This is a genomic window from Streptomyces sp. NPDC002032 (genome assembly GCF_042890765.1).
GTDB lineage: Bacteria > Actinomycetota > Actinomycetes > Streptomycetales > Streptomycetaceae > Streptomyces.
This window is the reverse complement of record NZ_JBIASM010000005.1, coordinates 114,339-343,835: the sequence shown is the minus strand read 5'-3', so window position 1 is coordinate 343,835 and position 229,497 is coordinate 114,339. Positions and strand designations below refer to the sequence as shown.

185 protein-coding genes, 2 pseudogenes and 1 riboswitch (2 of these 188 running past the window's edge) are annotated in these 229,497 nt (G+C 73.2%); of the genes and pseudogenes, 125 read left to right on the top strand and 62 right to left on the bottom strand.

Features of this window, described 5'->3' with window-relative positions; all coding sequences use genetic code 11:
* Positions 1 to 1,472, bottom strand: the 5' portion of a protein-coding gene (locus ACFYYT_RS15505; protein ID WP_351815388.1) for an ATP-binding protein. Its footprint begins 145 nt before the window's first position; the window shows 1,472 of its 1,617 coding nt (coding positions 1-1,472); its start codon is at positions 1,470 to 1,472; its stop codon lies off the left edge, out of view.
* Positions 1,473 to 1,686: 214 nt separating this feature from the next.
* Here ACFYYT_RS15505 and ACFYYT_RS15500 point away from each other — a divergent pair, with 214 nt between their 5' ends.
* The 6 genes from ACFYYT_RS15500 (at position 1,687) to ACFYYT_RS15475 (ending at position 12,321) form a co-directional block, all read left to right on the top strand.
* Positions 1,687 to 5,973, top strand: a complete 4,287-nt coding sequence (locus ACFYYT_RS15500) for a discoidin domain-containing protein (protein WP_351815385.1) — start codon at positions 1,687 to 1,689, stop codon at positions 5,971 to 5,973.
* Positions 5,974 to 6,075: 102 nt separating this feature from the next.
* Positions 6,076 to 7,089: a LacI family DNA-binding transcriptional regulator gene (locus ACFYYT_RS15495; RefSeq protein WP_351815382.1), complete on the top strand. Its 1,014-nt coding sequence runs from the start codon at positions 6,076 to 6,078 to the stop codon at positions 7,087 to 7,089.
* Positions 7,090 to 7,295: 206 nt separating this feature from the next.
* A complete protein-coding gene (locus tag ACFYYT_RS15490; RefSeq protein WP_351815379.1) occupies positions 7,296 to 8,699 on the top strand; it encodes an extracellular solute-binding protein in 1,404 nt (467 codons plus the stop codon).
* Positions 8,700 to 8,851: 152 nt separating this feature from the next.
* Entirely contained in the window at positions 8,852 to 9,814 is a 963-nt protein-coding gene (locus ACFYYT_RS15485) for a sugar ABC transporter permease (protein ID WP_351815376.1), read from the top strand.
* A 16-nt stretch (positions 9,815 to 9,830) separates the two neighbouring features.
* Positions 9,831 to 10,706 (top strand): carbohydrate ABC transporter permease, encoded by an 876-nt coding sequence (locus ACFYYT_RS15480; RefSeq protein ID WP_351815373.1) that lies wholly within the window; start codon positions 9,831 to 9,833, stop codon positions 10,704 to 10,706.
* Between the two features lie 10 nt (positions 10,707 to 10,716).
* Complete coding sequence (locus tag ACFYYT_RS15475; RefSeq protein WP_351815370.1) at positions 10,717 to 12,321, top strand: alpha-amylase family glycosyl hydrolase; 1,605 nt, start codon at positions 10,717 to 10,719, stop codon at positions 12,319 to 12,321.
* Positions 12,322 to 12,463: 142 nt separating this feature from the next.
* Here the strand turns inward: ACFYYT_RS15475 and ACFYYT_RS15470 are convergent, their stop codons facing one another.
* Positions 12,464 to 13,705: a citrate synthase gene (locus ACFYYT_RS15470; RefSeq protein WP_351815367.1), complete on the bottom strand. Its 1,242-nt coding sequence runs from the start codon at positions 13,703 to 13,705 to the stop codon at positions 12,464 to 12,466.
* A 55-nt stretch (positions 13,706 to 13,760) separates the two neighbouring features.
* Here ACFYYT_RS15470 and ACFYYT_RS15465 point away from each other — a divergent pair, with 55 nt between their 5' ends.
* Together ACFYYT_RS15465 and ACFYYT_RS15460 are read left to right on the top strand one after the other, a co-directional pair.
* Positions 13,761 to 14,927, top strand: a complete 1,167-nt coding sequence (locus ACFYYT_RS15465; RefSeq protein ID WP_351815365.1) for a citrate synthase — start codon at positions 13,761 to 13,763, stop codon at positions 14,925 to 14,927.
* A gap of 14 nt (positions 14,928 to 14,941) precedes the next feature.
* Positions 14,942 to 16,057 (top strand): CobW family GTP-binding protein, encoded by a 1,116-nt coding sequence (locus ACFYYT_RS15460; RefSeq protein WP_351815362.1) that lies wholly within the window; start codon positions 14,942 to 14,944, stop codon positions 16,055 to 16,057.
* A 61-nt stretch (positions 16,058 to 16,118) separates the two neighbouring features.
* Here ACFYYT_RS15460 and ACFYYT_RS15455 read toward each other — a convergent pair whose 3' ends face one another.
* Positions 16,119 to 18,257: a restriction endonuclease gene (locus ACFYYT_RS15455; protein WP_351815359.1), complete on the bottom strand. Its 2,139-nt coding sequence runs from the start codon at positions 18,255 to 18,257 to the stop codon at positions 16,119 to 16,121.
* 120 nt (positions 18,258 to 18,377) lie between these two features.
* A complete protein-coding gene (locus ACFYYT_RS15450) occupies positions 18,378 to 20,834 on the bottom strand; it encodes a DNA topoisomerase IV subunit A (RefSeq protein WP_351815356.1) in 2,457 nt (818 codons plus the stop codon).
* A 241-nt stretch (positions 20,835 to 21,075) separates the two neighbouring features.
* On the opposite strand from ACFYYT_RS15450, the gene ACFYYT_RS15445 reads away from it, so the two are divergent.
* The 4 genes from ACFYYT_RS15445 to ACFYYT_RS15430 all read left to right on the top strand — a co-directional run bounded on the left by ACFYYT_RS15445 (position 21,076) and on the right by ACFYYT_RS15430 (position 25,848).
* Positions 21,076 to 22,437 (top strand): pitrilysin family protein, encoded by a 1,362-nt coding sequence (locus ACFYYT_RS15445; RefSeq protein ID WP_351815353.1) that lies wholly within the window; start codon positions 21,076 to 21,078, stop codon positions 22,435 to 22,437.
* 20 nt (positions 22,438 to 22,457) lie between these two features.
* Entirely contained in the window at positions 22,458 to 23,825 is a 1,368-nt protein-coding gene (locus ACFYYT_RS15440; protein WP_385322298.1) for a M16 family metallopeptidase, read from the top strand.
* Positions 23,826 to 24,011: 186 nt separating this feature from the next.
* Positions 24,012 to 24,171, top strand: a riboswitch (cyclic di-AMP (ydaO/yuaA leader).
* A 12-nt stretch (positions 24,172 to 24,183) separates the two neighbouring features.
* Entirely contained in the window at positions 24,184 to 24,978 is a 795-nt protein-coding gene (locus tag ACFYYT_RS15435) for a M23 family metallopeptidase (protein WP_351815347.1), read from the top strand.
* Between the two features lie 204 nt (positions 24,979 to 25,182).
* Positions 25,183 to 25,848, top strand: a complete 666-nt coding sequence (locus ACFYYT_RS15430) for a GntR family transcriptional regulator (RefSeq protein ID WP_351815344.1) — start codon at positions 25,183 to 25,185, stop codon at positions 25,846 to 25,848.
* A gap of 225 nt (positions 25,849 to 26,073) precedes the next feature.
* On the opposite strand, the gene ACFYYT_RS15425 is transcribed toward ACFYYT_RS15430, so the two are convergent.
* Positions 26,074 to 26,355 carry an HPr family phosphocarrier protein gene (locus ACFYYT_RS15425; protein ID WP_351815341.1) on the bottom strand — a complete coding sequence of 94 codons (282 nt, stop codon included), beginning with the start codon at positions 26,353 to 26,355 and terminating at the stop codon, positions 26,074 to 26,076.
* Positions 26,356 to 26,564: 209 nt separating this feature from the next.
* Here ACFYYT_RS15425 and ACFYYT_RS15420 point away from each other — a divergent pair, with 209 nt between their 5' ends.
* From ACFYYT_RS15420 to ACFYYT_RS15405, 4 genes are all read left to right on the top strand, one after another.
* Positions 26,565 to 29,381 carry a GNAT family N-acetyltransferase gene (locus ACFYYT_RS15420; RefSeq protein ID WP_351815339.1) on the top strand — a complete coding sequence of 939 codons (2,817 nt, stop codon included), beginning with the start codon at positions 26,565 to 26,567 and terminating at the stop codon, positions 29,379 to 29,381.
* A gap of 47 nt (positions 29,382 to 29,428) precedes the next feature.
* Positions 29,429 to 30,025, top strand: coding sequence for a DUF5998 family protein (locus tag ACFYYT_RS15415; protein ID WP_351815336.1), 597 nt, complete (start codon positions 29,429 to 29,431; stop codon positions 30,023 to 30,025).
* Positions 30,025 to 31,230 carry a nucleotide pyrophosphatase/phosphodiesterase family protein gene (locus ACFYYT_RS15410; protein WP_351815333.1) on the top strand — a complete coding sequence of 402 codons (1,206 nt, stop codon included), beginning with the start codon at positions 30,025 to 30,027 and terminating at the stop codon, positions 31,228 to 31,230. The genes ACFYYT_RS15415 and ACFYYT_RS15410 overlap by 1 nt, the downstream gene beginning before the upstream one ends.
* Positions 31,231 to 31,434: 204 nt before the next feature.
* Complete coding sequence (locus tag ACFYYT_RS15405) at positions 31,435 to 32,085, top strand: thymidine kinase (protein ID WP_351815331.1); 651 nt, start codon at positions 31,435 to 31,437, stop codon at positions 32,083 to 32,085.
* A 272-nt stretch (positions 32,086 to 32,357) separates the two neighbouring features.
* Here ACFYYT_RS15405 and ACFYYT_RS15400 read toward each other — a convergent pair whose 3' ends face one another.
* The gene (locus ACFYYT_RS15400; RefSeq protein ID WP_351815328.1) at positions 32,358 to 32,645 is read right to left on the bottom strand and encodes a hypothetical protein; all 288 of its coding nucleotides are present in this window, start codon (positions 32,643 to 32,645) and stop codon (positions 32,358 to 32,360) included.
* A gap of 674 nt (positions 32,646 to 33,319) precedes the next feature.
* Between ACFYYT_RS15400 and ACFYYT_RS15395 the strand changes: the two genes are divergently transcribed.
* Entirely contained in the window at positions 33,320 to 33,724 is a 405-nt protein-coding gene (locus ACFYYT_RS15395; RefSeq protein WP_351815325.1) for a hypothetical protein, read from the top strand.
* 6 nt (positions 33,725 to 33,730) lie between these two features.
* Positions 33,731 to 36,292: an Hsp70 family protein gene (locus ACFYYT_RS15390; RefSeq protein ID WP_351815322.1), complete on the top strand. Its 2,562-nt coding sequence runs from the start codon at positions 33,731 to 33,733 to the stop codon at positions 36,290 to 36,292.
* Positions 36,293 to 36,443: 151 nt separating this feature from the next.
* On the opposite strand, the gene ACFYYT_RS15385 is transcribed toward ACFYYT_RS15390, so the two are convergent.
* Entirely contained in the window at positions 36,444 to 37,079 is a 636-nt protein-coding gene (locus tag ACFYYT_RS15385; protein WP_351815319.1) for a hypothetical protein, read from the bottom strand.
* 359 nt (positions 37,080 to 37,438) lie between these two features.
* Here ACFYYT_RS15385 and ACFYYT_RS15380 point away from each other — a divergent pair.
* Positions 37,439 to 38,229, top strand: a protein-coding gene (locus tag ACFYYT_RS15380; RefSeq protein WP_388608165.1) for an IS5 family transposase whose coding sequence is annotated in 2 segments (ribosomal slippage) — positions 37,439 to 37,754 and positions 37,754 to 38,229 — 792 coding nt in all. Because the reading frame shifts where the segments join, the coding sequence is not laid out codon by codon here.
* Positions 38,230 to 39,101: 872 nt separating this feature from the next.
* Positions 39,102 to 39,269, top strand: a complete 168-nt coding sequence (locus tag ACFYYT_RS15375; RefSeq protein WP_351815313.1) for a hypothetical protein — start codon at positions 39,102 to 39,104, stop codon at positions 39,267 to 39,269.
* Positions 39,270 to 40,108: 839 nt separating this feature from the next.
* Here the strand turns inward: ACFYYT_RS15375 and ACFYYT_RS15370 are convergent.
* On the bottom strand, positions 40,109 to 41,791 hold the full coding sequence (locus tag ACFYYT_RS15370) for a recombinase family protein (RefSeq protein ID WP_351815310.1): 1,683 nt from the start codon (positions 41,789 to 41,791) through the stop codon (positions 40,109 to 40,111).
* Between the two features lie 36 nt (positions 41,792 to 41,827).
* Here ACFYYT_RS15370 and ACFYYT_RS15365 point away from each other — a divergent pair.
* Positions 41,828 to 42,436 (top strand): annotated as a pseudogene (locus ACFYYT_RS15365) (thymidine kinase); the annotation flags it as partial.
* A 71-nt stretch (positions 42,437 to 42,507) separates the two neighbouring features.
* On the opposite strand, the gene ACFYYT_RS15360 reads toward ACFYYT_RS15365, so the two are convergent.
* From ACFYYT_RS15360 to ACFYYT_RS15350, 3 genes are all read right to left on the bottom strand, one after another.
* Complete coding sequence (locus tag ACFYYT_RS15360) at positions 42,508 to 44,601, bottom strand: DUF11 domain-containing protein (RefSeq protein ID WP_351815307.1); 2,094 nt, start codon at positions 44,599 to 44,601, stop codon at positions 42,508 to 42,510.
* An 85-nt stretch (positions 44,602 to 44,686) separates the two neighbouring features.
* On the bottom strand, positions 44,687 to 46,831 hold the full coding sequence (locus tag ACFYYT_RS15355) for a hypothetical protein (RefSeq protein WP_351815304.1): 2,145 nt from the start codon (positions 46,829 to 46,831) through the stop codon (positions 44,687 to 44,689).
* 107 nt (positions 46,832 to 46,938) lie between these two features.
* Complete coding sequence (locus tag ACFYYT_RS15350) at positions 46,939 to 48,405, bottom strand: DUF11 domain-containing protein (protein WP_351815301.1); 1,467 nt, start codon at positions 48,403 to 48,405, stop codon at positions 46,939 to 46,941.
* A gap of 199 nt (positions 48,406 to 48,604) precedes the next feature.
* On the opposite strand from ACFYYT_RS15350, the gene ACFYYT_RS15345 reads away from it, so the two are divergent.
* Positions 48,605 to 49,393 (top strand): hypothetical protein, encoded by a 789-nt coding sequence (locus ACFYYT_RS15345; RefSeq protein ID WP_351815298.1) that lies wholly within the window; start codon positions 48,605 to 48,607, stop codon positions 49,391 to 49,393.
* 4 nt (positions 49,394 to 49,397) lie between these two features.
* Here the strand turns inward: ACFYYT_RS15345 and ACFYYT_RS15340 are convergent, their stop codons facing one another.
* Positions 49,398 to 49,862 carry a nuclear transport factor 2 family protein gene (locus tag ACFYYT_RS15340; protein ID WP_351815296.1) on the bottom strand — a complete coding sequence of 155 codons (465 nt, stop codon included), beginning with the start codon at positions 49,860 to 49,862 and terminating at the stop codon, positions 49,398 to 49,400.
* A 95-nt stretch (positions 49,863 to 49,957) separates the two neighbouring features.
* On the opposite strand from ACFYYT_RS15340, the gene ACFYYT_RS15335 reads away from it, so the two are divergent.
* Positions 49,958 to 50,527: a PadR family transcriptional regulator gene (locus ACFYYT_RS15335; protein WP_351815293.1), complete on the top strand. Its 570-nt coding sequence runs from the start codon at positions 49,958 to 49,960 to the stop codon at positions 50,525 to 50,527.
* Positions 50,514 to 51,305 carry an SGNH/GDSL hydrolase family protein gene (locus ACFYYT_RS15330; RefSeq protein WP_351815413.1) on the top strand — a complete coding sequence of 264 codons (792 nt, stop codon included), beginning with the start codon at positions 50,514 to 50,516 and terminating at the stop codon, positions 51,303 to 51,305. The genes ACFYYT_RS15335 and ACFYYT_RS15330 overlap by 14 nt, the downstream gene beginning before the upstream one ends.
* 34 nt (positions 51,306 to 51,339) lie before the next feature.
* Here the strand turns inward: ACFYYT_RS15330 and ACFYYT_RS15325 are convergent, their stop codons facing one another.
* On the bottom strand, positions 51,340 to 52,131 hold the full coding sequence (locus ACFYYT_RS15325; RefSeq protein WP_351815290.1) for a VOC family protein: 792 nt from the start codon (positions 52,129 to 52,131) through the stop codon (positions 51,340 to 51,342).
* A 178-nt stretch (positions 52,132 to 52,309) separates the two neighbouring features.
* Here ACFYYT_RS15325 and ACFYYT_RS15320 point away from each other — a divergent pair, with 178 nt between their 5' ends.
* Entirely contained in the window at positions 52,310 to 53,143 is an 834-nt protein-coding gene (locus ACFYYT_RS15320) for a sulfurtransferase (RefSeq protein WP_351815288.1), read from the top strand.
* 103 nt (positions 53,144 to 53,246) lie between these two features.
* Here the strand turns inward: ACFYYT_RS15320 and sepH are convergent, their stop codons facing one another.
* Entirely contained in the window at positions 53,247 to 54,293 is a 1,047-nt protein-coding gene (gene sepH / locus ACFYYT_RS15315; RefSeq protein WP_351815285.1) for a septation protein SepH, read from the bottom strand.
* A 505-nt stretch (positions 54,294 to 54,798) separates the two neighbouring features.
* On the opposite strand from sepH, the gene ACFYYT_RS15310 reads away from it, so the two are divergent.
* Positions 54,799 to 55,695 carry a hypothetical protein gene (locus ACFYYT_RS15310; protein WP_351815282.1) on the top strand — a complete coding sequence of 299 codons (897 nt, stop codon included), beginning with the start codon at positions 54,799 to 54,801 and terminating at the stop codon, positions 55,693 to 55,695.
* Positions 55,696 to 55,717: 22 nt separating this feature from the next.
* Here ACFYYT_RS15310 and ACFYYT_RS15305 read toward each other — a convergent pair whose 3' ends face one another.
* Together ACFYYT_RS15305 and ACFYYT_RS15300 are read right to left on the bottom strand one after the other, a co-directional pair.
* On the bottom strand, positions 55,718 to 57,046 hold the full coding sequence (locus tag ACFYYT_RS15305) for a D-arabinono-1,4-lactone oxidase (RefSeq protein ID WP_351815279.1): 1,329 nt from the start codon (positions 57,044 to 57,046) through the stop codon (positions 55,718 to 55,720).
* Positions 56,997 to 58,253: an MFS transporter gene (locus tag ACFYYT_RS15300; RefSeq protein ID WP_351815276.1), complete on the bottom strand. Its 1,257-nt coding sequence runs from the start codon at positions 58,251 to 58,253 to the stop codon at positions 56,997 to 56,999. The genes ACFYYT_RS15305 and ACFYYT_RS15300 overlap by 50 nt, the downstream gene beginning before the upstream one ends.
* Positions 58,254 to 58,441: 188 nt before the next feature.
* On the opposite strand from ACFYYT_RS15300, the gene ACFYYT_RS15295 reads away from it, so the two are divergent.
* Both ACFYYT_RS15295 and ACFYYT_RS15290 read left to right on the top strand, forming a co-directional pair.
* Positions 58,442 to 59,602 (top strand): ferrochelatase, encoded by a 1,161-nt coding sequence (locus tag ACFYYT_RS15295; RefSeq protein WP_351815274.1) that lies wholly within the window; start codon positions 58,442 to 58,444, stop codon positions 59,600 to 59,602.
* 11 nt (positions 59,603 to 59,613) lie between these two features.
* On the top strand, positions 59,614 to 60,417 hold the full coding sequence (locus ACFYYT_RS15290; RefSeq protein WP_351815272.1) for an inositol monophosphatase family protein: 804 nt from the start codon (positions 59,614 to 59,616) through the stop codon (positions 60,415 to 60,417).
* A gap of 146 nt (positions 60,418 to 60,563) precedes the next feature.
* Here ACFYYT_RS15290 and ACFYYT_RS15285 read toward each other — a convergent pair whose 3' ends face one another.
* Positions 60,564 to 60,749 carry a hypothetical protein gene (locus tag ACFYYT_RS15285; RefSeq protein ID WP_351815270.1) on the bottom strand — a complete coding sequence of 62 codons (186 nt, stop codon included), beginning with the start codon at positions 60,747 to 60,749 and terminating at the stop codon, positions 60,564 to 60,566.
* A 306-nt stretch (positions 60,750 to 61,055) separates the two neighbouring features.
* Between ACFYYT_RS15285 and ACFYYT_RS15280 the strand changes: the two genes are divergently transcribed.
* The 4 genes from ACFYYT_RS15280 (at position 61,056) to ACFYYT_RS15265 (ending at position 64,575) form a co-directional block, all read left to right on the top strand.
* The gene (locus ACFYYT_RS15280) at positions 61,056 to 61,709 is read left to right on the top strand and encodes a response regulator transcription factor (RefSeq protein WP_030235203.1); all 654 of its coding nucleotides are present in this window, start codon (positions 61,056 to 61,058) and stop codon (positions 61,707 to 61,709) included.
* A gap of 4 nt (positions 61,710 to 61,713) precedes the next feature.
* On the top strand, positions 61,714 to 62,958 hold the full coding sequence (locus ACFYYT_RS15275) for a HAMP domain-containing sensor histidine kinase (protein WP_351815267.1): 1,245 nt from the start codon (positions 61,714 to 61,716) through the stop codon (positions 62,956 to 62,958).
* Between the two features lie 383 nt (positions 62,959 to 63,341).
* Positions 63,342 to 63,638, top strand: a complete 297-nt coding sequence (locus tag ACFYYT_RS15270) for a DUF4193 domain-containing protein (RefSeq protein WP_030235196.1) — start codon at positions 63,342 to 63,344, stop codon at positions 63,636 to 63,638.
* Positions 63,639 to 63,648: 10 nt separating this feature from the next.
* Positions 63,649 to 64,575, top strand: a complete 927-nt coding sequence (locus ACFYYT_RS15265; protein ID WP_351815265.1) for a hypothetical protein — start codon at positions 63,649 to 63,651, stop codon at positions 64,573 to 64,575.
* Positions 64,576 to 64,609: 34 nt separating this feature from the next.
* On the opposite strand, the gene ACFYYT_RS15260 is transcribed toward ACFYYT_RS15265, so the two are convergent.
* A complete protein-coding gene (locus ACFYYT_RS15260) occupies positions 64,610 to 65,080 on the bottom strand; it encodes a DUF3093 domain-containing protein (protein ID WP_351815263.1) in 471 nt (156 codons plus the stop codon).
* Positions 65,081 to 65,138: 58 nt separating this feature from the next.
* On the opposite strand from ACFYYT_RS15260, the gene ACFYYT_RS15255 reads away from it, so the two are divergent.
* The 7 genes from ACFYYT_RS15255 to ACFYYT_RS15225 all read left to right on the top strand — a co-directional run bounded on the left by ACFYYT_RS15255 (position 65,139) and on the right by ACFYYT_RS15225 (position 71,743).
* The gene (locus tag ACFYYT_RS15255) at positions 65,139 to 65,723 is read left to right on the top strand and encodes a PaaI family thioesterase (RefSeq protein WP_351815261.1); all 585 of its coding nucleotides are present in this window, start codon (positions 65,139 to 65,141) and stop codon (positions 65,721 to 65,723) included.
* Positions 65,723 to 66,268 carry a dUTP diphosphatase gene (gene dut / locus ACFYYT_RS15250; protein WP_351815259.1) on the top strand — a complete coding sequence of 182 codons (546 nt, stop codon included), beginning with the start codon at positions 65,723 to 65,725 and terminating at the stop codon, positions 66,266 to 66,268. The genes ACFYYT_RS15255 and dut overlap by 1 nt, the downstream gene beginning before the upstream one ends.
* Before the next feature lies 1 nt (position 66,269).
* The gene (locus tag ACFYYT_RS15245) at positions 66,270 to 67,052 is read left to right on the top strand and encodes a DUF3710 domain-containing protein (RefSeq protein ID WP_351815257.1); all 783 of its coding nucleotides are present in this window, start codon (positions 66,270 to 66,272) and stop codon (positions 67,050 to 67,052) included.
* A 177-nt stretch (positions 67,053 to 67,229) separates the two neighbouring features.
* Complete coding sequence (locus ACFYYT_RS15240; RefSeq protein WP_351815254.1) at positions 67,230 to 69,875, top strand: sensor histidine kinase KdpD; 2,646 nt, start codon at positions 67,230 to 67,232, stop codon at positions 69,873 to 69,875.
* The gene (locus tag ACFYYT_RS15235) at positions 69,872 to 70,558 is read left to right on the top strand and encodes a response regulator (RefSeq protein ID WP_351815251.1); all 687 of its coding nucleotides are present in this window, start codon (positions 69,872 to 69,874) and stop codon (positions 70,556 to 70,558) included. Before ACFYYT_RS15240 ends, ACFYYT_RS15235 begins: the two co-directional genes overlap by 4 nt.
* A gap of 24 nt (positions 70,559 to 70,582) precedes the next feature.
* Entirely contained in the window at positions 70,583 to 71,002 is a 420-nt protein-coding gene (locus tag ACFYYT_RS15230; RefSeq protein WP_351815248.1) for an OB-fold nucleic acid binding domain-containing protein, read from the top strand.
* 3 nt (positions 71,003 to 71,005) lie between these two features.
* Complete coding sequence (locus ACFYYT_RS15225; RefSeq protein ID WP_351815245.1) at positions 71,006 to 71,743, top strand: DUF3159 domain-containing protein; 738 nt, start codon at positions 71,006 to 71,008, stop codon at positions 71,741 to 71,743.
* Between the two features lie 125 nt (positions 71,744 to 71,868).
* Here the strand turns inward: ACFYYT_RS15225 and ACFYYT_RS15220 are convergent, their stop codons facing one another.
* The gene (locus tag ACFYYT_RS15220; protein ID WP_266573493.1) at positions 71,869 to 72,531 is read right to left on the bottom strand and encodes a TrkA family potassium uptake protein; all 663 of its coding nucleotides are present in this window, start codon (positions 72,529 to 72,531) and stop codon (positions 71,869 to 71,871) included.
* Positions 72,528 to 73,196, bottom strand: a complete 669-nt coding sequence (locus ACFYYT_RS15215) for a TrkA family potassium uptake protein (protein WP_351815242.1) — start codon at positions 73,194 to 73,196, stop codon at positions 72,528 to 72,530. The genes ACFYYT_RS15220 and ACFYYT_RS15215 overlap by 4 nt, the downstream gene beginning before the upstream one ends.
* A 210-nt stretch (positions 73,197 to 73,406) precedes the next feature.
* Here ACFYYT_RS15215 and ACFYYT_RS15210 point away from each other — a divergent pair, with 210 nt between their 5' ends.
* The 6 genes from ACFYYT_RS15210 to ACFYYT_RS15185 all read left to right on the top strand — a co-directional run bounded on the left by ACFYYT_RS15210 (position 73,407) and on the right by ACFYYT_RS15185 (position 82,657).
* Complete coding sequence (locus ACFYYT_RS15210) at positions 73,407 to 75,461, top strand: APC family permease (protein WP_351815239.1); 2,055 nt, start codon at positions 73,407 to 73,409, stop codon at positions 75,459 to 75,461.
* 96 nt (positions 75,462 to 75,557) lie between these two features.
* Positions 75,558 to 76,889: a class I SAM-dependent RNA methyltransferase gene (locus ACFYYT_RS15205; protein ID WP_351815237.1), complete on the top strand. Its 1,332-nt coding sequence runs from the start codon at positions 75,558 to 75,560 to the stop codon at positions 76,887 to 76,889.
* A gap of 507 nt (positions 76,890 to 77,396) precedes the next feature.
* Complete coding sequence (locus ACFYYT_RS15200) at positions 77,397 to 78,515, top strand: polyprenyl synthetase family protein (protein WP_351815234.1); 1,119 nt, start codon at positions 77,397 to 77,399, stop codon at positions 78,513 to 78,515.
* A 126-nt stretch (positions 78,516 to 78,641) separates the two neighbouring features.
* Positions 78,642 to 79,619, top strand: coding sequence for a hypothetical protein (locus ACFYYT_RS15195; RefSeq protein WP_351815231.1), 978 nt, complete (start codon positions 78,642 to 78,644; stop codon positions 79,617 to 79,619).
* 92 nt (positions 79,620 to 79,711) lie between these two features.
* Positions 79,712 to 81,106 carry a hypothetical protein gene (locus tag ACFYYT_RS15190; protein WP_351815228.1) on the top strand — a complete coding sequence of 465 codons (1,395 nt, stop codon included), beginning with the start codon at positions 79,712 to 79,714 and terminating at the stop codon, positions 81,104 to 81,106.
* Positions 81,107 to 81,244: 138 nt separating this feature from the next.
* Positions 81,245 to 82,657: a cytochrome P450 gene (locus ACFYYT_RS15185; RefSeq protein ID WP_351815226.1), complete on the top strand. Its 1,413-nt coding sequence runs from the start codon at positions 81,245 to 81,247 to the stop codon at positions 82,655 to 82,657.
* 196 nt (positions 82,658 to 82,853) lie between these two features.
* On the opposite strand, the gene cutA (ACFYYT_RS15180) is transcribed toward ACFYYT_RS15185, so the two are convergent.
* The 3 genes from cutA (ACFYYT_RS15180) to ACFYYT_RS15170 all read right to left on the bottom strand — a co-directional run bounded on the left by cutA (ACFYYT_RS15180) (position 82,854) and on the right by ACFYYT_RS15170 (position 83,855).
* On the bottom strand, positions 82,854 to 83,003 hold the full coding sequence (gene cutA, locus ACFYYT_RS15180) for a divalent cation tolerance protein CutA (protein ID WP_351815223.1): 150 nt from the start codon (positions 83,001 to 83,003) through the stop codon (positions 82,854 to 82,856).
* The gene (cutA, locus tag ACFYYT_RS15175) at positions 83,000 to 83,170 is read right to left on the bottom strand and encodes a divalent cation tolerance protein CutA (RefSeq protein WP_351815220.1); all 171 of its coding nucleotides are present in this window, start codon (positions 83,168 to 83,170) and stop codon (positions 83,000 to 83,002) included. The genes cutA (ACFYYT_RS15180) and cutA (ACFYYT_RS15175) overlap by 4 nt, the downstream gene beginning before the upstream one ends.
* 214 nt (positions 83,171 to 83,384) lie before the next feature.
* Positions 83,385 to 83,855, bottom strand: a complete 471-nt coding sequence (locus ACFYYT_RS15170; RefSeq protein ID WP_351815217.1) for an Lrp/AsnC family transcriptional regulator — start codon at positions 83,853 to 83,855, stop codon at positions 83,385 to 83,387.
* Positions 83,856 to 83,949: 94 nt separating this feature from the next.
* Between ACFYYT_RS15170 and ACFYYT_RS15165 the strand changes: the two genes are divergently transcribed.
* The 3 genes and pseudogenes from ACFYYT_RS15165 to ACFYYT_RS15155 all read left to right on the top strand — a co-directional run.
* Positions 83,950 to 84,813 carry an LLM class flavin-dependent oxidoreductase gene (locus tag ACFYYT_RS15165; protein WP_351815214.1) on the top strand — a complete coding sequence of 288 codons (864 nt, stop codon included), beginning with the start codon at positions 83,950 to 83,952 and terminating at the stop codon, positions 84,811 to 84,813.
* Entirely contained in the window at positions 84,810 to 85,238 is a 429-nt protein-coding gene (locus ACFYYT_RS15160; protein ID WP_351815211.1) for a nucleoside deaminase, read from the top strand. The genes ACFYYT_RS15165 and ACFYYT_RS15160 overlap by 4 nt, the downstream gene beginning before the upstream one ends.
* 208 nt (positions 85,239 to 85,446) lie before the next feature.
* Positions 85,447 to 85,703: pseudogene (locus ACFYYT_RS15155) on the top strand (helix-turn-helix domain-containing protein); the annotation flags it as partial.
* 164 nt (positions 85,704 to 85,867) lie between these two features.
* Here ACFYYT_RS15155 and ACFYYT_RS15150 read toward each other — a convergent pair.
* Positions 85,868 to 86,986, bottom strand: coding sequence for an acyl-CoA desaturase (locus ACFYYT_RS15150; protein WP_351815208.1), 1,119 nt, complete (start codon positions 86,984 to 86,986; stop codon positions 85,868 to 85,870).
* A 7-nt stretch (positions 86,987 to 86,993) separates the two neighbouring features.
* A complete protein-coding gene (locus tag ACFYYT_RS15145) occupies positions 86,994 to 88,049 on the bottom strand; it encodes a ferredoxin reductase (RefSeq protein ID WP_351815205.1) in 1,056 nt (351 codons plus the stop codon).
* A gap of 86 nt (positions 88,050 to 88,135) precedes the next feature.
* Between ACFYYT_RS15145 and ACFYYT_RS15140 the strand changes: the two genes are divergently transcribed.
* The 5 genes from ACFYYT_RS15140 (at position 88,136) to ACFYYT_RS15120 (ending at position 93,858) form a co-directional block, all read left to right on the top strand.
* The gene (locus ACFYYT_RS15140; RefSeq protein WP_351815202.1) at positions 88,136 to 89,275 is read left to right on the top strand and encodes a helix-turn-helix domain-containing protein; all 1,140 of its coding nucleotides are present in this window, start codon (positions 88,136 to 88,138) and stop codon (positions 89,273 to 89,275) included.
* A gap of 511 nt (positions 89,276 to 89,786) precedes the next feature.
* Positions 89,787 to 91,052 (top strand): PP2C family protein-serine/threonine phosphatase, encoded by a 1,266-nt coding sequence (locus ACFYYT_RS15135; protein WP_351815199.1) that lies wholly within the window; start codon positions 89,787 to 89,789, stop codon positions 91,050 to 91,052.
* A gap of 295 nt (positions 91,053 to 91,347) precedes the next feature.
* Entirely contained in the window at positions 91,348 to 91,551 is a 204-nt protein-coding gene (locus tag ACFYYT_RS15130; RefSeq protein ID WP_064071132.1) for a cold-shock protein, read from the top strand.
* Between the two features lie 365 nt (positions 91,552 to 91,916).
* On the top strand, positions 91,917 to 93,407 hold the full coding sequence (locus ACFYYT_RS15125) for a DEAD/DEAH box helicase (RefSeq protein ID WP_351815196.1): 1,491 nt from the start codon (positions 91,917 to 91,919) through the stop codon (positions 93,405 to 93,407).
* A gap of 46 nt (positions 93,408 to 93,453) precedes the next feature.
* Positions 93,454 to 93,858: a CBS domain-containing protein gene (locus ACFYYT_RS15120; RefSeq protein ID WP_351815193.1), complete on the top strand. Its 405-nt coding sequence runs from the start codon at positions 93,454 to 93,456 to the stop codon at positions 93,856 to 93,858.
* A 47-nt stretch (positions 93,859 to 93,905) separates the two neighbouring features.
* Here ACFYYT_RS15120 and ACFYYT_RS15115 read toward each other — a convergent pair whose 3' ends face one another.
* Positions 93,906 to 95,111, bottom strand: a complete 1,206-nt coding sequence (locus ACFYYT_RS15115; RefSeq protein ID WP_351815190.1) for a cytochrome P450 — start codon at positions 95,109 to 95,111, stop codon at positions 93,906 to 93,908.
* Positions 95,112 to 95,521: 410 nt separating this feature from the next.
* Here ACFYYT_RS15115 and ACFYYT_RS15110 point away from each other — a divergent pair, with 410 nt between their 5' ends.
* The 8 genes from ACFYYT_RS15110 (at position 95,522) to trpD (ending at position 105,814) form a co-directional block, all read left to right on the top strand.
* Positions 95,522 to 96,313 (top strand): neocarzinostatin apoprotein domain-containing protein, encoded by a 792-nt coding sequence (locus ACFYYT_RS15110; RefSeq protein WP_351815187.1) that lies wholly within the window; start codon positions 95,522 to 95,524, stop codon positions 96,311 to 96,313.
* 337 nt (positions 96,314 to 96,650) lie between these two features.
* Positions 96,651 to 99,629: a BTAD domain-containing putative transcriptional regulator gene (locus ACFYYT_RS15105; RefSeq protein WP_351815184.1), complete on the top strand. Its 2,979-nt coding sequence runs from the start codon at positions 96,651 to 96,653 to the stop codon at positions 99,627 to 99,629.
* Positions 99,630 to 99,706: 77 nt separating this feature from the next.
* Entirely contained in the window at positions 99,707 to 100,741 is a 1,035-nt protein-coding gene (gene sbnB / locus ACFYYT_RS15100) for a 2,3-diaminopropionate biosynthesis protein SbnB (protein ID WP_351815182.1), read from the top strand.
* Between the two features lie 68 nt (positions 100,742 to 100,809).
* The gene (locus tag ACFYYT_RS15095) at positions 100,810 to 102,348 is read left to right on the top strand and encodes an anthranilate synthase component I family protein (protein ID WP_351815179.1); all 1,539 of its coding nucleotides are present in this window, start codon (positions 100,810 to 100,812) and stop codon (positions 102,346 to 102,348) included.
* Positions 102,345 to 102,944, top strand: coding sequence for an aminodeoxychorismate/anthranilate synthase component II (locus ACFYYT_RS15090; RefSeq protein ID WP_351815176.1), 600 nt, complete (start codon positions 102,345 to 102,347; stop codon positions 102,942 to 102,944). The genes ACFYYT_RS15095 and ACFYYT_RS15090 overlap by 4 nt, the downstream gene beginning before the upstream one ends.
* Complete coding sequence (locus ACFYYT_RS15085; protein WP_351815173.1) at positions 102,941 to 104,287, top strand: class II 3-deoxy-7-phosphoheptulonate synthase; 1,347 nt, start codon at positions 102,941 to 102,943, stop codon at positions 104,285 to 104,287. The genes ACFYYT_RS15090 and ACFYYT_RS15085 overlap by 4 nt, the downstream gene beginning before the upstream one ends.
* Positions 104,288 to 104,552: 265 nt before the next feature.
* The gene (locus tag ACFYYT_RS15080) at positions 104,553 to 104,747 is read left to right on the top strand and encodes a hypothetical protein (RefSeq protein WP_351815170.1); all 195 of its coding nucleotides are present in this window, start codon (positions 104,553 to 104,555) and stop codon (positions 104,745 to 104,747) included.
* Positions 104,747 to 105,814 carry an anthranilate phosphoribosyltransferase gene (gene trpD / locus ACFYYT_RS15075; RefSeq protein WP_351815168.1) on the top strand — a complete coding sequence of 356 codons (1,068 nt, stop codon included), beginning with the start codon at positions 104,747 to 104,749 and terminating at the stop codon, positions 105,812 to 105,814. Before ACFYYT_RS15080 ends, trpD begins: the two co-directional genes overlap by 1 nt.
* 155 nt (positions 105,815 to 105,969) lie before the next feature.
* Here trpD and ACFYYT_RS15070 read toward each other — a convergent pair whose 3' ends face one another.
* From ACFYYT_RS15070 to ACFYYT_RS15060, 3 genes are all read right to left on the bottom strand, one after another.
* Positions 105,970 to 107,277 carry a cation:proton antiporter gene (locus ACFYYT_RS15070; RefSeq protein WP_351815165.1) on the bottom strand — a complete coding sequence of 436 codons (1,308 nt, stop codon included), beginning with the start codon at positions 107,275 to 107,277 and terminating at the stop codon, positions 105,970 to 105,972.
* On the bottom strand, positions 107,264 to 107,911 hold the full coding sequence (locus ACFYYT_RS15065) for a flavin reductase family protein (RefSeq protein ID WP_351815162.1): 648 nt from the start codon (positions 107,909 to 107,911) through the stop codon (positions 107,264 to 107,266). The genes ACFYYT_RS15070 and ACFYYT_RS15065 overlap by 14 nt, the downstream gene beginning before the upstream one ends.
* 101 nt (positions 107,912 to 108,012) lie before the next feature.
* Positions 108,013 to 109,614, bottom strand: coding sequence for a tryptophan halogenase family protein (locus ACFYYT_RS15060; RefSeq protein ID WP_351815159.1), 1,602 nt, complete (start codon positions 109,612 to 109,614; stop codon positions 108,013 to 108,015).
* A gap of 179 nt (positions 109,615 to 109,793) precedes the next feature.
* Here ACFYYT_RS15060 and sbnA point away from each other — a divergent pair, with 179 nt between their 5' ends.
* From sbnA to ACFYYT_RS14935, 25 genes are all read left to right on the top strand, one after another.
* On the top strand, positions 109,794 to 110,828 hold the full coding sequence (gene sbnA, locus ACFYYT_RS15055) for a 2,3-diaminopropionate biosynthesis protein SbnA (protein WP_351815157.1): 1,035 nt from the start codon (positions 109,794 to 109,796) through the stop codon (positions 110,826 to 110,828).
* 132 nt (positions 110,829 to 110,960) lie between these two features.
* Positions 110,961 to 111,224 carry an acyl carrier protein gene (locus ACFYYT_RS15050; protein WP_266843109.1) on the top strand — a complete coding sequence of 88 codons (264 nt, stop codon included), beginning with the start codon at positions 110,961 to 110,963 and terminating at the stop codon, positions 111,222 to 111,224.
* A complete protein-coding gene (locus tag ACFYYT_RS15045; RefSeq protein WP_351815154.1) occupies positions 111,221 to 112,486 on the top strand; it encodes a beta-ketoacyl-[acyl-carrier-protein] synthase family protein in 1,266 nt (421 codons plus the stop codon). Before ACFYYT_RS15050 ends, ACFYYT_RS15045 begins: the two co-directional genes overlap by 4 nt.
* The gene (locus ACFYYT_RS15040) at positions 112,483 to 113,583 is read left to right on the top strand and encodes a beta-ketoacyl synthase N-terminal-like domain-containing protein (protein ID WP_351815151.1); all 1,101 of its coding nucleotides are present in this window, start codon (positions 112,483 to 112,485) and stop codon (positions 113,581 to 113,583) included. Before ACFYYT_RS15045 ends, ACFYYT_RS15040 begins: the two co-directional genes overlap by 4 nt.
* Before the next feature lie 123 nt (positions 113,584 to 113,706).
* A complete protein-coding gene (gene fabG / locus ACFYYT_RS15035) occupies positions 113,707 to 114,450 on the top strand; it encodes a 3-oxoacyl-[acyl-carrier-protein] reductase (RefSeq protein WP_351815148.1) in 744 nt (247 codons plus the stop codon).
* Between the two features lie 45 nt (positions 114,451 to 114,495).
* Positions 114,496 to 115,212, top strand: a complete 717-nt coding sequence (locus tag ACFYYT_RS15030; RefSeq protein ID WP_351815145.1) for a DsbA family protein — start codon at positions 114,496 to 114,498, stop codon at positions 115,210 to 115,212.
* Positions 115,209 to 116,717, top strand: coding sequence for a condensation domain-containing protein (locus tag ACFYYT_RS15025; RefSeq protein ID WP_351815142.1), 1,509 nt, complete (start codon positions 115,209 to 115,211; stop codon positions 116,715 to 116,717). Before ACFYYT_RS15030 ends, ACFYYT_RS15025 begins: the two co-directional genes overlap by 4 nt.
* Positions 116,714 to 117,889, top strand: a complete 1,176-nt coding sequence (locus ACFYYT_RS15020) for an FAD-dependent monooxygenase (RefSeq protein ID WP_351815139.1) — start codon at positions 116,714 to 116,716, stop codon at positions 117,887 to 117,889. The genes ACFYYT_RS15025 and ACFYYT_RS15020 overlap by 4 nt, the downstream gene beginning before the upstream one ends.
* 180 nt (positions 117,890 to 118,069) lie before the next feature.
* Entirely contained in the window at positions 118,070 to 118,300 is a 231-nt protein-coding gene (locus ACFYYT_RS15015; RefSeq protein WP_351815136.1) for an MbtH family NRPS accessory protein, read from the top strand.
* A gap of 81 nt (positions 118,301 to 118,381) precedes the next feature.
* On the top strand, positions 118,382 to 123,592 hold the full coding sequence (locus ACFYYT_RS15010) for an amino acid adenylation domain-containing protein (RefSeq protein WP_351815133.1): 5,211 nt from the start codon (positions 118,382 to 118,384) through the stop codon (positions 123,590 to 123,592).
* Positions 123,589 to 130,113, top strand: coding sequence for an amino acid adenylation domain-containing protein (locus ACFYYT_RS15005; RefSeq protein WP_351815130.1), 6,525 nt, complete (start codon positions 123,589 to 123,591; stop codon positions 130,111 to 130,113). The genes ACFYYT_RS15010 and ACFYYT_RS15005 overlap by 4 nt, the downstream gene beginning before the upstream one ends.
* A 4-nt stretch (positions 130,114 to 130,117) precedes the next feature.
* Entirely contained in the window at positions 130,118 to 131,161 is a 1,044-nt protein-coding gene (locus tag ACFYYT_RS15000) for an ornithine carbamoyltransferase (protein WP_351815128.1), read from the top strand.
* Between the two features lie 17 nt (positions 131,162 to 131,178).
* Positions 131,179 to 132,585, top strand: coding sequence for an MFS transporter (locus ACFYYT_RS14995; RefSeq protein ID WP_351815125.1), 1,407 nt, complete (start codon positions 131,179 to 131,181; stop codon positions 132,583 to 132,585).
* A 132-nt stretch (positions 132,586 to 132,717) separates the two neighbouring features.
* Positions 132,718 to 133,506, top strand: a complete 789-nt coding sequence (locus ACFYYT_RS14990) for a Tat pathway signal sequence domain protein (protein WP_351815123.1) — start codon at positions 132,718 to 132,720, stop codon at positions 133,504 to 133,506.
* A 47-nt stretch (positions 133,507 to 133,553) separates the two neighbouring features.
* Entirely contained in the window at positions 133,554 to 134,756 is a 1,203-nt protein-coding gene (locus ACFYYT_RS14985; protein ID WP_351815120.1) for an inositol-3-phosphate synthase, read from the top strand.
* A complete protein-coding gene (locus ACFYYT_RS14980) occupies positions 134,753 to 135,745 on the top strand; it encodes an SCO3242 family prenyltransferase (protein WP_351815117.1) in 993 nt (330 codons plus the stop codon). The genes ACFYYT_RS14985 and ACFYYT_RS14980 overlap by 4 nt, the downstream gene beginning before the upstream one ends.
* The gene (locus tag ACFYYT_RS14975) at positions 135,742 to 136,653 is read left to right on the top strand and encodes a sugar phosphate isomerase/epimerase family protein (RefSeq protein WP_351815114.1); all 912 of its coding nucleotides are present in this window, start codon (positions 135,742 to 135,744) and stop codon (positions 136,651 to 136,653) included. The genes ACFYYT_RS14980 and ACFYYT_RS14975 overlap by 4 nt, the downstream gene beginning before the upstream one ends.
* On the top strand, positions 136,650 to 137,354 hold the full coding sequence (locus ACFYYT_RS14970; RefSeq protein WP_351815112.1) for an EboA domain-containing protein: 705 nt from the start codon (positions 136,650 to 136,652) through the stop codon (positions 137,352 to 137,354). Before ACFYYT_RS14975 ends, ACFYYT_RS14970 begins: the two co-directional genes overlap by 4 nt.
* Before the next feature lie 31 nt (positions 137,355 to 137,385).
* The gene (locus ACFYYT_RS14965) at positions 137,386 to 138,243 is read left to right on the top strand and encodes a TatD family hydrolase (protein WP_351815109.1); all 858 of its coding nucleotides are present in this window, start codon (positions 137,386 to 137,388) and stop codon (positions 138,241 to 138,243) included.
* A 21-nt stretch (positions 138,244 to 138,264) separates the two neighbouring features.
* The gene (gene eboE, locus ACFYYT_RS14960) at positions 138,265 to 139,554 is read left to right on the top strand and encodes a metabolite traffic protein EboE (RefSeq protein WP_351815106.1); all 1,290 of its coding nucleotides are present in this window, start codon (positions 138,265 to 138,267) and stop codon (positions 139,552 to 139,554) included.
* Positions 139,551 to 140,942 (top strand): nucleotide pyrophosphatase/phosphodiesterase family protein, encoded by a 1,392-nt coding sequence (locus ACFYYT_RS14955; RefSeq protein ID WP_351815103.1) that lies wholly within the window; start codon positions 139,551 to 139,553, stop codon positions 140,940 to 140,942. Before eboE ends, ACFYYT_RS14955 begins: the two co-directional genes overlap by 4 nt.
* Before the next feature lie 30 nt (positions 140,943 to 140,972).
* On the top strand, positions 140,973 to 141,797 hold the full coding sequence (locus tag ACFYYT_RS14950; RefSeq protein ID WP_351815100.1) for a 4'-phosphopantetheinyl transferase superfamily protein: 825 nt from the start codon (positions 140,973 to 140,975) through the stop codon (positions 141,795 to 141,797).
* Positions 141,798 to 141,916: 119 nt separating this feature from the next.
* Positions 141,917 to 142,696, top strand: a complete 780-nt coding sequence (locus ACFYYT_RS14945) for a hypothetical protein (protein WP_351815098.1) — start codon at positions 141,917 to 141,919, stop codon at positions 142,694 to 142,696.
* Between the two features lie 192 nt (positions 142,697 to 142,888).
* Positions 142,889 to 143,668 carry an ABC transporter ATP-binding protein gene (locus ACFYYT_RS14940; protein ID WP_351815095.1) on the top strand — a complete coding sequence of 260 codons (780 nt, stop codon included), beginning with the start codon at positions 142,889 to 142,891 and terminating at the stop codon, positions 143,666 to 143,668.
* Positions 143,668 to 146,229: an FtsX-like permease family protein gene (locus tag ACFYYT_RS14935; RefSeq protein WP_351815092.1), complete on the top strand. Its 2,562-nt coding sequence runs from the start codon at positions 143,668 to 143,670 to the stop codon at positions 146,227 to 146,229. Before ACFYYT_RS14940 ends, ACFYYT_RS14935 begins: the two co-directional genes overlap by 1 nt.
* A gap of 88 nt (positions 146,230 to 146,317) precedes the next feature.
* On the opposite strand, the gene ACFYYT_RS14930 is transcribed toward ACFYYT_RS14935, so the two are convergent.
* Positions 146,318 to 147,325, bottom strand: a complete 1,008-nt coding sequence (locus ACFYYT_RS14930) for a TauD/TfdA family dioxygenase (RefSeq protein ID WP_351815089.1) — start codon at positions 147,323 to 147,325, stop codon at positions 146,318 to 146,320.
* A gap of 238 nt (positions 147,326 to 147,563) precedes the next feature.
* Between ACFYYT_RS14930 and ACFYYT_RS14925 the strand changes: the two genes are divergently transcribed.
* Together ACFYYT_RS14925 and ACFYYT_RS14920 are read left to right on the top strand one after the other, a co-directional pair.
* Complete coding sequence (locus tag ACFYYT_RS14925; RefSeq protein ID WP_351815086.1) at positions 147,564 to 148,340, top strand: 4'-phosphopantetheinyl transferase superfamily protein; 777 nt, start codon at positions 147,564 to 147,566, stop codon at positions 148,338 to 148,340.
* Between the two features lie 138 nt (positions 148,341 to 148,478).
* Complete coding sequence (locus ACFYYT_RS14920; RefSeq protein WP_351815083.1) at positions 148,479 to 149,060, top strand: hypothetical protein; 582 nt, start codon at positions 148,479 to 148,481, stop codon at positions 149,058 to 149,060.
* A 15-nt stretch (positions 149,061 to 149,075) separates the two neighbouring features.
* On the opposite strand, the gene ACFYYT_RS14915 is transcribed toward ACFYYT_RS14920, so the two are convergent.
* Together ACFYYT_RS14915 and ACFYYT_RS14910 are read right to left on the bottom strand one after the other, a co-directional pair.
* Complete coding sequence (locus tag ACFYYT_RS14915) at positions 149,076 to 150,929, bottom strand: BTAD domain-containing putative transcriptional regulator (RefSeq protein ID WP_351815080.1); 1,854 nt, start codon at positions 150,927 to 150,929, stop codon at positions 149,076 to 149,078.
* 123 nt (positions 150,930 to 151,052) lie between these two features.
* Positions 151,053 to 151,502, bottom strand: a complete 450-nt coding sequence (locus ACFYYT_RS14910) for an Lrp/AsnC family transcriptional regulator (protein WP_351815078.1) — start codon at positions 151,500 to 151,502, stop codon at positions 151,053 to 151,055.
* Between the two features lie 137 nt (positions 151,503 to 151,639).
* Between ACFYYT_RS14910 and ACFYYT_RS14905 the strand changes: the two genes are divergently transcribed.
* The gene (locus ACFYYT_RS14905; RefSeq protein WP_351815075.1) at positions 151,640 to 152,641 is read left to right on the top strand and encodes an asparaginase; all 1,002 of its coding nucleotides are present in this window, start codon (positions 151,640 to 151,642) and stop codon (positions 152,639 to 152,641) included.
* 98 nt (positions 152,642 to 152,739) lie between these two features.
* Here ACFYYT_RS14905 and meaB read toward each other — a convergent pair whose 3' ends face one another.
* Genes meaB through ACFYYT_RS14885 form a run of 4 tightly spaced genes read right to left on the bottom strand, consistent with a single transcriptional unit; the run spans position 152,740 to position 159,028 of the window.
* Positions 152,740 to 153,726, bottom strand: a complete 987-nt coding sequence (meaB, locus tag ACFYYT_RS14900; RefSeq protein WP_351815072.1) for a methylmalonyl Co-A mutase-associated GTPase MeaB — start codon at positions 153,724 to 153,726, stop codon at positions 152,740 to 152,742.
* A gap of 11 nt (positions 153,727 to 153,737) precedes the next feature.
* A complete protein-coding gene (gene scpA, locus ACFYYT_RS14895) occupies positions 153,738 to 155,921 on the bottom strand; it encodes a methylmalonyl-CoA mutase (protein ID WP_351815069.1) in 2,184 nt (727 codons plus the stop codon).
* Positions 155,918 to 157,783 (bottom strand): methylmalonyl-CoA mutase family protein, encoded by a 1,866-nt coding sequence (locus ACFYYT_RS14890; protein WP_351815066.1) that lies wholly within the window; start codon positions 157,781 to 157,783, stop codon positions 155,918 to 155,920. The genes scpA and ACFYYT_RS14890 overlap by 4 nt, the downstream gene beginning before the upstream one ends.
* A gap of 24 nt (positions 157,784 to 157,807) precedes the next feature.
* A complete protein-coding gene (locus ACFYYT_RS14885; RefSeq protein ID WP_351815064.1) occupies positions 157,808 to 159,028 on the bottom strand; it encodes an ROK family protein in 1,221 nt (406 codons plus the stop codon).
* 462 nt (positions 159,029 to 159,490) lie between these two features.
* Here ACFYYT_RS14885 and ACFYYT_RS14880 point away from each other — a divergent pair, with 462 nt between their 5' ends.
* The 7 genes from ACFYYT_RS14880 (at position 159,491) to ACFYYT_RS14850 (ending at position 166,776) form a co-directional block, all read left to right on the top strand.
* The gene (locus tag ACFYYT_RS14880; RefSeq protein ID WP_351815062.1) at positions 159,491 to 160,144 is read left to right on the top strand and encodes a methyltransferase domain-containing protein; all 654 of its coding nucleotides are present in this window, start codon (positions 159,491 to 159,493) and stop codon (positions 160,142 to 160,144) included.
* A 715-nt stretch (positions 160,145 to 160,859) separates the two neighbouring features.
* The gene (locus ACFYYT_RS14875) at positions 160,860 to 161,852 is read left to right on the top strand and encodes a TauD/TfdA family dioxygenase (protein ID WP_351815059.1); all 993 of its coding nucleotides are present in this window, start codon (positions 160,860 to 160,862) and stop codon (positions 161,850 to 161,852) included.
* Between the two features lie 32 nt (positions 161,853 to 161,884).
* Positions 161,885 to 162,442, top strand: coding sequence for an NADPH-dependent FMN reductase (ssuE, locus tag ACFYYT_RS14870; RefSeq protein ID WP_351815057.1), 558 nt, complete (start codon positions 161,885 to 161,887; stop codon positions 162,440 to 162,442).
* Between the two features lie 36 nt (positions 162,443 to 162,478).
* Positions 162,479 to 163,540 carry an ABC transporter substrate-binding protein gene (locus ACFYYT_RS14865; protein ID WP_351815054.1) on the top strand — a complete coding sequence of 354 codons (1,062 nt, stop codon included), beginning with the start codon at positions 162,479 to 162,481 and terminating at the stop codon, positions 163,538 to 163,540.
* Positions 163,541 to 163,546: 6 nt separating this feature from the next.
* Positions 163,547 to 164,368, top strand: a complete 822-nt coding sequence (locus ACFYYT_RS14860; RefSeq protein WP_351815051.1) for an ABC transporter ATP-binding protein — start codon at positions 163,547 to 163,549, stop codon at positions 164,366 to 164,368.
* Positions 164,365 to 165,333: an ABC transporter permease gene (locus ACFYYT_RS14855; protein WP_388608038.1), complete on the top strand. Its 969-nt coding sequence runs from the start codon at positions 164,365 to 164,367 to the stop codon at positions 165,331 to 165,333. The genes ACFYYT_RS14860 and ACFYYT_RS14855 overlap by 4 nt, the downstream gene beginning before the upstream one ends.
* Before the next feature lie 105 nt (positions 165,334 to 165,438).
* Positions 165,439 to 166,776, top strand: a complete 1,338-nt coding sequence (locus ACFYYT_RS14850; protein ID WP_351817613.1) for an LLM class flavin-dependent oxidoreductase — start codon at positions 165,439 to 165,441, stop codon at positions 166,774 to 166,776.
* 96 nt (positions 166,777 to 166,872) lie between these two features.
* Here the strand turns inward: ACFYYT_RS14850 and ACFYYT_RS14845 are convergent, their stop codons facing one another.
* The 3 genes from ACFYYT_RS14845 to ACFYYT_RS14835 all read right to left on the bottom strand — a co-directional run bounded on the left by ACFYYT_RS14845 (position 166,873) and on the right by ACFYYT_RS14835 (position 169,344).
* Positions 166,873 to 167,793, bottom strand: coding sequence for an NADP-dependent oxidoreductase (locus ACFYYT_RS14845; protein ID WP_351817616.1), 921 nt, complete (start codon positions 167,791 to 167,793; stop codon positions 166,873 to 166,875).
* Positions 167,794 to 167,877: 84 nt separating this feature from the next.
* The gene (locus ACFYYT_RS14840; protein WP_351817619.1) at positions 167,878 to 168,630 is read right to left on the bottom strand and encodes a DUF2470 domain-containing protein; all 753 of its coding nucleotides are present in this window, start codon (positions 168,628 to 168,630) and stop codon (positions 167,878 to 167,880) included.
* 42 nt (positions 168,631 to 168,672) lie between these two features.
* Positions 168,673 to 169,344, bottom strand: coding sequence for a helix-turn-helix domain-containing protein (locus tag ACFYYT_RS14835; protein ID WP_351817622.1), 672 nt, complete (start codon positions 169,342 to 169,344; stop codon positions 168,673 to 168,675).
* A gap of 98 nt (positions 169,345 to 169,442) precedes the next feature.
* Here ACFYYT_RS14835 and ACFYYT_RS14830 point away from each other — a divergent pair, with 98 nt between their 5' ends.
* From ACFYYT_RS14830 to ACFYYT_RS14815, 4 genes are all read left to right on the top strand, one after another.
* Positions 169,443 to 169,838 carry a cell division protein SepF gene (locus ACFYYT_RS14830; protein WP_266662736.1) on the top strand — a complete coding sequence of 132 codons (396 nt, stop codon included), beginning with the start codon at positions 169,443 to 169,445 and terminating at the stop codon, positions 169,836 to 169,838.
* Positions 169,839 to 169,903: 65 nt separating this feature from the next.
* Complete coding sequence (locus ACFYYT_RS14825; RefSeq protein ID WP_351817625.1) at positions 169,904 to 171,229, top strand: ATP-binding protein; 1,326 nt, start codon at positions 169,904 to 169,906, stop codon at positions 171,227 to 171,229.
* Positions 171,226 to 171,621 carry a nucleotide pyrophosphohydrolase gene (locus tag ACFYYT_RS14820; protein WP_351817628.1) on the top strand — a complete coding sequence of 132 codons (396 nt, stop codon included), beginning with the start codon at positions 171,226 to 171,228 and terminating at the stop codon, positions 171,619 to 171,621. Before ACFYYT_RS14825 ends, ACFYYT_RS14820 begins: the two co-directional genes overlap by 4 nt.
* A gap of 122 nt (positions 171,622 to 171,743) precedes the next feature.
* Positions 171,744 to 172,229, top strand: coding sequence for a DUF6099 family protein (locus ACFYYT_RS14815; protein ID WP_351817631.1), 486 nt, complete (start codon positions 171,744 to 171,746; stop codon positions 172,227 to 172,229).
* A gap of 138 nt (positions 172,230 to 172,367) precedes the next feature.
* On the opposite strand, the gene ACFYYT_RS14810 is transcribed toward ACFYYT_RS14815, so the two are convergent.
* A complete protein-coding gene (locus ACFYYT_RS14810; protein ID WP_351817885.1) occupies positions 172,368 to 172,631 on the bottom strand; it encodes a hypothetical protein in 264 nt (87 codons plus the stop codon).
* A 202-nt stretch (positions 172,632 to 172,833) separates the two neighbouring features.
* Here ACFYYT_RS14810 and ACFYYT_RS14805 point away from each other — a divergent pair, with 202 nt between their 5' ends.
* From ACFYYT_RS14805 to argF, 5 genes are all read left to right on the top strand, one after another.
* Positions 172,834 to 173,757 (top strand): LLM class F420-dependent oxidoreductase, encoded by a 924-nt coding sequence (locus tag ACFYYT_RS14805; RefSeq protein ID WP_351817634.1) that lies wholly within the window; start codon positions 172,834 to 172,836, stop codon positions 173,755 to 173,757.
* 8 nt (positions 173,758 to 173,765) lie between these two features.
* Positions 173,766 to 174,626 carry a homocysteine S-methyltransferase gene (gene mmuM / locus ACFYYT_RS14800; RefSeq protein WP_351817637.1) on the top strand — a complete coding sequence of 287 codons (861 nt, stop codon included), beginning with the start codon at positions 173,766 to 173,768 and terminating at the stop codon, positions 174,624 to 174,626.
* 174 nt (positions 174,627 to 174,800) lie between these two features.
* Complete coding sequence (locus tag ACFYYT_RS14795) at positions 174,801 to 175,298, top strand: hypothetical protein (RefSeq protein ID WP_351817640.1); 498 nt, start codon at positions 174,801 to 174,803, stop codon at positions 175,296 to 175,298.
* A 55-nt stretch (positions 175,299 to 175,353) separates the two neighbouring features.
* Complete coding sequence (locus ACFYYT_RS14790) at positions 175,354 to 176,580, top strand: arginine deiminase (protein ID WP_351817643.1); 1,227 nt, start codon at positions 175,354 to 175,356, stop codon at positions 176,578 to 176,580.
* A 121-nt stretch (positions 176,581 to 176,701) separates the two neighbouring features.
* Positions 176,702 to 177,712 (top strand): ornithine carbamoyltransferase, encoded by a 1,011-nt coding sequence (argF, locus tag ACFYYT_RS14785; RefSeq protein ID WP_351817646.1) that lies wholly within the window; start codon positions 176,702 to 176,704, stop codon positions 177,710 to 177,712.
* A 14-nt stretch (positions 177,713 to 177,726) separates the two neighbouring features.
* Here the strand turns inward: argF and ACFYYT_RS14780 are convergent, their stop codons facing one another.
* Positions 177,727 to 178,179: an ATP-binding protein gene (locus ACFYYT_RS14780; RefSeq protein WP_351817649.1), complete on the bottom strand. Its 453-nt coding sequence runs from the start codon at positions 178,177 to 178,179 to the stop codon at positions 177,727 to 177,729.
* Positions 178,180 to 178,374: 195 nt separating this feature from the next.
* On the opposite strand from ACFYYT_RS14780, the gene ACFYYT_RS14775 reads away from it, so the two are divergent.
* Both ACFYYT_RS14775 and ACFYYT_RS14770 read left to right on the top strand, forming a co-directional pair.
* Positions 178,375 to 179,202: an enoyl-CoA hydratase family protein gene (locus ACFYYT_RS14775; protein ID WP_351817652.1), complete on the top strand. Its 828-nt coding sequence runs from the start codon at positions 178,375 to 178,377 to the stop codon at positions 179,200 to 179,202.
* A 4-nt stretch (positions 179,203 to 179,206) separates the two neighbouring features.
* Complete coding sequence (locus tag ACFYYT_RS14770; protein WP_351817655.1) at positions 179,207 to 181,492, top strand: bifunctional salicylyl-CoA 5-hydroxylase/oxidoreductase; 2,286 nt, start codon at positions 179,207 to 179,209, stop codon at positions 181,490 to 181,492.
* Positions 181,493 to 181,517: 25 nt separating this feature from the next.
* On the opposite strand, the gene ACFYYT_RS14765 is transcribed toward ACFYYT_RS14770, so the two are convergent.
* Genes ACFYYT_RS14765 through ACFYYT_RS14755 form a run of 3 tightly spaced genes read right to left on the bottom strand, consistent with a single transcriptional unit; the run spans position 181,518 to position 184,832 of the window.
* Entirely contained in the window at positions 181,518 to 182,357 is an 840-nt protein-coding gene (locus ACFYYT_RS14765) for a GNAT family N-acetyltransferase (protein WP_351817658.1), read from the bottom strand.
* 50 nt (positions 182,358 to 182,407) lie between these two features.
* Positions 182,408 to 183,208, bottom strand: a complete 801-nt coding sequence (locus ACFYYT_RS14760; RefSeq protein ID WP_351817661.1) for a PaaX family transcriptional regulator C-terminal domain-containing protein — start codon at positions 183,206 to 183,208, stop codon at positions 182,408 to 182,410.
* Between the two features lie 4 nt (positions 183,209 to 183,212).
* On the bottom strand, positions 183,213 to 184,832 hold the full coding sequence (locus ACFYYT_RS14755; protein ID WP_351817664.1) for an AMP-binding protein: 1,620 nt from the start codon (positions 184,830 to 184,832) through the stop codon (positions 183,213 to 183,215).
* Positions 184,833 to 184,975: 143 nt separating this feature from the next.
* On the opposite strand from ACFYYT_RS14755, the gene ACFYYT_RS14750 reads away from it, so the two are divergent.
* Both ACFYYT_RS14750 and ACFYYT_RS14745 read left to right on the top strand, forming a co-directional pair.
* Complete coding sequence (locus ACFYYT_RS14750) at positions 184,976 to 186,100, top strand: acyl-CoA dehydrogenase (protein WP_351817667.1); 1,125 nt, start codon at positions 184,976 to 184,978, stop codon at positions 186,098 to 186,100.
* A complete protein-coding gene (locus ACFYYT_RS14745; RefSeq protein ID WP_351817670.1) occupies positions 186,097 to 186,495 on the top strand; it encodes a RidA family protein in 399 nt (132 codons plus the stop codon). The genes ACFYYT_RS14750 and ACFYYT_RS14745 overlap by 4 nt, the downstream gene beginning before the upstream one ends.
* A 93-nt stretch (positions 186,496 to 186,588) precedes the next feature.
* Here ACFYYT_RS14745 and ACFYYT_RS14740 read toward each other — a convergent pair whose 3' ends face one another.
* The gene (locus ACFYYT_RS14740; RefSeq protein WP_351817673.1) at positions 186,589 to 187,968 is read right to left on the bottom strand and encodes an aminopeptidase P family protein; all 1,380 of its coding nucleotides are present in this window, start codon (positions 187,966 to 187,968) and stop codon (positions 186,589 to 186,591) included.
* Between the two features lie 171 nt (positions 187,969 to 188,139).
* Here ACFYYT_RS14740 and ACFYYT_RS14735 point away from each other — a divergent pair, with 171 nt between their 5' ends.
* From ACFYYT_RS14735 to ACFYYT_RS14670, 14 genes are all read left to right on the top strand, one after another.
* Entirely contained in the window at positions 188,140 to 190,566 is a 2,427-nt protein-coding gene (locus tag ACFYYT_RS14735) for a collagenase (protein WP_351817676.1), read from the top strand.
* 82 nt (positions 190,567 to 190,648) lie between these two features.
* A complete protein-coding gene (locus ACFYYT_RS14730) occupies positions 190,649 to 191,845 on the top strand; it encodes an FAD-binding oxidoreductase (RefSeq protein ID WP_351817679.1) in 1,197 nt (398 codons plus the stop codon).
* A complete protein-coding gene (locus ACFYYT_RS14725; protein ID WP_351817682.1) occupies positions 191,845 to 192,159 on the top strand; it encodes a (2Fe-2S)-binding protein in 315 nt (104 codons plus the stop codon). The genes ACFYYT_RS14730 and ACFYYT_RS14725 overlap by 1 nt, the downstream gene beginning before the upstream one ends.
* Positions 192,140 to 193,660: an NAD(P)/FAD-dependent oxidoreductase gene (locus tag ACFYYT_RS14720; RefSeq protein WP_351817685.1), complete on the top strand. Its 1,521-nt coding sequence runs from the start codon at positions 192,140 to 192,142 to the stop codon at positions 193,658 to 193,660. The genes ACFYYT_RS14725 and ACFYYT_RS14720 overlap by 20 nt, the downstream gene beginning before the upstream one ends.
* A gap of 76 nt (positions 193,661 to 193,736) precedes the next feature.
* On the top strand, positions 193,737 to 194,663 hold the full coding sequence (locus tag ACFYYT_RS14715) for a dihydrodipicolinate synthase family protein (RefSeq protein WP_351817688.1): 927 nt from the start codon (positions 193,737 to 193,739) through the stop codon (positions 194,661 to 194,663).
* 20 nt (positions 194,664 to 194,683) lie between these two features.
* Entirely contained in the window at positions 194,684 to 195,688 is a 1,005-nt protein-coding gene (locus ACFYYT_RS14710) for a proline racemase family protein (RefSeq protein ID WP_351817691.1), read from the top strand.
* Positions 195,685 to 196,713, top strand: a complete 1,029-nt coding sequence (locus ACFYYT_RS14705) for a proline racemase family protein (protein ID WP_351817694.1) — start codon at positions 195,685 to 195,687, stop codon at positions 196,711 to 196,713. The genes ACFYYT_RS14710 and ACFYYT_RS14705 overlap by 4 nt, the downstream gene beginning before the upstream one ends.
* A gap of 74 nt (positions 196,714 to 196,787) precedes the next feature.
* Complete coding sequence (locus tag ACFYYT_RS14700; protein WP_388608162.1) at positions 196,788 to 197,729, top strand: ornithine cyclodeaminase family protein; 942 nt, start codon at positions 196,788 to 196,790, stop codon at positions 197,727 to 197,729.
* A 56-nt stretch (positions 197,730 to 197,785) separates the two neighbouring features.
* Entirely contained in the window at positions 197,786 to 198,496 is a 711-nt protein-coding gene (locus ACFYYT_RS14695; protein ID WP_351817700.1) for a GntR family transcriptional regulator, read from the top strand.
* A 192-nt stretch (positions 198,497 to 198,688) separates the two neighbouring features.
* Complete coding sequence (locus ACFYYT_RS14690) at positions 198,689 to 200,434, top strand: ABC transporter substrate-binding protein (protein ID WP_351817703.1); 1,746 nt, start codon at positions 198,689 to 198,691, stop codon at positions 200,432 to 200,434.
* A 23-nt stretch (positions 200,435 to 200,457) separates the two neighbouring features.
* Positions 200,458 to 201,438 carry an ABC transporter permease gene (locus ACFYYT_RS14685; protein WP_351817706.1) on the top strand — a complete coding sequence of 327 codons (981 nt, stop codon included), beginning with the start codon at positions 200,458 to 200,460 and terminating at the stop codon, positions 201,436 to 201,438.
* Positions 201,435 to 202,421: an ABC transporter permease gene (locus ACFYYT_RS14680; RefSeq protein ID WP_351817709.1), complete on the top strand. Its 987-nt coding sequence runs from the start codon at positions 201,435 to 201,437 to the stop codon at positions 202,419 to 202,421. The genes ACFYYT_RS14685 and ACFYYT_RS14680 overlap by 4 nt, the downstream gene beginning before the upstream one ends.
* Positions 202,421 to 203,425 carry an ABC transporter ATP-binding protein gene (locus tag ACFYYT_RS14675; RefSeq protein ID WP_351817712.1) on the top strand — a complete coding sequence of 335 codons (1,005 nt, stop codon included), beginning with the start codon at positions 202,421 to 202,423 and terminating at the stop codon, positions 203,423 to 203,425. Before ACFYYT_RS14680 ends, ACFYYT_RS14675 begins: the two co-directional genes overlap by 1 nt.
* A complete protein-coding gene (locus ACFYYT_RS14670; RefSeq protein WP_351817715.1) occupies positions 203,422 to 204,408 on the top strand; it encodes an oligopeptide/dipeptide ABC transporter ATP-binding protein in 987 nt (328 codons plus the stop codon). Before ACFYYT_RS14675 ends, ACFYYT_RS14670 begins: the two co-directional genes overlap by 4 nt.
* 77 nt (positions 204,409 to 204,485) lie before the next feature.
* Here the strand turns inward: ACFYYT_RS14670 and ACFYYT_RS14665 are convergent, their stop codons facing one another.
* Entirely contained in the window at positions 204,486 to 206,540 is a 2,055-nt protein-coding gene (locus tag ACFYYT_RS14665) for a prolyl oligopeptidase family serine peptidase (protein WP_351817718.1), read from the bottom strand.
* Positions 206,541 to 206,649: 109 nt separating this feature from the next.
* Here ACFYYT_RS14665 and ACFYYT_RS14660 point away from each other — a divergent pair, with 109 nt between their 5' ends.
* Positions 206,650 to 208,215 carry an MFS transporter gene (locus tag ACFYYT_RS14660; protein WP_351817721.1) on the top strand — a complete coding sequence of 522 codons (1,566 nt, stop codon included), beginning with the start codon at positions 206,650 to 206,652 and terminating at the stop codon, positions 208,213 to 208,215.
* 33 nt (positions 208,216 to 208,248) lie between these two features.
* A complete protein-coding gene (locus tag ACFYYT_RS14655; protein WP_351817724.1) occupies positions 208,249 to 208,815 on the top strand; it encodes a hypothetical protein in 567 nt (188 codons plus the stop codon).
* 7 nt (positions 208,816 to 208,822) lie between these two features.
* Here the strand turns inward: ACFYYT_RS14655 and ACFYYT_RS14650 are convergent, their stop codons facing one another.
* The 16 genes from ACFYYT_RS14650 to ACFYYT_RS14575 form a co-directional block, all read right to left on the bottom strand.
* Positions 208,823 to 210,244, bottom strand: a complete 1,422-nt coding sequence (locus tag ACFYYT_RS14650; protein ID WP_351817727.1) for a cytochrome P450 — start codon at positions 210,242 to 210,244, stop codon at positions 208,823 to 208,825.
* A 120-nt stretch (positions 210,245 to 210,364) separates the two neighbouring features.
* Entirely contained in the window at positions 210,365 to 211,306 is a 942-nt protein-coding gene (locus tag ACFYYT_RS14645) for a JmjC domain-containing protein (RefSeq protein WP_351817730.1), read from the bottom strand.
* Between the two features lie 38 nt (positions 211,307 to 211,344).
* The gene (locus ACFYYT_RS14640) at positions 211,345 to 213,039 is read right to left on the bottom strand and encodes an AMP-binding protein (protein WP_351817733.1); all 1,695 of its coding nucleotides are present in this window, start codon (positions 213,037 to 213,039) and stop codon (positions 211,345 to 211,347) included.
* Positions 213,036 to 214,463, bottom strand: coding sequence for a fatty acid--CoA ligase family protein (locus ACFYYT_RS14635; protein WP_351817736.1), 1,428 nt, complete (start codon positions 214,461 to 214,463; stop codon positions 213,036 to 213,038). Before ACFYYT_RS14635 ends, ACFYYT_RS14640 begins: the two co-directional genes overlap by 4 nt.
* Positions 214,464 to 214,469: 6 nt before the next feature.
* Complete coding sequence (locus ACFYYT_RS14630; protein ID WP_351817739.1) at positions 214,470 to 214,733, bottom strand: acyl carrier protein; 264 nt, start codon at positions 214,731 to 214,733, stop codon at positions 214,470 to 214,472.
* On the bottom strand, positions 214,711 to 216,132 hold the full coding sequence (locus ACFYYT_RS14625; protein ID WP_351817742.1) for a condensation domain-containing protein: 1,422 nt from the start codon (positions 216,130 to 216,132) through the stop codon (positions 214,711 to 214,713). The genes ACFYYT_RS14630 and ACFYYT_RS14625 overlap by 23 nt, the downstream gene beginning before the upstream one ends.
* On the bottom strand, positions 216,120 to 218,402 hold the full coding sequence (locus tag ACFYYT_RS14620) for a peptidase domain-containing ABC transporter (RefSeq protein ID WP_351817745.1): 2,283 nt from the start codon (positions 218,400 to 218,402) through the stop codon (positions 216,120 to 216,122). The genes ACFYYT_RS14625 and ACFYYT_RS14620 overlap by 13 nt, the downstream gene beginning before the upstream one ends.
* A 481-nt stretch (positions 218,403 to 218,883) precedes the next feature.
* Positions 218,884 to 219,783: a methyltransferase domain-containing protein gene (locus ACFYYT_RS14615; protein WP_351817748.1), complete on the bottom strand. Its 900-nt coding sequence runs from the start codon at positions 219,781 to 219,783 to the stop codon at positions 218,884 to 218,886.
* Between the two features lie 72 nt (positions 219,784 to 219,855).
* Positions 219,856 to 221,082: a cytochrome P450 gene (locus ACFYYT_RS14610; RefSeq protein WP_351817750.1), complete on the bottom strand. Its 1,227-nt coding sequence runs from the start codon at positions 221,080 to 221,082 to the stop codon at positions 219,856 to 219,858.
* Between the two features lie 11 nt (positions 221,083 to 221,093).
* Complete coding sequence (locus ACFYYT_RS14605) at positions 221,094 to 222,167, bottom strand: Gfo/Idh/MocA family oxidoreductase (RefSeq protein ID WP_351817753.1); 1,074 nt, start codon at positions 222,165 to 222,167, stop codon at positions 221,094 to 221,096.
* An 85-nt stretch (positions 222,168 to 222,252) separates the two neighbouring features.
* Entirely contained in the window at positions 222,253 to 223,134 is an 882-nt protein-coding gene (locus ACFYYT_RS14600) for a phosphotransferase (RefSeq protein ID WP_351817756.1), read from the bottom strand.
* Positions 223,135 to 223,213: 79 nt separating this feature from the next.
* Positions 223,214 to 224,821 carry a radical SAM protein gene (locus ACFYYT_RS14595; RefSeq protein ID WP_351817759.1) on the bottom strand — a complete coding sequence of 536 codons (1,608 nt, stop codon included), beginning with the start codon at positions 224,819 to 224,821 and terminating at the stop codon, positions 223,214 to 223,216.
* Positions 224,822 to 224,867: 46 nt separating this feature from the next.
* Entirely contained in the window at positions 224,868 to 226,133 is a 1,266-nt protein-coding gene (locus ACFYYT_RS14590) for a radical SAM protein (RefSeq protein WP_351817762.1), read from the bottom strand.
* Complete coding sequence (locus ACFYYT_RS14585) at positions 226,130 to 227,308, bottom strand: Gfo/Idh/MocA family oxidoreductase (RefSeq protein ID WP_351817765.1); 1,179 nt, start codon at positions 227,306 to 227,308, stop codon at positions 226,130 to 226,132. Before ACFYYT_RS14585 ends, ACFYYT_RS14590 begins: the two co-directional genes overlap by 4 nt.
* Complete coding sequence (locus ACFYYT_RS14580; RefSeq protein WP_351817768.1) at positions 227,305 to 228,987, bottom strand: NAD(P)-dependent oxidoreductase; 1,683 nt, start codon at positions 228,985 to 228,987, stop codon at positions 227,305 to 227,307. Before ACFYYT_RS14580 ends, ACFYYT_RS14585 begins: the two co-directional genes overlap by 4 nt.
* Before the next feature lie 419 nt (positions 228,988 to 229,406).
* Positions 229,407 to 229,497 carry the final stretch of a hypothetical protein gene (locus tag ACFYYT_RS14575; protein ID WP_351817771.1) on the bottom strand. 113 nt of this gene lie beyond the right edge of the window, so 91 of the gene's 204 nt are visible here — the last part of the coding sequence; the start codon falls outside the window, past its right edge; its stop codon occupies positions 229,407 to 229,409.

The following is a 229,497-nucleotide window of genomic DNA, read 5'->3' as shown; positions in this document are numbered from 1 at the left end:
TTGGTCGACCAGCCCTCGGTGAAGACGTCCTCGCGCCGGGCGGTGGGGATGCCCGGGCCGCTGTCGCGCACCCGCAGGACGGCGGAGCGGCCCTCGGCGCGGAGGTCGACCTCCACCCGGGGCGCGGCCGAGCCGGCCGCCGCGTCCAGGGCGTTGTCGACCAGGTTGCCGAGGATCGTGACCAGGCCGCCCGGGTCGACCAGGCGGTCGGGGAGGAAGGCGGCCGGAGCCAGTCGCAGCGCGATGCCGCGCTCTGCGGCGACGGTGGTCTTGCCCACCAGCAGGGCGGCGAGCAGGGGGTCCTGGACCTTCTCGGTGACCTGCTCGGCGGTGGTGCGGTGCACTCCCACGACCTCGTTCACGAACTCGACGGCCTCCTCGTGCAGTTCGAGTTCGAGCAGGCCGAGGAGGGTGTGCAGGCGGTTGGCGTGCTCGTGATCCTGCGCGCGCAGGGCGTCGATCAGGCCCTTGGTGGAGTCCAGCTCGCGGCTCAGGTGTTCCACTTCGGTGCGGTCGCGCAGGGTGGCGACGGCTCCGCCGTCCGCGGTGGGCATCCGGTTGGCGACCAGGACGCGGGGGCCCTGGACGGTGAGCAGGTCGCTGCCGGTGACGCGGCCCGCCAGGACGTCGCTGGTGCGGCCGGGGCCGAGGACCTCGTCCAGGGGCCGGCCGGCGAGGGTGTGGGCGGCGTCGGGGGTCAGGCCGAGGAGGCGGGCCGCCTCGTCGTTGACGAGCCGGACGTGGTCGTCCGCGTCCAGGGCGATCACCCCCTCGCGGATGGAGTGCAGCATCGCCTCCCGTTCGGCGAGGAGTCCGGCGATGTCGGAGAAGGCCAGGTCCCGGGTCTGCCGCTGGATCCGGCGCGACAGCAGATAGGCGGCGAGCGCGCCCGCCGCGAGGGCGCCGCCCGCGTAGGCGAGCAGTCCGGGGATGGCGCCGAGCAGCCGTTCGTGGACGCTGTCGTAGGCGATCCCGACCGATACGGCGCCGACGATCTCCCCGTCGGCGGCGAGCAGGGGGACCTTTCCGCGGGCGGAGCGGCCCAGTGTGCCTTCGTCGATCTCCATGACGTCGCGGCCGGCCAGGGCGTCGGCGGGGTCGGTGGAGACCGGCCGGCCGATCAGGGCGGGGCTGGGGTGGGAGCGGCGGATGCCGTGCAGGTCGATGACGACCACGTACTCGGCGCCGGTCGCGCTGCGGATCCGCTCGGCGGCGGCCTGGACGGGGGTGTCCGCCGTCGGGCCCGACCGCAGGAGGTCGGCGGCCAGGGACGGATCCGCCGCCGTGCTCTGGGCGATGGCCAGGGCGCGCCGCATGGCCTGGTCGTCCAGCTGTGCGCCGAGGGGTGCCAGGAAGAGTCCGGTGGCCAGCACGAGGACCCCGGCGGCGATGGCCAGCTGGGTGAGCAGGATCTGCGAGACGGCCCGTCGGGGCAGCCCGAGGCGCCGAGCGCGCGTGGGGAGGAACCGCATGACTAGCACCGTAGGTCGGCGGCGGCCTAAGCGGAATCGTTCCTGCCTGTGCAAACCGCTTGCGTGATTTGCGTCCAGCTTGCGCAAGTGATGAGGGTCGATTGATGCGGTCGGAAGTGTGGACGACTGAGCAGGGCTCTGCAATTCTCGCACCGCACCACGCAAATTCCTGTCTCATCTGGTTCGGAAAACTCATGTCGAGGGACGAGGACATATGAGAAGGCACACCTGGAGGTGGCGGACCCTGGCCGCCGTCGTCAGTACGGCCCTGCTCCTGATGGGCTGGCCGGCCCTGACCGCCGCGGCCGCGGGCGGACCGAGCGCCGCCGCGGGCCGGCCCGCGGCGGCCAGCAGCAGCAACGGCGCCTACACCGCCGCCAACGCCACCGACGGCGATCCGTCCACGTACTGGGAGAGCGCGGGCAGCGCCTTCCCCCAGTGGGTGCAGACCGATCTCGGCGCCGCCACCCGCGTCGACCAGGTGGTGCTGAAACTCCCCGCCGCCTGGGAGAGCCGGACCCAGACCCTGTCCGTCCAGGGCAGCGCCGACGGAACCGGTTTCAGCACCCTGGTCGGCTCCGCCGCACGGACCTTCGCGCAGGGCGCCGCCAACACGGTGACCCTCACCTTCCCGGCCACCCTGACCCGGTACGTCCGGATCGAGATCACCGCCAACACCGGCTGGCCGGCGGCCCAGCTCTCCGAGCTGGAGGTCCGCGCGGCCGGGGACTCCTCCATCAACCTGGCCCTCGGCAAGACCCTGACCGCGAGCAGCCAGACGCAGGTCTACGCCCCGGCCAACGCCAACGACGGCAACACCGCCAGCTACTGGGAGAGCGCGGGCGGCGCCCTGCCCCAGTGGCTCCGGGCCGATCTCGGCGCCGCCGTCCGCGTCGACCGCGTCGTGCTGCGGCTGCCCGACGGCTGGGGTCCGCGCACCCAGACCCTGAAGATCCAGGGCAGCGCCAACGGCACCGACTTCACCGACCTCACCGCCGCCAAGGGCTACGAGTTCAACGCCGCGGGCGCCAACGCCGTGACGATCGCCTTCGACGCGGCCACGACCCGCTACGTCCGCGTCCTGATCTCCGCCAACACCGTGCAGGGCGCCGGCCAGCTCTCCGAGCTGGAGATCTACGGGCCGCGGAGCGGCGACACCCAGCCCCCCACCGCCCCGACCGGCCTCGCCTACACCGAGCCCGCCACCGGAAAGATCGCGCTCAGCTGGCGGGCCGCCACCGACGACACGGCCGTCACCGGCTACGACGTGTACGCCAACGACGTGCTGCGCACCAGCGTCGCCGCCGACGCCACGACCTACACCGACACCCAGCCCGCCGACGCGACCGTGACCTACTACGTACGGGCCAAGGACGCGGCCGGCAACCAGTCGCCGAACAGCAACTCCGTCACCCGCACCGGTGCCACCGGCGACACCCAGGCCCCGACCGCCCCCGGCTCCCTCTCCCTCACCGAACCGGCGGCCGGGCAGATCCGACTGGCCTGGCAGGCCTCCACCGACAACGTGGGGGTCACCGGCTACGAGGTCTACGCGAACAACGTGCTGCGCACGACGGTCGGGGGCGGCGCCACCACGTACACCGACGCCCAGCCCGCCGACGCGACCGTGACCTACGTCGTACGGGCCAGAGACGCGGCGGGCAACCGCTCGGGCGACAGCAACCCCGTGACCCGCAACGGCAGCGGCGGGAACGGCTCCAACCTGGCCGTCGGCAAGCCCGTGACGGGCAGCTCGGTGATCCACACCTTCGTCGCGGAGAACGCCACCGACAACGACACCGCCACCTACTGGGAGGGCGCGGCCGGGGCCTACCCGAGCACGCTGACCGTCAGGCTCGGGGCCAACGCCGACATCAGCCGCCTCGTCCTCAAGCTGAACCCGGACAGCAGCTGGGGCCGGCGCACCCAGACCATCGAGGTCCTCGGCCGGGAGCAGGGCGCCCAGGGCGTCACCAGCCTGGCCGCCGCCCGCGACTACGTCTTCGACCCGGCGTCCGGCAACTCCGTCACCGTCCCGCTGACGGCGCGCGTCGCGGACGTCCAGCTCCGCTTCACCGCCAACAGCGGCTCCTCCAACGGGCAGATCGCCGAGTTCCAGGTCATCGGAGTCCCCGCGCCCAACCCGGACCTGGTGGTCACCGCTCTGGGCGCGGCCCCGTCGGCCCCGGTCGAGTCGGATCCCGTCACCCTGTCGGCGACCGTCAAGAACAGCGGCACCGCCGCGGCCGGGGCCTGCGCGCTCACCTTCCAGCTGGGCGGAACGAAGGCGGGCACCGCCGCCGTGCCGGCGCTCGCGCCGGGCGCCAGCGCCACCGTCACCGCCGCGATAGGCGCGCGGGACGCCGGAACGTATCCGCTCGCCGCCGTCGTCGACGAGGCGAACGCGGTCATCGAGCAGAACGACAGCAACAACACCCTCACCGCCGCCCCCCTGGTCGTCCGGCCCGTCGACAGCTCCGACCTGGTGGCCTCGGCGGTGAGCTGGTCACCGAGCGCTCCGGCGGCGGGCCAGGCCGTGAACTTCACCGTCACCGTTCAGAACAAGGGCACGGTGGCCGCCGCCTCCGGTCCGCACGCGGTCACCCTCACCCTCCAGGACGCGGGCGGCGCCAACGTCCGTACGCTGACCGGCTCCTTCACCGGGGCCCTGGCGGCCGGAGCCTCCACCGCCCCGGTTTCGCTGGGCAGCTGGCCCGCGGCCAACGGCCGGTACACCGTCAAGGTGGTGCTGGCGGACGACGCCAACGAGCTGCCCGTCAAGCGGGCCAACAACAGCTCCACCCGGCCCTTCTTCGTGGGCCGGGGGGCGAACATGCCCTTCGACATGTACGAGGCGGAGGACGCGTCGGTCGGCGGCGGAGCGCAGGTGGCCGGCCCCAACCGCACCATCGGTGACATCGCGGGCGAGGCCTCCGGCCGCAAGGCCGTCAACCTCGACGCGACGGGCGAGTACGTGGAGTTCACCACCAGGGCCGCCACGAACACCCTGGTCACCCGCTTCTCCATCCCGGACGCCCCGGGCGGCGGGGGCATCGACGCGACCCTCGACGTCTACGTCAACGGCACCCTGAAGAAGGCCCTGCCGCTGACCTCCAAGTACGCCTGGCTGTACGGCGCGGAGGCCTCGCCGGGCAACGCGCCGAGCGCGGGAGCACCCCGGCACATCTACGACGAGGCGAACCTGCTGCTCGGCGAGACCGTCCCGGCGGGCAGCAGGATCCGGCTGCAGAAGGACACCGCCAACACCAGCACCTACGCGATCGACTTCGTGAGCCTGGAGCTGGCCACCGAGATCCCCAACCCCGACCCGGCGGCCTACGCCGTGCCCGCCGGTTTCACCCACCAGGACGTGCAGAACGCCCTGGACAAGGTCCGCATGGACACCACCGGCAAGCTCGTCGGCGTGTACCTGCCGACCGGCTCCTACGAGACCGCGAGCAAATTCCAGGTCTACGGGAAGGCCGTGCAGGTGGTCGGCGCCGGACCGTGGTTCACCCGCTTCCACGCGCCCGCCTCCCAGGACAACACCGACATCGGCTGGCGTGCCGAGGGCACCGCGAAGGGCTCCTCCTTCTCCGGGTTCTCCTACTTCGGCAACTACACCTCGCGGATCGACGGCCCCGGCAAGGTCTTCGACTTCGCCAACGTCACCGACATCACCATCGACAACGTCTGGAACGAGCACATGGTCTGCCTCTACTGGGGCGCCAACACGGACCGGATCACCATCAAGAACTCCCGCATCCGCGACCTGTTCGCCGACGGCATCAACATGACCAACGGCAGCACCGACAACCTCGTGACCAACAACGAGGCGCGGGCCACGGGTGACGACAGCTTCGCGCTGTTCTCCGCGATCGACGCGGGCGGCGCGGACATGAAGAACAACGTCTACGAGAACCTCACCACGATCCTGACCTGGCGCGCGGCCGGTGTGGCCGTCTACGGCGGCTACAACAACACCTTCCGCAACATCCACATCGCCGACACCCTCGTCTACTCGGGCATCACCGTCAGCTCGCTGGACTTCGGGTACCCGATGAACGGCTTCGGGACGGATCCGACCACCTTCGAGAACATCTCCGTCGTGCGTTCGGGCGGCCATTTCTGGGGCGCGCAGACCTTCCCGGGGATCTGGCTCTTCTCCGCCTCGAAGGTGTTCCAGGGCATCCGGATCAACAACGTCGACATCGTCGATCCGACGTACAGCGGGATCATGTTCCAGACGCAGTACGTCGGCGGTCAGCCGGTCAATCCCATCAAGGACACGGTCCTCAAGGACATCACCATCACCGGGGCGAAGAAGAGCGGTGACGCCTTCGACGCCAAGTCCGGCTTCGGCCTGTGGGCGAACGAGATGCCCGAGGCGGGGCAGGGACCGGCGGTCGGGGAGGTGACGATCCAAAACCTCAGGATGTCCGACAACGCCGTGGACGTACGCAACACGACGTCCACCTTCAGGATCAACCAGCAGCCCTGACGGCCCGGGGCGCCCCGGGACCACCACCGGTCCCGGGGCGCCCCTGTGCCCGCCTCCGACGGGCCGCAAGCGACTTGCATGGCTTGCGCTAGTCTTGCGCGCATGACGCGACGACTTGCTCAAGTGGCCAAGAAGGTGGGAGTCAGCGAGGCGACGGTCAGCCGGGTGCTCAACGGCAAGCCGGGCGTCTCGGAGGCGACCCGGCAGTCCGTGCTCACCGCGCTCGACGTCCTCGGGTACGAGCGCCCCACCCAGCTGCGCGGGGAACGGGCCCGGCTGGTCGGCCTGGTCCTGCCCGAGCTGCAGAACCCCATCTTCCCCGCCTTCGCCGAGGTCATCGGCGGGGCGCTGGCCCAGCAGGGGCTGACGCCGGTGCTGTGCACGCAGACCACCGGCGGGGTCTCCGAGGCCGACTACGTCGAACTCCTCCTCCAGCAGCAGGTCTCCGGGGTGGTCTTCGCCGGAGGGCTCTTCGCGCAGGCCGACGCACCGCACGAGCACTACCGGCTGCTTTCGGAGCGCAAGGTCCCGGTGGTGCTCATCAACGCCTCCATCGAGGACCTCGGCTTCCCCTGTGTGGCCTGCGACGACGCCGTCGCCGTCGAACAGGCCTGGCGCCACCTGGTCTCACTGGGGCACGAACGGATCGGCCTCGTGCTCGGCCCCGCCGACCACATCCCCTCGCTGCGCAAGCTGGTGGCCGCCCAGTCGGTCGCCGCCGCGGCCGGGGCCGAACTGCCCGCCGCGCACGTGGAACGGACCCTGTTCTCCCTGGAGGGCGGCCACGCCGCCGCCTCCCGGCTGCTGGACCGCGGAGTCACCGGCATCATCTGCGCGAGCGACCCGCTGGCGCTGGGGGCCGTGCGCGCGGCACGCCGGCGCGGGCTCGACGTACCCGCGGAGGTCTCCGTGGTCGGCTACGACGACTCGGCGTTCATGAACTGCACCGAGCCCCCGCTGACCACCGTGCGCCAGCCCATCGAGGCCATGGGGCGGGCCGCCGTCGAGCTGCTCACGGCGCAGATCCAGGGCGCCGCCGTGCAGCCGGGCGAGCTCCTCTTCGAGCCGGAGCTGGTGGTGCGCGGCTCCACCGCGCAGGCGCCGCGCGCCTCCTAGCCCGGTCCCCTCCGGCACCTGTCGGACCGAGGCCCCGGATGCCCCAGGCATCCGGGGCCTTTTTGCGTCCCACGTCCGCCGGAGTCGGCGGTTGTTGTCGATGGCTTGCAAAGTCTGCGCGAGATATTGCGTTCATCTGTCGGTGGTGGTTGAGTGTGCCGCGCTCGCCCCCACGCCTCCTGCCCGAAGCTCGAAGGGGACCACCGATGAGAACCAACGTCCGCCGCAACGTCGCGGCCGCCCTCGTCTCCGCGCTCGCCGTCACCGCCCTCGCGGCGTGCGGGACCAGCAGCAGCGGCGGCGACCCGAAGGCGCAGCAGACGGGCGGCGGTGGCGCCGACGCCTCCGCGCCGCTCGACCCGAAGACCAAGGTCACCCTCTCCATCGACTGCATGCCGCCCGCGGCCAAGGCGGCGGAGCTCAAGGAGTGGAAGGAGGACGTGGCGGAGTTCAACAAGACCTACCCCAACATCACCATCGAGGGCCGCTCCACCCCCGGCCAGTGCCTGGAGCCGCCGCGGTTCACCGCGATGCTCAAGGCCAAGTCCCAGCCGGACGTCTTCTACGCCTACTTCACCGATCTCAAGCAGGTGCTGGACAACGCCGGTGCCGAGGAAATCTCGGCGTACGTCACGCCCCGCTCGGTCCCCGCGCTCGCCGACATCGACCGGGGCGTCCTCGGCGTCCTCAAGCAGGACGGCAAGCTCTACGGCCTCCCCACCAGCAACTACACGATGGGTCTGCTGGTCAACCGGAAGCTCTTCAAGGACGCCGGCCTCGACCCCGACGCCCCGCCGCGCAGCTGGGAGGAGGTCCGGGCCGCCGCGAAGAAGATCGCCGCACTGGGCAACGGCACCGCCGGCTTCGGTGAGTACAGCGTGGAGAACACCGGCGGCTGGCACTACACCGCCACCCTGTACGGCCTCGGCGGGGACGTCGTGGGCGCCGACGGCAAGGCCGCCTTCAACAACGCCACCGGCCGCAAGATCGTCGACAACCTCCACGCCATGCGCTGGGAGGACGACAGCATGGGCAAGACCCAGCTGCTCAAGTGGGGCGACCTGCAGAAGCAGATGGCCTCGGACAAGCTCGGCATGTTCCTCGCCGCGCCCGACGACATCACGTACATGGTCCAGCAACTGGGCGCGAAGTACGAGAACTTCGGCATGGGGCCGATTCCCGGCGGCGCCTCCACCCTGGCCGGCGGCAACGGCTACCTGATCAAGAAGGGCAGCTCGCCGGACAAGATCAAGGCGGCCGTGGCCTGGCTGAACTTCAAGACCCTGGCCGTCGGCAAGGGACAGTTCCAGTACGACCGCAGCAAGGCGGACGGGCTGCCGGTCGGCCTTCCGCAGCCGGCCTTCTTCACGGGGGCGAGCAAGGCCGAGGACGACCGGCTGAAGGCCGCGAGCGCCACCATGCCGGTCGCCAACTTCAAGCCCTTCCTGGACAACCCGGTGCCCGGCAAGGCCGAGCCGCCGAAGGCCCAGGAGGTCTACAAGGTGCTCGACAAGGTGATGTCGGGGGTCCTCACCAACAAGGACGCCGACGCCGGGCAACTGCTCGCCGAGGCGGAGAAGGCGGTCAACCAGGTGCTGGCCGACCGCTAGGCCTGCCCCCGCGCGAGCCGGCCGTACGGAGTGACGGCGCCGGCGGGGGCCCGGCGGGCGCCTCCGCCGGTGCCCGGCCCGCCACCGACGTCCGCCACCGCTGTCCGCCACCGACGTCCGCCACCGAAGAACCCCGTGAGGAGAGAGCGGCGATGCCGGCCACCACCCCCCTGCGCCCGACCCCCCTTCCCGCCGGCCCCCCGGCGGCCCCGCGCCCCGCCCCCGGGCCCGCCCGCCGCGCGGCGTTCGCGCGGGCGCTGAAGCGGAACCTCACCGCCCACGGCTTCCTCATCGGCGCCGTGCTCTGCTTCTGCTTCTTCTCCTGGTACCCGATGGTCCGGGAGTTCCTGCTGGCCTTCCAGAAGACCGAGGGCGGCAGCACCCGCTGGGCCGGCTGGGACAACTTCGTCTACGTCTTCAACGACCCGGGCTTCTGGCAGGCCTGGCGCAACACCCTGCTCTTCACCGGCCTCGCGCTGGTCCTCGGCTTCGCGGTGCCGTTCGTGCTGGCCCTCGTCCTCGGCGAACTGCGCCACGCCCGCGGCTACCTGCGGCTGCTGGTCTACCTGCCGGTGATGATGCCGCCGGTGGCGTCGGTCCTGCTGTTCAAGTACCTGTACGACCCCGGGTACGGCCTGTTCAACCGGATCCTGGAGTTCCTGCACCTGCCCGCCCAGGACTGGCTGCAGTCCACGGACACCGCCATGCTGTCGGTCGTCCTCGCCTCGACCTGGATGAACATGGGCGGCGCCACCCTGATCTACCTGGCCGCGCTGCAGGGCATCCCCGGCGAACTGTACGAGGCCGCCGAGCTGGACGGCGCCGGACTGCTGCGCAAGATCTGGCACGTCACCATCCCGCAGACCCGGCTGATCCTCTCGCTGATGCTGCTGATGCAGGTGATCGCGACGATGCAGGTGTTCGCCGAACCGTTCCTGCTGACCGGCGGCGCCGGTCCCGAAGGCGCCACCACCACCGTGGTCGTCCTCATCTACCAGTACGCCTTCAGCTTCAACCAGTACGGCGCCGCCGCGGCCCTCGGCCTGTGCCTGCTCGTCCTCCTCGGCGGGTTCTCCGCCGTGTACGTCCGCCTCAGCCGCGACGACCAGAGCTGACAAGGAGTCCCCACGCATGGCCGAGCGCACCCTGATCTCCCCGGTCCGGTGGAGCCGCCCCCGGGGCCGGATCCTCTACTGGAGCATCCTCGCCCTGGTCGTCGCCGGGTTCACCCTCGTCTTCCTCGGCCCGCTCTACTGGATGGCCGCGGGCGGCCTCAAGAGCACCGAGGAGTTCGCGCGGGTCCCGCCCACCCTGGTGCCGCACTCCGTGCACACCGCCAACTACTCCGCGGCCTGGCAGGTCATGGACCTCGCCCGGCTCCTGGCGAACACCCTCTACTACGCCCTGGGCGCCCTCGTCTTCCAGCTCGTCCTCGACGTCGCCGCCGCCTACTCGCTGTCGAAGCTGCGGCCCGTCTTCGGCAAGGCCGTCCTCGGGATGATGCTGGCGACCCTGATGGTCCCGGCCGCCGTGCTCGTCGTACCGCAGTACCTGACCGTCCTGGACGTCCCGCTCTTCCAGCGCAACCTCCTGAACTCGCCCTGGGTGATCTGGCTGCCGTCCGTCACCAACGCGTTCAGCATCTTCCTGCTGAAGCGGTTCTTCGACTCCATCCCGCGCGAGGTCCTCGACGCCGCCGCCATCGACGGGGCGAGCGCCCTGCGCACCCTGCGCTCGGTGGTCCTGCCGATGTCCCGGCCCGTCCTCGGCGTCGTGTCGATCTTCGCGGTCGTCGGCGTCTGGAAGGACTTCCTCTGGCCGATGCTGACCCTCCCGGACCCGGCCTTGCAGACCCTCAACGTCGGCATCTACTCGCTGTCGCGGGGCGTCCCGGAGAACCACCTCACCGCCGCCCTCGTGATCGCCTCCGCACCCACGCTCATCCTCTTCCTGATCTTCCAGCGCAACATCATGGGCGGCCTGACGGCCGGTTCCCTCAAGGGCTGAAAGGATCGACGTGCCGGCTTCCGACTGGTGGCGCTCGGCCGCCATCTACCAGGTGTACGTACGCAGCTTCGCCGACGGGGACGGGGACGGCACCGGTGACCTCGCGGGCGTCCGGGCCCGTCTGCCGTACCTCGCCGCGCTCGGCGTGGACGCCCTGTGGTTCACCCCCTGGTACCTCTCCCCGCTCGCCGACGGCGGCTACGACGTCGCCGACTACCGCACCATCGACCCCGCCTTCGGGACCCTCGCCGAGGCGGAGAAGGTCATCGCCGAAGCCCGTGACCTGGGCATGCGCACCATCGTCGACATCGTCCCGAACCACGTGTCCGACCGGCACCCCTGGTTCCGGGCCGCCCTCGCCGCCGGCCCCGGCAGCCCTGAGCGGCAGCTCTTCCACTTCCGTCCCGGCCGGGGCGAGCACGGCGAACTGCCCCCGGGGGACTGGCCCTCGCAGTTCAACGGCGCCGACACCTGGACACGGACCCCGGACGGCGAGTGGTACCTGCACCTCTTCACCGCGCAGCAGCCCGACCTGAACTGGGACCACCCCGAGGTCCGCCGGGAGCACGAGGAGGTCCTGCGCTTCTGGTTCGAGCGGGGTGTCGCGGGCGTACGGATCGACTCGGCCGCGCTGCTCGTGAAGGACCCGGCCCTGCCCGACCTGGCAGGCCGGCCGCCCGGGCCGTGGCCGGGCGCGGGCTCGGGCTCGGGCGCTGCGCATCCGTACATCGACCGGGACGAGCTCCACTCCATCTACCGCTCCTGGCGGGCCGTCGCCGACGAGTACGGCGCCGTCTTCGTCGGCGAGGTCTGGCTGCCGGACTCCGAGCGCTTCGCCCGCTACCTGCGCCCCGACGAGCTGCACACCGCCTTCAACTTCGGCTTCCTCAGCTGCCCCTGGGACGCGGAGCGGCTGCGCGCCTCCATCGAGGAGACCCTCGCCGAACACGCGCCGGTCGGGGCCCCCGCCACCTGGGTGCTGTGCAACCACGACGTGACCCGGACCGTGACCCGCTACGGGCGCGCCGAGACCGGCTTCGACTTCGCCGCCAAGGCCTTCGGCATCCCGACCGACCTGGCGCTCGGCACCCGGCGGGCGCGCGCCGCCGCGCTGCTGACGCTCGCCCTGCCCGGCTCCGTGTACGTCTACCAGGGGGAGGAACTGGGGCTGCCGGAAGCCGAGATACCGCTCGGCCGCATCCAGGACCCGATGCACTTCCGCTCCGGTGGCACCGACCCGGGGCGCGACGGCTGCCGGGTGCCGCTGCCGTGGACCGCCGAGCCCTGGAACGACCCCTGGCTGCCCCAGCCCGCGGACTGGGCCACGTACGCGGCAGACCGGCAGGAGGGCCGGCCGGACTCCATGCTGACCCTCTACCGGAACGCCCTGCGGCTGCGCCGCGCGGCGGGCGGGTTCGGGGGAGGTTCGCTGGAGTGGCTGCACGCGCCGCCCGGGGTGCTGGCCTTCACCCGGCCGGACGGGCTGCTGTGCGTGGTCAACCTCTCCGGGACGCCGGTCCCGCTGCCCCGGCACACGCACGTCCTGCTCAGCAGCGCCCCGGAGGAGGGCGCCGGGCTGCTCGGGCCGGACACGGCGGTCTGGCTGCGGACCTGACACCGCCGCCGGACCGCCCGCCGCCGGACTGCCCCCCGCCGGACCGCCCGCCGCCGGACTGCCCCCCGCCGGACCGCCCGCCGCCGGACCGCCCCCCGCCGGCAGCCCCCCCGCCGGACCGCGCGCGGGCGGCTCCCGGCCGTTACGGCACCGGCCGGGGCGGGCGGGGGCCCTCGTAGTGGCCGCTCGGCCTCATGCGCAAGGGCCGTTCGCGGTACTCCTCCAGCGCGTGCGCGATCCACCCGGCCGTCCGGGCCACCGCGAACACCGTCTCCCCGGCCTCCGCCGGCATCCCGCAGGACACCGTCAGCACCGCCAGGGCCAGGTCCACGTTCGCGTGCAGGCCCGGCTGCCGGCTCGCCGTCGTGGCCACCACCTCGCGGGCCGCCGCCAGCGCGGGCGCCGCGTGGGGCATGGCCTCCAGCCGGGCGAACAGGGCCGTGGCCCGGGGGTCCTCGCCCCGGTAGAGCCGGTGCCCGAGCCCCGGGACGCGGCGTCCCGCCCGCAAGTGGTCGGCGACCACCGGGGCCGCCCCGCCCCGCTCCAGGGCCTCGGTGAGCATCCGGTGCGCGAGCCGCCCCGCGACCCCGTGCAGGGGCCCTTCGAGCGCGCCGAGCCCGGCGGAGACGGCCGCGTACGGATGGGCGCGCGCGGAGGCCGCCACGCGCACGGCCAGCGTCGAGGCGGCCAGGTCGTGGTCCACGAGCAGGGCGAGCGCCAGGTCGAGGGTGTCCAGGGAGACCTCGTCGGGCTCCCGCACGGTCAGGCGGCGCCACAGCCGCCAGGCGACCGGGCCGCTCCCGCGGTGGCCGGTCCCGACGGTCGGCAGCGCGCCGACCAGGGTCGGGATCAGGCAGCGCGCGGAGCCCAGGACGGCCTCCGGGGCCAGGTCGAAGCGCAGCGGGTCGGCGACGGCCGCGGCGGCGGTGGCCACCCGCAGCATGTCGATGGGCCCGCCGTGCTCCGGCAGCGCCGCGACCACCCGGCGGGCGGCGGCCAGCGGCTCGGACGGCGCCGTGAACCGGGCCCCGGGCACCAGCGTGCCCGTCCAGAGGAACTCGGCGACCTCCTCGTAGCGGTGCCGGGAGGCCAGTTCGACGGCGTCCACGCCCCGGAAGTAGTACCGGTCCGGTTCGATGAGGGTGAGCGAGGTCCGCACCGACAGCTCCCCGGCGGGGGAGCGTCCGGCCGCCTCGCGCCGGCTGCGGCGGGCCAGTTCCTCGACCTCCCGCGCGTCGAAGGTGCTGCCGCGCCCGACCGCGTCGCGCCGGCTCGCGAGCTGGCCGCGGCTGACGTACGCGTACACGGTGGCCGGCTTCACCCCGAGCAGCTCGGCGGCCTCCCGGGTGCCGATCCGCCGTTCTCCGTCCGCCTCGTCGTTCATGACGCACACCCTACATATATTGATTCAATCAACGTTGACAAGGATTCAATCCATCATGGATGGTCAATGCATGAACGCAACCGTCGATGTACCCCGCGGTCTCGCGGGAGTCGTGGTCACCGAGACCGCTCTCGGTGACGTCCGTGGCCGCGAGGGCTTCTACCACTACCGCCAGTACTCGGCCGTCGACCTCGCCACGAGCCGCACCTTCGAGGACGTCTGGCACCTGATGTTCCGCGGCGCTCTGCCCGCCGGCCGGGTCGAACGCGACGCCTTCACCGCCGAGACCGCCCCGCTGCGCCACCTGCCCGCCCCGGTTCGCGACGCCCTGCCCGGCCTCGCCCGCGCCGGCGCCGCCGGCGGACCGCTCGCCGGGCTGCGCACCGCCCTCTCGCTGCTCGGCGCCACCGCCGGCTTCCGTCCCGTCTACGACCTCGACCCCGCCCGCCGGGCCGCCGACGCGCTCGCCGCCTGCGCCGCCGTACCGACGCTGCTCACCGCCCTGTACCGGCTGGGGCGGGGGCTGGAGCCGGTGGAGCCGCGCGACGACCTCCCGTACGCCGCCAACTACCTGTACATGCTGACCGGGCGCGAGCCGGACCCGGTCCGGGCCCGCGCCGTCGAGCGATACCTCATCTCCACCGTCGACCACGGCTTCAACGCCTCCACCTTCACCGCCCGCGTGATCGCCTCCACCGGCGCCGACGTCGCCGCCTGCCTGACCGGGGCGGTGGGGGCGCTCTCCGGACCGCTGCACGGCGGCGCGCCCAGCCGGGCCCTGGACACCCTCGACGCGATCGGCACCGCGGACCGGATCGGGCCGTGGATCCGGGAACGGGTCCTCGCCGGCGACCGGATCATGGGCTTCGGGCACCCCGTCTACCGCACCGAGGACCCGCGGTCGCGGATGCTGAGGGAGATCGCCCTCGGCTTCGGCGGGCCGCTGGTGGACCTCGCCGTGGAGGTCGAACGGCAGGTGGAGGAGATCCTCGCCGAGCTGAAGCCGGGGCGCGAGCTGCACACCAACGTGGAGTTCTACGCGGGCGTGGTCATGGAGCTGTGCGGGCTGCCGCGCGAGATGTTCACCCCCACGTTCTGCGCGGCGCGGGTGGTGGGCTGGAGCGCGAACGTCCTGGAACAGGCCGCCGACTCGAAGATCATCCGGCCGGCCGCCCGCTACGCCGGACCCACCCCGCCCGAGCCGGTACCCGCCGCGGGCTGACTACGATCGGCCGGGTGAACAGCAGGCAGCCCGCTCCGTCCGCCCGTACCGTCCCGGTCGTCGTCCTCTCCGGATTCCTCGGCTCCGGGAAGACCACCGTCCTCAACCACCTGCTCGCGCACCGGGCGGGGACCCGGATCGGGGTCGTCGTCAACGACTTCGGCTCGATCGAGATCGACGCGATGTCGGTGGCGGGGCAGGTCGGCGACTCGATGGTCTCCCTCGGCGGGGGCTGCCTGTGCTGCGCCGTCGACGGCAGCGAGCTGGACGCGTACCTGGAGAAGCTGGCCGCGCCCGCCCACCGCATCGACGTGATCGTCATCGAGGCCAGCGGGCTCGCCGAGCCGCAGGAGATGGTCCGGATGCTCGTGGCCAACGAGAACCCGGCCGTCCGGTACGGCGGTCTGGTGCAGGTCGTCGACGCGGCGGAGTTCGACGCGACCCGGGCCGCGCATCCGGAGACGGACCGGCACCTGGCCGTGGCCGACCTGGTGGTGCTCAACAAGACCGACCGGGTGGACGCCGCCGAACGGGCCCGGATCGAGGGGGTGCTCGCCGGGCTCTGCGCTCCGGGCATTCCGGTCATCGCCACCGACCACGGGCGGATCGACCCGGAGCTGCTCTTCGACCGCCGCCCCTGGGAGCGGACCCGGGGGCAGCTCTCCTTCGAGGACCTGCTCGCGGAGGAGCGGGAGCACGGGCGGGAGCACGAGCGCGGGCACGGGGACGGGCACGACGGCGATCACTCCGGGCACCTGCACGCGGCCTACGAGAGCGTCGCGTTCACCTCCGACGCGCCGCTCTCCCCGCGCCGCCTCATCGCCTTCCTGGACCGCCGCCCGGCCGGCCTCTACCGGATCAAGGGCTTCGTCTGGTTCGGCGTGCCCGGCCATCAGGAGCGCTACGAGGTCCAGTCGGTCGGCCGCTTCCTGAGGTTCGCCCCAGGTCCCTGGGGGCGGGGCGAACCGCGCCGGACGCAGCTCGTCCTGATCGGCTCCGCCTTCGACGGGCCGGGCCTGCTGCGCGAACTGGAAGCCTGCCGGGAGGAGGCGCCGCAGGACGCGCCGCCGGAGAGCATGTGGGGAGTCCTGCGGTACGTGGACCGGGCCGAGCGCGGTCCCGAGGAGTGAGTCCCGTCAACGCCCCCGCGCGCGGCGGGTCCGGGCCCGGGGGCGTTCCACGCCGGGAGGCCTACGCCACCTCGACGCCGTACTCGCGGAGCAGGGCCTCCAGACCGCCGCGGTAGCCCTTGCCGCCGATCACGAACTTCCAGTCGCCGTTCGGGCGGCGCCGGAAGGAGCCGAGGACCAGGGCCGTTTCGCCCGCCCGGCCATCGGACACCTCCAGCCGGTCGATCTCCGCCCCCGCCGCGTCCAGCAGCCGGATCCGGGCGTCGGTGAAGCCCGCCAGGTCCGCGTCCGGATTGACCTCCGGGTCGATCGCGGCGACCAGCACCAGCCGGTCGGCGCGCTGCGGCAGGTCGTCGAAGCCGACCTCGACGGCCGCCTTGTCGGGAGCGGTGTGCGGGCGGGAGCACACCGAACCGTCCGGGGTCCGCGGGTTGTTGAAGAAGACGAAGTGGTCCTCGCTCAGCACCCGGCCGCCCTCGCAGACCAGCGCGCACACGTCGAGCGAGACCCGACCCGACCAGGACATGCCCAGCACGTTGCGGTCGGCCGCCGGAGGCTGCGCAGCCGCCGGCTGTGTCACCGGCTGCGCCGCCGCCCGCTGCGCCGGTACCGCCGGGGTCCGCGCGCCGCCGCCGAGCCGTCCGCGCAGCCCGTACCGGTGCAGCAGCTCCACCAGGTCCGCCCCGGGAACCAACTCCAGCGGCTTGCCGTTGGCAAAGGTGTACGACCCGGGCCCGAAGGACGCGGTGGTGACGAGCACCCCCTTGTTCGCCCCCTTGTCCTGGACCGTGCCGTACAGGTCCCGCACCGCCGTCGGCGGGACGGTGTTGCGGTAGCGCTTGACCTGCACCACGATCCGTCCGCCCCGGATCGGCGCCGGGTCCAGCGCCTCCACGTCCACGCCGCCGTCTCCCGACCGCTGCGTGGTCACCGCCTCCATGCCCATCGCCCGGAAGAGCTCGGCGACCAGGTTCTCGAAGGCGATCGGATCCATCACGAACAGGTCCGGCTCGTCCTCGTCGCCGTTCCCGTCCGCGCCCGGGCGGCCGCCGTGGCTGACGACACCGCCGCTCCCGCCGACCTCGTCCGGCCTGCGGCCCGGCCGTACGGCCGTCAGCTGGTCCGGCCGCGCCGACAACTGGCCGCGCAGCCCGTCGGCCAGGCAGTCCACCGCGCTCACCTGCTCCAGCCGCAGCCCGGAGAAGGCCGCCCGCGCCGCCTGCACCGTGGCCAGTACGATCTGCGCCTCCCGGCCCGTCACCGGATCGTGGTCGTCCACGAACCCGTTGACGACCACCGAGTCCAGCGCCCCGAACTCGTCCGCCGCGTACACCTCGCGCAGCACCAGCAGCACGCACTGGGCCAGCAGGTCCCGGTACAGCGCCCGGCGCTGCGTGGCCGGCCGGGCCGTCTCCTTGTCCTGGTCCGTACCGGCCACGTACCGCACGGACTTCGTCTCCGGCACGGCCTCGTAGCGGGGCAGCTCCCAGTCCAGCACCAGCTGCCGCGCCGCCGGGTCGTAGGCCGCGGACACCTGGCGGGGCAGTTCCTCGGGCCACGCCGTCGAGGCGTACAGGGCCGCCGAGAAGTACTCCACGGCCGCCTCGGGGTCCCCCGCGCGCAGGGCGCCGGCCAGGTCGGTGAGGCCGCTGTTGTGGTGGCGGATCCCGGCGAGCTGGCCGGCCGCCCAGCGGTCGTACTGCTGCCGGTACGCCGCCAGTTGCCGCAGCCGCTCCTGCTCCGCGGCGTGCGCGGCCTGCCAGGCGTGCGTGTACCGGTCGTGGGCCTCGCGTTCGGCCTGGGCGCGGCGGCCCGAGCCCAGGGTCCAGCCGCTGCTCTGCTGCTGGAACTGGTGCAGCTGCGGCATGGGCACCGGGTGGGCCAGGGTGCCGGGGTCGAAGGGCGCGAGCCGCTCGTCGCGCACCAGGGCGGACATCCGGAACGCCGGCGCCCGGCAGCCCGCCGCCAGCAGCCCCTGGAGGGCGGCCACCTCGGCCTCGATCCGCTCGGTGCGACGGCGCGCCTCCGCCTCGCGGTGCTGCCTGTACGCGGCCTGCTGCTCCCGCCGGTCCCGGGCCGCGTCCCGCTCGTAGGCCCGCTGCCGGCGCTCGGCCTCGCGCTGCTGGATCACTTGCGTCCGCTGCTGCTGGCGCTGGGCCTCGGCCCAGACCCCGATCAAACCGCTCGGCCGACGACTCATCAGTGCTGTTCTCCCCCCGCCCGCGTGTACCGGGAAAACAGTAGTCGGGACCGGGGGCGGGCGGCCCGGCAACCGCCCGGACCGCCCGCCACCACCTCCCGGGCACCCGGGAACGGGTGCCTAGAGCACGCCTCCCGCCAGGGCCTCGACCGGGGCCGGCAGTGCGCCGCCCGAGCCGTCACGGCGCGGGTCCGGGGCCGGCAGTGCGGCCGGGGTGCCGTTCGCCGAGGCCGCGCGGACCGGGGCGTTCCCGGCCCAGGCCAGCACCAGCAGGTCCTCGCCCTTCAGGAACCGCTGGCAGCGCACGCCGCCCGTGGCGCGCCCCTTGCGCGGGTACTGGTCGAAGGGGGTCAGCTTGCAGGAGCGCACCGAGTCGTCCAGCGTGCCGTGCGAGCCGGCCACGCTGAAGACCACGGCGTCCCGCGACGGGTCCACGGCCGAGAAGTGGATCACCTTGGCGTTCTCGGCGAGCTTGATGCCCGCCATGCCGCCCGCCGGGCGGCCCTGGGGCCGCACCTGGGCCGCCGGGTAGCGCAGCAGCTGGGCGTCGTCGGTGATGAAGACCAGGTCCTCCTCACCCGTGCGCAGCTCGACCGCGCCGACGACGCGGTCACCCTCCTTGAGGGTGATGACCTCCAGCTCGTCCTTGTTCGCCGGGTAGTCCGGCACGACCCGCTTGACCACGCCCTGCTCGGTGCCCAGGGCCAGGCCCTGCGAGGACTCGTCGAGGGTGGTCAGGCAGACCACCGTCTCGTCGGCCTCCAGGCCGGAGAGGAACTCCGCGACCGGGGCCCCGCCCGCCAGGTTCGGCGCGGCGTGGGTGTCCGGGAGCTGCGGCAGGTCGATGACCGGCAGCCGCAGCAGCCGCCCGTAGGAGGTCACCACGCCCACGTCGGCCCGGGCGGTGGCGGCCACCTGCGAGACGATCAGGTCGTGCTTCGCACGGCCGCCGCCCTCCTCCTGCGAGAGCGCACCGCCGTTGGCCGTACGGGCCAGCAGGCCGGTGGAGGACAGCAGGACCCGGCACGGGTCGTCGGCGACCTCCAGCGGGACCGCGGCGACCGCCGTGCCCGCCGACTCCAGCAGCACCGTCCGGCGCTCGGTGCCGAACTTCTTCGCGACCGCGGCCAGTTCGGAGGAGACCAGCTTGCGCAGCTCGCCGTCCGAGTCGAGGATCCCGGTCAGCTCGTCGATCTCCCCGGTCAGCCGGTCGCGCTCGGACTCCAGCTCGATCCGGTCGAAGCGGGTGAGGCGGCGCAGCGGGGTGTCCAGGATGTACTGCGTCTGGATCTCGCTCAGCGAGAAGCGCTCCATCAGGCGCTCCTTGGCCTGCGCGGAGTTGTCGCTGTCCCGGATGATCCGGATGACCTCGTCGATGTCGACCAGGGCCACCAGCAGGCCCTCGACCAGGTGCAGCCGGTCTCGCCGCTTGGTGCGGCGGAACTCGCTGCGGCGCCGGACGACCTCGAAGCGGTGGTCGAGGTAGACCTCCAGCAGTTCCTTCAGGCCCAGCGTCAGCGGCTGCCCGTCGACCAGCGCGACGTTGTTGATGCCGAAGGACTCCTCCATCGGCGTCAGCTTGTACAGCTGCTCCAGCACGGCCTCGGGGTGGAAGCCGTTCTTGATCTCGATGACCAGGCGCAGGCCGTGCGAGCGGTCGGTGAGGTCCTTGACGTCGGCGATGCCCTGGAGCTTCTTCGAGCCGACCAGGTCCTTGATCTTGGCGATGACCTTCTCGGGGCCGACCGTGAAGGGCAGTTCGGTGACGACCAGGCCCTTGCGGCGCGGGGTCACGTCCTCCACGGCCACGGTGGCCCGGATCTTGAAGGTGCCCCGGCCGTTCTCGTAGGCGTCCTTGATCCCGGACAGGCCGACGATCCGGCCGCCGGTGGGCAGGTCCGGGCCCGGCACGAAGCGCATCAGCGCTTCGAGGTCGGCCTCCGGGTAGCGGATCAGGTGGCGGGCGGCCGCGATGACCTCGCCGAGGTTGTGCGGGGCCATGTTGGTGGCCATGCCGACGGCGATTCCGGAGGCGCCGTTGACCAGGAGGTTCGGGTACGCCGCCGGGAGGGCGACGGGCTCGCGCTCCTGGCCGTCGTAGTTGGCGGTGAAGTCGACGGTGTCCTCGTCGATCGACTCCGTCATCAGTGACGTGGCGTCGGCCATCCGGCACTCGGTGTAACGCATCGCGGCCGGCGGGTCGTCGTTGCCGAGCGAACCGAAGTTGCCGTGGCCGTCGACCAGCGGCAGCCGCATCGAGAAGGGCTGCGCCATGCGCACGAGGGCGTCGTAGATCGACGCGTCACCGTGCGGGTGCAGCTTGCCCATGACCTCGCCGACGACGCGGGCGCACTTCACGTAACCGCGGTCGGGGCGCAGGCCCATCTCGTTCATCTGGTAGACGATGCGCCGGTGCACCGGCTTCATGCCGTCCCTGGCGTCGGGCAGGGCACGGGAGTAGATCACCGAGTACGCGTACTCGAGGAAGGAGCCCTGCATTTCGTCGACGACGTCGATGTCGAGGATCTTCTCCTCGAAATCCTCCGGCGGCGGGGTCTTCGTGCTGCGGCGGGCCATCGCTGCGCGGCTCCTTAACCAAGAATCGGGGGGTACGGGGTGCCGGACGAGGGCCGTCCGGCCGGTGTCGACGCGGACCATTGTGGCCCGGCGCACCGACAACGCCGACTCCGACCCCGGGCGACCCCCCGGACGGAGTCCAAGGGGCGGACCCGGGAACTTCTCCGGTGGCCGACGCGCTTGCATACAGTGGCAGGTCTGACAGAAATCTCTGCATCGCGATCGAAGGGACCACATGCCCATGGGTCACACGGCCACAGCTCAGGCCGGCTCCGGCGGCCTGACAGCGACCGAGCACCGGCTGGCCAACGGCCTGCGCGTGGTGCTGTCCGAGGACCACCTCACTCCGGTCGCCGCCGTCTGCCTCTGGTACGACGTCGGCTCGCGCCACGAAGTCAAGGGGCGGACCGGTCTGGCTCACCTCTTCGAGCACCTGATGTTCCAGGGTTCGGCGAGCGTACCGGGCAACGGGCACTTCGAGCTGGTCCAGGGCGCCGGCGGCTCCCTGAACGGCACCACCAGCTTCGAGCGCACCAACTACTTCGAGACGATGCCGGCCCACCAGCTGGAGCTCGCCCTGTGGCTGGAGGCGGACCGCATGGGCTCGCTGCTGGCGGCCCTGGACGAGGAGTCCATGGAGAACCAGCGCGACGTCGTGAAGAACGAACGCCGCCAGCGCTACGACAACGTGCCCTACGGCACCGCGTTCGAGAAGCTGACCGCCCTCGCCTACCCCGAGGGCCACCCGTACCACCACACCCCGATCGGCTCCATGGCCGACCTGGACGCCGCGTCCCTGGAGGACGCGCGCAACTTCTTCCGTACGTACTACGCGCCCAACAACGCCGTCCTGTCGGTCGTGGGTGACATCGACCCCGCGCAGACGCTCGCCTGGGTCGAGAAGTACTTCGGCACCATCCCCTCGCACGACGGCAAGCAGCCCCCGCGCGACGGCTCGCTCCCCGAGATCATGGGCGGCCAGCTCCGCGAGGAGATCGTCGAAGAGGTACCGGCCCGCGCGCTGATGGCCGCCTACCGGCTGCCGCACGACGGCACCCGCGAGTGCGACGCGGCCGACGTGGCGCTGACCGTGCTGGGCGGCGGCGAGTCCTCCCGCCTGCACAACCGCCTGGTGCGGCGCGACCAGAGCGCCGTCGCGGCCGGCTTCGGCCTGCTGCGCCTGGCCGGCGCGCCCTCGCTGGGCTGGCTGGACGTCAAGACCTCCAGCGGCGTCGAGGTGCCCGCCATCGAGGCGGCCGTCGACGAGGAACTCGCGCGGTTCGCCGCCGAGGGCCCCACGGCCGAGGAGATGGAGCGCGCCCAGGCGCAGCTGGAGCGGGAGTGGCTGGACCGGCTGAGCACCGTCGCCGGCCGCGCCGACGAACTGTGCCGCTACGCCGTGCTGTTCGGCGACCCGCAGCTGGCGCTGAGCGCGGTGGGGCGCGTCCTGGACGTCACCGCCGAAGAGGTGCAGGCCGTGGCCGCGGCCCGGCTGCGCCCCGACAACCGTGCGGTGCTCGTCTACGAGCCGCTGCCCGGCTCGGACGAATCCGACGAGTCCGACGAGTCCGACGAGAACGAGAACGAAGGGGCGGAGCAGTGAGCGACGCCGTAGCCGTCACGATGGCCTTCCACCCGCGCCCCGAGGCCGGCGAGGCCAAGCCCTGGGCCTTCCCGGCCCCCGAGCGCGGCGCCCTCGCCAACGGCCTGACCCTGCTGCGCTGCCACCGCCCCGGCCAGCAGGTCGTCGCGGTCGAGGTCAACCTCGCGGCCCCGCTGGACGCCGAGCCCGAGGGCCTCGACGGGGTGGCCACCATCATGGCCCGTGCCCTGTCGGAGGGCACCGACAAGCACTCCGCCGAGGAGTTCGCCGCCGAGCTGGAACGCTGCGGAGCCACCCTCGACGCGCACGCGGACCACCCCGGACTGCGGGTCTCCCTGGAGGTCCCGGCCTCCCGCCTGCACAAGGCCCTCGGCCTGCTCGCCGAGGCGCTGCGCGCGCCGGCCTTCGCCGACAGCGAGGTCGACCGCCTGGTGCGCAACCGGCTCGACGAGATCCCGCACGAGCTGGCCAACCCGCAGCGCCGCGCCGCCAAGGAGCTCTCCAAGGAGCTGTTCCCGGCGGACCTGCGCATGTCCCGCCCGCGCCAGGGCACCGAGGAGACGGTCGCCCGGATCGACTCCGCGGCCGTCCGCGCCTTCTACGAGGCCCACGTGCGCCCCGCCACCGCCACCGCGGTGGTCGTCGGCGACCTGACCGGCATCGACCTGGACGCCGTGCTGGCCGACACCCTCGGCGCCTGGACCGGCAACACCGCCGAGCCGCGCCCGGTGCCGCCGGTGACGGCGGACGACACCGGCCGGGTCGTCATCGTGGACCGGCCCGGCGCGGTCCAGACGCAGCTGCTGATCGGCCGCATCGGGCCCGACCGGCACGACATCGTCTGGGCGCCGCAGGTGCTCGGCACGTACTGCCTCGGCGGCACCCTCACCTCGCGCCTGGACAAGGTGCTGCGCGAGGAGAAGGGCTACACCTACGGGGTGCGGGCGTTCGGCCAGGTGCTGCGCTCGACCGCCGACGGCAAGGGCGCCTCGATGCTCGCCATCAGCGGTTCGGTGGACACCCCCAACACCGGTCCCGCGCTGGAGGACCTCTGGAAGGTGCTGCGCACGCTCGCCGCGGAGGGTCTGACCGACGCCGAACGCGACGTGGCCGTGCAGAACCTGGTGGGCGTCGCCCCGCTGAAGTTCGAGACGGCCGCGGCCGTCGCGGGCACCCTCGCGGACCAGGTGGAGCAGGAGCTCCCCGACGACTACCAGGCGCAGTTGTACGCACGGCTGGCCGAAACCGGTACGGCGGAGGCCACTTCGGCGGTCGTGCGGGCCTTCCCGGTGGACCGGCTGGTGACGATCCTGGTGGGCGACGCGGCCCAGATCGAGGAGCCCGTACGGGCCCTCGGCATCGGAGCGGTCACCGTCGTCACGAACTGACGGTGCGTTTGGGAGGGGCTTCGGCGGATCATCCGCCGGAGCCCCTTTTGTCTGTTTCGTCGTGTGGTTGCGCGTATGGGGTGTGGCGTACGCAACAAAAGGGCTCGTGTGTTTGGCGATTGACTGATGATCCGCCTAGCGTCGGACGTGCTGTCCGTCACTTGTGACCGCCGCACCGGCGGCACCGGACAGCGATCGCCGAGTCCCCGTCAGGCGCGAGCCTGGGGAGCCGGGGACCCACATCAGTCCCTGGGGTGAATCGGACCGCCTCGTCAGAGGAGGCCCGTAGGAGACCTTCCTGCTCCGAACCCGTCAGCTAACCCGGTAGGCGAGAGGGAAGGAAAGGATCAACCCCTTCATGGCCTCTGGCAGTCGTGTCGCCGGTAAGCACCGTGGTTCCAGCCGTCTGAGCCGCAAGACCGCCGGCTATGCCGGTGTAGCCGCCCTCGCCACCACGGGTGTGGTCGCCGCCGTCGCCGCCCCGGCGTTCGCCGCGGACCACAGCGCCCCCTCGGTCGAGGAGACCGGCCAGACCGCGATCGTCGTCGCCGACGGCCTCCAGGACGACCTCGAGGTGCAGGCCGCGTCGCAGCAGGTCGCCGCCGAGGCCGTCGCCGCCCAGGCGCAGGCCGAGGCCGAGGCCAAGCAGCGGGCCGCGGAGGCCAAGCGGGCCGCCGAGGCCAAGGCGAAGACCGAGCGCGAGGCCGCCGAGCGCGCCGCCCGCGACGAGGAGCGCAAGCGCCTCAACACCTTCGTCGCCCCCATCGAGGGCTCGTACGTCAGCACCCAGTACGGCGCCGGCGGCGGCATGTGGTCCTCCGGCAGCCACACGGGCATCGACTTCCACGCCGACGAGGGCACCTCGGTCCACGCGGTCGGCGCGGGCGTCATCGTCGAAGCCGGCTGGGGCGGCGCGTACGGCAACAACGTCGTCATCAAGCACAACGACGGCACCTACACCCAGTACGGCCACATGGTCTCGCTGAACGTCTCGGTCGGCGAGAAGGTCACCGCGGGCCAGCAGATCGGCCTGTCGGGCTCCACGGGCAACTCCAGCGGCCCGCACCTGCACTTCGAGGCCCGCACCGGCCCCCAGTACGGCTCGGACATCAACCCGCTCGCCTACCTGCGCAGCCACGGCGTCGGCGTCTGACCCGCACCGCACCACCCGCACCACCCCGCACTTCGGAAGAAGGCCCCGGCTCCCAGAGCCGGGGCCTTCTTCGTCCTGCCCGCCGCGGCGAAATGTTTCGGATATCCGGCCGTCATCGGAAATTATCGTGAGCTGCAATAGAGTCGCAGCACGGTCCCGAATCCGGCGAAGGTGCCGGGCGGATAATCCAGCGGAGGTCCGGCCTTGCGTATTCCGGCGCACGCGGTGTGCACAGCGATCCGCGACGACATCGTCTCCGGCTTCTTCGGTCCGGGCGGCCGGCTGACCGAGGAGGTGCTCGCCCGGCGCTACGGGGTCTCGCGCGTCCCCGTGCGCGAGGCGCTGCGCACTCTGGAGTCCGAGGGCTTCGTCACCACGCGGCGGCACGCCGGCGCCTGCGTGGCGGAGCCGACCGAGCAGGAGGCCGCCGATCTGCTGGAGCTGCGCGCGCTGCTCGAACCGCTGGCCGCCTCCCGGGCCGCCCGGCGGCGTACCGAGGCCCACCTCAAGGTGCTGCGCGGATTGGTCAGGCTGGGCCAGGAACGGGCCCGCAAGGGGCAGGGGGAGGATCTACGGGCCCTGGGGGGCTGGTTCCACGAGACGCTCGCCCAGGCGTCCGGGAGTCCCGGGCTGACCGCCCTGCTGATCCAGACCCGGCGCAAGATCGCCTGGATGTACGTGGTGGGGGCGCCGGCGCGGCCGGCGGACTCCTGGGCGGAGCACGGCGCGATCGTGGACGCGGTGGCGCGCGGGGACGCGGAACGGGCTGCGGCGCTGACCGCCTTGCACGCGCAGCGGGCCGCCGTCGTGCACCGGCCGCGGGTGAGGACTTCGCAACCTGCCGTCAACACGGCGAGCGGTCGTTATTAACAAGGGTGCCGTATACAGAGGGGTGAGCGGATCCGATATCTCGACGGCCGCCGTATTCTTTGGTGGCCGGAATTCTCGGAAATGCCTTCCATTCCGTAAGCCGGAACCGGAGCCGGAGCGGTAAGCCGTAATCCCGAGCCCGAGCCCGAGCGGAGCCGGAAAACGCGGAAGCCGCCGTCCCCGGGGTGGGGGGACAGCGGCTTCCGCGTTACCGGACCCGAAGGGTCAGACGGTCTCCGGGAGCTCCTCGAGGCCCTCGGCGACCAGCTTCGCGAGGCGGTCCAGCGCGGCGTCCGCACCCTCGGCCTCGGAAGCGAGAACGATCTCCTCGCCGCCCTGGGCGCCCAGGCCCAGGACCGCCAGCATGGAAGCGGCGTTGACGGGGTCGCCGCCCGCCTTCGCGATGGTCACCGGGACGCCGGAAGCGGTCGTCGCCCGGACGAAGATCGAGGCGGGACGAGCGTGCAGGCCCTCGGCCCAGCCGACGTTGACGCGGCGCTCTGCCATGGTGATGCCCTTCAGGTTCTTACGGTTGTCTAGACCAGTCTCTCACGACGCCCGGACTGCTCGGACCGACCTTCGGCCCCTTTCCACCGCCGTTCGGCCCTCCCCAGCTTGCACTGCTTTGCCCCGGCCCGCCGCATCCGCCGCGCGCGCCGCGTCCGGCCCGTACGTCACCCCCGCCACGGGGCCGCGCCGCCCCTTAAGGTGGCCCCATGACCACCGAGTCGGACCCCTCGTACCCGGCCCACTGGGAAGCGGACGTCGTGCTGCGCGACGGCGGCACGGCCCGGATCCGCCCCATCACGACCGAGGACGCGGGCCGCCTGGTCAGCTTCTACGAACAGGTCTCGGACGAGTCGAAGTACTACCGGTTCTTCGCCCCCTACCCCCGGCTCTCCGACCGCGACGTGCGCCGCTTCACCCACCACGACTACGTCGACCGGGTCGGCCTCGCCGCGACCATCGGCGGCGAGTTCATCGGCACCGTCCGCTTCGACCGCATCGGCCCCGACGGCCGCCCGGCCCCGGTCCCCGCCGACGAGGCCGAGGTGGCCTTCCTCGTCCAGGACGCCCACCAGGGACGCGGGGTCGCCTCCGCCCTCCTCGAACACATCGGCGCGGTCGCCCGGGAACGCGGCATCCGCCGGTTCGCCGCGGAGGTGCTGCCCGCCAACACCAAGATGATCAAGGTGTTCACGGACGTCGGCTACCAGCAGAAGCGCAGCTTCGAGGAGGGCTCCGTCCACCTCACCCTCGACCTCGAACCCACCGCCGAGTCCCTCGCCGTCCAGCGCGCCCGCGAACAGCGCGCCGAGGCCCGCTCCGTCCAGCGGCTGCTCGCCCCCGGCTCCGTCGCGGTGATCGGCGTCAGCCGCTCCGGCTCCGGCGTCGGCTCCGCCGCGCTGCGCAACCTGCGCGACGGCGGCTTCCACGGCCACCTCTACGCCGTCAACGCGGCCCGCGCCCCCGGCATCGGCGGGGACCTGCTCGACGGGGTGCGGGCCTACCGCACCGTCGCCGACATCGGCGCCCCCGTCGACCTCGCCGTCATCGCCGTCCCCGCCGACCGGGTCCCCGACGCGGTCGCCGCCTGCGGGGAGCACGGCGTCCAGGGGCTGGTGGTGCTGTCGGCCGGATACGGCGAGAGCGGCCCGGCCGGACTGGCCCGCCAGCGCGAACTGGTGCGCCAGGTCCGCTCCTACGGGATGCGGCTCATCGGCCCGAACGCCTTCGGGGTGATCAACACCGCGCCGGACGTGGAACTCAACGCCTCGCTCGCGCCCGCCCCCGCCCGGGGGCGGATCGGCCTGTTCACCCAGTCCGGCGCGATCGGGATCGCCCTGCTGTCCGGGCTGCTGCGGCGCGGCGAGGGCCTCTCGTCCTTCGTGTCCGCCGGGAACCGGGCCGACGTCTCCGGGAACGACATCCTCCAGTACTGGTACGACGACGAGGCCACCGATGTGGCCCTGCTCTACCTGGAGACCCTCGGCAACCCGCGCAAGTTCACCCGGCTCGCCCGCCGCACCGCCGCCGTCAAGCCGGTCGTCGTCGCCCGCGGCGGCCGGCACACCCCCGCCGGACACGTGGTCCCCGGGACCCGGCTGCCCGACGCCACCGTCTCCGAGCTGCTGCGCCAGGCCGGAGTCATCCGCGTCGACACCATCACCCAGCTGGTCGACGTCGGCCTGCTGCTGGCCGGGCAGCCGGTCCCGGCCGGACCGCGGGTGGCCATCCTCGGCAACTCCGAATCCCTCGGCGTGCTCACGTACGACGCCTGCCTCGGCGAGGGCCTGCGCCCCCGGCCCCCGCTCGACCTGACCACGGCCGCGACCCCGGCGGACTTCCGGGCCGCCCTGTCCGCGGCCCTCGCCTCCGAGGACTGCGACGCCGTCGTCGTCACCGCCATCCCCTGGGTGAGCGAGCACGCGCTGGCCGACGACCTCGCGGAGGCCCTGCGGGAGGCGGCCGCCGAGGTCCCCGGCAAGCCCGTCGCGGTGGTCCACGTGGAGCTTGGCGCGCTGGTCGAGGCGCTGTCCGCCGTACGGGCCGCCCCACCGGCCCCGCCCACACCACCCGCCCCGCCCGCCCCCGCCGAGCCGGGCCTGCGGACCGCGCCCGCCCCCGCGCCGGCCGCCCCCCGGGCCGACCCGCGCCCCGGCCGGCGGATCCCCGCCTACCCCGCCGCCGAGCGCGCCGTGAAGGCCCTCGCCGAAGCCGTCCGCTACGGCCAGTGGCGCCGCGCCAACGCCGAGGCCGGCCAGGTCCCCGAGTACGAGGACATCGACGAGACCGGCGCCGCCGCCCAGCTCGCCACCCTGCTGGCCGCGGTCCCCGAGGGCACCGCCCTGACCCTCGACGAGGCCGACGCCCGCGAGCTGCTCGCCCGCTACGGGATCCCGGTCCGGGCCGTCCTGCCCGCCCCCGGCCCCGACGCCGCCGTCCGCGCGGCCCGGATCCTCGGGTTCCCGGTCGCCCTCAAGACCACCGCCCCCCACCTGCGCCACCGCGCCGACCTGGGCGGCGTACGCCTCGACCTGACCACCGAGGCCGAGCTGCGGCGCTCGTACGAGGAGCTCACTGACACCCTCGGCAAACCCGCCGAGCTGCTCCCGGTGGTCCAGGCGATGGCACCGCGCGGGGTGGACACCGTCGTGCGGGCCGTCGTCGACCCGGCCGCCGGCACCGTCCTGTCCTTCGGACTCGCCGGAGTCGCCTCGGAGCTGCTCGGCGACACCGCGCACGGCCTGGTTCCCGCCACCGACCGGGACGCGGCCGCGCTGATCCGCTCCATCCGCGCCGCACCCCTCCTCTTCGGCTGGCGCGGCAGCGACCCCGTGGACACCCGGGCCCTGGAGGAACTGCTGCTCAGGCTGTCCCGGCTCGTCGACGACCACCCCGAGGTGGCGGGCGTCAGCCTGGAGCCGGTCGTCGTCGCCACGGACGGCCTCTCCGTGCTCAGCGCCACCGTCCGCGTGGGCCATCCGCCCGCCCGCACCGACCTCGGCCCGCGCACCCTTCCCAGCTACTGACCGCCGGGCAGGTAGGGGGACCCCGTACGGGCCTTAGGATGGACCTCATGGCGAAATCCGGTACGACGACCCAGGGGCTGCGCGCGGCGATCGAGCGCAGCGGCTACTACCCGGCCCTCGTGGCCGAGGCGGTTGAGGCCGCCGTGGGCGGCGAGCCGATCTCGTCGTACCTGGTCCACCAGGAGACCACCTTCGACTCCAACGAGGTGCGCCGGCACGTCACCGTCCTGGTGCTGACCGGCAACCGCTTCATCGTCAGCCACACCGACGAGCAGGCCGCCGACGCCGGGTCCCCCTCCCCGTACGCGACCACCTCCACCGAGTCGGTCAAGCTCGCCAGCATCTCCTCGGTGGTGCTGAGCCGCGTCGTGGCCAATCCGGAGTCGTACACGCCCGGCCAGCTGCCCCGCGAGGTCGTCCTGACCATCGGCTGGGGCGCGGTCTCGCGCATCGACCTGGAGCCCGCCGCCTGTGGCGACGCGAACTGCGACGCCGACCACGGCTACACCGGCAACTCCACCGCCGACGACCTGAGCCTGCGCGTCAGCGAGGCGGGCGACGGACCGGAGACGGTCCGCCAGACCCTGGTCTTCGCCCAGGCGCTCTCGGAAGCCACGGCGGCGACCGCCACCTCCGCCCGCTGATGTCGTACTCCGCGCCGCCGAACTGGCAGGACGAACCGGAACTGCTCGACCTCGCCGGCGCCCCGGTCCCGCACTACGGGACCGGTTCTCTCGCCGACCTGCTGCCGACCCTGGCCGCCGGACAGGGCGTGCCCGGTCTCACCGCCGGGATCGCCGAGCTCACCCCGGCCGACCGGAACTGCGTGTTCCTGGTCGACGGCATGGGCTGGGAGCAGATCAAGGCCCACCCCGCCGAGGCCCCGTACCTCACCTCCCTCCTCGCGGGCTCGCGCGGCGGCACCGGCCGGCCGATCACCGCCGGCTTCCCGGCGACCACCGCCACCTCGCTGGCCTCCGTCGGCACCGGCCTGCCCCCCGCCCGGCACGGCCTGCCCGGCTACGCCGTGCGCAATCCGGCCTCCGGCGAGCTGATGAACCAGCTCCGCTGGCAGCCGTGGACCCCGCCGAAGCCCTGGCAGCCGTACCCGACCGTGTTCCAGCTCGCCGACGCGGCCGGGGTGCACACCGCCCAGGTGTCCGCGCCCGCCTTCCAGAGCACCCCGCTCACGAAGATCGCCCTCAGCGGCGGCACCTTCCACGGGCGGATGACCGGCGAGGAACGGATGGACCTCGCGGCGATCCAGCTCGCCGCCGGTGAGCGCTCGCTCGTCTACACGTACTACAGCGAGCTCGACGGGGCCGGACACCGGCACGGCGTGGACTCCGACGCCTGGCGCGGCCAGCTCATGTACGTGGACCGCCTGGTCCAGCGCCTCGTCGAGCAACTCCCGCCGCGCACCGCGCTGTACGTGACCGCGGACCACGGCATGGTGGACGTCCCCTTCGACGAGGAGGCGCGCATCGACTTCGACGACGACTGGGAGCTGGGCGCGGGCGTGGCCCTGCTCGGCGGTGAGGGCCGGGCCCGGCACGTGTACGCGGTACCGGGCGCCGAGGCCGACGTCCTGACCGTGTGGCGCGAGGTGCTCGGCGACCGCTTCTGGGTCGCCGGCCGCGAAGAGGCCCTGGAACTGGGCTGGTTCGGGGCCCCGGGGGAGTGCGACGAGCGGGTCTTCGGCCGGATCGGCGACGTGATCGCCGCCGCCCAGGCCGACGTGGCGATCACCGCGTCGCGCAACGAGCCCAACGAATCGGCGCTCGTCGGCATGCACGGCTCCATGACGGCGGCCGAACAACTGGTGCCGCTCCTCGAAGTCCGCACCTGACCACCCCCGCCCCATCCCGCCCCACCCCCCCTGCCGCCCCGACCTGAAAGGTCCCGTACTTCCCATGCCCGAGCTGGTGTTCTTCTCCGGAACGATGGACTGCGGAAAGAGCACCAACTCGCTGGGGAATCCGCCATCTCACGCAGGGGTCGCCGGTCACCGCTGCCCCACGGTCTGCCCGCCCCGAAAGGTCACCCTCCTCTGATGTCCGAATTGGTATTTTTCTCCGGCACCATGGATTGCGGGAAGAGTACTTTGGCGCTCCAGATCGGACACAACCGGTCGGCCCGCGGGCTCCAGGGCGTGATCTTCACGCGCGACGACCGTGCGGGCGAGGGCAAGCTCTCCTCGCGCCTGGGCCTGGTCACGGAGGCGGTCGAGGCCACCGAGGGCATGGACCTGTACGCGTACCTTGTGAACCAGCTCTCACAGGGCGGCAAGGCGGACTACGTAATCGTGGACGAGGCCCAGTTCCTCGCGCCCGAGCAGATCGACCAGCTGGCACGCATCGTGGACGACCTCGACATGGACGTCTTCGCCTTCGGCATCACCACGGACTTCCGCACGAAGCTCTTCCCGGGTTCCCAGCGTCTGATCGAGCTGGCGGACCGTGTCGAGCAGCTCCAGGTGGAGGCCCTGTGCTGGTGTGGAGCCCGCGCCACCCACAACGCCCGCACCGTCGCCGGGGAGATGGTGGTCGAGGGCGCCCAGGTCGTGGTCGGTGACGTGAACCGCCCGGCCGGGGAGATCGGCTACGAGGTCCTCTGCCGCCGGCACCACCGCCGCCGCATGACCAGCGGTTCGGCCCAGGCCGGAGCCCTCTCCCCGGACGTCCTCCCCGTCAATCACACCTGATAGACCGCCACATGAGCGTTCCTGGTCGGGTGCGCGACGCCGGGAACGGCTGAGTCTGCCGGCCAAGTGCTTAGAAGGCACCTGGCGTGTACTGGGACGATGCACCCCTGACCTGCACGAATGGCTGAGGCCCACGACTGGTCGCCCATGGCTTCCGCCGTTCTCGGGAAACGGTATGGCCCTGCTACCCCACAGGCGTGGCCAGAGGCTGCGACTAACCCCTGTCCCCAGGGAGCCGAGGGCGAGGGCGTGAAGCCGGGCGATGCGGAGAGCTAGGGACAGGCTTCCTCGGTCTTGGCGGCGGTGAAGGCCAAGGGCTGGCCGGTGAGCGCTGCACCGGACTTCGGGTCCTGGGTGCAGACCTTCCAGTTCGACTCCTGGAGGACCATGCGGCTCTGCACCGCGTCCTTCACGGTGATGCTCGCGTTGGCCGGGAGCGCGGAGCGGACGGCCTTCATACCCTGGCCGACGAAGTTCGGCATGACGTCGCCGGCCGGCTTCGGGGCGGGCGCGTCTGTGGCGGGGCAGGTTTCTTCCAGCTTGACCGCGCCGAAGTCCACGGCGGTCTTGGTGTCGAGGCCCGCGCCCGCTCCGGGGGTCTGGCTGCAGACCTCCAGTTCCGGTCGAGTGCCTGGAACCGCTCACGCCCCAGGCGTCGTGTGACGTGAGGACGAAGAACCCTGCCCGCTGCGCTTCGTCCTGGGCCGTCTGGAGGCCCTTGCCCACGAGGTTGGGCAGAGCAGCCGTCTTGGCGGAGGGAGCAGAACTGGACGTCGTAGGGGTGGCTGCTGGAGTGACCGGCGTTGAGGGCTTTCCGCTGTCGGCGACCTGAGGATTGCACGCGGTGAGAGCGAAGGCGCTCGCGGCAGCCAGGAAGGTGATGGTGCGGTGTGTGCGCATCGCGCCATGTTGGCGGGGTTCGGGTGGCTGTGTGGGCGCTGTGACCGGTCTGTGACGCTGGAAGGCCTGTACGGAGGCGGTCCTTCCTCCGTACGGGGACCGGCTCCGGGGTGGTCGGCCAGCCGTCGGGCGGCGGTCATCGCCTCCCAAGATCTTCCAAGTGAGGTGGCGCGACTGACGGCCCGAACGCTGCCGCTGGTTGTGTTCTACTCGCGGGCCCTCAGCGCGGGCTCGTGCAGGAAGGTGACACGCTTCTCGGGCGCAAGGTTCGGCGACTGAGTCCGCGCGTTCTCCCGCGCCAACTTCGGCTTGAACGTATAAAGTTGGCCTCTGCATGCACGAACGGGGAGGCGTTGTGGCAGCAGGGGGAATTCTCGTCGGGCTGATTCTCGACACTGGGCAGGACGATGGGGACTACATCGAGGAGGAGCTCCAGTACCTGCTGGCCGAACTGAGCCACCTGGACCTGGTAAGCATCGACCGTGTCCCTGCTTCTCTCCAAGTGCCGCCCGGCGCCCGCAGCTCTGGCACCGTGGAGCTGGGTACCCTCCTGGTTGGCCTGGGCGGCAGTGGCGCGTTGCTCCCAGTGCTTGTTGGGCTGGCGCAGGATTGGCTGAACCGTCGCCGGTCCGGCACGATTCGTATCCAGATCGGTGGCGACGAGATCGAGCTCTCCACGTCCTCTGACGAGATGCGGCGGCACGCCTTGGAGGAGTTCCTTCGACGCCACCAGGGGTGAACAATCGTGGCGAAGCGTGCCCTGATCATCGCGAACAGTCACTACGAAGATGACCATTTCGCCACGCTCCCGGCAGCCATCGCCGATGCGGAGGCGCTCACCAAAGTCCTCGGCGATCCGCAGATCGGCGGATTCGACGTCGACGTGCTCGTTGACGTCCAGCAGCGCACCGCGATGCGCGCCTTGGAGTCCTTCTTCGCCGGGGCAAAGCCCGACGACCTCCTTCTCGTCCACCTGTCGCTGCATGGCTGGAAGGACTTGCGTAACCGGCTGTACTTCGTCATGGGTGATACCGAGCGCGACTATCCCGGGGCCACAGCCGTCTCCGCAGATGTGGTCGGCAACTGGATGAGTGAGAGCCGTTGCCGGAGTATCGTCGTCTTCCTCGACTGCTGCTACAGCGGAGCCTTCGCCCTGAACGGGCGACGCCGCGACAGTGGTGTGCCCACCATTGATGTTGCGGAGCCCTTCGCGGGCAATGGCCGCGTCGTACTCACGGCCTCCACGGCCCTGCAGTATGCGCATGAGGGTGATTGGGACGTCCGCTACAGCCGCCGCACGCCCGCCGAGCCCTCTGTCTTCACTTCGGCCGTGGTGAATGGGTTGCGTGACGGGTCCGCGGATCTGGACGGCGACGGGCTCGTGTCCGTCGATGAGCTCTACACCTACGTCCACGAGCAGGTCCGCCACCGAATCGCTGGCCAGACACCGACGCTTAGCGTCGATAGCGCGCAAGGCACGATCTACGTGGCTCGCAGCCCCCGCCGCAGAGATATTGACCGGCTGGCCGAGATGCGGTCAGCCATGCGCGAGGCCGAGGCATGGAAGCGCGTAGGCTCCTTGCATCTGGTCGAACGGTTGCTCGGCAGCGTGCATGGGCCGACCAGGGACGCGGCGCGAGCTGGGCTTCTCGGGCTTGTCGCTGATAGGGACCGCGACGTCGCTAGGCGCGCACTGAAGCTGTGGCATGGCCGCGGGCTTGGCGAGATCCCCGTACAACAGGGCCCGGCCGGCCCGGGGCGGTCTCGGTCGGAGGCCCCCGCTCGCCCGTTCGTAGGCATCGACTTCGGTACGACGAACTCGGCGATCGGTGTTTTCGAGGGTGAAGACGTCCGCTTGATCCCCAACGCGGAGGGAGCGTTCACCACGCCTAGCCTCGTGGCCGTCACTTCCGAAGGGACGATTCTGGTGGGCGCGGCCGCGAAGCGGCAGGCCATCACCAACCCTGATTTCACTGTCCGGTCCGTGAAGCTGAAGCTGGGCACTGACTGGAGTCTCACACGCCGCGGGGTGCGGCTGACGGCAGAGGATGCCGCGCGGCTGGTCCTCACCCGTCTACGGGAGGATGCCGAGGCCTACCTCGGAGGGCCGCTCGGTGCGGCGGTGCTGACGGTTCCTGCGAACTTCGGGCTGGACCAGCGGGCGGCATTGGTCAGGGCTGGCAAAGAGGCGGGACTCGATGTCATCCGGATGGTCAACGAACCCACGGCTGCGGCAATGACATACGGCCTGAACCGGGACGAGAGCACTGTACTGATCTTCGATCTCGGCGGGGGCACACTCGACGTCTCGCTCATAGAGGTCTCCGACAACGTCGTGGATGTGAAGGCGACCGCAGGCGACAACCACCTCGGCGGCGACGACTGGGACCTGCGGATCGTCAACCACATCGCGAGCCGTATGCGGGAGCGGTACGGAGTCGACATATCTGCAGACGCCTCGGCAATGCAACGATTGCAGGAAGCAGCGGAGACGGCGAAGACCGAACTATCCGTGACACGCACTGCGTCCCTCCGACTGCCCTACCTTGCTGCTGGTCCCCAGGGACCGCTGCACCTTGATGAACAGCTGACCCGTGAGGAGTTCGAGGCATTCACCCAGGATCTACTGGAGCGCTGTCGGCGACCTGTCGATCAGGCCGTCAGAGACGCCGGGATCACGCTCTCCGACATCGACCGGGTCATCCTGACGGGCGGTGCCACTCGGATGCCGGCGGTGGGGGAACTGGTCCGCCGACTTGCGGGTAACCGGGAACCCTACCGTGGCTTGATCCCGGAGGGGGTTGTCACCGGAGCCGCGCTCCAGGCCGGCGTGCTGTCCGGAGCTCAGAAAGACGTGTTCCTCCTGGACGCCTGTTCCTCATCGATCGGAGTCGAGGTTCAGGGGGAGGTCGTGGTGAGGCTGATCGAGCGGAACACCACGCTGCCGGTGAAACGTAGCGAATTCCTCTCGACGTACGTTGACAATCAGTCGACAGCCATCCTCCACTTCGTCGAAGGAGAGGAGGACGATCCGGCGCGGAACAGGACTCTGGCGGTTCTCACCTTGCCACTCGGGCTCAGCCCTGGCGGTATCCCTCGGATTGAGGTTCGTGCTGATCTGGATACCAATGGTCTGCTGCACGTTACCGCTATGGACCGAGGCACTGGCGAGATGACCACGGATGTGGCCAGCCACGCGACCATGAAGAGGGCCGCCGATCTCGTCAGGTCGCCGCGCTGGAGCGACTTGCGCCGACTCGCTCCTTCGCTGCCTGAGCACTACTCGCGTCCGTCCGACAGAGGCTGAGGACACGGTGGTCGCCTGTGTGTCAACGCTCCCTGTCTTCAAGAACCCGCGACACCCGTGGACAGTCGGCCGCCGGTCAAGGGGCGGGGGCTTCTCTTTTCAACACTTTGATCGGTGTGTTGCGGATACTGCGGAGCCGTGGCGGCCCTCATCAAGGGGCAAGCTGTTCCAGTTCCCGCGCGAGTAGAAGGCAGCTCTCGACGAAGTCACGCGCCGCCGCGGGGCCGACGTCAGCCGCGAGTTTGCCATGTACAGCTTGGTTGCGCAGTTCGCGGAGACGTCGGTACAGGCTGAGTCCTTCGGGGGAGACTCCCAGCGCCTGGAACATGTTCCTCCAGTCGAGCACCCGTGGAGCCATCCCTCGGTGAACGGGCTCGGGCATAAGTTCCGGATGCTGGTTGATCAGCGCCCAAGCCACACGCTCCAGTTCGTTCCAGGCAGACACGATGGCGCCGACTGGCGACGCGTCCGCCATGTGCCGAGCTTCCCTGAAGCGCCTGGGGTTCACGATGGTGCCAGATGTGCCCTCAGGGCTGTGGCCTGCGGGAGCTCCGTCCTCTGGCTGGACGCCCTCTGGCTGAGTAGTAGCCGCTGTCAGCTCCTCCGCCTCGTCCAGGGCATGACGCGCGGCGGCGGCGAACTCGATCGAGCCCGCTGGCGTTTCGACGCGGCTCATGCGCTTGAGCGCCTCGGCTATCTGATGCCGAAGTACCCACACACAGCCGACGGTGACGCTCGGCCACACCAGGGCCTGTACGTACTTCAAGACGAGTTCGGCGATCTCCATCAAGCCATGATCCAGCACTGATGTCGGATGGGCGCTGCAAGGCGGACATTTGTAACAGAGGCGAGATCGGGCATTCGATCTTGCCGCTCTCCCACGCTCGGCTGGTAGATCGGGCCCTCGGACGTTGTTGTTGATCGCCACCTGGTCTCGGATGCTGGTAAACCCAGGCACGACGAGTGGGCTGATGGGTGATCACGAGGCCGTGCCGCTGACCACGGTCATGGAGCGGCTGGATGTCGCCCAGAGCACCGCCAGCGAGATCCGTAGAGCTCGTAACAGGATCTTGATGAGATGCCCTGGTCAGCCGTGACCGGTGTGACGATTCGGCCGTTCGAGATGTTGTGAGCACTCGGCCGTGGATCGTGGACGACGACTTGTGGGCACTGATCGAGCCGCTGCTGCCGCCCTGGCCGACGAGGTCGCCAGGGCCGCGGCCGGTGGCAGACCGATTGTGTCTGCAGGGCATCCTGTACGTGCTCTGCAATGACATCGCCTGGCAACTCCTGCCGCCTGAGCTGGGGTTCGGCTCGGGACAGACCTGCTGGCGGCGCCTGGAACGGTGGCAGCAGGCCGGGGTCTTCGACCAGCTGCACCGGATCCTGCTCGCCGAGCTGAACGCGGCCGGCCGGCTCGACTGGTCGAGGGCGTGCGTGGACGGCTCTCACATCCGTGCGAAAAAGGGGGCTCCGACACCGGTCCGTCGCCGGTCGACCGGCGGAAGACGGGCAGCAAACACCACCTGATCTGCGACGGACGAGGCACCCCGCTCCGGGTCATCACGACGGGGGCGAACGTCAACGACGTCACCCAGACCCTCGCCCTGGTCGACGGAATCCCACCGGTGGCAGGTCGCCCCGGCCGTCCCCGCCGGAGGCCCGAGGCCCTGCTCGGAGACAAGGGCTACGACTCCAACCCCAACCGCGATGAGCTGCGCAAACGCCGGATCCTGCCGGTCATCTCCCGCAAGGGGTCACCGAACATCAAGGGCATGGGCAAGCTCCGCTACGTCGTCGAGCAGACCTTCGCGCTGCTCCACCAGTTCAAACGACTCGCCGTCCGATGGGAACGCCGCACCGAACTCCACGACGCCTTCGTCTCCCTTGCCTGCAGTCTCATCTGCTGGCGACGCCTCAACAAGCCCGACTCATGATCGTGTTACGAGATCTAAGGGGTGTGGTGGATGGCCATACCCGTAAGGCCAGAACCTTGGTTGCCAAATAGTCCGGCGTTGACCAAGGGGCGGGCAGATTGCTGACTCAGGGGCGATGTGCGACGTCGGCGCCTCGCGCCCCGTAAGGAATGATCCAGGATCCTAGATCCTAGATCCAGACGCGTATTCCTCGCGAGCCCTCGACGAGGGCTCGTCGAATGCCCCTGACCTGCATTTTCTCTGCAGGCGGCTGGAGTGGACTGCCTCCTGGGTTGAATTGTGCGAGCGCTACCGCGCTTCATTGGGCAGTGGATCTGAGAATGCCAAAATGCGGGTCAATTCGGACGATCGAGCCCTCGATGCATCCTCGCGAGCCCTCGTCGAGGAACTCGCCCATGGAGTCCGTGGGGCCTGCGCTGGGTCTTATAGCAGACGATCCCCGGTCAGCCAAACCGGGAATTCTCCGGATGGTTGTGGGAGTACTCGGCGACTGCCTCCGGTCGAGCGGTCGCGTCTTCTCTCCCCGCATGCGCGTCCTCATGTGCCATGCCGAAAGGATTCCCACCGTTGCGACTTCCCTCGATACCGCCTGCCCTGACGCACCCGGCCGAGGCCGGTACCCGCAGGGCTCCCGCCGTCCGCCGCCCCGGAGACGAGCTGACCGTCGACGAGCTCTCCTCCGAGCTGCCTATCGCGCGGTCGACGTTCTACGACTGGCGCCATGAGGGTCGCGAACCCCAGGGGAGAGTCGCTGCGCGGCGGCCGGCGACGGCGGATTCGGCTCTTCCGGGTGGGATCCAGGCCAGCCACCCGCGGCAAGGGAGACTGTGAATCCCACCGGCGGATCGGCGTGGCGGCCGTGCGGGTTCGACGTGATCGAGACGACCGATTGCCGCCGCAACATCATAGTGAAGTACGTCGCTTCGAATGGCCAAGGTGCTGGGAATGCCGTCGGTGACTTGAGCAGGGCCCGCCGACACCTCAGCCGCGAGATCAAGCGCCTGCAGAAGGAACAGGAGCGCGGCGGCAAGCAGGGGTGACCTGGATATGGTTTGTCGCCGTCTGTCGGCGTTGACGTGTGCCGGCGCTGTCGCCGATCTTGTGATGCTGGCACGTTTGCTTGGATACCGCACCGCCCTGGCATCGGAGCGGTCCGTCGGGCGGGGGCCGTCGTGCACGCGACTGCGGCAAAGTGCTGACTCGCCGACGACTCTGCCCCAGGACTCACGCGCAGTTGGGGCAGTCCGTGACGTGGGTGGCGTGCAGGGATTTGATCAAGGTGAAGTCGGCCTCGACTGCAGCATGGGAGTACGAGGCGAGCGCCCCGAGCCCCACCCTCTCACCGTCCCTGAGGACCAGTCCTGGGGCCTCCGTCGGGGCCAGGCCGGAACCATCACCGGGGGGGCACCGCGCCGACCGTACACCAGGGAACGACGTTTGAGCGCCTCAGGCCACGCTCGGTCAGACCCATAGAGTCGATCTGCACTCCCATGACACTACTGCGGAAGGCAGTCCACACGCCGCCCGCCGCAATCACGGCGAAGAGCACCGCACTGGCGGGATCTGCGGGGTCCCCGCTGATCAGCATCCCAGCACCCATCAGCGCAAACAGACTCCCCACCACGAGCAGGACTATGCGCTGCCCCGGCCTGTGGAGAGTCCGGGTGGGTATCTGGCGCAGGGAAGGGGGCTCCATGCCCGCGCCCCTAAGCCGTAGCCACAATCCGCGCACGGGTTTCAACCGTCATAAGGTCGGTGCCAGAGCCTGATTGTTCGTACCTGCCTGGGCGCCTCGATGCGTACGTCGACACCATCCCTCGAAGGCAAGCCGTAGCCCCGCATTCGCGAGGGCTACGGCTTCTGTATGTGTCACGGCTGTCTACGTCGCCGACTCCTCGGCAAGTCGAAGCGATGCCTCAATGGCGTCAATGACATCCAGCCCGATCTGGAGCCGCCGCTCGTCCAGTTGCTGACTCGCTACGTGCTGCTGCGTCGGCAGATTGTGCGTGACGACCCCGTGGGCGACATCGTCGGTCAACTCGACATGTACTGCCTGGGCCATCCGCCGGACGTCGCCCAGCTGCACCATGAACCCGAACGCCTTGCCCGGGATCGGATCGCGATAGACCTTGACGCCCACCTGGTGTTCTCGGAGGAAGAGCTGCTTGCCCTCGTCGTCCCGCGAGTTCCAGATGTCCGCGAAGGTGCGGCCGGTCAGAGCGAAATTTCCGCGCTGCTCCTCATACTCCGCGAGCTGGGCGCGAAGCCGTGACAGCTTCGCGGACTGCGAGTTGAGCAGCGACCAGTAGACCTCTTCCTTCTCCGGGGCGTCGTATTTTCCCGCTCCGAAGTCGGCCTTCAGCCGGTCGAGGCGCGCCTGCGTGGCCGTGATGTCGCTGGACGGGTCGTACAGGTCGGCTGCCACCTCTCGTGCCTCGGGGAGATGACCCATGTGCTCCAGGAACACCTTGGTGAGTTCGCCTTCGAGCTCCGCCGAGTCCACGGCCGCGGCGCTCTCGCATGTGCCCTGAACCTTGTGCCGGCTGCACTTGTACCGGGAGTAGTGCCACTCCTTTGCCGGGCGGTCCCCCTTGGCGGGCTTGCGGTTGGTGAAAACGGCCTTCGTCAGCGGACCGCCACAGGAGCCGCACGTGGCCACTCCGACCAGCATGGCCTGGCTCTTGGTGACCTTGGGTCCGAAGGCGCGGTTGTCCGCCAGTTTCAGGACCACCTTGTTCCAGGTGGCGAGGTCAAGAAGGGGAGTGTCCGTGATCATGCGCGGATTGCCGGCGTCGTCCTCGACGATCTCACCCTTGTAGGTGTAGAGCCCGGCGATCTTGGGGTTGAGCATCATGCCCCGGATGGAGGAGTTCGACCACTGGCTCTCCTGCGCCCGCTTGCTGTTGGGCTGGATCTGCGAGAGCCACGTGGGCTCGCCCCTGGTGGCGAGTTCCTTTGAGATGGAGCGCAGGCTCTCGCCGTCCAGGATCTTCTTCGCGATCTCCTGGGCGAGCTCCATGTAGTGGGGGAGTGCTTCGAGTCGCTTCCCCTTGCCTACCTGGACGATCTCGTAGCCGAAGGGCGGGAGGCCGGCCACCCACATGCCGGAGGCGAGGCGGGTCTGTACGGCGTCGAGTGCCCGGGATCGGATCGTGTCCAACTCTCCCTCGGCGAAGACGGCGAGGATCTGGGCGAACATCTTGCCCATGGGGGTGGACATGTCGATCCCCTCCTGGGTCGACACGATGATCTTGCCGTTCTCCTGGCACCACTGGACGATCTCGCTGAAGTGGGCGACCCGGCGACTCAGCCGGTCGATCTTCATGACGCAGAGCGCGTCCCAGAGGCCCTTGTGCTCATCGTCGAACCACTTGCCGAGGTCGGGGCGCTTGAAGGGGTGGAGTCCGCCGGACACGTCGGTGTCCGTAGCCCAGGCGACGATTCGAGCGTCCCGTCCCGGCGCCTCCACCCAGTGCTGTACGTGCTCCTTCTGGCGGGGTATCGCCGTGGAATCGTCGGTGTCGACGGAGAGCCGCAAGGAACCCAGGACGCGCAGTGTCATGGGATGACCCTAGCGTGAGTTGGTGGATGGCCAAGAAAGAAGACCCTCGCTCTCCAGATCGGACACAACCGCTCGGCCCGCGGTCTGGAGGGCGTGATCTTCACCCGTGACGACCGTGCGGGCGAGGGCAAGCTGTCCTCCCGCCTGGGGCTGGTGACGGAGGCGGTCGAGGCCGGCGAGGGCATGGACCTGTACGCCTACCTCGTCGCCCACCTCTCCAAGGGCGCGAAGGCGGACTACGTGATCGTGGACGAGGCCCAGTTCCTCGCCCCGGAGCAGATCGACCAGCTCGCGCGCATCGTGGACGACCTCGGCATGGACGTCTTCGCCTTCGGCATCACGACGGACTTCCGCACGAAGCTGTTCCCCGGCTCCCAGCGCCTGATCGAGCTGGCGGACCGGATCGAGCAGCTCCAGGTGGAGGCCCTGTGCTGGTGCGGGGCTCGCGCCACCCACAACGCCCGGACGATAGACGGCGAGATGGTGGTCGAGGGCGCCCAGGTCGTGGTCGGCGACGTCAACCGCCCGGCGGGGGAGATCGGCTACGAGGTCCTCTGCCGCCGCCACCACCGCAAGCGCATGACGAGCGCCGCCGCCCGGGCCGGCACCCTCTCCCCGGACGTCCTCCCGGTCAACCACACCTGACGCGGGTCCCCGGGCAGGGAAAGGCCGGCGGAGGCTGGGGCTCCGCCGGCCGGCGTCAGGGGGTCATGGGGTCAGGGGGTCGTCTTGCCCACCTCCAGGTCGGCCGTCGGGGACTTGACCGTGCCGCCGGGCGGGCCGGCCGGGGCGCTCGTGTTGTTCTCCGGCCTGGGGTCGTGGGTCAGGGCGTCGACGGTGGCCGTGTTGCGGATGTCGGAGCCGTTGCCGGTGTACTCGGGATCCAGCTTCACCTTGATCACCCAGGTGACCGAGGCCCCCGGGGCGAGGCGCGGCAGCGGGCCGCAGGTGACGGTCCGGCCGGAGGCGCACGCGGCGTCGCCCGAGACGAAGCTCAGCGCGGTGGGCAGGGTGTCCGTCACGGTGACCTGTTCGGCCTGCGAGGGGCCGTTGTTGGTGACCGTCAGGGCGTAGTCGAAGGTCTCGCCCGGGGCCACGGGGGTGGTCTGGACGGCCTTCTTGGTGAGGGCGAGGTCCGCCGCCGGGTCCGTGACGTGGCCGCCGGGGACGGTCGCCGTGCTCTGGTCGTTCTCGCTCGCCGGGTCGATGTTGTCGGCCGTCACCTGCGCGGTGTTGCGCAGGTCGCTGCCGTCGCCGCCGTAGGCGGGGTCCACCTTGACGGTGAGCAGGTACTCGACGCTCTCGCCAACCCTGAGCGGGGTCGTCCGCTTGCACGACACCAGGTGGCCGGCGACGGTGCAGCCCGCGGGCGAGGAGGCCACGTACGAGAGGCCCTCGGGGAGGTTGTCGGTGAGCTTGACGTTGAACGCGTCCGCGGACGGGCCGTGGTTGGTGACCCGGATGCGGTAGTCGAAGCTCTCGCCCGGCACCGGCGGCCGGGTGCCGACGGCCTCCTTGGTCACCGACAGGTCCGCGGTCGGCTTGTTGACGGTGCTGCCGGGCAGGCCCGCCGGGCTGCTCGTGTTGTTCTCCGGCCGGGGGTCCTTGGTCGTCGCGGTGGCGGTGGCCGTGTTGCGGATGTCGGAGCCGTTGCCGGTGTAGCCGCTGTCGAGGCGGACGGTGAACCGCCAGGTGCGGGACGCCCCGGGCTCCAGTACGCCGACCGGGCCGCAGTGGACCGTACCGTCGGTCGCGGTGCACCTGTCGGGGGAGCCGACGAAGGAGAGCTGCGCGGGCAGCCGGTCGGCGACGGCGGTGTCGACCGCCCGCGAGGGGCCGTCGTTGTGCGCGGTGACCACGTACTCGAAGGTCTGCCCGGGGGCGATCGGGGTGTCGTTGGCCGGCCGCTTCGTCGTCCACACGTCGGCCTGCGGGGCGGTGACCCCGCCCGGCGGCAGCACGGCGTGCGAGGTGTTGTCGGCGGGCACCGGGTCCTTGGACGCGGAGGCCGAGGTCGCGGTGTTGCGCAGGTCGCTGCCGTCACCGGAGTAGGCGGCGTCCAGCTTCACCTTGAACGTCCACACCACCTCGGCGCCCGGCACGAGCCGCGCCAGCGGACCGCAGGTGACGGTCCGCCCGGACACCGAGCACGGATCGGCGGAGGACACGAAGGTCAGCCCGTCCGGCAGGGTGTCGTTGACCACGACGTTGCGCGCGTCGGAGGGGCCCTTGTTGGACGTGCGGAGCTCGTACTCGTACTCCTGGCCGGGCACCGTCGGCCCCGCGCCCAGCGGGGTCTTGACGGTGGCCAGGTCGGAGACCGGATCGAACGGCCCCGGGGGCAGCACCGGATCGGGCTTGTTGTTGGCGGGGTCGGGATCGGTGGCGTCCGAGGTGCCGTTCGCGCTGTTGCCGAGGTCGGAACCGTCGCCCTGGTAGGAGGGGCTCAGCCGGGCCTGGAAGCTCCAGCTCCGGCTCTGCCCGGCCGCCAGCTGGGGCTCGGGCCCGCAGGTGACGGTCTGGCCGACGGCCGTGCAGCTGTCCGAGGAGCCCACGAAGGAGATCCCGTCGGGGAGCCTGTCCGTCGCGGTGACGTTCCGGGCCACCGAAGGACCCTTGTTCTTCGCGGTGAGGGTGTACGTGATCAGGTCACCGGGGGCCTTGGCGTGCCGCGCCGTCACCTCGACCGCGTGTCCCCGTTCCGGCGGGGCGGCGGCGGCCGCCGGGACCGGCCCGGCCCACAGAGCCGCGGCGCAGAGCAGCGGGGCCAGGGCCCGCACCGCCGGCCGCCGGCGTGGTGTCGTCGTCATCGCGCATCGTTTCCGTTTCGTGCGTGCGAGGACCGTACAGAGCGCTGTACGGGAGTCGGGGGGAAGGGGTGCGGGAGCGTCCGGGTCAGCCCGCGGCGGCGCGCTTGGCGAGCTCGATGTCGGCGCTCGGCGGCCGGGTCCGGCCCCCCGGCACTCCGGCGGAGCCGCTGTTGTCGAGCGGGTTCGGGTCGGCGGTGACCGCGCGGGCGGTCGCGGTGTTCCGCAGCGCCGTGCCGTCGCCGGTGTACGCCGGGTCGAGGCGGACGGTGAAGGTCCACGAGCGGCTGGCGCCCGGGTCCATGGCGGCTTCGGTCCCGCAGGTCACGTCCCGGCCGGTGGCGGTGCAGCCGTCGGCGGAGGAGACGAAGGCCAGCGACGGCGGCAGCGGGTCCCCGACGGAGACCTTCCGGGCCACGGACGGGCCCGCGTTGCGCACGGTCACCGTGTAGGTGAAGGTCTCGCCCGGCGCGACCGGCGTACGGTTCTGGGCGGTCTTGGTGAGCGCGAGGTCGGCCTGCGCGGCGGCCACTCCGCTCGGGGGCGCCACGGCCGCACTGGTGTTGTTCGCGGGCTGCGGGTCGGGGACGGGGTGCCGGACGGACGCGACGTTGCCCAGGTCCGAACCGTCGCCCTCGTAGGCCGGGTCGAGCCGGACGCGCACCGTCCAGGCTCCGGTGGCCCCGGGCGTCAGCGGGCCCCGCACCGGGCACGACAGCCGTTGCCCGTCGGCGGTGCAGCCGGAGGAGGAGGACACGAACCGCAGCGGGGCGGGCAGGGTGTCGGAGACCAGCACCGTGGGGGTGCTGGAGGGGCCGAGGTTGCGGGCGGTGATGCGGTACTCGAACTCCTGGCCCGGGACGACCGGGCCGGACCCCAGCGCCTCCTTCTCGGCGGCCACGTCGGCGCGGGCCGTCACCACGATGTCGGGGGCGGTGGCGGTGTTGTCGGCGGGGTTGGTGTCGGTGCGGTCTGCGGGGGCGGTCACGGTGGCGGTGTTGCTCAGCGCGGTGGGCTGGGCGGGGGCCGTGCCGGTGAGGGTGTAGGTGACGCTCCCGCCGCGTTTGAAGTCGGCGGTGGTGTCGAGGGTGTTGCCGCTGCCCGAGGCCTTGCCGCAGGTGCCGCCGGTCCCGGCCCGGCAGGTCCAGGTGACGTCGGTCAGCCCGGGCACGCTGTCGCGCACGGCGGCTCCGGTCACCTCGTTGGCCTGGCTGTTGGTGACGGTGACCGTGTAGGTGACCGGTCCGCCGCCCGCCGGAACCGGCGTGGGGGAACCGGACTTGGTGATGCCGAGATCGGCGGGCACGTTGATCTGGAGGTCGTCGATCTCGTGGTTGTTCGTCGCGCCGCCGGTGCCCGCGGAGAAGCCGACCTTGAGGGTGGCGGGCAGGGCAGGCTGGTTGGCGATGGCGGTGACGTCGTAATCGGTGACGAGCAGGTTCATCGCCGTGCCCGGTCCGCTGTCCGACCAGACCGACAGCAGCATCTTGGTACCGCTGGGCAGCAGGGAGATCCGGACCTTGCGCTCCTTGGCGCGGCTGCCGGTCTCCACGGTGGAGCCCGGGCCGTCCGCGGCCGTGGCGTAGCGGTAGCCCGAGGTGCCGTTCCCGCCGCCGCGCACCACGATCTTGTTGGACTGGGCTCCCGGACCGCCGTTGCCGACCGTGCCGGAGGAGAAGTTGCCGAACTCGTCCAGGCCGACGCCGAGGTAGGCGCCGGGGACGCCCGAGCTCGTGCAGCGGTTCACCAGGCCCGAGCAGGCGTAGCCGAGGCTGCCGCCGGAGGGGCCGGTGCCGTCGGCCGCCGATCCGTCGGTGAGGTAGAAGGACAGGCCGTCACCACGCTTGCCCTCGAAGGCGGTGCCTCCGTAGGTGGCGTAGCTGAACTCGGCGACGATGCCGAGGCTGGAGGGGAAGGAGTCCTTCATCTTCCAGGTCCCGGCCTGGGAGGAGCTCGTCGAGGTCAGCCTGAGCCAGCCGCCGCCGGGGTACGTCGCGTTGCCGCTGGTGGTGCCCAGGTTGGTGGAGCTGTCGAAGGTCTCGTTGACGGGGAAGGCCAGCGCCCGCGTTCCCGGTCCCGTTGCCGTTGCCGTTGCCCTTGCCGTTCCAGGGCCGTCGGCCCGGACCTCCGCGCGGCCGGTCGTCGCGGCGGCCGGTGACGGCAGGAGCAGTGCGGCCGCGCACAGCAAGGGGGTGGCGGCCCTGCGCCACCGGGCACTCCAGGGCATGGTCATACCGGAACGTTCCTCGTCTTTCCGCTGTGCGACGGCCGATGGCCGATGCCGATGCCGATGCCCCCCCCGGTGGGCGGGCCGCCACGGGAGCCGTGGCGGCCCGCCGCTCAGGACCGCGCGCGGAAGGCCGTCCGCAGGACCGCTCCGCCGGCGACGAGGGAGGCCGAGAGCCACAGCAGCCATTGCGGCACCCGGGCGCCGGAGTCGGCCAGGTCGCCGCGGCCGCCGTGGTGGTCCTTGCCGTGGTGGTCGTCGCGCCCGTGGTCGTCCCGCCCGTGGTCCTCGCGTCCGTGGTCGTCGCGTCCGTGGTCCTCGCCGTGGTCCCCACGCCCGTGGTCGTCGCCGTGGTGGCCGTCGTCGTGGTCGTCGCCGTGGCCGTGGTCCCCGCCGTGGTGGTGGTCCTCGTCCCGGTCGGACACCAGGCACAGCCGGCCCCCGCCCGGACCCGTCGTCCCCGGCGGGTTGGCGTTGTCCGAGGGGTCGGGGTCGACGCTCGCCGAGGTGACCCGGGCGACGTTCTCCACGGGGACGCAGCCGCCCCCCGGCGGATGGGCCCGGCCGCCCCCGGCCACCACGCGCACGGTGATCCGGAACTCCGCCGTCTCCCCGGCCGCCAGCCGCTCGCGCGGCGGACACACCACCAGCCGGTCCTCGCCCCGGGGCAGCGTGCAGTCGTCGGGGGAGGAGAGCAGGACCAGCGAGGCCAGCAGCCGGTCGGTGACCGCGACCTGCCGCGCCGTCCCGGGACCCTGGTTGCGCACCGAGATCAGGTACGTGAACTTCTCGCCCGGCCGGACGTCCCTGCGTCCCGGGGCCAGCTGCGCGGTCTTGCGCAGCGACAGGTCCGCGACCCGCCGGCCGGGCGGGATCTCCAGACCCGTCATCGAAGCCGTGTTGTTGTGCGCGTCGGGGTCCGAGGTCTCGGCGCCGACGACCGCCTCGTTGACGATGTCCGTACCGTCGCCCCGGTAGCCGGCCGACAGCCGGACGGTGATCACCCACTTGTGGGACGCGCCCACCGCGAGGGCGTCCAGGGGCCCGCACACCACGGTCCGGCCGTTCGCGGTGCAGCCGTCGCGGGAGCCGACGAACTCCAGCGAGGCGGGCAGCCGGTCGGTGACGCGGACCTGCCGGGCGGTGGAGGGTCCCCGGTTGGTCACCGTCAGGAGGTAGTCGAAGGTGTCGGACGCGGCGGCCGCCGCCCCGCCGCCCTCGCGCTGTTCCCGGCTCGCGGGGGCGCCCGCCCACAGCGCGCCGGCCACCACGAGGTCGGCACCCCCGGGAGCCGGCGCGTCGCCGGCCCCCTCCTCGGCGGAGGCGGAGGCGGAGGCAGCGGTGGAAGCGGAGGCGGCCGCCGAGGGAACCGCCGGAACCGCCGGAACCGCCGGTCCCGCCGGAACCGAAGGGGCGGCCTCGGCGGACGTACGGGGTCCGGGCGCGACGGCCCCCGCGTCCCCCAGCGCGGCCGCGGCCGAAGGGGCCAGGGGCAGGAGCCCGTACGCCGCCACCACACCGGCCGTGCCCAGGGCGCGCCGACGGACGCCACCGGGGCGTTTCCTCGCAGTACGTGGCATCGGTTGCCCTTCGGTGAAGCCGACTCGCCAGGGGGCGCTACGAAGTCATCTCTTCACACAAGCGCGGGCGCCGATGCGCTCCGGTTGATCACCGCTGGACCAATGGGTGATCAGGTTCAGCCTCTCGGCCGCACGCCCCCGGGCCGCCGCCCGCGCCCTAGGATGCGGTGATCATGATCATGACGACGGGGGAGAGGGAATGAGTACGTACACGCGGGGGACCGCACCCGGGCCGCGGGACCGGCGGCGCAGCGGCTGCGCCGGGTTCCTGCTGCTGCCCTTCACGCTCGCGGGCCGGGTCTACCGCCCCACACGGGCCGGCCGGTCCGTGGATCCGCAGATCGAGCGGGCCCAGGTCGCCCGGACCGCCATCGGCTTCGTGGCCACCGCCTGGCTGCTCTACGCCTACCCGCTGCGCGAGTCGGCCGGCTCCGTCGTACAGGACAAGCTGCTGGACATGCTGATCAGCGCCGGTCTGCTGATGGTCCTCGTGTCGATCGCACTGGCCGCCTTCGTGTGGGGCGCCCGGCCGCCGGGTCCGGCCTTCTACCGGGCCCGGCTGCGCGGCCCGCTCGCCGCGCTGGGTTCGCTCTTCGGGACCGCGGTGCTCCTCGCCCTCGTCGGCCCGGCGGGCGACCTGATGCGGCTGGACTCCTTCGGCGCGGCCGGGGTGGTGATCAGCCTGCTGGTCGGCTGCGCCTACCTCTTCGCCCTGCCCTTCGGCCTCGCCTCGGCCGTCCTGTGCGTCCACCACAGCTTCCGGGCCGCCGACGTGCACGAGGTGCTGCCGCCGCTGCTCGCGCCGGTCCTGGTGTGGGCGATGTGCGCGCTCCAGGTCTTCGACGGCCCGCCCGTGGCCGCCCCCTGGTCGGTACGGCTGCTCTTCCTGGCCGGGCCGCCGCTCTCGGTGACCGCGCTGTCGGCGTGGGAGCTGCGCCGGCTGCGGGTGCGCTACGGGATCACCGTGCGCGGGGCCCTCGGCCGGTAGCCCCTCAGGCGGCCGGGCCGGACTCCGAGCCGGGTTCCGGGGCGGAGTCCGGCGCGGGCGCCAGGCCGTCCGCCACCAGCCCCGCCAGGACCGCCCGGCCCAGGGTCTGGACGGCGGACTGGGGGCGGACCATCACCGTGAACTCCTTGATCCGGCCCGCCCCGTCGAACTGGAGCAGGTCGATGCCGTGGATCTGCTTGCCGTCCACCTCGGCCCGGAACGGCAGGATCACCGAGGGGGCCTCCTCGCCGTCGGCGCTGGTCTCGGCCGCGCCGTCCAGCCGGCCCAGGTAGCGCAGGTCCTCGAACACCCGCAGGAGCACGCCGAAGAGGCCCAGCACCATCGGCCTGCCCTCGAAGGGGACGAACTTCACCGGGCTGTAGAGGCGCACGTCCTCGGTGAACAGGTCCTCCAGCGCCCCGAGATCGCGCTTCTCCACGGCGGCGCGGAAGCGTTCGGCAGTCTCCATGACCCCTCCTCGTAACAACGTTACTCAAGAATATGACTAGTCACTTTTTTGAGTATGATGCCGGTGCGGACGACGGAAGGGAAGGGGCTGCTGCGATGGCCTTGAGACATGCGGTGCTGGCGGCGCTGCTGGACGGCGAGTACAGCGGCTACCAGCTGGCCAAGGCGTTCGACGTGGGCGTGGCGAACTTCTGGCACGCCCTGCCCCAGCAGCTATACGCCGAGCTCGCCAAGCTGGAGAAGGACGGGCTGGTCGAGGGCCGCCAGGTGATCCAGGAGAGCCGGCCGAACAAGCGCCTCTTCCGTGTCACCGACGCGGGCCGCGCCGAGCTGGAGGAGTTCGCCGCCGCCCCGTCGAAGCCCTCCTTCATCCGCGACGACCTGCTGGTCAAGGTCCAGAGCGCCGACCGCGTCGCCACCGCCGCCGTGATCGAACAGCTCGAAGAGCGCGCGGCCGCCTCGGCGGGCAAGATCGAGCTGCTCACGGGACTGCTGATGCGCATGCGCGGGGACGTCGAGGAAGCGGAGTTCCTGGTCCGGGGCGAGCGCATCGGCGGTTACCTCACCGGCCTGCGCGGCCTGGCCTTCGAACGGGAACACCGGGACTGGTGCCTGCGGATCGCGGCCGTCCTGAAGGAGAGGGAGAGTGTCCGTGCCGAACGGTGAACCCCTGCGGTACGTCGCCCTCGGCGACAGCCAGACCGAGGGCCTCGGGGACGGCGACGACACCGTCGGCCTGCGCGGCTTCGCCGACCGGCTCGCCGCCCACCTCGCGGTCGCCCACCCCGGCCTGCTCTACGCCAACCTCGCCGTGCGCGGCCGGCTCGCCGGTCAGGTCCGCGCCGAACAGCTGGCCCCCGCGCTGGCCCTGCGCCCCGACGTGGCGACCGTCGTCGCCGGGGTCAACGACGTGCTCCGGCCCCGGTTCGACGCCGCCGCGACGGCCGCGCACCTGGAGGAGATGTTCGCCGCGCTCACGGCCACCGGAACCCGGGTCGCGACGGTGACCTTCCCCGACGTGGCCGAGGTGGCCCCGCTGGCCAAGCCCCTGCGCCCGCGCGTGCTCGACCTCAACGCCCGCATCCGCGAAGCCGCCGCGCGCCACGGTGTCGCCGTGGCCGAAACCGGTCTGGTGCCGGCCGCCACCGACCCCCGGATGTGGAGCACGGACCGGCTCCACGCCAGCCCGCTCGGCCACGCGCGGATCGCCGCCGCCCTCGCCGAGGCCCTCGGTCTGCCGGGCAGCGACGACAGCTGGACGCATCCGCTGCCGCCCGGGCCGCCCCGCGGAGCGCTGAGCGCCGTCGCCGCCGAACTCGGCTGGGCGGCCGGGTTCCTCGGCCCCTGGCTGGGCCGCCGCCTGCGCGGCAGGTCCTCCGGCGACGGCCGCACCGCCAAGCGCCCCGGCCCGCTGCCCCTCGAAACGGCCCCGGACCCGGCCTAGGACCCCGGACCGGGACCCGGCCCAGGACCCCGGCTCAGGGCCCGGCAGTCGTACGGACCAGGGCGAAGACCGCGCCCTCCGGGTCCGCCACCACGCCCACCCGCCCACGGACGCCGTCCCTGGGCGGCCCGACGACCCGGCCGCCCAGCCCGGCCACCCGCTCGGCTGCCGCGTCGGGGTCCGCCACCTCGAAGTACGTCATCCAGTGCGGCCCCCGGTCGTGCGGCAGCGACCGGCCGATGCCGTGCACCGCGGCGACCGGACGGCCGTCCAGACGCAGCGTCAGGTAGTCGAAGTCCCCCGACGGGTCGGGGTGCTGCTCACCCTCGTGCCCGAAGACGTGCTGGTAGAACTTGCCGACCGTCGAGGTGTCCTGGGTGACCAGCTCGTTCCACACCGGCGCGCCGGGCACCCCGTGCACCCGGGTCCCGGGGTGCGCCCCGGCCTGCCAGATCCCGAAGATCGCGCCCAGCGGGTCGGAGCAGATCGCCATCCGGCCCGCCGCCCCCGCGTCCAGCGGGCCCACCGCGACCGTCCCGCCGCAGCAGCGGATCGCCTCCGCCGTCGCGTCCGCGTCGTCGGTGGCGAAGTACGTCGTCCACGCCACCGGAAGGTGCCGGTCCGGCGGCATCTCGCCGATCCCCGCCACCTCCTGGCCGTCGAGGAAGGCCCGGACGTAGGGGCCGAGCTGGTGCGGGCCCGGCTCGTACTCCCAGCCGAAGAGGTCCGCGTAGAAGTCCTCGGTGTTCCCGAGCCCGTGCACCATCAGGCTCACCCAGCACGGTGTGCCGGGCGGGCGCTGCGAGGCCCCCGCTGCCGCCGTCATCTCAGCCGTCTCCTGCCGTCGTGTCCCTTTGCCCCGCTGATGCTTCCACTCCGCGACACCCGGCGCGCCCCGACCGGGCCGGGTGGGCGGGGCACGGAACAGAGATGACCGAATCACTGTGGCCCGCCGATGTCGGGCTTGTTACCCGGGTACCCGGCAGGGGGAGGAAGATGAGCCCATGACTGCGATCCTCTCCTCCTCCGAACTGATGAGCGAGATGGCCGGTTCCCGGCCGCCGGTGCTCCTGGACATCCGCTGGCAGCTGGGCGGCCCCGACCAGCGCCCCGCGTACGAGGCCGGGCACCTGCCCGGTGCGGTGTACGTGGACCTCGACCGCGAACTGGCAGGTCCGCCGGGGTCGGGCGGCCGTCATCCGCTGCCGGACCCGGAGGCCTTCGGCGCGGTGATGCGCCGCGCCGGGGTCCGCTCGGACACGCCGGTGGTCGTGTACGACGGCGGCCAGGGCTGGGCGGCCGCACGTGCCTGGTGGCTGCTGGGCTGGACGGGTCACCCGGACGTGCGGGTTCTGGACGGAGGGCTGACCGCCTGGACGGCCGCGGGCGGTGCGGTGACGGCCGACACGCCGACGCCGCAGGAGGGCGATTTCAAGCCAAACCCTGGCGCGCGGGGACTGCTGGAAGCGGACGGGGCCGCGGCGCTGGCCCGCAGTGGACTGCTCCTCGACGCCCGGGCGGGCGAGCGCTACCGGGGCGAGGTGGAGCCCATCGATCCGGTGGGCGGGCACATCCCGGGCGCGGTGTCGGCCCCGACCACCGAGAACGTCGGCGCGGACGGGCTGCTGCGGCCGGCCGCCGAACTGCGCGCCAGGTTCGCCGCGCTGGGAGCATCGGAGGACACCGAGCTCGGCGTGTACTGCGGTTCGGGGGTCTCCGGGGCGCACGAGGTACTGGCCCTGGAGGTGGCGGGCTTCGACTCCGCCCTCTACGCGGGCAGCTGGTCGCAGTGGTCCGCGGACCCGGAGCGCCCGGTGGCCACCGGCCCGAACCCGTAACGGACCGGAGCGACCCGCCACGGCCCGCTAGGACGGCGCGCGCGTCGCGGTGGTACCCCGCCCGGGGCACCACCGCGAGGCGCGGCTGCTCCTGCTGCCTCTGCTACTCCTGCTTCTTGCGCCGGGTGCCGAAGACGATCTCGTCCCAGCTGGGCACCGCCGCGCGGCGCCCGGGCCGGACCCCGTCGGCCTCGGCCTGCCGGTCCGTCGTCCCGGTGAGCCGGTCGCGGTGGCCCGCCACCGTGCGCGGCATCAGTACGTCCGCGTACGCCGAACCGGCGCCGGCCGAAGCCGCCGCGGCCGGGGGCTCCTCGCTCTCCGGCTCCTCGGCGGGGAGTTCGGGACGCTCGGTCCGGTCCGGGACCACCAGGTCCCCCCGGAAGCTCGGAACCGCCTCCAGCAGGCTGGTCAGCGTGTCCCGTTCCTCTTCGGGTTCCGGTACGGGGGCGGGCCTGCCGTCGGGCCGCTCCAACTGCCGCTCCAACTGCCGGTCCAGGGCCCGGTCCAGCGGCCGGTCCCGGGGCAGCCGGGCGATCCGGGGCACGAACGGGAAGCTCGGCTCCGGGGTCGACGGCAGATCGTCCGACTCGCCGATCAGCGAGCGCGCCTCGTCGTCCACGGCCACGACCAGCCGGCGCGGCGGGTCGTAGGTCCAGCTGGCCGAGTGCGGTTCGGCGGCCACCCGGTAGACCAGCAGGACCTCCCAGGTGCCGTCGTCGCGGCGCCAGGAGTCCCACTGGACGGAGTCCTTGTCGGCCCCGCGCAGGCCGAGGCGTTCCTGCACGGCCTCGCCGAGCTGCGGTCCGGTGTTCTCGCCGGGACGGCGTACGGGGGTCTTGCGGGCCCGCTCCGCCATGAAGGCGCGCTCGGCCAGGACGGGACCCTCGAAGCGGCGGACCCGGTCGACCGGGATGCCGGCGAGTTGCGCGACCTCCTCCGCGGAGGCACCGGCCCGTATGCGGGCCTGGATGTCGCGGGGGCGGAGGTGGCTCTCCACCTCGATCTCGATCTGGTTCAGGCGTGCGCGGTCATTGCGCACGGCAGCACGCAGCCGCTCGTCGATCGGAAGCGTGTACTCCGTGCTGTCCGCAGCCTTGAGCACCAGTCGTGTTCCGTCATTCGAGACGGCCACGACACGCAGTTCGGGCATGGGGACCTCCCGGGTGGTGCCTGCCGACGTCACGTGCGTCGCTGCTTCCGCTAGTCGAGTGTGGCCTGCCCGGGTGCAGCCTGCCACAACCTTGCCGTGTTAAACCGGCGTGTCGGGCAAGCGCCCTTGATCGACGTTATGGCACGGTTACCTGTTGGGCACGCACAGTGACCGAATGGTTACTGTGCGCAGCAGGAGTCCGTGCGATACCGCGGCATCACCGGTCGTGAGTGCCGTTTTTCCATCAGCCGGCCCCCTCTCCCGGGTCCGGACATCCGTAAGGAAGGACGGCCCCAGGGCTCGCCACAGTACTCCATTCGGGCCACCTGGGTGGACCGCCGCGCCGCCGAAGTTGTCCTGGGCGGCGGGAGTTGGGCTGCCCGAAATCGGGTCATCGGCCGGGCCCACCTGCGCGCGCGTCCGTTTTCGGGTGTCTTGCTTCACAGAATCCCCAGAAACGGAACTATCTCTTTCGCTCAGCTGTCAGTAACGGCAGGAAGAGGAGATGCGCGAGAGGCAGGACACACCGGGGATGTCGATGGGTCAGAAGGCGGCAGGGGCAACCGAACCGGAGGGAACCGGCGGCGGCAGGCTCGATCTGAGCGTGGCCCAGATCGCGGGTTCCTCCCTGGCGACCGTGGCGGCGGCACTGCTCGCCTCGAAGCTGGGCGTCTACGGGACGATCCTCGGCGCCGGCGTGGTGAGCGTCGTCGCCACGGCGGGCGGACCGGTCATCCAGCACGTCTTCCGGCGCACCGGCGACCAGTTGCGCGAGAGCGCCGCCCGCCCCAGGGCCCGTCGGGTTCCGCCGTCCGGCGCCGCGCAGCCGCCGCCGGAGGACGCCGCCGCGTCGGGGGAGTTCGGCGCGGCGACCGTGCACGGCACCCGCGTACGGGGCTGGAAGCGCACCGCGGTGGCCTCGGGGGCGGCGTTCGCCCTGGCCATCGGTGGTCTCGGGACCTACGAGGCCGTCGCCGGCACCTCGGTCAGCAAGGGCGGGGACACCCTGCTGTCGGCCGGCACCCGCAAGGCCGCCGACCACCGCCCGGCCCCCTCCGGGGAGGACCGGGACGGCGGGGGTTCCGGCGAGCGCGGCGGCAAGGACGGCAAGGACGGCAAGGACGGCAAGGACGGCAAGAGCCCCGGGCCCGGGACCTCGCCCAGTCCCTCCGCGCCCCACGGCTCCGGCGGCCGGAGCCCCGCACCGGGCACCACGCCCTCCGGGAACCCGACGCCGCCGGCGACCCCCGGCCCGGAGGTCTCCCCGGGCGGGACGACTCCCTCCAGGCCCGTCACCCCGCCCGCCCCGACCCCCGGCGGCGGGGGCGCGAGCTCCGCCGCCGGGGGCACGGGTACGGGTACGGGATCCGGCACCGGTCAGGGGTCCGGCGGGACCCCCTGAGCCGGGCCGCCCGGCCGCAGGCTCAGGCCCCGAGCACGCGCCGCAGGTAGTCGTTGCCGAACACCCGGTCCGGGTCCAGCCGGTCGCGCAGCGCGGTGAACTCCGCGAAGCGCGGGTAGGCCTCGGCGAGGTACTCCGCGTCCCGGGTGTGCACCTTGCCCCAGTGCGGCCGCCCGCCGTGCGCGGTGAAGATGCGCTCGGCGGCCGTGAAGTAGGCCTGGTAGGGGGTGCCCCGGTACATGTGCACCGCGATGTAGGCGGTCTCCCGGCCCGAGGCGGTGGACAGGGTGATGTCGTCGGCCGGAGCCGTGCGCACCTCCACCGGGAAGCTGATCCGCAGCGCGGAGCGCTCGACCATCGTCTTGAGTTCCCGCAGCGCCTCGACCAGCCGCTCGCGCGGGAGGGCGTACTCCATCTCCACGAAGCGCACCCGGCGCGGGCTGGTGAACACCTTGTACGGGATGTCCGTGTAGGTGCGCGCCGACAGGGCGCGGCTGGCCACCCGGGCGATGGCGGGGACGGCCGCCGGGACCGCCCGGCCGAGCGAGTTGACGGCCTGGAAGATCCCGTTGGACAGCAGTTCGTCCTCGACCCAGGCGCTCAGGGCGCCGGGCGGGGCGGCCGGGCCCTGGCTGCGGTTGTTGCGCTTGGTGTTGCAGTTGCCGGTGTGCGGGAACCAGTAGAACTCGAAGTGCTCGTTCTCGGCGACGTGCTGGTCGAACTCGGCGGTCACCCGGTCGAAGCCCATGGGCTCCTCACGGGCGGTCAGGAGGAAGAGCGGCTCGACCGCGAAGGTCAGCGAGGTGACGATGCCCAGGGCGCCGATGCCGAGCCGGGCGGCCGCGAAGACCTCCGGGTTCTCCTTCTCGGAGCACGTCAGCAGGCGTCCGTCGGCCGTGACCAGCTCCAGGGCGCGTATCTGGGCGGCGAGGGAGGCCGAGTCGCGGCCCGTGCCGTGCGTGCCGGTGCTGGTGGCGCCCGACACCGTCTGTTCCATGATGTCGCCCATGTTGGTGAGCGAGAGGCCCTGCGCGGCCAGGGCCAGGTTGAGGTCCTTCAAGGCCGTGCCGGCCGCCACCGTGACCGTCCCGGCGGCGCGGTCGGCCGACAGGATCCCGGCCAGGGCCTGGGGGCGTACGAGCACGCCGTCGGTCGCCGCCGCCGCGGTGAAGGAGTGGCCGGTGCCCACCGCCTTCACCCGCAGGCCTTCCCCGGCGGCCCTGCGGACCGCCTCCTGGAGCTCTCCGACCGAGGTCGGAGTCACCACGCGCGCGGGCGTGGCGCTCACGTTTCCCGCCCAGTTACGCCATGCGGTCCGCCGGTGCTTCTGCGCTGCTGTCCCCGTCACCATCGGTGGAAGGCTCCTCCCCTTGCGCCGGCCTCGTCAGCCGGCGGTATCCCGCGAACGCCACCGCCGCCGCGGCGGTTCCCGCCGCGACCGAGACGACGTACCCGCGCTGGGCGCCGGCCGCGTCGATGACGAGTCCGGTCACGGAGGAGCCGACCGCGACGCCGACCGCCAGGCCGGTGCTGATCCAGGTCATGCCCTCGGTGAGCTTCGCGCTCGGTACGTGCGCTTCGATCAGGGCCATCGTGGTGATCATCGTGGGAGCGATGGCGAGGCCCGAGACGAAGAGCGCCACGGCCAGAAACGGAAGGTTCCCGGCCAGTAGGAGGGGGATCATACTCACGGCCATCGCGCAGATGCCCAGTACCCACCTGCGTTCCGTCCGGCCCTTGAGATGCAGCAGGCCGAAGACGATGCCGGCCAGACAGGATCCGGCCGCCCAGACGGCCAGGATGAAGCTGGCCGAGGCCTTGTGGCCCTGCTCCTCGGCGAAGGCCAGGGTGGACACGTCGATGGAGCCGAAGATCGCGCCGGTGGCCACGAACGTGGCCGTCAGCACCTGGAGGCCGGGGGAGCGCAGGGCGGAGCGGCGCTCGGCGTGTTCGTCGCGCGGGTGCGGGGCGGGCTCGGTGGAGCGCTGGGCGGTGAGCACCCAGACGCCGACGAGCAGGCAGACGGCGGCGATCAGGGGGCCGGCCTCGGGGAACCAGGCGGTGGAGAGTCCGATGGCGAGGATCGGGCCGAAGATGAAGCAGACCTCGTCCACCACGGACTCGAAGGAGTACGCGGTGTGCAGTTCGCGGGGGGAGTCGCGGTAGAGGGCGGTCCAGCGGGCGCGGATCATCGAGCCGACGCTCGGCACGCAGCCGGCGACGGCGGCGCAGACGAACAGGGTCCAGTCGGGCAGCCCGTTCGCGGCGGCGAGCAGCAGCCCCGCCACGGCGGCGACGGAGATCAGGGTCGCGGGGCGCAGGACCCGCCGCTGCCCGTACTGGTCCACCAGCCGGGAGACCTGGGGGCCGATGACCGCGGCCGCCAGGGCCAGCGTGCCGGTGAGGGCGCTGGCCATCGCGTACCGGCCGGTGATCTCCGAGATCATGGTCAGGATGCCGACGCCCACCATGGAGATCGGCAGCCTGCCTATGAGGCCGGCGGCGCTGAACCCCTTGGTGCCGGGGGCCGCGAAGATCGCGCGATAGGGACTGGGCAAGGGAGTCTCCGTAAGGGACGTCATCGGCCCATACAGGTTACGACCGCCGGTACGGCACCCGCACGGGGACCGACCGGGGCGATTCCACCCCGGCCATGGGAACTTAGGGTCACCTTACCTGCGACGCGTCCGGGACGCGGACCGGGCGGTTGCCCCCCCGCAGGACGCCGAGTGGCAGGATTCGAGGCATGTCAGACCAGCTCCGTGCCCCCGAAGCGCCCGCGGCCGAAGGCCTCGCCGCCCCCTACGACGCCCTCCTGCTGCTGTCCTTCGGCGGCCCCGAAGGACCCGACGACGTCGTGCCGTTCCTGGAGAACGTCACGCGCGGGCGCGGGATCCCGCGCGAGCGCCTCAAGGAGGTCGGGCAGCACTACTTCGGTTTCGGCGGCGTCAGCCCGATCAACGGGCAGAACCGCGAGCTGCTGGACGCGCTGCGCAAGGACTTCGCCGGACACGGGCTGGACCTGCCGGTGTACTGGGGCAACCGGAACTGGGCCCCGTATCTGACCGATGTGCTGCGGGAGATGGCCGCCGACGGCCGTCGCCGCATCGCCGTACTCGCCACCAGCGCCTACGCCTCCTACTCGGGCTGTCGCCAGTACCGGGAGAACCTCGCCGACGCCCTGGCCGCCCTCGAAGCGGAGGGCGTGGCCGAACTGCCCCGGGTGGACAAGCTGCGGCACTACTTCAACCACCCCGGCTTCGTGCAGCCCATGATCGACGGGGTGCTCGCCGCGCTGGCCGGACTCCCCGAGCAGGTGCGCGACGGGGCGCACCTGGTCTTCACCACCCACTCCATCCCGACGGCCGCCGCCGACGCCTCCGGCCCGGCCGGGGAGCACGGCGACGGCGGCGCCTACGTCAGGCAGCACCTCGACGTCGCCGCCGTGATCGCGCGGGCCGTCCGCGCGGAGACGGGCACCGCCCTGCCCTGGGAGCTCGTCTACCAGTCGCGCAGCGGCGCCCCGCACATCCCCTGGCTGGAGCCGGACGTCTGCGACCACCTGGAGGCCCTGCACGCCGCGGGCGCCCCGGCGGCCGTGATGGTCCCGATCGGCTTCGTCTCCGACCACATGGAGGTCCTCTACGACCTCGACACCGAGGCCATGGCGAAGGCAGCGGAACTGGGCCTGCCCGTCGCCCGCTCGGCGACGGTCGGCGCGGACCCGCGGTTCGCGGCGGCCGTACGCGACCTCGTGCTGGAGCGGGCCGCCACCGAACGCGGCGAGCCCGCCGAGCGGTGCGCGCTCGGACTGCTCGGCCCGAGCCACGACCTCTGCGCCGTGGGCTGCTGCCCGGCGCGCGAGCCCCGGCCGGCGGCCGCGGGCGCCGACAGCCCGTACGCGTAGGGAGCCGGACCATGATCTCCGAGGAACTGACGGCCGAACTGCTGGACGTGGGCCTGGAGGCCGCCCGGCGCGCCGGGGAGCTGCTGCGCGACGGCCGCCCCGCGGACCTGGTCGTGGCGGCGACGAAGTCCAGCCCGATCGACGTGGTGACCGAGATGGACATCGCGGCCGAGAAGCTGATCTGCGGGATCCTCGCCGAACGCCGGCCCGCCGACGGGCTGCTCGGCGAGGAGGGCGCGGACAGCCCCGGCACCAGCGGGGTGCGCTGGATCGTCGACCCGCTGGACGGCACCGTGAACTACCTCTACGGGCTGCCCAGCTGGGGCGTGTCCATCGCCGCCGAGTACCGGGGCGAGACGGTGGCCGGGGTGGTGGCGGCCCCGATGCGCGGGGAGACGTACCACGCGGTCCTCGGCGGCGGGGCCTGGCTGGGGACGGCCCGGCTCGCCTGCCGGGCGCCGGCGCCGCTGGACCAGGCGCTGATCGGCACCGGGTTCGCGTACGTCCAGACCCGGCGGGCCCACCAGGCCGAGGTGGCCCGGCGGGTCATTCCGCTGGTGCGCGACATCCGGCGGGGCGGCTCGGCGGCGCTGGACCTGTGCGACGTCGCCGCGGGGCGGCTCGACGGGTACTACGAGCGCGGGCTGAACCCCTGGGACCTCGCCGCGGGCGAGCTGATCGCCCGCGAGGCGGGCGCCCTGACCGGCGGGCGGCCCGGGCAGCCGGCCTCGGGGGAGCTGGCCCTGGCGGCCTCCCCGGCGGTCTTCGCCTCCCTCCAGCCGCTGCTGGAGGAGAACGGCGCCTGGCACGACTGACCCGCCGGATCCCGGGGACGGGCGTCCCGGGCACGGGCGCGCGGGTCCGGGCGTCCGGTGTCCGGTCGGCCCGGACATGAAGACGGACCCCCGCCGCCGGGAAGGGCGGCAGGGGTCCGTACGGGCTGGGGTCGGGTGCCGGCGGGTCAGGCCGCGGTGGCCGTCGCTGCCACGGCCACGGCCACGCCGTGTTCCGCGGCGAGCCGCTGGAGGTCTTCCAGCTCGGCCTGTTCCACATCCGCGAGGTAGTCGTCGCCCGTCTCACGGGCCTTGCTGAGGTCCGACTGCGTGGCCTTGATGCGCTGCAGGAGACCCGCGGTGAATGCGTCCATGGTGGGTGCGCCCCCTCTGCGTGGGTCGGCGACGGACGGAACGGGCCGTCCGCCGTCCAGGGAGTGGTTGGGGTGTGCTGACGTCCTCCCCGGCACCCTGGGCCCAGAAACCTCGTGAGGCGAGGGAATCCTCACCTCCACACCGTCCCCACCTCCCGTCCACCCCCGGCACGTGCCCGCCGCGGGGCGCGGGGGGCGGGCCGCCGGGGGGCCGCAGGGGCGCCTTACAGCCGGTTTACGGCGGAAACCGGCAGGATGGAGGCGCAATACACGTGTGCCCTTCTGGGCTCGAAGGAAGGAAACGACGTGCGCGTACTCGTCGTCGAGGACGAGCAGCTGCTCGCCGATGCGGTGGCCACCGGCCTGCGCCGGGAGGCCATGGCCGTGGACGTCGTGTACGACGGCGCCGCGGCCCTGGAGCGCGTCGGGGTGAACGACTACGACGTGGTCGTGCTCGACCGGGACCTTCCCCTGGTCCACGGGGACGACGTCTGCCGGCGGATCATCGAACTCGGCATGCCCACCCGGGTGCTCATGCTCACGGCCTCGGGCGACGTCAGCGACCGGGTCGAGGGCCTGGAGCTGGGGGCGGACGACTACCTGCCCAAGCCCTTCGCCTTCACCGAGCTGACCGCCCGCGTCCGCGCGCTCGGACGGCGGACCACCGTGGCCCTGCCGCCCGTCCTGGAGCGGGCCGGGATCAAGCTGGACCCCAACCGGCGCGAGGTGTTCCGGGAGGGCAAGGAGGTGCAGCTGGCGCCGAAGGAGTTCGCGGTGCTGGAGGTCCTCATGCGCAGCGAGGGGACCGTGGTCTCGGCCGAGCAGCTGCTGGAGAAGGCCTGGGACGAGAACACCGACCCCTTCACCAACGTGGTGAGGGTGACCGTGATGACCCTGCGCCGCAAGCTCGGCGAGCCGCCCGTCATCGTGACGGTGCCCGGCTCCGGATACCGGATCTGACCGGGTGGCCGCGACCCCGGCGCCACCGGCGGCGCCGCCGAAACCGACCTGGGACCCCGGCCAGCCCGAGGGTCCCTTCCCTTGGCTGAGGCCGACCATCCGCATACGCCTCACCCTGCTCTACGGCGGCATGTTCCTGATCGCCGGGATCCTGCTGCTGTCGATCATCTACCTGCTCGCCGCGCAGGCGCTGCGGGAGGGCAACGCCCTCCCGTTCAAGATCGTCGGCGGCCAGAAGGTGGAGGTCTCCAGCACCACCTGCTCCGGCGTGGGCATCGACCAGTCGATCGACCAGTTCAACGCCGCGATCGGGCAGTGCATCCTCGACCAGCGCAAGCACGCGCTGGACGACCTGCTGCGCCGCTCGCTGATGGCCCTCCTGGGCCTCAGCATCATCGCCTTCGCCTTCGGCTACGCGATGGCCGGCCGGGTGCTCTCGCCGCTGGGCAAGATCACCCGTACCGCCCGCCGCGTGGTCGGCTCCGACCTGACCCGGCGGATCGAGCTGGACGGGCCGGACGACGAGCTGAAGGAGCTCGCCGACACCTTCGACGAGATGCTCGACCGGCTGGAGCGGGCCTTCACGGCCCAGCAGCGCTTCGTGGCCAACGCCTCGCACGAGCTGCGGACCCCACTGGCCATCAACCGGACGCTGCTGGAGGTGCACCTGTCGGATCCCGGGGCCGCGGTGGAGCTCCAGCAGCTCGGCAAGACGCTGCTGGCCACCAACGAGCGCAGCGAGCAGCTGGTCGAGGGCCTGCTGCTGCTGGCGCGCAGCGAGAACCAGATCGTCGAACGCAAACCGGTGGACCTGGCGGAGGTCGCCTCGCGGGCCATCGACCAGGCGCGCGGCGAGGCCGCCGCGAAGGACGTGGAGATCCGCGGCGAACGGGCGCTGGCCGTGGTCCAGGGCAACGGCGTCCTGCTGGAGCGGATCGCCCTCAACCTGGTGCAGAACGCCGTCCGGTACAACGTGCCGGAGGGCGGCTGGGTGGAGGTCACGACCGAGGTCCAGCACGGCCAGGCGGTGCTCCTCGTGTCGAACACGGGTCCCGTGGTTCCCGCGTACGAGGTGGACAACCTCTTCGAGCCCTTCAGGCGGCTGCGTACGGAGCGAACGGGCAGCGACAAGGGTGTGGGGCTCGGCCTGTCCATCGCGCGCTCCGTGGCGCGCGCACACGGCGGCCGCATCCTGGCGACCCCGCGCGAGGGCGGTGGCCTCGTGATGCGCGTCACGTTGCCCTTGTGACCGGCCCGGGCCCCTGTTCGCTGTCAGCGGAATGGCCGGAACGGGTGGAGGATGGTACCTGTGTGATCGATCACATTGTCGAGTGTCGGGTCATGTGCGTTCGGTGACCCCATGGCGGCCGGAAAGCCCGGGAAGTCCGGGTTTCCGGTCCCCTTGATGGCGGGAAATACACCGGGTGGCGTTTGTGCAAGACGGCCCCCGGACCGTGTACGGTCCCGGTCGTCATCCCAGCTACAAGTCCTTCGGGCGTGCGGCTGGGTGTCGATTGAGTAACAGACCTTGATGTGAGGCAAAATCTCCGCCTCAGGTCGGGCACAAGTCCGGCCTCTCGCGCGTTACGTGCGCTGAGACACCGCTAAATCCCAGAGGGGGAGAGCGAAAAAATGGCAACGGACTACGACACCCCACGCAAGACCGACGATGACGTCGACAACGACAGCATCGAGGAGCTGAAGGCCCGGCGCAGCGAGAAGTCCTCTTCGAACGTAGATGTCGAGGACTTCGACGGCGCCGAGAGCCTGGAGCTGCCCGGCGCGGACCTCTCCAACGAGGAACTGGCCGTCCGGGTGCTCCCCAAGCAGGCCGATGAGTTCACCTGCATGAGCTGCTTCCTGGTGCACCACCGCAGCCAGCTGGCACGCGAGAAGAACGGCCAGCCGATCTGCCGCGACTGCGACTGAGGCCCCGGCCGTGACCGGCTCGACGCCCTTTCGGAAGCGACGCTTCCGGAAATCCGGCGGTCAGGCGGAGACGCAGGCGGCCACGGGCCCGGAAACGGGCCCCGGTGCCACCGGCGCCTCGGCCGTCGACGCGACCGCCCCGCCCTCGGGCGCCACGGACGTGGTGCCATCGGCCGCCCAGGCCGGCGAGGGATCCCGGGACAAGCCCGGGGCGGGTCGGATGCAAGCCGTCAAGAACGGTGTGCGCAAGGGCGGCGAAAGCGCCAGGGCCGCCGCCCTGTACATCACCGACCGCATCATCCAGAACGCACCGCGCGTTCCGGTTCGGGACCTCGCGACGCTGCGCGCGCAGTTCCCGGGCCTCGACCCCGATCAGCTGGCCGACAAGCTGATCTCCGGCGCCGCCCATGCCACGTCGACCGTCGGCGCGGGCATCGGCGCCGCGGCGATGCTGCCGGTTCCGCCCGCCATGCCGGCGGAGCTGGCCGCGGAGATCACCGCCGTCGCCGCCATCGAACTCAAGCTCGTCGCCGAACTGCACGAGGTCTACGGACAGCGCGCCCCCGGCACCCTGAAGGACCGCAGCCTCGCCTACCTCACGGCATGGACCGAGGAGCGCGGGATCGACCTGACCAAGCCGACGACGCTGAACGCGGCGCTCGGCGGGCAGATGAAGCGCGAACTGCGCCAGCAGATCATGAAGCGGACGTTCCGCAACCTGCCCAACCTCATGCCTTTCATGGTGGGCGCGGCCGTCGGAGCGGCGATGAACCGCCGCGACACCCGCAAAGTCGCCGAGAAGGTGCGTGGTGACCTGCGGCGGCGTGCCGTGTCCTGGGACGCACTGCCCGCGCCCGCGCCCCGTGAGACCCCCGCCCAGCCCCTTCCCGGGGCCGGCGAGCGCGCACTGGAGGGCCCGCCGCGCGAGGACGGCTGAGACCGGCCGGAGCGGGCCGGGACCGGCCCGGGCGTCAGGCTCCGGCCGGGGCGTCCTTCGCCGCGCGGATGGCCGCCGCCAGGGCCTGGGGCTCGCGCGTGGAGACGTACACGTACGGAGTGGGGTCGGCCGGGTCCGTCACCTCGACGCGCACCGCGGTGGGCACGTAGCTCCGCATCAGCATGAAGGCCCGCATGTCCGCCTTGTAGGTGCGCCAGGCCCGGGCCTCCTCGGCCTCCAGCACCTCGGGCTCGCCGAGGGCGGCCACCGGGATGTGGGCGTCGCCCGCGGCGAGGGAACCGTTCACCACGCGCACGCGCGCGGACCCGTACGAACTCACCACCATCCCCGCCAGCACGGTGCCGCCGACCAGCCCCGCCAGCGGCGGCAGCGCGCCCAGCGGGAGCAGCGTCAGGGCGCACGCCACACCGGTCAGTGCGGCGATGCCCCACCAGGAGCGGGGGGCGGACAGGCGTTCGTCGTGGTGCGCGGGGGAGAGCTGCATACGGGCAAGCCTGCCACGAGGCGACCGGCGGGTAGCCGCGCGGGTAAGGTCTGCGGCTGTGAGTGGACGAAACACAGCGTTGACGCCCCCCGCCGATGCCGTCGCACCGGTCCGGCACCCCGATGCCCCGGCACCCGGTGAGCTCCTCGGCGCGCACTACGGACACTGTTTCGGCTGCGGCGAGGGTCAGCCCCACGGGCTCCATCTTGAGGCCCGCGCGGGTGAGGGCGTGCGCGTCACCGCCGAGTTCACCGTCAAGCCCGCTCACCAGGGTGCCCCGGGGCTCGCCCACGGCGGCGTCCTGGCCACCGCGCTCGACGAGACGCTCGGCTCCCTGAACTGGCTGCTGCGCCTCATCGCGGTCACCGGCCGGCTGGAGACCGACTTCGTACGGCCCGTGCCCGTGGACACCGTGCTGCACTTGGAGGCCGAGGTCACCGCCGTCGCCGGGCGGAAGATCTACTCCAGGGCCGTCGGCAGGATAGGCGGCCCGCAGGGACCGGTGGCCGTACGCGCCGAGGCCCTGTTCATAGAGGTGAAGGTCGACCACTTCATCGACAACGGTCGGCCCGAGGAGATCCGGGCGGCGATGTCCGACCCGGACCAGGTCAGGCGCGCACGCGCCTTCGAGGTGAACCCCTGATGTCCCAGAACAACCACGCGCCCCGCCATGACGTCGACGTGCTGATCCGCCGCGTCGACCCCGAGGTGCCCCTGCCCGCCTACGGTCACCCCGGCGACGCCGGCTGCGATCTCGTGACCACCGAGGCGGCCGAGCTGGCGCCCGGGGAGCGGGCCGTACTGCCCACCGGCATCGCCATCGCGCTGCCCGACGGGTACGCCGCCTTCGTGCACCCGCGCTCGGGCCTGGCCGCCCGCTGCGGGCTCGCGCTCGTGAATGCCCCGGGGACGGTGGATGCCGGGTACCGTGGGGAAATCAAGGTGATCGTGGTCAATCTCGACCCGCGCGAGAGCGTCAGGTTCGAGCGTTTCGACCGCATTGCCCAGCTGGTTGTCCAGCGGGTCGAGAAGGTGCGCTTCCACGAAGTGGAGGAGCTGCCCGGATCGGCCCGGGCCGACGGGGGGTTCGGCTCGACCGGCGGTCATGCGGCCGTGGCCGGATCGGGCGCTGGTCAGCAGGGTGGGAATGGCTACGCTTCGGTCGTAACCGACCGGGAAGGACAGTGACGTGTTCGGACGTCGCAAGAAGAACGACTCCGTCAAGGACGGCGGCGCGGCCGAGCAGGTCGACGGCGTGCGCGCCGACGAGCCGGACGACGCCGACGGACTCGACTCCGCCGGGCCGCGCAGGCTGAACCTGCCTCCGGCCCCGCGGCCCGACGGCCCGTGGGACGTCTCGGAAGTACCCGGGAACCCGGCCGAGGGCCGGGTCGACCTGGGCGGCATCCTCGTACCCGGTGTCGAGGGCATGGAACTGCGCGTCGAGGTCGCCGGGGACGCGATCGTCGCCGCCACCGTGGTCCTCGGGGACAGTGCCGTGCAGTTGCAGGCCTTCGCCGCGCCCAAGAAGGAGGGCATCTGGGGCGAGGTCCGCGACGAGATCGCCTCGGGCATCACCCAGCAGGGCGGCATCATCGACGAGGTCGAGGGTCCGCTGGGCTGGGAGCTGCGCGCCCAGGTGCCCGTCCCGCTGCCCGACGGCCAGACCGGCGCCCAGCTGGTCCGCTTCGTCGGCGTCGACGGCCCGCGCTGGTTCCTGCGCGGCGTGATCTCCGGCCAGGGCGCGGTGCGCCCGGAGTCGGCCGGCGTGCTGGAACAGATCTTCCGCGAGACCGTCGTCCTGCGTGGCGAGGGGCCGATGGCCCCGCGCGACCCCATCGTCCTGAAGCTGCCGAACGACGCCCAGATGGTGCCGGACGGCGTGCAGACGGCCGAGGACCAGGAAGGCTCCCGCTTCGGCGGTGGCATGGGCCAGCTGGAGCGCGGCCCGGAGATCACCGAGGTCCGCTGACCCGCGGCCCCGCCGGGGCACCGATTCCAGGGCCGGTGGGCCCCGCACCCCCGGGTGCGGGGCCCACCGGCTTTCGCGCGCCCGGGTCCGCGGCGGGGGCGTCAGGGATGCGTCAGGGATGTGCCCCGGCCCGCCCATCGGTGCGTGAACCTCGGCGGCGTCCCCGAGAATGAGCGCATGGGACGCGGCAGGCTAAGGATCTATCTCGGCGCGGCGCCCGGTGTGGGCAAGACGTACGCCATGCTGTCGGAGGCCCACCGCCGGGTGGAGCGCGGCGCCGACTGCGTCGTGGGCTTCGTCGAGCACCACGGGCGGGCCCGCACCGAGGTGATGCTGCACGGCCTCGAACAGGTGCCGCGCAGGGTGCTGGCCCACCGGGGCGCGGAGTTCACCGAGATGGACCTGGACGCGGTGCTGGCGCGCCGTCCGGCCGTGGCGCTGGTGGACGAGCTGGCCCACACCAACGTGCCGGGGTCGCGCAACGCCAAGCGCTGGCAGGACGTGGAGGAACTGCTCCGGGCCGGCGTCGACGTGGTGTCCACCGTCAACATCCAGCACCTGGAGTCGCTCGGCGACGTGGTCGAGTCGATCACCGGAGTGCGCCAGCGCGAGACGGTGCCGGACGAGGTGGTCCGCCGGGCCGACCAGATCGAGCTGGTCGACATGTCCCCGCAGGCCCTGCGGCGGCGGATGGCCCACGGCAACATCTACCGGCCCGACAAGGTCGACGCGGCCCTGTCGAACTACTTCCGGCCCGGCAACCTCACCGCGCTGCGCGAGCTGGCCCTGCTGTGGGTCGCGGACCGGGCCGACGAGTACCTCCAGGAGTACCGGGGCGAGCACGGCATACGCTCCACCTGGCAGGCGCGCGAGCGCATCGTCGTCGGGCTCACCGGAGGGCCCGAGGGGCGCACGCTGATCCGCCGGGCCTCGCGGATGGCGGCCAAGGGCTCCGGCAGCGAGATCCTCGCCGTCTACATCGCCCGCAGCGACGGGCTCACCTCGGCCTCGCCGAAGGAGCTCGCGGTCCAGCGGACCCTGGTCGAAGACCTTGGCGGAACGTTTCACCATGTGATCGGGGACGACATCCCCGAAGCCCTCCTGGAATTCGCCCGCGGCGTCAACGCCACCCAGATCGTGCTCGGCTCCAGCCGCCGCAGGAACTGGCAGTACGTCCTGGGCCCCGGCGTGGGCGCCACCGTCGCCCGGGACTCGGGCCCCGACCTCGACGTGCACATCGTCACCCACGAGGAGGTGGCCAGGGGACGCGGACTGCCGGTGGTCCGCTCGGCCGCCCGGCTCGGCCGGCCCAGGATCGTGGCCGGCTGGGTCGTCGGGGTGGTCCTGCCCGCGCTGCTGTGCCTGCTGCTCACGCACACCACCGCCGACCCCGGCCTCGCCAACGACATGCTGCTCTTCCTCGCCCTGACCGTGGCGGCGGCGCTGCTCGGCGGCCTCTGGCCGGCCCTGGCCTCCGCGGCCTTCGGATCCCTCCTGCTGAACTACTTCTTCGCCCCGCCGCTGCACCGGTTCACCGTCTCCGATCCCAGGAACATCATGGCCATCGCCGTGTTCTTCGGGGTCGCTGTCTCGGTCGCCTCGGTGGTGGACCTGGCGGCCCGGCGAACGCACCAGGCGGCCCGGCTGCGCGCGGAGTCCGAGATCCTCTCCTTCCTGGCCGGGAGTGTGCTGCGCGGCGAGACGGCCCTGGACGCGCTGCTGGAGCGGGTGCGCGAGACCTTCGCGATGGAGTCGGTGGCCCTGCTGGAGCGCGCCGGGGACCTGGAGCCCTGGGTCCCGGCCGGCAGCGTCGGCCCCAGCCCGGCCGCCCGGCCCGAGGACGCCGACGTGGACATGCCGATCGGCGACCACATGGCGCTGGCCCTGTCCGGCCGGGTGCTGCCGGCCGGCGACCGCAGGGTGCTCGGCGCCTTCGCCGCCCAGGCCGCCGTCGTCCTCGACCGCCAGCGGCTGGTGGGGGAGGCCGAGGAGGCCCGCCGCCTCGCCGAGGGCAACCGGATCCGCACCGCACTGCTGGCCGCCGTCAGCCACGACCTGCGCACCCCGCTGGCCTCCATCAAGGCCTCCGTCAGCTCCCTGCGCTCCGCCGACGTGGAGTGGTCCGAGGAGGACCGGGCCGAGCTGCTGGAGGGCCTCGAGGACGGCGCCGACCGGCTGGACCACCTGGTGGGGAACCTGCTGGACATGTCCCGGCTGCAGACCGGCACCGTGACACCGCTGATCCGGGAGATCGACCTGGACGAGGTGGTGCCGATGGCGCTGGGCGGCGTACCCGAGGGCAGCGTGCTGCTCGACGTGCCGGAGACCCTGCCGATGGTGGCGGTGGACCCGGGGCTGCTGGAGCGGGCCGTGGCCAACGTGGTGGAGAACGCCGTCAAGTACTCCCCGCGCGGGGAGCCGGTGCTCGTTGCGGCCAGCTTCCTCGGCGACCGCGTCGAGGTGCGCGTCGTCGACCGCGGCCCCGGGGTGCCGGACGCGGCCAAGGACCGGATCTTCGCCCCCTTCCAGCGCCACGGCGACGCCCCGCGCGGCACCGGCGTGGGCCTCGGCCTGGCGGTGGCCCGGGGCTTCGCGGAGGCGATGGACGGCACCCTGACGGCCGAGGACACCCCCGGCGGCGGCCTGACGATGGTGCTCACCCTGCGCGCGGCGGCCCGGCGGGAACCGGCCCGCGCCGGAACCGGGAGCCCGCCCGGCGCCGTTGACCGGGCGGGGGCCGCCGGGCGGACCGCGCACCGGCCGCCCCCCGCTCCGACCGAGACCGGGGACCACTCCGGACGACAGAAAGCAGGACCCCGATGACCCGGGTGCTCGTGGTGGACGACGAACCGCAGATCGTCCGGGCCCTCGTGATCAACCTGAAGGCGCGCAAGTACGAGGTCGACGCCGCCGCCGACGGGGCCCAGGCCCTGGAGCTCGCGGCGGCCCGCCACCCCGACGTGGTCGTCCTCGACCTCGGCCTGCCCGACATGGACGGCGTCGAGGTGATCAGGGGGCTCCGCGGCTGGACCCGGGTGCCGATCCTGGTCCTCTCCGCCCGGCACAGCTCCGACGAGAAGGTCGAGGCCCTCGACGCGGGCGCCGACGACTACGTCACCAAGCCGTTCGGCATGGACGAGCTGCTGGCCCGGCTCCGGGCCGCCGTCCGCCGGGCCGAGCCGGCCGGCGGGGCGGGCGGGGACGAGGTGGTGGTGGAGACCGAGGGCTTCACGGTGGACCTCGCGGCCAAGAAGGCGGTGCGCGAGGGACGCGACGTACGCCTGACGCCCACCGAGTGGCACCTGCTGGAGGTGCTGGTGCGCAACGGCGGCAAGCTCGTCAGCCAGAAGCAGCTCCTCCAGGAGGTCTGGGGGCCCTCGTACGGCACGGAGACCAACTACCTGCGGGTCTACATGGCGCAGCTGCGCCGCAAGCTGGAGGCGGACCCCTCGCACCCGCGGCACTTCATCACCGAACCGGGCATGGGATACCGCTTCGAGAGGTAGCCGGAGCGCCGGTAGGCTTCCCGTATGAGTGCTGAACCGCGTCCCGAGAAGCCCGCGAAGCCGGCCAGGCCGGCGGGCCGGTTCCGCCGGATGATAGAGCGGCTGTCGACCTCCCAGGAAGAGCTGCATTCGGCGGAGCTGCAGCAGGCCGCAGAAGCCGCGGGGTGCACGCGGATCTGCGACTGCCACGATCGTCAGATAGTCAAGGTGACCGGAACCCTGCGTACCGTCACCCTGCGCCCCCGGGCGGGCGTGCCCGCCCTGGAGGCGGAGCTGTTCGACGGATCGGCCGCACTCGACGTGGTGTGGCTCGGACGTCGCTCGATCGTGGGAATCGAGCCCGGGCGCCGCATGATCGCCTCCGGGCGGATTTCGATGAGTCATGGGCGCCGGGTGCTCTTCAACCCGAAGTACGAACTCCGACCGCTCGGACAGGAGCACTGACCGGTGACGTCATTCGACCGACCGACCACCCCCGACCCCGACGCCGCGCCCTCCGAGGACCAGAAGGCCGTGACGCAGGCGGCGCTGTTCGACGCCTTCGGCGGCATCCGGGGCACCGTGGAGACGATGCTCCCCGGCCTGCTCTTCGTGATGATCTACACGATCAACAAGGACGTGACGTCCTCGGCCATCGCGGCGGGCGCCCTCGCCGTCCTGCTGGTGATCGTCCGGCTGCTGCGCAAGGACACCGTCAAGCACGCCTTCAGCGGGGTCTTCGGCGTGGGCGTGGGCGTGGCCTTCGCCCTGTTCACGGGCAGCGCCAAGGGCTTCTACCTGCCCGGCATGATCTACGGCGCCGGACTGGGCGTGGCCTTCACGCTGTCGGCGCTCGTGGGCTTTCCGCTGCTGGGCGTGATCCTGGGGCCGGTCTTCAAGGAGAACCTGTCCTGGCGGACCCGCAACCCGGGGCGCAAGAAGGCGTACACCAAGGCCAGCCTGGCGTGGGGCCTGATCTTCCTCGCCAAGTACGCGATCCTCTTCCCGCTGTACTGGTGGGGCGACGCGACGCAACTGGGCTGGGTGCTGATCGCGCTGAAGCTGCCGCCGATGGTGCTGGCCGTCTACTTCACCTGGGTCTTCCTGGCGAAGGCGCCGCCGCCGATCGACGTCATCGCCGAGTACGAGGCCGAGGAGGCCGCCGAGAAGGCGGCGCGGGCCGCGGCGCGGGAACACGGGCTCTGAGCGCTGAGCGCTGAGCGGCTGGGTGGGCTGGGCGCCGCGTGGCTGCGCGAGGCGTACGGCGCAGACGGAAGGGGCGGGGCGACCGATGGTCGCCCCGCCCCTTGCGCCGTACGGCGGCCCGTGGATCAGTGGCCGGCCTGGAGGAGGTCCTCCAGCTGTTCCTCGCGGGCCTGGGCGGCCACGAAGAGGAGCTCGTCGCCCGGCTCCAGGGTCTCCTCGCCGTGCGGGGTGAGCACCCGGTTGCCCCGGATGATCGTGACGAGCGAGGTGTCCTCCGGCCAGGTGATCTCGCTGATCTGGGTGCCGGCGACCGGGGAGTCGGCCGGCAGGGTCAGCTCGACCAGGTTGGCGTCTCCGTGGCTGAAGCGCAGCAGCCGCACCAGGTCGCCGACGCTGACGGCCTCCTCGACCAGGGCCGACATCAGGCGCGGCGTGGACACGGCCACGTCGACGCCCCAGGACTCGTTGAAGAGCCACTCGTTCTTCGGGTTGTTGACCCGCGCCACGACCCGGGGGACCCCGTACTCGGTCTTGGCGAGCAGGGAGACGACCAGGTTGACCTTGTCGTCACCGGTGGCGGCGATGACCACGTTGCAGCGCTGCAGCGCGGCCTCGTCGAGCGAGGTGATCTCGCAGGCGTCGGCCAGCAGCCACTCGGCCTGCGGGACCCGCTCCACCGAGATGGCGGTCGGCGCCTTGTCCACGAGGAGCACCTCGTGGCCGTTCTCCAGCAGCTCGCCCGCGATGGAGCGGCCCACGGCGCCGGCTCCGGCGATCGCGACCCTCATGCGTGTGCCTCCTCGGGCCCTTCGGCGAAGGCCGCCTCGACCTTGTCGATCTCGTCCGTGCGCATCATCACGTGGACGAGGTCGCCCTCCTGGAGCACGGTCTGCGAAGTCGGCAGCGTGGCCTCACCCAGCCGGGTGAGGAACGCGACACGGACTCCGGTCTCGTCCTGGAGCTTGCTCACCTTGTGCCCGATCCAGGCGGCGGAGGTGTGCACCTCCGCGAGCTGCACGCCGCCGCTGGGGTCGCGCCACAGCGGCTCCGCGCCCGAGGGCAGCAGCCGGCGCAGCATCTGGTCGGCGGTCCACCGTACGGTCGCGACGGTGGGGATGCCGAGACGCTGGTAGACCTCCGCGCGCTTGGGGTCGTAGATGCGCGCGGCGACGTTCTCCACGCCGAACATCTCACGGGCCACGCGAGCAGCGATGATGTTGGAATTGTCACCACTGCTGACCGCCGCGAAGGCGCCGGCGTCCTCGATGCCGGCCTCCCTCAGGGTGTCCTGGTCGAAGCCGACCCCGGTGACGCGACGACCGCCGAAGGAAGCCCCCAGCCGGCGGAATGCGGTGGGGTCCTGGTCGACGACCGCGACCGTATGCCCCTGCTGTTCCAGGGTCTGCGCGAGGGCGGAGCCCACTCTTCCGCAGCCCATAATGACGATGTGCACGGCCGTCCTTCCGGCTGACAGCGGCTCGCTGGTTTCCAGCCTCATTGCATGCTCTGGCTAAACAGGGTCTCAGACCATGGCCCAAGCTACACACGGGCGGTCACGAGTGTGACCCTTTGGGGCTCACGGGGGGTTCCATTGGGGGGCCATCGCCCCTCACTGTGGGACGGGGGTTCGTCAGCCGCATTTCGAACGCTTACGATCCTCTGCGTGTCCAAACTGACCGACGTGCCCAAACGGATCCTGATCGGCCGGGCGCTGCGAAGCGACCGCCTCGGGGAAACGCTTCTCCCCAAGCGGATCGCCCTTCCTGTGTTCGCCTCCGACCCGCTCTCCTCGGTGGCGTATGCCCCGGGCGAGGTGCTGCTGGTCCTTTCGATCGCGGGTGTGTCGGCGTACCACTTCAGCCCCTGGATCGCGCTCGCGGTCGTCGTGCTGATGTTCACGGTGGTCGCCTCATACCGGCAGAACGTCCACGCGTACCCGAGCGGCGGCGGTGACTACGAGGTCGCCAACACCAACCTCGGGCCCAAGGCCGGGCTCACCGTGGCGAGCGCCCTGCTCGTCGACTACGTCCTGACCGTCGCCGTGTCGATCTCCTCCGGAGTGGAGAACCTCGGTTCGGCCGTCGATTTCGTCATCGAGCACAAGGTGCTCTCGGCGATGATCATGATTCTGCTGCTCACGCTGATGAATCTGCGCGGAGTGAAGGAATCCGGAAAGCTCTTCGCCATTCCGACCTACGTGTTCGTCGGCGCGGTTTTCGTCATGATCGCGTGGGGAGCCTGGCGCGGCCTCGTGATGGGCGACACCATGGAGGCCCCGACCGCCGGGCTGGAGATCAAGGCCGAGCACCAGGGGCTCGCGGGCTTCGCCCTCGTCTTCCTGCTGCTGCGGGCCTTCTCCTCGGGCTGTGCCGCCCTGACGGGCGTCGAGGCGATCAGCAACGGCGTGCCCGCCTTCCGCAAGCCCAAGAGCAAGAACGCCGCCACCACCCTGGCCCTCATGGGCGGGCTGGCCGTCACCATGTTCTGCGGGATCATCGGCCTGGCGATGGCCACCGACGTCAGGATGGCCGAGTCGCCCGCCACCAACCTGCTCAAGGACGGCGTGCCGGTCGGCCCCGACTTCGTCCAGCACCCGGTGATCTCCCAGGTCGCCGAAGCGGTCTTCGGCAACGGCAGCTTCCTGTTCATCGTGCTGGCGACCGCCACCGCGCTCGTCCTGTTCCTGGCCGCCAACACCGCGTACAACGGCTTCCCGCTGCTCGGCTCGATCCTCGCCCAGGACCGCTACCTGCCGCGCCAGCTGCACACCCGCGGCGACCGGCTCGCCTTCTCGAACGGCATCGTGCTCCTCGCGGGCGCCGCCATGCTGCTGGTGTGGATCTACGACGCCGACTCCACGAAGCTGATCCAGCTCTACATCGTCGGCGTGTTCGTCTCCTTCACGCTGAGCCAGATCGGCATGGTCCGGCACTGGAACCGCCACCTGCGCAGCGAGCGGGACCAGGCGGCGCGGCGCCGGATGCAGCGCTCCCGCGCCATCAACACCTTCGGCGCCTTCTTCACCGGCATGGTGCTGGTCGTCGTCCTCGCCACCAAGTTCACCCACGGCGCCTGGGTCGCCCTGCTGGGCATGGTGATCTTCTACGGGACGATGACGGCGATCCGCAAGCACTACGACCGGGTCGCCGCCGAGATCGCCGCCGCCGAGGGGCCGAGCGACGACAGCGTGCGCCCCTCCCGGGTCCACTCGATCGTCCTTGTCTCCAAGGTCCACAAGCCGACCCTGCGGGCCCTGGCCTTCGCCAAGCTGACCCGGTCGGACACCCTGGAGGCGCTCAGCATCAGCGTCGACCCGGACGAGACCAAGGCGCTCAAGGCCGACTGGGAGCGGCGCGGGATCAACGTCCCGCTGAAGATCCTCGACTCGCCCTACCGCGAGATCACCCGGCCCGTGGTGGAGTACGTGAAGGGGCTGCGCAGCGAGAACCCGCGCGACGCCGTCAGCGTCTACATCCCCGAGTACGTCGTGGGCCGCTGGTACGAGCACCTGCTGCACAACCAGAGCGCGCTGCGCCTCAAGGGCCGGCTGCTGTTCACGCCCGGCGTGATGGTCACCTCGGTGCCCTACCAGCTGGAGTCCTCGGAGCTCGCCAAGCGGCGGGCGAAGAAGCGCCAGGACTGGAACGCCCCCGGCGCCGTGCGCCGCGGACCGGTCGACACCCCGAGGCCGCGGTCGAAGGACGCGGCGGGGAAGTAGCACCACGAGGGGTGGTGAACGGCCGGACGAGATCCACGTAAACTGGTGGGTCGGTCGTCCGGCCGTTTCCCTTTGACCCCCTGGAGCCTCCCCACCATGACCGAGCAGAACGAGAAGCAGTCACTGGTCGGGGAGGAGTACGAGGTCGAGGTCGGTCCCGTCGCGCACGGAGGCCACTGCATCGCCCGTACGTCGGACGGCCGCGTTCTGTTCGTCCGCCACACCCTGCCCGGCGAGAAGGTCATCGCCCGCGTCACGGAGGGCGAGAGCGACTCCCGCTTCCTGCGCGCCGACGCGATCACCGTCCTCGACCCCTCCAAGGACCGCGTCGAGGCGCCGTGCCCGTACGCCGGCCCCGGCAAGTGCGGCGGCTGCGACTGGCAGCACGCCAAGCCGGGCGCCCAGCGCCGGCTCAAGGGCGAGGTCGTCGTCGAGCAGCTCCAGCGGCTCGCCGGGCTCACCCCGGAAGAGGCGGGCTGGGACGGCACCGTCATGCCGGCCGAGGGCGACAAGCTGCCGGCCGGGCAGGTCCCGCAGTGGCGCACCCGCGTCCAGTTCGCGATCGACGAGGACGGCAACGCGGGCCTGCGCAAGCACCGCTCGCACGACATCGAGCTGATCGACCACTGCATGATCGCCGCTCCCGGCGTCAGCGAGCTGGGCATCGAGAAGCAGGACTGGCCCCAGATGGCCTCGGTCGAGGCCATCGCCGCCTCGGGCTCGGGCGACCGGCAGGTCGTCCTGACCCCGCGCCCCGGCGGCCGCCTGCCCCTCGTGGAGCTCGACAAGCCGGTCTCGGTGCTCCGGGTCGAGGAGAAGGACGGCGGCGTCCACCGCGTCCACGGCCGCCCCTTCGTCCGCGAGCGCGCCGACGGCCGCACGTACCGGGTCGGCATGGGCGGCTTCTGGCAGGTCCACCCGCAGGCCGCCGACACCCTGATCAAGGCCGTCATGCAGGGCCTGATGCCGCGCAAGGGCGAGATGGCCCTCGACCTCTACTGCGGCGTCGGCATCTTCGCGGGCGCGCTGGCGGAGCGGCTCGGGGAGACGGGCGCCGTGCTCGGCATCGAGACCACGAAGCGCGCCGTCGAGGACGCCCGCCACAACCTGGCGGACTTCCCCCGGGTCCGCATCGAGCAGGGCAAGGTCGAGCAGATCCTCCCGAAGACCGGCATCACCGAGTGCGACCTCGTCGTCCTCGACCCCCCGCGCGCGGGCGCCGGCAAGCAGACGGTCCGCCAGGTGGCCGCCCTCACCCCGCGCCGCATCGCCTACGTCGCCTGCGACCCGGCGGCCCTGGCCCGGGACCTGGCGTACTTCAAGGACAACGGCTACAAGGTCCGCACCCTGCGCGTCTTCGACCTCTTCCCGATGACCCACCACGTGGAGTGCGTGGCGATCCTTGAGCCGATCGCAAAGGGCGCCTGACCTGCGGGTTTCCCGGTGTGCGTTATGTGCATCGTGGGCGTTACGGGCGCTATCTTGACGCTGAAATGACGCTCGTGACGCTCAAATGACGCTCGTTCTGATGTGGTGTCAGGTGACTGATCGTGCAGGTCGCGCTGGGTGTCGAGCTCGGTTTGTGTGGTCTGGCTTTGCGGAGACTTGAAGGAAATCCGTCCGTTCCGCCGTCGCTGATTGCGGCGGCGGGCGCGCTCAGGCCGCGGAATCAGTACCGGGCCCCGGTATGTCTCATGATCTGGCGTTTGAGCAGGGCCGACGGCGCGCGCCGGGGTGGCCGAGGGCGCGGATCATGTTCATGGCATGTGCAGTACAACCGGATGCTGGTGTGGCAGGCCACGTGCCCTGTGTCGGGTGTTTGTCGCTCCCCCGTGACGGGGAGGGTGCCTGCGCAGGTGGATCAGTGCGGGGCGGGGGCCGGCGGGCACGATCGTGACGAACCGCGTACCTGACCAGTGATTGCGGGGGGCCAGCATGAGGTATCACGCATTACCCACGCACGACATATGGACCGAGACGGCGGGGGCTTCCGCCCCGCTGGATCTGTCCGGCATCCGCCGCGTTGTCGACCAAGGCCTTGCCGCCTTCCTGAACGACAGGGTCCGTACTGCTGTCGACGGCCGTCTACCGGCCGAAGTGCCTCGGCTGCTCAAGGGATTCCTCGACTCCGGCGGCAAACGTCTTCGTCCCCTGCTGTGTGTGATCGGCTGGCACGCGGGCGGTGGCCATGGCGATATCGCCCCGGTTATGAAGGTGGCGGCCTCACTTGAGCTCTTCCATGCGTTCTGTCTGATCCACGACGATGTGATGGACGACAGCCGCACCCGTAGAGGACAGCCGACCGTGCACCGGGCCTTGGCCGAGCAGCACACGTCGGGCAACGGCCGCGGGAATGCCGAGCGGTTTGGGGCCAGTGGAGCCATCCTCGTCGGCGACCTCGCCCTGAGCTGGTCCGACGAGCTCGTCCACACGGCCGGGCTCACCACTGCCCAGATCACCCGTGTGCTCCCACTCATCCACGAGATGCGCACGGAGGTCATGTACGGGCAGTACCTCGACATCGCCGCCACTGGATCACCCACCGCCGACCTGGACCGCGCACTGGCGATCGCCCGCTACAAGACCGCCAAGTACACCGTCGAACGCCCCCTGCACATCGGTGCCGCTCTCGCCGGCGCCGACGTCGGACTTCTCACCGCCCTCAGTGACTTCGCCCTCCCGATCGGCGAGGCGTTCCAGCTCCACGACGACCTCTTGGGCATCTACGGGAATCCCGCAGTGACCGGGAAGCCCTGCACGGACGACCTGCGGGACGGCAAACACACCGCCGTGGTCGCCATCGCCCTCCAACGCGCTGACCATGACCAACGGCAATCGCTGACCGGCCTCATCGGTAACGGGGACTTGGACGAGGACGGCGCTGACCGCATCCGCGCCATCCTGAGCGGCACCGGCGCCCGCCACACGGTCGAGCAGATGATCCAAAGTCGCTGCGAACAGGCAGAGCGGGCACTCTCCCAGGCGCCGTTCCCCGCCGCCGCCCGTCACGCCCTGCGCACCCTCGCGCGCGCCGCGACAGAGAGAACCGCGTGACCCCCGCCCGGCCGCAGGTCCGCGTTCAGCACCACTGACAGCCTTCGAGACGACCTGCCCGCTGGTCCCCGAAGGATCCTGCAAAGACATCTGCTACGCCACCGTTTGGATGCCCAGGAGGATTTGTTGAACGGATCCGGCTTCACCCTTCCGGAGATCTACTGCCCTTTTCCAGTCAGCACATTCAACGACAGGCCACATCCGGCGACGGCCGAGGCCGCGCGGGAGCTAGATGCTCTGATCGACGAGCTCGACGGTGAGACTTCGCTGGTGAGGGATGCCGCTGCGGGAGTCTTCCTTGCTGACTTCGCCGGCCGCCTTCACCCTGACGTCTCCTCCCAGGGACTGGCGCTCGTCTTGATGTCTCACCTGGTGTTCTACGGACATGAGGCTTGGATCGAACAAGGGGATGCCCCGGGCCGCCATCACCTGTCACCCTTGGAATTGAACACGGTCTACGACCGCGCCCTTGAGGTCTTTGACGGGGCTGCTACCGCACCGTCCGACACACTCGTCGCGCACCTCCTTGAACCTTTCGGGAACCTGGTACGGGCATCCAAGAGGCCAGAGAGTTACGTCCGAATTCGTACCGCGCTGGAAGGATATCTGCGAGCCCAGGTGTGGGAACACGACGTCCGGAGCCGCCGGGAGATGCCCTCACTCGCGACCTATCAGGCGATGCGCCGGAACACCTCATCGACCGTTCTCTACCTTGAGCTGTTCCCGAGCTTCCTCGACCTGGACATCCCCGCCACGCTGCTCGATCATCCTGTCGTCCGGCAGCTCCAGGACATGCAGGCCAATTACACCTGCTGGGTGAACGATATTTTCTCCTTCGAGAAAGAGATGAAGGAGGAGGGCGCACTCAACCTGGTCTTTCTGCTGCGTGAGGCGCGCGACCTGTCCTGGGAGCAGGCCGTCGCTGCCGCCGCCGAGATGGTGGAGAAGGAGGCAACCGAATACCTCGCTCTCAAGGCCCGCCTCCCCCGTCTTGGCGTTCCTCTGGACGGTGCGCTCGCGGAACTTCTTGACCAGCAGGAACGCTGGCAGGCGCACTGCATCGTCTACCAGCAGCGTGCACCCCGGTTCTCGGTGACGCCATGAGGAGCGAACTCTCACCACTCACCGACCTGTCACCGTCGTTGTACGACATAGCCGCCGTTTCCCTGGTCCCAGGACCCCAGCAAGCCCTGTGCGTGGACTGGCTACTGGAACACGCGACGACTGCGCATACCTGGGGAGCGGCCGTGCCCCGGTGCTGGTTCGACGCCTACTTATCCACCTATGCCGCTGCCGTCGCACTCCGCAACGCCGGAATGCCGCAGCTGGCCGACCGGGCGTGTGCCTCTCTCCCCGATATGGTGCCGGCCGGCCCCTCGCCCGCGCCGGAAACCCTGACGTTCGGTGGACTGGTGGAGGCCCTAGATCGGATCAGCACCGCCCAGGGCTGGCCCCTGCCCGCCCACCCCTCCCCCGTACGCGTCATCATGGATCGCGAGCGCGCCAAGTGGGAACGCATGCGTCTGTGGCCGGACTTCTACAATCCGTCGTTGTCGATCGCCGGCTACTGCGCGGAACGGGTATACGGGGACTCCGCTGTTGACGCCGCCCGGTTCCTCGAAAGCTTTCAGGCACCCAACGGGTCCATCGCGAACTCCCCGGGCGCATCCGCTGTCTTCCTGCTGGAAAGCGAACGCCGCGGCCAGCCGCTCGACGCCGAGCGCCTTGACCAGCTCCGGCAGTACATCCACTCGCGCGTTCCGACGAACGTCGGCTACCTGGACCAGGTGCCGCACTTCGTCACCGCATGGACGGTCATGTTCCACCATGAGCTGGGCACCTCGGAACCCGCTCCCTGCGAACCCCGCGCCCTGGACGAACTCTCCCAAGCCCTGTCCCACCCCTCGGGGTTACTGTGCACGGTGGGCGCCGGAGCCACGATTCCCGGCGACACCGACAGCACCGCATGCGCAGCCATCGCCGCCACCATCGCCGGCCGTCCTGCCCCGAAAGCCGCGACTCTCGACATGATGATCGGCTCCGGGGGTGACGCCTACCGAACCTTCCTCTTCGAGCACGACCCCTCCCTCACCACCAACATCCACATGGCCGCATTCCTCGACCTGGAAGGCGACCACGAGCGGCTCCTCCCGGTGCTGCGCTGGCTTCACCACCAGACCACGCAGCGTCCCTCCCAGGTCTGCAAGTGGCATCTCTCCCCCACCTACATGCTGGGAGAGATGGCCCGTGTCATGTCCAGAATCGACCATCCCCTGGCCCGATCTCTGTGCGCCGACGCCTCGGAACGGCTCTCCCGAACCCAGAACAGCGACGGCGGGTGGGGGATCGACGGCTCAACGGCCGAGGAAGCCGCCTATGCCGCCATCGGCCTGGCCGCGGCGGCAGAACACGGGCTCGCTGGCAGTAACTGGGACCGAACCCTGCGACTCGCACACGGGTTTCTCTCAACGCACGAGCCCCAGCTGACGCCTCTGTGGCTGGGCAAGACGCTCTACTGCGTCCAACCTCTCGTGGACGTCCTGCACACCGTAGCCATCCGCCGCACGGAGGCGATACGCGCGCAGAAGTAAGCCGGCTGAGGTGTCAGTCGAGCGTCCCCACCTAGGGCTGCCCGGTGCGAACGAGCGGGCCCGCTGGGCCCGGACACCGATCCGTCGAGAGAGCCACGTCGACCTGCACGCCCCTGACGGCATCCGATAGGAGTCAACGTGAAGCAGGCCAGTCCCATCCCCACGGCATCCGGGGGGCTCCCGCTGCTGGGCCACATCGTGCCTCTGCTACGCGCCCCCTTGGGGTTCCTCGTCCGTCTGCCCGAGGACGGAGACCTCGTACGGGTCCGCTTCGGCCCGCTGTCGGCGCTCGTGGTCTGCGACCCGGCCCTGCTCGGCCATGTCCTGCGCGATGACCGGACCTTCGACAAGGGCGGAGCGCTCTACGACCGGAGCCGGGAGTTCTTCGGCAACGGTCTGGGTACTTGTCCGCACGGGGACCATCGCCGCCAACGGCGCCTGCTTCAGCCCGCCTTCCACCCCCGCCGGCTATCCGCCTACACCCCGGCCCTCACCGCCCGGATCGCCGAGACGATCGGATCCTGGCAGGACGGGGAGGTCCTCGATGTGGTCGCCGTCATGCAGGAGCTCACAGCCAGGATCACGATCGACACCCTGTTCTCGACCACGCCGTCACCTGCTGTGCTCGACCAAGCCCTCGGCGACCTCAACACGCTTCTCGCTGATGTGATCGTGCGGACGGTGACCCCGCCTGCGCTGGACCGGCTGCCCACCCCCCGCAACCGCCGCTACCAGCAGGCACGCACCCGTCTGCCCCGCACCCTCCACCAACTCGTCACCGAGCGCCGGGCCGCGGGCGTCGATCACGGTGATCTGCTGTCGATGATGCTGACGGCCCGCGACCCCGACTCCGGGTCCGCAGAACAGATGCTGACGGATGACGAGATCGTCGATCAGATCGTCTCGTTCTTCGGTGCAGGGACGGAGACGGCCGCATCCACCCTGGCGTGGGCTCTGCACCTGCTGGGAGAGCACCCCGAGATCGAGAAACGGCTGCAGGCCGAGGTGGACTCCGTCCTCGCCGGCCGCCCGGCCACCCACGACGATCTGCCCCGCCTTGAGCTGACCGGCCGCATCATCACCGAGACTCTGCGCCTGTGGTCTCCCGCCTGGTTCTTCACCCGCATGTGCACGGCCGATACCCGCCTGGGCCAGTACGCGGTCCCCGCCGGGACGACCATCCTCTACAGCCAGTACCTCCTCCACCGCCAAGCCGACCTGTATCCCGACCCGGAACGCTTCGACCCCGACCGGTGGGCACCCGACCACCCCAATCCGCCGCGCCGCGAGGCGTTCATCCCCTTCGGGGGCGGAGCCCGCAAGTGCATCGCCAACCGGTTCGCCACGAGCACGACGGTGCTCGCCCTGGCCACCATCGCCGCCCGCTGGCGCCTGCAACCCCTCCCCGGTACGCACGTCCGCCCCGCTGTCGCTGCCGTCATTCGCCCTGGCGGGCTGCGGATGCGCGCCATCGCCCGATCGGCGACTGATGCGGGCTCCCATCCTCCTGCCGGGGAGGATGAGAGGGCCGAGCCGGTGGACAGGGAGTAGAACTCCCACCTCTTTGCGGCGAAGCCTTCCGCCCACTCCACAAAGGAGTCCGAAGCTGGACAAGGCCGGTGCGCGCCGGTGAACTGCGCGCTTCCGTCATCCGAGTCACCATTGGCCAGCTCCACCATGGGTCGATCCAGCCCAACCTGCAGACAACCCAACTGGCAGCCCTACGACACCACCTAACAAACCACCGCTAGCGGGTGGCCCGGGTGATCCAGTCCAGGTACTCGGCGCGGCCGGCGTCGATGGTGAAGGCGATGACCTCAGGCGAGTCGTAGGGATGGTTGTCCACCAGGTGCTTCTCCAGCGCCTCGCGCCGATCACCGGCCGTACGGAAGGTCACCTGGAACTCGGTCCCCTCGGAGACCTCTCGAGGTGCCGGTAGGTCGTCTCGATGGGTCCGGTCACCTGCCCGGAAGCGGCCAGATTCGCCTCCACTACAGAGCGCGACAGCTTCCGCGCGGCGTCCTGATTGTCCACGGCCGTGATCACGATCAAGAAGTCAGCCATGTGGGCAACGTACCTGGCCTGATGTCGCGTTGGCCTGTACAAGTCATTGATTCCGGCGAACCGATCACGCCGGGCGCCCCGCACGACCCCAGCACCCTTACGCGCTCCTGGCGCTGTTCGTCGCCTTCGCTGCTGCGGAGCCGCTGGTCGGACCGTCGCTCCGGCGGGGCTGCTTGGCTGACACCCCGCTGTGGCGTCCGCGCCACATCAGCGCCTACCTGACGGTATTCGCCCGAGGGAGTCGCGGGCCGCGAAAGGGGAGCGTCCGGCTGAGGACGAGGTTGGTGGTCGTGCTCCCGAACTGGGCCAGCTCGTCAACAATTTCCTCCAGCTGGGCCATCGACGTGGTCGCCACCTTCATGACGTAGCAGTCGTCACCGGTGGTGCGCAGGCACTCGAGGATCTCCGAGCGCTCGTCGAGCAGCCGGCGCAGCGGTTCGTGCCGGGTTCCCGGCCCTGGATATTTCAGCCGGATCACCGCGAGCACCGCGTGCCCGGTCCTCTCCAGGTCCACCTCCGCCCGGTACCCCGTGATCACCTCGGCCGTCTCAAGGCGCCGTACCCGTTCCTTCGTCGCCGACGCGCTCAGGTTCACTCGTCGGGCCAGCTCCGTGAACGCGATCCGGCCGTCCCGTTGGAGCTCGGCGAGGATCGCCCAGTCCGTCGCATCAAGGCTCTCGGTCATCGGCCCATATTACCGGCGGATCCACGGCCGAACCGCCCCTGAACAGGCGGGAATCACTTCTGGCGGCCCGTACGACGTGGCTAGGCTCGGCGTTGTGAAGATCGGAGTCAACGTCCTCAATTTCGGCCCCGGCACCGACCCGGGAGCCCTTCGAAGCTGGGCCCAGACCGTCGAGGGCCTGGGCTTCGACCTGCTCATGGTCTCGGACCACGTCGCCATCACGCCCGACGTCGCCGAGCGCTATCCGGCACCCTTCTACGAACCCTTCACCACCTTGTCCTGGCTGGCCGGCCTCACCACCCGGGTCCAGCTCGGCACCACGGTCCTCATCGCTCCCTACCGGCACCCGCTGCTCACCGCCCGGATGGCGGCCAACCTGAACGAGCTGAGCGACGGCCGGTTGGTCCTCGGCGTGGGGGTGGGCTGGGCGCGGCAGGAGTTCGCCGCCCTCGGGATCCCGTTCGAGCGGCGGGGACGGCTGACCGACGACCACCTGCGGGACATGCGGGCGGCCTGGGCGGACACCGCCTCCTACGGTGACCGCAAGATCCCGGTGTGGGTCGGCGGCAACAGCGACGCGGGGCTGCGCCGGGCCGTGCGGCTCGGGGACGCGTGGCATCCGCTGCGCTGCACCATGCCGTGGCTGCGCGAGGCCGCGGCCCGGCTGACGGCGGACGCGGACGAGCAGCACCTCCCCGTACCCGCCCTGGCGCCCCGGATTGCGCTCAGGCTCACCGCGACACCGGTCGACGGACCGCAACGGCTCGCCGGCGAGGGCACGATCGACCAGATCATGGACGACCTCGACCAACTGCGGCTGCTGGGCGCCGAGTCCGTCGTCCTCGACCCGTACGGCGGCGACCCTCGCGAGACCTGCCACCCGCAGGCGGCCTGGCAGGCACTCGCCGCGGTGGCCGCGCGCCTCTCCTCACCCCGCACCAGAACGGAGCCGTCATGACCACAGCCGACGACCACGCCCTCCTCCGGCGGGCCATCGCGCTCGCGGCCGAGGCGCGCGTGGGCGGCAACCCGCCGTTCGGGTCGCTGTTGGCGGGTCCGGACGGGACGGTTCTAGCGGAGGAGCGGAACACGACCCTCACCGAGCGGGACATCACCGCGCACCCGGAACTGAAACTGGCGAGGTGGGCCGCCCAAGAGCTGGACGCGGCCACGGCGGCGGGGACCACGATGTACACCAGCTGCGAGCCGTGCGGGATGTGCGAGGCGGTCATCCAACAGGCGGGGCTGCGGCGGGTGATGTTCGCCCTGTCCGGCGAACAGCTCCTCGACATCAGGCCGGGCAGCGGCCGGCCGCCCGTGCCGCAGGACGGTCCCGCGCTGCTCGACGAGGTGCGGGCCGTGGTCGAGCCTTACTACCGCTGACCGCGCCACACGCTGTGTCAGTCGCCGACACCTTGATCGCCCGGACAGTCCCTAGACGGGATTCTCGCCGTCGGCGACGCGGAGCCCAACCGTGATGAGGTGGATGCGGCCGGAGTGCACGGCCCTGCGAAATACCGCAGGGCCGGGACCTTCCGCTGGTCCGTGAAAGGGCTAGGTGAGCCGGGCCGCGCACCGGGGCAGCACCAGTATGGTGCGCTACCGGCGGACGATGATGATGCTGCTGCTGGCCTCGGCCGGCGGGTGCCGGTCGTCGCCCAGCTCGTGCAGGCGGACGAGGGCACGGTGCGCGACGTCATCCGTCGCTTCAACCGGATCGGGCTCGCCTTGCCTGGACCCCTCGCTGGGCGGGGGGCCGTCCCCGCCTGCTCAGTCCTGACGGCGAGGACTTTCGTCGTTCAGACGGCCACCACCCGACCCGCCAAGCTGGGCCAGCCCTTCACCCGCTGATCGATACCCATCACGTGGAGTGCGTGGCGATCCTGGAGCCGGTGGCGAAGGCGGGCTGACCTGCGGGGCGTCGGCTCTGGAAGGGTGTCTCTCGCAATGGGTGTGAGCCTGTTGCGGGGGGCACCCTTCGGGGTTGAGGTCCACATGCCGGCCCGTGGGAATCAGGCTGCGACGAGCTCCTGCTTGCGGTCCGGCGTCTTGGCCTTGGGCTTCTTGTTCGGCAGTGAGAGCCGGAAGACCTTGTGCCAGGCGGAGAACACCTGCTTGGGCAGCGGCCCGGTGACGTACTCCAGCTCGTACTTCTCGAACAGCGCGCGCACCTCCACCGCGACCTCGGCGTACCGGTTGCTCGGCAGGTCGGGGAACAGGTGGTGCTCGATCTGGTGCGACAGGTTGCCGGTCATGAAGTGCATGGCCTTGCTGCCGCTGATGTTCGCCGAGCCCATCATCTGCCGCAGGTACCACTGGCCGCGCGTCTCATTCTTGATCGACCGGCGCTCGAAGACCTGCACGCCCTCGGGGAAGTGCCCGCACATGATCACCGAGTGGGTCCAGACGTTGCGGACCAGGTTCGCGGTGAACGTGGCGGCGAGCGTGGTGAGGAACGACGGGCCCGACAGCAGCGGGTGGATCACGTAGTCCTTGAGCACCTGCTTGCGGATCTTGCGGCCCACGGCCTTGGCCCGCGCGCGGAACTCCGGGGTGTTGCGGCGGCGCTTGCTCAGGTTCTTGCCGAGTTCCAGGTCGTACGCCGCGATGCCGTACTCGAAGAAGCAGGCGTTGAGGAAGTTCCACAGCGGCTGGCCGAGGTGGAAGGGGTGCCACTTCTGGTCCTCGTCGACGCGCATGATGCCGTAGCCGAGGTCGTTGTCCTTGCCGATCACGTTGGTGTACGTGTGGTGCAGCTCGTTGTGCGAGTGCTTCCACTGGTCGGCCGGCGAGACGTGGTCCCAGTCCCAGGTGGTGGAGTGGATCTTCGGGTCCCGCATCCAGTCCCACTGGCCGTGCAGGATGTTGTGGCCGATCTCCATGTTGTCCATGATCTTCGCCACGGACAGACCGGCGGTGCCGATCAGCCACGCGGGCGGGAAGATCGAGAACAGCAGCACACCTCGGCTGACCAGCTCGAGTTTGCGCTGGGCCGAGATGACCTTGCGGATGTAGGCGGCGTCCTTCTCACCCCGGCTGGCGATCACCCCGTCACGGATCGCGTCCAGCTCGCGGCCGAGCTCTTCGATCTGCTCCGCGGTCAGGTGGGCGGTGGGGTCGATGGCGGTCAAATTGCTCCTACCGTTCGATGTCGCAGGGGCCCGCCGCGGCGGACACACAGGTCTGGATGAGTACGCCCGGCTCGGCTTCGGTGATGTCGCCGGTGCGCAGGTCGCGGACGGCGCCGGCCTTGAGCGGCGTGACGCAGCCGAAGCAGATGCCCATGCGGCACCCGGACGGCATGAGCACGCCGGCCTCTTCGCCGACGTCCAGCAACGGCGTGGCGCCGTCCGCGTCGACGGTCTTGCCGGTGGTGCTGAACGTGACCTGGCCGCCGTCGCCGGCGACGACGATGCCGGGGCGGAAGCGTTCGGTGTGCAGGCGCTCCTGGACGCCGTGCTCCGTCCAGTGGTCTTCGGCGGCGTCGAGCAGGCCCGCGGGCCCGCAGGCCCAGGTCTCGCGCTCGGCCCAGTCGGGCACGAGTGCGTCGAGACGGGCGATGTCGAGCATGCCGTCCGTGTCGGTGTGCAGCTCGATGAGGCGCAGCTTCCCGTCCGCGGCCAGGTCGTGCAGATCGTTGCGGAAGATCACGTCGTGCGGCCGTGGCGCGGAGTGGACCATGACGACGTCGTCGAGCTCGTTGTCGCGCAGCATGCCCATCACCGGCGTGATGCCGCTGCCGGCCGTCAGGAAGAGCACCTTGGCGGGCTTGGCCTCCGGCAGTACGAAGTCACCGCTCGCCTGGTCGAGCTGGATCAGCGTGCCCGGTTTCGCCCTGCGGACCAGGTGATTGCTGACCTTGCCGTCCGGGATCGCCTTCACGGTGATCGTGACGCAGCCGTCCTGGCGGTTCGTCGGGGAGGTGACCGAGTAGGCGCGCCACAGGCGCACCCCGTCGACGTCGACCCCGATCCGCACGTACTGACCGGCCGTGTGACCGCGCCAGCCCCGTCCCGGCTTGATCACGACGGTCGCGGCATCAGCCGTCTCGGGGTGTACGGCCTCGATGCGCCCACGCAGGTCGGCGCCCGCGCGCAGCGGGCTGACCAGGTCGAGGTAATCCGACGGCAGCAGCGGCGTCGTGACCATCTCCAGCAGTTTCCACGCCCTACTGCGGAGGGCTGCACTCGTCATGACTTCAGCTTGGTGCGCCTCAGGGCGTAAAGTCCTGTCCGCAGGACGTGAAAATGGTCGGCTTAATTGTTCGCAGGGAACAAAACATGAGCCATGCACTACGGAGGGCCACCGAATTGGCCCTCGACGACGCGACGGTCACCGCACTGCGGGCCGCCCTGAAGACCACCGCGGACGAGGTGGTCCAGGCGATCATCGACGAGGTCCCCCCGTACGCCAACGCCCTTTCGGGCCGTATGGGCGGCACCATACGCCGAGCCGTCCGCACGGCCCTGGGGCACTACTTGAACCTCGCCAGCGGCAACGCGACGGGCGGTGACGCCGGTGACGCGGCCTACGAGCTGGGCCGCGGCGAGGTGCGCGACGGCCGTTCGATGGACGCCCTGCTCAGCGCCTACCGCGTCGGCGCCCGCGTGGCCTGGCGATGCCTGGCCGCGGGTGCCGTACCCGCGGGTCTGCCCGCGGCCGAGGTCGCCAAGTTCGCCGAGCTGACCTTCGCCTACATCGACGAGCTCTCCGCCGCGAGCGCCGCGGGCCACGCCGACGAACTGGCCGCCCAGGGCCGGGCTCATGAGCGCCACCTGGAACAACTGGTCCGCGACCTCCTTGCCGGCGCGAGCCCGGAGGTGCTGCGGGCCTCTGCCGGGCGGGCCGGGTGGCAGCCTCCGGTTTCGCTGACCGCCGTCCTGCTGCCCGCCGGCCAGGCCCGGCCCGCCTACCGCGCGCTCGACCCGAGCACCCTCGTCCTCGACGATCTGCCGGACGCCTTCGGCGTGCTGCTCGTCCCCGATGCCGACCGCTCGCACCTCTTGAGACAGCTGGCCGACCGCACCGCCGTGGTCGGGCCGGCCCGGCCATGGACCCGTGCGTCCGCTTCGTACGCGCGAGCCGTCCGCGCGCGCGCCCTCTCCGCCGATATCCGCGACACCGAGGAACACCTGCCCGCGCTGGTGCTGAGCGCCGACGTGGACGCGTTCGCGGACCTGCGGGCCCGAGCCCTCGCACCGTTGCAGGCCCTGCCCGTGGCGACCGCGCGGCGGCTGGAGGAGACGCTGCGGGCATGGCTCCTGCACCACGGCAGGCGGAACGAGGTGGCGGCGGCGCTGTACGTCCATCCGCAGACCGTCCGGTACCGGATGTCGCAGCTGCGGGAGCTGTATCCGGACCTTGAGTCGCCGCACCGGGTCCTCGAACTGACGCTCGCGGTCGGGGTCCGGGTCGGCTGACGTTCTCGGACCGTTCACGACCCCCGTGGTCGGGGTCGATCGTCTCGGGCCCGGGTCCCAGATGGCACCCGGGACCCTCCACGTGTTCCCCAGAGAGGTGTGATGACCGCAGACGAGTCGTTCGGCCGTCTCGATGACGACGACGGCCCAGCGGATCAACGCCGAGTGCCGCCTCCCGGGGCGGCGAACCCGTCGGCTGCGGCCTGAGCTGGAGGGCGAGCCGGCCGGCCCGGCCGCAACGGGGGGGCGTAGGCCGGACGGGCGGTCTCCGAAGGGCGGGCGGGGGCGCCTTGGCCGTGCAGGTCTTCGACGTCCGGCGGGCTGGAGCCCGCCGATCCGTTCTCCCGTGATGCAATGTGACCGGTCCGGGCGCCGGGTGTGGCAAGGGCGGCCGACCGGTGAGCGCGCCATCGATACATGCGGAGGGTCTGTGATCGCAGGGGAGCCGGGCGGAAGCGGTGGGCGTGATGCAGGTCTTCGCGCGAGCCCCGGTGGTCGCGCGCGGGAGGGGGTGACGCTCGCGGGGATACTGGCGGCGGCGGAGGCCGCACCGCCCGTGGAAGCCCTCGACGTGGTCGCGCGCATGCTCCGGCAGCGCCTCGGGGCGGTGTCGGTGTCCTTCCTGATCGCCGACTTCACGGGGAGCTCGGTCGTACGGCTGGGCGCCGCGGGCAGCGTCGAAACGGGTGAGCGCGCGCAGCGCATCGCGCTGCGGGGCACGTTGTACGACGACGTGATCCGCAGCCAGCGCCCGAGCGTGGAGGACGACGGCTCCGGCGCGGTCGTGCGGGTGGTCGCACCGGTGACCAACCGCGGGGACGCCATCGGGCTCTTGGAGCTGTTCCTGCCCGCGCCGCCGGACGCGCAGGTGATGCGGGAGATCGGTGAGACGGCGCACGCGCTGGCCTACATCGTGATCGCGAACCGCTCCTTCACCGACGTCTACCAGTGGGGCCGGCGTACGCGGCCGCTCAACCTGGCCGCGGAGATCCAGCACCGGCTGCTTCCGGCGTCGCTGGCGTGCGAGGCCGCGCAGTTCGCGGTGGCCGGGGCGCTGGAACCGGCCGACCACGTGGGAGGGGACACCTTCGACTACGTGGTCGACCGGGACACCGTCCAGCTGTCCGTCACCGACGCCATGGGTCATGACGTCGCCGCTTCCTTGCTGGCCACCCTGGTGGTGGGCGCCCTGCGCCGGGCCCGGCGGGCGGGCGAGGGCCTCCGGGAACAGGCCCGGCAGGCCGACGAAGCCATGCGCGAGCACGGCCGTGAGGGCTACGTGACCGGTCAGCTGCTGCGGATCAGCCTGCTCGACGGCACCACGGAGTTCATCAATGCCGGGCACCCCTGGCCGCTGCGGATGCGCGACGGAGAAGTGACCCAGATCGTTCCGGAGATCGATCTGCCGTTCGGCATCCGCAGCCCGCATGACTACCGGGTGCAGTCGCTGGACCTGCGGCCCGGCGACCGGCTGGTGATGCTGACGGACGGCATGCTGGAACGCAACGCCGGCACCGTGGACCTGTCCAAGCTCATCGTCCGCACCCGCGACCTGCATCCCCGGGAAGCGGCGCGCACCCTCATCGGGGCGATCGTCGATGCCGGCGACGGGCATCTGGAGGACGACGCGACCGTCATGTGCCTGGACTGGCACGGCACCGCCCCCACCCGACGGAACGCCGCCACCGGTGCCAGCCTCGCCGACGCCTCGCTTCCCGCAGCACAGAGCGGACCCCGCCCGGGCGACGACCCGTCCGGCCCGCCCCTGCGCACCTGACGGTCCGGCCGGGGGAAAATCTATGGCCGTTGGGTGAGAATTTGCCGCGCATCAAGGTGAGGGTTTTTATCGTCGGGGATTGAGTGAAATAACCTTACGTGCGAGGGCCGCTCCGGCGTGCTACTGTCGATCTCAGTTGCAGTCTTGGTTCGCAAAAATTCAAGCGCTTCCCTCGCTGGCGTTCTCGCCGCCGGAAGCGCTTTGTATTTCCGCCGATTTTCCGGTCGGGGCAATCATCGCGGCGACTCCGGAATCGCACAGTGCGATTTCGGGCACTGCCCCAAAGGAGATCAATATGGCATCTGGCACCGTGAAGTGGTTCAACGCGGAAAAGGGTTTTGGCTTCATCGAGCAGGACGGCGGCGGCGCTGACGTCTTCGCCCACTACTCGAACATCGCCTCCTCCGGCTTCCGCGAGCTTCAGGAAGGCCAGAAGGTGAACTTCGACGTCACGCAGGGCCAGAAGGGCCCGCAGGCCGAGAACATCGTTCCCGCCTGACGCTGACGCGTATACGTAGCTGGGACCCGCACCTTGGGGTGCGGGTCCCAGCTCGTTGTTTTTCCCCCCACACTCCACGTCGCATCCCGACGTCTCGGTGTGAGCGGCGGGCTGCGGCGCCTCGCGCCGGCCCGCTCCCTGTCCGGCCCGGCGGAGACGTTCTCACTCAGCGCCCGCCCCGCCCCTGCCGCCCGTAAGCCGTCCGCCGTTTACCCGGCCTCCTTGACGCACTGCGCGGCGCCATCTCCGCAAGCCCTGTCCGCTCTTCTCGCGGCACGGCTCTGCCCCCGTCTTTCTTCGGCCCGTTCTCGCGAATGCCCGTCATGGGAATTCCTCGATACGTGCCGCATCGAGGAAGGTTCCGCATGGACCGCAGCACTCGCACGAACGACCGCAATTCCCGCACCCGCACCGGCGGCCAGAGCGGCGCCCCCCGCACGGGCCGCACCGGCGCTCCCGCCCGCTCCGGCTCCTCCGTCCGCTCGGGCTACGGCGGCCGCCGTCCCGCCTCGGTGCAGGGTGAGTTCGCCCTGCCCAGGACGATCACTCCGGCGCTGCCCGCGGCCCTGGCCTTCGCGGACCTGGACATGCCCGCCCCGCTGCTGGCCGCTCTGGCCACCGAAGGGATGAGGGTCCCGTTCCCGATCCAGGGCGCGACGCTGCCCAACACCCTCGCCGGCCGTGATGTCCTGGGCCGCGGCCGCACCGGCTCCGGCAAGACCCTCGCCTTCGGTCTGGCCCTGCTGGCCCGTACGGCGGGGCAGCGCGCCGAGCCCGGGCAGCCGCTGGCCCTGGTCCTCGTCCCCACCCGCGAGCTCGCCCAGCAGGTCACCACGGCGCTGACCCCGTACGCCCGCGCCGTGAAGCTGCGCCTGACGACGGTGGTGGGCGGTATGCCCATCGGCCGCCAGGCCAACGCGCTGAGGAGCGGTGCGGAGGTCGTCGTCGCCACCCCCGGCCGGCTGAAGGACCTCATCGACCGTGGTGACTGCCGGCTGAACCAGGTCGCGATCACCGTCCTGGACGAGGCCGACCAGATGGCCGACATGGGCTTCATGCCGCAGGTCACCGCCCTGCTCGACCAGGTACGGCCCGAGGGGCAGCGGATGCTGTTCTCCGCCACCCTGGACCGCAACGTGGACCTGCTGGTCCGCCGCTACCTCACCGACCCCGTCGTCCACTCGGTCGACCCCTCGGCCGGCGCGGTCACGACGATGGAGCACCACGTCCTGCACGTCCACGGCGCCGACAAGCAGCGGATGACGACGGAGATCGCGGCGCGCGACGGCCGCGTGATCATGTTCCTCGACACCAAGCACGCCGTCGACCGCCTGACAGAACACCTGCTCAGCAACGGCGTAAGGGCCGCCGCGCTGCACGGGGGCAAGTCGCAGCCCCAGCGGACCCGCACCCTGGCCCAGTTCAAAACCGGCCACGTCACCGTGCTGGTCGCGACCAACGTCGCCGCCCGGGGGATCCACGTCGACAACCTCGACCTCGTCGTCAACGTCGACCCGCCGACCGACCACAAGGACTGCCTGCACCGCGGCGGCCGCACCGCCCGGGCGGGCGAGTCCGGCAGCGTCGTCACCCTGGTCATGTCCAATCAGCGTCGGGAGATGACGCGTCTGATGGCGGCCGCCGGCATCACGGCGCTCACCACCCAGGTCCGCTCCGGCGAGGAAGCCCTGAACCGGATCACCGGCGCCCGTACTCCCTCCGGCATCCCGGTCGTCATCACCGCGCCGGTCGCCGAACGGCGCACACGCGGCGCCTCCTCCCGCGGCCGACGCGGCCCCGCCTCCGGAGCCCGGCGCGCGGCGGTGCGACAGTCCGCCTTCGATGCGGCGGCCTGAGAGCTCAGTGATTCGGAAACTGACCCACCTCTGCAGGAGGCACGTGTTGACGCTGGTTCAGATGCAGCCCCGCCGGGCGAACGCCAATCCCGCGCCCCGCACGGTGGACACCGCGATGGAGGCGGCCGGTCCGCAGGTCTGTGACGACATGACGGTCGAAGTGGCCCTGGCCGTCATGACCAGTGCCCGCACGAACCATCTGCTCGTCTGCGACGAGGACGGCCTCTGTGCCGGGCTGGTCACCCAGGCCCAGCTCACCGCCCTCCGCGACACCGCCGCATACACGGACCACGTCCGTCTGCGCGCCGTTCTCGGCGACCGCGGGCCGGTCACCTGGACCAGGACCACGATGGCCGAGGCCGAACACGCCATGCGCTACCGCGGCGTCGACGCCCTGCCCGTCGTCGACGAGCAGGGAAGCGCTCTGGGCGTCCTCGCCCTCGCACGCTGAACCGCCTCACCGCGCCGACCCCGCCCCCGGCCCTGCCCCTGCCCCGGTCAGGGGAGGGTGAGGGGGAGGGTGAGGGGGAGGGTGGTCAGGCCGCGGGTGAGGCGGGTGCGGTGATGGGGGAGGGAATCCGGGGGGACGGCCAGGCTGGCGTTGGGGTGGCGGGTCACCAGGGCGCGGAGGGCGATTTCCGTTTCGGCGCGGGCCAGGGGGGCGCCCGGGCAGCGGTGGATGCCGTGGCCGAAGGCGAGGTGGGCCGTGGCGTCGCGGTCGAGGTCCAGGCGGCCCGGGTCGGGGAACACGGCCGGGTCGCGGTTGGCGGCCCCGGGGGCGATGAGCACCGGGAAGCCCGCCGGGATGTCGATCCCGCCGACGCGTAGGTCCTGCGTGCTGTGCCGGAAGGTGGCCACGCCCACCGGGGAGTCGAAGCGGAGCAGTTCGTCGAGGGCCCCGGGGATCAGGTCCGGGTCCCGGCGCAGCCGGTCGAGGGCATCCGGGTGGCGGAACAGGGCCAGGACGGCGTTGCCGATGAAGTGCGTGGTGGTCTCGTGCCCGGCGACGAGGAGCAGGGCGGCCAGGGAGACGGTTTCGTCCCGGTCGAGGCCGCCCTCGTCGCAGTCGCGCAGGAGTGAGCCGAGCGGGCCGTCGCCGGGGGCGGTGCGGGCCGTGGCGTCGATCAGCTGGGTGAGGTAGTCGCCGATGTGGTGCGACGCGGCGTCGATGCGGGCGGTGTCGGTCGCGTCGAAGAGGTCGTGGGACCAGCCGGCGAGCGTGGCGCGGTCGGCTTCCGGCACCCCCAGCAGCTCGCAGACGACGATGACGGGCAGGGGCACCGCCAGCTCCGCCACCAGGTCGACCTCCGTGCCCGGCCGCCACGCGGCCATGAGGCCGTCGACGACGCGGGTGATGTGCGGGCGCAGGGCCCGGACGCGTCCGGTGGTGAACAGGGGCGTCGCCACCCGTCGGTGGCGGGTGTGCGCGGGAGGATCGCTCGCCAGCATGTTGCGGGTGAACGCCGGGTGCAGATCGCGCCGCGGGGGACGGCCGGCGAAGAAACGGGCCGTGTCCTTGGACAGGCGGGGGTCGGTGAACGCCTCGCGGGCCTCGGGGTGGCCGGTGATCAGGTAGGCGTGGTGTCCACCGGAACCGGTGGGGATCCGCCGGACCGGGCAGCTTTCGCGCAGCCGGTCGTAGGTGGGGTAGGGGTCGGCGAAGAAGCGCGGATCGCGCAGCGGGTCCTGGCGGGGCGGGTTCATGCGTGGGCTGCTTCCCTGGGTGGGCGCGGGTGTGCGTTCTTGTGCGCGGGAGCCGGGGGCGCGCGCCGAGGCGTCCGTCGCGAGCGGCGGCCACCCCGTCCGCGTCCGGTGGTCGTCCTTGCGGGAGGCCTTGCCTTCGGGGGTATCCGTGACCGGGGGAACCGGGCCGGGCGGCCGCGGCGGGGCGGGGACGAGCACGGTCCATGTCCTCGCTGTGGCGGGGGCGGTCGGGTCTCGCGGGCTTCCGGCCGCTCGTCCGGTGGGTGGCTCACCATGCTGGCACGGTCGTGGCGCCGTCCGGCGGGTGAGGTGCCGGGGCGGGGTCGTTCGGCCGGATAGGCCTTCTTGTCGGGGTGTGGGGCAGGCGGGAGGATGCCTGCGATCGGAGGGGCCGGTCGGGAGGGGGAAGCATGAGGGCATGGGGATCGTTCGCCCGGGCCGCGCTGGTGCTGGCGCTGGTCGGGGCGGGGTTCACGGGGGTGGGGCAGGCCGCGGCGGCCGCGCCGGCGGCGCCGGAGTTGCTCGTCAAACGGTCCACCGGGCTGCTGGACGGGGACGTCGTGGGGTTCTCCGTCAAGGGCGGTCCGGCCAAGGCGTACGTGTGGGCGGAGCTGTGCGCGCCCGACACGGTGGCGGGGGCGTGTGACGAGGACACCGCGCGGCAGTTCCGGGTGCTGCCGGACGGGACGCTGCCGGTGAACCCGAAGAAGCTCTACGCCCTGCTCGCCACCGGGGCGGGCACCTTCGACTGCCGTACCGCGACCGCCGCGCACCCGTGCCGGCTGGCGCTGACCGACAATGCGGGGGCCGTCCTGAGCACCGTCGCGCTGCGGTTCCGTCCGCACGGGGAGCTCGAAGCGGCGCCCACGGTCCGGGTGGACCCCGACCGGGGCCTGGTGGACGGACAGTCCGTACGGGTCACGGGCCGCGGCTACGAACCGCAGTACCACTCGGTGGTCGTGCAGTGCGCGGCGGGCGACGTGGAGTACAACGGCTGCCGGACCCGCGGGCGCCCGCCGGCCACCACGGACCAGGGGCGGCTCGACGAGACGGTGACCCTGTCGGCGACCTTCGCCACCAATGACGGCCGCACGATCGACTGCCGCGTGGCCCCGGGGTGCGAACTGGTGGTCCACGGCACCCGGGTGCGGGGACCGGAAATGGTCCGTCATCCCCTCCACTTCGCCCCGGCCGGCGGCTGACGGAACCCTGTGCGACGGTCCGGCCCCCGTGCGTGAGCGCTCGCGGGGCCGGACCCTTTCGCATGCCCGTCCGGCCTGCGGATTCCGGTTCCCTTGGAGATGGCCTGAAGTCGCTCTTCCGCGATGCGGATGGAGGAGACCAGAGCGAATGATTCAAGCCAATCCTTAGGTGACGGATCAGCTTTCGGTCAGGGTGTCCCACCTGCCACTTGGCTTGTGCCACGACCCTTTTCTGTCAGCGGCAGACAGGTAGGCTGCTCAGGCTGGCCGGGCTCGGCCGGTGACGGGGGGAGATCCATTGGGTGAGCGGCTCAGTTTCAGAATTCTTGGTCCACTTATGGCCACCGCGGGGGAGCGGCCGGTCCAAGTGGGAGGTGCCCGGCAACGTACGATTCTGGCCCTTCTGCTCCTGAGTCCGGGGCGGATTGTGCCAGTTGACACACTTGTGGATGTAGTGTGGAACGGCAGGCCCCCTGCCACCGCGCGGACCCAGGTGGCCATCGTCATCGCCGCCCTGCGGAAGGCCTTCAAGACCGAGGGCGTGACCGAGGAAGTCATCGTCACCGCGCACCCCGGTTACCTGCTGCGTGCGGAGGGGCACGAGCTGGACACCGTCACCTTCACCGGACTCGTCGCCGAGGCCGAGACCTCCGTCCGTGAGGCGCGCCCGGCGGACGCGGCGCGCTGCTACGCCGAAGCCCTGGCCCTCTGGCGCGGTCCGGCGCTCGCCGGGGTGAGCGGACAGCTCGTCGAGGACGAGGCCGCCCGCTGGGAAGAGGTGCGGATCAACGCCTACGAGGCGCTGACCTCCGTCCAGCTGGAGCTGGGCCGCCATCAGCTGCTGCTGCCGGAACTGGCCGCGACCGTACGGGAACACCCGCTGCGGGAGCGCACCCGCTACCACTTCATCCTGGCCCAGTACCGCTCCGGGCGGCGGGCCGAGGCGATGGAGAGCTTCCGGGAGGCGAGACGCCAGTTCATCGACGAACTGGGCATGGACCCCGGACCCGAGCTCCAGGAACTGCACGACGCGATCCTGCGCGACGACCCGGCCCTGGCCTTCGAGGCGCCACCCGTCAGCGCCGTGGAAGCCGTGGTGGACGCTTTAGGAGCACGTGGCCACGTCGTCCCCTCCGAACTCCCCCCCGACGTACCGGGGTTCGCGGGGCGTGGCGAGGAGCTCGCCGCCCTGGACGCGCTGGCCGGCGGGCACGGCGACGGGGACCGGACGCCCACCATCGGGCTGATCACGGGCGTCGCGGGCGTGGGCAAGACCGGCCTCGCCGTCCGCTGGGCGCACCGGGTTACCGAACAGTACCCGGACGGGCGGCTGTTCGCGGACCTCCGCGGCTATGACGAGCACCACGCCCCGACCACGGCCGGCGACATCCTCAGCCGCTTCCTGCGCTCGCTCGGCGTGGAGAGCGACGACGTGCCCATCGGGCTGGAGGACCGGGTCGCGCTGTACCGCAGCGTGCTCTCGGAACGCCGGGTGCTGCTGGTGCTCGACAACGTACGCACGTTCGCGCAGATCCGGCCGCTGCTGCCGGGCAGCGGCGGCTGCACCGTCCTGGTCACCAGCCGGGAGCAGCTGGAGCAGCTGGTGACCTGGCCGCAGCGCGCCCGGGTGCACCTGGGCGTGCTGCCCGAGGACGAGTCGGTCGAGCTGCTCGGCCGGATCGTGGGCGAGGCGCGGATCCTCGCCGCGCCCGAGGACTCGGCCCGGCTCGCCGAGCTGTGCGACCGGCTGCCCCTCGCGCTGCGCATCGCGGCGGCCCGGCTGGCGTCCAAGCCGCACTGGTCGGTGCGGCACCTGGTCACCCGGCTCAGCGACGGGCGGCGCCGGCTGGACGAGCTGAGCCAGGGCGAGTCCCAGATCCGGGCGAGCTTCGAGCTGAGCTACCGCTACCTCCACAAGGACGCGGCGCGGCTCTACCGCTACCTCGGGCTGCTCGGCGTACCCGACTTCACCGCCTGGGTGGGGGCCGCGCTGATGGACCAGGACGTCCTGGACGCGGAACGGCTCATCGAACACCTCGTGGACGCCCAGTTCCTGGAGGTCGTCGGGGTCGACGCCACCGGCCAGCTGCGCTACCGCTTCCAGAACCTGATGCGGCTCTACGCGGAGGAGCTGGCGCGGGCGGAGGAGAGCGAGGAGGACCGGCTGGCGGCCTGCGACCGGGTGTTCCGGACCTGTCTGACGATCGCCGAGCAGGCGCACCGGCGCGAGTACGGCGGGGACTTCGGCATCGTCCACAGCGAGGTGCCCCGCCGGGAGATCGACGCCGTCATGCTGGAGGAGCTGCTGGCGGCGCCCCTGGAGTGGTACGAGGCGGAGCGGCTGTCGCTGGTGGCCCTGGTCGAACAGGCGGCGCGGACGGGCCTGTCCGACCTCGCCTGGGACCTGGTCGCCTCGATGACGGTGCTCTTCGAGTCGCGCAACTACCTGGAGGACTGGCGTCGCTGTAGCGAGTACGCCCTGGAGGCCTCGCGCGTCACGGACAACCTGCGCGGCCAGGCGGCGATGGAGCAGCAGCTCGGCGCCATCGACCTGAGGCTGCGCCGGCTCGACGACTCCGCCCGGCGCCACGAGAGGGCTCTCGACCTCTACGCCCGGGCCGGCGACCCGCTGGGCCGGGCCCTGGTGCTGCGCAACCTCGCGGTCATCGACCGGATCCGGGGGGAGTACGGACGTGCCGTCGACCGGCTGGGGGAGGCGCTGCCGGTGTTCCGCTCGGCGGGGGACCGGGCCTCGGAGGCCTACGTTCTCAACGGGATGGCGCAGCTCGCCCTCGACCAGGGCCGGCCGCAGGACGCGGTGGAGCTGGGCCTGGAGGCCGTCCGGGTGTCCGAGGAGATCCAGGGCGGGGTCTCGCGCAGCCTCGCGCAAGGGGTCTACCGGCTGGCCAGCGCCTACCTGGAGCTGGGCCGGCTGGCGGAGGCGGAGACGGCCTTCGCGCGGGCGGTGCGCATCGTGGAGGAGAAGTCGGACCTGCTGGGACAGGCGTACGCCCTGCTGGGCCTGGCGCAGACCCGGCACTCGGCGGGCGCCGCCGAGGCGGCCGAGGCGACCTTCCTGGCGGCGCTCGACGCGTCCCGGCGGACCAGGAGTCCGATGATCGAGGGGCAGATCCGGCTCGCACTCGGCGAGGCCTACCGGGAGAGCGGGCGCGAGGAGGAGGGGCGGGCCCATCTCGCGGCGGCGCTGAGCGTCTTCCGGGGCATCGGCGCCCCGCCGTGGGAGGAGCGCACGGTCCGGGCGCTGGACCGGGCCGGGGCCGGCGGCCTGGCCGCGCACGCGGGGGAGTGTGCGTAACCGCCCAATAACCCGGCGATAAAGCGGCTCCCTAGCGTCATCGCAGACGAGAAAACTGCCGAGCTGTGGAGTCTGCGATGTCACGTACGGTCGGTGCGCCCTCTTTTGCCGTGATCCCCGGCGCACAGGTGCACGAAGTCCTCGACGGCCGTGAGCCCGAGGTGGTCGGATTGATCGAATCCGCTTACCGGGTGCACGGCGAGGGCGGGACGGTCAATCCGCCGTCCTATTTCCTGCGCTTTCCCGACCGGCCGACCTCGCGCATCATCGCGCTTCCGGCGTCCATCGCAGGTGCGGCTCCGGTCGACGGACTGAAGTGGATTTCCAGCTTCCCCGAGAACGTGGCGGCCGGAATTCCGCGCGCCTCGGCCGTACTGATCCTCAACGACCCGGAAACCGGCTACCCGATCGCCTGCCTGGAATCCTCGATCATCAGCGCGGCGCGCACCGCCGCCTCCGCCGCACTGGCCGCCGACCGGCTCAGCCCGGCCGGCCGCCGTCCGCGCCGGATCGGCTTCTTCGGCGTCGGCCTGATCGCGCGTTTCATCCACCAGTACCTGGCGGGCACGGGCTGGGAGTTCGACGAGATCGGCGTGCACGACCTGTCCACCGAGCACGCCGAGGGCTTCGCGGACTACCTCACCCGCTCCGGCGAGCAGGGCCCGGTCACCGTCCACGACAGCGCCGAGAGGCTGATCCGCGAGAGCGACCTGGTCGTCTTCGCGACCGTGGCGGGCACCCCCCACGTCACCGACCCGGGGTGGTTCACCCACAACCCGCTGGTGCTGCACGTCTCCCTGCGCGACCTGTCGCCCGAGGTGATCCTCTCCGGCTTCAACGTCGTCGACGACATCGAGCACTGCCTGAAGGCCGACACCTCCCCCCACCTGGCCGAACAGCTCACCGGCAGCCGCGATTTCCTCGACGGGACGCTGTACGACGTGCTGTCCGGGCAGCTGTCCGTCCCCGAGGACAAGCCCGTCTTCTTCTCCCCCTTCGGCCTCGGCGTGCTCGACCTCGCGGTCGGCCGGCACATCCACGACACCCTCGGCGCGCAGGACCGGCTCACGGTCGTCGAGGACTTCTTCCACGAGATGCGCCGCTACGGCTGAGGCCTCCCCTTCCCGCCCCCCACGGCCGCCCCCACCACGGCCCCGAGCCGTCCGAGGAAAGTGATTCAGTGACCACACTGCTCGACACCACCACTCGGGCGCCGGCCGATCCCGGCCGGCGCCCCCTCACCGTCCGGGTCGAGGAGACCCTCCTGGACCCGCACCCGCCCATGGAGCTGTACGAGGCCCTGCGCGCGCGGTTCGGGGAGGACGTGTTCCTCCTGGAGTCCCTGGAGAGCCCCGAGTTCGACGGGAACTCGGCCGTCGTCGGCTTCGGCCGGCTCGCCGAGCTGCGGATCCACCCGGGGCGGATCTCCGCCGTCGGCGTGGCGCCCGTACTGGCCGGGCTGTCCGCGGTCGCCGACCGGCTGGGGCTGGCCGAAGGCCCGGACGGGGACCGGCTGTTCGAGCGCCCCGGCCAGGTCTGGGACGTACTGCGGGCCGTGGAGGCCTCCTTCGACGTCGACAGCGCCCGCCCCGAGTACGCCTTCGGCTTCCTGGCCACCGTCGGCTACGGAGCCGCCTGGTACATGGAGGAGCTGCCCGAGCGCGGCGACCCCGGCGACGAGGCGCCCGACCTGGTCCTGACCCTGTTCCAGGACACCGTCTGGTACGACCTGGACGCCGGTACGGCCGTCCGGCTGGCCGCCCGCAGCGAGGCCTTCGGCTCCGACGGCGGCCCCGCCGCCCGTACCGATCTGGCCGGGATCGTCGAGCGGCTGACCGCCGGGATGAGCGAGCCGGCCGGCCGGGCGCCGCGGGCCCCCGCCCCGTTCGCCGTCCGCGACAGCACCGACGAGGCGGCCTTCCTGGCCAACGTCGAACGCTGCCTCGGCCACATCGGCGTCGGCGACATCTACCAGATCCAGATCGGCCACCGCATCGAGGTCGACAGCCCGCTGACCCCGGCCGAGGTCTACCGCAGGCTCCGCGCGCGCAATCCCTCCCCGTACATGTACCTCGTGCCCCGCTGCGGATCGACCCTGATCGGGGCCAGCCCCGAGGTCCTCTTCCGTACCGAGGGCGACCGCATCGTCATGCGGCCCATCGCCGGCACCACCCCGCGCAGCGGGGACCCGGCGGTGGACGGACCGCGCATCGAGGCCCTGCTCGCCAGCGAGAAGGAGCGGGCCGAGCACGTGATGCTGGTCGACCTGTGCCGCAACGACATCGGCCGCGTCAGCCTGCCCACCACCCTCGAAGCCCGCGACGTCATGACGGTCGAGACCTTCTCGCACGTCTTCCACCTGGTCTCCACGGTGGAGGGCGTCCTCGCCCCCGGCGAGGACACCTGGTCGGCGCTGGCCGCGACCTTCCCCGCCGGGACGGTCACCGGCGCCCCCAAGATCCGCGCCATGGAGATCATCTCCGAACTGGAGAGCGATTCCCGGGGCATGTACGCGGGAGCCGTCGGCCTGGTCGACGTCCGCGGCTGGTCCCGGCTGGCCCTGTGTATCCGCACCGTCACCCACGACGGGTCGACGTACTCCACCCAGAGCTGCGCCGGCATCGTCGCGGACTCCTCGCCCGCCGCCGAGTGGCGCGAGACCCTGCACAAGATGGGGGCCGCCTACTGGGCGCTCACCGGTGAGGAGCTGCTCCAGTGAAGGTCCTGCTCGTCGACGCGTACGACAGTTTCACCCACATCATCGACCAGTACCTGCGCTCCCTCGGTGCCACCACCGAGATCGTCCGCTCCCGCACCGAGAGCCCCGGCGACCTCGCCGCCCGGCTCCCCGACGCCGTGGTCCTGGGCCCCGGCCCGGGACATCCCGCCGACTCCGGCCACGTCGAGCTCGTGCACCGCTTCGCCGGACGGGTGCCGCTGCTCGGTATCTGCCTGGGCCACCAGGCCATCGGCCTGGCCTACGGGGGCGCCGTGCGCGTCGCCGACCGGCTCAAGCACGGCAAGACCAGCGAGGTCGCCCACGACGGCGCCGGGGTCTTCGCCGGGCTCGGCGCCCCCATGACCGCCACCCGCTACCACTCGCTCATCGTGGCGGAACCCCTGCCGCAGGAGCTGATCGCCACCGCGCACGCCGTCGACGACGGCTACGTGATGGGGCTGCGCCACCGCACCCTCGCCGTCGAAGGGGTGCAGTTCCACCCCGAATCGATCACCACGGTCGGCGGCATGCGGCTCCTGCAGAACTTCCTCACCACCGCACGGACCCAGCAGCCCGCAGACACCCTCGCCGGGTGACGAAGGAGCATTTCGTGGAGCACGTGGAATCCTGGCGGGCCCTGCCCGCGGCACAACAGCCCCCATGGCCCGACGCGGCGGCCCTGGACGCGGTGCGCACGCGCCTGCGCGACACCGTTCCGCTCGTGGTCGCCGCCGAGTGCGAGCAGCTCAAGCAGCGGCTCGGCGCCGTCGCCCGGGGCGAGGCCTTCCTCCTCCAGGGCGGCGACTGCGCCGAGACCTTCGCGGACGTCCGGGAGGACTCCGTACGCCGCAAGGTGCGCACCCTGCTGCAGATGGCGCTCGTCCTCCAGTACGCCGCCTCCGTGCCGGTCGTGAAGATCGGCCGGATGGCGGGGCAGTACGCCAAGCCCCGCTCGAAGCCCACCGAGACGCGGGACGGGCTCACCCTGCCCGCCTACCGGGGCGACGCCGTCAACGGCTTCCCCTTCGAGGCGGCGGAGCGGGAACCGGACCCGGGCCGGCTGCTGCGGATGCACCAGGCCGCCGCGGGCACGCTGAACCTCGTACGGGCCTTCACCACCGGCGGTTACGCGGACCTGCGCCAGGCGCACGCCTGGAACCAGGACTTCGTCGCCCGCTCGCCCGTCGGCGAGCGCTACTCGGCGCTGGCCACCCAGATCGACCAGGCCCTCAACTTCATGCGCGCCTGCGGGGCCGACGAACGCATCCAGCACGCCGTGGAGTTCTTCGTCAGCCACGAGGGGCTGCTGCTGGAGTACGAGGAGCCGCTGGTCCGGGAGGACCCGGTGACCGGGCGGCGCTATGCCACCAGCGGCCACATGCTGTGGATCGGGGAGCGGACCAGGGACCTCGACGGGGCGCACGTGGAGTTCTTCTCGAAGATCTCCAACCCGGTCGCGGTCAAGCTCGGGCCGGCCACCGACTCCGACACGGTGCTGCGGCTGATCGACCGGCTCGACCCCGAACGGGAGCCCGGCCGGCTCACCTTCATCGTCCGCATGGGCGCCGGACAGGTACGCGACCGGCTGCCGGGGCTGGTGGAGAAGGTGGCCGCGGAGGGGGCGCCGGTGGCGTGGGTGAGCGATCCCATGCACGGCAACACCTTCGAGGCCCCCTCGGGCCTCAAGACCCGTCGCTTCGACGACATCGTCGACGAGGTGAAGGGCTTCTTCGAGGTCCACCGCGAGCTCGGGACGCATCCCGGGGGCGTGCACCTGGAATTCACCGGGGGCGATGTCACGGAATGCGTGGGAGGCGGTGAGGAAGTGAGCCTGGACGGACTGAGCGAACGCTATGAGTCCACTTGTGACCCCCGGCTCAACCGCACCCAGTCGCTGGATCTGGCCTTCATGGTGGCCGAAATGTACCGGGAACGCTGAGCCTCCGCTTTCAGGATTGTCGGCGAGCGATATCCGAGGGGCCCTCAAGTGCCCCTCCACCGGCTCCACAGTGGTCGTCAAGGCCGGTTCCGAGGCTGTTTATCGTCTTCGGGGCCTGCCCTGACCAGCGGTTATATCGTTCTTATCGAAATGGTGCGGCCCCCGAAGACGCAGCGATATCAGCTCGAAGCCGCTCCTTCCTAGTGTTCTTCTCACCGGAACAGACCGGGACTCGAGCAGGACTCAACGGGGGAGCAGAACCGAGATGCAGAACACCTTGCGCACTCAGATCAAGCGGATCACCGTCGCCATCGCCGTGGCGGTGGCCGTAGCGGGTGCGGTGCGGATCGCGGACAGCGAGACGACGGCCGCCCCGGTCAGCGTCACCGCCGACGGCACCCCCCGCACCGCCCCCGTCCCGATCCCCACCACGACGTCCGAATCCGGAGAATGGCACTGATGGACCGCAACTGGAGCACGCTGCTCGAGGCCCTGCTCGCCGGCCGGGACCTGGCTGCCGCCGATACCGCCTGGGCCATGGACCAGGTGATGCGCGGCGAGGCCACCGAGGCCCAGCTCGCCGGTTTCCTGGTCGCCCTGCGCGGCAAGGGCGAGACGGTCGCCGAGCTGGAGGGGCTGGTCCGCGCGATGCTGCACCACGCGGTCTCCCTCGACGTGCCCGGCGCCACGGTCGATGTGGTCGGTACGGGCGGCGACGGCGCCCGTACGGTGAACATCTCGACCATGTCCGCGATCGTCGCGGCCGGCGCCGGGGCCCGGGTCGTCAAGCACGGCAACCGGGCCTCCACCTCGGCCTCGGGATCCGCGGACGTGCTGGAGGCGCTCGGGGTGACCCTGCGCCTGCCGCCGGCCCGGGTCGCGGAGCTGGTGGAGGAGGCGGGCATCACCTTCTGCTTCGCCCCCGACTTCCACCCGTCAATGCGGCACGCGGCGCCGGTCCGCAAGCAGCTGGGGATCCCCACGGTCTTCAACGCGCTGGGCCCGCTGACCAATCCGGCCCGGCCGACCGCCCAGGCGGTCGGTGTGGCCGACGCCCGGCTGCTCCCGCTGATCGCGGGAGTGCTGGCCCGCCGGGGCGGCACGGCCCTGGTCTTCCGCGGGGACGACGGGCTCGACGAACTCAGCGTCACGACCACCTCGACGGTGTTGAGCGTCGAGGAGGGACGGGTGCGGGAGGAGTCCTTCGACCCGAGGGACATCGGCATCGCGTTCGCCCCCCTCGACGCCCTGCGCGGGGCGGACGCCGCGCACAACGCGGCGGTGGCACGGCGGCTGTTCGCCGGGCAGGAGCGGGGGCCGGTGCGCGACGCGGTGCTGCTCTCCGCGGGCGCCGCACTGGCCGCCGCCGAGCCGGCCCGGGGCCGTACGGTCACCGAGCGGCTGCGCGAGTCGGTCGCGGTGGCCGCCCGGTCCCTCGACTCGGGTGCGGCGCAGGCCGTCCTGGAGCGCTGGGTACGGGCGGCGGCCGGACACGCCGCGGCGCCGCTCGCCGCGGCGGGACGGTGAGCGGCGCGCACTGAGGCTGCGACCGTGGCCTGACGCGGCGGTGCGGCCGTACCGGTCCCTGGGAGGGGGACGGTACGGCCGCACCGGCGATCGCGTCACGGAACCCGGACGGAGCCGGGGTGGGGCGGAGCCGGGTCAGCTGCCCGGTGGGCGGCTCAGGAGACGCCGGCCCTGGCCGGGAGCTCGACCGGTTCGTGCACCAGGGGCCCGTCGGCCACGTCGTCGGCCTCCTTCGCGGGGGACACCCCCCTTCGGATCCAGGAGAGTGCGGGAGAGGTGATCGCCGTGGTGAGGAGGGCCATCAGGACCAGCATCGTGAACAGGTCCGGCCCGATCACCCCGAGTTCCAGCCCCAGGTTCAGCACCACCAGTTCGGTCAGGCCGCGGCAGTTCATCAGGGCGCCGATCGACATGGCGTCCCGCCAGGACTGCCCGGTGGCCCGCGCCGCGCCGGCGCTGCCGCCCCACTTGCCGAGGAAGGCCACGGTCATGACGGCCAGGGTCCACACCCACATCATCGGATCGGCGACCACCAGGCCCACGTCGGTGCGCAGACCGGTGTTGACGAAGAACAGCGGCAGCAGGATCGGGATGGTGAAGGCCCGCAGCCGTGCCGCGCACAGCTCGATCACCCGGGAGCCGCGGGGAGTGACCACACCGAAGACGAAGGCGCCGAACAGCGCGTGCACGCCGATCTTGTCGGTGGTGAAGGCCGACAGGCACAGCCCGCTGAACAGCACCACCAGGACGACGGAGTCCACGGTCCGGGCGGCCCGTACGGCCCATTTGGCCATCAGCGGCCGGACCACGTAGATCATGAACGCCAGGAACAGGGCCGCGAGGGCGGCGGTGGTGGCGGCGTCCAGCGGGGAGCTGCTGGTGCTGACGGCGACCACCGCGGCCAGCAGGCACCAGGCGGTCACGTCGTCCACGGCCGCGCAGGCCATGGCCAGGGCGCCGATCCGGGTGTTGTAGAGCCCCCGGTCGGTCAGGATCCGGGCGAGCACCGGGAACGCGGTGATGCTCATGGACACGGCGATGAACAGCACGAAGGCGAGCTTGGAGACCCCGTCGGGGGCCAGCGAGTCGTACATCAGCAGGGCCAGTCCCGAGCCGAGGACCAGCGGGAGCGCGATGCTCGCCTGGCTGACGGCGATCGCGGTACGGCTGTGCCCCCGCAGGTTGGAGAGGTTCAGCTCCAGCCCGACCAGGAACATGAACGCCAGCAGGCCGATGTTTCCGAACGCCCCGGTGAACGGCAGGACCGTCCCGGGGAACAGCCACGTCTGGGCCGAGGGCCACAGCCAGCCGAGCAGCGAGGGCCCGAGCAGGATGCCGACGGCGATCTCCCCGACCACCGGCGGCTGACCGAGACGGCGGAAGAACATCCCGCCGGCCTTGCACGCGATGATGACGGCGGGGATCGCGATCAGCAGGTCGGGCAGCGGGTCACGGGCGGACACGGGCCGCCTCCTTGGGGGCCGCCGGGGCGGTGGCGGGGAGCGGGGCGGGTCTCGCGGGCAGGGGCGGGGCGGCGGCGGGTGGGCCCGGGACGGCGGTGGCGTCGGTCCAGCGGGCGTATCTGCGCTTGCCGTACAGCAGGGGTTCCTCGTCCTCGCGCAGCGAGACCCGGTGGACGCGGACGAAGACCGCGGTGTGGTCGCCGAATTCGACGGAGCGGACCACCTCCGCGTCGGCGACGGCGTGCGAGGCCTCCGCCAGGTGCGGGCCGCCGGCCCCCAGCGGCAGGCGCCACTCGGTGCGCTCGAAGCGGTCCGGGGAGCCCGAGGCGAAGAGGTCGGAGACCGGGCGGGCGTTCTCGTGCAGCAGGTTGACCGCGACGTGACCCGTCTCCAGGACGGCCTGCACGGTCGGGCTCGCGGTGCGCAGGCACAGCACGATCGTGGGCGGAGACAGGGCCACGCTGGCCAGGGAGCTGCACGTCATACCGCGCGGCTCGGAATCCGCGCCGATCGTGGTGATCACCGAGACGCCGGACGGGAACGCCGACATCAGGGGCCTGATGTCGGCTTCGGCCTCCGCGCCGCCGGACTGGCCGGCACGGACGGACGGGACGGGCTGGGAGGTCTGTGACATGTCGGGGTGCTCTCCTGAAGCTGGGGGGGGGTGCGGCGCGGGCCCGGAAGCCGGGGGGAGGAACCGGCTCCGGGCCAGCGCACCGGAGGGAATGCGGCTGCTTACTTGCCGTGCAGCTGACGCAGGTACTCGTACGTGCTCGGCAGCGTGTCCAGGAGGTGCTCCTGCTCCTGCTTCACCTTGCCGAACATGGCCTCGGCGCCCGCGACGGAGTCGGGCTTGTGCGCGAGGGCCGGGAGCGGGGCGTCCGGCTCCAGGCCGAGGCCCGCGAAGACGCAGTAGTAGCTGCCGTTGGTCCAGAAGTTGCGGAATTCGGCTTCGAAGTTCCCGTAGTACGTGGACTCGTCGGCGATCGGGGAGTTGATCGCGAGACCGGCCTTGTACGCGGAGATCTTCTCCTGGATGTTCTTCGGGAGCGTCAGTTCCTTGTTCGCCCGCCAGAACGGCGTGTCGTTGCGCGGCGCGTAGTAGAAGTGCGCCTGGATGAAGTCGCGGGTGTCGTCGAACATCACCTCGATCTCGCGGTTGAAGCTGTTGGCCAGCTCCGGGTGGAAATTGCGGTCGGGGAAGTGCTTGGCGAGCTGGTAGATGGCGGCGGTGATGAAGTAGATGCCGGTCGATTCCAGCGGCTCCAGGAACGCCGAGGAAAGGCCGATGCTCACCACGTTGTTCACCCAGGCGCGGCGGTTGCGGCCCACCCGGAACTTCACGTGGTTGAACTTCGTGGTCTCCGGGTCGAGGCCCCAGAGCGCGCTGAATTCCTTGGTCGCCTCCTCCTGCGTCGTGAACTTGCTGGAATAGACGTAGCCGGAGCCGAAACGGCCCAGCATCGGGATCTTCCAGGTCCAGCCGGAGGACATCGCGATGGCGGAGGTGTACGGCTCGATGCCGGCCGCCTCGTCGTCGTGCGGGACGGCGGTGGCGACGGCGCTGTCGCAGAGCAGGTGGTCGCTCATGTCGATGAACGGCTCTTCGAGGGCCTTGTTGATGAGCAGGCCGCGGAAGCCGGAGCAGTCCACGAACAGGTCGGCGTCCAGGACCTGGCCGTCCTTGGTGTGCAGGGCCTTGATGAAGCCCCGCTCGTCCTTCTCCGCGTGGGTCATCTCGCCCTGGACGTGGCGCACGCCCTGCTTCTCGGTGGCGAAGCGGCGCAGGAAGTCGGCGACCAGGGCCGCGTCGAAGTGCCAGGCGTAGCGGGTGGACGGGGTGCCGTCGAGCCACTTCGGGGACTTCTTCGCGTCCATGACGGGGGGCTCGCGGAAGCACGCGTAGTCGAACGGCTCCTCGGTCAGGCCCTCCAGCTTGCGCTTGGCCCAGTAGTGCGACATCGGGACGTTGTCGCTGTCCGGCAGGATGCCGAACGGGTGGTAGAAGTGGTCGGGGCCGCCGTTCTCCAGCGTACGGGCCTGGGACTCGCCCTGGCCGCCGGTGCGCCAGTTCACGAAGCGCACGGCCATCTTGAAGCTGGCGTTGCACTCCCGCATCCACTCCTCCTCGGCGATGCCGAGGTATTCGAAGAGGACCTTGTGGAGGTTCGGGACGGTGGCCTCACCGACACCGATCCGCGGAATCGCCGGGGCCTCCAGCACCGTGATGTCCACGGTGCCCTGGAGCGCCTTGCCGAGATAGGCGGCGGTCATCCAGCCGGCGGTACCGCCGCCGAGGATGACGACTTTCTGAATGCGCGAGTCGGTGCCGGTCATGTGAGGGACTCTCTCTTCCGTCAGCGTGGGGAGTTCCGTGGTGCGATGTGGAAGAGATTCAGGCCACCGACTATGCGCCACCTATAACCAGCCGTATGGCATCGATATAGCGGATTGGCCGAATCTCGGTCACGCTGTATCCGCACCCCGCAACTCCCAGCAGAGGATGGCTGCATCAGATGCCGTACGACGAAGGGACGAAGGGAATCCTCTCTACCGTGGGAGGAACTCCGCTCATTGAACTGGAGCGTTTGCTGCCGGGCCTCGGCTCGCGGGTGTTCGCCAAGGTGGAGCGGTTCAATCCCGGAGGAAGTATCAAGGACCGCTCGGCACTTTCCATGGTGCTGGCGCGCATCAGGACCGGGGAACTCGTCCCCGGCACATCAACCGTGATCGAGTCGAGTTCGGGCAATCTCGCGATCGGGCTCGCCCAGATCTGCGGGTATTTCGGACTGCGTTTCATCTGTGTGGTGGACGCCCGGACGACCCGGCAGAACGTCGCGATCCTGCGGGCCTACGGGGCCGAGGTCGAGATCGTCGTCGACCCCGACCCGGTCACCGGCGAACTCCTGCCGGCCCGGCTGCGCCGGGTGGCCGACCTCGTCGCCGAGACGCCCGACGCGTACTGGCCCGACCAGTACTCCAACCCGCTCAACCCGATCGCCCACCAGGCCACGATGAGGGAGATCGCCGAGGCCCTCGACGGCCGCGTCGACCAGCTCGTCCTGGCCGCCGGCACCAGCGGAACCCTGGGCGGCTGCGCCGAGTACATCCGCCGGCACGGCATGTCCACCACGATCAACGCGGTGGACGCCATCGGCAGCGTGCTCTTCGGCCCGCAGGAGCGCCGCACCCGGCTCATCCCGGGCCACGGCGCCTCGGTGGTGCCCCGCCTGCTGCGCCCCTCGGACGCCGACCGGGTCATCCACGTCGGCGACCTCGACTGCGTCGTCGGCTGCCGGCGCCTCGTCCGCGACGAGGCCGTACTCGCCGGCGGTTCCTCCGGGGCCGTCGTCGCCGCGCTGGAACGGATCGCCCCGGACATCGTCCCCGGCTCGAACGTGGTGCTCGTCCTGCCCGACGGCGGCGACCGCTATCTGGAGACGATCTACGACGACGCCTGGGTGTACCGCCAGTTCGGCGAGGTCTCGCACCTCTGGAAGGAGCCCCGCTCCGTGGGCCGCACCCCGCACCTGGTGGATATAGGCCACTGATAGCGGCCCCTCCCACCATCGATCCATCGGTAACCACGCAAGACCCCCACCACCTCGACACCCCACCGGGCGCCCACCCGGCACGGCACCGGCAGGTCCGCCGCGGACCGCCGTTCATTGGAGGAACATCAGATGACCACCCAGATCCCCGCCCTCGACGCCGGGCGCAAGGAGCAGATCAAGGACATCGTCTGCGACATCCTCGAACTCGACCTCGACGAGGTGACCGAGACGAGCCTGTTCAAGGAGGAGCACGACGCCGACTCCCTGCGCACCATCGAGATCCTGGCCTCGCTGGAGCGCGTCTTCGGCATCACGCTGGAGCAGTCCGAGCTCAGCCGCATGGTCAACCTGGTCGGCGTGTACGCCGTGATCGCGGAGGCCGAGGGCAAGTGACCTCCGAGACGGCCGCGACGGGGCGGCGACCCGCTCCCCGGCACCGGGTGGTGATCACGGGTCTCGGTGTCGTGACGAGCATCGGCACGGGCGTCGACGCCTTCGCCGAGGGACTGCGCGCCGGACGCAGCGGGGCGAAGCCCATCAGCGCCTTCGACACCACCGGCTTCGCCCACTCCAACGCCTGCGAGATCACCGACTTCGAGCCCGAGGCCTGGCTGCGCGAGCTGCCGGCCGACGAGCTCGGCCGGGCCGCCCAGTTCGCGGTCGCCGGAGCCCGTATGGCGGTGGCCGACGGCGGACTCACCGAGGCGGACGTCCGGGCCAGGCGCTCCCTGGTCTCGGTCGGCACCACCGACGGCGAGTCCCGCGACCTCGACCACCTCACCGGGCTCCAGGTCGCCGGGGACGAGGACACCCTCGACCCGGTGGTGGCCCGGCGCGTCTGGCCCGGCCGGCTCTCCGCGGGCATCGTCCGCGAACTCGGCCTGGAGGACGTGGAGACGGTCACCGTCCCCACCGCCTGCGCCGCCGGGAACTACGCCGTCGGCTACGGCTACGACGCCATCAGCTCCGGAGACGTCGAGATGGCGCTGTGCGGCGGGGCCGACGCCCTGTGCCGCAAGACCTTCACCGGCTTCTACCGGCTCGGCACCATCGCCCCCGACGTCTGCCGGCCCTTCGACGCCGACCGGCAGGGCATCCTCACCGGTGAGGGCGCCGGCATCCTGCTCATGGAATCGCTGGAATCCGCGCTGGCCCGCGGCGCCCGCATCTACGCCGAGGTCCTCGGCTACGGACTGTCCTGCGACGCCAGCCACCCGGTCGCCCCCGACCGGGACTCGATCGCCCGCTGCATCACCGCGGCGCACGCCAACGCCGGGATCACCCCCGCCGACGTGGACTTCATCTCCGCGCACGGCACCGGGACCCGGGCGAACGACGTCACCGAGGTCGGCGCGATCCGCCAGGTGTTCGGCGAGGACCTGCCGCGCACCGTCTCCATCAAGTCGATGATCGGCCACACCATGGGCGCCGCCAGCGCCCTGGCCTCGGCGGCCTGCGCCCTCGCCCTGCGCGAGGGGTTCATCCCGCCGACCATCAACCACCGCACCACCGACCCCGAGTGCGGCGTGGACTGCGTACCGAACGAGGCCGTGGAAGCCGACCTCAAGGTCGTGCAGAACAACGGACTCGCCTTCGGCGGCAACAACGCCGTGCTGGTCCTCGGCCACTGGGAAGAGAGGAGCGCAGTCGCATGAGCGCAACAGCACCGGCGGAGCCCGGCGAGCGCCGGCTCGTCATCTCGGGCTGGGCCGTCACCTCCCCGTACGGGCTGGGCCGCCGCTCCTTCGCCGAGGGCCTCCTCGCGCGGACGACGGCCACCTCGGCGGTGGACGGCGCGCAGTGGCCCGTCCCGTACGGGGAAGCCGGCCTGATCCCGGACTTCGACATCAAGGCCGTGCTCGGCCGCAAGGGGACCCGGTCCATGGACCGGGCCACCGGGATCGCCGTCGTCACCGTCGGGGAGCTCCTGGAGGACTTCGGCCGGGGCCTGGCCGCCGACCCGGAGAAGACCGGGCTCGTGCTGGGCACCTCCGGCAGCGTCCAGTCCATCATGGACTTCACCAAGGACGCCCTGACGGGGGAGAAGCCCTACCTGGTCGACCCGGCCCGCTTCCCGAACACCGTGATGAACTGCCCGACGGGCCAGAGCGCCATCCGGCACACCCTCAAGGGCCCCAACGTCACCGTGTCCGGGGGCTCGGCCACCGGCCTGCTCGCCCTGAACTACGCCTCCCGGCTGCTGCGCGGCGGCCACGCCAACGCGCTGCTGGCCGGCGCGGCGGAGGAGTTCTCCGTGCAGCGCGCCCGCCTGGAGCGGGTCGCCGACCACGGCGGCGCCGAGGCCGACCCGCTCGGCGAGGGCGCCGCGCTGTTCCTGCTGGAGAGCGGGGACGACGCCCGGGAGGGGGGCCGGCGGGTGCTCGCCACCGTCCTCGGCTCCCGCTTCCGGGCCTTCCCCGAGAGCGGGCGCGCCGGGGCCGCGCTGGCCCGCTGCGTCGCCGAGGTGCTCGCCGACGCCGGCGTGGGACCGCAGGACGTCGCCCTGGTCGCGCCGGGCACCCCGCCGGGGCAGCTCGGCAAGCAGGAGGAGTCCGCGCTGGAGGGGGTCGCGGGCGAGCGGATCGCCGTACGCCCGCTCGTCGGCGACGCGACCGCCGCGTCGGCGGCGTTCCAGCTGGCCGCCGTACTGGCCCACGCCGGTGGTGAGCCCGCCCTCGTGGACCGGCTCGCCCTGGTCACCGCCCTGGACCGGGACGGCACCGTCGGAGCCACCCTGCTGCGGCTCGGCTGAGACCGGCTGGGACCGGCGGGGGCGCGGACGGCCGCGCCCCCGGCCCCGTACCGCCCCTTTCCCCCCTACCCGCGCGATCCCCGTACCCGCGCACCCGCGCCGCGAAGAGAGAGGCATCTATCCATGTCCGAGACACCGAGGCCGGTAGCCCTCGTCACCGGCGGCTCCCGCGGCATCGGCCGGGCCGTGGTGGAGACCCTGGCACGGGACGGCCACGACGTGGCGTTCTGCTACCAGTCCAACGAGGAGGCCGCCACGCTCGCCGCGAAGTCCGCGCGGGAGCTGGGGGCGCGGGTGCTCGCCCGGCGCGTGGACGTCACGGACCGCGACCAGGTCCGGGCCTTCACCGCGGAGGCCGAGGCGGAGCTGGGCCCGGTGGAGGTCCTGGTCACGGCCGCGGGCATCGTCCGGGACAGCCACCTGGCGATGATGAAGGACGAGGACTGGGACGCGGTCGTCCGCACCAACCTCGACGGCACGTTCAACTTCGCCAAGGCGCTGGCCTTCCCGATGATGAAGCGCCGCCGCGGCACGATCGTCACCCTGTCCTCCGTCGCCGCCGCCGGGAACGCCACGCAGAGCAACTACTCCGCGACCAAGGCCGGGATCATCGGCTTCACCAAGGCCCTGGCCAAGGAGTCCGGCCGCAGCGGCCTGCGGGCCAACTCCGTGGCCCCCGGCTTCATCGCCACCGACATGGTCGGCGGCCTGTCCGAGAAGCACGCCCAGCAGATGAAGGCGCGGATCCCGCTGGGCCGCTTCGGCGAGGCGCAGGAGGTCGCCGAGCTGGTGTCCTTCCTGGCCTCCGACCGTGCCGCGTACATCACCGGACAGGTCTTCCACATCGACGGCGGCCTGGTCGTCTGACCGGCCCGTCCCGTCCGACCAGCCCGATTCACAGAGGAGTTCGACATGGCCGGCCGTGCCGCCAAACCGCCCCGGTTCTACTTCAACCTGCGCAGCCCCTACAACTTCTTCGCCCTGCACGACCTGGAGCGCGAGCACCCCGGGCTGCTGGACCGCCTGGAGTGGCGTCCCTTCTGGGAGCCCGACGAGACCAGCGCCGAGCTGCTGGCCGCGGCCGGCGGGCAGTTCCCGTACACGCCCATGACCCGGGCGAAGCAGTTCTACATCCTGCGCGACGTACGGCGGCTCGCCGCCGAGCGCGGTCTGGCGCTGACCTGGCCGACCGACCGTTCGCCGTGGTGGGAGCCGGCCCACCTGACCTGGTTCCTCGCCGTCGACGCTGGCCTGGGCCGGGAGTGGGTGGCCCGCGCGGGCCGGGCGCGCTGGCTGGAGGGCCGTGACATCTGCGATCCGGCGACCGTCGTCGAACTCGCGGTGGAGACCGGTCTCGACGCCGACACGGTGGCCGCCGCCACCGACAGCGCCGTGCTGCGCGAGCGGGGCGCCGCCGCCCTGCTGGACGTCCACCGCGACGGGGTCTTCGGGGTCCCGTACTTCGTGAACGGCAGCGAGCCCTACTGGGGCCTCGACCGGGTCCCGGCCTTCGCCGCCTCCTTCGCGGACGCGGCCCCGGCCGCCCCTCGGCAGCCCGCCGAGGCGGAGCTCGCGGTGGTCGGCGCCGGACGGACCACGGACATGAGCCACGCGGGAGGCTGCGGATGAGCGCCACGACCGGACCCGCCGTGACCGCCGTGACCGGGGCGGACGGGGCGCCCGAGGCGGCCCTGGCGCTGCCGCTGACCGCCATCCAGCAGTCCATGTGGACGGCCTACCGGGTCTCGCCCGAGGCCTGCGCCTACAACATCGTCATGCCGTTGCGGCTGCGCGGCCGCGTCGACCCCGCCGCCATGGACGCCGCGGTCACCGCCGTCGGCGCCCGCCAGGACCTGCTCCGCTCGGTCTTCACCGAGAGCGCCGCCGGCGTGCACCGCACCGTCGCCGAACAGCCCCTGGTCCGGCTGGAGTTCCACGACCTCGACGGAGCCGGCGAGAGCGCCCTGCACCGGGCCGCCGAGGAGGCCGGGGCCCGCCCCTTCCGGCTGGAGTCCGGCGCCTTCCGCGTGGTGCTGCTGCGCAACACCGACGAGGACTGGGCGCTGGTCACCTCCGCCCACCACATCGTCAGCGACTTCACCTCGCGCTGGCTGCTGGTCCGCGACGTCCTCGACGCCTACGAGGGGTTCGCGGCCGCCGCCGCACCGCGCTGGCGGCCCATCCCCGGCTCCTACGCCGACCACGCCGCCGAGGAGCTGCGCTACACCGCCTCCCCGCAGGGCCTGCGGGCGGCCGCGCTGTGGCAGGAGTCGGTGGGGCAGGCCCCCGCCGCCGAACTGCCGCTGGACCGGCCCCGCCCGGCGCTGCGCTCCTACCGGGGCGGGACCGTCGTACGGCAGCTCGCCGACGCGAGCGCCGCGGGCCTGGCCCCGGCCGCCGCCGTCGCCGGGGTGACGCCCTTCGCCTACCTGCTCGGGGTCTTCCAGGCGCTCACCCACCGCTGGACCGGCCAGGACGCCTTCGTGCTCGGGGTCCCGGCCACCAGCCGGATGGGCCGCGCGCAGCGGGACGTGATCGGCTGCTTCCTCAACACCATGCCGGTACGGGCCGACTTCACCCCTGCCTCCACCTTCCGCAGCGCGGCCGAGCAGGCCGGGCAGCGGGTCATGGGCGGCATGCTGGGCGTGCGCTACCCGTGCGCGCTGGCCTTCCCCCGGGCCACGGTGTTCCGCACCGCGCTGTTCCTCGTCCAGATGGACCGGATGGAGCCGCCGGTGCCCAACGTCCCGCCGGGCGCGGCCGAGGGTCCGTCCGTGCCGTACGCCGGGCTGGACATCGCCCTGATCGACGTCCCGCAGCAGGAGGGCCAGCTGGACCTGCTGCTGCGGATCGAGCAGACCCCCGAGGGGGTCACGGCCGTCTTCTCCTACGACACGGACGTGCTCGACCGGGAGACGGTCGCCCGGTTCGCCGACGGGTACGAGCGGATGCTGGCGGCGGCCGTCGCCGGGCCGGACACCCCGGTCGCCGAGGTGGAACTGGCGGCCGCGGGCGAGCTGGAGGCGCTGCTGGCGCTGGGCTCCGGCGGCGCCGGCGCGGACTTCGCCTCCTTCACCTCCTTCGACTCGTCCGACGAGTTCGAGTCCTTCGAGAGTGCCTGGGAGTACCGGTGAGCCTCAAAGTGGCCGTGATCGGCGCGGGACTGGGCGGTCTGACCGCCGCCGCGGCCCTGTACGCCCGGGGCCTGGACGTGACCGTCCACGAGCGGGGCACGGCCCTGCGCGAGCAGGGCGTCGGCATGCACCTGGGCCCGAACGGGACCCGGCTGCTGGAACGCCTCGGGCTCGGCCCCCGGCTCGCCGAGCTGGCCGTGCGCCCCGAGGCCCTGGAGGTCCGGGCCTTCCACAACGGCGCGCGGGTCGCCGAACAGGAGATGGGCGAGGCCTGGGAGCGGCAGTTCGGCGCCCCCTACCTCACCGTCCACCGCGGTGACCTGCACCGGATGCTGGCCGCCCTGCTCCCGCAGGAGCGGGTGCGCACCGGCAAGGAGCTCCTGCGGTACGAGGAGGGCCCCGGCGGGGTGCTCCTGGAGTTCGCGGACGGCACCACGTCCGTGGCCGACGTCCTGGTCGGTGCCGACGGGGTGCACTCGGCGGTGCGCCGCGCGGTGGCCGGCGCGGACGCCCCCGTGTACTCCGGGAACAGCGCGCTGCGCGGCCTGGTCGACGCGGCGGACGTGCCCTCCCTGGACCCGCGCCGGATGTACATGTTCGCGGGCCCCGCCTCGCGCGTGCTGTGCTACCCGGTCAGCGGGGGACGGCAGTTCACGTACGTGGTGGTCACTCCCGCCGCCGAGGGCGACGCGGAGTCCTGGACCAGCGCCACCGACCGGGCCGACCTCGACTCGGTCCTGGCCGGCTGGGCGCCCGAGGTGCGCGAACTGGTCGGTGCGGCGGGCGAGGTGCGCCGCTGGGCCCTGTACGACCGGGCGCCGCTGGAGCGCTGGAGCACCCCGCGCGTCACCCTGCTCGGCGACGCGGCCCACCCGATGCTGCCCCACCACGGGCAGGGCGCCAACCAGGCCGTGGAGGACGCGGTGGCGCTGGCCCTGTGCCTGGCCGGGGCGGCCGAGGACGCGCGCGGCGTGGCCGCCGCCCTGGCACGCTACGAGGAGGTCCGCCGCCCGCACACCACGCGGGTCCAGCTCGGATCGCGCACCGGCCGGCCGGCCCCGCGGGAGGACGGCCGCCCCGGAGGCGTCAAGGAAGCCGCCGAGGACGTGGGCTGGATCCTCTCCCACGACGTCGAGGCCGCCTTCGCCGCCCCGGCGCCCGCCGCCGCCTGACCCCCGCCCCCCGGCACAACCTGCCCGGCACCCCCCCCGCACACCCTCCGTACCCCAGGGCCCCCGACGCCACCCGGCGCCGGGGGCCCGTCGCGTTCCGGCACGTATATGCGCTCGATAGGGCATCGATAGCGGCCTCTTCAAGGATGGGCCGCACCTGACCACGCGAAGGGAACAGCGATGAGCGAACAGCAGCACGACGGCAGCCCGCAGGACGGCGTCTACCGCGTCGTCCTCAACGACGAGGAGCAGTACTCGATCTGGTGGGCCGACCGCGACCTGCCCGCCGGCTGGCACGCCGAGGGCACCGAGGGCACCCGCGAGGAGTGCCTCGCAAAGATCACCGAGCTGTGGACCGACCTGCGCCCCGCGAGCCTGCGCCGCCGGATGGCCGCCGGATCCACGGCCTGACCACCCGGACGTTCGAGCCACCCGGGCCCCCGGGCCCCGGGACGCGGCCGACGCCACCCCGATCCCGATGAAGGAGAGAACGTGAACGACCGTACGCAGTCGGGATCCGCCCCCGGCCGTCTGCTGCTGCCCGGCCTGTTCAGGGCCCAGGCCGCCCGCACCCCCCGGGCCCCCGCCGTCCTGGCCGCCGACGCGGTCGTCTGGACGTACGCCGAACTGGAGCACCACGCCGTCCGCCACGCCGCCGCCCTGCGCGCCGCCGGAGTGGCCCCCGGCGACTTCGTCGGGGTGTGCCTGCCGCGCGGTCCCGAACTGATCGCCGCGCTGCTCGGCGTCTGGTTCGCGGGCGGGGCGTACGTCCCGCTCGATCCCGGCTACCCGCAGGCCCGGCTGGCCCTGGTCCTGGAGGACGCCGGCGCCTCGGTCGTCCTCGCCGGCCACGGCACCGCCGCCCGGCTGCCCGCGGGCACCACCGTCCTGGACGTCGCCGACGCCCCGGACGCCGTGCCCGCCGCCGAGGCCGCCGCGTTCCCGGTGGCGCCCGACCCGGCCCGGCCCGCGTACGTCCTGCACACCTCCGGCTCCACCGGCCGCCCCAAGGGCGTCCTCGTCCCGCACGGCGGCATCGCCAACCGGGTCCGCTGGCTGGCCCACCGCCACAAGCTCGGCGCCACGGACCGGTTCCTGCTCAAGACCACCGTCGGCTTCGACGCCGCGGGCCTGGAGCTGTTCTCGCCGCTGGTCAGCGGGGGAGCGGTGGCCGTGGCCCCGGCGGACGCCGAACGCGATCCGGCCGCGCTGCTGCGCGCCGTGGGCGACCACCGCGTCACCGTCCTCCAGGGCGTCCCGTCCGTGTACCGGCGGCTGGCCGAACAGCCCGGCTGGGAGCGCGCCGGCGCGCTGCGCCTGATCTTCAGCGCGGGCGAGCCGCTGCACGCCGAACTCTGCGCCGCCCTCGCCGAACTGGCCCCGCGCGCCGAGATCTGGAACACCTACGGGCCCACCGAGGCCTCCGTCGACATCACCGAGCACCGCTGGGACCCGGCGCAGCGCACCGGCGCCGTCCCCATCGGCCGGCCCATCGCGAACATGCGAGCCCTGGTCCTGGACCCGGCGGGCCGTCCCGTCCCCGTCGGCGTCCCCGGCGAGCTCCACGCGGGCGGCGTCGGCCTCGCCCTCGGCTACCTGGGCCGCCCCGGCCAGAGCGCCGAGCGCTTCGTGCCCGACCCGTACGGCGTGCCCGGCGAGCGGCTCTACCGCACCGGCGACCGGGTCCGCTGGCAGGCCGACGGCACCCTGGAGTACCTCGGCCGCCTGGACCACCAGGTCAAGGTCAACGGCGTCCGCATCGAGACCGGCGAGGTCGAGGCCGCGCTGGCCGCCCACCCGTGGGTGCGGGCCGCCGTGGCCGGCGCCGTCCCCGACGGCACCGGCGGACACCGCCTCGTCGCCTGGGTCCAGTCCCGCGGCGAGCGGCTGCGCCCCGAGGAACTGCGCACCTTCCTGCGCCGCTCCCTGCCCGACCCGCTGGTCCCGTCCCAGTACGTGGCCGTCGCGGACTTCCCGCTCACCGCCAACGGCAAGATCGACCGCTCGGCGCTGCCCGAGCCGGCCTCCGCCGAGGCCGGGGCGCAGGCGCCGCACGTCCCCGTACGCACCGCCGCCGAGCGGATCGTCGCCGAGCAGTGGGCCGCCCTCCTCGGCATACCTGCCGCCGCGATCGGCGCCACCAACGACTTCTTCCAGCTCGGCGGGGCCTCCCTGCTGCTGAGCCGGCTCGCGCAGGCCCTGTCCGCCGCCTGCGGCGCCCCCGTCGCCCTGCGCGCCCTGTTCACCGCCACCACCGTCGAGGCCCAGGCCGCGCTGCTCGCCGGCGCCCCCGCCCTCACCGGGGGCGGCGCCGCGGCCGACGCCCAGGCCACCGCCGCCGTCGCCGCCGACGACGACACCGTCCGGCCCGTGCCGCGTACCGGCACCGGGCTGCCGCTCTCGCCCGGCCAGCAGGGCCTGTGGCTGATGGACCGGATGCGCCCGGGCAGCGCCGAGTGGAACGCCCCCGTCTTCCTCACCCTGCCCCACCACTACGACGACGCCACCGTCGCCGCGGCCCTGACCGCGCTCGCCGAGCGCCACGAGATCCTGCGCACCCGCTACGTCCTGCGCGCCACCGAGCCCGTCCAGATCGCCGACGCCGAGCCGCGCGTCGAACTGCGCGCCACCCGCGCGGACAGCGCCGCGGCCCGCCACGCCCTGATCGAGGACGAGTTCAGCCGCCCCTTCGACCTGGAGAACGGACCGGTCTGGCGCGCCCTGACCGTCCGCGGCGCCGACTCCCTCCACCTGGTCCTGTCCATCCACCACATCGCCTGCGACGGCTGGTCCTCGGTCGTCCTCGAACGCGACGTCCTGGCCCTCGCCGAGGCCGCGCACCACGGCGGCCGCGCCGCACTCCCCGCCCTGCCCGTCCAGTACGCCGACCACGCCGCCCACCAGCGCCGCCGGCTGGCCGGCGACGGCGCGGCCGGTGAACTGGCCCACTGGAAGCGGGCCCTGGAGGGCGCCGTCCCCGTCGACCTGCCCGCCGACCGGCCCCGTCCGGCCGTCCGCGACGGCATCGGCGCCGCCCACGTGTTCACCGTCCCCGCCCCGCTCGCCGAGCGGGCCGCCGCCTTCGGGCGCGGCCACGGCGCGACCCTCCAGCAGACCCTGCTCACCGTGTTCGGCACCCTCGTCGCCCGGCTCACCGGCCAGTGGGACGTGCCGGTCGGCGTGCCCGTCGCCGGGCGCGAGCGGCCGGAGGTCGCCGATGTCGTCGGCTTCTTCCTCAACACCCTCGTGATGCGCTGCGACGCCCCGGCCGACGCCACCTTCGAGGAGGCGCTGATCCGGGTCCGCGACACCGCCCGCAGCGCCTTCGCCCACCAGGACCTGCCCTTCGACCGGCTCGTCGCCGAGCTCGACGACGCCCGCGACCCCGGCCGCACCCCCCTCTACCAGGTGATGTTCGACCTGCACGAGGAGGGCCGGACCGGCACGGCCACCGCCGAGGACGACATCGAGGCCTTCCGCGGAGCCTGGCGCAGCGCCCGCACCGACCTCACCTTCGTGCTCCAGCGCCAGGGCGACGGCTCCCTGCTCGGCCTCGTCGAGTACGCCACCTCCCTGTTCGACCCGGCCACCGTCGAACGCTTCGCGGCCGGCTGGGTACGGCTGCTGGAGTCGCTGGTCACCGACCCGGGGGTGCGGCTGGACCGGGCCGCCCTGCTGCCCGCCGCCCTGCGCGAGGAGATCCTCGCCCTCGGCCCGGGTGCCCCCGAACCGGGCGCGGACCGCGCGGCCGACGACTGCGTGCACACCGTCGTCTCGGCCGTCGCCCGCGCCACCCCGGGGGAGACCGCCGTCGTCTGCGGCGCGCAGAGCTGGACATACGCCCGCCTGGAGCGGCGCGCCGAGGCCTTCGCGCGGCGGCTGCGCGAACTGGGCGCCGGCCCGGAGAGCACCGTCGCCGTCATGCTGGGCCGCACCCCCGACCTGATCGCCGCCTACCTCGGCATCTGGAAGACCGGCGCCGCCTACGTACCGCTCGACCCGGCCGCGCCCGTCGAACGCCTCGGCTACGTCCTGGACGACGCCGGAGCCCGGCTGCTGGTCTGCGACCTGGCCGGCGCCGCCCGGCTGCGCGGCCACCACGACGGCCCCCGGCTGGCCGTGGACACCGACGAGCGCCTCGCCGCCTTCGACTCGGCCCCCGCGCAGGGCGCCGGTTCCGGCGGCGCGACGCCCCCGGCGACGGTCGCGGCCGCCGCGGCCCTCGCCGCGTGCAGCGATCCCGCCCTGGCCTGCGACGGGCTCGGCGCGTGGACCCGTACCGGGGCCACGGCCGCGGCGGGCGCCGATCCGCTGCGGCTCGCGTACATCATGTACACCTCCGGCTCCACCGGCCGCCCCAAGGGCGTCGCCGTCGAGCACCGCACCCTGCTGGCCATGCTCCGCGCCTCCCGGGCCCACCTGGACTTCGGCCAGGGCCCCGACGACGCCTGGCTGGCCCTGGCCCAGCCCACCTTCGACATCTCCTGCACCGAGCTGCTGATGCCGCTCATCGCCGGCGGCCGGGTCGTCCTGGCCCGGGAGCAGGACCTCGGCGACCACGCCGCGCAGCTGCGCCTCATCGAGGAGCACGGCGTCAGCCACCTCCAGGTCGCCCCGCCGCACTGGCAGATGCTCATCGACGCGGGCCTCGGCCGGCGCCCCCTCGTCGGCCAGACCGGCGGTGAGCCCTGCCCGCCCGCCCTGGCCCGGGAGCTGTCCCGCCGCCTGCTGCGCTTCGTCAACGAGTACGGGCTCACCGAGACCACCATCGCCGCCACCCGCTGGGACGCCCACGACACCGCGCACTCGGTCCCCGTCGGCCGCGCCTACCCGCACGTCACGGCCCGGGTCCTCGACGCCTTCCTGGAGCCCGTCCCCTACGGCACCACCGGCGAACTCTGCGTCGGCGGAGCGGGCCTGGCCCGCGGCTACCACGGCCGCCCCGACCTGACCGCCGCCGCCTTCGTCCCCGACCCGTACGGCGCCCCCGGCGCCCGCCTCTACCGCACCGGCGACCGGGCGAGGATGCTGCCCGACGGCACCCTGGAGTTCGCCGGCCGGGCCGACGGCCAGGCCAAGATCCGCGGCCGCCGCGTGGAGACCGGGGAGGTGCAGGGCGTCCTCGCCGAGCACCCGGGCGTCGCCCAGTGCGCGGTCGTCGTCCACGGCACCGGCCCCACGGCCGCGCTCGTCGGCTACTGGGTCCCGGGAGGCGCCACCCCGCCCGCTGACGGGGAGCTCCTCGACCACTGCGCCCGCCGGCTGCCGGACTACATGGTCCCCGCGCTGCTGGTACCCGTCCCGGAGATCCCGCTCACCCGCCACAACAAGGTCGACGTCCGGGCGCTGCCCGCCCCCGACCTCGCCGCCGCCCTCGCCGACGAGCCGTACACGGCGCCCGAGGGCCCGGTCGAGGAGATCGTCGCCGAGATCTGGGCCGAGGTCCTCGCCGGGGAGGACGGCACCACCCGCCGGATCGGCGCCCGCCAGGGCTTCTTCCGGATCGGCGGCAACTCGGTCCTCGCCGCCCGCGTCATCGCCCGCCTCCACGAGGAGTTCGACGTCGAGATGCCGCTGCGCGCCGTCTTCGAACACCCGACCGTCGCAGGACTCGCCGCCGCCGTCGAAGAGGCCGTGCGCGCCGAGATCGAGACCCTCGACCACGCCGAACTCGCCATCGCCCACAGGGAGTACCAGCCGTGACCGCACCCACCGCACCCACGCAGGAAGAGCTGCGGGCGGAACTGCTGCGCCAGCGGCTCGCCGGACGTGCGGGCCGCACCCCGGGCCGCCACCCGGCCCGCACCGGGATCCCGCGCGCCGACCGGGACGCGCCCCTGGCGCTCTCCGCCGGCCAGCGCCAGCTGTGGTTCCTCCACCAGCTCGACCCGGACAGCCCCGAGTACCTGCTGCCGCTCGCGCACCGGCTGCGCGGCCCCCTCGACGAGAACGCCCTGCGCCGCTCCTTCGACGCCCTGGCGGCCCGGCACGAGATCCTGCGCACCCGCTACCTCCTCGACGGCGGCGAGCCCCGCCAGGTCATCGACCCGGCCGGCCCCGTCGACTACGCCGTCAGCGAGGTCACCGGCGTCGACGAGGCCGGCCGCGACGCGGCGGCGGCCGCCTTCACCCGGGCCCGCGCCACCGAGGTCTTCGACCTGGCCGCCGAAGCCCCGCTGCGGGTCCGCCTGCTGCGCCTGGCCGCCGACGACCACGTCCTGGTCGTCGTCATGCACCACATCGCCTGCGACGCCCTGACCCGGCCGCTGATCCTCGCCGACCTGGCCGCCTGCTACCGGGCCGCCGGGGCCGTCACCGGCCCGCTGGACGGCGTACTGCCCGAGCCCGCCGTCCAGTACGCCGACTACGCCGCCTGGCTGAACGCCCGCCAGTCCGGCCCCACCGCCGAGGCGGCCCTCGACTGGTGGCGCGGACAGCTCGCCGGCACCGAACCGCTCGGCCTGCCCACCGACCGGCCGCGCCCCTCCGTCCGCGGCTGGGAAGGCGCCGTCGCCGAGTTCGACGTGGCCGCCCCCGTCGCCGCCCGGCTGCGCACCCTCGCCGAGCAGGAGGGCGCCACCCTGTTCATGGTGCTGCTCAGCGCCTACCAGGCCCTGCTGGGCCGCTACTGCGGCAAGCGGGACGTCGCCGTCGGCACCGCCGTTTCCGGCCGCACCCGCCCCGAGCTCCAGCAGATGGCCGGCTACGCCTACAACAGCCTCGTGCTGCGCGGCCGCTGGCAGGGCGACCCGGCCTTCCGGGAGCTCCTCGCCGCCAACCGCACCACCGTCCTGGACGCCTTCGACCACCAGGACACCCCCTTCGACAGGATCGCCGACGAGCTGGAGCCCGAGCGGGACCTGTCCACCACCCCGCTCTTCCAGGTGATGTTCGACCTGGCCTCCGGCCACGGCTCCGACAGCCCCGACCTGCCCGGCCTGACCGTCACCCCGGTCGCCGCGAGCGGCCGCATCGCCCGCTTCGATCTCACCCTGCACCTCGCCGAGCGCCCCGACGGCTCCCTGCACGGCGCCCTGGAGTACGCGACCGACCTCTTCGAGGAGGCCACCGCCGAGCGGATCACCGGCCACTACGCGGCCCTGCTCGCGGCCGTCGCCGAACGGCCCGGCGCCCCCCTGTCCGCCCTCGGCTTCCTGGGCGCGGCCGAGCTCGGCCTGCTCCTGGACGGCCCCGCCGAACCGGTCGGCGCCCCCGTGGACGCCGCCGCGCTGCGGCCCGTCGCCCGGACCATCGCCGAGCAGATGGCCGCCACCCCCGGCGCGATCGCCGTCCGGCACGCCTCCGGCGACCTCACGTACGCCGAACTCGACGCCCGCGCCGACCGGTTCGCCCGCCGGCTGGTCGGCCTCGGGGTGCGCCCCGACGAGACCGTCGGCGTCCTGCTGGACCGAGGTCCCGACCTGGTCGCCGCCCTCCTCGGCATCTGGCGCGCCGCCGCCGCCTACGTGCCGATCGACCCGGGCTACCCCGACGAGCGCATCGCCTTCATGCTCGGCGACACCGGCACCCGCCTCGTGATCACCCAGTCCCGGCACGCCGGCCGCTTCGACGGCGCCGAACTCGTCGTCGTCGACGACCCGGCCGAGCGGACCGCCCTGGCCACCGCCGAAGCCGGGCTGCCCGCCGTCCACGACCTCGACCAGCTCGCGTACGTCATCTACACCTCCGGTTCCACCGGCCGCCCCAAGGGCGTCCTCATCGGCCACCGGGGGCTGGCCAACTACCTCACCTGGACGGCCGGCGCCTACGCCACCGCCGGCACCGGCGGCGCCCCGCTGTTCTCCTCCGTCGCCTTCGACCTCGGCGTCCCCGACCTGTACGCCCCCCTGATGACCGGCCAGGCCGTCCACCTGCTCCCGCAGGACTTCGACACCGCCGACCTCGGCACGCTGCTCGCCGAGGGCGGACCGTACGCCTTCATCAAGCTCACCCCCGGCCACCTCGACCTGCTCTCCCAGCAGCTCACCGACGAGCAGGTCCGCGGCCTCGCCGGGCTGGTGATCGCCGCGGGCGACTCCTTCACCCACCGCCTCGCCGAGCGCTGGGCCGCCGCGGCGGGCCCCGACGGCACCCGGCTGGCCGCCGAGTACGGGCCCACCGAGATCACCGTCGGCAACTCGGCGCACTTCCTGCCCGCCGACGGCGCCGCCCACGGGCCGGTCACCACCGAGCTCGTCTCCATCGGCCGCGCCATCCCGAACACCACCATGTACGTCCTGGACGAGGGGCTGCGCCCGCTCCCGCTGGGCGTCCCCGGCGAGGTGTGGATCGGCGGCACCGGCCTGGCCCGCGGCTACGCCGGCCGCCCCGACCTCACCGCCGAACGCTTCCTGCCCGACCCCTACGGCGCCCCCGGGGCCCGCATCTACCGCACCGGCGACCTCGCCCGGGTCCTGCCCGACGGCAGCCTCGACTTCGCCGCCCGCATCGACCACCAGGTCAAACTCCGCGGCTACCGCATCGAACTCGGCGAGGTCGAGACCGCCCTGACCGCGCTGCCCGTCCTCGCCGAGGCCGTCGCCCTGGTCCGCGAGGACACCCCGGGCGACAAGCAGCTCGTCGCCTACGTGGTCCCCGCGCCCGGCGCCGCCGACGACGGCCTCGCCCCCGCCGCCCTGCGCGACGCGCTCGGCGAGGCGCTGCCGGCCTACATGATCCCCTCCGCCTACCTGCGGCTCGACGCCCTCCCGCTGACCGCCAACGGCAAGCTGGACCGGCGCGCCCTGCCCGCCCCCGGCCGCGAGGCCACCACCGTCGGCGAACACGTGGAGGCGCGCGACGCCGCCGAGGCCTCCATCGCCGCGGTCTGGGCCGCCGTCCTCGGCCTGGAGACCGTCGGCGTCCACGACAACTACTTCGACCTCGGCGGGGACTCCATCCGCGCCGTCACCCTCGTCGGCGCCCTGCGCGAGGCCGGCTGGGAGACCAGCGTCCGCGACGTCTTCGAGCACCGTACGGTCGCCAGGCTGCGCGCCGCCCTCGCGGACCAGGCCGGCGACGGCTCGGCGCAGCGCCAGGACGGGCCGGTCGCGCCCTTCGCCCTCATCGGCGAGGAGGACCGGGCCGCGCTGCCCGCACAGGTCACCGACGCCTACCCGGTCTCCCGGATCCAGGCGGGCATGTTCGTCGAGATGCACGGCCGCAGCGGCGAGAACCGCTACCACAACATCACCTCGTTCCGGATCCGCGACGAACTCCCCTTCGACCCGGCGGTGTTCCAGCGGGCGGCCGATCTGATCGTCGAGCGCCACGAGGTGATGCGCACCTCCTTCGCCTTCTCCGGCTACAGCGAACCCCTCCAGCTGGTCCACGCCGTCGGCACGGTCTCCATGCCCTGCCTCTTCGAGGACCTGCGCCACCTGCCGCGCGAGGCCCGCGAGTCCACCCTGTGGTCCTTCGCCGACCGCGACCGCGAGGAGCTCTTCGACCTCGGCGCCGCCCCGCTCATGCGGATGGCCGTCCACCTCGTCGACGACGAGAGCTGGTGGCTGTCCATCACCGAGTGCCACCCCGTCATCGAGGGCTGGAGCTACCACTCCCAGCTGATGGAACTGCTGCGCGCCTACCGCGCGATGCGGGCCGGTGGCGAACCCGACCCGGCTCCGCCCGTCCCGGCCGTGCGCTACGCCGACTTCATCGCGGGCGAGCTGCGCTCCCTCGCCTCCGCCGAGGACCGCGACTACTGGCGCGCGCTCGTCGACGGCCACGAGAAGTTCACCGTCCCGACGGGCTGGGCCGGCGACCCGCACGCCGCCGACGAGCGCTACCGCATCGACCTGGAGATCGGCGCGCTGGAACCGGGCCTGCGCGCCCTGGCCTCCGCCGCCGAGGTCCCGTACAAGAGCGTGCTGCACGCCGCGCACAGCAAGGTCCTCTCCCTGCTGACCCGGGCCCGTACCTTCCGCGGCGGCATGGTCGCCGACGCCCGCCCCGAGGAGGCCGGCGCCGAACGCGTCTCCGGCATGTACCTCAACTCGGTGCCCTTCCCCTACCGCGAGGGCGCGGCGACCTGGGGCGAACTCGCCCGGGAGGTCTTCGCCCGCGAGGTCGAGCTGTGGCCGCACCGCCGCTACCCGATGCCCGCCATGCGGGTGGCGGGCGGCGAGAGCCACCTGATCGACGTGCTCTTCCACTACCTGGACTTCCACCAGGTCGACGTGGAGCTCATCGACATCATGGCCAGCCGCGACGACAGCCCCAACGAGTTCCCGCTCGTCGTCGGCACGCCCGTGCGCGGCCACCTCTCGATCGCCTCCCGCACCCGGACCCTGGCCAAGGCCAACGCCGAGCGGCTCGCCGCCCTCTACAAGGCGGTGCTCGCCGACATGGCCCGCACCGGGGCCGACGGCGACGCCCGCACCGGCTTCCCCACCCCCCAGGAGCACTACCGCCTCACCGCTCCCGCCCTCCCGCACCCCGAGACCCCCCTCGACACCCTCGCGGCGTTCGAGGCGCAGGCCGCGCGCACCCCGTGGGCCACCGCCCTCACCGGCGCCGGAACCCCGCGGTCCGGGACCTCGTACGCCGAGCTGGACGTACGGGCGGGCCAGATCGCCCGGCGCCTGCGCGGCCTCGGCGCGGGCCCCGAGACCCGGGTCGCGGTCCTGCTGGACCGGGGGCCGGAGCTGGTCGCCGCCCTGCTCGGCGTGTGGAAGGCCGGCGCGGCCCAGCTGCCCGTCGACCCCTGCACCCCGGCCGCCACGGCGGCCGCGCTCGGCTTCGACCTGGTCCTCACCCAGGGCGCGTACGCCGACCGGTTCGCCGGTACGACGGAGCCCACGCGGGTGCTGCTCGCCGAGGACGTCTCCCACGAGGGCGAGGGCTGCCCGCTCGGCCTGGACCTCGACCCCGACCGGCTGGCCTACGTCCTGCACACCTCCGGCTCCACCGGCACCCCCAAGGGCGTCGAGATCAGCCACCGTTCCCTCGCCCACTACCTCGACTGGGCGGTACGGGCCTACACGGAGACCGGCTCCGGCGGCGCCCCCTGGTTCACCTCGGTGGGCTTCGACCTGGGCCTGCCCGCCCTGTACGCGCCGCTGACCACCGGGCAGCCGGTCCGGCTGCTGCCGCAGGACTGGCAGCCGCAGGAGTTCGGCCCGCTGCTGATGGCCGGGGCCCCGTACTCCTTCATCGGGCTCACCCCCGGCCACCTGCGGCTCCTGGAGGCGCAACTGAGCGACTCCGAGCTCGGCGGCCTCGCCGGGATCGCGGTCTGCGCCGGCGACGCCTACCCGACGGCGCAGGCCGAACGGGTCGGCGCCCGCATCGCCGCGGCCGGCGGGCGGATGGTGCTCGGCGCCGAGTACGGGCCCACCGAGGCGACCGTCGCCGCCACCTTCGGGCACGTCCGCCCCAACACGCGGCGCACCCTGGTCCCGCTCGGCTCGAACCTGCCCGGCGTGCTGCTGCGCATCCTCGACGACCGGCTCCGGCCGGTGCCCGACGGGATCACCGGCGAGGTGTGGCTCGGCGGCGACGGACTGGCCCGCGGCTACGCGGGGGCGCCCGCCCTGACGGCGGAATCGTTCCTGCCCGATCCGTACGGCCTCCCCGGCACCCGGATCTACCGCACCGGAGACCTCGCCCGGATCCTGCCCGGCGGCACCCTGGAGTTCACCGGCCGCGCCGATGAGCAGGTCAAGGTCCGCGGCCACCGCGTCGAACCCGGCGAGGCCGAGGCGGCCCTGACCGCCGACCCCGCCGTCCGCGAAGCCCTCGTGGTGCCCGTGGACGCCGCCGACGGCGGCAAACGGCTCGCCGCCTGGGTGGTCCCCGCCGACGGACACTCCGTCGCGGTCCCCGCCCTGCGCGACCGGCTGCGCACCGTCCTGCCCGCCGCCGCCATCCCCGCCTCCGTCACCGTCGTCGACCGGCTCCCGCTCACCGCCAACGGCAAGCGGGACAAGGCCGCCCTGGCCTCCCGCGAGGCCACCGCCACCCCGCTGCCGTACACCGCCCCGCGCACCGACCTGGAGAAGGTCCTCGCCGAGATCTGGGCCGAGGTCCTCGGCCTCGAACAGGTCGGCGTGCACGACGACTTCCGCGACCTCGGCGGCGACTCGCTGCTCGTCGCCCCGCTGCTCGTCGCGGCCCGCTCGCACGGGCTCACCCTCGACCTCGCCACCGCGCTGCGCAACCACACGGTCGCGCAGACCGCCGCCGCACTCGAAGACGGCGCAGACCACCCCGAGAAGGGCTGATCCGATGGACCCGCTGCACACCCACGACCGGCACACACGACGCCCGGCGCGCCACCTCATCTCCATCGACGACCTCACCGACCGGGACCTGCACCGCATCGTCGCCCGCGGCGCCGAGTTCTCGGCGGGCACCGCCACCGGCTCCCGCGCCCTGGACGGCCTGGTCGCCGGCGTCTACTTCGCCAAGACCTCCACCCGCACCCGCACCGCCTTCTCCGCCGGGGCGCTGCGCGTCGGCGCCCGCATCGTGGCCTACGGGCCCGGCGACCTCCAGCTGAACACCGGCGAGTCCGTCGAGGACACCGGGCGCGTCCTGTCCGGGATGCTCGACGTACTCGTGGCCCGCACGGCCGGCCCCGAGGCCGAACTGCGCGGCTGGGCCGCCCAGGACCGGATGGCCGTCGTCAACGCGATGAGCGCCGAGGAGCACCCCACCCAGGCCCTCACCGACCTCACCACCCTGCTGCGCCACTTCGGCCGCGTCGACGGACTGCGCGTCCTGTACGTCGGCGAGGGCAACAACACCGCGGCCGCGCTGGCCCTCGCCCTGACCCGCTTCCCCTCCGTCCACTTCGAGCTGCGCACGCCGCCCGGCTACGGACTGATCCCCTCCGTCACGGCCCGCGCCCGCGCCCAGGCCGAGCGCACCGGAGCGGTGTTCATCGAGCGGCACGACATGGACGCGCTGCCCGCCGGCTTCGACGTCGTCTACACCACCCGCTGGCAGACCACGGGCACCCGGAAGCCGGACCCGCACTGGCGCGAGATCTTCGCCCCGTTCCAGGTCAACTCCGCGCTGTGGGACACCAGCCCGCGCGCCGTCTTCATGCACGACCTGCCCGCCCACCGGGGCGAGGAGGTCACCGCGGAGGTGCTGGACGGCCCGACGAGCATCGCCTTCGCGCAGGCCGCCAACAAGATGCACAGCGCCATGGCCGTACTGGAGTACACCCACTCCGCCCCGGCGGCGGACACCGCGGACACCGCGGACACCGCGGGCTTCGCCGCGGACATCGACGCCGCGCAGCTCGCCCTGGCCGTACGGTGACCCCCCCGCCGAAAACGGTGACGGACCCGGCGGTGCTCTCCTGGGAGCTCGCCGCCTCCGCCCCCGCGCAGGACGCCCCGCAGCAGGCCGCCCGCCCCGACGGGACCGCGCCGGAGCCCGGCACCCAGGCCGGGGCCGACACCCAGGCCGCTTCCGACGCCGGGGCCTTGGTCCCCGGGGCGCAGGGCGGCGCGGCCCCGGCGGTCGTTCCGCTGCGCCGCAACCGGGACTTCGGCCTGCTCTGGGGCGGGGCCGGGCTCTCGCTCCTGGCCGGCCGGGCCACCGCCGTCGCCTATCCGCTGACCGTCCTGTGGATCACCAGCTCGCCCGGCGACGCCGGCCTGGTCGGCACCGCCCTGCTCCTGCCGCAGCTCCTCGTCCAGCTCCCCGGCGGCGCCCTCGTGGACCGCTGGGACCGGCGCCGGATCATGCTCGGCGCCGGCCTCGGCCAGGCGCTCGTCGCCGGAGCCGTCGCCGCCCTGCTGCTCACCGGCCACGTCTGGCTGTGGGCCCTGCTCGGCGCCGCCTTCGTGGAGGGCACCCTCGGCGTCCTGCACCAGCTCGCCGAGCGGGCCGCGGTCCCCGCCGTGGTCCCCACCGAGCAGCTGCCCGCCGCCCTCACCGGCAACGAGGCCAGGACCCGCGGCGCCGCCATCGCCGGGCAGCCGCTCGGCAGCGGCCTCGTCGCCCTGGGCACGTCCCTGCCGTACGTCGCCGCCCTCATCGGCCAGCTCGCCTCGGTCGCCCTGCTCTTCGGGGTCCGCGGCAAGCTCCAGGCCGAACGCACCGGCCCCCGCCCCGACCTGGTCCAGGACGTCAAGGAGGGGCTCGTCTGGATGTGGCGCCAGCACTTCCTGCGCGCCGTCATGGCCTGCGTGGCCGTCTCCAACGTGCTGTTCCAGGGCCTCAACCTCGCCGTCATGACCGGCATCCAGGAGAACCACGGCTCGCAGTTCCAGATCGGCGTGGTCCTCTCGCTCAGCGGGGCCGGCGGACTCGTCGGCGCCATCAGCGGCGGCTGGTGGGCCACCCGCTTCTCGCTGCGGACCCTGGTCCTCGGCGGACTGGCCGTCTGGACCGCCCTGATGGTGCCCGTCGCGTTCCTGCGCGACCCCTACGCCCTCGGCGCGCTCTTCGCCGCCAGCGGCTACGTCGGCGGCGTGTTCAACGTCGCGGGCGGGGTGTTCATGGTCCGCGTCGCCCCCGACCGGATGCGGGGGAGGGCCAACTCCCTCGCCATGCTGGTCGGCGGCGGCGCCATGGCGGCCGGTCCGGTGGCCGCCGGATTCGCCCTGGAGGCCTTCGGCCCCACCCGTACCGTGCTCGGCCTGAGCGCCGCCATGGGCCTCACCGCGCTCGCCGCGCTGCTCTCGCCCGCCCTGCGCCGCGACCCGCTCGCAAAGGGCGCCCGGACACCCTCGTAACGACTTCCGGGCCCCGCCTGTGACCTGCGCGAACAGCGATATAGGGCAGGTATGGCGGGGCCCGGGAGAGTAAAGCCACCGCACCACCAGATGATCCGTCCGCACCGAGACAGAGCCAGAAGGAGCAAGACCATGCCGTTCAACTCCATGGACCGCCGGAGCGTCCTGCGGACCGCCCTGGGCGCCGCGGGCGCCGCGGCCGCGGTCACCGTCATCGGCGCCGGCCCGGCCGCCGCCCACGGCGGCCGCCACCCGCAGCTGCCCAAGGTCGACGGCCTGGTCGGGGACCGCTGGGCGAGCGAGTTCTGGTACGCGTACGACGAGATGTCGTACTACACGCCGAACGACGAGATGAAGGCCGCCGTCGGCGCGATCACCGCCCCCTTCGGCGGGTTCACCAAGTCCTACGACGCCTGGGCCGCCACCCGCCAGGGCGGCCGCTACCCGCGCAGCTGGATGGAGCTGATCCAGCCCAACCGCGCGCACTTCGAGGTCCTCTCCCGCAACCAGAAGGCCGTCTACGACAAGTTCTACGGCCACGACCCCAAGGGCCTGGTCTTCGCCTTCCAGGAGTTCGGCCAGGGCACCCTGTTCGACCCGCGCCGCCCGGCCGGCAACAAGGTCCACATGATGAACTTCACGCCGCCGGACGCCACCCACGCCTACCACCGCTGGCACCCCTTCCTGCAGTCCTTCCAGCTGCTGGGCATCGACCGGTCCTTCTGGGCGCACGTCAACCGCCTCGTCGGCGCGGCCTGGGAGCTCCAGTCCCTCGCCAAGCCGGTCACCGACGCCAACGACAACAAGCACCTGCCGCACCGCACCGTCGACCGCGTCACCGCCAAGTGGCTCCGCCGCTCCACGGACCGCGTCAACCAGGCCTTCGACGTCTGGCCCTACCCCGTCGACCTCGGCAAGTAAGCCCGCTCGGCCACCCGTTCCACACGACTCAGGAGGATTGGCACACCATGCGTGACACGACCGGATCTTCACCCCGAATCGGCGTCTGGATGGTCGGCGCGCGAGGCTCGGTCGCCACGGCGGCCATCGCCGGCGCCGCCGCCATCGTCGCGGGTGCCGCCTCCCCCGTCGGGTGCGTCACCGAAACGCCCCCGCTTCGTGACGCACCTCTGCCGGCCCTCGCCGACCTCGTGTTCGGCGGCCACGACGTCGTCGACACCCCCCTGTCGGCGAGGGCCGGCCGGCTCGCCGAGGCCGGCGTGCTGCCCCACGCCGTACTGAAGGCGCTGGACACCCCGCTGGCCGCCGCCGAGCTGGAGCTCCGCGACGGATCCGCCCGCCCCGGCGAGTCCCAGTCCCGCACCGCCGCCCGGCTCGCCGAGGACATGGCCGCCTTCCGCGACCGGCACGGCCTGGAGCAGGTCGTCGTCGTCAACGTCTCCTCCACGGAGCCGATGCCCGAGCCCGACCCCGCCTTCCTCAGCCTCGCCGCCCTGGAGGCCGCCCTCGCCGCCGGGTCCCTCACCCTGCCCGTGAGCTCCCTCTACGCCTACGCCGCCTTCACCGCGGGCTGCGCCTACGTCAACTTCACCCCCTCCGCGGGGGCGGCCCTGCCCGCCCTGGAGGAACTCGCCCGGCTGCGCGCCGTCCCGCACGCCGGACGCGACGGGAAGACCGGCGAGACCCTCGTCAAGAGCGCCCTCGCCCCGATGTTCACCCAGCGCGCCCTGCGCCTGCGGTCCTGGTCCGGCACCAACCTGCTCGGCGGCGGCGACGGGGCGACCCTCGCCGACCCGGCGGCGGCCCGCTCCAAGACCGAGTCCAAGCAGCGCAGCCTGGAGGAGACCGTCGGCCACGCCGTCCAGGGGCAGACGCACATCGACAACGTCCCCGAGATGGGGGAGTGGAAGACCGCCTGGGACCACATCTCCTTCGAGGGCTTCCTCGGCGTCCGCATGACCATGCAGTTCACCTGGCAGGGCTGCGACTCCGCGCTCGCCGCCCCGCTGGTCCTGGACCTCGTACGGCTGGCCGCGCTGGCCGTCCGGCGCGGCGAGTCCGGCGCGCTGGCCGCCCTCGGGTTCTTCTTCAAGGACCCGGCCGGCTCCACCGAGCACAACCTCACCCTCCAGTACGAGGCCCTCACCGCGTGGGCCGCGCGGCCGGTCCCGGCCGCCCACGGCAATCCCCTGACGGCGGCCCGGCCGTGACCCCCGCACCGGCCCCCGCCACCCTCCCCGGAGCCGCCCGCCCGGAGGCCGCCGGATCCGCCCGGCCCGCCGGGAGCGCCGCGCCCGTGGGCGAGCCCCTGCGCCTGCCGCCGTTCCCCGGCCGGGCCTTCCGTGCCCGCCGCACCCTGCGCGCCTACGCCGAACTCGTCCGGGCGCCCGCCGCGATCACCGTGCCCGGCGACGTCCTGGCCGGCGCGCTGGCCACCGGACGCGGCAGCGGAGGCCGCACCCTCGGCCTCGCCGCCTCCTCCGTCTGCCTCTACTGGGCGGGCATGGCCCTCAACGACTGGGCCGACCGGGACCTCGACGCCGTGGAACGGCCCGAACGCCCGCTGCCCTCCGGCCGGATCCGGCCCCGGGCGGCCCTGGCCACCGCCGCCGGACTGACCGCCGCGGGCCTCGGCATCGCCGCCCTGGCCGGCGGCCGCCGCACCGCCCTGCGCCGCACCCTGCCCCTGACCGCCGCGGTCTGGGCCTACGACCTCGGCGCCAAGTCCACCCCCCTCGGCCCCGCCGTGATGGCCGCGGCCCGCGCGCTGGACGTCCTGCACGGCGCCGGGCCCGCCCCGGTCCGCCGCGCCCTGCTGCCGGCCGCCGCCGTCGCCGCCCACACCCTGGGCCTGACCCGGCTCAGCCGCCACGAGGTCGACGGCGCCCCGCCCCGCGAGGCGGCCCTCGCCCTCGCCGCCGCCACCGTCGCGGCGGCGGCCACCACCGGGCCCCGCACCGGAGCCGCCCAGAGCGCCGCCCTCGGCCTCTACGCGGCGAGCTACGGCCCCGCCCTCACCCGGGTGCTGCGCGCCCCCGACGCCCCCCGGGTGCGCCGGGCCGTCGGCGCCGGCATCCACGCCCTGCTGCCCCTCCAGGCCGCCCTGGCCGCCCGGGCCGGCGCCCCCCGCGCCGCCGCCGCGCTGGCCACGGCCCTGCCGCTGGTCCGCCGCCTCTCCCGGAAGGTGTCCTCCACATGAGCACCCCGACCGGGCCGCGGTTCTCGTACGGCACCAACGGCCTCGCCGACCACCGGCTGGGCGACGCGCTGCGGCTGCTCGCCGACCTCGGCTACGAGGGCGTCGCGCTGACCCTGGACCACCAGCACCTGGACCCGTACGCCCCCGGCCTCGCCGCCCGCGTCGACGAGGTGCGGCGGGCCCTGGACGCCACCGGCCTGGCCGTCGTCGTCGAAACCGGCGCCCGCTACCTCCTCGACCCCCGCCGCAAGCACCGCCCCACCCTGCTCTCCGCCGAACCGCAGGGCCGCGCCCTGCGCCTGGACCTGCTGCGCCGGGCCGTCGGCATCGGCGCCGAACTGGGCGCCGGAGCCGTGCACTTCTGGAGCGGCACCCCCGACGCCGACACCACCCGTGCGCAGGCCTGGCAGCGGCTGGTCGACGGCTGCGCCGAGACCGTCGCACACGCCGAGGCCGCCGGCATCGACCTCGCCTTCGAACCCGAACCGGGCATGCTCGTCGCCGACCTGGCCGGATACCGCAGGCTGCTGGCCGACCTGGGCCGCCCGGACCGCTTCCGGCTCACCCTGGACCTCGGCCACTGCCGCTGCCTGGAGCCCTACCCCGTCGCCGACTGCGTCGCGCTGGCCGCCGACCGGCTGGCCCACGTACAGATCGAGGACATGCGCCGGGGCACCCACGAGCACCTGCCCTTCGGCGAGGGGGAGATCGACTTCCCGCCGGTCCTCGACGCCCTCACCGCCGCCGGCTACCGCGGGCTCGTCTCCGTCGAACTCCCGCGCCACAGCCACGCCGGGGCCGAGACCGCCCGCCGGAGCATCGCGTTCCTGCGCGCGGCGGCCGCCTCCGGCGCGTCCCGCCCCGCCCGCCCGCAGCAAGAGCCGAAGAAGGAGGCCGTACCGGCATGACCGCTCCCACCCTCGCCCCGCCCGCCCCGCCCGCCCCGGTGGCGCCCGCCACCTCCGCCGACCTCGCCGTGCACGACGCGCTGACCCTGCGCACCCTGGAGGAGTCCCTGCGCTCCGTCCTCGACCAGGAACACCGGGTCCGGCTCACCGCCGACACCGCCGCCGTGGCGGCGTCCGGCCCCGCCGCCCTGGACCGCCGCTTCCCCGCCGCCGGACGCGACTACGGCCGCGGCCCGCTGCCCGGCTGGGCCGACTGGGCCGTCGAGGACGCCGTCCGCACCGTGCTCCTGCTCGCCCTGACCCGCTACGGCACCACCGGCGCGGCCCTCGCCCGGGAAGCCGGCGAGCGCTACGCCCACGGGGACGCCGCCGAGCGCCGCGGCGTCCTGCGCGCCCTGCCGTTCCTCCCGGTCGGCGGCCGCGCGGTGCACCTGACCGACGACGCCGTGCGGACCAACGACAACCGGCTCATCGCCGCCGCCCTCGGCCCCTACGCCGGCGCCCACCTCGACCAGTACCGCTGGCGCCAGGCCGTCCTCAAGTGCCTGTTCACCGGTATCCCGCTGGCCAAGGTCGCCGGACTGCACGAGCGCCGCGACGCCGAACTGGCGCGGATGGCCCACGGGTTCGCCGCCGAGCGGCGCGCCGCCGACCGCACCGTGCCGGCCGACCTGTGGGCCGTAGCCACCCTCGACCACTGACGCCACCACCCACCCCTACCGGAGCCCGACCATGCGCATCTTCGACCCGCACATCCACATGACGTCCCGCACCACGGACGACTACCGAGCGATGCACGCCGCCGGCGTCCGCGCGCTGGTCGAGCCCGCGTTCTGGCTTGGGCAGCCCCGGACCTCCCCGTCCAGCTTCACCGACTACTTCGACGCGCTGCTGGGCTGGGAGCCGTACCGCGCCGCGCAGTTCGGCATCAGCCACCACTGCACCATCGGCCTCAACCCGAAGGAGGCGAACGACCCGCGCTGCACCCCCGTCCTGGACCTGCTGCCCCGCTACCTCGCCAAGGACGGGGTCGTCGCCGTCGGCGAGATCGGCTACGACACGGTCACCGAGGCCGAGGACCACGCCTTCGCCGTCCAGCTCTCCCTCGCCGTCGAGTTCGCCCTGCCCGCCCTCGTCCACACCCCGCACCGCGACAAGGCGGGCGGCACCGAGCGCTCCCTGGCCGTAATCCGCGAGTCCGGCATCGACCCCGGCTTCGTCGTCCTCGACCACCTCAACGAGGTCACGGTCCGCGAGGTCCGCGACTCCGGCTGCTGGATGGGCTTCTCCATCTACCCGGACACCAAGATGACCCCGGACCGCATGGTGGCCATCCTCAAGGAGCACGGCACCGAGCGGATCCTCGTCAACTCGGCCGCCGACTGGGGCCACAGCGACCCGCTGCTCACCCGCGCCACCGGTGAGGCCATGCTCGCCGCCGGCTTCGACGAGAACGACGTGGACCGCGTGCTGTGGCGCAACCCGGTCGCCTTCTACGCCCAGTCGGGCCGCCTCGGCCTCGACGGCTACACCGATGAGCAGGCCGCGGGGCTGTACGCCGGGAACTCGATCGCCCGCGGCGGAAACTGATCAGGAAAGAGGAACCGCCTGATGCGCTTCCGTCACCGGGACGGCACCTCCGTCCACCTGGCCTACTGCACCAACGTGCACCCGGCCGAAACCCTCGAGGGCATCACCGCCCAGCTCGCCGCCTACGCCGAACCGGTCCGCCGGGCCGCCGGCGAGTCCGTCATCGGCCTCGGCCTGTGGCTTCCCGTCGACGCGGCCGCGGCCCTCGCCGCCGATCCGGCCGCCGTCGCCCGGCTGCGCCGCGACCTCACCGCCCGCGGTCTGGAGACGGTCACCCTCAACGGATTCCCCTACAAGGGCTTCCACGCCCCGGTCGTGAAGCGGGCCGTGTACTACCCGGACTGGTCCGAGCCCGCCCGCCTGGACTACACGCTGAACCTGGCCCGCGTCCTGGCCGGGCTGCTGCCCGACGACGCCGACCGCGGCTCGGTCTCCACCCTCCCGCTGGCCTGGCGCACCGCCTGGTCGCGCACCCAGCGGGCCGCCGCCACCCGCCAGCTCGACGCGCTCGCCGCCGGGCTGCGCCGCATCGAGGCGGAGACCGGCCGGACCGTGCGCGTCGCCGTCGAGCCCGAGCCGGGCTGCGTCGCCGAGACCACCGCGCAGGCCGTCGAGGCCCTCAAGGGCGTCGACCACGACTGGATCGGGCTCTGCCTGGACGCCTGCCACCTCGCGGTCGCCCACGAGGATCCCGGCACCGCCGTCGCCGAACTGCTGACCGCCGGGCTCCAGGTCGTCAAGGTCCAGGCCTCCAGCGCCCTGGAGGCCGCCGACCCCGCCGACCCCCGGGTCCGCGAAGCCCTCGCGGCCTTCGCGGAACCCCGCTTCCTGCACCAGACCCGCGAACCCGGGCCCGGCGGCGGCCCGCTGCTCGGCGCCGACGACCTCGGGCCCGCCCTCGCCGGGGCGCTGCCCGCCGAGGCCCCCTGGCGGATCCACTACCACGTGCCGCTGCACGAGGAACCGGCCCCGCCGCTCGCCTCCACCGCACCGGTGCTGCGCGACACCCTGCGGACCCTGTTCGGCGGGGACCACGCCGTCACCGACCACATCGAGGTGGAGACGTACACCTGGTCCGTGCTGCCCGAGGGCAGCCGGCCGGTGGGCGACGCCGGGCTGGCCCGGGGCATCGCCGCCGAACTGCGCTGGACCGCGAGGGAACTGACGGCGCTCGGCCTGACCCCCGCCGGCCCCGCCGCACTTGCCGTCCCCGCCGCACCCGCCGTCCCCGCCGGCCGCGCCGCACCCGCCGTCCCCGCCGGCCGCGCCGCACCCGCCGTCCCCGTCGCGCAGAAGGAGCCCGGACCGTGACCCCGACCCCCTCGGCCAGGAAGAAGACGGCCGTCCTGTGCACCGTCGGCCTCACCCCCCGGCTGCTGCCCCACATGCCCAACGTCCGGGCCATCGGGGAGCAGGGCTTCGCGGCCCCCCTCGACACGGTCTTCCCGGCCGTCACCGCCACCGTCCAGGCCACCCTCACCACCGGCACCCTGCCGCGCGAGCACGGCGCCGTCGGCAACGGCTGGTACTTCCGCGATCACGGCGAAGTGATGATGTGGCGCCAGCACAACGCCCTCGTCGGCGGCGAGAAGGTCTGGCAGGCCGCCCGGCGCCGCGACCCGGACCACACCACCGCCTACCTGTGCTGGTGGTGGGCGATGGGCGCCGACGTCGACACCGTGCTGACCCCCCGTCCCGTCTACCACTACGACGGCCGCAAGGCCCCCGACTGCTACACCGTCCCGGCCGCACTGCGGGACGAACTCACCTCGACGCAGGGCGAGTTCCCGCTCTTCAACTACTGGGGTCCGACCGCCTCCCTGGCCTCCACCCGGTGGATCGCGGGAGCCGCCCGGCACGTGGCCGACACCCGCGACCCCGACCTGTCCTTCATCTACGTCCCGCACCTCGACTACGACCTCCAGCGCTTCGGCCCCGACTCGCCCGAGGCCGTCCGCGCCGCCCGCGAGGCCGACGCCGCGCTCGGCCCGCTCCTGGACGACCTCCGCGCCCGCGGCACCACCGTCGTCGCGCTCAGCGAGTACGGCATCTCGCCCGTCAGCCGGCCCGTGGACATCAACCGCGCGCTGCGCCGCGAGGGGCTGCTGTCCGTATACGCCCAGCGCGGGATGGAGTACCTCGACCCGTACACCTCACGGGCGTTCGCCGTCGCCGACCACCAGGCGGCCCACGTGTACGTGGCCGACCCCACCGACATCCCGCGGGTACGTGACGTGCTCAAGGGACTGGACGGGGTCGACGAGGTCTGGGACCGCACCCAGCAGGCCGACTACGGCATCGACCACCCGAACTCCGGTGAGCTGGTGGCCGTCTGCGAGCCCGACGCCTGGTTCACCTACTACTACTGGCTCGACGACCAGCGCGCCCCGGACTTCGCGCGCGGCGTCGAGATCCACCGCAAGCCCGGATACGACCCGGCCGAGCTGTTCTTCGACCCCGCCGATCCGGCGGCCAAGGCGAAGGCGGCCCTCGCGGTGCTCAAGAAGAAGGCGGGCATGCGCGCACCGCTCCAGGTGGTGCCGCTCGACCCGGGATGTGTCCGGGGCAGCCACGGACGGCTGCCCGAGGACGACCGGGACGGGCCGGTGCTGCTCTGCTCGGACCCGTCCCAGGAACGCGCCCGCTACCACGCCACCGAGGTGAAGGACCTGCTCCTGCGCCTGGGTGGACTGAACTGACGACGCCCTCAAGGGGGAGAGGAGGACCCGATGACCAGCCAGACCCTGGCCGCCGTCCGCGGCCGCATCGACCACACCGACGGGACGGGCGCGGCGCCCGTGCCCGCATCGGCCGCACGGGAGGCGGCCAGGCTGAAGGCCACGGGCGAGGCCCACGTCTGGTGGTGGCCGCTCGAAGACCACGTGGACCAGGCCGACTTCGATCTGCTCGACGAGGTCGAGCAGATCCGCGCCCGGCGCTTCCGCCACGAACGGGACGCCGCCGCGTTCGCCCGGACCCGCGCCGGGGCCCGCCGCGCCATCGGCGACCTGCTCGGCGTCGACCCCCGTACGGTGGCCCTCGGCCGCCGGGTCTGCCCCGGCTGCGGCGACCTGGAGCACGGGCCGCCGGCCGTGGCCGGCCCCGCCGTCGGGCTCGCGGTGAGCCTGACCCGCACGAGCGGGTGCGGGGTGCTGGCCCTGCACGCCGGCGACTGGATCGGGGTCGACATCGAGGCGCTGCGGCCCGTCGCCTCCGGCTCGCTCGCGGGCGTGGTGCTCGCGCCCGCCGAGCACGCGTACATCCTGTCGCTCCCCGCGGGACCGGAGCGGACCGCGGCCTTCCACCGGGTGTGGACCCGTAAGGAGGCCGTGCTCAAGGGGGTCGGGCTGGGGCTGCTCGGCGTCGACCTCAACACCCTGGACGTCCGGCCCGGTACGCCCGGCCCGCTGGAGGTGGAACACGGGCACCGGGGCGAGAGCAGCAGCTGGTGGCAGATCGACGACCTGGACCTCGACGGCAACTGGTCGGCCTCCCTGGCCCGCCCCGTCGACGGCTCGCCCCTCGGCGAGGTCCACAGCCACCGCCCCGCGTAAGGCCGTCCGGCCCCCGTGGCCCCGCGTCCCGGACCCGCGCCCGGACCCCCCGAGCGGGGTCCGGGCGCGGGTCCGGCCGACCATCCCGCACGGAGAACCAACCCTTTCCGGAGCTCCCCATGGCCCACCCCGCCCTCCAGACCCCCGCCGCGCCGACGGCCCCCGCCGCACCCGCGGCCGGGTCCGCGCATACGGCTTCCCCCGCGCTCAGCGCCGTCCCCGCACCTGCCGCCACGCCCGCGCCCACCGCTACCCGCGCCCCCGCGCCCGTCGCCGTCCCGGTCCGGCCGGGGCCCCCGCACACCCCCGCCCCCGGGGCCCGCGCCGTGGCCGCCGGGCTGCTCGTCGTCGCCCTGCTGCTGTCCGCCGGCGTCCTCACGGGCGGCGCCCCGAAGGCCTTCCTGGACGAGATGGCCGGGGTCTTCGCGCTGGTCTCGCTCTCCGTCTCCGTGATGCTCGGCGTCGCCTCCGTCTTCCGCGACGTACTCTCCCCCGGCCTGCGCCGGCTCGCGCAGCACCTGCACCGGGCCGCGGGCCTGGCCGGCGTCGGCTTCCTCCTCGTCCACATCGGCGTGAAGGTCGCAGGGGAGGAGATCGCCGCGACCGACGCCGTCCTCGGCAGCGGGAACCTCCTGGTCGACCTCGGCTCCCTGGCCGCCCAGCTGTTCGTGCTCGCGCTGATCACCGGCCTGTGGCGGGGCGTCTTCGCCACCCGCCGCTGGATCCGCCCCTTCCGCTTCCTCCACGGGCTCGCGTACGCCGCCTGGGCCGCCGGGATCGTCCACGGACTCGGCGCCGGCCGCGCCCCCGCCCCCTGGGTCACCGTCAGCTACGCCCTCTGCTTCGCCGCCACCGCCGCGGCCCTGGCCTACCGCTGGGCAAGGGGTCGCCGTCGCTGAACCGGGCGACCCCGTACGCACGTTTCCGGCCGCAGGCATCCCGCCCCCGGCCGAAAACGCGTACCCCGGGGCTTTTCGAGTAGAGGGAATATAGGACCCCCGTCCAGGATCGGTGGCGTTGCATCCGCCGGCTTCTCGCGGATGAGGCTGCTGACATTCCCCCCTCAAAAGCTTTGGAAGGACTGGTCGCGCATGAGGACCGAGACGAACAGGCTCCGCGGGCAGAACGGCGCCGGGTCCCCGGGGTTCGCGCTGCGCTTGGACGGCGTCGTGAAGGAATACGGAAAGGCCGGCCGCGGTGTGCGCGCCCTGGACGGGGTCTCGGTCGGCATCGAGCGCGGTTCCTTCACGGCCGTGATGGGACCCTCCGGTTCCGGCAAGTCGACGTTCCTGCACTGCGCGGCGGGCCTCGACAAGCCGTCGAGCGGTTCCGCCTACATCGGCGACACCGAACTGGGCGCGATGAACGAGACCCAGCTGACGAAGCTGCGCCGCGAGCGCATCGGCTTCGTCTTCCAGGCGTTCAACCTCATCCCCGCGCTGTCGGTGCGCCAGAACGTCGAGCTGCCGCTGCGCCTGGCCGGCGAGCGCCTCGACTCCGGCTGGCTGGAGGAGATCCTCACGCGCGTGGGCCTGGGCGGCCGGGCCACCCACCGCCCCGCCGAACTCTCCGGCGGCCAGCAGCAGCGCGTCGCGATCGCCCGCGCCCTGATCACCCGGCCCGACGTGATCTTCGGCGACGAGCCCACCGGCGCCCTCGACACCGTGACCGCCAAGGAGATCCTCTCCCTGCTGCGGTCCTGCGTCGACGAGACCGGCCAGACCGTGGTCATGGTCACCCACGACCCGGTCGCCGCCTCCTATGCCGACACCGTCCTCTTCCTCGCCGACGGCCGGATCGCCGACCGCATGCAGGCCCCCACCGCCGACCGCGTCGCCGACCGCATGACCCACCTGGGAGCGTGGGCCTGATGCTGCGTTATGCCTTGCAGACCCTGCGCGCCCGCAAGGGCGGCTTCATCGGGGCGTTCCTCGCCCTCTTCTGCGCGGCCGCCCTCGTCACCGCGTGCGGCATCCTCCTGGAGACCGGCCTGCGGGGGACGATCGGCACCGAGCGCTACGCCGGCGCCCCCGTGATCGTCGGCGGCGACCAGAACGTCCACCAGGTCACCGTCAAGCAGAAGGGCGACAAGACCAAGACCAAGGCGAAGGAGAAGCCGCTCGGCGAGCGCGTCTGGCTGCCCGCCGACACCGCCACCAAGATCGCCGCCCTGCCCGGCGTCCGCACCGCACTGCCCGAGATCACCTTCCCGGCGTACGCGGTCACCCCCAAGGGACAGGTCGTCCCGGGCGTCGACGGCAAGCCCTCGTACGGGCACGCCTGGACCTCTGCGCCCCTGACCCCCTTCGCCCTGGCCGAGGGCGTCGCCCCGGTCGGCGCCGACGAGGTCGTCGTGGACCGCGAACTGGCGCGCCGGGCCGGGCTGAAGCCGGGCACCGAGCTGACCGTCCAGGCGACCGGCTCCCCCCGCACCTACCGGATCACCGGCATCGCGGCCCCCGCGGGCGGCGACCTCAAGCAGCAGACCTCCCTGTTCTTCTCCGACGCGGAGGCCCAGCGGCTGTCCGGCCGCGAGGGACAGGTCGCCGTCGTCGGCGTGCTGCCCAAGGACGGCGTGTCCGCATCCGAGCTGGCCGGCCAGGTCAAGGAGGCCCTCGGCGGCACCACCGCGCAGGTCGTCACCGGCGGCGAGCGCGGCCCCGTCGAGTTCCTCGACGCCGCCAAGGCCCGCATCAAGCTGGTCTCCATGGGCGGCGCCATCGGCGGCACCTCGCTGCTCGTCGCGATCCTCGTGGTCGTCGGCACCTTCGCCCTCTCCATCCAGCAGCGCTACCGCGAACTCGCCCTGCTGCGCGCCATCGCGGCGACGCCAAAGCAGGTCCGCCAGCTCATCGGGCGGGAGGCGCTGATCGTCGGATTCTTCGCCGGTGTGCTCGGCTCCGTCACCGGCCTGCCGATCGCCTACTGGCTGCACGGCAAGTTCGTCGGCTTCAAGACGATCCCCGACACCCTCGAAGTCACCTTCAGCGTCTTCCCGTTCTTCGCGGCCATCGGCGCCGCCCTGCTCGGCGCCTGGTCCGCCGCGCGGATCTCCGCCCGCCGCACCGCCCGCATCCGTCCCGCCGAGGCCCTGTCCGAAGCGGCCATGGAGCAGCGGAACTTCGCCTGGGGCCGGCTCGGCGCCGGCGCCGCGTTCCTGGTCGGCGGCATCGTCCTCCTCGCGGTCCTGGCCGCGCTGCGCAGCGAGCCCGCGTCCACCCCGGTGACCTTCCTGTCGGTCGTCGTGCTGTCGGTGGCGGTCTCCCTGCTCGGCCCGCTGATCGCCCGGATCGCGGTCTGCGTCCTCGGGGTCCCGCTGCGCGCCTCCCGGGTCGGCGGCTACCTCGCCACGGCCAACGCCCGCGCCAACACCAAGCGGGTCGCCGCGGCGGTCACCCCGCTCGCCCTGCTGATCGGCATGGCCTGCACGGTCTTCTTCGTCCAGACCACCATGGGCGCGGCGGCCACCGCCCAGGCCCAGGCCGGCAACAAGGCCGACTGGGTCGTCGGTTCGGCCGGACCCGGCGTGCCCGCCCAGGCCGCGGGGAGCCTGCGCCGCGTCCCGGGCGTCACCGCGGTGACCGAGGTCGTACGCACCTCCGTGCGCGTGGGCCTGGAGAAGTACCCGGCGCAGGGCGTCTCCACCGAGGGCCTCACCGCCACCTGGGACCCGGGCGTCACCGACGGCACCCTCGACGGGTTCGGCGCGCAGAGCGTCGCGCTCAGCGACGTGGCCGCCGACAACCTGGGCAAGAAGCCCGGCGACAAGCTGAAGCTGACCCTCGGCGACGGCACGGAGACCGAGCTCACCGTCGCGGCCGTCTACGACCGGGGCCTGGGCTTCGGCGACCTGACGATGTCCCACGAGCTGGTGTCGCGGCACGTCGACAACCCGCTGGCCTCCTCGCTGCTGGTCAAGACCGCGGACGCGGGCGCCCCCGGCCGCGCCGACCTGCAGAAGGCCCTCGGCGGCCTGCCCGGTGTCGGAGTCCTCGACCGCGACCAGGTGAAGGACCTCCAGGCCGAGGTCCAGCAGTCCAACGCCGAGGTGAACTACGTCGCGATGGGCCTGATCATCGCCTTCACCGCCATCGCCGTGGTCAACACCCTCGCCATGTCGGTCTCCGACCGCACCCGCGAGTTCGCGCTGCTCCAGCTCGTCGGCACCACCCGGCGCCAGGTGATGCGCATGCTGCGCATCGAGGCCGCCCTGGTGATCGTCATCTCCTCGGTCCTGGGCACCGGCATCGCCTACGCGGTGCTCACCGCCTTCAGCATCGGGATGACGGGCTCCGCCTCCCCGTCCATCGACGGCTGGATGTACCTGGGCGTCCTGGGCTTCGCCGCGCTGCTGACGGCCCTGGCCACGCTGGTCCCCGGCCGGCTGGCCCTGACGGGCCGCCCCGCGGACGTCATCGGCTCGCGCCAGTAGGAACCACCGACGGCCGGAGGGCCGGCCCCCGCAAGGGGCCGGCCCTCCGGCCGTAGGCGCTCGCTCCGCGAGAGCGGTGCGCGGCACGTCAGTTGAGCACCGCGCCACCACCCTTGCGGTCGACCCGGCTGCGCCGGTGGTCCAGGTGCGCGTAGACCCGGTGCAGCCAGCGGTCCTGGCCGTCGTAGCGAGGGGTGAAGGAGGTCCGGCCGTGCACCGCGAGCCGGTTGTCGACCACCGCGAGGTCCCCGACGCGCAGGGCCAGCGCGGACATCGTCCGCATGAGCGCCTCGCGCAGTTCCCCCAAGGCGGCCTTGGCCTCGTCGTCCAGCGGATGGGTCGCGGCGAAGTCGACCAGGATGTTCGGGTCCCGCGGGTCCCCGACGAGCACGGGGTGCGCGGGGGTGACCGAATTCAGGTCGCCGAAGGACGGCGGCGGCTCGGTGAGGAAACGCGGCGCGGCCAGGACCGACACCGTGTGCCCGGAAAGCAGCGGAAGGGCCCGCCGGACCGAGGACGTGCACAGCTTCGCATCGCCCGTCGGGTCCTCGCGCACGCAGAGCAGGCCGACGTAATCGGGCTTGTTGTCGTGGAAGGCGTTCTCGACGTGGAGTTCCAGCAGAACGGAACCCGCATTGCTCTGGGAACGCTCGCTGCCCGGAACCGGGACGACGTTCTGGACCAGGGCTCCGGTCTTCTCGCTGCGATAGGCGATGACCTCGCCGAGCTGGATCATCGCGGCCGTGACCAGGGTGGACGCCACGGCGGGCACCCGCTCCACCGAACCGGGAACGGTCGGCGTCTCGGGCAGCGGGTCGTCCGCCACCACCGGCATGTTGCGCAGCAGCAGCACCCCGTCGGGGCCGGCGTCGTGACGGAACCGGCGCAGCGCGGCGAGCACCGTCCGGGGCAGCGCCGCCGAGGCGTCCCGCACCGTGTCCAGCCAGGCCGGATCGTCGATCAGGGCCGGGTTGGCGCGCAGCACCCCGGTGGCGACGGCGACCAGTTCGGCGCGCTCGGCGTCGGTGAGCACGATCGCGTCCGGGGCCGCTGCGGTCGGGGGCAGCGTAAGGGTGTGTTCCTGGGTCCGCGGCATGGAGAAATCCTCGGGTTGATGAACGGTGACCCGAGTCAGTTTCCGGACCTGTCCTATTCCATTCCTATGGAAAATGCGCGGGAAAGGTCCGCGGAGATAGGTATAGCCGGGCAATAGCTGCCCGCCGCATGGTTACGGGGCGGCTTTGTCCACGGTTTCGCAGGGAAAATCTCCGCGAATTCCGGCCGGCCGCCGCACGTCCCGCACCATCCGACGGGGGAGTAGAAGGGAGGACCTGATGGAATTAAACGAAGAAGGCCCCGCCCACGGCGCGGCGATGTCCGTGGCCGACGCCCTCGGCGCACGGGGCGAGGCGCACGTCTGGTGGTGGCGCACTCCGGAGCACACCGATCCGGCCGATCTGCCGCTGCTGGACACCGAGGAGTTCCGGCGGGCGCTGTCGCTTCCCGCCGAACGGGACGCCGCCGCCTTCGTCCGCTCCCGGGCCGCCGCCCGCCGCGCCCTCGCCGGGCTGTTCGGGCTCGACCCCCGGGAGATCGCCCTGGGCCGGAGCGCGTGTCCGGGCTGCGGGGACGGCAGTCACGGTCCGCCGAAGCTGCTCGTCCCGGACCTGCGGCTCCCGCTCAGCCTGACCCGTACGGCGGGCTGCGGGATCTTCGCGGTCGGAGCGGGCGCGGCCATCGGCGTGGACGCCGAGACCGTGCGCCCGGTCCGCTGCTCGGCCACCACCGACGCGGACCTCACCGTCGCGGAGCGCGCCCACCTGGCCGGGCTGGTGCCCGGACCGGAACGGGACGCCGCGTTCTACCGCATCTGGACCCGCAAGGAGGCCGTGGTCAAGGCCACCGGCCTCGGTCTGTCCGGCGTCGAACTCGGCCTGCTGGAAACCCATCCGGCCCGCGGCGGTCCCGTCCGGGTCACCCACACCCACCGGGGCCGGACCACCGCCTGGACGGTCGAGGACCTCCCGCTCCTGGACGGCGTCGCCGTGGCGCTGGCCCGGCCGGCGGGACCCGCCGCGCACGGACCCGTGCACCGTCACGGGGACCACTGAACCGCCCCGGCCACCCGCCGGGCGCTCGCACCGCCCGACCGCACCGCCCGACCGCACCGCCCGTGTCAACGCCCCACCCCGCCCTGCCGGTTCCCGCCCACCCGGACCGGTACCGCCTCACCGAAAGGCCGCCCAGCCATGACCGTCGAGTCCTTCTTCCCCGTGGAACAGCTCATCGCGGAGAACGCCTTCCAGGCCGCCTCCACCACCGAAGTCCCCTCCGGCGCCACCGCCTTCGACCCGCCCGAGCAGTTGCTGGGCCTGACCCCGCAGGACCTCGCCGCGTACTTCGAGGCGATCGCCGAGGCCGTGGAGCTGGACGATCCGGGTCCGGCCGCCCGGGGCGGCTGGGAGGAGCGGGAGCGGCTGCGCTTCTCCACCTGGGTCCGCCGGGTCTACGAGCACCCGCTCTCGCCGGCCGTCTTCGCCCTGCCGGTCACCCGGGCCATCCGCGAGGTCCAGCTCGGCCAGGCCGCGGAGCTCGCGTTCCGGATCGATGTCGGCCGGGCCCGGGCGAAGGCCGCGAAGCCGTCCGCCGAGGTGCGGGCGACGGCCGCGGTGGCGTCGGCCTGGGCGATAGCCGCCGACGCGCTGTCCCGCTCGCCCCGGCCGCCGCGCGAGCGGGTCGTCGGCGACGTGTGGGCGATCGTACGGGAGACCATCGAGCCGGCCCTGCGGCCGACCGGCAGCCTCCCCGTACGCTCCCACAGCTCGTGGTGAGCGCCGCCGCGTAGCTCACCGCACCGCGGAGGGGAAGGCGTCCCGGGAGCTCAGGGCAGCCGCCAGCAGCCGGACCAGGTCGTTCCACCGGTACAGCGGCCGGCCCTGGACGTCCAGTCCGGACAGCTCCAGCAGCGCGAGGTCCACCAGGGTGTCCAGCGCGGCCTCCGCCTCCTCCTCCGCGGTGCCCAGCACCAGCGCCGCGTACTGGGCGCAGAAGGGCTCGGCGTCCCCGTCGGCGAGCCCGGTCAGTACGGCCAGCTCCGCGTCCGCCAGCCGCCGTACGCCGTGCACCAGGCTCTCCCGCACGCTCACGTCCCCGTACGACAGCTCGGCCAGCCGGGCCGCGGGATCGGCGAGCCGGGCCGCGAGCCGGGCCACGGGCCAGTGCGGCCGCGCCGCCAGCCGGGCCCCGGCGACGTGCAGGGCCAGCGGCAGCCCGGCGCAGTAGGCCACCAGGTCGTCGGCCGCGTCCGGGTCGGCGTCCAGTCGGTCCCGGCCCACCAGCGAGGCCAGCAGCTCCAGCCCCTCCTCGTCGTCGACCGGGGCCAGCGCGGTGGTGTCCGCGCCGGCCACCCGGGCCAGCCGGGCCTGAGCGGTGATCAGCACCGCCGACTCGGGGCCGCCCGGCAGCAGCGGGGCCACCTGCCGGTCGCCCACGGCGCCGTCCAGCACCAGCAGCAGCCGGGAGCCCGCGGTCCGGGTCCGGTAGAGCCGCACCAGCTCCTCCAGGTCGTCGCAGGCGGCGGCCGGAGCCGGCTCGCCGAGCGCGCGCAGCAGCCGCACCAGCACCTCGGCGGGTTCCTTCGCGGTGCCGTCCGGGTGGCACAGCTCCACGAAGAGCTGCCCGTCGGGGAAGCGCTCCGCGCAGTCCTGGGCCGCCCGCACCGCCAGCGCCGTCTTGCCCACCCCGGCCATGCCGGTGATCAGCAGCCGGCGCGGACGGCCGTCCTCGTGGCTCAGCCGCCCGCGCAGCGCGGCCAGTTCGCCGCGCCGCCCGGTGAACTCCCCGTACGGGGCCGGCAGCATCGCGGGAGCGGTCCGTACCGGTCCCGGCGCGGCGGCGGTGGCCGCCGGGAGCGGGCCCGGGGCGGGAGCCGAGGCCCCCGGGGCGCCGTCGCCGGACGCGGACAGCCCGAGGCCGCCGCCGAGGACCGCCTGGTAGGTGGAGCCGAGCGCCTCGCCCGGGTCCACGCCCAGCTGGTCGGCGAGGACCGCGCGCCCCTCGTAGTAGGTGTGCAGCGCGTCGGCCTGCCGCCCGCAGCGGTACAGGGCCGTCATCAGCTGGGCGCGCAGGCGTTCCCGTACGGGGTGCTCGGCGACCAGCCCGGTGAGCTCGGCGGTGACCTGCTCGTGGCGGCCGACGGCGAGGTCGGCCTCGATCCGGCTCTCCAGCGCGATCATGCGCGCCTCTTCCAGCCGGGGCAGTTCCGACTCGATCAGCTGCTCGGTCGCGTTGGCCAGCGCCGTGCCCCGCCACAGCTCCAGGGCGTCGCGCAGCAGGGTGCGGGCCTCCTCGAAGCGGCGGTCGGTGAGCGCCTCGCGGCCCAGCCGGTCCAGGCGGTCGAACTCGGTCAGGTCGATCCACGCCCCGGGTGCCCGCAGCACGTAGCCGGGCTGCCGCCGGACGATCTCGATCTCCGTGCCGAGGTGCTTGCGCAGCCTCGACATGTACGTGTAGATCTGCGCGCTGGCCGTGGCCGGCGGGTCCCACCCCCACAGGAGTGCGCTCAGCCGGGCATCGGAGACCACGCGTCCTTCGGACAGCAGCAGTGCGGCGAGCACCGTATGGACCTTGGAACCGGAGAGCGGGATCGTACTGCCGCCTCCCCGTTTGGCCTCGATCGGCCCGAGCAGCCGGAAGTCCATGCGGCACCCCCTTCTGGTGTGAGCATCCGTTCTGGATTCCAGAAGCTAGTGGGGCGCCTTATTGGAGGGTTATCGCCGCGGGGCGGGCTCCCGGGCCCGGCGATATCCGCGGCCGGCGCGCCGTCAGACGGGCAGGCCGGTCGGCTCCTTGATGCGCTTCATGATGATCTGGGAGTTGACCTCCGTGACCCCGGAGAGCGCCGTCAGCCGCTCGATCCACAGCCGCTCGTACGCGCGCAGGTCCGCGACGGCGATGCGCAGCAGGCAGCCGGGGCTGCCGAACAGGCGGTAGGCCTCGATGACGTCGGGGATGTCCTGGAGGGCGGCCTCGAACGATTCGACGGCCTCCCGGTCCCGGCGGACCTCCACCGACACCAGCACCTCGAAGCCGCGCCCCACCGCCTCGGGGTCGATCACCGCGCGGTAGCCCTGGATCACCCCGTCCTGTTCCAGCTGGCGCACGCGGCGCATGCAGGGGGAGGGGGTCAGGCCGACCCGCTGGGCGAGCTCCTGGTTGCTGAGGCGTCCGTCGCGCTGGAGCTCGCGCAAGATTTCGTGGTCGATGGCGTCCATGGCGCAATTATCGCCCATGTTTTGTGTCGTGCGTGCTTCGATGCGCAATCGCATTGCGCGTAGATCTCACTATCATTGCGACCTATAGGAAACCTGTACGGGACGCGAACGAATTTCGAGGGAAGGCGGCCAGGCCCATGGGACGCATCGTCGTCATCAGCACCGGCGGAACCATAGCCAGCCGGTGGAAGGGCTCGGGCTTCGCCGCCGAGGCCGACGGCCGTGAGGTGATGGCCACCGCGCCGCTGCCCGAGGGCGTCAGCGTCGAGGTCGTCGACCTGTTCAGCGTGAACAGCCCCCGACTCACCACCGCCCACCAGCTGACCCTCCTGCGCACCGTCCACGAGGTCCTCGCCGACCCGGACGTCGACGGCATCGTCGTCACGCACGGCACCGACACCCTGGAGGAGTCGGCCTTCCTCGTCGACCTGCACCACCACGACGTGCGCAGCGTCGTCTTCACCGGCTCGCAGCTGCCGATGGGCTCCGCCGAGGGCGACGGCCCCGGCAACCTGTACGACGCGCTCCTGACCGCCGCCACCACCCGCGGCCTCGGCGTCCTCGTCACCTTCGCGGGCCGCGTCCACGCCGCCCGCGGCACCGTCAAGACCCAGGCCGTGGCCCTGGACGCGTTCGCCGACCCCTCGAAGGAACTCCTCGGCAAGGTCGGCTTCGGCAAGGTCACCGTCCTGCGCGAGCCGCAGCGCCCGGCCCCGCTCGCCCTTCCGGCCATGCCGGAGCTGCCGCCGCGCGTGGACATGGTCATGCACCACGCCGACGGGGACCCCGTCCTGCTGAACGCCGCCGTCGAGGCGGGCGCCCGGGGCATCGTCCTCGTCGGCACCGGCGCCGGCAACGCCACCCCGGAGATCGTGGACGCGGTGAGCGCCGCCATCGCCCGCGGCGTCCTGGTCGCGCTGACCACGCGGGTCGCCGCCGGGCCCGTCACCGAGATCTACACGCACGGCGGGGCCGTCGACCTCGTCGCCGCCGGAGCCGTTCCCACCGGAACCCTGCGCGCGGGCCAGGCCCGCATCGCGGTGCTCTCCGCGCTGCTGGCCTCCGCCGAACCGGCCGAGCAGGCCCGTGTCCTGCGCGAGCTCCTCGGCTCGGCCGGCTCGGTCCTGGTCGACGCGTAACCCCGGCGGTGCGGGTCCGGGGGCGGCCCCCGGACCCGTATCCCGTACACCGCCGGACGCGTCCGGTCCGGCAGGCCGCGGGGCCCGCGGGCGAGCGGTCAGGGCCGGCCGAAGGCCGACAGGATGCGCTCCGCGGCCGAGGTCGCCGTGACCGTGCCCGCCCGTACCCCGGCTTCCAGCTCCGGCGCTAGCTCCCGCACCGCGGGATCCGCCCGCAGCCGTTCCAGCAGCTCGTCACGGACCATCGACCAGGTCCACTCCACCTGCTGCGCGGCCCGCTTCGCCGCCAGCCGGCCCCCCGCCTCCAGCAGCACCCGGTGCTGCTCCAGGCGGTTCCAGACCTCGTCCAGCCCCGCTGACTTCCGCGCGCTGCACGTCAGCACCGGCGGGGTCCACGCCGCGTCCGCCGGGTGCATCAGCCGCAGCGCCCCCGCCAGCTCCCGGGCCGCCGCCTTCGCCTCGCGCTCGTGCGGGCCGTCGGCCTTGTTCACGGCCAGTACGTCCGCCAGCTCCAGGACGCCCTTCTTGATGCCCTGGAGCTGATCGCCCGTACGCGCCAGCGACAGCAGCAGGAACGAGTCCACCATCCCGGCCACCGTGGTCTCCGACTGGCCCACGCCCACCGTCTCGACGAGGACCACGTCGTACCCGGCCGCCTCCATCACGATCATCGACTCGCGCGTCGCCCGGGCGACCCCGCCCAGCGTCCCCGCCGAGGGGGACGGCCGCACGAAGGCCGCCGGATCGACGGCGAGCCGCTCCATCCGCGTCTTGTCGCCGAGGATGGACCCGCCCGTCCGCTTCGAGGACGGGTCCACGGCCAGCACCGCCACCCGGTGGCCCAGCCCGGTCAGCATCGTGCCGAACGCGTCGATGAAGGTGGACTTGCCCACCCCGGGCACCCCGCTGATGCCGATCCGGCGCGCCCGGCCCGCGTGCGGGAGGAGCTCCGTCAGCAGCCGCTGGGCCAGTACCCGGTGGTCCGCCCGGGTGGACTCGACGAGGGTGATGGCACGCGCGACCTGCGCGCGCTTCCCGTCGAGCACGCCCTTCACGTACACGTCGATGTCGATCTTCGGGGGCATCCGCGCGGCGCCTACAGCTCGTGACCCAGGTCCGCGGCCAGCCGCGTCACCAGGTCGTGGGCGGCGTCCGGGATCACCGTGCCGGGCAGGAACACCGCCGCCGCCCCCATCTCCAGCAGCGTGGGGACATCGGCCGGCGGGATCACGCCGCCCACCACGATCGTGATGTCCTCACGGCCCTCCGCCGCCAGCTGCTCGCGCAGCGCCGGTACGAGGGTCAGGTGACCGGCCGCCAGCGACGAGACGCCCACCACGTGGACGTCCGCCTCGACGGCCTGGCGGGCCACCTCCGCCGGGGTCTGGAACAGCGGGCCGACGTCCACGTCGAAGCCCAGGTCGGCGAAGGCGGTCGCGATCACCTTCTGGCCGCGGTCGTGCCCGTCCTGGCCCATCTTGGCGACCAGGATGCGCGGACGGCGCCCCTCCGCCTCCTCGAACCGGTCGACGAGGGCACGGGTGCGCTCCACGGACGGCGACTCCCCTGCCTCGTTGCGGTACACACCCGAGATCGTACGGATCTGGCTCGCGTGCCGCCCGTACACCTTCTCCAGCGCGTCCGAGATCTCACCGACCGTGGCCTTGGCCCGGGCCGCGTCCACCGCCAGCGCGAGCAGGTTGCCCTCCCCGCTGCCGGCCGCGTTCGTCAGCGCCCGCAGGGTGTCCTGGGTGTGCGCCTCGTCGCGCTCCTCGCGCAGCCGCCGCAGCTTGGCGATCTGCTGCGCCCGCACCGCGGAGTTGTCGACCCTGAGCACGTCGATCTGCTCGTCGGTCTCCACCCGGTACTTGTTCACGCCGATCACCGGCTGGCGGCCGGAGTCGATCCGCGCCTGCGTGCGGGCGGCGGCCTCCTCCACCCGGAGCTTGGGGATGCCCGCGTCGATGGCCCGCGCCATGCCGCCGGCGGCCTCGACCTCCTCGATGTGCTGCCAGGCCCGCCGCGCCAGGTCGTAGGTGAGCCGCTCGACGTACGCGCTGCCGCCCCAGGGGTCGATCGACCGGCAGGTCCCCGACTCCTGCTGGAGCAGCAGCTGGGTGTTGCGGGCGATGCGCGCCGAGAAGTCCGTCGGCAGGGCGAGGGCCTCGTCGAGCGCGTTGGTGTGCAGGGACTGGGTGTGCCCCTGGGTCGCCGCCATCGCCTCGATGCAGGTCCGCGTCACGTTGTTGAAGACGTCCTGCGCGGTCAGCGACCAGCCGGAGGTCTGCGAATGCGTGCGCAGCGACAGCGACTTGGCGTTCTTCGGGTCGAACTGCCTGACCAGCTTCGCCCACAGCAGGCGGGCCGCGCGCAGCTTCGCGACCTCCATGAAGAAGTTCATGCCGATCGCCCAGAAGAACGACAGCCGCGGCGCGAAGGCGTCCACGTCCAGCCCGACGGCCTGTCCGGCGCGCAGGTACTCCACCCCGTCAGCCAGGGTGTACGCCAGCTCCAGGTCGGCCGTCGCCCCGGCCTCCTGGATGTGGTAGCCGGAGATCGAGATGGAGTTGTACCGCGGCATCTTCTGCGAGGTGAAGGCGAAGATGTCGGAGATGATCCGCATCGACGGGCCCGGCGGATAGATGTAGGTGTTGCGGACCATGAACTCCTTGAGGATGTCGTTCTGGATGGTCCCGGCGAGCTTGTCGGGGGAGACGCCCTGCTCCTCCGCCGCCACGATGTAGAGGGCGAGGACCGGCAGCACCGCGCCGTTCATCGTCATCGACACCGACATCTTGTCGAGGGGGATCCCGTCGAACAGCTGGCGCATGTCGTAGATCGAGTCGATCGCCACGCCCGCCATGCCGACGTCGCCCGTCACGCGCGGGTGGTCGCTGTCGTAACCGCGGTGCGTCGGCAGGTCGAAGGCCACCGACAGGCCCTTCTGGCCCGAGGCGAGGTTGCGCCGGTAGAAGGCGTTCGACTCCTGCGCCGTGGAGAAACCGGCGTACTGCCGGATCGTCCAGGGCTGGTTGACGTACATCGTCGGGTACGGGCCGCGCAGGTACGGGGCCACGCCCGGGTACGTCGCCAGGAAGTCCAGGCCCTCCAGGTCCCGGCCCGTGTACAGCGGCTTCACGCCGATGCCCTCGGGGGTCTCCCACAGCAGGTCGCCCGTGGCGGTCCCGGTGGACTCCTTCACCGCCGCCCGCCACTGCTCCTCGGTGACCGCCGACGAAGCGGCGCCGAGGGCGAGTTCGGAGAAATCGGGGATGCTCACAGCGCGACTCCCATCCGGTCGAGCACGCGGGAGAGCACGGCGACCGCGTCGCAGCCGGCGAAGACGTACTCGTCCACGGCCTGTTCGGCGGTGCCCGGCCTGCCCGCGAGGAACACGGTCGTCGCGCCCGCCGCGCGCAGGGCGTCCGCCACCGCGGCGGCCTGCTCCTCGTACAGCGCGTCGCTGGAGCACAGCACCGCCATGCCGTCCGCGCCGCTCGCCGCGTAGGCCGCGGCGGCCGTGTCCGGATCCACCGACACCGGGTCGTGGACCGGCTCGACGCCGCCCGCCTGGAACAGGTTCGAGGCGAAGGTGGCGCGGGCGGTGTGCGCGGCCGCCGGACCCAGCGCCGCGAGGAAGATCCGCGGCCGCGCGCCGGTGGCGGCCAGGTGCGCGTCGCTGCGGGCGCGCAGCGCCTCGTACGCCTCGTCGCGCCGCACCCGCGGCAGTCCGCCGGCCGGCCGCTCGGGCGCTGCCTCGCGCACGACGGGCTTCTCCGACAGCAGCGGGAACTCGCTGACCCCGGTGATCGGCTCGCGGCGCGTGGCCAGCTTCTTCGAACGCGCGGCCCAGGTGGCGGCGAGCCGCTCCGCGACCAGGCCCGAGCGCAGGGCGGCGGCCTGGCCGCCCGCCCGCTCCACGGTCTGGAAGAACTCCCAGGCGGCCTGCGCCAGTTCTTCGGTGAGCTGCTCCACGTAGTACGAGCCCCCGGCCGGGTCGGTCACCCGGGCCAGGTGCGACTCCTCCAGCAGCACGGTGGAGGTGTTGCGGGCGATCCGCCGCGCGAACGCGTCGGGCAGGCCCAGCTCGCTGTCGAAGGGCAGCACGGTGACGGAGTCCGCGCCCCCCACGCCCGCCGCCATGCAGGCCACGGTGGTGCGCAGCATATTCACCCACGGGTCGCGCCGGGTCATCATCACCGGCGAGGTGACCGCGTGCTGCCGCTGGGCGCCCGCGTCCGGGGCCCCGCAGGCCTCGGCGACCCGGGCCCACAGGCGCCGGGCGGCGCGCAGCTTGGCGATGGTCAGGAACTGATCGGCGGTCGCCGCGTACCGGAACTCCATCTGTCCTAGGGCCGCTTCGGTGCCGAGGCCGGCCTCCGTCAGGGTCCGCAGGTACGCCACCCCGGTGGCCAGGGACAGCCCCAGCTCCTCGGCGGCCGAGCCGCCCGCCTCGTGGTACGGCAGGGCGTCGACGCTCAGGGCGCGCACGCCCGGCCACGAAGCGGCCGCCTCCCGGGCCAGTGCGGCGCCGGGCGCCGGGTCCAGCGCCTCGCCCGTACGGGCCTCGTGGCCCAGCGGGTCGACGCCGAGGCAGGCCCGGGCGTCACCGGGTGCCACCCCGCGCTCGGCGTACAGCGCGAGCAACGCCCGTGCCGCTTCGTCGTATCCGGCGCCGGCGTCGAGGACGACGGGCGCGAGGTCGAGGTAGACGCCCTCCAGCGCCCGGGCCAGGCCGTCGGCGGGCAGACCGCCCCGGCCGACGGTCAGCCAGAGGGAGGTGGTGCCGTTCTCCAGGTCGGCGAGGGCCGCCTCGTTGACCCGTACGGGGTCGCTGCCCGCGAACCGCTGGCGCACGTCCCAGCCGGCCGCACCGGTGCCCTCGGGGGTGCCGCCGCGCACGAAGGGCGCGAAGCCCGGGAAGCCGGTGTCGGGGCCGTCCCCGTCGGGGCGTGCCGTGTACAGCGGGCGGGTGATGAGCCCGTCCTCGAGCTTGGTGGACAGGGCTGCTTCCGCCGCCTCGCCGGATACTTCCTTGCCGGACTTGCGCAGGACGCCTTCGACGAGGCGTTGCCACTGCTCATGTGTCGCGTCAGGAAATTCGGCGGCCAGGGAGAGCCCGTCGTCAGGCAGGACCGTCATGGCTCGAATGCTAGGGGGGCCCGCTCAACCGAGACCATAACCGCCGGATGTGATCTCGCACTCGCGGGCCGGTCCGGCGGGGTCGCTGAACAGCGGCCCCAGCAGCACCGTCGCCGCGGCCTGCGGCAGGACGGCCGGGCCGGCGTGCGGGGCGATGATCCGGGCGGGGTCGTCGCAGACGTGCGAACGGGTGACGGCCGCGCCGCGGATCTCGTCGAGGTAGCCCTCGTGCAGCACGCTCGACAGCTCGGTGACGACCATGACCGCCGGATTGAACACGTCGAGCAGCAGCGCGGCGGCCCGCCCCACGTCCCGGGCCCGCTCCCGCAGCAGGCCGTCCGCGCGCGGGTCCCCGGCCGCCGCCGCGTCGACCAGCAGCGGGACGGACGGATCGGGGACGATCCCGCGCCGCACCGCCTCGGCGCCGAGCGCGGTGTCGGAGGCGGTCGCCTGGAGGCAGCCCGTACGTCCGCACGCGCACGCCGCCGCGGAGCCGGGCACCGGCAGGTGCGCCACGTCCCCGGCCGCGGAGCCGGGGCCCTGGTGGACCGTCCCCTCGATGCCGAACGCCGCGTCGACCACGTTGCCGACGAACAGGTGGACCAGGCTCCGCCGGGCCGCGGGATGCCCGAAGAGGATCTCCGCCCCGGCGACGGCCCGGGCGTGGTTGTCGACCCGTACCGGGAGCCCGAGGGCCGCGGACAGCCCGGCGGCCAGGGGCTCGTGCCGCCAGCCGAGCGCCGGATGCCGTACGACGGTTCCCGCACCCGGCCGGACCCAGCCGCCGAGCGCGGCGCCGACGCCGAGGAGTGGGCGCGCACCGGGGGCCGACTCCCGCAGGAACCGGCCGAGTTCCTCCGCGATCCGGCCGGGCAGCGCCGGATCGCGCGGGTCCCGGTACGGGAAGGACCGGCGGGCCAGGACCTGCCCGCGCAGGTCGACCAGGCTGAAGGTGGACGACGGCACCCCGATGTGCAGCCCCGCCGCGAGGGGGCCGCCGACGGCCCCGGTGTGCAGGTCCAGCGGGATGCGGGGCCGCCCCGAGGCGGTGCGGCCCGCCGGGTCGGGGAGCTCGCGCAGCAGGCCGCCGCGGAGCAGGCCGGTGGTCTGCCGGGACACCGCGGCGGCGCTCAGCCCGCACAGCTGCGGGATCCCGCTGCGCGCGACGGGCCCGTGGTCGAGCACCGTGCGCAGCACGGCGGCGGCGTTGGCGGCCCCCCGGCGGTCGCCGGCCATTCGCGTCATCCCCCGATCATGCCGGACGGCCCGACCCCCCGAAAAAGCCCCCCGCCCCCCGCCCGAGCCCGCCCGGCCCCCGCCCGAGCCCGTCCGGCCCCGCCCGAGCCCGCCCGCCCCCCCGCCCGAGCCCGCCCGCCCTCCGCCCGAGCCCGTCCGGCCCCCCCCGGGTCCGGCCGCCCGCCGCCGTGCCGCCCGCCCATGCACCGCACCCGGGTGCGTCCGGCACCCGCCGGGGCCTCCGGCGCCTGCGGCGGTGGGAAGCCCGTCCGCGCCGTCCCGCCCGGTGCCCGGCGCCCGCCCCGGCTCCGCGCCCGGGTACGTCGGGCACCCGCCGGGGGCCCGTCCGTCCGGCGCCTGCGGGGGTGGGGGCGTGTCCACGCCGTCGCGGCCGGTGCGCGACGTGTGCCCCGCGCCGAGCCCTCCAGGCGGCCTGCGCCATCGCGCGGGCGCGCCCTAAGGTGCTCGCTCGTGACCGACTCCTCTTCGCACCACCGCGCCACGGCCGACGCCTACGACGCCGTCGCCGTCCTCTACGCCGAACTCTTCCGGGACGCGCTGGCCGGATTTCCGCTGGACCGGGCGGTGCTCGCCGCGTTCGCCGAATCGGTGCGGGCCGCCGGTCCCGGTTCCGGTCCCGGCTCCGTCGCCGAGCTGGGCTGCGGCCCGGGAGGGGTGACCGCGCACCTGCGGGACCTGGGGCTGGACGTCTTCGGCGTCGACCTGTCGCCCGTGATGATCGGCATCGCCCGCGAGACGTACCCGGACCTGCGGTTCGAGGTCGGCTCCATGGACGCCCTGGAGCTGCCGGACGGCCGGCTGCGGGGCATCGTGTCCTGGTACTCGGTCATCCACGCCCCGCCGCGGGACGTGCCCGCGTACTTCCGTGAGTTCCGCCGGGTGCTGGCGTCCGACGGCCGGCTCCTGCTCGCCTTCTTCGAGTCGGAGGGCGGGCCGGTCACGGCCTTCGACCACAAGGTGACGACGGCCTACCGATGGCCGGTCGACGGCCTGGCGGCCCTGGCCCGTGAGGCCGGGTTCACCGAGATCGGCCGGATGCTGCGCGAGCCGGTGGAGGGGGAGCGCTTCCGCCGGGGGCACCTGCTGCTGCGCACGGCCGACTGATCCCGCCCCCCGGGCAGGGCGGCCGGGCGGTGCGTGGCGGTGGCATTGCGGGACCGTGAAATCCGGCCACGGTTTTCGGCCGCCGTGCGCTGGAGAACGGGCAGGTCAGCGCGGGTGTGCCGGGTCCACGGAGGGGTGCGGGGCGGGGGTTGACCCCTAGCGGGGGCGCTGACAGGCTCCGAGCCATGACCGCGAACGTCCACCTCGCCCCGCGGCTCCGCACCCCCGGCCCCCGTACCGCGCCGGGCCGGTGTCCGGGCCACTGTCACGCCTGACCCGCGTCCCGGGCCCGGGCCCCGGCGCCCGCCCCGGCAGGCCCCGCGTCCCGGCGCCCGCCCCGGCGGTCCCCGCGCCACGGCACCCGGTCCCGGCACCCCGGCACCCTGAGGGCGGCCGTCCTGACCGTCCCCGCGGGGCCTTGCGGCACCGGGGGAGCGGGACCGGCGGCGCCGGAAGGCCCCGGACCCTCGCTGCCGGCCGCCCGGCCCGTTCTCCCGTACGGCGGTCCCCGGCCCGACGGCCGTCCCCGTACGAGACGTCGTGGGCCGGGCCGTCCCCGCTCCGATGGCCGTCGGCCCGGTCCGCCGGTCCGCCCCGTCGACGCACCGCCCCCGGCCCGGCCGCCCGCGCAACGCGCCCGGCATCCCGGCGCGCACACGCCTCACGTCATTTCTTCCGCAGCGGAAATAAATACCCAGAGACCCGAGGAGTCCCCATGACCACCACCACCGCCCCTGCCCCCGCCCTCACCGTCACCAAGCTCGGCGGCCGCATCGGAGCCGAGATCGGCGGTGTGCTGCTCGGCGGCGACCTGGCCCCCGAGACCGTCGCCGAGGTCCGCGCCGCGCTCCTCGCCCACAAGGTCGTCTTCTTCCGCGGTCAGGACCACCTCGACGAAGCCGGTCACGAGGCCTTCGCCCAGCTGCTGGGCACCCCCGTCGCCCACCCCACCGTCCCCTCCGCCGACGGCCGTTACGCCCTCGGCATCGACTCCCACCACGGCGCCCGCGCCAACCAGTGGCACACCGACGTCACCTTCGTTCCCGCCTACCCGGCCTTCTCCATCCTCCGCGCCGTCACCATCCCCCCGTACGGCGGCAACACCCTCTGGGCCAACACCGCCACCGCCTACGCCCACCTCCCCGAGCCGCTCCGCGCCCTCGCCGACTCCCTGCGCGCCGTCCACTCCAACGAGTACGACTACGCGGCCCTGAAGCCCGGCGCCCTGCCCGAGGCGCTCGCCCAGTACCGCGAGGTGTTCACCTCCACGAAGTTCCTGACCGAGCACCCGGTCGTCCGCGTCCACCCCGAGACCGGCGAACGCACCCTGCTCCTCGGCAACTTCGTCCAGCGCGTCAGCGGACTCACCGGCCGCGACTCACGGGCCCTCGTGGACCTCTTCCAGGCCCACATCGAGAGCCCCGAGAACACCGTCCGCTGGCAGTGGCGGGCCGGCGACGTCGCCATCTGGGACAACCGCGCCACCCAGCACTACGGCGTCGACGACTCCGACGACCACGAGCGCACCCTGCGCCGCGTCACCGTCGACGGCGAGGTCCCGGTCGGCCCCGACGGCGCCGCCTCCCGCCTGATCAGCCCGGAGGCCGTCCCGGCCCCGTCCTTCGGCATCGCCTCCGGAGCCTCGGGGGCCACCGCAGACTCCGCAGCATCCGGAGCCTCCGGGGCCACCGCCGCCGCCTCCGCCTGACCCCCACCCCGCCGCCCGCCCAAGGAGCCACCGTGCCCAAGCTGCTCGCCCTCACCGGCAGTCCCTCCCCCCACTCCCGTACCGCCGTCGTCGCCGATCACGTACTGCGCCGCCTCTCCCACTCCGGCTTCGAGACCGCCCACCTCGCCGTACGCGACCTGCCCGCCGCCGACCTCCTCGCCGCCCGCCGCGGGGAGCCGGAGATCCGCCGCGCCCTCGAAGCCGTCGCCGAGGCCGACGGACTCGTCATCGCGACCCCGGTCTACAAGGCCTCGTACACCGGACTGCTCAAGGCCTTCCTCGACCTGCTCCCGCAGGACGGCCTGGCCGGCAAGACCGTCCTCCCGCTCGCCACCGGCGGCAGCCTCGCCCACGTCCTGACCATCGATTACGCCCTGCGCCCGGTCCTCGCCGCCCTCGGCGCCCGGCACGTCACCGCGGGCCGGTTCGTCCTGGACTCCTCCGTCGAGCGCGGATCCGGCCCCGACCGGCTGCGCCCCGAGGCGGAACTGGACCTCTTCCAGGCCGTCGACGAGTTCTCCGAGGCCCTGCGCACCGCCGCGGCGCCCGCCCTCACCACCACCCCCTGACCCCGCGCCCCCCGCACACAGCGACAAGGACCCGTCATGCCCGCAGCCTCCGCCCCGACCAACCGCTCCCGGCGCCAGTTCCTCACCCTGCTCGGCATCTCGGCGGCCGCGGTGAGCTGCGGCACGGCCACCGCCACCGGCGGGTCCGCTCCGGGGACCGGCTCCGCCGCCGCGCCCGGCAAGCAGATCACCGCCCTGAAGTACCAGGGCGCGGTCGGCGCCGTCACCCCGCCCGAACTCGCCGCCGACCTCGGCTTCCTCGGCAACCTCACCCTGGACTGGGTCGGCAACACCATCAGCGGCCCGCAGGACATCCAGTCCGCCGCGACCGGCCAGACCCACTTCGGCGGCGCCTTCAACGGCGCGGTGGTCAAGCTCGTCGCGGCCAAGGCCCCGGTCAAGGCCGTGATCTCGTACTACGGCACCGACAAGGACACCAACCTCGGCTACTACGTCCTGGAGGACAGCCCGATCCGGTCCGCCCGCGACCTGATCGGCAAGAAGGTCGGCATGAACACCCTGGGCGCCCACGCCCAGGCCCTGCTGGACATCTACCTGGGCCGTAACGGCCTCTCCCGGGCGGAGTCCGACGAGGTCGAGGCCCTCGTCGTACCGCCCGTCAACACCGAACAGGCCCTGCGGCAGAAGCAGATAGAGGTCGGCGTGCTCAGCGGGGTGCTGCGCGACAAGGCCGTCGCCGCCGGCGGCATCCGCCCGCTGTTCAGCGACTTCGACCTGCTGGGAGCCTTCAGCGGCGGCACGTACGTGATGACCGAGCGCTTCATCAAGGAGAACCCGGACACCGTACGGACCTTCGTGACGGGCGTCGGCAAGGCGCTCGACTGGGCCCGCACCACGCCCCGCGAGGAGGTCGTCGCCCGCCTCACGAAGATCGTCAGTGGGCGCGGGCGCAACGAGGACACCTCGGCGCTGAAGTACTGGCGCTCGTACGGGGTCGCCGCGCCCGCCGGCCGGATCGAGGAGAAGGAGTTCCAGCTCTGGATCGACTGGCTGGGCGACCGCGGCGAGGTCAAGAAGGGCCGCCTGCGCGCCGCCGACCTGTTCACCAACGAGTTCAACGCGGCCGGGAAGGGCTGAGTCCGCATGGCCACCATCGTGTTCGAGTCGGTCACCAAGACCTTCCCGGCGAAGGACCGCAAGGGCGGCGCCGGGTTCACCGCCCTCGACGGCATCGACCTGGAGATCGGCGCGGGGGAGTTCCTGGTCGTCGTGGGCCCCAGCGGCTGCGGCAAGTCCACCCTGCTCGATCTGCTCGGCGGTCTCACCCGGCCCACCTCCGGCCGCATCCTGCTGGACGGCCGGCCGGTCACGGGGCCGGGCCTGGACCGGGGCACCGTCTTCCAGCAGTACGCGCTGCTGCCGTGGCGCACGGCACTGGGCAACGTCGAGTTCGGGCTGGAGGCGACCGGCGTTCCGCGCCGCCAACGGGCCGCCCGGGCCCGCGAGTTCCTCGACCTGGTCGGCCTCACCGGATTCGAGGACCGGCACCCGCACGAGCTCTCCGGCGGCATGCGCCAGCGCGTCGCGATCGCCCGCTCCCTCGCGTACGACCCGGACGTCCTGCTGATGGACGAACCGTTCGCCGCGCTCGACGCGCAGACCCGCGAGTCCCTCCAGGACGAACTGCGCGGCATCTGGCAGCGCACCGGCAAGACCATCGTCTTCATCACGCACGGCATCGAGGAGGCCGTGTACCTCGGCCAGAGGGTGGCCGTCATCACCTCCCGCCCGGGCCGGGTCAAGGAGGTCGTCCCGGTCTCCTTCGGCGACCGGGCCACCGGGGCCGCGGGTGAGGACCTGCGCTCCAGCCCGGAGTTCGCCCGCCACCGCCACGAGATCTGGACCCTGCTCCACGACGAGGTGGCCCGCGCGCAGCGACTGGAGAAGGAAGAGGCCACCGCATGAGCACCGGCACGCACACCCCCGCCCCCACGCCCCCGCCCGCCGCCAAGCCCGCTCCCGCCCCCGCCGCCCCCGTACGGGCAGCCGTGGCGGACGGCCCCGTACGCGAGGAGGCCCGCCCGCCGCGGGAGCGGCCCGCCGCCGCCCGGCGCCCGGCGGCGAAGGCCCCGGCACCGCACCCCGCCCGTGCGGCGGCGGCCGCCGCACTGCGCCTGCTGGGCTCCGGCCTGCTGCGCTCGGCGGCGGTCCTGCTGCTGCTCGCGGTGTGGGAGACCGCGCCCCGGGCCGGCCTGGTGGACGCCACCTTCCTGCCGCCCGTCAGCGAGGTCGCCCGGGCCTGGTGGGAACTGCTCGGCGACGGGCAGCTCTGGGAGCACACCCGGGCCAGCCTCACCCGGTCCTTCGGGGGGTTCGCCATCGCGGTGGTGATCGCCGTCCCGCTGGGGCTGCTGATCGGCTGGTACCGGCCCGTCGCCGCCTTCCTCGGCCCGCTGCTGGAGCTGTTCCGCAACACGGCGGCGCTCGCGCTGCTGCCGGTCTTCGTGCTGCTGCTCGGCATCGGGGAGACCTCGAAGGTGTCGATCGTCGTCTACGCCTGCGTGTGGCCGATCCTGCTGAACACCATCAGCGCCGTCGGCAACGCCGACCCGACCCTCGTCCGGCTGGCCCGCTCGATGGACCTGTCGACGCCGAGGCTCTTCCAGAAGGTGATCCTGCCGTCGTCGGTCCCGTCGATCTTCACCGGGATCCGCCTCGCCGGGGCCGTGTCGATCCTCGTGCTCGTCGCCGCCGAGATGATCGGCGCCAAGGCCGGACTGGGCTACCTGATCAACGCCTCGCAGTTCAACTTCGCGATCCCGCAGATGTACGCCGGGATCGTCACGATCTCCGCGATCGGCGTGGCCTTCAACCAGGTGCTGGTCACGATCGAACGCCGCCTCAGCCTCTGGCGCCCGCCCACGGCCTGACCCGGCCCGCCCGGCCCGGCCGCCCGTCGACCGTCTCCACCCGCCCCCCGTACCCCATCAGCCATCATCCGCGGAGCGCGCTCCGCGCCCACCCAGGGAACAGCCATGTCCGCACCCCGCACCCTCCACCTCAACGCCTTCCTCATGAACGCGGGCCACCACGACGCCGCCTGGCGGCACCCGGCCGCCAGCCCCGAACGCGTCACCGACCTGCGCTACTTCCAGGAACTGGCCCGCACCGCCGAGCGCGGCCGCCTCGACTCGATCTTCTTCGCCGACGGCCTCGCCCTCTGGGGCAAGGCCCGCCACAACGCCCTCGGCGGGTTCGAGCCGCTGACCCTGCTCTCCGCCATCGCCGCCGTCACCGAGCACATCGGGCTCATCGCGACCGTCTCCACCACCTTCAACGAGCCCTTCCACACCGCCCGCAAGTTCGCCTCCCTCGACCACATCAGCAACGGCCGCGCCGGCTGGAACATCGTCACCTCCGGCACCGTCGACGAGGCCCGCAACTTCAACCAGGACGAACACCTTGAGCACCGCCTGCGCTACGACCGCGCCCGCGAGTTCCTCGACGTCGCCACCAAGCTCTGGGACAGCTGGGAGGACGACGCGATCGTGCTCGACAAGGAGCGCGGCGTCTACGCCGACACCGACAAGCTGCACCCGGCCGCCCACCGTGGCGCGTACTTCGGCGTCGCCGGGCCGCTCAACGTCCCCCGCTCGCCCCAGGGGCACCCGCTCCTCGTCCAGGCGGGCTCCTCCGAGGACGGTAAGGAGTTCGCGGCCCAGTACGCGGAGGCCGTCTTCACCGCCCAGCAGACCCTCGCCGACGGCCAGACCTTCTACAAGGACCTCAAGTCCCGCCTCGCCCGCTACGGCCGCGCCGAGGGCGACCTCCTCGTACTGCCCGGCATCGCGCCCGTCATCGGCTCCACCGAGGCCGAGGCGAAGGCCCTGGAGCAGGAGCTCACCGACCTCCAGGTCCCCGAGTACGGCCTGGCGCAGCTCTCCGGCATGCTCGGCGTCGACCTGACCGGCGCCGACCTCGACGGCCCGCTGCCCGAGCTGCCCGAGGAGCGGGACATCAACGGCAACAAGAGCCGCTTCACGCTCGTGGCCGAACTGGGCCGGCGCGACGGGCTCACCCTGCGCGAGCTGATCGCCCGCCTCGGCGCCGGGCGCGGTCACCGGGTCTTCGCGGGCACCCCCGAGCAGATCGCCGACCAGCTGGAGGAGTGGTTCACGCAGGGCGCCGCCGACGGCTTCAACATCATGGCGCCCGTCCTGCCCACCGGGCTGACGGACTTCGTGGACCACGTGGTGCCGCTCCTCCAGCGCCGCGGCCTCTTCCGCACCGAGTACACCGGTGCCACCCTCCGTGAGAACTACGGCCTGCCGCGCCCCGCGAACCGCCACGTCAGCGCCCGGGCGGCCGGCTGACGGGGCCGCCTGACGGGGGCCTGCCGTACGGGTCCGCCGCCGGTCCGCCGGTCCACCGGCCGGGCGACGGCGGCGACCCGGCAAGGGAGGGCCGGCTCAGACGGTGAGGACGATCTTGCCCCGGGTCCGGCCCGACGCGCTCAGCTCCCACGCGGCGGCCGCGTCGGCGAGCGGCAGGACGTGTTCCACGTTGACCTTCAGCCGGCCGGAGTCGGCGAGCTCCGCGAGGGTGGTGAGGTCGGCCGTGGAGGCGCGCGCCCAGATGTGCTTGGCGCCCTTGGAGTCGGCGTCGTTGTCGGCGACGGAGATCACCGGGCCGCCCTCGCGGACGACCGACTGGAGCAGCTCGACGCCGCCCTCGCCGTAGAAGTCGAGCCCGGCGTCGACGCCTTCGGGAGCCAGCGCGGCGATCCGCTCGGCCACCCCGTCCCCGTACAGCACGGGTTCGGCGCCCAGTGAGCGCAGGTACTCGTGGTTGTGCGCGCCCGCCGTGCCGAGGACGCGGGCGCCGAGGGAGACGGCGATCTGCACGCCCAGCGAGCCGACGCCGCCCGCCGCGGAGTGGATGACGACGGTCTGCCCGGCGGTGACCCCGGCGCGGGTGATCGCCTGGTAGGAGGTGAGCCCGGCCAGCGGCAGGCCCGCGGCCTGCTCGAAGCTCAGCTCGCGGGGCTTGCGGGCGAGGGTGCGCACGGGAGCGGTGACCAGCTCGGCGTACGTGCCCAGCTGCACCCATTCCTTGCGGACGTACCCGTAGACCTCGTCGCCGACGGCGTAGTCGTCGGTGTCGGGGCCGACGGCCTCCACGATCCCGGCGACGTCCCAGCCGGGGATGACGGGGTGGCGGACTTCGAGGACGTGCCCGAGGAAACCGGCGGCGAGCTTCCAGTCCACGGGGTTGACGCCGGCCGCCTTGACGCGGACGAGCACCTCGCTCGGACCGACCTTGGGTTCCGGTACCTCCACGAGTTCCAATGCGGTCGGAGTTCCGTACGTGCTGTAGCTGATTGCCTTCATGTACGGCCCAACGAACCTTTTCCGGAGGGGTATTCCGCTTGGCGGCGCCGCACCGGCGTTCCTCCAGGGATCCTCCGGCGATCCTCAGGCGGGCAGCGTGTTGCGGTGCGAACGCCGCCGGGCCGCGCTGAGGAGGGCCTGGATCTGGGCGCCCGACTGCTCGACGTCGTCCAGCGGGGACGGGAACGGCAGCCGCACGTCACGGTGGCCGCGCCGCTCCTCCAACCGCAGGGTGATTCCGTAACGGTCCAGGGCGAGGGGCAGCGCGCGCAGCACGGTGGCCGGTGGAGCGGGCCGCACCAGCCGCAGCAGCAGGGTGACGAGTTCGGGGTGGTCGTCCATCAGGTGGGTCAGCATGCCCGCCTCGTACGGCGCGAGCGGATCGGGCCAGGCGCGGTCCAGCTCCTCCAGCCCGATGGACGCGGTCCCCTCCGCGGTCTCCAGCGCCGCGCGGGAGTACTCCACGCAGGTGGCGGCGCCGGGCGCGGAGTGCTCGTCCGCGTACGGGGTCAGCAGGCGGCCCAGCACGGTGACGCGGGCGCGCACCCGGTCGCGCACCGGTGTCGCGGCGATGTCGGTGAACTCCATCTGGATCGCGGGGCGTTCGTCGGGCAGCTCGGAGAGGTCCTGCCCGGCGGCGGGCGCGGCGGGGTGGAGGTGGAGCCGGCCCAGGACGTCGGTGCCGTCGAGGTGGCGGACCTCGTGCCGCACGCCGTCGATGACCACGGTCATGGAGTGCGCGGCGGCCAGGACGGACCGGACGCGTTCGGCGGCGCTCGGCTCGGTGGCGGCGGTCGCGGCGGGCGTGGCGGGGGCGGGGTCACCGGGCAGGCGCATGCGGAGGTCTCCGTCATCCAGAGGAGGTTAGGTATGCCTAACCTAACCTATCTCGGAGTCCGGGAGTATCCCCCGGGCCAGCCGGCCGAGGGCCTCGGCGATCCGTTCGGGGGTCAGGCCGAGGGTGTGCCGCTGGAACTGGTAGACCTCCGGCGCGAGCGGGCTGAGCAGGAGGTCCACGGTGACGTCGGGATCCTGGGCCCCCGCGGCCAGCAGCAGGCCCCGGACGTGGGCCCGCCAGTTGCGGTAGGTGCCCCGGCAGAACCGGTCGGGCCCCGGGCGGATGCCCAGGACCAGCGGCAGGTGCCGCTCCAGGTGCTCCAGCGCGGCGGCGTAGAAGGCCGCCAGCCGCAGACCCGGCGCCGCCCCGGGCCCGAGCGGGGGCGGCCCGAAGGCCAGCCGGCCGTGGAGGATGCGCTCGTGCTCGTCGAGCAGGGCCGCGGCGACGGAGGCCGGATCGGGGAAGCGGCGGTAGAGGGTGGCCCGGCCGACCCCGGCGGCCTTCGCGATCTGATCCATCGTCACCGACGCGGGATCCCGCTCCGTGAACAGCTGCTCGGCCGCCGCCAGGATCTGCGCGCGGTTGCGGACCGCGTCCGCGCGCGGCAGCCCGCGGCGCGCGGGGACCGTGGCCCCGCCCCCCGGCGCGGTGCGGCGGAGGGGATCGGCGCCCGCGATGTCGCGTACCGTGCGGACCTCGTCGCCATTGGTCATGGCGGCGACCCTACGTGCTTCGTGTCGGTGTTGGGCTGAACGGGTGAAACACGAGAGGATGGGGGGATGCACATGAAGCACACGGCCGAGGCGGCCCGGTGAGCAGGTACGACGTCACGGACGAACAGTGGGAGGGACTCGCGCAGGTGGTACCCCTGCGCAGTCGCAACGAATGGCCCTCCCGGGTGGACCACCGCACGATCCCGACGGCCCCCGGGGCGGCCGCGGCGGAACAGCGGCGCTTCGTGGTGATCCGGGTCCAGATCTTCGCCGACGCGCGGGAGGTGGCGGAGTACCTGATCGCGCAGATCCCGGTGCTGCTCGACCTCACCGGCGCGGACGGCGAAGTGGCCAAGCGCATCCTCGACTTCAGCAGCGGCGTCGTGTTCGGGCTGGGCAGCGGGATGCACCGGGTGGACCGGAACGTCTTCCTGCTCGCGCCGGTCGGGACCGAGGTCGAGGGGATCGCGGCGGCGGCCGTCCCCCGATCGTAGGAAGGTCGCGGCGGCGGAACGGTTCGCCGGAGCCGGGGGCGGCCGGGCGGACCTACCGTCCGGCCATGGACGCCACCCTGGACGCGGCGCGGCCCGCCGCCACCCCCTCGCCTTCCGTCACCCCCTCGCCTTCCGTCGTTCCCTCTCCTCCCGCCTCTCCCACCGCCGTTCCCCCCGCCTCCCCCTTCTCTCGTTCCGCTGCTGCCTCCGCTCCTTCCGCTGTCGCCGCTCCCTTACGGGCGGGTCCGGGCGGGGCGGCGCCGGCCCGGCCCGTCGTCACCGAACTGCGGCTCTCCGCCTTCGGACGGCACCGCTCGGCGGTGTTCCCGCTGGGACCCGTGACCCTGTTCGCCGGAGCGAGCGGCAGCGGCAAGTCCCAGGCCCTGGAGGCCTACGCGGCCCTCGCCCGGCTCGCCTCGGGCACCCGCCTGGAAGAGGTCTTCCCGGATCCGGCGGGCCGCGTACCCGAGCGGGCCGTGCCCGACGCCGACGGGCGCCGCGGCTTCCGGATCGGCTGCACGGTCGACGGCCCGGCCGGGCCGGTCAGCCTCGACCTCGCCGTCCAGGCCGAGCCCGGGCTGCGGATCGTCGGCGAACGCCTCTCCCAGGACGGCCAGATCCTGCTCGCCACCGCCCTGCGCGATCCGCGCCGGCGCTCCGTCCAGGCCGCCTGGCTCACCGGCGGCGCCATCGGCGTGACCCGCGCCCCGCTGCCCGACGACCGGCTCGGCACCGCCCTGCTGCCCCTGCGCGTCGCCGGGGCCACCGCCGGGCAGCGCCGGGTACTGGCCGCCGCCGAGCAGGTGGTGGTCGCGCTGCGCTCGGTGTTCCCGTGCGACCCCCGGCCCGGCCGGATGCGCGCGCCCGTCCCGCGGGGCGACGGCCGGCTGCGGGGTGACTGCGCGAACCTGGCCGACGTACTGCGCCGGACCCGCCACGAGTGCGGCACCCGGCACGCCCTGCTCGCGGCGGCGGCCCGCACCGGCTGCGCGGGCCCGGTGGCCGCCCTGGACGTCCGGACGGCCGGGGAGGCCGGCGACGGCTGGGTGACGGGGGTGCTCGACCGGGGTCCCGGCCGGCCCGCGACCGACCTCGGCCGGCTCGGCGCGGGCGAGCTGCGCTTCCTCGCGCTGGCCCTCGTCCTGCTCACGGGGCCCGGGGTGCTGGAGGTGGAGCCGGCCGCCGACGTGCTCGCCGCCCGGCAGGCGCTGACCGTGCTCGCCGACGGCCTCGACCGGGGGCTGGACCGGCGGCAGGGCGCCGAACTGCTGCGGCTGGCCCTGCTGTCGGGGGGCCGGGGGCACGTCCGGCTCGTCGGGGCGGTGGGCGAGGACACCGCGGCAACCGCGCGGGGGCTCCCCGGCGTCTCGGTGGTAGACCTGACCCCATGAGTACCACCCCCGAGAACGACGACGCGCCGAAGCCCCCGCACGGCGACCGGCTCCGCCAACTCCAGCGCCGACTGGCCGATTTCGCGGCCGCCCGGGACTGGGGCCAGTACCACACGCCCAAGAACCTGGCCGTGGCCCTGAGCGTGGAGGCCGCCGAACTGGTCGAGATCTTCCAGTGGCTGACACCGGAACAGTCGGCCGCGATCATGGAGGAACCCGAAAACGCACACCGGGTGACCGATGAGGTGGCCGACGTGCTCGCGTATCTGCTGCAGTTCTGTGAGGTTCTCGGGGTGGATGTGCTGGATGCGCTCGCCGCGAAGATCGAGAGGAACGAGGCCCGCTTCCCCGTGACCGGCCCCTCGACCGATGATCGTCACTCTTCGGAGTGATGGCGTCATCCACAACCATGTTTGTGTCCACAGATTTCCGAATACCCCTGGCTTTACTGGCTCCTTGCCTTCACTCTGGGTAGTGAAGGACGGCGGGATGTCGTGCGGACGGGGGACGGCATATGGATGCGGTACGGCTCATCGCGGCCGGCCGGCACGCGCTGGCACAGAGCGGGGCTGCGTGGGACATCGTGGGCGAGGCCTGGCAGGCCCAGGCGCTCGCGCAGGGGATAGGGAGCTGGCTGGCGGTCACCGGACCGCCGGAGCTGAGAGCGGAGGCACGGGGACTGGGGGAAGCGGGAGGCAGAGGCTGCGGGGTCATTGACCGGGCGGCGCTGCGGGGTGAGGGCAGTGCGCCCGAGCTGCCGCCGCGCGCGGCACGGCTGACGGAGGTGACCGATGTGCGCCAGGCGCTGCTCGGGCTCCAGGCGCTGCTGGGCGAAGTCGGCATAGCGCTCGTCGGGGTGGCCTGCGGGACGGATGACGAGAGCCTGTACTGGCAGTGCATAGAGTCGATCGACGCGGCCGACGAGTCGAGCGACCGGGTCCGTGCGCTGCTGCGGCGGATGACGGTACGGGAGCGGGGGTCCGCCTCGGGCGTGGTCTGAGTCCGGGCGTCTGGGTCCGGGCGTCTGGGTCCGGGGGTCTGGGTCCGGGCGTCTGGGTCCGGGGGCCGGCTGCCGGTGGCTCCCGGGGGTCCCGCCGTACGCGTGGACGGGACCCCGTACGGGTCAGGGGCCCCGCTGTCAGCGGCGTTCGCTCCCGTACGTGGAGCCGCCGGGGGATACCGCGGTGGCGGGGGGAGTGCGGTCCGCGGAGTGCTGGAGGTCGGCGTCGAGCTGGGACAGGTCGGCGTTCAGCGCCGCCATCAGCTCTTCCATCTGCTGGAGCAGGCCCTTCGGCGCGCCGCCCTGGGCGGGTGCCGCGGGCTCCTGACGCGCGTGGTCGTGCGCTGCCTGTCCGGTCTGTCCGGTCTGTCGGGGGTGCTCCGGCACGGACTCGTGGGACATGGCGGCCTCCTCGGCCCTGGCCCCTCCGGCGCGGAAGGGGGCGGTGGACGCACCGGCGAGAAGCCGCCGGCGCGCGGGCCGGGCGGTCCGGCTCCGTCCGAGAAACGATCCCCCTCCGCGCTGGTCACTGGCGGGCCGCGGGGTGGACCTTCCGGTTGACGCAGATTCACCCGGCAGGGGCCGGAGGGGCAGGATGGGGGGCATGGATCTCCGCATCTTCACCGAGCCCCAGCAGGGCGCCGACTACGACACCCTCCTGACCGTGGCCAAGGCCACCGAGGACCTCGGCTTCGACGCCTTCTTCCGCTCCGACCACTACCTGCCGATGGGATCCGCCGATGGGCTGCCCGGCCCGACCGACGCCTGGATCACCCTCGCGGGCCTGGCCCGCGAGACCCGGCGGATCCGGCTGGGCACGCTGATGACGGCGGGCACCTTCCGGCTGCCCGGCGTCCTCGCGATCCAGGTGGCGCAGGTCGACCGGATGTCCGGCGGCAGGGTCGAACTGGGTCTGGGCGCGGGCTGGTTCGAGGAGGAACACAAGGCGTACGGCATCCCCTTCCCGGCGGAGCGGATGGCCCGGCTGGAGGAGCAGCTGGCCATCGTCACCGGCCTGTGGGCGACCGAGCCCGGCGCCACCTTCGACTACCGGGGCACGTACTACCAGCTGGAGAAGTCCCCGGCCCTGCCCAAGCCGGCCCAGGCCAAGCTGCCCGTCCTGGTCGGCGGCCACGGAGCCAAGCGGACCCCGCGCCTGGCCGCCCGGTACGCGGACGAGTTCAACATGCCGTTCGCCTCCGTCGCCGACAGCGAGCGGCAGTTCGGCCGGGTCCGGGCGGCCGCCGAGGAGGCGGGCCGCACGGCCGGCGACCTCGTCTACTCCAACGCCCTGGTGGTGTGCGTGGGCAAGGACGACGCCGAGGTCGCCCGGCGCGCCGCCGTCATCGGCCGCGAGGTGGACGAGCTGAAGGTCAACGGCCTGGCCGGCTCACCGGCCGAGGTCGTGGAGAAGATCGGCACGTACGCCGCCATCGGTTCCTCCCGCCTCTACCTCCAGGTCCTCGACCTCGACGACCTCGACCACCTGGAGCTGATCTCGGCCCAGGTCCTGTCCCAGCTCGGTTAGGGGGAGCCGTGCCCCGTGCGACCGGTCCGCTCGGCGACGCCCTGGCCCGCGGGGCGGTGCTCCTGGACGGCGGGCTGAGCAACCAGCTCACCGCCCAGGGCAACGACCTGTCCGGCGGCCTCTGGACGGGCCGGGTGCTCGCCGGGCGCCCGGACCAGGTGGAGGCCGCCCACACGGCCTACGCCCGGGCCGGCGCCGAGGTGCTGATCACCGCGAGCTACCAGGTCGGGCACGACCCGGCGCTGCTGGAGCGGAGCGTGACGGTGGCCGACCGGGCCGCGCGGGCGGCGGACCACGAGGTGTGGGTGGCCGCTTCCGTGGGCCCGTACGGGGCGGTCCTCGCCGACGGCTCCGAGTACCGCGGCCGGTACGGGATCGGCGCCGATGCCCTGGCCGCCTTCCACCGCCCCCGGATCGAGGCCCTGCGCGGGGCGGACGTCCTGGCCCTGGAGACGGTTCCGGACACCGAGGAGGCCGGGGCCCTGCTGCGGGTGCTGGCCGGCACGGGGGCCCGCGCCTGGCTGAGCTACACCGTCGCCGACGGCCGCACCCGGGCCGGCCAGCCCCTCGACGAGGCCTTCGCCCTGGCGGCCGCCGCCCCCGAGGTGGTCGCGGTCGGCGTCAACTGCTGCGACCCGGCCGACGTACTGCCCGCCCTGCGGGCCGCGGCCTCGGTCACCGCGAAACCGCTGCTGGCCTACCCCAACGACGGCTCCGTCTGGGACGCCGCCACCCAGACCTGGCACCCTCCGGCCGCCCCCGTCCCCTGGGACGTACCGGCCTGGCGCGCGGCGGGCGCCCGCCTCATCGGCGGCTGCTGCCGCGTGGGCCCGGACGCCATCGCGGCCCTGGCCCCCCAGCTGACCTGACCCGCGGCCCGCGCCGCCCGGCCCGCGCCGTAAAGCGGGCGCCCCCCTACGGCCGGGAATTAGGTCGTATGGGGGAACTTTCGCGGAGAACTCCGGGGAAACCACCGGCGGGATCGTTCATCCAGGGCAGCGGAATGTCCGCGACCCTGGAAGGACGGAACGTCACCTATGAAGATGACCGCGCGCGGAAGCATTGCGGCACTCCTGACCTGTATGGCCGCGGCCGGCGCGGCCACCCCGGCCGTGGCCGACGCGGTTCCCGTGGGAGTCCCGCTGGAGGCGGTGGAGACCACGCTGGGCGTGCCGGTCCCGCACCTGTCCACCGCGGTGCCGGTACCGGTCGTCGGAGCCCCGGAGGCGCCCCGTCAGCACAGGGGCGACCTGCTCCCGACCCCACTGCTCCCGGTGGTGCCGATCGCCACCGACCTCGGTGCCACCAAGCTCACTTCGCCCGTGCCCAACCTCGCGGGCACGCCGGAGACGGACGGGGAGGGCTCGCTGGAGTCCGCGGACACCACCCTGCGCACCCGCAGCCCCGGCGCCGTCCTGGGCGCCCCGCTGACCATGCCGGACGGCAGCAACTACGGGCTGCCGAACCTGACGACGCCGAAACTGGGTGTGGTGGCCCCCGAGGTGATCGGCGCCCCGACGGCACTTCTCGGCCTGCGCTGAGCCCGCGGAGCCGACGCCGGGTCAAAAAGCCGTTCGGTCTGGGAACGTGTACGCCATGGGATTCCATGTCGACTCCGAGACCGGGCGGCTCCGCCGCGTCATCCTCCACCGGCCCGACCTGGAGCTGAAGCGGCTCACACCAAGCAACAAGGACGCCCTGCTCTTCGACGACGTGCTGTGGGTGCGCCGGGCGCGTCAGGAGCACGACGGGTTCGCGGACGTGCTCCGCGACCGGGGGGTCGCCGTGCACCTCTTCGGGGACCTGTTGCGGGAGTCCCTGGAGATCCCCGAGGCGAGACACCTCGTACTGGACCGGGTCTTCTACGAGAAGGAGTACGGTCCGCTCGCCACCGACCACTTGCGGGCGGTGTTCGACGGGCTGTCCTCGGCGGACCTCGCGGAGGCGCTGGTCGGAGGCATGACCAAGCGGGAGTTCCTGGAGCGGCACGCCGAGCCCGTCTCGGTGCGCTTCCACGTCCTGGACATGGACGACTTCCTGCTCGGGCCGCTGCCCAACCACCTGTTCACCCGGGACACCTCCGCGTGGATCTACGACGGGGTGTCGATCAACGCCATGCGCTGGCCCGCCCGGCGGCGCGAGACCGTGCACTTCGAGGCGATCTACCGGCACCACCCGCTCTTCACCGGCTCCGGCGCCTTCCACTACTGGTCGCAGGGGCAGGCGGACTACCCCTCGACGATCGAGGGCGGGGACGTCCTGGTCATCGGCAACGGCGCCGTGCTGATCGGGATGAGCGAGCGGACCACCCCGCAGGCGGTGGAGATGCTCGCGCGGGGGCTGTTCGCGGCGGGCTCGGCGACGGCCATCGTGGCGCTCGACATGCCCAAGCGGCGCGCCTTCATGCATCTGGACACGGTGATGACCATGGTCGACGCGGACGCCTTCACCCAGTACGCGGGGCTCGGCATGCTGCGCTCGTACACGATCAGGCCCGGCGAACGGGCCGGCGACCTGCGGGTCACCGACCACCCGGCGGAGCACATGCACCGGGCCATCGCACAGGCGCTGGGCCTGGAGCGGATCCGGGTGCTGACGGCCACGCAGGACGTGCACTCGGCGGAGCGCGAGCAGTGGGACGACGGCTGCAACGTGCTGGCGGTGGAACCGGGGGTGGTCGTCGCCTACGAGCGGAACGTCACGACCAACACGCACCTGCGCAAGGAGGGGATCGAGGTGATCGAGATCCCGGGCAGCGAGCTGGGGCGGGGCCGGGGTGGTCCGCGTTGTATGAGCTGTCCTGTGCAGCGGGACGCGGTGTGACCTGGGGTGACGGGGCCTGACGCACGGAGGGGCTGTATATCAATGCAGAGGATCGTATATACTTCCAAGCCTCCCCTGCCAGCGTCCCCCGTCAGCTCAGCACCTCTCTGGAGCGTCCCCCATGGCCACCGACCTCTTCGGCCGCAGTTTCCTCAAGGAGCTCGACTTCACCGCCGCCGAGTTCCGCGGCCTGGTCGAGCTCGCCGCCGAACTGAAGGCGGCCAAGAAGGCCGGGACCGAGCGGCGCCGCCTCCAGGGCAAGAACATCGCGCTGATCTTCGAGAAGACCTCGACGCGGACGCGCTGCGCCTTCGAGGTGGCCGCCGCCGACCAGGGCGCCCACACCGTCTACCTCGACCCCAGCGGATCCCAGATGGGCCACAAGGAGTCCGTCCGGGACACCGCGCGGGTGCTCGGCCGGATGTTCGACGGCATCGAGTACCGGGGCGACAGCCAGGAGGCGGTCGAGGAGCTCGCCGAGCACGCGGGCGTGCCCGTCTTCAACGGCCTCACCGACGACTGGCACCCCACCCAGATGCTGGCCGACGTGCTCACCATGACCGAGCACAGCGCCAAGCCGCTGGAGCGGCTCGCCTTCGCCTACCTCGGCGACGCCCGCTTCAACATGGGCAACTCCTACCTGATCACCGGCGCCCTGCTGGGGATGGACGTACGGATCGTCGCGCCCGAGGCGTACTGGCCGGCCGCGGCCGTCGTGGCGCGGGCCCGGGAGCTGGCGGCGGTCAGCGGCGCCCGCATCACGCTGACCGAGGAGGTCGCGGAGGGCGTGGCGCAGGCCGACTTCGTGGCGACCGACGTCTGGGTCTCGATGGGGGAGCCCAAGGAGGTCTGGGACGAGCGGATCACGGCCCTCGGCCCGTACGCCGTCACCATGGAGGTGCTGCGCGCGACCGGGAACCCGGACGTGAAGTTCCTGCACTGCCTGCCCGCCTACCACGACCTGGGCACCAAGGTGGCCCGCGAGGTCCACGAGCGGCACGGCCTGGACTCGCTGGAGGTCACGGACGAGGTGTTCGAATCGGCGCACTCCGTCGTCTTCGACGAGGCGGAGAACCGGCTGCACACCATCAAGGCCGTCCTCGTCGCGCTGCTCGCCGAGCCCGGCGCGTAGCGGGCGGACGCGTCTCAGGCGGTCGCGGCGCAGGCCGACAGGGTGAACCAGACGGCCTTGCCGCGCTCGGTGCGCCGGTGGCCGCAGGCGGAGCTCAGGGCGCGGATCAGCAGCAGGCCCCGGCCGTGCTCCTGCCAGGGGTCGGGCGGGGTGTCGTCGCGGCGGGTGGTGAGATCGCCCGGCGGCCGGGGGTCCCCGTCGTGCACCTCGACCTGGCAGCCGTTCGCCAGCAGCTCCACGACCAGCTCGATCGGTGTGCCCCCGGTGGTGTGCTCGACGGCGTTGGCGACCAGCTCGGCGGTCAGCAGCTCCGCGGTGTCGGGGTCGGCGGCCGGCCCGGTGTCCGTGAGGGCGCTGCGGACCAGGGCGCGGGCGAGCGGTACGGCGGCGGTCGTGTGGGGGAGCGCGATCCGCCAGGCGGAGGCGTCGGGCAAGGCGGTCCGTCCGTTCCGGGAGGCGTGGGGCATGGGTCGTGGCAGGGGCGAGGCGGGGGCGAGGCGGGGTCCTCGACGGGGCGGTCTGGTGAAGCGGAAGGGAAATCCTCCTTTCAACGATACGAAGTGGAAATCCGGAGCCGTAGGGCACCCCGGCCGAAGCGCACCCACACCCCCGCTGTCGCGTTTTCCTGACGGTAGTCACCAAGCGGTGATACCGTCGTTTCCGTGAGCCCCTTCACCGGTTCCACCCCATCGACAGGACAGTGGCGCCACCTGCGGGTGACCCGGCAGGACGGCGTGGCCACCGTCACCCTCGACCGCCCCGACAAGCTGAACGCGCTCACCTTCGGCGCCTACGCCGACCTGCGCGACCTGCTCGCCGAACTCTCCCGCGAACGCTCCGTCCGCGCCCTCGTGCTCGCCGGCGAGGGCCGGGGCTTCTGCTCCGGCGGCGACGTGGACGAGATCATCGGCGCCACCCTCGCCATGGACACGGCCCAGCTCCTCGACTTCAACCGGATGACCGGCCAAGTCGTCCGGGCCGTCCGCGAATGCCCCTTCCCGGTGATCGCCGCCGTGCACGGGGTGGCCGCCGGAGCCGGTGCGGTGCTCGCCCTCGCCGCCGACTTCCGCATCGCCGACCCCACCGCCCGCTTCGCCTTCCTCTTCACCCGGGTCGGCCTCTCCGGCGGGGACATGGGCGCCGCCTACCTGCTGCCCCGCGTCGTCGGCCTCGGCCACGCCACCCGGCTGCTGATGCTCGGAGAGCCCGTACGCGCGGCGGAGGCCGAGCGGATCGGCCTGCTCAGCGAGCTCGTCGACGAGGGCAAGGCCGACGCGCGGGCCGCCGAACTGGCCGCCCGCCTCGCCGCCGGACCCGCCCTCGCCCACGCCCAGACCAAGGCCCTGCTGACGGCCGAACTGGACATGCCGCTGGCCGCCTCCGTCGAACTCGACGCCAACACCCAGGCGCTGCTCATGCACGGCGAGGACTACGCGGAGTTCCACGCCGCCTTCACCGGCAAGCGGCCGCCCCAGTGGAAGGGCAGGTAGCGCCGTGCGCGTGGCCGTCGTCGGCGGGGGACCCGGGGGACTGTACGCCGCCGCGCTGCTGGCCCGGCAGGGACACCGGGTGGAGGTGTGGGAGCGAGGTGCCCCCGACGACACCTTCGGCTTCGGCGTCGTGCTCTCCGACGACACCCTGGGCGGCATCGAACGGGCCGACACCGTCGTCCACGCCGCCCTCGGCGCCGAGTTCGTGCGCTGGGACGACGTCGAGGTCGTCCACCGGGACCGCCTGCTCACCTCCGGCGGTCACGGCTTCGCCGCGCTCGGCCGGCGCCGGCTGCTGGAGATCCTGCACGAACGCTGCGCGGGCCTCGGGGTCCGGCTCCGCTTCCGCTCACCGGCGCCCGACGCCTGGGAGCTGGCGAAGACGTACGACCTGGTCGTCGCGGCGGACGGGGTGCACAGCGCGACCCGGGAGAGCGGCGCCGCGCACTTCCGCCCGACCGTGACCGAAGGCCGCTGCCGTTACATCTGGCTGGCCGCCGACTTCGCCTTCGACGCCTTCCGCTTCGAGATCGCCGAGACCGCGCACGGCGTGGCGCAGCTGCACGCCTACCCGTACTCCGCCGACTCCTCGACCGTGATCGTGGAGATGCGGGAGGAGGTGTGGCGGGCCTCGGGCCTCGACCTGTGCGACGAGGAGGAGTCCGCCGCGCGCTGCGCCAAGCTGTTCGCCGACGCGCTGCGCGGACGGCCGCTGCGCGGGAACAGGTCCGCCTGGACCCGCTTCCGTACCGTCGTCAACGAGCGGTGGTCGCACGGGAACGTGGTGCTGCTCGGCGACGCCGCACACACGGCGCACTTCTCCATCGGCTCCGGCACCAAACTCGCCGTCGAGGACGCGCTCGCGCTCTGCGAGGCACTGGAGCGGGAGTCGTCGGGCGGTCCGGCGCAGGCCCTCGCGGCGTACGAGGCGGCGCGGCGGCCCGGCGTGGCCAGCACCCAGCGGGCGGCGGCGGCCAGCATGCGCTGGTTCGAGGAGATCGAGGGGTACGTCGGCCAGCCGGCCCGGCAGTTCGCCTTCAACCTGCTCACGCGCAGCCGGCGGGTGACGCACGAGAACCTGCGGCTGCGCGACGCCCGCTTCACGCACGCGGTGGAACGGGAGTTCGGCTGCCCGGAGGGCGAGGCCGCGGGCGAGGCCGGAGCGGGGGTGGGGGCCGATGCCGTGGGAACCCCGCCGATGTTCACGCCGTTCACCCTGCGGGGCCTGACCCTGCGCAACCGGGTGGTCGTCGCGCCCATGGACATGTACTCGGCGCGGGACGGCGTACCGGGTGACTTCCACCTGGTGCACCTGGGCCAGCGCGCCCTGGGCGGCGCCGGACTGGTCCTGACGGAGATGGTCTGCGTCAGCCCCGAGGGCCGGATCACGCCGGGCTGCGCGGGCCTGTGGAACGCGGAGCAGACGGCCGCCTGGAAGCGGATCGCCGACTTCGTCCACACGTCCGCGCCCGGCACCGCCCTCGGCGTCCAGCTCGGCCACGCGGGCCGCAAGGGTTCGACGCGGGTCATGTGGGAGGGCATGGACGAACCGCTTCCCGAGGGCAACTGGCCGCTGGTCGCCGCCTCCGCGCTGCCCTACAAGCCGGGCGTGTCCGCCGTCCCGCGCGCCCTGACGGCCGACGACCTCGCCGCGCTCCGCTCGGACTTCGCGGCGGCCGCGGTCCGGGCGGCCGAGTGCGGCTTCGACCTGCTCGAACTGCACTGCGCGCACGGCTACCTGCTGTCCGGCTTCCTGTCCCCGCTCACCAACCACCGCACCGACGCCTACGGCGGCTCCCTGGAGAACCGGCTGCGTTTCCCGCTGGAGGTCTTCGACGCGGTCCGGGCGGTCTGGCCCGAGCGCAGCCCCATGACGGTCCGGATCTCCGCGGCCGACTGGGCGCCCGGCGGCACCACGCCCGAGGACGCCGAGGGGATCGCCGCCGCATTCGCCGCGCACGGCGCGGACGCCGTCCACGTGTCCACGGGGCAGGTCGTCGCGGACGAGGCCCCGGAGTTCGGACGCTCCTACCAGACCCCCTACGCCGACCGGATCCGCAACGCGCTCGGCGTGCCCGTCATCGCCGTCGGCGCCATCTCCTCCTGGGACGACGTCAACTCCCTGCTGCTGGCCGGGCGCGCCGACCTGTGCGCGGTCGGCCGTCCGCACCTGTACGACCCGCACTGGACCCTGCACGCGGCGGCCGACCAGGGGTACGAGGGGCCGGGCGCGCCGTGGCCCGCGCCGTACCGGGCGGGCAGCCGCAGGCCGCCGACGGGCAAGGGGTAGCGGCCCCCGCGGGCGTGGCGGGCGGTCAGAGCGCCTCCAGGCGGACCCGGTCCTCCAGCGGGGTGTAGCCGAGGCGGCGGTAGACGCCGTTGCTGGTGGGGTTGGCGACGTCGGTGAACAGCAGCACCTCGCGTGCCCCGGCGGCGCGGGCGGCTGCGGTCACCGCGTGCGTGACCCCGGCGGCGTAGCCGTGGCGGCGGGCGGCGGGCGGGGTGTAGACGGGGCCGACGCGGCTCGCGCCGCCGAGGGGCCGGGAGAAGCCCGCGAGGGACACCGGCCGGCCCCCGTCCTCCCAGAGCAGGATGCCGCCGTACGAGATCCGGTCGCGCAGGGCGGCCTCCGAGCCGCGTCCGGGCTCGTCCAGCTCCCGGTTGTACTCCTCGATCCACCGCAGCAGCAGGGGCAGGTCCGCCGCCTCCGCGGTGCGGGGCCGTCCGGACGGGGCCGGGTCGGGGGCGCAGAGCGCGGTGAGCCGGTGGAGCCGGGTCTCCTCCGTCACCCGGGTGGGCCTGCCCCAGGCGCCCGCCAGGGTCCCCGCGTCCGCGCGGCGGGCGTTGACCGCGCCGGCCGACGCGAGCAGCGGCTCGGTGACGAGGTACGGCCCGAGGGCCCGGACGGCCTCGGCGGGCAGGGTGCCGAGCAGGAGCGGGAAGGGCGGGGTGCACAGCAGGGCCCCGGCCACCGTGCTGTCGGGGCCGGTCCACCAGCCGAAGACGGGGTCGGCGGCGCCGTAGGCACGGGGGCCGCGCCGTCGCAGGGAGTCGCCGACGGTCAGCAGGAGGGTGTCGGACACGGGCCGCGCCGCCACGGCCGGGTGCGCGAGGGCCAGATAGGCCGCCAGATCGGTACCGAAGGTCCACGTCATGCCCCATCGTGGCGGGCGCCCGGGCCCGGGCGCACCGGGTTTTCGGGGGGCTACGCCTCCACGAAGCGGGCGCCGGCGTCCCGCAGCCGGGCGTGCAGTTCGGCGAAGACCGCCGCGGCCCGGTCGCCCGGCCAGTCCGCCGGGAGCAGCTCGCGCGGCAGCCCGGGATCGGCGTAGGGCAGCCGCCGCCAGCTGTCCAGGGCGGCCAGGTAGGTGCGGTAGGCCGCTTCCGGGGTGGGTTCGGGGCCGCTCTGGAGGGCGCGCAGGGCCGGCTCGTGCAGGTCGAGGAACTCCTCGTGCTGCTTGGCCAGCGCGGCCAGGTCCCACCAGCGGGCCACGGCCTCGGCGGTGGGCGCGAAGCCGAGGTGGGAGCCGCGGAAGAGTTCCACGTAGGCCGTCAGGTGCAGCCGCTCCAGGGTGTGCCCGGTCTCGCGGGCCAGCTGGGCGGGGGCGATCCAGACCCCCGGGGCCACCGCTCCGAAGCCGAGCCGGGCCAGCCGGGAGCGCAGCAGGTGCCGTTTGTTGCGTTCCTGCTCCGGGACGGAGAAGACCGCGACCAGCCATTCCTCCGAGACCTGCGGGGTGCCGTAGATGCGTCGGTCCCCGTCTTCCAGCAGCAGCCGGGCCTCCTCGGAGAGGTCGTAGGCCGCCGCGCCGTCGGCCGCCTTCGCGGGCACCAGGAAGCCGCGCCGCTTCAGCCGGGACACCGAGGAGCGGACGGAGGGTGCGTCGACGCCGGCCGCGCCCAGCAGGCGGACCAGCGCGGACACCGGTACGGGTCCCTCGAAGGACCTTCCGTAGGCGCCGTAGAACGTGACGATCAGGGATCGCGGAGTGTGTTGCTCGACCACGGGTTCACTCTAGATCGCGCAGCCGGAAGCGCTGAAGTTTCCCGGTGGCCGTCCGGGGCAGCTCCGGCACGAAGACGAAGGAGCGCGGGCACTTGTGCGGGGCCAGTTCCGCCCGCATGTGGGTGCGCAGGGCGTCCTCGGTCAGCACGGCCCCCTCCCGGGCGACGGTGTACGCGACGACGATCTGGCCCCGGCGCTCGTCGGGCCGGCCGACCACCGCCGCCTCCCTCACGTCCGGGTGGCGCAGCAGGGCCTCCTCCACTTCCGGGCCCGCGATGTTGTAGCCGGAGGAGATGATCATGTCGTCGGCGCGGGCCACGTAGCGGAAGTAGCCGTCGGGGTCGCGTACGTAGGTGTCGCCGGTGAGGTTCCAGCCGTCCCGGACGTACTGGGTCTGGCGGGGGTCGGCCAGGTAGCGGCAGCCGACCGGGCCGCGTACGGCCAGCAGGCCCGGTTCGCCGTCGGGCACGGGCCGCCCGGCGGGGTCCACCACCCGCGCCTCCCAGCCGGGCACCGCGCGGCCGGTGGTGCCGGGGCGGATGTCGTCGTCGGCGGCGGAGATGAAGATGTGCAGGAGTTCGGTGGCCCCGATGCCGTTGATGATCCGCAGTCCGGTGCGCTCGTGCCAGGCGCGCCAGGTGGCGGCGGGCAGGTTCTCGCCGGCCGAGACGCAGCGGCGCAGCGCGGAGAGGTCGTAGGCGCCGGTGTCGTAGGGGCCGAGGGTGTCGAGCATGGAGCGGTAGGCGGTGGGGGCCGTGAACAGGACGGTGACCCGGTGCGCGGCGAGCGCGGGCAGCAGCGTCCGGGGCGCGGCCTGTTCCAGCAGCAGCACCGAGGCTCCGGCGCGGAGCGGGAAGACGACGAGGCCGCCGAGTCCGAAGGTGAAGCCGAGCGGGGGGCTGCCGGCGAACACGTCGTCGGGGCGGGGCCGCAGGACGTGGCGGGAGAAGGTGTCGGCGACGGCGAGGAGGTCGCGGTGGAAGTGCATGCAGCCCTTGGGGCGGCCGGTGGTGCCGGAGGTGAAGGCGATGAGCGCCACATCGTCGGCGGAGGTCTCCACGGCCGGATACGGCGCGGGATGCGCCTCGGCGAGCCGCAGCAGGTCCCCGGGCCCCGTCCCGCCGTAGGCGGCGATCCGCAGCCCGGGCACCTCCGCCTTGACCAGGTCGTCGAGGGAGTCCGCGTGGCAGACGGCGTGCCGCACCCGGGCCATGGAACACACCGTCGAGAGCTCCTGGGCCCGCTGCCGGTCCAGCACGGTGACGGCCACGGCTCCCGCCTTCATCACCGCCAGCCAGCAGGCGGCGAGCCAGGGCCCGGTCGGTCCGCGCAGCAGCACCCGGTTGCCGGGGACGACACCGAGGTCGGCGGTGAGGGCGTGGGCGAGCGAGTCGACGCGCTCGCGCAGTTCCCCGTACGACCAGACCCCGCCCGCGCCGTCACGGAAGGCGGGGCGGTCGGGCCCCCACCGGTCGATGGTGGCGTCGAGGAGCTCGGCGCCGCAGTTCAGCCGGTCGGGGTAGGCCAGTTCGGGCAGCTCGAAGAGGAGCTCCGGCCAGGCGTCGGCGGGTGGCAGGTGATCGCGGGCGAAGGTGTCGGCATGAGCGGAAGGCTTGAGCTCCAAGGCGGGTGCGCCCCCTTGCGACGTCCGGGCGGGGTGGAGCCGGCCGTGCGGTGCGTCTTCCGGCTCACCACCGGGAGGCGCTCCTAGAGCGTATCGTGATGGTGACGACAGTCAACAGGACGCGATAGGACGGGGGCATTCGGATGGCCGGATTCGCGCTCGGGGCGGAAGAAGAGGAATGGTGCGGGAGGTTGCGCACTCTGTCGCTGGAGCGGCTGAGGCCGCTCGCCGAGAAGGGTGAGCCCGGCCGGGTGAACCGGCCGCTGCTGGCGGCCCTGGGGGAACTGGGACTGCTCCAGCGGGTGTTCGCCTCGGGTGCGCTGGAGCTGTGCCTGCTGCGGGAGTCGCTCGCCTACGGTTGCACGGAGGCCGAGACGGCGCTGGCCCTCCAGGGACTGGGCGGGCACCCGGTGCTGGCGGCGGGCAGCGCGGCGCAGCGCGAGCGGTGGCTGCCCGGGGTGCGGGAGGGCCGGCTGGTGGCGGCGTTCGCGCTCAGCGAGCCCGGCGCCGGTTCGGACGCGGCGGCGCTGGAGCTGGAGGCGGCCCCGGACGGGGCGGGCTGGCGGCTCGGCGGACAGAAGTGCTGGATCTCCAACGCCCCGGAAGCGGATTTCTACACCGTCTTCGCCCGGACGGGTGAGGCGCCGGGGGCGCGGGGGATCACCGCCTTCCTGGTTCCGGCCGACCGGCCCGGCCTCGGCGGCGAGGCCCTCGACATGCTCTCGCCGCATCCGATCGGCTCCCTGTCCTTCGACGGGGTGCCGGTCGGCCGCGAGGACGTGCTGGGGGAGCCCGGGCGGGGGTTCCGGGTGGCGATGGGGACCCTGAACCTGTTCCGGCCGAGCGTGGGCGCCTTCGCGGTCGGCATGGCGCGCGCGGCCCTGGACGCGACCCTGGCGCACACGGCGGGCCGCACGGCCTTCGGCGGGGTGCTGGCCGACCTCCAGGCCGTGGCGCACCGGGTCGCGGAGATGGCCACGCGCACCGAGGCGGCCCGGCTGCTGGTGTACGCGGCGGCGGGCGCGTACGACGCCGGTTCCCCGGACGTCCCGCGGCGGGCCGCGATGGCCAAGCTGCTGGCCACCGAGACGGCCCAGTACGTCGTCGACCACGCCGTCCAGCTGCACGGGGCGGTCGCGCTGCGCCGCGGCCACCTGCTGGAGCACCTGTACCGGGAGGTGCGGGCGCCCAGGATCTACGAGGGGGCCAGCGAGGTGCAGCGCACCATCATCGCGAAGGAGCTCTACCGGGGGGTGGCGGCGCGATGAGCCTGGAGCGGATCAACCCCGAGGGCCTGTCCCCGGCGACGGGCTTCTCGCACGCCGTCACCGCGACCGGGGGGCGGCTGGTGTTCCTGGCGGGCCAGACCGCGCTGGACGGGGCCGGGAAGATCGTGGGGGAGACCCTGCCGGAGCAGTTCGAGCTGGCCCTCGCCAATCTGCTGGCCGCCCTGGCGGCGGCGGGCGGCGCCCCGGCGGACCTGGCCCGGGTGACGGTGTACGCGGTGGACGTGGAGGCCTACCGCGGGCACGCCGCCGAGCTGGGACGTATCTGGCGCCGGCTGGCGGGGCGGGACTATCCGGCGATGGCGGTGGTCGGCGTGGTCCGCCTCTGGGACACGCGGGCCCAGCTCGAACTGGACGGCATCGCGGTCCTGCCGTAGCCCCGCCGCCCGGCCGCCCCGCCGCCCCGCCGGACTCGCCGCCCCGCCGGACCCGGGCCCGGAGTGAGGGGGCCGGCGGGGCGGGGGCGTGGGTCAGGCGCCCGCGGAGTCCAGCAGGGTGCCCATCCACTCCTCCACACCGGCGACCGTCCGGGGCAGCGCCCCCGACATCAGCCGCGCGCCGTCGGCGGTGATGACCAGGTCGTCCTCGATGCGCACGCTCACCCCGCGCAGCTCCGCCGGGAGCGTCTCGTCATCGGGCTGGAGGTAGAGGCCCGGTTCGACGGTGAGGACCTGGCCCTCCTCCAGGACCCCCTCCAGGTACGTCTCGGCCCGCGCCTTCGCGCAGTCGTGCACGTCCAGCCCCAGCATGTGCCCGCTGCTGCACAGGGAGTACCGCCGGTGCAGGTCGCCCTCGGCGTTCTTCAGGACCCCCCACTGCGCGAGTCCCTCGGCGAGGACGCGCATCCCGGCCCGGTGGAAGTCACCGAAGCTCGCGCCGGGCCGCAGGGCCGCGATGCCCGCGTCCTGTGCGGCCAGGACCAGTTCGTAGACCTGCCGCTGCACCGGCGAGAACCGCCCGGACAGCGGGAGGGTGCGCGTGATGTCGGCCGTGTAGAGGGTGTCCGTCTCCACGCCCGCGTCCAGGAGCAGCAGCTCGTCCCGGTTCAGCCGGCCGTCGTTGTGGATCCAGTGCAGGATGCCGGCGTGGGCGCCGGACGCCGCGATCGTGTTGTAGCCCGTTCCGTTGCCCTCCGCCCGGGCGCGCAGTCCGAACACCCCCTCGATCCAGCGTTCTCCGCGCGGATGGGCGAGCGCCTGCGGCAGGGCCCGTACGACGTCCTCGAACCCGGCCGCCGTGTGGTCCACGGCCAGCTGGAGCTGGTCGACCTCCCACGCGTCCTTGACCAGCCGCAGCTCGGACAGGGCGGTGGCGAGTTCGGCGTCCGTCGCGGCGTTGCGGGCGGGCGGCTCGCCCAGGGTGTCCAGGTGTGCGCAGCGGATCCCGGTGAGCCGCTCGGCCTCCGCCAGGTCGGGGCGGCGCCCCACCCAGAACTCCCCGTAGCGGCGGTCGCGGAAGAACTCCTCGCTGCCGTCCGCGCGGGAGGAGCGCGGCCTCAGGTAGAGCACGGCCTCGTGGGCGTGCGGCCCGGACGGCTCCAGCGCCAGGACGTGGCCGGCCTGGTCCTCGCCCGTCAGGCCGGTCAGCCACGCGTACGCGCTGTGCGGCCGGAAGCGGAAGTCGGCGTCGTTGGAGCGGACCGTCAGCTCACCTGCCGGTATCAGCAGCCGCTCGCCGGGGAAGCGCGCCGAGAGCCGGGCGCGACGGGCCGGGTTGAGGGCGTACGAGGGCACGCGCGCGGCGGCGGGGAGGGGGGTGGCCGCCCAGTTCCCGGCCATGAAGCGGGACAACTCTGCTGATACCGGCCGGTCGTGACTGCCGATGTTGAGGCGGGAGGAGGTGTCGGTCACGGAGGCTCCCTCAAGAAGTACCGAACTGGTGGGCGCACAGGGCTTGTCAGTGCAATTTCACATTACTATGTTACAGCTCACATCGCGGCACGTTAATCCCCGTCAAACGCCGTGTGAAGCAGGGCAGTCAGCGCACCACTTCCCCCACCTCCCTCCCAACAGGAGCATCCGGTGTCCCAGCACAGAGCTGTGCGTACGTCCCTCCTCTCCGCCGCCGTGGCGGTCACCCTCCTGGCCACCGCCGGCCAGGCCGTGACCCAGGCCGCCGAGCGGGGCACCCCCGGCGCCACCGCCCGCGCCTCCGTACCCGGCGCCCTCACCGGCGGCGCCCCCGGCGCGACGGGCGCCGCCGCACCGAACCCCTTCGACGAGGTGGACCGGCTCGGCGAGGCCAAGCCGCTCGTCCCGGCCCCCGCCCCGGCCCCCGGCGGCACGGCCGTCACCGACGGCAAGGTGCCCGGCGCCGCCCCGGCCGTCTCCGCGCCCGGCTCCGGCTCCTCCGCCGAACGCGCCGAGAAGAGCCGCGCCTTCGCCTCCGCCCAGGCCGCGCCCACCGCGAAGAGCGTCGCGGGGGGCGTCCCCTGCACCCTGGACGGGATCACCGGCCTGACGCCGGAGCAGTTCGCCGACTTCCTCGCCGACCAGGCCGTCACCGCCGACGGCTGTCTGCGGGGCCTGATCTGGACCTGGGACGCGCGCCTCGCCCCCGTCATGTCGGACGCCCACGTCCAGGCGGTCTCGCGCCGGATATCCGCCCTGGCCGCCGCCCACGACGGCCGCAACTCCTCCCATCTGGAGGAGATGTTCACCTACCTGCACGCGGTCGCCTACCACGACTTCTCGCGCGACGAGATCGACGTCACCGACGCCCCGACCGCGGCCGCGATGCGCAAGGCCATCGACGACTTCGGGGGCGCCGCCCGGACCTTCGACGTCACCCCCTCCAACGCCCGCACCCTGCGCGAGGCCCTCTACGCCGCGGGCCCGGGCCTGCGCCAGCACCAGCTCGGCCTCATCAAGAAGGTGCTGGTCACGATGGACGCGGCCCACCCGGCCACGAACACCGACGCCTCCTGGGGCGGCGCCGTGCTCGCCGCGCTCTCCGTCAACTACCTCGGCGTCTACCCGGGCAACCAGGACGCCGCCTTCCACGCGGCCGCGCTCGCCGACCCCGCCTACCGGGCCGCCTTCAAGGCCTTCGCCGGCTACACCCACCTCAAGGGCACCGGCAACGCCTGGGTGGCCCGCGACGCGCTCGGCGAGTACGGCCGCTTCGGCCAGATCGAGGGCCTGCGGGACCAGACCGCCGCCGACCTCGGCGCCCTCCTGGGGCCGGTGAAGTCCGACTGGGGCAACGGCAGCGAGCAGTGGGCCAAGCTGGTGTCCTGGCTGAACTTCTACCAGGCCTGCAAGCCGTACGGGGTGTGCAAGGAGGACATCGAGAAGCAGCTCTTCCCGAACACCTACACCTACGACAACGGCGGCATCAAGGTCCGCACCGCCCTCGACCGGGCCACCGTCGACCAGCTCTACTACGCCAGCAAGCAGGTCAAGACGCAGTTCCACCGTGTGCTGGGCACCGACCAGCCGCTGGCCGGAGATCCCAACACCACGCTCAACATCGTGCTCTACGCCTCCCGCGCCGACTACGTGAACTTCCACCCCATCCTCACCGGCTACGGCACCAACAACGGCGGCATCTACATCGAGGACGGCGCCACCTTCTACACCTACCAGCGCCGCGTCCCCCAGGACTCCTCCCTCACCCTGGAAGAGCTCTTCCGCCACGAGTACACGCACTACCTCAACGGCCGTTTCGCCGTCCCCGGCTTCTTCGGCCAGGGCCCCTGGTACGAGGGCGACCGCACCACCGCGATGGACGAGGGCACCGCCGAGTTCTTCGACGGCGCCACCCGCGACAACGGCATCGCCGTCCGCAAGTCCCTGGTCCGCGGCGTCATCGCCGACACCTCCGGCGGCGGCCCCCGGATGAGCATCCAGCAGCTGCTCAACGCCACGTACGACGGCGACGGGTTCCGCTTCTACAACTACGCGGGCACCTTCTTCGAGTTCCTCTGGAACGAGAAGCCCTCCCTGCTGCGCGAGATGTACGGCCACCTGCGCGCCAACGACGTGGCGGGCTACGACGCCTGGCGCAACCGGATGGGCTCCGACAGCTACCTCCAGCGCGACTACGACCGCTTCCTGGACGCGCAGATCGCCAAGGTGGACCAGCTCTACGTCCCGAACACCAGCTTCACCGCCAACGACAAGCTGCGCGACTCCGCGCTCGCCTCCGTCAAGTCCTCCTTCGCGACGGCCACCTACAACACCCCGGACTGCGTGGAGAACGGCGACCCCGGCAAGCGCCGCTTCACCTGTACGGGACGGATCACCGCGAACCTGAAGAACTGGCGCAGCGACGACCAGAACTTCAAGGACATGTCCGAGACGGTCGACTACTTCATCCTCGACCGCACCGCCCCGGTCTCCAACAACTTCACCGACATGAACTGCTCCTTCGGCCCGGTGGAGATCTGGACCAACAAGGTGGCGGGCACGTCCTCCTACAGCTGTGAAGGCCCCCTGCGCAGCTGACCCGGCTCCGGGCCGGTCCCGATGCCCTCGGGGGGCGGGACCGGCCCGGCACACCTTCCAGAGAATGTGACAAATTACTCCCGTGTCCCAGACCCACTCCCCGGACGTCGTGATCATCGGCGCCGGTGTCGTCGGAGCCGCGTGCGCCTACTACGCGAGCCGCTCCGGACTCTCCGTGGCGGTGGTCGACCGCGGCCCCGTGGCGGGCGGCACGACCGGCGCCGGGGAGGGCAACCTGCTCGTCTCCGACAAGGAGGCGGGCCCGGAACTCGACCTCGCGCTCCTGTCGGCCCGGCTCTGGCGCGACCTGGCCGCCGTCCTTCCCGCGCAGACCGAGTACGAGCCCAAGGGCGGCCTGGTCGTCGCCCCTGACGAGACCACCCTCACGGCCCTGCGCACCTTCGCGGCCGGCCAGCGCGCCGCCGGCGTCCTCGCCGCGGAGGTGGGGCCGGACCAACTGCGCGAGCTGGAACCGCACCTGGCTCCCGGCCGGGCGGGCGGCTTCCACTACCCCCAGGACGCACAGGTCCAGCCGGCCCAGGCGGCGGCCCGCCTGCTGGCCGCGTCCGGCGCCGCGTGCCACCTCGGCGAGGAAGTCACCGAGGTGCTCCTGCGCGGCGGCCGGGCCGTCGGCGTCCGCACCCCCCGGCGCACCCTCCTCGCGCCGGCCGTGATCAACGCGGCGGGCACCTGGGGCGCCCACATCGCCTCCCTCGCCGGGACCACCCTGCCCGTCATGCCCCGCCGCGGGTTCGTCCTCGTCACCGAACCCCTGCCCCGGGTCGTCCGCCACAAGGTCTACGCCGCCGACTACATCGCCGACGTCGCCAGCGACTCCGCCGCCCTGCAGTCCTCGGCCGTGGTCGAGGGCACCCCGGCGGGCCCCGTCCTGATCGGTGCGACCCGCGAACGCGTCGGCTTCGACCGCGCTCCGTCCACCGAGGCCCTGCGCCGCCTCGCCCGCCAGGCGGCGCAGCTGTTCCCCGTACTGGCCGACGTACGGGTCCTGCGCAGCTACCACGGCTTCCGCCCCTACCTCCCCGACCACCTCCCGGCGATCGGCCCCGACCCCCGCGTCCCGGGCCTGCTGCACGCCTGCGGCCACGAAGGCGCCGGCATCGGCCTGGCCCCGGCCACGGGCGCCCTGATCGCGGCGGTCCTGACCGGGGCCGAACCCCCGCTCCCGCTCACTCCGTTCCGCCCGGACCGCTTCGACGGGCCGGAGGCGGCCCCGGCCGCGCCCCCGGCCCGGCACCACACCCCCGAGGAGCACCCCTGATGCGCCGCAGCCCCCGCTCGCTGGTCGGCGGTACCCCGGCGGCCACCTTCCCTGTCGGCTTCGACGGCCGCGAACTGACCGCCCAGGAGGGCCAGAGCATCGCCGCCGTCCTGTGGGCCGCCGGGATCCTCGCCTGGCGCACCACCCGCGAAGACGGCGCCCCGCGCGGGGCGTTCTGCGGCATCGGCGCCTGCTACGACTGCCTCGTCACCGTCAACGGCCGCCCCAACCAGCGCGCCTGCCTCGTCCCGGCCCGCCCCGGCGACGCCGTCACCACCCAGGAGGGCACCGGACATGCCGACCTCGCCGTCTGAGCGCCCGTACCGCGGCCCGGCCCCCGCCGACCTCGCGATCGTCGGCGCCGGTCCCGCCGGACTCGCCGCCGCCGTCACCGCGGCCCGGCTCGGCCTGCGCGTCACCCTCCTCGACGCGGGGGAGCGCCCCGGCGGCCAGTTCTACCGCCACCCCGCGGCCGGCCTCGGCGCCCTCCGCCCCCAGGCCCTGCACCACGACTGGCGGGCCTTCGCCACCCGCGAAGCGGCCCTGCGCGCCCACGTCGCGGCGGGCCGGATCGACCACCTCCCCTTCCACCACGTCTGGACGGTGGTCCCGGACGGCGACGGCGGCTGGACCCTGCACGCCGTCGCGGGCCCCGAGGAACGCGCGGCGACCGTCGGCGCCCGGGCCGTCCTGCTCGCCACCGGCGCCTACGAGCGGCAACTGCCCTTCCCCGGCTGGACGCTGCCCGGGGTGGTCGGCGCGGGCGGGGCGCAGGCCATGCTCAAGGGCGGCCTCGTCCTGCCCGGCCGCCGCGTCCTCGTCGCCGGGAGCGGACCGCTGCTGCTCGCGGTGGCCGGCTCCCTCGCGGCCGCCGGAGCCACCGTGCCCGCCGTCGTCGAGGCCGCCTCGTACACGGCGTACGCGACCCGGGGCCCGGCCCTGCTGCGCAACCCGGCGAAGCTCGCCGAAGGCGCCACGTACGGGGGCGCCCTGCTGCGCCACGGCATCCGGCTGCTGACCCGGCACGCCGTGACCGCGGCGCACGGGCGCGACCGGGTCGAGGCCGTCACCGTCGCCCGCCTCGACCGGGACTGGCGCCCCCTGCCCGGCACCGGCCGCCGGATCCCCTGCGACGCCCTCGCGGTGGGCCACGGGCTCGTGCCCCAGCTGGAGCTGGCCACCGGCCTCGGCTGCGCCACCCTGCGCTCCCCGGACGGCACGGTCGCCCTGGAACTGGACGCGGAGCAGCGCACGTCCGTGCCCGGCATCTGGTCGGCGGGCGAGACCGGCGGCATCGGCGGTGCCCAACTGGCCCTGACCGAAGGCGAGATCGCCGCCCACGCCATCGCCGCCCACGCGACTGCCGCCCACGCGTCCGCCGCCCACGCCGTTGCCCCGCGCGCCGTCGCCGCCGCCGCCGCACCGGTCCCGGCCGCCCTGACCCGCCGCCGCGCCCGGCTGCGGGCCTTCGCCGCGGCGATGGCCGCCGCGCACCGTCCCGGCGCGGGGTGGACGGGCTGGCTGTCCGACGCCACCGTGGCGTGCCGCTGCGAGGAGGTCCCGGCGGGCCGGATCCGCGAGGCCGTCGAGGAGCTCGGCGCGCGGGACGCGCGTACGGTCAAGCTGCTCACCCGTGCCGGGATGGGCTGGTGCCAGGGCCGGATGTGCGGTCCGGCCGTCGCCGCGCTGGCCGGTGAGGAGCAGGCCCCCGACCGCCGCCCGCTGTCCTGCCCGGTCCCGCTGCGCCATCTGGCCGCCCTGCCCCCGGGCCCGGCCGCCGCCGGCTGCGGCGAACTTCCGCCCGCCGCCCGCTGATCCGGGCCGTCCCGGCCCTTGTGGCCACCTCACGTCCACTAGTAAAATGTCACACACCACACTAGGGAGTCTGCTCATGAACCACGCGCCCACCCCCGCGCCCCGCCCCGACACCCGCACCCGCCCCTGGCACGGCATCATGGTCGCCACCGCCCTGCCGCTGCGCGAGGACCTCAGCGTCGACCACGACGCCTACGCGGAACACGTGGCCTGGCTGATCGCCGAAGGCTGCGACGGCGTCGTCCCCAACGGCTCCCTCGGCGAATACCAGACCCTCACCGACGAGGAACGCGCCCGCGTCGTGCGCACCGCCGTCGAAGCCGCCGGGGACGGCTCCCGCGTCATGCCCGGCGTCGCCGCGTACGGCAGCGCCGAGGCCCGCCGCTGGGCCGAGCAGGCCGCCGAGGCCGGTGCCGGCTCGGTCCTGCTGCTGCCCCCCAACGCCTTCCGCGCCGACGAGGCGGCCGTCCGCGCCCACTACGCCGAGGTGGCCCGCGCCGGGCTGCCCGTGGTCGCGTACAACAACCCCATCGACACCAAGGTGGACCTGACCCCGCAGCTGCTCGCCCGGCTGCACGCCGACGGCAGCATCGTCGCCGTCAAGGAGTTCAGCGGGGACGTCCGCCGCGGCTACGAGATCGCCGAACTCGCCCCCGGCCTCGACCTGCTCATCGGCGCCGACGACGTCCTCCTCGAACTGGCCCTCGCGGGCGCGGTCGGCTGGATCGCCGGCTACCCCAACGCCCTGCCGCGCTCCTGCGCCACCCTCTACCGGGCGGCCGTCGCCGGTGACCTGGAGACCGCCCTGCCGCTGTACAAGTCCCTGCACCCGCTGCTGCGCTGGGACTCCAAGACCGAGTTCGTCCAGGCCATCAAGCTCTCCATGGACCTGGCCGGCCGCCCCGGCGGCGCCACCCGCCCGCCCCGCTTCCCGCTCACCGGCGAGACCGGGGCGGCGGTGCGCGCCGCCACCGAGAAGGCCCTCGCCGAAGGCCTCAACTAGCCCTCAGGAGACCGAGACCCATGCGCACGCGACACGTCTACCACGCGGTGGACTCGCACACCGAGGGCATGCCGACCCGGGTGATCACCGGAGGGGTCGGGGTCATCCCCGGCGCCACCATGGCCGAGAAGCGGCTCCACTTCATCGAGCACGCGGACCACGTCCGCACCCTGCTCATGTACGAGCCGCGCGGCCACGCCGCGATGAGCGGCGCGATCCTCCAGCCACCCACCCGGCCCGACGCCGACTTCGGCGTGCTCTACATCGAGGTCTCGGGCCTGCTGCCGATGTGCGGGCACGGCACGATCGGGGTGGCCACCGTCCTGGTGGAGACCGGCATGGTCGCGGTGACCGAGCCGGTCACCACGGTCCGCCTCGACACCCCGGCGGGGCTGGTCAGCGTCGACGTACGGGTCGAGGACGGCGCGGCCACCGCCGTCACCCTCACCAACGTCCCCTCCTTCAGCGTCGGCCTGGACCTGAAGGCCGACGTGCCCGGCTTCGGCACGGTCACTTACGACCTCGCCTACGGCGGCAACTTCTACGCCTTCGTCGAACTGGACGCCCTCGGCCTCCCCTTCGACCGCTCCCGCAAGGAGGACCTGATCGCCGCGGGCCTCGCCGTCATGGACGCCGTCAACGCCGGTCCGGACCGGCCCGTCCACCCCGAGGACCCTTCGATCGCCGGGGTCAAGCACGTGTACCTCGCCGCCCCCGGCTCCGACGCCCGCCGCTCCCGGCACGCCATGGCCATCCACCCCGGCTGGTTCGACCGCTCGCCCTGCGGTACGGGAACCAGCGCCCGCATGGCCCAGCTGCACGCCCGCGGCCTGCTGGAAATCGGCGCCGACTTCGTCAACGAGTCCTTCATCGGCACCGAGTTCACCGGCCGCCTCACCGCGCGCACCACCGTCGGGGGCCTGCCGGCCGTGGTCCCCGCCGTCACCGGCCGGGCCTGGATCACCGGCACCGCCCAGTACTTCCTCGATCCGACCGACCCCTTCCCCGGAGGGTTCCTGTTGTGAGCACCGTCCGCACCACCGACTACCACACGGCGGGGGAGCCCTTCCGGATCGTCGACCTGACCGGCGGCGCCGGATCCGGCGCCCCGGCGGCGCCCGGGGGCACCGTCGCCGAGCGCTGCGCCACCGCCATCGGACCCGGGGGCTCGGGGACCGCGCCGCGGCGGAGCGCGCTCGACGACGTACGGCGCCTGCTCGTGCGGGAACCGCGCGGGCACGCCGGGATGTACGGCGGCTTCGTGGTCCCGCCGGACGACGACGGCGCCCACTTCGGGGTCCTGTTCTGGCACAAGGACGGGTACTCCACCGCCTGCGGCCACGGCACCATGGCGCTGGGCGCCTGGGCGGTGGACACCGGCCGCGTCCCGGCGCCGCACGACGGGGACGTCCAGGTACGCATCGACGTGCCGTCGGGCCGGGTCGCCGCCACCGTCCACCGCGACGGGGGCCGCACCACGGGGGTCACCTTCCGCAACGTCCCGGCGCGGGTGGCCGCCCGCAAGGTGCCGGTGGCCACCACCCTCGGCCTCGCGGAGGCGGACATCGCCCACGCCGGGGCCTGCTACGCCGCCGTCGCCGCCCGGGACCTCGGCCTGGAGGTCTCCCGCGCCGCGCTGCCCGGGCTGGTGCGGGCCGGCCGGGAGATCCGCGCCGCGCTGGCCACCCACCCCGCGACCTGGCACCCGGACGGGCCGCTGCTGTCCGGGGTGTACGGGGTGGTGCTGTACGAGGAGCTGCCCGACACGCCCTTCGGCCCGCACCAGCGCAACGTCACCGTCTTCGCCGACGGGCAGACCGACCGCAGCCCCTGCGGCTCCGGGACCTCCGCCCGGCTCGCCCTGCTGGCGGAGGACGGGCGGCTGGGGGTGGGGGAGGACCTGCTGCACGAGTCGGTGGTGGGCACGGTGTTCACCGGCCGGATCCTGGACGGCGGGGTCACCGAGGTCACCGGCACCGCCTACCGCACCGGCGAGCACACCTTCACCGTCGACCCGCACGACGCCCTCGGGACCGGGTTCCTGCTGTGACGGCCCGCCCGGCGGACCCCCGGCCCCCCGCCCCCGGCGTGCCTTCCGGCCCGGGCCCCGCCGCCGCCCCCGCCCTGCGGCAGCTCGGCCCCGAGCCGACGGCCCGGCTGCTCACCCCCGCGCAGGCCGCCGACGCCCTGGAGGAGGCGCTGCGCGCCGGGCTGGACCCGGAGGGCTGCCCCCGGCGCTCCGCCCTTGCGGTGCCGGGCGGCGAACTCCTGCTGATGCCCGCAGCGTCGGGCGGGTACGCCGGGGTGAAGATCGCCGGGGTCGCCCCCGGCAACCCCGCGCGGGGACTGCCCCGGATCACCGGCAGCTACCTGCTCCTCGACGGCCCGACGCTGATCCCGCTGGCCCTGCTCGACGGGGCGGCCCTGACCGCGCTGCGCACCCCGGCCGTCTCCGCGCTCGCCCTGCGGCACCTGGCCCCGCCCGGTCCGGCCGGCCGGCTGGTGCTGTTCGGCTCGGGGCCCCAGGCGTACGGGCACCTCGACGCGGTGTGCGCCGAGCGGCCCCCGGCCGAGACGGTGGTGGTGGCCCGCGATGCCGGGCGGGCGGGTGAACTGGCCTCGTACGCCCGGGAGCGGGGCCTGCCGGCCCGGACCGGCACCCCGGCGGACGTGGCGGGCGCGGACCTGGTGGTCTGCTGCACCACGGCCCGCGCACCCCTCTTCGACGGACGGCTGGTGGCGCCGGGGGCGCTGGTCATCGCCGTCGGCTCGCACGAGCCGGACGCCCGTGAGACCGATACGGCCCTCGTACGGCGCGCGGCCGTGTACGTGGAGTCGCGCGCGGCGGCCCTGCGCGAGGCGGGGGACCTGCTGATCCCGGAGGCGGAAGGGGCGATCGGCGCCGGTCATATCAGCGGCACGCTGTCCGACCTGGTGCGCGGCCGGATCGCGCGGGCGGGCCGGCCGAGTCGTCCACAGCTCTTCAAGAGCGTGGGCATGGCCTGGGAGGATCTCGTCGTGGCGGTCGCGCTGTTCAGGGCCGCCGGGGCGAACAGCGCAACGTGACATTATACGCTGTTCCTCTGCTCGTCGGCAGTGTCGGGGGTCTCGGAGGAAAAGCAATGGGTGACCTGAAACAGCACAGTCTCATCAAGGCCCAGGAAAGGCTCCGGGACCAGGTCGGCCACGCCCTGCGGGCGGCGCTCATCGCCGGGGAACTGCGCCCCGGGAGCGTCTACTCGGCCCCCGGCCTCGCCTCCGAACTCGGCGTCTCCGCCACGCCCGTGCGCGAGGCCATGCTCGACCTGGCCCGCGAGGGGCTGGTCGAGCCCGTCCGCAACAAGGGCTTCCGCATCACCGAGGTCAGCGAGCGCGACCTCGACCAGTACACCGAACTGCGCACGATGATCGAGGTCCCGACCGTCGGCCGAATCACGAAGATCGCCACGGCCGGGCAGCTGGAGGCCCTGCGCCCCGTCGCCGAGGAGATCGTCACCAGCGCCCGCGAGCACAACCTCATCGGGTACCTGGAGGCGGACCGCCGCTTCCACCTGGGCCTGCTCGCCCTCGCGGGCAACGACCGCCTGGTCGAGACCGTGGGCGACCTGCGCAAGCGCTCCCGCCTCTACGGGCTGACGGGCCTGGACGAGGCCGGCAAGCTGGTCTCCTCCGCCGAGGAGCACATCGAACTCCTCGACCTGATGCTGACCGGGGACTCCGAGGCCGCCGAGGCCTGCATGCACCGCCACCTCGGCCACGTCCGCTCCCTGTGGGCCCAGGGCCGCGACGAGCCGGTCGGCCGCACCCCCGGGGGCCTCGGCTCCGGCGTCTGACCCCCTCCACCCTCCGCCTTCCCGATCCATTGGGCGGCCCCGGCCCGCGCGGCCGTGGCCGCCCAACGGCGTTGTGGGGCAGGGTATTTGGACACGGCTGAATAACGCCGCCGCCAACCCCTTGTCAGTACAATTTCACATTACTATGTTACCGGTCACACCCTAAAGCGCGGCCCTTCACTGGAGTGACCCATGACCAAGCGCACCCAACTCGCCCTCGCCACCGCAGTGGTGGCCGCTCTCGCACTCGGTGCCTCGGGCTGCTCCGACCCCAAGAAGGGCACGGACTCCGGCCCCTCCGCGGCCAACCCGGCCACCGGCAATGTCGGCAAGACCCTCGGTGGCACCCCCGTGAAGGGCGGCACCCTCACCGTCCTGTCCAACCAGGACTTCGGCCACCTCGACCCCGCCCGCAACTGGGTGATGCCGGCCATGGACTTCGGTACCCGCCTGCTCTACCGCACGCTCGTCACCTTCAAGGCCGAGCCCGGCAAGGCTGGCAGCGAGCTCGTCCCCGACCTCGCCACCGACCTGGGCACCCCCTCCAACGGCGGCAAGACCTGGACCTTCACCCTCAAGGAGGGCGTGAAGTACGAGGACGGCTCGCCGGTCAAGGCCCAGGACATCAAGTACAACGTCGAGCGCTCCTTCGCCCCCGACCTCACCGGCGGCCCCGACTACGCCGCCCAGTACCTGGCCGGCGGCGAGGGCTACAAGGGCCCCCTGGACGGCAAGCACCTCGACTCGGTCAAGACCCCCGACGACCGCACGATCGTCTTCGAACTCAAGCGCCCCGTCGCCGAGTTCTCCCAGACCGCCACCCTTCCCACCTTCGCCCCGGTCCCGCAGTCCCAGGAGAAGGGCACCCAGTACGACGCCCGCCCGTTCTCCTCCGGCCCGTACAAGATCGAGACGTACGACCGGGACAAGAAGCTGGTCTTGGTGCGCAACGAGCACTGGGACCCGAAGACCGACTCCGTCCGCAAGGCCTACCCGGACAAGTTCGTCGTCGTCATGGGCCTCAAGGGCGGCCAGATCGACGACCGCATCATCGCCGGCGAGGGCGCCGACGCCTCCACCGTCGAGTACTTCAACATGCGCCCCGAGAGCGCCCCGAAGGTCCTGCCCAAGCCCGAGGTCAAGGCCCGCCTGCTCGCCGAGTCCCAGGGCTGTACGACCATGCTCCACCTGAACAACTCCCGCGCCCCCTTCAACGACCCCAAGGTCCGCGAGGCCATGCAGTACGCGGTCGACAAGGAAGCCGTCATCACCGCGGGCGGCGGCCCCGCCCTCAACGAGGTGGCCACCGCCTACCTGCCCCCGGCCCTCGCCGGCGGCAAGCAGGCCGACACCCTCAAGATCCCCGCCGCCGGCGACCCGGCCAAGGCCAAGGAACTGCTCAAGGCCGCCGGCAAGGAGCACCTGAAGGTCACCCTCGCCGTCTCCACCGGGGACAAGGGCAAGGCGGAGGCCTTCCAGCAGGGCCTGGCCCGGGCCGGCGTCGAGGTCGTCATCGACACCGTCGACCCCGGCGCCTACTACGACGCCATCGGCGACCTCTCCACCACCCCCGACATGACCTACACCGGCTGGTGCCCCGATTACCCCTCCGGCTCCACCTGGCTCCCCTTCGTCTTCGACGGACGCACCATCAAGGACAAGGGCAACCAGGGCAACTACAGCCAGTTCCGTGACGACGCGACGATGAAGCGGATCGACGAGATCAACGCCATGGCCGACGCCAAGCAGGCCAACCAGGCCTGGATCGACCTCGACGCCGAGATCATGAAGAAGTCCCCCTCCATCCCGATCCTCCGGGAGCGCAAGCCGCTCCTCGTCGGCCCCAACATCGCCGGCGCCTACGGCCACCCCGTGTGGACCGGCACCATCGACTACGGGACCGTCGGCCTCAAGGACCCCTCGAAGAGCCAGGGCTGAGGGCCGGTGAGGGCCGCGACCCCATGACCACCACCACACCGGACGGCGCCGCACCGGACGGCGCCGCACCGGACACCGCCGCACCGGCGGCCCAGGCCGTACCGCCCGGCAGCAGCCCCTGGCAGCTCGCCCGGCGGGAACTGCGCCGCCGCCCCGCCGTCCGCATCAGCCTCTGCGTCGTCCTCCTCTTCGTCCTGATGGCCCTGGCCGCCCCCTGGCTGGGTGCCCTCGGCGGCTGGTCCCCGGACGCCTTCGACAAGGCCGCCGTCGACCCCTACCTCGGCGGCCAGCCCCTCGGTTCCTTCGGCGGGATCAGCCCCGAGCACTGGCTCGGCGTCGAGCCCGTCACCGGCCGCGACCTGTTCTCCCGCGTCGTCCACGGCGCCCAGGTCTCCCTCATGATCGCCTTCGCCGCCACGGCCATCGTCGTCCTCGCGGGCACCGCCGCCGGGATCGCGGCCGGCTACTTCGGCGGTCGCACCGACGCCGTCCTGTCCCGGCTCATGGACCTCACGATGTCCTTCCCCTCGCTGATCTTCATGATCGCGATGCTGTCGGTGGCCAGGGACGTCAACCGGATCGTCCTGATGACCAGCGTCATCGGCCTCTTCGGCTGGCCCGGCGTCGCCCGCGTCGTCCGCGGCCAGACCCTCTCCCTCAAACACCGCGAGTACGTCGACGCCGCCCGCGTCGGCGGCGCGAGCTCCTGGCGGATCCTGACCCGCGACATCCTCCCCGGAGTCTCGGGCCCGGTCATCGCCTACACCACCCTGCTCATCCCCGGCATGATCAGCACCGAGGCCGCCCTCAGCTACCTCGGCGTGGGCGTGCGCCCGCCCACCCCCTCGTGGGGCCAGATGATCGCCGAGTCCGTGGCCTTCTACGAGACCGACCCCATGTACTTCGTCATCCCGAGCGCCTTCCTCTTCCTCGCCGTCCTCGCCTTCACCCTCCTCGGCGATGCCCTGCGCGACATCCTCGACCCGAGGGGCGGCCGCACGTGATCCTCTACCTCGTCCGTCGGCTGGCCGCCCTCGCCGGCGTCCTCCTGGCCATCGCCGCCGTCACCTTCCTCATCTTCTACGTCCTGCCCACGGACCCGGCCGCCGCGGCCTGCGGCAAGACGTGCAGCGCCGAACGGCTGGCCGACGTACGCGTCTATCTCGGCCTCGACCAGCCCGTCTGGAAGCAGTTCGCCGACTTCCTCTCCGGGATCTTCACCGGCCGCACCCTCGGCAGCGGCCAGTACGCCGTCCAGTGCGACTTCCCGTGCCTGGGCTACTCGTACGAGAACTCCCTGCCCGTCTGGGACCTCCTCATGGACCGGCTCCCCGTCTCCGCCTCCCTCGCCGTCGGCGCCGCCGCCCTGTGGCTGCTGCTCGGCCTCGGCGCCGGGGTCACCGCCGCCCTGCGCAAGGACACCGCCACCGACAAGGCCCTGATGGTCGGGGCCGTCGCCGCCGCCTCGCTGCCCGTCTACTTCACCTCCGTGATGCTGATCTACGGAGTCATCCGCGTCGCCGGCCTCCTGCCCTACCCCGCCTACCGGGCCCTGACCGACGACCCGCTCGGCTGGGCCTCGAACCTGCTCCTGCCGTGGACCGCGCTCGCCCTGCTCTACGCCGCCATGTACGCCCGCCAGAGCCGCGGTTCGATGATCGAGGCGATGGCCGAGCCGTACATCCGCACCGCCCGCGCCAAGGGCATGCCCGAGCGCACCGTCGTGGTCAAGCACGGGCTGCGCTCCGGCATGACGCCGATCCTCACCATCTTCGGCATGGACCTGGGCGGGCTGCTCGCCGGAGCCGTGATCACCGAGTCCATCTTCGGACTCCCCGGCATCGGCCGGCTGTTCTACGGCGCGCTCGTCAGCTCCGACCAGCCCGTGGTCCTCGGGGTCACCCTGCTCGCCGCCTTCTTCATCGTCGTCGCGAACCTCGTCGTCGACCTCCTGTACGCCGTCGTCGACCCGAGGGTGAGGTACTGATGGCCACCGCGCCACCCCTGCTCGAAGTGCGCGACCTGCGCGTCACCTTCACCACCCCGCGCGGCACCGTACGCGCCGTCGACTCCCTCGGCTTCACCGTCGAGGCCGGACGCACCCTCGGCATCGTCGGCGAATCCGGCTCCGGCAAGTCCGTCACCTCGCTCGCCGTCATGGGCCTGCACCGCGGCGGCGCCGAGGTCACCGGCTCCGTCGCCCTCGCCGGACGGGAACTCACCGGGCTGTCCGAGAAGGAGCTGTCCTCGGTGCGCGGCCGCCGGATGGCCATGATCTTCCAGGACCCGCTCTCCAGCCTGCACCCCTACTACACCGTCGGCGAGCAGATCGCCGAGCACTTCCGCGTCCACTTCCGGGCCGGGCGGTCCGCCGCGCGCAGACGGGCGGTCGACATGCTCGGCGAGGTCGGCATCCCCGAACCGGCGCGCCGCGCCGGGGAGTACCCGCACCAGTTCTCCGGGGGCATGCGCCAGCGCGCCATGATCGCCATGGCCCTGGCCTGCGAACCCGACCTGCTCATCGCCGACGAGCCGACCACCGCCCTCGACGTCACCGTGCAGGCGCAGATCCTGGAGCTGCTCGCCCGCCTCCAGCAGGAGCGCGGCCTCGGCGTCGTGCTGATCACCCACGACCTCGGGGTCGTGGCCCGCGTCGCCCACGAGGTGCTCGTCATGTACGGCGGCCGCGCCGCCGAACAGGCCGGCGCGGACGAGCTGTTCGCCGGGCCCGCCCACCCCTACACCAGGGGCCTGCTCGACTCCCTGCCCCGCCTCGACACCCCCGACGACGCCCCCCTGCCCTCCATCCCCGGCTCCCCGCCGTCCCTGCTGGCCCCCGCCCCGGGCTGCGCCTTCGCCCCCCGCTGCACCCGGGCGGCCGCCCGCTGCACCGAGGAACGACCGCTGTTCGTCCCGTACGGGGACGGGCCGCGGCGCGCCGTGGCCTGCCATTTCGCGGGAGCCCCGCACCCCGAGGAGGCGGCCCGATGACCGCGAGCGACACCGGCCGGCCCCTGCTCTCCGTACGGGACCTGACCATGACCTTCCCCGGCCGGCGCGCGCTGACGGGCCGCCGCGGGGCGCCCGTCCGGGCCGTCGACGGGATCTCCTTCGACCTCCCCGCCGGCCGCACCCTCGGCCTGGTGGGGGAGTCGGGCTGCGGCAAGTCCACCACCGGGCGGATGCTGGTCCGCCTCCTCCAGCCCACTTCCGGCACGGTCACCTTCGACGGCAAGGACATCACCCGGCTCTCCCAGGGCGCCCTGCGGCCGGTCCGCAGAAACATCCAGATGGTGTTCCAGGACCCGCACTCCTCCCTCAACCCCCGCCAGACCGTGGCCCGCATCATCTCCGACCCGCTGCTGGTCCAGGGCTGGAGCGCGGGCGACGCCCGCCGCCGGGCCGCCGAACTGATGGAACTGACCGGCCTCATCCCGGAACACATCGACCGCTACCCGCACGAGTTCTCCGGCGGCCAGGCCCAGCGCATCGGCATCGCCCGCTCGCTCGCGACCAACCCCCGGCTGGTCGTCGCGGACGAACCGGTCTCCGCGCTCGACGTCTCCGTGCAGGCGCAGATCGTCAACCTGATGGAACGGCTGCGCGCCGAACTGGGCCTGGCCTACGTGTTCATCGCGCACGACCTCTCGGTCGTCAAGCGGGTCAGCGACCGGGTCGCGGTCATGTACCTCGGCCGGATCGTCGAGATCGGGGACAAGAAGTCCCTGTACGAGGACCCGCAGCACCCCTACACCCGGGCGCTGCTGTCCGCCGTCCCGCTGCCCGACCCGGCGGCGGAGCGGCGGCGCGAGCGGATCGTACTGCTCGGCGACCCGCCGAGCCCGGCCGCCCCGCCCCCGGGCTGCTCCTTCCATCCGCGCTGCCCCAAGGCGCAGGACCTCTGCCGCACCGAACGGCCGCTCCTGCGGATCGCCGCCTCCCGCGAGGTGGCCTGTCACTTCCCGGGTGACTGACGGGGATCACGGGAAGAAGAGGGGCCCCGCGGCCGATGAAGCCCGCGGGGCCCTTCCGCGTACCCGCCCGGGACGGGCTAGGCCAGTTCGCTGCGGAAGAAGGCGAGTTCCTGGGCCATCACCTTCTCGCGGATGCCGTTCGGGGTCATGTGGGTGACGCCGGGGAGGGCCAGGAGCCGGTGCGGGCGGCCGGCGTCCGTCAGGGCCCGGGACAGGCGCAGGGTGTGGGAGGGGTGGACGTTGTCGTCGGCGAGGCCAGTGACGAGCAGCAACGGCCGGGTCAGCTCCGGGGCGTCCGGGAGCAGCGAGTCCCGTGCGTAGGCGTCCGGGTGCTCCTGCGGGAGTCCGAGGTAGCGCTCGGTGTACGCCGTGTCGTAGTGCCGGAAGTCGGTGGGCGCGGCCCCGGCGGCGGCCGCGTGGAAGACGTCGGGGCGGCGCAGGACCGCCATGGCCGCCAGGTAGCCGCCGTAGGACCAGCCGCGGACGCCGACCCGGCCGAGGTCGAGGTCGGGGTGGCGCTCGCCGAGCGCGTGCAGGGCGGCGACCTGGTCCTCCAGGGTGACCTCGGAGAAGCCCCGGTACAAGGCGTGGGTGAAGGCGGGCGAGACGTACGGGGTGCCCCGGTTGTCCACGGTGACCACGGCGAAGCCCTGGTCGGCCCACCACTGCCGGGCCTGCCAGCGCCGCGGCTCGGCGCAGACGTCCTGGAAGCCGGGGCCGCCGTAGCCGTCCACCAGTACGGGCAGCCGCCGGCCGGGGACGTGGGCGCGCGGCAGGACGAGGGCGGTGGGCACGCCGTGCTCGGTGACCCGCTCCAGGAGCGGGACCACCCGGTGGGGCAGCGGCGCGGCGAGGTCGGCCGGGGCGCAGGTGGGGCCGTCGGCGGTGCGTACGGTGCGCCGGTACCCGTCGGCGTCGGCCGAGGTCAGCAGCAGCGCCCCCGCGCCGGCCTGGACGGAGTGCACCCCGGGGCCGTCGGCGAGCGGGGTCAGGGCGCCCGTCTCCGGGTCCAGCAGCAGCACCTGCTGTTCGGCGGGGTCGCGCAGTCCGGCCTCGATCAGCAGCCGGCCCCCGTGCACCCCGGCCACGCGGCGGACCTGTATCCCGTCCCCGGTCAGCGGCTTCCCGTCGAGGGCGAGGCCGCGCGCGGCCCCGCCGGGGGTGTCGGCGGCGGTGAGCATCCGTCCGTCGGGCAGCCGGGCCGGGGTGCCCGGCAGCGGGTCCACCCACCGGGGGTGTTCGGTGCGCGACAGCTCCCGGGTGCGGCCGCCGGCCGGGTCGGCCGTGAGCAGCAGGACGCTGCGCTGGAGCCGGTCCTGGACGGTCAGCAGGATCTCGGTGTCCGACTCCCAGCCGGCTTCGCAGACGTACGGGTGGGCCGCGGCGTCCCAGTCGAGGCGTACGCGGCCCCCGTCCGGGCGGAGCACCCACAGCTGGACGTCGGCGTTGGGGCCGCCGGCCTCGGGGTAGGCGAAGTCCTCGGCGGGCAGCTCGGGGTGGGCGGGGTCCGCGAACCAGCGTCGCGGCAGCGCGCTCTCGTCGACGCGGGCGGCGAGCAGGGTCTGTCCGTCGGGGGACCACCAGTGGCCGCGGGCGCGGCCGAGTTCCTCGGCGGCGGCGAACTCGGCGACGCCCCAGCGGGCCCCGTCGTCGGGGCTGACGCGCCCGCCGGGGGAGACGTGGAGGGCGTCGTCCGTGACGTACGCGGTGCGCGAGCCGTCGGCGTTGGGGCGGGGGTCGAGGGCGGGTCCGGCGGCGGCTATCGCGACGGGCCCGCCGTCCGCGCCGGCGGTGACGCCGTAGAGCCTGCCGTAGAGGGCGAAGGCGGCGCGGCGGCCGTCGCCGGAGAGCGCGTACGAGCCGATCCCGGCGGCGACGAGCCGGGTCCGCTCGCGCAGGCGCCGCTCGGCGAGGGGGAGTTCGCCGGGCTCGGGGCACAGGGCGCGGGGGTCGGCGAGCAGGGTTTCGGCGCCGGTGGCGGTGTCGAGCACCCAGAGGCCCTCGAACGGGTCGGTGGGTCCCGTCGAGCGCAGGAACCACAGGAGACGGCCGTCGTCACCGAACGCGAAGGCGCGGGGCGTTCCGCGGGTGAACCGGGCCGTGTCGGCGGAGAGCCTGAGGAAGTCGTCCATGATCCCAGTGTGGCATGTGAAATATCACATGGCCTAGAGGGGAACGTGCGGACGGAAGGACTGGGCCGTTCGAGTGGTGACCCTCGATGCCCGGGCATAGCGTCGACTAGTGGACCCGAACGCACTGCCGACCAGCAACCGGACCGACGGCAAGGTCCGAGGGAGCGGAAACGGGCTGGCCCTGTTCGTCATCGCCTCCTGCCAGCTCATGGTCGTTCTCGACATCACCATCGTGAACATCGCGCTACCGCACATCCAGACCGCGCTCAACTTCTCGACGGAGAGCCTGTCCTGGGTGGTCAACGCCTACACCCTGACCTTCGGCGGCCTGCTCCTGCTCGGCGGCCGCGCCGGCGACATCCTCGGCAGACGGCGGGTCTTCATCTTCGGCATCCTCCTGTTCGGCCTCGCCTCCCTCCTCGGCGGCCTCGCCCAGAACGCCGGCCAGCTGATGGCCGCCCGCGCCCTGCAAGGCGTCGGCGCCGCCATCGCCTCCCCGACCGCGCTCGCGCTGATCACCACCACCTTCCGCGAAGGCCCGGCCCGCAACCGGGCCTTCGGCGTGTTCGCGGCCGTCTCGGCGGGCGGCGGCGCCATCGGCCTCCTCGCGGGCGGCATCCTCGTCGAATGGCTCAACTGGCGCTGGGTGCTCTTCGTCAACGTCCCCATCGCCCTGCTGATCGCCCTGCTCGCCTCCCGCGTCATCCGCGAATCCGCCCGCCACCCCGGCCACTTCGACCTCGCCGGCGCCCTGCTGTCCACCCTCGGCATGGTGGCCCTCGTCTACGGCTTCATCCGCGCGTCCCAGCAGGGCTGGAGGGACCCCTACACGATCGGCTCCTTCGTCGTCGCCGCGGTCCTGCTCACCCTGTTCGTCCTGAACGAGCGGCGCTCGCCGCAGCCGATCACCCCGCTGCACATGTTCGCGGACCGCAACCGGGCGGGCACCTACGGGATCATGCTCTTCCTGGCCTGCGCGATCTTCGGCATGTTCTTCTTCCTCACCCTCTTCGTGCAGAACGTCCTCGGCTTCAGCCCGCTGCGGGCGGGACTGGCCTTCCTCCCGATCAGCGTGATGATCGCGCTGGCCGCCGGCACCGCCTCCCAGCTGCTCCCCAAGTTCGGGCCCAAACCCTTCATGGTCACCGGGGCGCTGTGCTGCGCCGCCGGGCTGGCCTGGCTGACGCAGACCGATGTCCACTCCACCTACCTGGGCAGCATCCTCGGACCGATGCTGGTCTTCGCCACCGGCATGGGCCTGCAGTTCGTCTCGCTGACCCTGATGGCCCTGTCCAACGTCCCCGACCGCGAGTCCGGCGCCGCCTCCGGGCTGCTCAACACGATGCAGCAGGTGGGCGGTTCGCTCGGCCTGTCCATCCTGGTGACCGTCTTCGGCACGGCCAGCCGCAACGAGGCCAAAGCCCAGCTCCCCGACTTCCTGCGCACCTCCACCCCCGAGCAGAAGCTCTTCGTCGCGCGCACCCACCAGCTCCCCAAGCCCTGGGCCGACCAGGTGCTCACCTCCGGGGTGACCACTGCCTTCGTGGCGGCGGCGCTGTTCACTCTGGTCGGCGCGGCCATCGCGCTGTTCGTGATCCAGGTCCGGCCCTCGGACCTCCAGCGGCTCCGGGGCACCCACTCTCCGGCGGCCGTGGCGGAGGAAACGGGCGGGTAGGCTCCTGGATCATCGAACTTCGGGGGGAAACCGATGCTCAGCTCCACCACGGCCCGCAGGGCCGCCACCGCCGCCCTGGCCCTGTCCCTGACCTTGCTCACCGCCGCCTGCGGCGACGACGCCGCCCCGAAGGCCTCCCCGGCCCCGGCCGCCCCGTCGGCCGCGTCCGGCCCCGTCGCGCCAGCCGCGTCCCCCGCTCCGTCCGGCGCCGCCACGCCGCCGTCCTCGCCGCGCGTCCCGGACGGTACGCCGCCCGGCGCCGCCCCGGCCGGCGGCGGCCTGCCCACCCCCGGGCCGGAGAAGGTCCGTGACGCCTTCGCCGGGCTTCAGGCCACCCTGGGCGACTCCTGCACCCCGGGCAACTGCGCCTACTTCCTCGGCCGGGTCCACGACGAACTGCACCGGATGGACCGGGCGATGAAGGCCGACCCGAAGGGCCCCGGCCACTTCCCCGAGCCCATCGCGGCCGTCGCGAAGCTCGACGGGGAGCTCGGCGGGAACAGCGCCTTCGAGAACCTGAAGAAGCACCAGAGCATCCTCATCAGCACCCGCGACGAGATCAACAGCTGGATGCAGGACCACCCCGACGACTACCGCTGAGCCCCTCTCAGGGCCGCACGCGGCGGATCCGGCAGCGCGCCGGCCCCGTCGTGCGCAGGGTGATCCCGGCGTCGACCGGGACCTCGGTGTCCACCGCCTCGAAGGTGTAGGCGCGCAGCACCATCGCCAGCGCGATCACCGACTCCAGCATCGAGAAGTGCTGCCCGATGCAGGCGCGCGGGCCGCCGCCGAAGGGGAACCAGGCGTACCGCGGCCGGGCCGCCTCCGCCTCCGGGGTGAAGCGCGCCGGGTCGAAGCGGTCCGGATCGGGCCAGTGGCGGGGGTCGCGGTGCGTCACCCAGGGGGCCAGTATCACGTCGGCGCCCGCCGGGATCAGATGGCCCCCGACCTCGGTGGCGGCGACGGCCTTGCGGCCGATCACCGGGGCGGCCGGATAGAGCCGCATCGCCTCCTTGAGCACCTGGGTGAGGTACGGGAGCCGGTCGAGGTCGGTGGCCACCGGCGTACGGCTCCCCAGCACGCGGGAGACCTCCTCGCGGGCCCGCGCCTGCTCCTCGGGGTGGCGGGCCAGCAGGTGCAGGGCGAAGGCCAGCGAGGTCGCGGTCGTCTCGTGGCCGGCCAGCAGGAAGATCAGTACCTGGTCGCGCAGTTCGGCCGCGTCGAAGCCGGAGCCGTCCGCGTCCCCGGCGGCGGCGAGCAGGGTCAGCAGGTCCTCGCCCGCCGCCTCGCCGCCCGCCGCCGGGTCCGTGCCGCCCGGACGGCGTCGTCCGGCGATGATCGCGTCGCAGACTCCGTACAGCTCGTCCATCGCGGCGGCCGCCCGCCGGTTCCCCGGGGTCGGCCAGCCGCGCGGTACGTTGGCGGGGGAGTAGCCGCGCCGCAGCACGTACTGCGTGATGACCGGAAAACACCGGTCGACGACGTCCACCGTGGCGTCCACGTCGGTGCCGAACAGGATCCGGGCCACCGCGCGCAGCGCCAGGTGGGTCATCTCGGCGCCCACGTCCACGATCCCGTCCCGGGCCTCCTCCCAGGCCGCCAGCGTGCTCGCGGTCTCGGCGGCGACCGCCCCGGCGTACCCGTCCACCCGCTTGCGGGTGAACAGGGGCTGCACGAGCCGGCGCTGGCGCAGGTAGTCCTCGTCCTGGCTGGTCAGCAGGCCGTTGCCGAAGGATTCCCGGACCTCCTGGTAGAAGGCGTTGTCCTTGCGGAAGCCGGCCGCCCGTGCCGCCAGCACCTGCTGGGCGCCCTCGGCCGAGAACACGCAGTACAGGTCGGCGCGCAGGCCGGGCGGCCCGGCGGAGATCCGTACGACGTCCCCGTGCCGCTGCCGGGCGCGCAGGTACGTCCCGAGCGAGTCGCCCTTCAGGTCCAGGAGCGACCCGAGCAGCGGGAGCCCCTCCAGGACGGGGATCCCCGTACCGGCGTGCGCGGCGTTCCCTGTTCCGGCTGTCGTTCCCGCTGTCATGGCGCCCCCTCGAAACCGTACCGACGGCCCGATCCTGCCGCCCCGGCCCCCGTTTCGACGAGGGGCCCGCCCGGCCGCCCGGCCGAAAACCGCCGCCCCGCCGGGGTCACGCGCCGCACCTCACGCGCCGGGGATCACGCCCGGGGCGTCGTGCCGGGCCGCCACCGCGCTCAGCGAGAGCGGCGAGCGCGGCGCGGGCAGCGCGGCCAGCTTCCCGCGGCGCGCGTGGCGGACCAGGTCCTCGGGCGTCAGCCCGGCCACGGCCGCGCGGACGTGCTCCAGCATCGCGGTGGCCGTGGCCAGCACGGCGGCGTCGTCCAGCGGCCGGGACTCGATGTCCATGGACCGGGCGGAGAGCTTCTGGAGGCTGCGGAACAGGTCCCCCATGTGGATCTCCCGGACGGTCAGCGACAGGTGCACCGACAGTCCCTCGTTGCCGACGGCCTGGTGTGCGAAGCCCCGCGGGATGTAGAGGACCTCGCCCGCGCGCAGGGTGGTCCGCAGCACCTCGGCCGGCGGTTCGCCCCCGACCGGACCGTGCCGCCAGTTGCCGTCCGCCGGGCCCTCGTGGACGCGCCACGCCTTGCTGCCGTTCAGCTGGAGCACCAGGACGTCGGCGTCGTCGCGGTGCAGCGGAACGCCCTGGGTGCCGGGGGGCGTCACGAAGCAGAACGCCTCCACCGCCCGCTGGAGTTCGCCGGAGAGCCGGGCCAGCAGGTCCCGGGTCGGGCCGTGCCACTGGTCGATCCGGCGCATCAGCAGGGTCGCGCCGTCGTCGAGCAGGGCCCTGATCTTCGTCTCGTCGGCGAACCCCCCGTACGAGGACCCGTAGACGGAACGCGGGGTCAGATAGGCCTCCCGGCCCAGCGGGTCCTCGGCGCGGGTCATCTCCACGTAGGGCTCGTGCAGGAAGCCGGTGGCCAGCGCGGCGTCGACGTCGGCCAGGGTGAAGGGGCTGCGCACTCCCCCCTCGGGCCGGAAGACGCCCGGCTTGCGGCGCCAGTACTCGGCGCTGAAGGCGGCGGGGTCGCCGACCCACTGGACCAGTGTCGGAGCGTGCACGGTTCCTCTTCCCTCGTTGTTCGCATCGGTTCTCGGCCTCACAGGCGGGGGAGCGTCCCCCGCGCGAGGCGCCGCTTCGTCTCGCCGACCCGCACCTTGCCGCTGGTCGTCACGGGCAGTCCGCCACCGGGGAGCAGCACGACCTCGCCCACGTACAGGTCCAGGGAGCTCGCCAGCCGCCGCCGGACCTCGGCGGCCACCCGGGCGGCGGGGGGCGTGCCGGGGCCGTCCGCCAGCTCCGCGACCAGGCACACCCGGCCCTCGGACCCCCCGTCCGCGACGCCGAAGGCGGCGCACCGCCCGGGCCGCAGGCCCGCCACCTCCTCGCAGGCCGCGAGGACGTCCGCCGGGTAGAAGTTCCTGCCGTGGTGGACGAGCACGTCATCGGTCCGGCCGACGACGAACAGGTGGCCGCCGTACAGGAAGCCCCGGTCCCCGGTGGCGTGCCGGGCGGCCGGGCGCCGCCGCGCGGGCCAGTAGCCGTCGAACAGCTGGGGCCCCCGGATGACGACCTCGCCCACGCGCGGGCCCTCCTCCCGCCCGGCGCCCCCGTCGCGCACCCGGACCTGGACCGACGTGCCGGGCAGGGGCGTTCCGCTGGAGAGCAGCAGGGTGGCGGGGGTCCCCGGAGCGGCCGGGACCACGCGGCCCGCCCGCAGCGCGTCGGTGCGCACGGCCAGCCGCAGCGGCGGGCTGTCCGGGGTGGAGGCGGTCACGGTCAAGGTGGCCTCCGCCATGCCGTACGAGGGACACAGGCTCCGGGGGGAGAACCCGGCGGCGGCGAAGCGGGCGCCGAAGCGTTCGGCCGTCGCGGCCCGCACCACCTCGCCCGCGCTGCGCGCGATCCGCCACCGGCGCAGGTCCAGGGCGGCCAGCTCGGCATCGGTGACCTTGCGGGCGCACAGCGCGTAGGCGAAGTCGGGGGCGCTGGAGAGGGTCCCGCCGTGCTCGGTGACGGCCGACAGCCAGGCTCCCGGGCGGCGGGCGAACGCCTCGGGGGCCATCAGCACGGACGGGTATCCGCTGAAGAGCGGCCGCAGCAGGCCGGTGACCAGCCCCATGTCGTGGTGGAGCGGCACCCAGGTCACGGCCACGTCGTCGGGGCGCTCGTCGTAGACGCGCGCCGCCTGGGCGCAGGCGGCGTGCAGGGCACCGTGGCTGATGACGGCCCCCTTGGGGGAGCCGGTCGAGCCCGAGGTGTACTGGAGGAAGGCGGGTGCGTCCGGCGGGGGCGCGTACGTCCCGGCCGGGCGGGTCCTCGGCGGGGGTGCGGGGGCTCCGGGCCCGGCCGGCTCCGGCCAGGTGCGCACCCCGCCCGGGACGCCGTGGCCGCCGAGCGCCGTGCGGACCGCGTCGTGCCAGGGCGCGGTGGTGACGACCAGGACGGGACGGCAGTCGGCGACGATGCCGCGCAGCCGGAGGCCGAACGCCTCGGTCCGCGTGGTCGCCGGGGTCGCGGCCGGGACGGGCACGACCCCCCGCCCCATGGCCGCCAGCAGGACGGCGGCGAAGGACTCGTCGTTCGGCAGCACCAGCACCACCCGGTCTCCCCGCCGGGCGCCGAAGGCGAGCAGCGCCCGGCCGGCCGCGTCCACGAGGGCGGCCAGCTCCCGTCGGCTCAGGCGGCGCACGGCGTCCCCGTCGAGGCAGGTCAGCGCGAGCGCGTCGGGCCGCCGCCGGGCCTGCTGGGCGAACCGGCCGTGGACGGTCCGGGGCTGTGGGTCCGCGGTCATCCGGGGCCTTGCTCCCCGGCGCCCGCGGGGCCTTCGAGTCCGGCCCGCCTGATCTTGCCGCTGGGGGTACGGGGCAGGGAGCCGGCCGCCGCCAGGACGATGCGGGGCGCGGGCAGGCCGTGCAGGCGCGCCGAGGCCTCGATGGCGGGGACCGGGTCGGGGAAGGGGGCGTCCGTGCCGTGTTCCACGTAGCAGGAGGGGGCCTCGGTGCCGAGGACGACCGCGTCGGTGACGCCGGGCAGCAGCCGGACGTCGTGTTCGAGCCGGGCGGTGCGCAGTTCCTGCGGGGTCCCGGCCCGGCCGATGACGAACAGGTACCCGTCGGCGTCGAGGAACCCGACGTCGCCCGTGGCGTGCACGGGCGCCTCGGACGGGCCCCGGTCGGCGGCGCGCAGCCGGATCCCGATCTCCCCGGTCTCCCCCGGGGGCAGGGTCCGGCCGTCCCGGGTGACGTCGACGCGGATCCCGGGCAGCGGGCGGCCGACCGAGCCGGGCTTGCGCAGCCACTCGGCGGTGGTGATCTCCGTCAGGACGCTCTTGGAGGTGCCGTAGTACTCGTGCAGGACCGGCCCGAACAGCTCGATGGCCGCGCGCTTGAGCCCGGGCGGGCAGGCGGCGCCGCCGTGGAAGACGACCCGGAACGGGCGGCGCGGCGCCCGGCCCGCCGTGACCAGGGCGGTCAGCCGGTCCGGGCTGAGCATGACGCTGTCCGCCGCGTACCGGTCGGCCAGTTCGGCGAAGGCGGCGGGGGACCAGGTGCGCTGGACGACGACGGCGCTGCCCGCCTGGAGGGCGTACAGGGCGGGGCCCAGGGTGCCGAGGTGGTAGGTGGGGTTGGCCATGAGGTGCGGACCCCGGTCGAGCCCGGCCTCGTAGCGTGCGGCGACGGCGACCCCCTTGTAGGGCCGGGCGGGGCGCGTACGGACGACGGCCTGGGGCAGGCCGGTGGTGCCGGAGGTCGCGAAGACGAGGTGCCCGGCGGCGGGCGGCGCGGCCGCGGGGGGCACGGCGGGCGCCCCGGCGGCCGAGGCGGCCCCGGCGAGCAGTTCCCCGTCGCCGATGACGGGGCACGGCAACGCGGGGCCGGCCGCCGCCGGCGTCCCCGAGGTGACGTGCAGGACGACGTCCGCGTCCGTCAGCAGCGACGGGCCCCCGGGGAGCGCCGTCAGCTGCGGGGCGATCGGGAAGAGCCCGTACCCGTGCCGCAGGGCGGCCAGGACCAGCGCGAAGAAGCGGGGCCCGGTGGGGAGGTCGGTGGACAGGACGGCGCCGTCGGGCACCCCCCGGGCGCGCAGGGCGTCCGCGAGGGCGTCCGCGCGGCCGGTCAGCTCGGCGAAGGTGTACGTCTCGTCGTCGGCCACGACGGCCGTCCGGTCGGGGGCCGTCCGCGCGGTGGCCCACGGGTCCCAGAGGTGGGGGCGCATCGTTCCTCAGCGTTCGGGCGTCGACGGGGCGGGGGCCGGCGCGTCGGCGAGGGCATCGGCGAGCGCGTCGGCGAGGGCGGCGAAGTCGGGGAGCGCGACGATCAGTTCGGTGTCGACCTCGACGCCGAGCAGGTCCTCCAGCCGGACGGAGAGCTCGACGGCGGTGACGGAGTCGCCGCCGAGGGAGAAGAAGTCGTCGGCCGGTCCGGCCGGGCGGCCGAACACCTCGCTCGCGGCGGCCAGGACGTCATCGATCGGTGCGGGGGGCATGGTGCCTTCCTGTCGTGGAGGGGGCGGCCGCGTCCGCGGTGGCGGCGGCCGCGGCGAGCACGTCGTCGAGGACCGCCCGGGCCAGCGGCCCGTCCACGCGCTGCCCGTCGAAGAACAGGCCGATGAGCAGGCGGTCGCGGAACTCGGAGCACCGCAGGTGCAGTGCGTGGCCGTCCGTGATGTCGATCCGGCGCAGCGCGTACGCGTCGGCGGTGATCCGCAGCGGGCCGGTGTCCCGGGAGCCCGCGTAGTCGCCCTCGAAGCGGCGCAGGTTCACGTAGACGTCGCGGCCGGCCGGGGCGCCGTGCTCCGCCTCGGTCTCCCGCATCAGGGCCTTGATCTCCTCGGCGGTCAGCCGCTGGTGCTTCAGCGCGTTCAGCAGCAGGCCGCGGACCCGGCCGCGCACCGCGTCGGCGTCGCCGCCCGCGTCGGTGACGGTCAGCGGGCAGGAGGCGGCGAACATGCCGACCACGTCCCGGTCGCGGGACGGCCGGGAGTCCATGGAGGTCCACAGCCCCACCTCGGTCCGGCCGGTGCGGGACGCCAGCGCGTGCACGAAGGAGCCGACCGTCCACTGGAGCAGGCCGAGGCGGCGCTCCTGGCAGGCGCGGCGCAGTGCCACGGTCGTCCGGGCGTCGAGCTCGGCCGCGAGCCTGCCGCCGGCGCCGGCGGGCGCCCCGGACGGCCGGACCCAGGGGGAGCGGGCCAGGAAGGCGAGGCGCTCGCGCCAGTCGGCCAGGGCGCGTTCGCGCTGGGCCGGGGTGGTGCCGGCCCGCTGCCGGGCGGCGGCCGCCGCGAACGACGGGGCGTCCTCGGGTACGGGCTCGCCGCGCCGCAGGGCCTCGTAGTCCCGCCACACCTCGTGGGCGAACAGGTGGTGCGCGCGTCCGTCGAAGACGAGGTTCTGGAAGGTCGCCAGCAGCGCGTGCCGGCCCGCCCCGTGCCGCAGCAGCCGGATGGTGAAGGGCCGTTGCTCGCCGTAGGCCCAGGGGGTGACGCAGTCGCGGGAGAGGAGGGCCGAGGCGTAGCGGGCGAACTGCTCGGGCGAGGCGGCGCCGACCTGCCGGCAGTCGACGACCTGCTCCGCCGCGCCGAGGGGCCGGGTCCACTGCCGGGGCCGGGGCCCGGGGTCCGCGGGCAGCTGGAGGTGCAGGGCGTCGTGCCGGGTGACGAAGGCGCGGACGGCGGTGAGCAGCGCGTCGGTGTCGAGGTCGCCGAGGACCTCGAAGCCGAGGCGGACGTTCTTGTGGGACCAGCCGGGGGCGCGGGTCTTCGTGTGGAACCAGTCCTGCTCGTAGGTGAGGGGCACGGGGGTGCCGGGCGCGGGGGCTCCGGGCACGGGGGTGCCGGGCACGGGGGTGCCGGGCGCGGGCCGGGCGGCGGCCGTCAGGTCAGGCACAGGTACTCCTCGCCGCTCTCCTTGAGGTCGGCGGGGGCGCCCGCCTCCACGATCCGGCCGTCCCGCATGACGATGACCTGGTCGGCCTCGTCCAGGACGGTGAGGCGGTGGGCGATGACGACGACGGTGATCCCGGCGGCCAGCAGGTCGCGCATGATCGCCTCCTCCAGCGCCGGGTCCAGCGCGCTGGTCGCCTCGTCGAGGATGACGAGCTTCGGCTGCTTGGCCAGGGCCCGGGCCAGGACGATGCGCTGGCGCTGACCGCCCGACATGCCGTGCCCGCCGGGTGCGACCAGGGTGTCGTAACCCATGGGCATGGCCCTGATCTCGGTGTGGATGTGGGCGAGCTGGACGGCGTTCTTCAGGTCGGCCTCGCTGATGTCCTCGCTGCCGAGGAGGATGTTGTCGCGGATCGAGCCGCCGAAGAGGTGGGCGTTCTGGTTGACGTAGCCGATGCGGCGCCGGTAGGTCGGCCGGTCGAGCTCGGCGAGCGGCATGCCGTCGACCGTGATCGTGCCCCCGGTGGGGACGTACAGCCCCGCCAGCAGCATGCCCAGGGTGGACTTGCCGGATCCCGAGCGGCCGACGACGGCCACGAACTGCCCCGGCTCGACGGCGAGCGCGATCTCGGCGAGGGTGGGCCGGGGGGCGCCGGGGTAGCGGAACGAGACCCCTTCCGCCGTGATGCGGCCCGGTTCGGCGACGCCCGTCCCCGGCAGGGCGCCGCGGGGCTCCGGCGCGGCGCGCAGGACGTCGTCGAGCCGGGCGAGGGTGGGCCGGACGGCGGCGAGCTGGGAGCCGGCGTCGAACATCCCCTGCATCGGGATGAACAGGGCGATCGTCAGCGTCATGAAGCCCATGGCCTCGCCCAGCGAGTCCCGTCCGGTCAGCACCAGCCAGATCCCCGCGAGCAGGACGGCGAGCGGTGCGCCGAACTGCACCGTACGGCTGAGGGAGGAGAAGACGGCGAGGTTGCGGCGGGCGCCGAGGCGCTTGTTGACCTCGTGGACCAGGGTGTGCGACCAGCGCTCCGCGGCCCGGCCCTCCAGACCGCTGGACTTCAGCGAAGCGATGCTCTCCAGCATCTCGACCAGCTCCTCCTGCGCCTTGGTCTGGCGTTCGAGGACTTCCTGGCTCAGCTCCGTCTGCCGGCGCCAGGTGAGGACGAGGAGCCCGGCCTGGACGGCGACGAGGGAGGCGACGAGCGCGGCCATCGGGGGGTTGGTCACGAGGATCGCGACGAGGTACGCGACGACGAGCACGCTGTCGAGCGCGGCCGACACGGCGGTCACGCTCAGCACCTGGATCAGGACGTTGCTGGCGCGGGCCCGCATGGCGAGGTCACCGGAGTTGCGCACGGTGAAGAAGTCGTAGGGCAGGTCCGCCATGTGACCGACGATCCCGAGCGTGAGCCGCTTCTCGATCACGGCCTGGCGTCTGGCCACCAGGACCGACCGGGCCAGCTGGAGCAGGAAGAAGAGCGCCCCGAGCCCGGCGAGCAGCGCTCCGGCGACCCACAGGGTGGCGGTGGCCCCGTCGGGCACCACCCGCTCGACGAGGAATCCCGCGGTGAGCGGCAGCGCGAGTTCGAAGGCCATCAGCGCGGCGGACGCCGCGACGAGCAGGCCCAGTTCCCTGCGGCCCGGCAGGAACGGGCGCAGCCGGCGCCAGGGGCCGCCGGTCTGCGCACCGCGGGCGGCCGGGGCGGCGGCGTGCAGGGGAGGGTCGAAGTCCAGCGCCACTCCGGTGAAGGACTCGGCGACGGACGCCCGGCTCAGGCGGCGCCGCCCGTACGCGGGGTCGACGACGTCCACGTACTCCTTGCCGGCGCCCTCCAGGACGACGAAGTGGTTGAAGTTCCAGAACAGGATCGCGCCGGGCCGCAGCCGCCGCAGGGCGTCCAGGTCGGCGCGCACGCCCCGGCCCTTGACGCCGTACTCGCGGGCGATCTCCAGCAGGGTGCGGGCCGAGGCGCCGTTGCGGCCGGAGTCGGCCCGGGCGCGGACCGCGTCGAGGGACACGTCGACGCCGTGGTGGCGCAGCACCGTCACGAGGGCGGCCGGGCCGCAGTCGCTGACCTGAGTCTGGAAGCAGACGGGAAGCCGCTTGGCGCCCGAGCGGCCGGGGAGGGACGCACGGAGGGCTTTCGCCCGCTCGGTGAATCCCCGGGGCCGGGAGAGGGCGGTGGTGTGGCCGAGTACCGGCCCGAGGCCGTCGCGCCTGCGGTGGTGTTCGAGCGCCTCGGGCCGGAAGCGCGATTCACCGGTCATCGATCCCGATCCCTTTCTTGCACATCACCGGCGTGTACCGGGAAGAATTCCCGGCACACGCCGGTCCTGGTGTGTCCCGGTGGGGGACACGGCCGCGGCGGACTCAGGTCAGCCGCGGTGGGCCGGGCGGGATCACCGCCCGGCGAGGCGGATCCGCCGTCAGATGACGCAGTGGGCCGCGATGGAGAACGTGCCGCCCACAATGTCGTCGAGCTCCTCGTCGGAGAGCTCGGTGACGTCGACGTCGTCGAAGTTGGTCATGTCTTTTCCTTTCCCTTTGAATGCTTTGTTCATTTCCGGCCCGATTGGCTGGACATTCGAATCCTAGAACTCTGCCGATCGGAAATGCAAGCCCCGGATCGGAAATCTCTTGAAATGAATGCCGTAGTGAAATCGGGTACGCAGAATTGCCGCCCCGCCGGATTATCGAAAGGAATTTCCGGCAGCGGGCGGTAAGGGGGGCGGGGGTGAATTCTGTGAATTACCAGCGGTGGCAGACGGCGAAGTGCGTCGTGAGGACGTACGGCAGGGTTCCGTCGGGGGCGCGCAGCGCCGCCAGGGCGCTCTCGGCGGCGGCGCGGGCGGCCGGCAGCCGCTCGCGCGGCACGCTCTCCCAGAAGGCCCGCGCGGCGGTGGACCAGGTCCACTCCCACCAGTGGTCGCTGTCCCGGAACGTCGTCTCCAGCCGCTCCTCGTGCAACTCGACGGAGGGGAAGCCCGCCCCGTGGGCGAGGTCGCGGACGAGGTCCGGGGTCGGCGGCGCGTTCTGCCCGGGAACGGCGGTCTCGATCTCCTCGCGCGTGCCCGAGCCGAAGGGCCGGGTCGCCTCGACCACCCGGGCCCAGCCGGGCGCCTCCTCGCCCCACCAGGAGACCGCGAGCCTGCCGCCGGGGCGCAGCGCCGACCGGAAGCCGAGGAAGACCCTCCCGGGGTCGCGCAGGAAGGTGAGCAGCATGCCGGCCGTGACGGCGTCGTAGCCGTCGGCCGGCCGTCCGGGGAGGGGGTGGAGCGGACCCTCGACGTCGGCGACGTGGGTGCGGACCCAGTCCAGCCGCTGTTCGTCGCAGTGCTGCTGCACGCGCGCGATCATCACCGGGGAGAGGTCGATGCCCGTCACGGCGCCCCGCGGGCCGACCGTGCGGGCCGCGGGCAGCAGGCTCGCTCCGGCGCCGCACCCGGCGTCCAGGACGTGCTCGCCGGGGGCGATCCGGGCGTGCTCCACCAGGAGGCGGCCCGCCGCCGGAAGGAGGTCGACGCCCACGCGGTCATAGGTGACGGCGGCGCGGTCGAAGAGCCCCGCGATGCCGTCGCCGTCGCGGTGGGGCGCCCGCGCGGACGGGCCCCAAGTGGCCTCGGGCGGGGCGGGGGTGGGACTGGGCATGGGGGGTGACTCCTTCCGGCGGGCACGGGGGGCCCGGGGGTCGACGTTCCGCGCGGCTGGCGCCGGTGCGGGCTAGTGGATGCGGACGCGGAGCCCGAGGATGCGGTCGGAGCCCAGCGGCGCCGCCCGCTCGAAGCCGGATGGATCGTGGCTCACGCGCATGCCCTCGGCCGCGAGCACCCGGCACAGGGTGTCCGTCGCACCGCGCGCCAGGGCGGCCCCGACGCAGTGGTGGGAGCCGGCGCCGAACGCCAGCGGACGGGCCTCGTGGACGCCCGGCCGCCAGGCGAGCGGGTCGGGGAAGGCCGTGGCGTCGAGGTTCGCGGCCGCGAGGATGAGCATGACCCGCTGTCCGGCGGCGACCCGGTACCCGGCGATCTCCATGTCCTGGAGGGCGTACCGGGGAGCGAAGCGGAACGGGCAGCTGACGCGGAGCACCTCGTCGGTGAACTCCCCTTGCCCGGAGGGGGACGCGGCCCCCGGCCCGGCGATGGTCCCCATCTGCTCGCCGCCCCGCATGACCGCCTCGGTCAGGACGGCCGCGAGCGGGTCGAGCGTGCCGGTGACGATCTGCGCGGTCACGGCGACCGCCACGTCGTGCCCCAGCCCCGGATCGGCGGCGATGTCGCGCAGGATCAGGGCGAGTTCCCCTTCGGCCCGGTCCAGGACGTGCGCGCGGACCTCGTCGCGGGCCCGGTCCAGCGAGGCGTTCGCCGCGCGCGCCAGATCGTCGTCGGTGTAGGACCTCGGCTTCGCGAGGTAGGCCATCAGCCCGTCCGTCGCCCCGGCCAGATCCGTCATGCGGTTGGTGGTCGTGCCGAAGAGCCGGGCCAGCAGGGCCAGGGAGTAGGGGCGGCAGAACCCCTCGATCCAGTCGCACTCCCCGCCCGCGTCCCCGTCCCGCAGACCGGTCAGCAGGTCACGACAGTCGTCCTCCAGTCCCGCGACGATACGGGCGACGTTCCTGCGGTCGAGGGCCGGGCGGATGCGGGAGCGCAGCTCCTGGTGGTAGCCGCCGGAGCTGAAGACCGGCCACAGGTTGACGAAGTCCCGCACCGGCCGGTGCAGGGCGATCTGCTCCTCGCTCAGACCGGCCCCGGCGAGCGGGTCGCGTTGCGTGGCACTGGTCAGCCCCGGGTGCAGCAAGAGCTCCCGGACCAGGTCGTAACCGGTCACGAACAGGGCCCCGCTGCGCGGGTCCTCCATGGCGGGGACCGTCGCCATGGCCCGCAGGGCCTCGCGCGGGTCCGCCGCGGAATAGTCCCCGTAGAGCAGTTCGGCGAGTTCTGGGCTGTTCATCGAGGTCTCCTTCACGGCGCGCCGGGTCCGTCCGGGCGGACGGTCCGCCCCGTGCGCGCGGATTCGTACAGGGCGAGGGTCAGGGCGAGCGAGCGGCGCGCCTCCTCCCCGCTCACCGCGGGCGGACGCCCCTGCTCCACGGCGTCGCAGAAGTCCGCGAGCTGGTCGCGGTGCGGTGCGGCGGGCATTCCGGTGGGGTCGCGCTCCGCGTCGTGGCGCAGCGGGAGGGCGGCGGACCGGTCACCGGTTCCGTACGCCCCGTAGGCCTCCCCGCTCTCGCCCTCGGCCCGGGTGTGGAAGTAGGCCATCCGGTCGTCGTCGAGGACCGCGGAGCCCCGGTCGCCGTGGACCGCGAGCCGCGCCGTGCGCCCCGGGTACGCCGCCGTCGTCGCCAGTACGGTGGCCAGCGCGCCGCTCGCGAATCGGACCACCGCGGCCGCCGTGTCCTCCACGTCGATGCCGCGGTGCGCCAGCAGCGCCGTGCGGGCGCTCACCTCGACGGCCTCGCCCATGACCCACTGGAGGAGGTCGAGGGTGTGGACGCCCTGGTTCATGACCGCGCCGCCCCCGTCGAGGCGGGCCGTGCCGCGCCACTGACCGGAGTCGTAGTAGCCCTGGGACCGCCACCACGCCACCTCCGCGTGCCCGGAGGTGAGGGTGCCCAGGGCGCCCGCGCGGACGGAGTCGTACAGGTACCGGGCGGCGGGGTCGAACCGGTGCTGGAGGACCACCCCCAGGGTGCGCCCGGTGGAGCGGGCCGCGGCGAGCAGCCGGTCGGCCGCGTCCAGGCCCACCTCCAGGGGCTTCTCCACCAGGACGTGCTTGCCCGCGCGCAGGGCGGCCTCGCCGATCTCGGCGTGCAGGCCGCTGGGCACGCAGACGCACACCGCGTCCAGGTCGGGCCGCGCCAGCAGTTCGCGCGCCGTCTCGTGCCACGCGCAGCCGTGTTCGGCCGCCAGGGCGCGGGCCCGCCCGGGGCTGCTGCCCGCCACGGCCACCAGGGTGGCCCGCCCGGGCAGCCGGGCGAGGGTCCGGGCGTGGACCCCGCCGATCACTCCGGCTCCGATGACGCCGAATCTGAGCATCCTGTCCTTCTTGCTGATCGTGGTGCCGGGGGCACCGGAGGGCGGTCGGACGACCGGACGACCGGACGGCCGGACGGCCGGACGCTCAGGCCGGTTCCGGGGCGAGCGGGGCGCCGCCGAGCGGGGAGCCGCCGAGCCGGTCGCCCTCGAGCCGGTCGCCCTCGGGCAGGGCCCCGTCCAGCGGCGTCCCGTCGTACAGGGCCGCGGTCAGCTCGTCCCGGTGCGCCTCGGTCCACAGGGCGTCGCGTTCGACACCGTCGGCGAGACCCGACTCCACCAGCTCGACGAAGCCCGCCTCGCCCGCCGCCGCCCGCCGCCGGATCAGGTCCAGCGTGAAGCGGATCCGGGCCGCGGCGAGTCCGGCCAGACCGGCCCGCTCCGCCGGCGCGAGCCCGTACCCCTCGACCAGCAGCCGGAAGCGGCGCCCGCGGTCCGGCGGCGTCCGCCAGCCGAGCGCGGCGCACCCGCCGTCGTCCGTCAGCGGCGCGAACTGCCAGGCGGCCTGCGCCAGGTCCCACTGCGGGGTGCCGCGGCCCGCGGCCTCCCAGTCGATGAAGGCGACCGGACGCCCGTCCACGAAGACGGTGTTGCGCGGGGCGATGTCGTTGTGGCAGACCACCGACCCCGGGCCCGAGGCGAAGGGCTCGTGCGCCCAGCGCGCCGGCTCCGGCGAGAACCCCCGCGCCGCCCGGTGCATCCGCCGCATCAGGCGGCCGACCTGGAACACGGAGCCCTCCGGCAGGGCGGCCACCTCCGGGCCCTGCGGCGCGTGGCCCTCCACGTACTGGAGGACCTCGCGCCCCTCGGCGTCGAAGCCGAGCGCCCGGGGGGCGCCCGCGAACCCGGTGCGCTCGAAATGGGCCAGCAGCCCCTGGACCGCCGGGGTCCACGGGCCGGGCGGGCGGCGCACGGTGTCCCCGATGCGCACCACCGTCGAGATGCCCACGTGCTCTTCGCCGTCCTTCACGTTCTCGCCCCCGTCCTCGCTGCCGCTGCCGCTGCCGCTGCCGCTCGCGCTCGTGCCGTACCGTCCCGGTCCGCCGTGCTCACGAGCGGGCGCCCGCCAGTGCCCGGCCGGCTCCGGGCCGCACGCCCAGGTCGCGTAGCAGGCGCAGCTGGTGGTGGATCTGGCGCGCCCCGTTGTCGATGTCGCTGTGCACCCGGGGTGCCAGGGCGAGGCGTTCCATGCACTTCTCCACCCGCAGGTTCTCCAGGCGGCCGCGCTCCGGCATCAGCCAGTGGTCGAACTGGTGCTGCCACAGCAGCAGTACCGCGTCGTCGTTGCGCTCGCGGATGTCGTCGAGCGCGGCCAGCTGCAGCCCCCGGGCGTCGTCGCTGTTCATCCCGATGTGCGACCACCAGGTGTGGGTGTCGTCGGGGTCCTCGATCTCGATGCGCAGCCGCTCGCGGTCCTCCCACAGCGGCATCGTCTCGTCGGAGATCGAGAAGAAGTTGAGCATGAAGTGCCCGGAGTACTCCTGCACCAGGAAGTCGCGCGTCTCGCCGAAGAGTTCCGGTGTCTCGCCCGGGTAGCCGATCATGAAGAAGACCACGTAGCCCAGTTCGCTGTCGCGCAGCGCGTGGAAGGCCCGCCGGTTCTGCTTCGCCGTGACCCGCTTGCTCATCAGCTTCAGCACTTCGTCGCTCATCGCCTCGAAGCCGATGTGCAGTTTGTAGCAGTGGGCTTCCAGCAGCGCGTCCACCAGCGCCTCGGAGGTGACGGTGTTGGCGCGGCTGAAACCCTCCCAGCGCACCCCCGCCGCCGGCAGGATCTCCAGCAGCTTGCGCAGCCGGGTGGGCGGGACGGTGAAGGTGGAGTCCATCGCGGAGATCATCTGCGCGTCGTTCTCGGTGACGTACGAGAGCCAGTCGTCGCGGATCTTCTCCGCCGACTTGTAACGCCACTTGGGCGAGGCGGCGGGGAACGAGCAGAACTTGCAGTCGAAGGGACAGCCGCGCATCGACTCGTACGGGACGATCGGGTACCGGCCCTTGAGGCGCGGCGAGGCCTGCGTCTCGATGTCCATGTACTCCAGCGGGTTCACCCGGATCCGCGCGCCGTCGCGCCACACGACGCCGGCGACCTCCGCGAGGGAACGCCCCGCGCCCACGGCCTTCACCACGGCCGGCAGGGCCACCTCACCGTCGCCGCGCACCACCGCGCTGACGCCGGGGAACTCCGACATCACCTGGTGGAACTTCAGGTTGGTGTACTGGCCGCCGCAGACGACGGGCACGGAGGGGAGCCGCTCGGCGATCCACTCCATCGCCGTGGCGAACACGGCCTTGCTCCACATGTACGTGGTCGACAGCAGGACCACGTCGAAGTCCCCGGGCGGTACGGCCGCCCGGCCCGACCAGACCCCGGCCAGGTCCAGGTGCGCGTAGTCCAGGTCCGCGTCCTGGAGGATCGACTCCAGCGTGAAGGTCGTCAGGTGCGGGACGGAGGTGGTCCGCGGCCGGCACAGGGTCCGCCGCCCGCCGTCGACGGAGTAGGTGAACTCGGCGAAGTCCAGGTCCGCGCAGCCCGCCCGCTCCAGCATGGTGCGGGTACGGGCGTCGCGGCCCGTGCCGCTGGTGTCGAACAGCGATCCCCGCAGGTAGTCGAGATTGACGTAGCTCGGTCCCAGACCGCACATCAGCAGCGCGCGCACAGGCTGTCCTTCTCCTCGGCGTCGAGAACGGGGGGTTCGGCGGGCCTCACGCGGCCGCCATCGCGTTGCCCAGGTAGTTGGGCAGGGCGGTCAGCCGGTCCCACTGGGCGTCCAGGTCGGTCGGGTACGCCTGCCGGTAGCGCCGGGTGACCTCGGCGACCTCGGCCCACGAGACGGGGGTGCGGCCGTCGTTGTAGTCGGGGGCGAGCCGGTCGTAGAGCGAGGTCCCCGGCCGCAGGACGAGCTGGTTGAGCCCGAAGTCGGCGGGCAGCCCGGCCGCCCAGTCCACCAGCTCGCCACTGGCACAGGCCGGATCGTCGGGCAGGCCCAGCAGGACGAAGGCGAAGGGCTTGATCCCCGCGTCCTGGAGCTTGTGGATGGCCTCGGACACCTTCTGCGGCGGCACCCGCTTGCCCACCCCGGTATCGGCGACCCCGGGGGACTCCGCGCCCAGCCACATGCCCCGGCAGCCGGCCTCCGCCCAGCGCCGGACGTCGGTGCGCAGCACCACCTCGGCGCGGGTCTGGCCGGTCCACTCGACCCCGGAACCGGTCAGGCCGCGGCACAGGTCGTCGTAGAACGTGCGGTGCAGCCCGAAGACGTAGTCGAGGAAGAAGACCGACTCGACGCCGCGCGCCGCGAGGGCCGCGGTCTCGGCGAGCGTCTGCGCGGCCGGCCGGTCCCGCATCCGGGAGCCGAACGGCAGGTGGCAGAAGGAGCATCCGTAACTGCACCCGCGTACGCCCATGACCAGGCCGCACGCCGCCCGGCGGGTCCGCCCGTCCACGACGACCTCGGCCGTGTAGGCCTGCGGGTCGATGAGTTCGTACGCGGGCAGCGGCCACTGGTCGGCCGGCAGATCCGGGTAGGTGCCGGCCGGGGGCAGCACGGGGGTGAGGGCCCGCCGGCGCAGGATGTCGCGTACGGCCTGGACGGCGGCGGAGTCGGCCTCGCCCCGGGCGACGTGGTCCACGCCCAGTTCGCGCAGGCTCGCCGACGGCAGGTGCGTCGGGTGCGGTCCGCAGGCGAGCACCGTCGCGCCGGGCCACAGGCCGCGCACCGCGCTCACCGCTTCCCGCACCGGGGTGAGGTCCAGCGGGTAGCACTGGGCCCGGTCGGCGACGGCGGTCACCACGACGACCAGGTCGGGGGCGTGGCCCCCGGCGGGCAGCGGGTGGAGCCGGCGGTCCCACAGGCTCACCGCGACCCCGTCCCCCTTCAGGACCGCCGCGGCGTTGAGCACGTCCAGGGGCTGCTGGAGGAAATGGCGCTCGAACTCGTCCTGGACGACGACGAAACAGACGTGGGTCATGCGGACTCCTGTCGGGGCATGAAGACGGACCCGGCCGGGGCGCGGGCCGGACGGCTTCCGGCGGGCGGGTGCCCGACCAGGTCCGCGCCGCCCCGGGCCTGGTCGGCGCTCCGGGCCGGATCGGCGCTCCGGGCGGCGCCGACCAGGGAGGCGATCCGGTGCAGCGCGCGCAGGTCGGGCGGCGGGCAGTCGACGGCCGACAGGGCCGCGAGCAGTCCGGCCCAGGCGTTCTTGATCAGCGGGTCGGCGACCTCCAGCCGGCGGTCCCCGGCCGAGGTCCGTACGGTGATCCGGTGCACGTCACGGCGGACCGGCTCGCGCTCGGGGCCGCCGAGCGGTTCCAGCTCCGCGGTGAAGCGGGCGGACGCCGTCTCCACCCGGACCAGGCGCTGGCGTTCCCCCGTCGCCGTCGGGTAGTCGCGGGTCCAGCCGGGCCTCGGGAGCGCGGCCTCGACCCCCTCGCCCGCCACCGTGGAGAACAGCTCCACCGCCACGCCGCGCACCGTGGCGCGTTCGTGCGCGGCGGCCAGGGCCAGGGCGGGGTCGTACGCCGTGCGCAGCGAGCCGGGTGCCACGGGACCGCGCAGGTAGGCGTCGTAGACGGGGGCGGGCAGGAAGTGTCCGAGCGCGGCGAGCATGTGCAGCCACTCGTACCCGAAGACGCCGTGGTCCCGGTCGACGAAGCGGCCCCGGGCGACGTCGGGCCTGCGGTCCTTGGTGAACGCGACGCGCAGCGCCCGGATGGGTTCGCCCGGCGCCTCGCGGGCGACGAGCCGCGCCATCGCGGACAGGACGGCGGCCTCCCGGTACTGGTTCATCACGACGACCCGGGCGGCCGGCAGCGTGGCCAGCAGGTCCAGGAGCGCGGTGGTCTCCCCGGCGCGGCAGGCGGGCTTCTCCACCACGATGCGGGCGGCGGCGTCCTGGGCCAGCACGCGGGCCACGACGGGCAGGTGGGTGTGGGTCGGCGTGCACACCACCCAGACGTCGATGTCCCGCACGTCGGGGACCTGCCCGATGGCGCGCCACCACGTCACCGCCGGGCCGGGGGGCTGCGCGGGCCGCGGGTCCAGCACGCTGACCCGCAGCCCCATCCGGGTGAGGACCTCGGCGTGCAGCCGTCCCACGCTGCCGTAGCCGACGACACAGGCGTGTCCCGTCGCGGTCGCGGTCACGGGCGCGCCGCCCCCGCCGCCGTTGCCGCCGTCGCTTGCGGGGCGGCCCCGGCGCGGCCGGGGGCCGTGTCGGCGATGTAGGTGTCGTAGTACGCCTCGAACAGGCCGGCCGTCCGGACGGCCTCGTCGACCTCGTCGACGTGCACCCCCGGAGCGAGCGTGTCGGCCCGGCGGCACAGTTCGCGGACCGCGATCAGGGTGCCGGCCCGGTAGGCGTCGTAGCCGCCGTTCGGGATGCCCTCGTAGTCGAAGAGGTTGAGCGAGCGGCCGTCGCCCAGGAGCGTGGCCCGGCCGCCGTCGGGGAGCCGGTAGCGGACTCCGACGCCGGTCAGCGTCTCGGCGCCGTCCCCGGCGCCGCCGGTGCTCAGGAGGCTGAAGTCCTTGGTGGCGAAGCCGGCGAGGAGCACGCCGTCGGGCAGGAGCGCCAGCTCCTCGCCGCCCAGCAGCGGTTCGCCCGTACTGCCCGTCACCAGGAAGGGGGTGCAGCGCCGCAGCGCCGCGGCCAGCGTCGGTTCGGTCTCGAAGCCCTGCTCGGCGGCCTGGATCAGGGCGAGCGTGTCCTGGTCCACGACGGTGACCCGGCAGCCCAGGGAGCGCAGGCGGCGGGCGAGCCGGGAGCCGAGCGTGCCGAAGCCCACGGCGACGACGCGGCGGCCGATGAACTTCTGTCCCGGCACCAGCTCGCGCAGCCGGCGCAGACAGGAGTCGGCGATCTCCTCGTACGACAGCAGGCTCTTGAGCTGGGAGCGGGCGATGTTGAAGACGGGGACGCAGGGGAGCGCGCCGGCTCCGATCCGCTTGAGGCCGCTGACGGTGAGTTCGACCACGGCGTCCACGGGCTCGCTCACCAGCCGGGCGGGCCCCTGGGCGCGGGCGAGCAGCCCGCCGTCGTCGATGACCAGCACCCGGCGTCCGGCGCGGTGGGCGGCGGCGATGAAGCGGTCGACGTCGGCGGCCACCACCTGCGCGGCCGCGACCTCCTGGCCGGGGGCGGTGCCGTCGATGACGGAGTTGTCGAGGACGGCGCTGCGGTAGCCGCGGGCGCGGAACCAGGCGTGCACCCGGTGGCGGCCCGCGGTGCGGTCCCCCTTGGCCAGGGCGTAGATCCATTCGGCGGGGATGCCGGCCCGCTCCGCCGCGAGGAGGAAGCCGACGCTGTTCTCGACGTAGTGGTCGCGGAAGACGAGCGCCCAGTCGCCGATCTCCGGTCCCCGGTCCGCGAAGTGGCGCAGCAGCGGCATCGAGGACCAGACGGCGGCGACCTCCTCGCGGGTGAGCCGGTCGGCCCGCTCCCGTACCGCCGCGACGATCTGCCGTACCGGCGCGGGCAGCGCGGCACCCGCCGGGGCGTCGCTCAGCACGGAGGTCCGCCACAGCCCGGGCTCCGGCACGACGGGGTCCAGGGTGCGGTGCCGGGCGGGCGCGGCCGGTTCCAGGGCCAGGTGTACGCGGTGCCCCGCGATCCGGATGCCCATGGCGCGGGACAGGCCGTCGGGAGCGTCGGCCGTGTGCCACGCCGTCACGGGGGAGTGCGCGGCGAGGACTTCGGTCACGGCGTCGCGCACCTCGGCGGGGGTCGCCGGTCCCGTGACGGTCTCGACGAGGCGCAGGCCGCCGGACGCGGCGCCGGCGTGGTCCCGTCCGGTGCCGGGGCCGGCCGTTTCGAGGTCGGTGGTCACCGCACCCACCCCGCTCGGGGCGCCGCGCCGGCCGGGCGCGGCCACGCGGGGGCGCACAGGGGCAGAACAGTCACAGGGGACTCCTTGGATCGGGCATGGCGAACGGGCGCACCCTCGCGCGCGGCGTTGCTGACGGAGCGGCTGACGGAGCGGCTACGGAGCGGCTACGGAGAGCCGGGCGCGGGCCCCGGTGCGCCGGCGGCGCCTCGCTTCGCGGAGGCGGGGGCGGAGGCGGGGGCGGCCCGGGGGCGGCGCAAGGGGTGCGGGACACGTCCGGGCACGGCGCACGGCCGTACCGCCCGGTGGTCGTGGGGTGTCATCTCGACGGCCGGCCGGCCCGCCGGCAGCGCCCGGGCGGCGTCCGTGTCGCCCGCCGGGCTACGCGCGTAGTTGCGCCGGTGTCGCTGTCCCCGCTGCGGTCAGTGCAGTTCGGGGGTGGGGCGGCTGTTGCCCCAGGACGTGTTGGTGATGCCGATTTCCTCCCCGTGGAGGACGTTCGAGGAAGCCGTG

Excerpts from the sequence above, each read along its gene's own strand:
- ACFYYT_RS14930 (WP_351815089.1), bottom strand. The coding sequence starts at position 147,325 with ATGCCGCGGACCCAGGAACACACCCTTACGCTGCCCCCGACCGCAGCG.
- ACFYYT_RS15305 (WP_351815279.1), bottom strand. The coding sequence starts at position 57,046 with ATGGTGACGGGGACAGCAGCGCAGAAGCACCGGCGGACCGCATGGCGT.
- ACFYYT_RS15160 (WP_351815211.1), top strand. The coding sequence starts at position 84,810 with ATGACCACAGCCGACGACCACGCCCTCCTCCGGCGGGCCATCGCGCTC.
- ACFYYT_RS14655 (WP_351817724.1), top strand. The coding sequence starts at position 208,249 with ATGCTCAGCTCCACCACGGCCCGCAGGGCCGCCACCGCCGCCCTGGCC.
- ACFYYT_RS15105 (WP_351815184.1), top strand. The coding sequence starts at position 96,651 with ATGGCCACCGCGGGGGAGCGGCCGGTCCAAGTGGGAGGTGCCCGGCAA.
- ACFYYT_RS15425 (WP_351815341.1), bottom strand. The coding sequence starts at position 26,355 with ATGGCAGAGCGCCGCGTCAACGTCGGCTGGGCCGAGGGCCTGCACGCT.
- ACFYYT_RS15325 (WP_351815290.1), bottom strand. The coding sequence starts at position 52,131 with ATGACGGCGGCAGCGGGGGCCTCGCAGCGCCCGCCCGGCACACCGTGC.
- ACFYYT_RS15050 (WP_266843109.1), top strand. The coding sequence starts at position 110,961 with ATGACCACCCAGATCCCCGCCCTCGACGCCGGGCGCAAGGAGCAGATC.
- ACFYYT_RS15170 (WP_351815217.1), bottom strand. The coding sequence starts at position 83,855 with ATGACCGAGAGCCTTGATGCGACGGACTGGGCGATCCTCGCCGAGCTC.
- ACFYYT_RS14840 (WP_351817619.1), bottom strand. The coding sequence starts at position 168,630 with ATGCGCCTGCCCGGTGACCCCGCCCCCGCCACGCCCGCCGCGACCGCC.
- ACFYYT_RS15220 (WP_266573493.1), bottom strand. The coding sequence starts at position 72,531 with ATGAGGGTCGCGATCGCCGGAGCCGGCGCCGTGGGCCGCTCCATCGCG.
- ACFYYT_RS14850 (WP_351817613.1), top strand. The coding sequence starts at position 165,439 with ATGTCCGCACCCCGCACCCTCCACCTCAACGCCTTCCTCATGAACGCG.
- ACFYYT_RS15025 (WP_351815142.1), top strand. The coding sequence starts at position 115,209 with ATGAGCGCCACGACCGGACCCGCCGTGACCGCCGTGACCGGGGCGGAC.
- ACFYYT_RS14915 (WP_351815080.1), bottom strand. The coding sequence starts at position 150,929 with ATGGACTTCCGGCTGCTCGGGCCGATCGAGGCCAAACGGGGAGGCGGC.
- ACFYYT_RS15465 (WP_351815365.1), top strand. The coding sequence starts at position 13,761 with ATGGATGGTCAATGCATGAACGCAACCGTCGATGTACCCCGCGGTCTC.
- ACFYYT_RS14925 (WP_351815086.1), top strand. The coding sequence starts at position 147,564 with ATGGAATTAAACGAAGAAGGCCCCGCCCACGGCGCGGCGATGTCCGTG.
- ACFYYT_RS14650 (WP_351817727.1), bottom strand. The coding sequence starts at position 210,244 with ATGACAGCGGGAACGACAGCCGGAACAGGGAACGCCGCGCACGCCGGT.
- ACFYYT_RS15440 (WP_385322298.1), top strand. The coding sequence starts at position 22,458 with ATGGCCTTCCACCCGCGCCCCGAGGCCGGCGAGGCCAAGCCCTGGGCC.
- ACFYYT_RS14810 (WP_351817885.1), bottom strand. The coding sequence starts at position 172,631 with ATGTCCCACGAGTCCGTGCCGGAGCACCCCCGACAGACCGGACAGACC.
- ACFYYT_RS14765 (WP_351817658.1), bottom strand. The coding sequence starts at position 182,357 with ATGACGTGGACCTTCGGTACCGATCTGGCGGCCTATCTGGCCCTCGCG.
- ACFYYT_RS14695 (WP_351817700.1), top strand. The coding sequence starts at position 197,786 with ATGGGTGACCTGAAACAGCACAGTCTCATCAAGGCCCAGGAAAGGCTC.
- ACFYYT_RS15015 (WP_351815136.1), top strand. The coding sequence starts at position 118,070 with ATGAGCGAACAGCAGCACGACGGCAGCCCGCAGGACGGCGTCTACCGC.
- eboE (WP_351815106.1), top strand. The coding sequence starts at position 138,265 with ATGCGCTTCCGTCACCGGGACGGCACCTCCGTCCACCTGGCCTACTGC.
- sepH (WP_351815285.1), bottom strand. The coding sequence starts at position 54,293 with ATGCCCGAACTGCGTGTCGTGGCCGTCTCGAATGACGGAACACGACTG.
- ACFYYT_RS15270 (WP_030235196.1), top strand. The coding sequence starts at position 63,342 with ATGGCAACGGACTACGACACCCCACGCAAGACCGACGATGACGTCGAC.
- ACFYYT_RS14890 (WP_351815066.1), bottom strand. The coding sequence starts at position 157,783 with ATGACGGTCCTGCCTGACGACGGGCTCTCCCTGGCCGCCGAATTTCCT.
- ACFYYT_RS15340 (WP_351815296.1), bottom strand. The coding sequence starts at position 49,862 with ATGGAGACTGCCGAACGCTTCCGCGCCGCCGTGGAGAAGCGCGATCTC.
- ACFYYT_RS15355 (WP_351815304.1), bottom strand. The coding sequence starts at position 46,831 with ATGACCATGCCCTGGAGTGCCCGGTGGCGCAGGGCCGCCACCCCCTTG.
- ACFYYT_RS15500 (WP_351815385.1), top strand. The coding sequence starts at position 1,687 with ATGAGAAGGCACACCTGGAGGTGGCGGACCCTGGCCGCCGTCGTCAGT.
- ACFYYT_RS14670 (WP_351817715.1), top strand. The coding sequence starts at position 203,422 with ATGACCGCGAGCGACACCGGCCGGCCCCTGCTCTCCGTACGGGACCTG.
- ACFYYT_RS14750 (WP_351817667.1), top strand. The coding sequence starts at position 184,976 with ATGGCCGGATTCGCGCTCGGGGCGGAAGAAGAGGAATGGTGCGGGAGG.
- ACFYYT_RS14885 (WP_351815064.1), bottom strand. The coding sequence starts at position 159,028 with ATGACGCGAATGGCCGGCGACCGCCGGGGGGCCGCCAACGCCGCCGCC.
- sbnA (WP_351815157.1), top strand. The coding sequence starts at position 109,794 with ATGCCGTACGACGAAGGGACGAAGGGAATCCTCTCTACCGTGGGAGGA.
- ACFYYT_RS15030 (WP_351815145.1), top strand. The coding sequence starts at position 114,496 with ATGGCCGGCCGTGCCGCCAAACCGCCCCGGTTCTACTTCAACCTGCGC.
- ACFYYT_RS14975 (WP_351815114.1), top strand. The coding sequence starts at position 135,742 with ATGAGCACCCCGACCGGGCCGCGGTTCTCGTACGGCACCAACGGCCTC.
- sbnB (WP_351815182.1), top strand. The coding sequence starts at position 99,707 with ATGTCACGTACGGTCGGTGCGCCCTCTTTTGCCGTGATCCCCGGCGCA.
- meaB (WP_351815072.1), bottom strand. The coding sequence starts at position 153,726 with ATGCCCCCGAAGATCGACATCGACGTGTACGTGAAGGGCGTGCTCGAC.
- ACFYYT_RS15115 (WP_351815190.1), bottom strand. The coding sequence starts at position 95,111 with ATGAACCCGCCCCGCCAGGACCCGCTGCGCGATCCGCGCTTCTTCGCC.
- ACFYYT_RS15385 (WP_351815319.1), bottom strand. The coding sequence starts at position 37,079 with ATGGAGATCGCCGAACTCGTCTTGAAGTACGTACAGGCCCTGGTGTGG.
- ACFYYT_RS15370 (WP_351815310.1), bottom strand. The coding sequence starts at position 41,791 with ATGACACTGCGCGTCCTGGGTTCCTTGCGGCTCTCCGTCGACACCGAC.
- ACFYYT_RS15200 (WP_351815234.1), top strand. The coding sequence starts at position 77,397 with ATGAGGTATCACGCATTACCCACGCACGACATATGGACCGAGACGGCG.
- ACFYYT_RS14685 (WP_351817706.1), top strand. The coding sequence starts at position 200,458 with ATGACCACCACCACACCGGACGGCGCCGCACCGGACGGCGCCGCACCG.
- ACFYYT_RS15420 (WP_351815339.1), top strand. The coding sequence starts at position 26,565 with ATGACCACCGAGTCGGACCCCTCGTACCCGGCCCACTGGGAAGCGGAC.
- ACFYYT_RS14725 (WP_351817682.1), top strand. The coding sequence starts at position 191,845 with ATGCGCCGCAGCCCCCGCTCGCTGGTCGGCGGTACCCCGGCGGCCACC.
- ACFYYT_RS14720 (WP_351817685.1), top strand. The coding sequence starts at position 192,140 with ATGCCGACCTCGCCGTCTGAGCGCCCGTACCGCGGCCCGGCCCCCGCC.
- ACFYYT_RS15485 (WP_351815376.1), top strand. The coding sequence starts at position 8,852 with ATGCCGGCCACCACCCCCCTGCGCCCGACCCCCCTTCCCGCCGGCCCC.
- ACFYYT_RS14815 (WP_351817631.1), top strand. The coding sequence starts at position 171,744 with ATGGATGCGGTACGGCTCATCGCGGCCGGCCGGCACGCGCTGGCACAG.
- ACFYYT_RS14605 (WP_351817753.1), bottom strand. The coding sequence starts at position 222,167 with ATGCTCAGATTCGGCGTCATCGGAGCCGGAGTGATCGGCGGGGTCCAC.
- dut (WP_351815259.1), top strand. The coding sequence starts at position 65,723 with ATGTCCCAGAACAACCACGCGCCCCGCCATGACGTCGACGTGCTGATC.
- ACFYYT_RS15435 (WP_351815347.1), top strand. The coding sequence starts at position 24,184 with ATGGCCTCTGGCAGTCGTGTCGCCGGTAAGCACCGTGGTTCCAGCCGT.
- ACFYYT_RS14965 (WP_351815109.1), top strand. The coding sequence starts at position 137,386 with ATGCGCATCTTCGACCCGCACATCCACATGACGTCCCGCACCACGGAC.
- ACFYYT_RS14795 (WP_351817640.1), top strand. The coding sequence starts at position 174,801 with ATGACCGCGCGCGGAAGCATTGCGGCACTCCTGACCTGTATGGCCGCG.
- ACFYYT_RS14710 (WP_351817691.1), top strand. The coding sequence starts at position 194,684 with ATGCGCACGCGACACGTCTACCACGCGGTGGACTCGCACACCGAGGGC.
- ACFYYT_RS15395 (WP_351815325.1), top strand. The coding sequence starts at position 33,320 with ATGCACGAACGGGGAGGCGTTGTGGCAGCAGGGGGAATTCTCGTCGGG.
- ACFYYT_RS15345 (WP_351815298.1), top strand. The coding sequence starts at position 48,605 with ATGAGTACGTACACGCGGGGGACCGCACCCGGGCCGCGGGACCGGCGG.
- ACFYYT_RS14635 (WP_351817736.1), bottom strand. The coding sequence starts at position 214,463 with ATGCGCCCCCACCTCTGGGACCCGTGGGCCACCGCGCGGACGGCCCCC.
- ACFYYT_RS14945 (WP_351815098.1), top strand. The coding sequence starts at position 141,917 with ATGGCCCACCCCGCCCTCCAGACCCCCGCCGCGCCGACGGCCCCCGCC.
- ACFYYT_RS15130 (WP_064071132.1), top strand. The coding sequence starts at position 91,348 with ATGGCATCTGGCACCGTGAAGTGGTTCAACGCGGAAAAGGGTTTTGGC.
- ACFYYT_RS15295 (WP_351815274.1), top strand. The coding sequence starts at position 58,442 with ATGTCAGACCAGCTCCGTGCCCCCGAAGCGCCCGCGGCCGAAGGCCTC.
- ACFYYT_RS15310 (WP_351815282.1), top strand. The coding sequence starts at position 54,799 with ATGCGCGAGAGGCAGGACACACCGGGGATGTCGATGGGTCAGAAGGCG.
- ACFYYT_RS14805 (WP_351817634.1), top strand. The coding sequence starts at position 172,834 with ATGGATCTCCGCATCTTCACCGAGCCCCAGCAGGGCGCCGACTACGAC.
- ACFYYT_RS15335 (WP_351815293.1), top strand. The coding sequence starts at position 49,958 with ATGGCCTTGAGACATGCGGTGCTGGCGGCGCTGCTGGACGGCGAGTAC.
- ACFYYT_RS15205 (WP_351815237.1), top strand. The coding sequence starts at position 75,558 with ATGACCGAGCAGAACGAGAAGCAGTCACTGGTCGGGGAGGAGTACGAG.
- ACFYYT_RS15350 (WP_351815301.1), bottom strand. The coding sequence starts at position 48,405 with ATGCCACGTACTGCGAGGAAACGCCCCGGTGGCGTCCGTCGGCGCGCC.
- ACFYYT_RS14590 (WP_351817762.1), bottom strand. The coding sequence starts at position 226,133 with ATGACCCACGTCTGTTTCGTCGTCGTCCAGGACGAGTTCGAGCGCCAT.
- ACFYYT_RS14820 (WP_351817628.1), top strand. The coding sequence starts at position 171,226 with ATGAGTACCACCCCCGAGAACGACGACGCGCCGAAGCCCCCGCACGGC.
- fabG (WP_351815148.1), top strand. The coding sequence starts at position 113,707 with ATGTCCGAGACACCGAGGCCGGTAGCCCTCGTCACCGGCGGCTCCCGC.
- ACFYYT_RS15410 (WP_351815333.1), top strand. The coding sequence starts at position 30,025 with ATGTCGTACTCCGCGCCGCCGAACTGGCAGGACGAACCGGAACTGCTC.
- ACFYYT_RS15450 (WP_351815356.1), bottom strand. The coding sequence starts at position 20,834 with ATGGCCCGCCGCAGCACGAAGACCCCGCCGCCGGAGGATTTCGAGGAG.
- ACFYYT_RS15470 (WP_351815367.1), bottom strand. The coding sequence starts at position 13,705 with ATGAACGACGAGGCGGACGGAGAACGGCGGATCGGCACCCGGGAGGCC.
- ACFYYT_RS14990 (WP_351815123.1), top strand. The coding sequence starts at position 132,718 with ATGCCGTTCAACTCCATGGACCGCCGGAGCGTCCTGCGGACCGCCCTG.
- ACFYYT_RS15230 (WP_351815248.1), top strand. The coding sequence starts at position 70,583 with ATGAGTGCTGAACCGCGTCCCGAGAAGCCCGCGAAGCCGGCCAGGCCG.
- ACFYYT_RS15455 (WP_351815359.1), bottom strand. The coding sequence starts at position 18,257 with ATGAGTCGTCGGCCGAGCGGTTTGATCGGGGTCTGGGCCGAGGCCCAG.
- ACFYYT_RS14865 (WP_351815054.1), top strand. The coding sequence starts at position 162,479 with ATGCCCGCAGCCTCCGCCCCGACCAACCGCTCCCGGCGCCAGTTCCTC.
- ACFYYT_RS15480 (WP_351815373.1), top strand. The coding sequence starts at position 9,831 with ATGGCCGAGCGCACCCTGATCTCCCCGGTCCGGTGGAGCCGCCCCCGG.
- ACFYYT_RS15290 (WP_351815272.1), top strand. The coding sequence starts at position 59,614 with ATGATCTCCGAGGAACTGACGGCCGAACTGCTGGACGTGGGCCTGGAG.
- trpD (WP_351815168.1), top strand. The coding sequence starts at position 104,747 with ATGGACCGCAACTGGAGCACGCTGCTCGAGGCCCTGCTCGCCGGCCGG.
- ACFYYT_RS14845 (WP_351817616.1), bottom strand. The coding sequence starts at position 167,793 with ATGAAGGCAATCAGCTACAGCACGTACGGAACTCCGACCGCATTGGAA.
- ACFYYT_RS15110 (WP_351815187.1), top strand. The coding sequence starts at position 95,522 with ATGAGGGCATGGGGATCGTTCGCCCGGGCCGCGCTGGTGCTGGCGCTG.
- ACFYYT_RS15405 (WP_351815331.1), top strand. The coding sequence starts at position 31,435 with ATGTCCGAATTGGTATTTTTCTCCGGCACCATGGATTGCGGGAAGAGT.
- ACFYYT_RS14855 (WP_388608038.1), top strand. The coding sequence starts at position 164,365 with ATGAGCACCGGCACGCACACCCCCGCCCCCACGCCCCCGCCCGCCGCC.
- ACFYYT_RS14985 (WP_351815120.1), top strand. The coding sequence starts at position 133,554 with ATGCGTGACACGACCGGATCTTCACCCCGAATCGGCGTCTGGATGGTC.
- ACFYYT_RS15285 (WP_351815270.1), bottom strand. The coding sequence starts at position 60,749 with ATGGACGCATTCACCGCGGGTCTCCTGCAGCGCATCAAGGCCACGCAG.
- argF (WP_351817646.1), top strand. The coding sequence starts at position 176,702 with ATGGCCACCGACCTCTTCGGCCGCAGTTTCCTCAAGGAGCTCGACTTC.
- ACFYYT_RS15320 (WP_351815288.1), top strand. The coding sequence starts at position 52,310 with ATGACTGCGATCCTCTCCTCCTCCGAACTGATGAGCGAGATGGCCGGT.
- ACFYYT_RS14825 (WP_351817625.1), top strand. The coding sequence starts at position 169,904 with ATGGACGCCACCCTGGACGCGGCGCGGCCCGCCGCCACCCCCTCGCCT.
- ACFYYT_RS15445 (WP_351815353.1), top strand. The coding sequence starts at position 21,076 with ATGGGTCACACGGCCACAGCTCAGGCCGGCTCCGGCGGCCTGACAGCG.
- ACFYYT_RS15145 (WP_351815205.1), bottom strand. The coding sequence starts at position 88,049 with ATGACGAGTGCAGCCCTCCGCAGTAGGGCGTGGAAACTGCTGGAGATG.
- ACFYYT_RS15490 (WP_351815379.1), top strand. The coding sequence starts at position 7,296 with ATGAGAACCAACGTCCGCCGCAACGTCGCGGCCGCCCTCGTCTCCGCG.
- ACFYYT_RS15495 (WP_351815382.1), top strand. The coding sequence starts at position 6,076 with ATGACGCGACGACTTGCTCAAGTGGCCAAGAAGGTGGGAGTCAGCGAG.
- ACFYYT_RS14615 (WP_351817748.1), bottom strand. The coding sequence starts at position 219,783 with ATGCCCAGTCCCACCCCCGCCCCGCCCGAGGCCACTTGGGGCCCGTCC.
- ACFYYT_RS15140 (WP_351815202.1), top strand. The coding sequence starts at position 88,136 with ATGAGCCATGCACTACGGAGGGCCACCGAATTGGCCCTCGACGACGCG.
- ACFYYT_RS14640 (WP_351817733.1), bottom strand. The coding sequence starts at position 213,039 with ATGACCGCGGACCCACAGCCCCGGACCGTCCACGGCCGGTTCGCCCAG.
- ACFYYT_RS15060 (WP_351815159.1), bottom strand. The coding sequence starts at position 109,614 with ATGACCGGCACCGACTCGCGCATTCAGAAAGTCGTCATCCTCGGCGGC.
- ACFYYT_RS14860 (WP_351815051.1), top strand. The coding sequence starts at position 163,547 with ATGGCCACCATCGTGTTCGAGTCGGTCACCAAGACCTTCCCGGCGAAG.
- ACFYYT_RS14790 (WP_351817643.1), top strand. The coding sequence starts at position 175,354 with ATGGGATTCCATGTCGACTCCGAGACCGGGCGGCTCCGCCGCGTCATC.
- ACFYYT_RS15065 (WP_351815162.1), bottom strand. The coding sequence starts at position 107,911 with ATGTCACAGACCTCCCAGCCCGTCCCGTCCGTCCGTGCCGGCCAGTCC.
- ACFYYT_RS14940 (WP_351815095.1), top strand. The coding sequence starts at position 142,889 with ATGAGGACCGAGACGAACAGGCTCCGCGGGCAGAACGGCGCCGGGTCC.
- ACFYYT_RS14970 (WP_351815112.1), top strand. The coding sequence starts at position 136,650 with ATGACCGCTCCCACCCTCGCCCCGCCCGCCCCGCCCGCCCCGGTGGCG.
- cutA (WP_351815220.1), bottom strand. The coding sequence starts at position 83,170 with ATGGCTGACTTCTTGATCGTGATCACGGCCGTGGACAATCAGGACGCC.
- ACFYYT_RS15080 (WP_351815170.1), top strand. The coding sequence starts at position 104,553 with ATGCAGAACACCTTGCGCACTCAGATCAAGCGGATCACCGTCGCCATC.
- ACFYYT_RS14675 (WP_351817712.1), top strand. The coding sequence starts at position 202,421 with ATGGCCACCGCGCCACCCCTGCTCGAAGTGCGCGACCTGCGCGTCACC.
- ACFYYT_RS14745 (WP_351817670.1), top strand. The coding sequence starts at position 186,097 with ATGAGCCTGGAGCGGATCAACCCCGAGGGCCTGTCCCCGGCGACGGGC.
- ACFYYT_RS14935 (WP_351815092.1), top strand. The coding sequence starts at position 143,668 with ATGCTGCGTTATGCCTTGCAGACCCTGCGCGCCCGCAAGGGCGGCTTC.
- ACFYYT_RS15125 (WP_351815196.1), top strand. The coding sequence starts at position 91,917 with ATGGACCGCAGCACTCGCACGAACGACCGCAATTCCCGCACCCGCACC.
- ACFYYT_RS14780 (WP_351817649.1), bottom strand. The coding sequence starts at position 178,179 with ATGCCCCACGCCTCCCGGAACGGACGGACCGCCTTGCCCGACGCCTCC.
- ACFYYT_RS14630 (WP_351817739.1), bottom strand. The coding sequence starts at position 214,733 with ATGCCCCCCGCACCGATCGATGACGTCCTGGCCGCCGCGAGCGAGGTG.
- ACFYYT_RS14620 (WP_351817745.1), bottom strand. The coding sequence starts at position 218,402 with ATGACCGGTGAATCGCGCTTCCGGCCCGAGGCGCTCGAACACCACCGC.
- ACFYYT_RS15415 (WP_351815336.1), top strand. The coding sequence starts at position 29,429 with ATGGCGAAATCCGGTACGACGACCCAGGGGCTGCGCGCGGCGATCGAG.
- ACFYYT_RS14910 (WP_351815078.1), bottom strand. The coding sequence starts at position 151,502 with ATGGACGCCATCGACCACGAAATCTTGCGCGAGCTCCAGCGCGACGGA.
- ACFYYT_RS15040 (WP_351815151.1), top strand. The coding sequence starts at position 112,483 with ATGAGCGCAACAGCACCGGCGGAGCCCGGCGAGCGCCGGCTCGTCATC.
- ACFYYT_RS15000 (WP_351815128.1), top strand. The coding sequence starts at position 130,118 with ATGGACCCGCTGCACACCCACGACCGGCACACACGACGCCCGGCGCGC.
- ACFYYT_RS14690 (WP_351817703.1), top strand. The coding sequence starts at position 198,689 with ATGACCAAGCGCACCCAACTCGCCCTCGCCACCGCAGTGGTGGCCGCT.
- ACFYYT_RS14905 (WP_351815075.1), top strand. The coding sequence starts at position 151,640 with ATGGGACGCATCGTCGTCATCAGCACCGGCGGAACCATAGCCAGCCGG.
- ACFYYT_RS14715 (WP_351817688.1), top strand. The coding sequence starts at position 193,737 with ATGAACCACGCGCCCACCCCCGCGCCCCGCCCCGACACCCGCACCCGC.
- ACFYYT_RS14875 (WP_351815059.1), top strand. The coding sequence starts at position 160,860 with ATGACCACCACCACCGCCCCTGCCCCCGCCCTCACCGTCACCAAGCTC.
- ACFYYT_RS14920 (WP_351815083.1), top strand. The coding sequence starts at position 148,479 with ATGACCGTCGAGTCCTTCTTCCCCGTGGAACAGCTCATCGCGGAGAAC.
- ACFYYT_RS15260 (WP_351815263.1), bottom strand. The coding sequence starts at position 65,080 with ATGCAGCTCTCCCCCGCGCACCACGACGAACGCCTGTCCGCCCCCCGC.
- ACFYYT_RS15235 (WP_351815251.1), top strand. The coding sequence starts at position 69,872 with ATGACCCGGGTGCTCGTGGTGGACGACGAACCGCAGATCGTCCGGGCC.
- ACFYYT_RS15360 (WP_351815307.1), bottom strand. The coding sequence starts at position 44,601 with ATGACGACGACACCACGCCGGCGGCCGGCGGTGCGGGCCCTGGCCCCG.
- ACFYYT_RS14950 (WP_351815100.1), top strand. The coding sequence starts at position 140,973 with ATGACCAGCCAGACCCTGGCCGCCGTCCGCGGCCGCATCGACCACACC.
- ACFYYT_RS14835 (WP_351817622.1), bottom strand. The coding sequence starts at position 169,344 with ATGACCAATGGCGACGAGGTCCGCACGGTACGCGACATCGCGGGCGCC.
- ACFYYT_RS15240 (WP_351815254.1), top strand. The coding sequence starts at position 67,230 with ATGGGACGCGGCAGGCTAAGGATCTATCTCGGCGCGGCGCCCGGTGTG.
- ACFYYT_RS14610 (WP_351817750.1), bottom strand. The coding sequence starts at position 221,082 with ATGAACAGCCCAGAACTCGCCGAACTGCTCTACGGGGACTATTCCGCG.
- ACFYYT_RS14665 (WP_351817718.1), bottom strand. The coding sequence starts at position 206,540 with ATGGACGACTTCCTCAGGCTCTCCGCCGACACGGCCCGGTTCACCCGC.